The organism is Novipirellula aureliae, assembly GCF_007860185.1.
Lineage (GTDB): Bacteria > Planctomycetota > Planctomycetia > Pirellulales > Pirellulaceae > Novipirellula_A > Novipirellula_A aureliae.
Window position 1 is genome coordinate 115,344 of sequence record NZ_SJPY01000001.1, and the last position, 230,686, is coordinate 346,029.

180 protein-coding genes and 2 pseudogenes (1 of these 182 running past the window's edge) are annotated in these 230,686 nt (G+C 52.7%); 70 read left to right on the forward strand and 112 right to left on the reverse strand.

Features of this window, described 5'->3' with window-relative positions; translation table 11 throughout:
• The 11 genes from Q31b_RS00500 to Q31b_RS27745 form a co-directional block, all read right to left on the reverse strand.
• Positions 1–301, reverse strand: the 5' portion of a protein-coding gene (locus tag Q31b_RS00500; RefSeq protein ID WP_146597747.1) for a GIY-YIG nuclease family protein. Its footprint begins 902 nt before the window's first position; 301 of the gene's 1,203 nt are visible here — the first part of the coding sequence; its start codon is at positions 299–301; its stop codon lies off the left edge, out of view.
• Positions 298–2,238 (reverse strand): DEAD/DEAH box helicase, encoded by a 1,941-nt coding sequence (locus tag Q31b_RS00505; RefSeq protein WP_146597748.1) that lies wholly within the window; start codon positions 2,236–2,238, stop codon positions 298–300. Before Q31b_RS00505 ends, Q31b_RS00500 begins: the two co-directional genes overlap by 4 nt.
• The gene (locus Q31b_RS00510) at positions 2,231–4,897 is read right to left on the reverse strand and encodes a DNA methyltransferase (RefSeq protein WP_146597749.1); all 2,667 of its coding nucleotides are present in this window, start codon (positions 4,895–4,897) and stop codon (positions 2,231–2,233) included. The genes Q31b_RS00505 and Q31b_RS00510 overlap by 8 nt, the downstream gene beginning before the upstream one ends.
• A gap of 16 nt (positions 4,898–4,913) precedes the next feature.
• Positions 4,914–5,600, reverse strand: coding sequence for a DUF4276 family protein (locus Q31b_RS00515; protein ID WP_146597750.1), 687 nt, complete (start codon positions 5,598–5,600; stop codon positions 4,914–4,916).
• Positions 5,593–6,678, reverse strand: coding sequence for an AAA family ATPase (locus tag Q31b_RS00520; protein ID WP_146597751.1), 1,086 nt, complete (start codon positions 6,676–6,678; stop codon positions 5,593–5,595). Before Q31b_RS00520 ends, Q31b_RS00515 begins: the two co-directional genes overlap by 8 nt.
• Positions 6,679–6,750: 72 nt before the next feature.
• Positions 6,751–6,981: a helix-turn-helix domain-containing protein gene (locus Q31b_RS00525; protein ID WP_146597752.1), complete on the reverse strand. Its 231-nt coding sequence runs from the start codon at positions 6,979–6,981 to the stop codon at positions 6,751–6,753.
• Positions 6,982–7,093: 112 nt separating this feature from the next.
• Positions 7,094–7,759, reverse strand: a complete 666-nt coding sequence (locus Q31b_RS00530; protein ID WP_231617192.1) for a hypothetical protein — start codon at positions 7,757–7,759, stop codon at positions 7,094–7,096.
• 184 nt (positions 7,760–7,943) lie between these two features.
• Positions 7,944–8,246 (reverse strand): hypothetical protein, encoded by a 303-nt coding sequence (locus Q31b_RS00535; protein ID WP_231617193.1) that lies wholly within the window; start codon positions 8,244–8,246, stop codon positions 7,944–7,946.
• Positions 8,247–9,347: 1,101 nt separating this feature from the next.
• Complete coding sequence (locus tag Q31b_RS00540) at positions 9,348–10,202, reverse strand: hypothetical protein (RefSeq protein ID WP_146597755.1); 855 nt, start codon at positions 10,200–10,202, stop codon at positions 9,348–9,350.
• A 530-nt stretch (positions 10,203–10,732) separates the two neighbouring features.
• Entirely contained in the window at positions 10,733–12,019 is a 1,287-nt protein-coding gene (locus Q31b_RS00545; RefSeq protein WP_146597756.1) for a hypothetical protein, read from the reverse strand.
• A 50-nt stretch (positions 12,020–12,069) separates the two neighbouring features.
• Entirely contained in the window at positions 12,070–12,234 is a 165-nt protein-coding gene (locus Q31b_RS27745) for a hypothetical protein (RefSeq protein WP_197170702.1), read from the reverse strand.
• Positions 12,235–12,620: 386 nt separating this feature from the next.
• Between Q31b_RS27745 and Q31b_RS00550 the strand changes: the two genes are divergently transcribed.
• Entirely contained in the window at positions 12,621–13,430 is an 810-nt protein-coding gene (locus tag Q31b_RS00550) for a ParA family protein (RefSeq protein ID WP_197170704.1), read from the forward strand.
• A gap of 13 nt (positions 13,431–13,443) precedes the next feature.
• A complete protein-coding gene (locus Q31b_RS00555; RefSeq protein WP_146597758.1) occupies positions 13,444–14,355 on the forward strand; it encodes a ParB/RepB/Spo0J family partition protein in 912 nt (303 codons plus the stop codon).
• Positions 14,356–15,615: 1,260 nt separating this feature from the next.
• Here the strand turns inward: Q31b_RS00555 and Q31b_RS00560 are convergent.
• Complete coding sequence (locus Q31b_RS00560) at positions 15,616–16,230, reverse strand: DUF2238 domain-containing protein (protein ID WP_146597759.1); 615 nt, start codon at positions 16,228–16,230, stop codon at positions 15,616–15,618.
• 119 nt (positions 16,231–16,349) lie between these two features.
• The gene (locus Q31b_RS00565) at positions 16,350–16,505 is read right to left on the reverse strand and encodes a hypothetical protein (protein WP_231617194.1); all 156 of its coding nucleotides are present in this window, start codon (positions 16,503–16,505) and stop codon (positions 16,350–16,352) included.
• 262 nt (positions 16,506–16,767) lie between these two features.
• On the opposite strand from Q31b_RS00565, the gene Q31b_RS27750 reads away from it, so the two are divergent.
• A complete protein-coding gene (locus Q31b_RS27750; protein WP_197170707.1) occupies positions 16,768–17,142 on the forward strand; it encodes a ribbon-helix-helix domain-containing protein in 375 nt (124 codons plus the stop codon).
• Between the two features lie 89 nt (positions 17,143–17,231).
• Positions 17,232–17,423 carry a type II toxin-antitoxin system RelE/ParE family toxin gene (locus Q31b_RS29520; RefSeq protein ID WP_390622302.1) on the forward strand — a complete coding sequence of 64 codons (192 nt, stop codon included), beginning with the start codon at positions 17,232–17,234 and terminating at the stop codon, positions 17,421–17,423.
• 355 nt (positions 17,424–17,778) lie between these two features.
• Here Q31b_RS29520 and Q31b_RS00580 read toward each other — a convergent pair whose 3' ends face one another.
• Positions 17,779–18,447: a four helix bundle protein gene (locus Q31b_RS00580; protein WP_231617195.1), complete on the reverse strand. Its 669-nt coding sequence runs from the start codon at positions 18,445–18,447 to the stop codon at positions 17,779–17,781.
• A gap of 66 nt (positions 18,448–18,513) precedes the next feature.
• The gene (locus tag Q31b_RS00585; RefSeq protein ID WP_231617196.1) at positions 18,514–18,807 is read right to left on the reverse strand and encodes a hypothetical protein; all 294 of its coding nucleotides are present in this window, start codon (positions 18,805–18,807) and stop codon (positions 18,514–18,516) included.
• 380 nt (positions 18,808–19,187) lie between these two features.
• Between Q31b_RS00585 and Q31b_RS00590 the strand changes: the two genes are divergently transcribed.
• The 3 genes from Q31b_RS00590 (at position 19,188) to Q31b_RS00600 (ending at position 27,040) form a co-directional block, all read left to right on the forward strand.
• Entirely contained in the window at positions 19,188–19,577 is a 390-nt protein-coding gene (locus tag Q31b_RS00590; RefSeq protein WP_146597762.1) for a BlaI/MecI/CopY family transcriptional regulator, read from the forward strand.
• Positions 19,574–26,638, forward strand: coding sequence for a M56 family metallopeptidase (locus Q31b_RS00595; protein ID WP_146597763.1), 7,065 nt, complete (start codon positions 19,574–19,576; stop codon positions 26,636–26,638). The genes Q31b_RS00590 and Q31b_RS00595 overlap by 4 nt, the downstream gene beginning before the upstream one ends.
• A 75-nt stretch (positions 26,639–26,713) precedes the next feature.
• The gene (locus tag Q31b_RS00600) at positions 26,714–27,040 is read left to right on the forward strand and encodes a carboxypeptidase-like regulatory domain-containing protein (protein ID WP_146597764.1); all 327 of its coding nucleotides are present in this window, start codon (positions 26,714–26,716) and stop codon (positions 27,038–27,040) included.
• Here the strand turns inward: Q31b_RS00600 and Q31b_RS00605 are convergent.
• The 5 genes from Q31b_RS00605 to panB form a co-directional block, all read right to left on the reverse strand.
• Complete coding sequence (locus Q31b_RS00605; protein WP_146597765.1) at positions 27,037–27,750, reverse strand: hypothetical protein; 714 nt, start codon at positions 27,748–27,750, stop codon at positions 27,037–27,039. The two genes, Q31b_RS00600 and Q31b_RS00605, sit on opposite strands and share 4 nt — an antisense overlap.
• Positions 27,750–28,484 carry an N-formylglutamate amidohydrolase gene (locus tag Q31b_RS00610; protein WP_197170709.1) on the reverse strand — a complete coding sequence of 245 codons (735 nt, stop codon included), beginning with the start codon at positions 28,482–28,484 and terminating at the stop codon, positions 27,750–27,752. The genes Q31b_RS00605 and Q31b_RS00610 overlap by 1 nt, the downstream gene beginning before the upstream one ends.
• Before the next feature lie 124 nt (positions 28,485–28,608).
• Entirely contained in the window at positions 28,609–29,250 is a 642-nt protein-coding gene (locus Q31b_RS00615) for an RNA polymerase sigma factor (protein WP_146597767.1), read from the reverse strand.
• Entirely contained in the window at positions 29,247–29,954 is a 708-nt protein-coding gene (pgl, locus tag Q31b_RS00620) for a 6-phosphogluconolactonase (RefSeq protein WP_146597768.1), read from the reverse strand. The genes Q31b_RS00615 and pgl overlap by 4 nt, the downstream gene beginning before the upstream one ends.
• A gap of 61 nt (positions 29,955–30,015) precedes the next feature.
• Entirely contained in the window at positions 30,016–30,828 is an 813-nt protein-coding gene (gene panB, locus Q31b_RS00625) for a 3-methyl-2-oxobutanoate hydroxymethyltransferase (RefSeq protein WP_146597769.1), read from the reverse strand.
• 300 nt (positions 30,829–31,128) lie between these two features.
• Here panB and Q31b_RS00630 point away from each other — a divergent pair, with 300 nt between their 5' ends.
• The 4 genes from Q31b_RS00630 (at position 31,129) to Q31b_RS00645 (ending at position 35,843) form a co-directional block, all read left to right on the forward strand.
• Positions 31,129–32,778 carry a formylmethanofuran dehydrogenase subunit A gene (locus Q31b_RS00630; RefSeq protein WP_146597770.1) on the forward strand — a complete coding sequence of 550 codons (1,650 nt, stop codon included), beginning with the start codon at positions 31,129–31,131 and terminating at the stop codon, positions 32,776–32,778.
• Complete coding sequence (gene fhcD, locus Q31b_RS00635; RefSeq protein ID WP_146597771.1) at positions 32,775–33,713, forward strand: formylmethanofuran--tetrahydromethanopterin N-formyltransferase; 939 nt, start codon at positions 32,775–32,777, stop codon at positions 33,711–33,713. Before Q31b_RS00630 ends, fhcD begins: the two co-directional genes overlap by 4 nt.
• Positions 33,714–34,568 carry a formylmethanofuran dehydrogenase subunit C gene (locus tag Q31b_RS00640; protein ID WP_146597772.1) on the forward strand — a complete coding sequence of 285 codons (855 nt, stop codon included), beginning with the start codon at positions 33,714–33,716 and terminating at the stop codon, positions 34,566–34,568.
• Between the two features lie 147 nt (positions 34,569–34,715).
• Complete coding sequence (locus tag Q31b_RS00645; protein WP_146597773.1) at positions 34,716–35,843, forward strand: TlpA family protein disulfide reductase; 1,128 nt, start codon at positions 34,716–34,718, stop codon at positions 35,841–35,843.
• A 434-nt stretch (positions 35,844–36,277) separates the two neighbouring features.
• Here the strand turns inward: Q31b_RS00645 and Q31b_RS00650 are convergent, their stop codons facing one another.
• The 3 genes from Q31b_RS00650 to Q31b_RS00660 form a co-directional block, all read right to left on the reverse strand.
• Positions 36,278–37,414, reverse strand: a complete 1,137-nt coding sequence (locus Q31b_RS00650) for a hypothetical protein (RefSeq protein ID WP_146597774.1) — start codon at positions 37,412–37,414, stop codon at positions 36,278–36,280.
• A 158-nt stretch (positions 37,415–37,572) separates the two neighbouring features.
• Positions 37,573–40,455 (reverse strand): YCF48-related protein, encoded by a 2,883-nt coding sequence (locus Q31b_RS00655; protein ID WP_146597775.1) that lies wholly within the window; start codon positions 40,453–40,455, stop codon positions 37,573–37,575.
• Positions 40,452–40,841, reverse strand: coding sequence for a fluoride efflux transporter FluC (locus Q31b_RS00660; RefSeq protein WP_146597776.1), 390 nt, complete (start codon positions 40,839–40,841; stop codon positions 40,452–40,454). The genes Q31b_RS00655 and Q31b_RS00660 overlap by 4 nt, the downstream gene beginning before the upstream one ends.
• 540 nt (positions 40,842–41,381) lie before the next feature.
• On the opposite strand from Q31b_RS00660, the gene ilvB reads away from it, so the two are divergent.
• The gene (gene ilvB / locus Q31b_RS00665; protein WP_231617197.1) at positions 41,382–43,157 is read left to right on the forward strand and encodes a biosynthetic-type acetolactate synthase large subunit; all 1,776 of its coding nucleotides are present in this window, start codon (positions 41,382–41,384) and stop codon (positions 43,155–43,157) included.
• Between the two features lie 117 nt (positions 43,158–43,274).
• Here the strand turns inward: ilvB and nadA are convergent, their stop codons facing one another.
• A complete protein-coding gene (gene nadA, locus Q31b_RS00670; RefSeq protein WP_315860370.1) occupies positions 43,275–44,423 on the reverse strand; it encodes a quinolinate synthase NadA in 1,149 nt (382 codons plus the stop codon).
• Positions 44,424–45,133: 710 nt separating this feature from the next.
• Here nadA and glgX point away from each other — a divergent pair.
• The 3 genes from glgX to Q31b_RS00685 all read left to right on the forward strand — a co-directional run bounded on the left by glgX (position 45,134) and on the right by Q31b_RS00685 (position 49,944).
• Positions 45,134–47,224: a glycogen debranching protein GlgX gene (glgX, locus tag Q31b_RS00675; protein WP_146597778.1), complete on the forward strand. Its 2,091-nt coding sequence runs from the start codon at positions 45,134–45,136 to the stop codon at positions 47,222–47,224.
• Between the two features lie 695 nt (positions 47,225–47,919).
• On the forward strand, positions 47,920–48,546 hold the full coding sequence (locus Q31b_RS00680) for a hypothetical protein (RefSeq protein WP_146597779.1): 627 nt from the start codon (positions 47,920–47,922) through the stop codon (positions 48,544–48,546).
• 168 nt (positions 48,547–48,714) lie between these two features.
• Positions 48,715–49,944 carry a DUF1559 domain-containing protein gene (locus Q31b_RS00685; RefSeq protein WP_146597780.1) on the forward strand — a complete coding sequence of 410 codons (1,230 nt, stop codon included), beginning with the start codon at positions 48,715–48,717 and terminating at the stop codon, positions 49,942–49,944.
• 289 nt (positions 49,945–50,233) lie between these two features.
• Here Q31b_RS00685 and Q31b_RS00690 read toward each other — a convergent pair whose 3' ends face one another.
• A complete protein-coding gene (locus Q31b_RS00690; RefSeq protein ID WP_146597781.1) occupies positions 50,234–51,199 on the reverse strand; it encodes a hypothetical protein in 966 nt (321 codons plus the stop codon).
• 230 nt (positions 51,200–51,429) lie between these two features.
• Here Q31b_RS00690 and Q31b_RS00695 point away from each other — a divergent pair, with 230 nt between their 5' ends.
• Entirely contained in the window at positions 51,430–52,443 is a 1,014-nt protein-coding gene (locus Q31b_RS00695) for a TlpA family protein disulfide reductase (RefSeq protein ID WP_146597782.1), read from the forward strand.
• A 131-nt stretch (positions 52,444–52,574) separates the two neighbouring features.
• On the opposite strand, the gene Q31b_RS00700 is transcribed toward Q31b_RS00695, so the two are convergent.
• From Q31b_RS00700 to Q31b_RS00725, 6 genes are all read right to left on the reverse strand, one after another.
• Positions 52,575–53,309 carry a cysteine hydrolase family protein gene (locus Q31b_RS00700; protein WP_146597783.1) on the reverse strand — a complete coding sequence of 245 codons (735 nt, stop codon included), beginning with the start codon at positions 53,307–53,309 and terminating at the stop codon, positions 52,575–52,577.
• A gap of 46 nt (positions 53,310–53,355) precedes the next feature.
• Complete coding sequence (locus Q31b_RS00705; RefSeq protein ID WP_231617198.1) at positions 53,356–54,597, reverse strand: Zn-dependent hydrolase; 1,242 nt, start codon at positions 54,595–54,597, stop codon at positions 53,356–53,358.
• Positions 54,598–54,603: 6 nt separating this feature from the next.
• Entirely contained in the window at positions 54,604–56,523 is a 1,920-nt protein-coding gene (gene asnB, locus Q31b_RS00710) for an asparagine synthase (glutamine-hydrolyzing) (protein WP_146597784.1), read from the reverse strand.
• 16 nt (positions 56,524–56,539) lie between these two features.
• On the reverse strand, positions 56,540–57,571 hold the full coding sequence (locus Q31b_RS00715) for an aspartate/ornithine carbamoyltransferase family protein (RefSeq protein WP_146598668.1): 1,032 nt from the start codon (positions 57,569–57,571) through the stop codon (positions 56,540–56,542).
• Positions 57,572–57,827: 256 nt separating this feature from the next.
• The gene (locus tag Q31b_RS00720) at positions 57,828–59,333 is read right to left on the reverse strand and encodes a sodium:solute symporter family protein (protein ID WP_146597785.1); all 1,506 of its coding nucleotides are present in this window, start codon (positions 59,331–59,333) and stop codon (positions 57,828–57,830) included.
• Entirely contained in the window at positions 59,330–60,043 is a 714-nt protein-coding gene (locus Q31b_RS00725) for a hypothetical protein (RefSeq protein ID WP_146597786.1), read from the reverse strand. Before Q31b_RS00725 ends, Q31b_RS00720 begins: the two co-directional genes overlap by 4 nt.
• A gap of 364 nt (positions 60,044–60,407) precedes the next feature.
• On the opposite strand from Q31b_RS00725, the gene csrA reads away from it, so the two are divergent.
• Complete coding sequence (gene csrA, locus Q31b_RS00730) at positions 60,408–60,632, forward strand: carbon storage regulator CsrA (protein ID WP_146597787.1); 225 nt, start codon at positions 60,408–60,410, stop codon at positions 60,630–60,632.
• Between the two features lie 171 nt (positions 60,633–60,803).
• Here the strand turns inward: csrA and Q31b_RS00735 are convergent, their stop codons facing one another.
• Positions 60,804–61,250, reverse strand: coding sequence for a hypothetical protein (locus Q31b_RS00735; RefSeq protein ID WP_146597788.1), 447 nt, complete (start codon positions 61,248–61,250; stop codon positions 60,804–60,806).
• A 581-nt stretch (positions 61,251–61,831) separates the two neighbouring features.
• Here Q31b_RS00735 and Q31b_RS00740 point away from each other — a divergent pair.
• Positions 61,832–62,023, forward strand: coding sequence for a hypothetical protein (locus Q31b_RS00740; RefSeq protein ID WP_146597789.1), 192 nt, complete (start codon positions 61,832–61,834; stop codon positions 62,021–62,023).
• Between the two features lie 172 nt (positions 62,024–62,195).
• On the opposite strand, the gene dnaE is transcribed toward Q31b_RS00740, so the two are convergent.
• The 3 genes from dnaE to mog all read right to left on the reverse strand — a co-directional run bounded on the left by dnaE (position 62,196) and on the right by mog (position 67,898).
• Positions 62,196–65,765 carry a DNA polymerase III subunit alpha gene (gene dnaE / locus Q31b_RS00745; RefSeq protein WP_146597790.1) on the reverse strand — a complete coding sequence of 1,190 codons (3,570 nt, stop codon included), beginning with the start codon at positions 65,763–65,765 and terminating at the stop codon, positions 62,196–62,198.
• 697 nt (positions 65,766–66,462) lie between these two features.
• Entirely contained in the window at positions 66,463–67,365 is a 903-nt protein-coding gene (gene truB / locus Q31b_RS00755; RefSeq protein ID WP_146597791.1) for a tRNA pseudouridine(55) synthase TruB, read from the reverse strand.
• The gene (mog, locus tag Q31b_RS00760; protein ID WP_231617200.1) at positions 67,365–67,898 is read right to left on the reverse strand and encodes a molybdopterin adenylyltransferase; all 534 of its coding nucleotides are present in this window, start codon (positions 67,896–67,898) and stop codon (positions 67,365–67,367) included. The genes truB and mog overlap by 1 nt, the downstream gene beginning before the upstream one ends.
• Positions 67,899–68,277: 379 nt before the next feature.
• Here mog and Q31b_RS00765 point away from each other — a divergent pair, with 379 nt between their 5' ends.
• Both Q31b_RS00765 and Q31b_RS00770 read left to right on the forward strand, forming a co-directional pair.
• Complete coding sequence (locus Q31b_RS00765; protein ID WP_146597793.1) at positions 68,278–68,961, forward strand: YqgE/AlgH family protein; 684 nt, start codon at positions 68,278–68,280, stop codon at positions 68,959–68,961.
• Positions 68,962–68,999: 38 nt separating this feature from the next.
• Entirely contained in the window at positions 69,000–69,386 is a 387-nt protein-coding gene (locus tag Q31b_RS00770; RefSeq protein ID WP_146597794.1) for a cold-shock protein, read from the forward strand.
• 43 nt (positions 69,387–69,429) lie between these two features.
• On the opposite strand, the gene Q31b_RS00775 is transcribed toward Q31b_RS00770, so the two are convergent.
• Entirely contained in the window at positions 69,430–69,636 is a 207-nt protein-coding gene (locus tag Q31b_RS00775; protein WP_146597795.1) for a hypothetical protein, read from the reverse strand.
• Positions 69,637–69,662: 26 nt separating this feature from the next.
• Positions 69,663–70,361: a DUF480 domain-containing protein gene (locus Q31b_RS00780; RefSeq protein WP_146597796.1), complete on the reverse strand. Its 699-nt coding sequence runs from the start codon at positions 70,359–70,361 to the stop codon at positions 69,663–69,665.
• A 254-nt stretch (positions 70,362–70,615) separates the two neighbouring features.
• Between Q31b_RS00780 and Q31b_RS00785 the strand changes: the two genes are divergently transcribed.
• Complete coding sequence (locus Q31b_RS00785) at positions 70,616–71,536, forward strand: RluA family pseudouridine synthase (RefSeq protein ID WP_146597797.1); 921 nt, start codon at positions 70,616–70,618, stop codon at positions 71,534–71,536.
• Between the two features lie 235 nt (positions 71,537–71,771).
• Here Q31b_RS00785 and Q31b_RS00790 read toward each other — a convergent pair whose 3' ends face one another.
• From Q31b_RS00790 to Q31b_RS00815, 6 genes are all read right to left on the reverse strand, one after another.
• Positions 71,772–73,493, reverse strand: coding sequence for a B12-binding domain-containing radical SAM protein (locus Q31b_RS00790; RefSeq protein WP_146597798.1), 1,722 nt, complete (start codon positions 73,491–73,493; stop codon positions 71,772–71,774).
• Positions 73,494–73,684: 191 nt separating this feature from the next.
• Entirely contained in the window at positions 73,685–74,401 is a 717-nt protein-coding gene (locus Q31b_RS00795) for a response regulator transcription factor (protein ID WP_231617201.1), read from the reverse strand.
• Positions 74,402–74,428: 27 nt separating this feature from the next.
• Entirely contained in the window at positions 74,429–74,701 is a 273-nt protein-coding gene (locus Q31b_RS00800) for a hypothetical protein (RefSeq protein WP_146597799.1), read from the reverse strand.
• A 32-nt stretch (positions 74,702–74,733) separates the two neighbouring features.
• Complete coding sequence (locus Q31b_RS00805) at positions 74,734–75,717, reverse strand: type II secretion system F family protein (protein WP_146597800.1); 984 nt, start codon at positions 75,715–75,717, stop codon at positions 74,734–74,736.
• A gap of 60 nt (positions 75,718–75,777) precedes the next feature.
• Entirely contained in the window at positions 75,778–76,749 is a 972-nt protein-coding gene (locus Q31b_RS00810; protein ID WP_146597801.1) for a type II secretion system F family protein, read from the reverse strand.
• Between the two features lie 139 nt (positions 76,750–76,888).
• Positions 76,889–78,208 carry a CpaF family protein gene (locus Q31b_RS00815; RefSeq protein WP_146597802.1) on the reverse strand — a complete coding sequence of 440 codons (1,320 nt, stop codon included), beginning with the start codon at positions 78,206–78,208 and terminating at the stop codon, positions 76,889–76,891.
• Positions 78,209–78,748: 540 nt separating this feature from the next.
• Between Q31b_RS00815 and Q31b_RS00820 the strand changes: the two genes are divergently transcribed.
• Entirely contained in the window at positions 78,749–78,982 is a 234-nt protein-coding gene (locus Q31b_RS00820; RefSeq protein WP_146597803.1) for a BON domain-containing protein, read from the forward strand.
• 179 nt (positions 78,983–79,161) lie between these two features.
• On the opposite strand, the gene tsf is transcribed toward Q31b_RS00820, so the two are convergent.
• From tsf to Q31b_RS00855, 7 genes are all read right to left on the reverse strand, one after another.
• On the reverse strand, positions 79,162–80,148 hold the full coding sequence (gene tsf / locus Q31b_RS00825) for a translation elongation factor Ts (protein ID WP_146597804.1): 987 nt from the start codon (positions 80,146–80,148) through the stop codon (positions 79,162–79,164).
• 215 nt (positions 80,149–80,363) lie between these two features.
• Positions 80,364–81,170, reverse strand: coding sequence for a 30S ribosomal protein S2 (gene rpsB, locus Q31b_RS00830; protein WP_231617202.1), 807 nt, complete (start codon positions 81,168–81,170; stop codon positions 80,364–80,366).
• Positions 81,171–81,461: 291 nt separating this feature from the next.
• Positions 81,462–82,175 carry an ankyrin repeat domain-containing protein gene (locus Q31b_RS00835; RefSeq protein WP_146597805.1) on the reverse strand — a complete coding sequence of 238 codons (714 nt, stop codon included), beginning with the start codon at positions 82,173–82,175 and terminating at the stop codon, positions 81,462–81,464.
• 13 nt (positions 82,176–82,188) lie between these two features.
• Complete coding sequence (locus tag Q31b_RS00840) at positions 82,189–83,511, reverse strand: hypothetical protein (RefSeq protein WP_146597806.1); 1,323 nt, start codon at positions 83,509–83,511, stop codon at positions 82,189–82,191.
• Positions 83,512–83,550: 39 nt separating this feature from the next.
• The gene (locus tag Q31b_RS00845; protein ID WP_146597807.1) at positions 83,551–84,570 is read right to left on the reverse strand and encodes an FHA domain-containing protein; all 1,020 of its coding nucleotides are present in this window, start codon (positions 84,568–84,570) and stop codon (positions 83,551–83,553) included.
• A gap of 15 nt (positions 84,571–84,585) precedes the next feature.
• Positions 84,586–85,539 carry a hypothetical protein gene (locus tag Q31b_RS00850; RefSeq protein WP_146597808.1) on the reverse strand — a complete coding sequence of 318 codons (954 nt, stop codon included), beginning with the start codon at positions 85,537–85,539 and terminating at the stop codon, positions 84,586–84,588.
• 51 nt (positions 85,540–85,590) lie between these two features.
• Positions 85,591–87,732 (reverse strand): type VI secretion system Vgr family protein, encoded by a 2,142-nt coding sequence (locus tag Q31b_RS00855; RefSeq protein WP_146597809.1) that lies wholly within the window; start codon positions 87,730–87,732, stop codon positions 85,591–85,593.
• 655 nt (positions 87,733–88,387) lie between these two features.
• Here Q31b_RS00855 and Q31b_RS00860 point away from each other — a divergent pair.
• Positions 88,388–89,971, forward strand: coding sequence for an aspartate:alanine exchanger family transporter (locus Q31b_RS00860; protein ID WP_146597810.1), 1,584 nt, complete (start codon positions 88,388–88,390; stop codon positions 89,969–89,971).
• A 61-nt stretch (positions 89,972–90,032) separates the two neighbouring features.
• Here Q31b_RS00860 and Q31b_RS00865 read toward each other — a convergent pair whose 3' ends face one another.
• From Q31b_RS00865 to Q31b_RS00880, 4 genes are all read right to left on the reverse strand, one after another.
• Positions 90,033–90,449 carry a GreA/GreB family elongation factor gene (locus Q31b_RS00865; RefSeq protein ID WP_146597811.1) on the reverse strand — a complete coding sequence of 139 codons (417 nt, stop codon included), beginning with the start codon at positions 90,447–90,449 and terminating at the stop codon, positions 90,033–90,035.
• 258 nt (positions 90,450–90,707) lie between these two features.
• Entirely contained in the window at positions 90,708–92,099 is a 1,392-nt protein-coding gene (locus Q31b_RS00870) for a sigma-54-dependent transcriptional regulator (protein ID WP_146597812.1), read from the reverse strand.
• A 44-nt stretch (positions 92,100–92,143) separates the two neighbouring features.
• Positions 92,144–93,316 carry a two-component system sensor histidine kinase NtrB gene (locus Q31b_RS00875; RefSeq protein ID WP_146597813.1) on the reverse strand — a complete coding sequence of 391 codons (1,173 nt, stop codon included), beginning with the start codon at positions 93,314–93,316 and terminating at the stop codon, positions 92,144–92,146.
• 81 nt (positions 93,317–93,397) lie between these two features.
• Entirely contained in the window at positions 93,398–93,592 is a 195-nt protein-coding gene (locus tag Q31b_RS00880) for a hypothetical protein (protein ID WP_146597814.1), read from the reverse strand.
• A 543-nt stretch (positions 93,593–94,135) separates the two neighbouring features.
• Between Q31b_RS00880 and Q31b_RS00885 the strand changes: the two genes are divergently transcribed.
• From Q31b_RS00885 to mnhG, 7 genes are read left to right on the forward strand one after another with little or no spacing between them, the layout of a single operon-like run.
• Complete coding sequence (locus Q31b_RS00885) at positions 94,136–96,493, forward strand: putative monovalent cation/H+ antiporter subunit A (protein ID WP_146597815.1); 2,358 nt, start codon at positions 94,136–94,138, stop codon at positions 96,491–96,493.
• Entirely contained in the window at positions 96,490–96,909 is a 420-nt protein-coding gene (locus Q31b_RS00890) for a Na+/H+ antiporter subunit B (RefSeq protein WP_197170712.1), read from the forward strand. The genes Q31b_RS00885 and Q31b_RS00890 overlap by 4 nt, the downstream gene beginning before the upstream one ends.
• A 51-nt stretch (positions 96,910–96,960) precedes the next feature.
• Positions 96,961–97,308: a Na+/H+ antiporter subunit C gene (locus Q31b_RS00895; protein ID WP_146597816.1), complete on the forward strand. Its 348-nt coding sequence runs from the start codon at positions 96,961–96,963 to the stop codon at positions 97,306–97,308.
• Entirely contained in the window at positions 97,305–98,819 is a 1,515-nt protein-coding gene (locus tag Q31b_RS00900) for a Na+/H+ antiporter subunit D (protein WP_197170713.1), read from the forward strand. Before Q31b_RS00895 ends, Q31b_RS00900 begins: the two co-directional genes overlap by 4 nt.
• Positions 98,816–99,289 (forward strand): Na+/H+ antiporter subunit E, encoded by a 474-nt coding sequence (locus Q31b_RS00905; protein WP_146597817.1) that lies wholly within the window; start codon positions 98,816–98,818, stop codon positions 99,287–99,289. Before Q31b_RS00900 ends, Q31b_RS00905 begins: the two co-directional genes overlap by 4 nt.
• The gene (locus Q31b_RS00910) at positions 99,286–99,558 is read left to right on the forward strand and encodes a monovalent cation/H+ antiporter complex subunit F (RefSeq protein WP_197170714.1); all 273 of its coding nucleotides are present in this window, start codon (positions 99,286–99,288) and stop codon (positions 99,556–99,558) included. Before Q31b_RS00905 ends, Q31b_RS00910 begins: the two co-directional genes overlap by 4 nt.
• Positions 99,555–99,920: a monovalent cation/H(+) antiporter subunit G gene (gene mnhG, locus Q31b_RS00915; RefSeq protein WP_146597818.1), complete on the forward strand. Its 366-nt coding sequence runs from the start codon at positions 99,555–99,557 to the stop codon at positions 99,918–99,920. Before Q31b_RS00910 ends, mnhG begins: the two co-directional genes overlap by 4 nt.
• 124 nt (positions 99,921–100,044) lie before the next feature.
• On the opposite strand, the gene Q31b_RS00920 is transcribed toward mnhG, so the two are convergent.
• Both Q31b_RS00920 and gdhA read right to left on the reverse strand, forming a co-directional pair.
• Complete coding sequence (locus Q31b_RS00920) at positions 100,045–101,979, reverse strand: alkaline phosphatase (RefSeq protein WP_231617203.1); 1,935 nt, start codon at positions 101,977–101,979, stop codon at positions 100,045–100,047.
• 44 nt (positions 101,980–102,023) lie between these two features.
• On the reverse strand, positions 102,024–103,361 hold the full coding sequence (gene gdhA, locus Q31b_RS00925; protein ID WP_146597819.1) for an NADP-specific glutamate dehydrogenase: 1,338 nt from the start codon (positions 103,359–103,361) through the stop codon (positions 102,024–102,026).
• A gap of 376 nt (positions 103,362–103,737) precedes the next feature.
• Here gdhA and Q31b_RS00930 point away from each other — a divergent pair, with 376 nt between their 5' ends.
• Positions 103,738–103,929: a hypothetical protein gene (locus Q31b_RS00930; protein ID WP_146597820.1), complete on the forward strand. Its 192-nt coding sequence runs from the start codon at positions 103,738–103,740 to the stop codon at positions 103,927–103,929.
• A gap of 389 nt (positions 103,930–104,318) precedes the next feature.
• Here Q31b_RS00930 and Q31b_RS00935 read toward each other — a convergent pair whose 3' ends face one another.
• Together Q31b_RS00935 and Q31b_RS00940 are read right to left on the reverse strand one after the other, a co-directional pair.
• The gene (locus Q31b_RS00935) at positions 104,319–105,920 is read right to left on the reverse strand and encodes a pyridoxal phosphate-dependent decarboxylase family protein (RefSeq protein ID WP_146597821.1); all 1,602 of its coding nucleotides are present in this window, start codon (positions 105,918–105,920) and stop codon (positions 104,319–104,321) included.
• A 120-nt stretch (positions 105,921–106,040) separates the two neighbouring features.
• Positions 106,041–107,648, reverse strand: a complete 1,608-nt coding sequence (locus Q31b_RS00940) for an MATE family efflux transporter (RefSeq protein ID WP_231617204.1) — start codon at positions 107,646–107,648, stop codon at positions 106,041–106,043.
• 195 nt (positions 107,649–107,843) lie between these two features.
• On the opposite strand from Q31b_RS00940, the pseudogene Q31b_RS00945 reads away from it, so the two are divergent.
• Positions 107,844–108,317: pseudogene (locus Q31b_RS00945) on the forward strand (transposase); the annotation flags it as partial.
• A 238-nt stretch (positions 108,318–108,555) separates the two neighbouring features.
• On the opposite strand, the gene Q31b_RS00950 reads toward Q31b_RS00945, so the two are convergent.
• From Q31b_RS00950 to Q31b_RS27755, 4 genes are all read right to left on the reverse strand, one after another.
• A complete protein-coding gene (locus Q31b_RS00950) occupies positions 108,556–110,370 on the reverse strand; it encodes an SLC13 family permease (protein ID WP_146597823.1) in 1,815 nt (604 codons plus the stop codon).
• Positions 110,371–110,373: 3 nt separating this feature from the next.
• The gene (locus tag Q31b_RS00955) at positions 110,374–112,116 is read right to left on the reverse strand and encodes a sodium:solute symporter family protein (RefSeq protein WP_390622295.1); all 1,743 of its coding nucleotides are present in this window, start codon (positions 112,114–112,116) and stop codon (positions 110,374–110,376) included.
• Positions 112,113–112,349, reverse strand: coding sequence for a DUF3311 domain-containing protein (locus tag Q31b_RS00960; protein ID WP_146597824.1), 237 nt, complete (start codon positions 112,347–112,349; stop codon positions 112,113–112,115). Before Q31b_RS00960 ends, Q31b_RS00955 begins: the two co-directional genes overlap by 4 nt.
• A gap of 430 nt (positions 112,350–112,779) precedes the next feature.
• On the reverse strand, positions 112,780–113,589 hold the full coding sequence (locus tag Q31b_RS27755) for a hypothetical protein (protein WP_197170716.1): 810 nt from the start codon (positions 113,587–113,589) through the stop codon (positions 112,780–112,782).
• A gap of 397 nt (positions 113,590–113,986) precedes the next feature.
• Between Q31b_RS27755 and Q31b_RS00970 the strand changes: the two genes are divergently transcribed.
• Together Q31b_RS00970 and Q31b_RS00975 are read left to right on the forward strand one after the other, a co-directional pair.
• Positions 113,987–114,931 (forward strand): GGDEF domain-containing protein, encoded by a 945-nt coding sequence (locus Q31b_RS00970; RefSeq protein ID WP_146597825.1) that lies wholly within the window; start codon positions 113,987–113,989, stop codon positions 114,929–114,931.
• A gap of 155 nt (positions 114,932–115,086) precedes the next feature.
• Positions 115,087–116,058 carry an esterase/lipase family protein gene (locus Q31b_RS00975; RefSeq protein WP_146597826.1) on the forward strand — a complete coding sequence of 324 codons (972 nt, stop codon included), beginning with the start codon at positions 115,087–115,089 and terminating at the stop codon, positions 116,056–116,058.
• A 1-nt stretch (position 116,059) separates the two neighbouring features.
• Here the strand turns inward: Q31b_RS00975 and Q31b_RS00980 are convergent, their stop codons facing one another.
• Positions 116,060–118,324 carry a ribonuclease R family protein gene (locus Q31b_RS00980; protein ID WP_146597827.1) on the reverse strand — a complete coding sequence of 755 codons (2,265 nt, stop codon included), beginning with the start codon at positions 118,322–118,324 and terminating at the stop codon, positions 116,060–116,062.
• A 105-nt stretch (positions 118,325–118,429) separates the two neighbouring features.
• Complete coding sequence (locus Q31b_RS00985; protein ID WP_146597828.1) at positions 118,430–120,565, reverse strand: membrane or secreted protein; 2,136 nt, start codon at positions 120,563–120,565, stop codon at positions 118,430–118,432.
• A gap of 162 nt (positions 120,566–120,727) precedes the next feature.
• On the opposite strand from Q31b_RS00985, the gene purB reads away from it, so the two are divergent.
• Positions 120,728–122,164 (forward strand): adenylosuccinate lyase, encoded by a 1,437-nt coding sequence (gene purB / locus Q31b_RS00990; protein ID WP_146597829.1) that lies wholly within the window; start codon positions 120,728–120,730, stop codon positions 122,162–122,164.
• 27 nt (positions 122,165–122,191) lie between these two features.
• Here purB and ppk1 read toward each other — a convergent pair whose 3' ends face one another.
• From ppk1 to Q31b_RS01005, 3 genes are all read right to left on the reverse strand, one after another.
• Entirely contained in the window at positions 122,192–124,384 is a 2,193-nt protein-coding gene (gene ppk1 / locus Q31b_RS00995; RefSeq protein ID WP_231617205.1) for a polyphosphate kinase 1, read from the reverse strand.
• Between the two features lie 64 nt (positions 124,385–124,448).
• A complete protein-coding gene (locus Q31b_RS01000; RefSeq protein WP_231617206.1) occupies positions 124,449–125,447 on the reverse strand; it encodes a c-type cytochrome domain-containing protein in 999 nt (332 codons plus the stop codon).
• A 211-nt stretch (positions 125,448–125,658) separates the two neighbouring features.
• Positions 125,659–126,354, reverse strand: a complete 696-nt coding sequence (locus tag Q31b_RS01005) for a hypothetical protein (protein ID WP_146597831.1) — start codon at positions 126,352–126,354, stop codon at positions 125,659–125,661.
• A 205-nt stretch (positions 126,355–126,559) separates the two neighbouring features.
• Here Q31b_RS01005 and Q31b_RS01010 point away from each other — a divergent pair, with 205 nt between their 5' ends.
• The 3 genes from Q31b_RS01010 to Q31b_RS01020 all read left to right on the forward strand — a co-directional run bounded on the left by Q31b_RS01010 (position 126,560) and on the right by Q31b_RS01020 (position 129,629).
• A complete protein-coding gene (locus Q31b_RS01010; protein WP_231617207.1) occupies positions 126,560–127,540 on the forward strand; it encodes a 3'-5' exoribonuclease YhaM family protein in 981 nt (326 codons plus the stop codon).
• Positions 127,541–127,545: 5 nt separating this feature from the next.
• Positions 127,546–128,238 (forward strand): 7-cyano-7-deazaguanine synthase QueC, encoded by a 693-nt coding sequence (queC, locus tag Q31b_RS01015; protein WP_146597833.1) that lies wholly within the window; start codon positions 127,546–127,548, stop codon positions 128,236–128,238.
• A gap of 413 nt (positions 128,239–128,651) precedes the next feature.
• Positions 128,652–129,629, forward strand: a complete 978-nt coding sequence (locus Q31b_RS01020; protein WP_146597834.1) for a M90 family metallopeptidase — start codon at positions 128,652–128,654, stop codon at positions 129,627–129,629.
• A 420-nt stretch (positions 129,630–130,049) separates the two neighbouring features.
• On the opposite strand, the gene Q31b_RS01025 is transcribed toward Q31b_RS01020, so the two are convergent.
• The 3 genes from Q31b_RS01025 to nadB form a co-directional block, all read right to left on the reverse strand.
• Complete coding sequence (locus tag Q31b_RS01025) at positions 130,050–131,081, reverse strand: AAA family ATPase (RefSeq protein ID WP_146597835.1); 1,032 nt, start codon at positions 131,079–131,081, stop codon at positions 130,050–130,052.
• 294 nt (positions 131,082–131,375) lie between these two features.
• Positions 131,376–132,323 (reverse strand): lipase family protein, encoded by a 948-nt coding sequence (locus Q31b_RS01030; protein WP_146597836.1) that lies wholly within the window; start codon positions 132,321–132,323, stop codon positions 131,376–131,378.
• The gene (gene nadB / locus Q31b_RS01035; protein ID WP_146597837.1) at positions 132,320–134,017 is read right to left on the reverse strand and encodes an L-aspartate oxidase; all 1,698 of its coding nucleotides are present in this window, start codon (positions 134,015–134,017) and stop codon (positions 132,320–132,322) included. The genes Q31b_RS01030 and nadB overlap by 4 nt, the downstream gene beginning before the upstream one ends.
• A 274-nt stretch (positions 134,018–134,291) precedes the next feature.
• Between nadB and Q31b_RS01040 the strand changes: the two genes are divergently transcribed.
• Positions 134,292–135,287, forward strand: coding sequence for a phosphatidylserine decarboxylase (locus Q31b_RS01040; RefSeq protein WP_197170718.1), 996 nt, complete (start codon positions 134,292–134,294; stop codon positions 135,285–135,287).
• A gap of 56 nt (positions 135,288–135,343) precedes the next feature.
• On the forward strand, positions 135,344–136,315 hold the full coding sequence (pssA, locus tag Q31b_RS01045; protein ID WP_231617208.1) for a CDP-diacylglycerol--serine O-phosphatidyltransferase: 972 nt from the start codon (positions 135,344–135,346) through the stop codon (positions 136,313–136,315).
• Positions 136,316–136,575: 260 nt separating this feature from the next.
• Here pssA and Q31b_RS01050 read toward each other — a convergent pair whose 3' ends face one another.
• From Q31b_RS01050 to Q31b_RS01080, 7 genes are all read right to left on the reverse strand, one after another.
• Positions 136,576–137,196, reverse strand: a complete 621-nt coding sequence (locus tag Q31b_RS01050; protein WP_146597839.1) for a glycine zipper domain-containing protein — start codon at positions 137,194–137,196, stop codon at positions 136,576–136,578.
• 60 nt (positions 137,197–137,256) lie between these two features.
• The gene (locus Q31b_RS01055) at positions 137,257–137,517 is read right to left on the reverse strand and encodes a hypothetical protein (RefSeq protein ID WP_146597840.1); all 261 of its coding nucleotides are present in this window, start codon (positions 137,515–137,517) and stop codon (positions 137,257–137,259) included.
• Positions 137,518–137,909: 392 nt separating this feature from the next.
• Entirely contained in the window at positions 137,910–138,479 is a 570-nt protein-coding gene (locus tag Q31b_RS01060; protein WP_146597841.1) for a hypothetical protein, read from the reverse strand.
• A gap of 428 nt (positions 138,480–138,907) precedes the next feature.
• Entirely contained in the window at positions 138,908–139,552 is a 645-nt protein-coding gene (locus Q31b_RS01065; RefSeq protein ID WP_197170722.1) for a type I restriction endonuclease, read from the reverse strand.
• 240 nt (positions 139,553–139,792) lie between these two features.
• A complete protein-coding gene (locus Q31b_RS01070) occupies positions 139,793–140,098 on the reverse strand; it encodes a hypothetical protein (protein WP_231617209.1) in 306 nt (101 codons plus the stop codon).
• Positions 140,099–140,245: 147 nt separating this feature from the next.
• The gene (gene rlmN, locus Q31b_RS01075) at positions 140,246–141,334 is read right to left on the reverse strand and encodes a 23S rRNA (adenine(2503)-C(2))-methyltransferase RlmN (protein ID WP_197170725.1); all 1,089 of its coding nucleotides are present in this window, start codon (positions 141,332–141,334) and stop codon (positions 140,246–140,248) included.
• Positions 141,335–141,550: 216 nt separating this feature from the next.
• Positions 141,551–143,416 carry a TolC family protein gene (locus Q31b_RS01080; RefSeq protein ID WP_146598679.1) on the reverse strand — a complete coding sequence of 622 codons (1,866 nt, stop codon included), beginning with the start codon at positions 143,414–143,416 and terminating at the stop codon, positions 141,551–141,553.
• Between the two features lie 569 nt (positions 143,417–143,985).
• Between Q31b_RS01080 and Q31b_RS01085 the strand changes: the two genes are divergently transcribed.
• From Q31b_RS01085 to Q31b_RS01115, 7 genes are all read left to right on the forward strand, one after another.
• On the forward strand, positions 143,986–144,483 hold the full coding sequence (locus tag Q31b_RS01085) for a HEAT repeat domain-containing protein (RefSeq protein ID WP_146597844.1): 498 nt from the start codon (positions 143,986–143,988) through the stop codon (positions 144,481–144,483).
• Positions 144,484–144,525: 42 nt separating this feature from the next.
• On the forward strand, positions 144,526–145,680 hold the full coding sequence (locus Q31b_RS01090; protein ID WP_146597845.1) for an endonuclease/exonuclease/phosphatase family protein: 1,155 nt from the start codon (positions 144,526–144,528) through the stop codon (positions 145,678–145,680).
• Positions 145,681–146,069: 389 nt separating this feature from the next.
• Entirely contained in the window at positions 146,070–146,801 is a 732-nt protein-coding gene (locus Q31b_RS27760) for a ribonuclease HI (RefSeq protein ID WP_197170727.1), read from the forward strand.
• 99 nt (positions 146,802–146,900) lie between these two features.
• Positions 146,901–149,147 carry a 1,4-alpha-glucan branching protein GlgB gene (gene glgB / locus Q31b_RS01100; protein ID WP_146597846.1) on the forward strand — a complete coding sequence of 749 codons (2,247 nt, stop codon included), beginning with the start codon at positions 146,901–146,903 and terminating at the stop codon, positions 149,145–149,147.
• Positions 149,148–149,627: 480 nt separating this feature from the next.
• Positions 149,628–150,599 carry a LysR family transcriptional regulator gene (locus tag Q31b_RS01105; protein WP_146597847.1) on the forward strand — a complete coding sequence of 324 codons (972 nt, stop codon included), beginning with the start codon at positions 149,628–149,630 and terminating at the stop codon, positions 150,597–150,599.
• 44 nt (positions 150,600–150,643) lie between these two features.
• The gene (gene gltB / locus Q31b_RS01110) at positions 150,644–155,212 is read left to right on the forward strand and encodes a glutamate synthase large subunit (protein ID WP_146597848.1); all 4,569 of its coding nucleotides are present in this window, start codon (positions 150,644–150,646) and stop codon (positions 155,210–155,212) included.
• A gap of 192 nt (positions 155,213–155,404) precedes the next feature.
• Entirely contained in the window at positions 155,405–156,907 is a 1,503-nt protein-coding gene (locus Q31b_RS01115) for a glutamate synthase subunit beta (protein WP_146597849.1), read from the forward strand.
• A gap of 105 nt (positions 156,908–157,012) precedes the next feature.
• On the opposite strand, the gene Q31b_RS01120 is transcribed toward Q31b_RS01115, so the two are convergent.
• The 6 genes from Q31b_RS01120 to Q31b_RS01145 form a co-directional block, all read right to left on the reverse strand.
• Positions 157,013–159,178, reverse strand: coding sequence for an alpha-amylase/4-alpha-glucanotransferase domain-containing protein (locus tag Q31b_RS01120; protein WP_146597850.1), 2,166 nt, complete (start codon positions 159,176–159,178; stop codon positions 157,013–157,015).
• Between the two features lie 332 nt (positions 159,179–159,510).
• Positions 159,511–160,194: a phosphate signaling complex protein PhoU gene (gene phoU / locus Q31b_RS01125; RefSeq protein WP_197170730.1), complete on the reverse strand. Its 684-nt coding sequence runs from the start codon at positions 160,192–160,194 to the stop codon at positions 159,511–159,513.
• Positions 160,195–160,320: 126 nt separating this feature from the next.
• Positions 160,321–161,076, reverse strand: a complete 756-nt coding sequence (gene pstB / locus Q31b_RS01130) for a phosphate ABC transporter ATP-binding protein PstB (protein ID WP_146598681.1) — start codon at positions 161,074–161,076, stop codon at positions 160,321–160,323.
• 178 nt (positions 161,077–161,254) lie between these two features.
• On the reverse strand, positions 161,255–162,520 hold the full coding sequence (locus Q31b_RS01135) for a PstA family ABC transporter permease (protein ID WP_146597851.1): 1,266 nt from the start codon (positions 162,518–162,520) through the stop codon (positions 161,255–161,257).
• The gene (pstC, locus tag Q31b_RS01140; protein WP_231617210.1) at positions 162,517–163,485 is read right to left on the reverse strand and encodes a phosphate ABC transporter permease subunit PstC; all 969 of its coding nucleotides are present in this window, start codon (positions 163,483–163,485) and stop codon (positions 162,517–162,519) included. The genes Q31b_RS01135 and pstC overlap by 4 nt, the downstream gene beginning before the upstream one ends.
• Before the next feature lie 84 nt (positions 163,486–163,569).
• Positions 163,570–164,586, reverse strand: coding sequence for a PstS family phosphate ABC transporter substrate-binding protein (locus Q31b_RS01145; RefSeq protein ID WP_146597852.1), 1,017 nt, complete (start codon positions 164,584–164,586; stop codon positions 163,570–163,572).
• A gap of 413 nt (positions 164,587–164,999) precedes the next feature.
• Here Q31b_RS01145 and Q31b_RS01150 point away from each other — a divergent pair, with 413 nt between their 5' ends.
• On the forward strand, positions 165,000–165,356 hold the full coding sequence (locus Q31b_RS01150) for a DUF721 domain-containing protein (protein WP_197170732.1): 357 nt from the start codon (positions 165,000–165,002) through the stop codon (positions 165,354–165,356).
• 109 nt (positions 165,357–165,465) lie between these two features.
• On the opposite strand, the gene Q31b_RS01155 is transcribed toward Q31b_RS01150, so the two are convergent.
• The 4 genes from Q31b_RS01155 to Q31b_RS01170 all read right to left on the reverse strand — a co-directional run bounded on the left by Q31b_RS01155 (position 165,466) and on the right by Q31b_RS01170 (position 170,545).
• Positions 165,466–167,319, reverse strand: coding sequence for an AI-2E family transporter (locus Q31b_RS01155; protein ID WP_146597854.1), 1,854 nt, complete (start codon positions 167,317–167,319; stop codon positions 165,466–165,468).
• 61 nt (positions 167,320–167,380) lie between these two features.
• Positions 167,381–167,947, reverse strand: a complete 567-nt coding sequence (locus tag Q31b_RS01160; protein ID WP_146597855.1) for a hypothetical protein — start codon at positions 167,945–167,947, stop codon at positions 167,381–167,383.
• 329 nt (positions 167,948–168,276) lie between these two features.
• A complete protein-coding gene (ppk2, locus tag Q31b_RS01165) occupies positions 168,277–169,182 on the reverse strand; it encodes a polyphosphate kinase 2 (RefSeq protein ID WP_146598683.1) in 906 nt (301 codons plus the stop codon).
• A gap of 28 nt (positions 169,183–169,210) precedes the next feature.
• Positions 169,211–170,545: a hypothetical protein gene (locus Q31b_RS01170; protein WP_197170734.1), complete on the reverse strand. Its 1,335-nt coding sequence runs from the start codon at positions 170,543–170,545 to the stop codon at positions 169,211–169,213.
• Between the two features lie 240 nt (positions 170,546–170,785).
• Between Q31b_RS01170 and Q31b_RS01175 the strand changes: the two genes are divergently transcribed.
• Genes Q31b_RS01175 through arsJ form a run of 3 tightly spaced genes read left to right on the forward strand, consistent with a single transcriptional unit; the run spans position 170,786 to position 173,517 of the window.
• Entirely contained in the window at positions 170,786–171,157 is a 372-nt protein-coding gene (locus Q31b_RS01175; RefSeq protein ID WP_146597856.1) for an ArsR/SmtB family transcription factor, read from the forward strand.
• A 5-nt stretch (positions 171,158–171,162) separates the two neighbouring features.
• Positions 171,163–172,179, forward strand: coding sequence for an ArsJ-associated glyceraldehyde-3-phosphate dehydrogenase (locus Q31b_RS01180; protein WP_146597857.1), 1,017 nt, complete (start codon positions 171,163–171,165; stop codon positions 172,177–172,179).
• A 54-nt stretch (positions 172,180–172,233) separates the two neighbouring features.
• Positions 172,234–173,517 (forward strand): organoarsenical effux MFS transporter ArsJ, encoded by a 1,284-nt coding sequence (gene arsJ / locus Q31b_RS01185; RefSeq protein WP_146597858.1) that lies wholly within the window; start codon positions 172,234–172,236, stop codon positions 173,515–173,517.
• A gap of 18 nt (positions 173,518–173,535) precedes the next feature.
• Here the strand turns inward: arsJ and rarD are convergent, their stop codons facing one another.
• From rarD to Q31b_RS01200, 3 genes are all read right to left on the reverse strand, one after another.
• The gene (gene rarD / locus Q31b_RS01190) at positions 173,536–174,708 is read right to left on the reverse strand and encodes an EamA family transporter RarD (protein WP_231617211.1); all 1,173 of its coding nucleotides are present in this window, start codon (positions 174,706–174,708) and stop codon (positions 173,536–173,538) included.
• A 680-nt stretch (positions 174,709–175,388) separates the two neighbouring features.
• A complete protein-coding gene (locus Q31b_RS01195; protein ID WP_146597859.1) occupies positions 175,389–176,048 on the reverse strand; it encodes a DUF6544 family protein in 660 nt (219 codons plus the stop codon).
• A gap of 417 nt (positions 176,049–176,465) precedes the next feature.
• Positions 176,466–178,409, reverse strand: a complete 1,944-nt coding sequence (locus Q31b_RS01200; RefSeq protein WP_146597860.1) for a PQQ-dependent sugar dehydrogenase — start codon at positions 178,407–178,409, stop codon at positions 176,466–176,468.
• Positions 178,410–178,576: 167 nt separating this feature from the next.
• On the opposite strand from Q31b_RS01200, the gene Q31b_RS01205 reads away from it, so the two are divergent.
• The 3 genes from Q31b_RS01205 to Q31b_RS01215 all read left to right on the forward strand — a co-directional run bounded on the left by Q31b_RS01205 (position 178,577) and on the right by Q31b_RS01215 (position 183,446).
• Complete coding sequence (locus tag Q31b_RS01205; RefSeq protein ID WP_146597861.1) at positions 178,577–180,742, forward strand: serine/threonine-protein kinase; 2,166 nt, start codon at positions 178,577–178,579, stop codon at positions 180,740–180,742.
• Positions 180,743–180,827: 85 nt separating this feature from the next.
• Positions 180,828–182,093: a TCR/Tet family MFS transporter gene (locus Q31b_RS01210; RefSeq protein ID WP_231617212.1), complete on the forward strand. Its 1,266-nt coding sequence runs from the start codon at positions 180,828–180,830 to the stop codon at positions 182,091–182,093.
• Between the two features lie 18 nt (positions 182,094–182,111).
• On the forward strand, positions 182,112–183,446 hold the full coding sequence (locus Q31b_RS01215) for a hypothetical protein (protein ID WP_146597862.1): 1,335 nt from the start codon (positions 182,112–182,114) through the stop codon (positions 183,444–183,446).
• An 884-nt stretch (positions 183,447–184,330) separates the two neighbouring features.
• Here the strand turns inward: Q31b_RS01215 and Q31b_RS01220 are convergent.
• Entirely contained in the window at positions 184,331–185,422 is a 1,092-nt protein-coding gene (locus Q31b_RS01220) for a M28 family peptidase (RefSeq protein ID WP_146598686.1), read from the reverse strand.
• A 289-nt stretch (positions 185,423–185,711) separates the two neighbouring features.
• On the opposite strand from Q31b_RS01220, the gene Q31b_RS01225 reads away from it, so the two are divergent.
• The 3 genes from Q31b_RS01225 to ilvE all read left to right on the forward strand — a co-directional run bounded on the left by Q31b_RS01225 (position 185,712) and on the right by ilvE (position 189,195).
• Positions 185,712–187,214, forward strand: a complete 1,503-nt coding sequence (locus Q31b_RS01225; RefSeq protein ID WP_146597863.1) for a DUF4332 domain-containing protein — start codon at positions 185,712–185,714, stop codon at positions 187,212–187,214.
• 235 nt (positions 187,215–187,449) lie between these two features.
• The gene (locus Q31b_RS01230; protein WP_261343808.1) at positions 187,450–188,289 is read left to right on the forward strand and encodes an enoyl-ACP reductase FabI; all 840 of its coding nucleotides are present in this window, start codon (positions 187,450–187,452) and stop codon (positions 188,287–188,289) included.
• A gap of 45 nt (positions 188,290–188,334) precedes the next feature.
• A complete protein-coding gene (ilvE, locus tag Q31b_RS01235; protein WP_146597864.1) occupies positions 188,335–189,195 on the forward strand; it encodes a branched-chain-amino-acid transaminase in 861 nt (286 codons plus the stop codon).
• Between the two features lie 518 nt (positions 189,196–189,713).
• Here ilvE and Q31b_RS01240 read toward each other — a convergent pair.
• On the reverse strand, positions 189,714–191,951 hold the full coding sequence (locus tag Q31b_RS01240) for an NADP-dependent isocitrate dehydrogenase (protein WP_146597865.1): 2,238 nt from the start codon (positions 191,949–191,951) through the stop codon (positions 189,714–189,716).
• A gap of 263 nt (positions 191,952–192,214) precedes the next feature.
• Between Q31b_RS01240 and Q31b_RS01245 the strand changes: the two genes are divergently transcribed.
• The 7 genes from Q31b_RS01245 to Q31b_RS01275 all read left to right on the forward strand — a co-directional run bounded on the left by Q31b_RS01245 (position 192,215) and on the right by Q31b_RS01275 (position 199,718).
• Positions 192,215–193,534: a V-type ATP synthase subunit B gene (locus Q31b_RS01245; RefSeq protein WP_231617213.1), complete on the forward strand. Its 1,320-nt coding sequence runs from the start codon at positions 192,215–192,217 to the stop codon at positions 193,532–193,534.
• Positions 193,531–194,121 (forward strand): V-type ATP synthase subunit D, encoded by a 591-nt coding sequence (locus Q31b_RS01250; protein ID WP_146597866.1) that lies wholly within the window; start codon positions 193,531–193,533, stop codon positions 194,119–194,121. Before Q31b_RS01245 ends, Q31b_RS01250 begins: the two co-directional genes overlap by 4 nt.
• 93 nt (positions 194,122–194,214) lie before the next feature.
• Positions 194,215–196,095 (forward strand): V-type ATP synthase subunit I, encoded by a 1,881-nt coding sequence (locus tag Q31b_RS01255; protein ID WP_146597867.1) that lies wholly within the window; start codon positions 194,215–194,217, stop codon positions 196,093–196,095.
• Positions 196,095–196,559, forward strand: a complete 465-nt coding sequence (locus Q31b_RS01260) for an ATP synthase subunit C (RefSeq protein ID WP_146597868.1) — start codon at positions 196,095–196,097, stop codon at positions 196,557–196,559. Before Q31b_RS01255 ends, Q31b_RS01260 begins: the two co-directional genes overlap by 1 nt.
• A gap of 3 nt (positions 196,560–196,562) precedes the next feature.
• Positions 196,563–197,258: a hypothetical protein gene (locus tag Q31b_RS01265; RefSeq protein ID WP_146597869.1), complete on the forward strand. Its 696-nt coding sequence runs from the start codon at positions 196,563–196,565 to the stop codon at positions 197,256–197,258.
• A 6-nt stretch (positions 197,259–197,264) separates the two neighbouring features.
• On the forward strand, positions 197,265–197,921 hold the full coding sequence (locus Q31b_RS01270; RefSeq protein ID WP_146597870.1) for a DUF2764 family protein: 657 nt from the start codon (positions 197,265–197,267) through the stop codon (positions 197,919–197,921).
• A 9-nt stretch (positions 197,922–197,930) separates the two neighbouring features.
• Positions 197,931–199,718 carry a V-type ATP synthase subunit A gene (locus Q31b_RS01275; protein ID WP_146597871.1) on the forward strand — a complete coding sequence of 596 codons (1,788 nt, stop codon included), beginning with the start codon at positions 197,931–197,933 and terminating at the stop codon, positions 199,716–199,718.
• Between the two features lie 486 nt (positions 199,719–200,204).
• Here Q31b_RS01275 and Q31b_RS01280 read toward each other — a convergent pair whose 3' ends face one another.
• Both Q31b_RS01280 and Q31b_RS01285 read right to left on the reverse strand, forming a co-directional pair.
• Entirely contained in the window at positions 200,205–201,407 is a 1,203-nt protein-coding gene (locus Q31b_RS01280) for a hypothetical protein (RefSeq protein WP_146597872.1), read from the reverse strand.
• Between the two features lie 378 nt (positions 201,408–201,785).
• Positions 201,786–202,301 carry an RNA polymerase sigma factor gene (locus Q31b_RS01285; protein ID WP_146597873.1) on the reverse strand — a complete coding sequence of 172 codons (516 nt, stop codon included), beginning with the start codon at positions 202,299–202,301 and terminating at the stop codon, positions 201,786–201,788.
• A 91-nt stretch (positions 202,302–202,392) separates the two neighbouring features.
• Here Q31b_RS01285 and Q31b_RS01290 point away from each other — a divergent pair, with 91 nt between their 5' ends.
• Positions 202,393–202,815: a hypothetical protein gene (locus Q31b_RS01290; protein ID WP_146597874.1), complete on the forward strand. Its 423-nt coding sequence runs from the start codon at positions 202,393–202,395 to the stop codon at positions 202,813–202,815.
• Between the two features lie 201 nt (positions 202,816–203,016).
• Here the strand turns inward: Q31b_RS01290 and Q31b_RS27765 are convergent, their stop codons facing one another.
• The 12 genes from Q31b_RS27765 to Q31b_RS01345 form a co-directional block, all read right to left on the reverse strand.
• Entirely contained in the window at positions 203,017–203,544 is a 528-nt protein-coding gene (locus Q31b_RS27765) for a hypothetical protein (protein ID WP_197170736.1), read from the reverse strand.
• Positions 203,545–203,646: 102 nt separating this feature from the next.
• On the reverse strand, positions 203,647–204,003 hold the full coding sequence (locus Q31b_RS27770) for an EF-hand domain-containing protein (protein WP_197170739.1): 357 nt from the start codon (positions 204,001–204,003) through the stop codon (positions 203,647–203,649).
• A 60-nt stretch (positions 204,004–204,063) separates the two neighbouring features.
• Positions 204,064–206,481 (reverse strand): SMP-30/gluconolactonase/LRE family protein, encoded by a 2,418-nt coding sequence (locus tag Q31b_RS01300; protein ID WP_146597875.1) that lies wholly within the window; start codon positions 206,479–206,481, stop codon positions 204,064–204,066.
• 501 nt (positions 206,482–206,982) lie between these two features.
• Complete coding sequence (locus Q31b_RS01305) at positions 206,983–208,983, reverse strand: SUMF1/EgtB/PvdO family nonheme iron enzyme (RefSeq protein WP_146597876.1); 2,001 nt, start codon at positions 208,981–208,983, stop codon at positions 206,983–206,985.
• Positions 208,980–210,005 carry a hypothetical protein gene (locus Q31b_RS01310; RefSeq protein ID WP_146597877.1) on the reverse strand — a complete coding sequence of 342 codons (1,026 nt, stop codon included), beginning with the start codon at positions 210,003–210,005 and terminating at the stop codon, positions 208,980–208,982. Before Q31b_RS01310 ends, Q31b_RS01305 begins: the two co-directional genes overlap by 4 nt.
• A complete protein-coding gene (locus Q31b_RS01315; RefSeq protein ID WP_261343809.1) occupies positions 210,002–210,511 on the reverse strand; it encodes an RNA polymerase sigma factor in 510 nt (169 codons plus the stop codon). Before Q31b_RS01315 ends, Q31b_RS01310 begins: the two co-directional genes overlap by 4 nt.
• Positions 210,512–210,731: 220 nt before the next feature.
• Positions 210,732–211,232, reverse strand: a complete 501-nt coding sequence (locus Q31b_RS01320) for a DinB family protein (protein WP_146597879.1) — start codon at positions 211,230–211,232, stop codon at positions 210,732–210,734.
• Between the two features lie 159 nt (positions 211,233–211,391).
• The gene (locus Q31b_RS01325; protein WP_146597880.1) at positions 211,392–211,862 is read right to left on the reverse strand and encodes a hypothetical protein; all 471 of its coding nucleotides are present in this window, start codon (positions 211,860–211,862) and stop codon (positions 211,392–211,394) included.
• Positions 211,859–212,902: a DUF1559 domain-containing protein gene (locus Q31b_RS01330; RefSeq protein WP_146597881.1), complete on the reverse strand. Its 1,044-nt coding sequence runs from the start codon at positions 212,900–212,902 to the stop codon at positions 211,859–211,861. The genes Q31b_RS01325 and Q31b_RS01330 overlap by 4 nt, the downstream gene beginning before the upstream one ends.
• Positions 212,902–213,717, reverse strand: a complete 816-nt coding sequence (locus Q31b_RS01335; protein WP_146597882.1) for a PEP-CTERM sorting domain-containing protein — start codon at positions 213,715–213,717, stop codon at positions 212,902–212,904. Before Q31b_RS01335 ends, Q31b_RS01330 begins: the two co-directional genes overlap by 1 nt.
• Positions 213,718–213,772: 55 nt before the next feature.
• Positions 213,773–214,618, reverse strand: a complete 846-nt coding sequence (locus Q31b_RS01340) for a DJ-1/PfpI family protein (protein WP_197170741.1) — start codon at positions 214,616–214,618, stop codon at positions 213,773–213,775.
• Positions 214,619–214,914: 296 nt separating this feature from the next.
• On the reverse strand, positions 214,915–215,295 hold the full coding sequence (locus Q31b_RS01345; RefSeq protein WP_231617215.1) for a hypothetical protein: 381 nt from the start codon (positions 215,293–215,295) through the stop codon (positions 214,915–214,917).
• Positions 215,296–215,801: 506 nt separating this feature from the next.
• On the opposite strand from Q31b_RS01345, the gene Q31b_RS01350 reads away from it, so the two are divergent.
• The 4 genes and pseudogenes from Q31b_RS01350 to Q31b_RS29790 all read left to right on the forward strand — a co-directional run.
• Entirely contained in the window at positions 215,802–216,119 is a 318-nt protein-coding gene (locus Q31b_RS01350) for a hypothetical protein (protein WP_146597884.1), read from the forward strand.
• 3,069 nt (positions 216,120–219,188) lie between these two features.
• Complete coding sequence (locus Q31b_RS01365) at positions 219,189–219,395, forward strand: GxxExxY protein (RefSeq protein WP_231617216.1); 207 nt, start codon at positions 219,189–219,191, stop codon at positions 219,393–219,395.
• Positions 219,396–219,629: 234 nt separating this feature from the next.
• Positions 219,630–219,836, forward strand: coding sequence for a GxxExxY protein (locus tag Q31b_RS01370; protein WP_231617216.1), 207 nt, complete (start codon positions 219,630–219,632; stop codon positions 219,834–219,836).
• 125 nt (positions 219,837–219,961) lie between these two features.
• A pseudogene (locus Q31b_RS29790) lies at positions 219,962–220,363 on the forward strand (transposase); the annotation flags it as partial.
• A 430-nt stretch (positions 220,364–220,793) separates the two neighbouring features.
• Here Q31b_RS29790 and Q31b_RS01380 read toward each other — a convergent pair.
• The 6 genes from Q31b_RS01380 to Q31b_RS01405 all read right to left on the reverse strand — a co-directional run bounded on the left by Q31b_RS01380 (position 220,794) and on the right by Q31b_RS01405 (position 229,203).
• Positions 220,794–221,891, reverse strand: coding sequence for a Gfo/Idh/MocA family oxidoreductase (locus Q31b_RS01380; RefSeq protein WP_146597887.1), 1,098 nt, complete (start codon positions 221,889–221,891; stop codon positions 220,794–220,796).
• Complete coding sequence (gene lpxA / locus Q31b_RS01385) at positions 221,888–222,697, reverse strand: acyl-ACP--UDP-N-acetylglucosamine O-acyltransferase (RefSeq protein WP_146597888.1); 810 nt, start codon at positions 222,695–222,697, stop codon at positions 221,888–221,890. Before lpxA ends, Q31b_RS01380 begins: the two co-directional genes overlap by 4 nt.
• Before the next feature lie 108 nt (positions 222,698–222,805).
• Complete coding sequence (gene lpxC / locus Q31b_RS01390; protein ID WP_231617217.1) at positions 222,806–223,873, reverse strand: UDP-3-O-acyl-N-acetylglucosamine deacetylase; 1,068 nt, start codon at positions 223,871–223,873, stop codon at positions 222,806–222,808.
• A 25-nt stretch (positions 223,874–223,898) separates the two neighbouring features.
• Positions 223,899–224,531: an OmpH family outer membrane protein gene (locus Q31b_RS01395; RefSeq protein ID WP_231617218.1), complete on the reverse strand. Its 633-nt coding sequence runs from the start codon at positions 224,529–224,531 to the stop codon at positions 223,899–223,901.
• 187 nt (positions 224,532–224,718) lie between these two features.
• Positions 224,719–226,815, reverse strand: a complete 2,097-nt coding sequence (locus Q31b_RS01400; protein ID WP_197170744.1) for a M28 family peptidase — start codon at positions 226,813–226,815, stop codon at positions 224,719–224,721.
• 84 nt (positions 226,816–226,899) lie between these two features.
• On the reverse strand, positions 226,900–229,203 hold the full coding sequence (locus Q31b_RS01405) for an efflux RND transporter permease subunit (RefSeq protein ID WP_146597890.1): 2,304 nt from the start codon (positions 229,201–229,203) through the stop codon (positions 226,900–226,902).
• A gap of 88 nt (positions 229,204–229,291) precedes the next feature.
• Here Q31b_RS01405 and Q31b_RS01410 point away from each other — a divergent pair, with 88 nt between their 5' ends.
• Positions 229,292–230,674, forward strand: a complete 1,383-nt coding sequence (locus Q31b_RS01410; RefSeq protein ID WP_197170745.1) for a hypothetical protein — start codon at positions 229,292–229,294, stop codon at positions 230,672–230,674.
• Positions 230,675–230,686: the final 12 nt, after the last annotated feature.

A 230,686-nucleotide genomic window follows, 5' to 3' on the forward strand; every position in this document is an offset into this window, starting at 1 on the left:
TAGCTGGATCAACGTTCTTGACGTCCCCAAGCAGATCAAATACATCGTAATCTTTCAACGCAGCAGCCCGTGCAGGACTGTCTCGGAGGCCCTTCAGTCGGCTAAAGAGACGACGCTCGCCTATGTCACGACTTTCACCGGGCTCCCGGTTATATTCTCGATAGAAAGCGTTGATCTCTTCAAACGAAGCGACCAGACGCTGATCTGCCGTAATTGCATTCGATGGCTTGGGTTTCACGTCAAGCAAACCTAGTGGATCGTCGGCGAGGATTCGCTCAAGTTCTTCTTCAAAGTGTTTCATGCCTGTTCACTACGCCCCATCTGTCGCCTTTTGTTGCGTAGATAAACCAGTGCCTCGGCCATACGGCGTTCCAACGGCTCACCCGAAGTTATGTTAGGTTCTTTGCCTCCGTGCATCTTCAGGAAAGCCGGAATCTTGTCGCGGTAAAGCAGTACCGCCTCTTCGTCTGTCATCTGAATACGACCCGCGTTAATCGTGTCCTGTATCACCTTCAGCAGCTTCGCAGTAACCGACTTAGACAACACCTCGAATGCCTTCTGGAACGGATTCACACGGTCGATTAAGTCAATATGCAAATCCTCGATGTTCACAAACTTACCCGCCATCAGCACGAACTTCTTATCGCCGACTTCCTTGATCTCGCCGTTTTTGATCACCGAATCGGCAACCACATGCTGCCTCAGTTCCTCAATCTCTTCGTCATTCAGTTCCGGGTACTTCATCTGAATCACTTTGGGAATCATCACTTTATTGATGATCTCTGGGTCGATGAACTGACCGGGCAAGGCTTGCAGCATTCTATTGTCTTGCAGGATCGCTGCCTTAAGGTCATTCAAATCCGACTCGACGATGTCTTTAACACGTTGCGAACTGGGCTCCTTGAAACCACGAATTTTGATTGTCCCCGCTTCGTGCACCTCATCGTCAAAGCGTTTGGTTTTGAATTTGAAATTTGGAGCCAATACCTGCTCCATTAGTAACGAAGCTGTGATCGCCTTGAGCATGTTGTTGACCGACAATTTGACTTGCTCATTCTCGGCGTCAGGCTGTGCAATCAAGTTCGTAAACTGCGAATGTGTCTTGTTGTCGCTATCTCGCGTGGCGCGTCCGATGATTTGAATAATCTCGGTAAGCGAACCGCGATAACCAACCGTCAAGGCGTGTTGGCAATACGGCCAGTCGAAACCTTCCTTGGCCATGCCCAATGCGATGATCAAGTCAATGTCATCTACCGAGTTCATCGTGCGCAAGAACGCCACAATCTTGTCTCGGACTTGTGGATTATCGTTTACCAGGTCAGCAACCTTGATGGTCTTGCCATCTGCCCGTTTTACCGAAATGACTCCCGTTACAGAGTCCTGACCTACGACGTGCCCGATGACATCGAGTACCTTATCGACCTCGTTGTACTTGTCCTTGGTCGATTCGCCCGCATTGACATTCGGAATATGCAGAATTGTCTTCTCGTCTGTATCCAGAATCTCGTCGATTGCCGACAGGTAGCTGCCTTGGTAGAAGTGATAGCCAATCCCGAGCGTTTTTAGGTGGGTGTAACCGTTGAGCTGTTCGTAATAGTTGTACGTCACCTTCTGAAACTTCGCTTCATCTTCGGGCGAGAGCACCGGGATACTATCTCCACGGAAATACGACCCCGTCATCGCGATGACGTGAGCTGTCGTCTTCGACATGATGGCTCGCAACACTTCGCCCAGCCGATTATCGACATCCGCCGAAACATGATGGAATTCATCGATCGCCAACAGCACATCGTTGAATGCCGATTCTTCGACCGCGTCGAATGCGAATCGAATTGTGGCATGGGTGCAAATCAAAATCGTTGCACTTGAATCAGCCAGAAACTCCTTGACCGCAGATACCTTGCTTGCATCGCCGCCGGGCGTACAGAGGTTGTACTTGTCATCGAAACTCCAGTCAGCGTAGAAACCGTGAGATTTTAGATCGGTCGGATCGAACGAGCTGCCGATCGAGCGTTCAGGCACCGCGACGATGACTTTTTTGAGTCCTTGGTTGAATAGTTTATCGAGCCCCAGAAACATCAGCGCACGCGACTTGCCGGACGCCGGTGGAGCCTTGAGAAGCAAGTATTGTGCGTCCCTCGCTGCGAAGGCTCTCGCCTGCATTTCCCTCATGCCGAGGTTGTCGGTGGAAAGGCTCTTGCCAGTTTGTGCGTAGGTGACATCGACAAGATTAGGCATCGGCGTTCTTTTCGTCCTCGACCATTTTCTCATATAGTTTGAACAGATATTCAAGCCGTTCTTCGTCGCTCGTGAACGGCTTCTTGCGATAGCAATGTTCGATAGCCACGTCCATTTCGTGGTGAGCTTTCAGAAGTCCTGGTGGCATCCGGTCGGGATCGTACAATTCGCCCAGGGTCAATTCAGGAAACGCTTCGCGTTGATCGAGCACGTTGAAGACGTGCTGTTCGAGCTCCGTTTTTGTATCTTCGCTGATGTCTGGAAACGGAAATGTGTTGTAGCAAAGTGCCGAAGAATACCTGAAATCTGTTTTCATTTTACCGCCGACCGCCCTCACCCAACAAATATGCATGCTCGAAGATATCACTGCAAAAATATACGGTTCTGGGTCATAAATTGCTTGGTTTGGAGCCACTATTACAATCGTCGGATCCAAGAATCCAAGCGGAATGTACTTCCGGCGCGACGATGTCACTGTAGGAACAATAATTGAATTTTGTTTCGCTTCTTTTTGCTCTCGGAAACGAAACGGAGTAGCTGCCATTTTATTCGCAGACGAATCTGAACTTGCAGCACGAAACGCTTTGACTTTTTCGATTCGCTTGAGAATTGGTGGAATGCGTCTAGCCATTTCTTCTTGATGAGGCTTAATCCAAAGGCACCAACGCCATACGGATCTCATTGCTTCACTCGCGCCAACCAACTTCCGAATTAGCACTTCGCTTTCAGGGAACGAGTTTGTGAGTGACTCTTTCTCTATTTCTGTAAGAATAAAGTTTCCATCGTCTTTTGGCATGTTTCCCAGTGTCATTCCCGGGAAATTAGAAAGTGGAGTGCTACGTTTGGCAACGCCTGTCACTCGCGAACCTGTTAAGTAGGGACTTATGTTCTCAACAGCAATTCTATCGCTTCCGCTATATATGTACTTCTGCCCATTAGAATGCTTTCCCACTCCAACAACACAACAAACCACTCCAGCATTCTGTCTTGCATGATTCTTCCAAGGGAAGGATACGTGCGCAAATGTGATTTCCATTCCATCTTTGAGAATATGGGGCCACAGAAGTCCCACATGCTCTCCTTGGCACAAAGAATTAGTAGAAACGAATCCAAAGCAAGCGTCGGTTGTTCGGCAAAAGTCAGCGGCCTTCACCATCCAACATGACGTGTAGTCCAATTTCTTAAAACCTTTCTTTCCAGCAAATACATGTGCAATGTCGTCCTTTTGTGCTGCATTTTGCATTTTGAAACCAAGGTAAGGGGGGTTACCAAGGACGAAAACTTCAGCACCAGATGATTGCGAGCAAACTTCCTCCCAGTCCAGTCGTGTCGCATTCCCGCAAAAAATATGGCCACCGTCGTGCAGCGGTAATGTGGGACGCGTCGCTCCGAAAACCTGTTTGAATTCCAAGTTCATTTGATGCTCCGCCAGCCACATCGACAGCTTTGCTGTTTCGTGCGCGAAGTCATCCAGTTCGATCCCGTAAAACTGAGTCAACTGAAGGTTACTACGGAACAACTCCATCTGCACTGCGTTGTCACTTCGCCCAAGTCGTTGGAAGATTTCAATTTCCAGCCGACAAAGCTCTTTGTAAGCGATGATCAAGAAATTGCCGCTGCCGCACGCTGGGTCGAAAATCCGCAAGTTGTAAAGGCGATCCAGCAACGCCTTCAGTTTCTTCTTATTAGTACCTGCCTGTTCAAGTTGCTCCCGCAGTTCGTTCAGGAACAGTGGCTCGATGACTTTCATAATGTTCACTACCGACGTGTAGTGCATTCCCATCCGACCACGTTCGTCGGAATGCACCACTGCCTGAATCATCGAGCCAAAAATGTCCGGATTGATGGCCTTCCAGTTCAGCGAACCGCATTCGATGATCAACGCTCGCGACTTCGTGTTGAACACTGGCACCGGATACTCGTCGCAAAACAGCCCTCCGTTAACGTATGGGAATTTGCGTAAGAATTCAGGAAACGACGTTCGATCTTCGGTACTCAATACGGCAAACAGCTTTTTCAAGTAGCCCTGCAAGTCACTACCATCTGTCCCGGTGTGGGAAGCGATCCCGTTCGTAAACTGATTCGACGCAAAAATGTCTGTATCTTCTGCGAAATAGCAGAACAGCAACCGCGAAAGAAAGATATTCAATGCGTGCCGAGCTTCATCGGTATCCGCTGGATTCTCAACCAGAATCAACTCATAAAGCCGTGCCATTTTCTCGGCCGCTTTAACGTCCGCCGGGTTCTCGCCCTGCACCTGCGATTTCTCCATCCCCGCCCACGGCAGAAAGAAATCGAAGTAGTCTCCCAAGTCCCCAATCGGGATATCCAGTGAATCGTCCGTCTTGGTATCGACGGCCAACAGTGTTTGGAAATCCGTAACGATCATAAAACGCGGTTGGTGCGTGGTCACAGCCGCGTCGTTTTGCATCTGGTCGATCACACCATGCAGATCAGATGTTGAATCATGCTTAAACGCCAATTTCTTTTTCCAAACGATTTCGCCATCGTTCGTCGATCGGTTGTAGTCGCCTTTCTTCAGCCGCGAAATCGCAGCTTTCGGTTGACCATAAGCGAGCAGGAGGTCGAAGACAAACGATTCTGGATTCGCCACTGTCGCGATCTTTCGGACGCTCTGTTCGATTTTTTCAATGTTCATTCGACGAGTGCTCTGATTATGATGCTGTGCCGATACTTTCCAGTTTTTCTAGCCATCCAGCGAAGTGTTTACACTTTTCACGAATAGCACTTAATCCAATTCGCCGCGTCACAATTGGGCCGTGGACCCGTTTCCTGTAGCCGGCAACCAGTTTTGATATCCGCCGCGAAGGACAGGTGTCATAACTATCATTGATCGCTTCGGGCGTGCCGGCTTCATCGAGAATCTCGGTAAAGCTTTTGACAAGCTTTTCTGAACTGATCGTCCCGAGGGGCGCAGTCACAGAAGCAAGGGACTCAATATTGGAAAACGCCAGAGCTTCGAACTCATGCAACTGAAGATAGGGAACGAAGCGATCCGGATTGAAGCGATTGCCCATCGCCACGCCGATATCTTCCGCAATTTTGGTTTCAACGAATTCCGCACGACTACTCCAAGGCAACGAACCAGTATCCGATCGTCCCGGCCAGTCCTCAGGAACGCCATAAAAATCGAACATTGTCGTTACGAAGTTGCCACTGTTGAGCGAACGGATGATATCCGCTCGGGCACCAGCCCACTTGCGGACACCCTGTAGCCGGCCACCACGCCCAGGCAAGATCGGCCAAGCTGTAACACCAAACAACGCCAAATGCCCTGATAACTGATCGCGGACAAATGTTTGCTCTGTTTCCCCTTCCACCATCACCACAAGCTTATTCACTTGTCGGACCTCCCTGGACTACGTTTTTCTGCCAGAGTTCACCAACGGAATAATCTTCTAGCCACGTCGATAACAAGTTACTATCGAGTCGCTCAAAGTTGGAGCGACCTTTTACGCGACTGACGACGACAATGTCGCTTGGCTCAAAATAGTCCAGCAGTGTTGCCGATTGGGTTGAGACAATAACTTGTGTTCGCGCTGAGGCAGACTTGATTAGGTCGGCAAGCATCGAAATGGCATAAGGATGAAGCCCTAGTTCAGGTTCATCGATCAAAATGGTTGCTGGTGGATTTGGTTGCGTCAGTGCCGTTGCAAGGCAAATGAAACGAATCGTTCCATCCGACAGCTGCGTCGGCTGGAATGGGAAATCACTTCCTTTTTGCTGCCACTCAAGTCGTACAAACTGATCGTTTCCTTTCGTTTGAGGGCGGAGTAGGAAGTCGTCGAAAAATGGAGCTATTAGTCGAATGGTATCGCGAATGAGTTCATAGCTTCCGGTCTCGTCCGTTTTTAGCTGAAGGAGAAACGCCGCAATGTTGGATGCATCGGGACGCAAACGCTCCCAGTCACGCGCTGATTGATCTCGTCGCATCGGTGCCAATGCACTCGTATCGTGGAAGTGATACACAGTCCAATTCGACACCGACTCGTAGACCGTTTTGTGCCAGTGGCCCTTAAAGTCCTTGCTCTTGCTCAGTGCCGATTCGCGAGTGCCAGCAGAAAGAATTGCACTAACAGACCCGTGTCCGACCTGTTCACCCGTCAGTTGCAGCGATCCATCAGCGGTCGGCTTGAGAGAAAATCGATACCAGTTTCCTCCGAAATCCAACCTCGCCGAAATCTCCCCCGTTTTCTTCGGCCCCAGAAAGAGAAAACCATCACCCCCACCATGCTCATTGACAAACTGCTGGAATGCCCCTTCAGCAATCGCCCTCAGCATCCGGAAGAAATCAACGAAATTGCTTTTCCCCGCCCCGTTGGCCCCGATGAGAATATTTAAATTTGAAAGCGGAAAATCATCGAGGGTCTCAATTGACTTGAACCCCCTGATTGAAATCTTGTCTATGGCTCGACTCACGTTACACCTCCCCGGTGCCCAACAGTATTTGTTTTCGCTGTTTCTGCATAGTTGTTCTTGCCCATACGTGTGTCACTTGGCTTTCCGTTGCTTTGCCGGTGCTGACTTGTTCGGCTGAGGATTCGCTAGTCGCTCTTTCAGTTCCAGTACGTCGTCTTTGCGGAACAGCCGGTAGTTGTTCACCGGATGACGATACTCAACGATCTTCTCCGCCGCGCCCCAACTGCGAAGCGTGTTGTGAGAGACCCCCAACAGTTCGCAAGCTGCTTTGATCGTCAGATACTCAGTTTCGGATTCTGTCATGGAAATCCCCAAAAACGGCGGCCCCCGGTTCCTGCCAAATCAGCAACCCTACCAATGCCTGCGAAGCATACCAGATACTGTGAGCAAATGACACTGGCTTTGTGCAAGAAGTTCAGCGGACACCAGAGGCAAACGGCCGAACCACACGCCGGCGAAGTGGCAGAATGTCGCAGGGTAGTTGTCGCTTCCCCGCTGTCTTTCGGATTCGGTTGACCTCACGAAGCATGGTCAGCATTTGCCGGCGAACTGGAGCGTATGGCGAGAGCGGTAGTTGGTAAAACGCGAGCGCCAGTTTCTCTTGAGATTCCCGCAGGGCACGGTCAGCAAACCAGGCCCGCAGGTCCAAGTACTGCTCGCGATCAATCGCAACATGAGCATGCCATTTGTCATCCCGCGAACCATCCTTCTTTCGACCACCTGGTTTGTAACTAATCGAGTAGCCGGCATAACGCAGTGGGACTCGGCGAATGTCGCGGATCAGATTCGCCTCTTCGTGGAAAAAGCGATGCTCGCCCTTGGTCGCTAGAATCACGAACATGGATTCGTGACGAATGTACTGCAAGTTTGCCCGCCCGGCTTTCTTGCGGCGAGCCCGAGTCGATTCGGATACATCAATACCGTATTTCCCTATCAGTTTTTCATCGATTGCCTCAGGGCTCTTTCCGCTGGGCACTCGGCCTTTGACGTAGAACCAGTAACCATGTCGCAGGTAGCAGCAAGCGATCTGCTGAACGAATCCCTCGACCGAAGTGGTGATTGCTCGATACACCCGGAGCACCCCGCAGCTTTTTACAGCAAAAAGGAAGGAGCCTGTTTTTTGGCACAGGCTCCCTTAAAGCCAAATCCCTTCCTTGTAACGCAGCAAGATGATGAAAGCCGACCTTCGCCGCACCAGCACCGAGGCTGCCTTTGCGAACGAAGAACCGCTTGTCTTGGAGTCGAATTCCCCAGCCGAACTACATTCATTGATAGTTCCACGCTAATTCATACAACCCCTCACCTAAAGAACCTTCGAGCGGTAGCCTCTGAGTGCAGATGCACCCCGAGATACCACCATCGATTCGCTGCCACAGAAGGCCCGTGCTCCCGCACAGGTCTTGTGTGACCGCCCTGCGCCCTTCCAAGGACCGGCGACTGTAACAACCACAGTCGCCGGATAGACTCTTCAGCAGGTACATATTACCCGTCAGCTCTTTCGTCGTGGTATTGCCGTCAGCACCACCTGTTACGACACCAACGAGTCCCCACTGCCTTGCAGGGAACATCGCCCAAACCGACACCAAGCTCCCGCTCGATATCGATTCAACTCTCTACTCAAGCCACACTCCCAGTCTACGGCGTTTGAATCACCTGACGGACCAATGTCAGGCACCGGTAACCACACCGGCTGCCGCAGACCTTCCTACGTTAGTCATCTTCTTCATCTTGTGGATCACGTCGCTATCCCGTTTTCCGGGAGGAACGTTAGCCGTATGTCTCGTTCGCCAGAACGAGCATAGTTTCCATCGGAATTCTGTTTCCAGCGTCCCGATGATTTCAGAGTGCCGAACGTAGAAGCGCACTCTTACCCATCGACTAAGGTTTTTCGCATTTCGGCTCCGTCTTCCACAAGACTCACCGGCAAGCCCTCGCGGGCCTCTCATAGTTGAGCTATTCACAGTCGTTGGATTTGCCAACGATCCCCGCAGTAAGTCGCCTGCGGTTCGGCCTGTCGCCAGGCTCGAAGCTCCCCACGCCGGACAAGTTGAACGAGGTCGATGACCTCGAACCCCTGTGTGCAGGATTACACATCTCATTGCTAAGAATCCTCACCTGCTTTGAAAGATGACGGCCTTGATGACTGCTACGAGCAAGTCACACAAGGTTTGTCCGTATCGCCCCCGCCCTGCTGGAAAGAGAACCTCTCGCCCCAGCAGCCTCTCCTCTATCGGATCGAATCGTCGTATTACTCGCTTCGGGCACATCTGGCATACGAGGCCAGCTACCCAAAATCGGATTACTCGACGAAGCCTCCGTCGAACCGGACAAGCACCTCTCGATGCATCCGGCTCTACGGGTCAATCACGCGACAGGTGGTTAATCCTGTCCCCTTAGCCTGGATGGTGAATCCAGGTTTACCAGGTGTGATCGCCTACTGAAGTCCAACTTGCATGTCACCACTTGCGAGCTGAGTTTGCAGCCCGCTCACAGCAACGCGTTTTGCGTAAACGACAGCCAAGGTCGAGCATCCGACACCCAACCTCCAAGATATTTTTCCTGTACGAATCGGCTTAAGCAAATTTTTGCCGCGAACAAGGCAAATAATTTACATTCGATTTCCCGACGCTTCTAGTCGCAAACCGCGACGTTCAAAATTCACCTTGAATCTATTTGTGTTTTTTGTTCACGCGAACATAGACAGGCTCTGCCGTCCTATCCCCCTCGTGAGCAGTAACTTCTGCTCGCACCTGAGCCCCTTCAGTGGGTATCTTCGGTTGATTCTGCCGAGACGCTAAACAACCACAAGCAATCGGCCAGCGACGCACCGAGGCGGGGTTGTAGTTCGTTCCTTCGAAGTACTTGGCAGAGGCGAGATAAACAGACTGACCAGCAATACACGGCAAAGTTCGGTAGTATTCGTTCTCAGGGTTGAATTCCATCTCCAGAGCTTCGTTGACGAACAGATTCTTCAGCACATCGTTAAAATCGGGATGAAGAAAACCATGGTTGTGAACTACCTCGTGAAGAACAAGTGCAGCGACTTCCCAGGCAAAGCGATCTCGGCCAATTCGGTCGTTTGAGAACACCAATGGATAATCGGCTTTGAGTACGGTTAGCCAGTCCGACCTAATTCCAATGATTGCGTAGCCGGGGTAACCAATCCCGATTGCCCATTCCCGAACGTCAATTTCGATCTCTTGAATATCAAGAACTGGGCAAACGGAACCTTCTTGATGAAAGTATCGGCTTTCTCGGGAATACATGAAGTCGCCATTTTTCAGTAGCTCTTCTAGTTCCTGGGAAAGATAGCTGAAACTGCTGTGTGTTGGGCTAACTGGTGGAAATTGAGACCAAAGCTCTCGGGCATGGCGATAGACTAACCCGCTTTGAAGAGCATCATGCAAAAAGGACATTCCACGGGTAAAAATCTCCAGCATTGAATAGTCGCCGAGATGAAGTCGACTCAGGTTTCGCTGGAAAGCTGGTTGTAATTGCCAGGTGCTGGGGTCTAGATGCGGCATGGTGGGACTCAAAGAGGCGGGGAGGGGAGGCATGTTGCCTGCACTATTCTACTCGAATCCTCCGAGCTTTTAGTCATTGTTCACAGAATAAACGGCAGCGAGTTACGCTGCGTTCGTGGCCAAACACTCGCTCGGGACTCCTCAGAATGGGGCCGCCCCATCCGTATCGCCGTCGCTTCGACCCCAAGACATGGTGCGGGCCGAAGCGACGGCGATACGGAAAGGGGCTTAGCCAGCCCATTGTGAAAGATTGGGTGATCGCGTTGCAGTTGCCAGCCTGTGGATAAGTTTTTCGGGAAGGTGTCGGTTGCGTTACACTCGATTGCTGAAAATGCGTGTCGGTTGCGTTACGCTTTTGAGCCTAATGCGTGTCGGTTGCGTTACACTTTTTCGAACTACTCAAGCGAACGATCGCGTTCAAGATACTGAAATGCTTGCAGCTTTTTCGCTTACCAATGCTTCCCGGCGGCCGGCTCCAAATGTACTTGTACAAAGTAAGTACTTGAAACAAATGTTTTGCCTTGAATGAATCACTTAGAATTCCCCAGGATGCTGCCAATTGCGGTCAGTGTTCCCTTCTCTGTTTTTCGCGCAGCGGTTGTTGCTTTTGTATTGAGGCTACCGAATAGCTCGTTTTGAAGCTTCGCAAAAACGGCCCGACCTTCTGCTGTTAAATCGTGCTTCGCCCGCTCAAGTCGCTTTATCTCCTCCCACCAATCTGGTGCCGTGCGGTTGCCCTTTGATGCCTTATCGACTGAATCAATCAGAAATGCCATCGGACTCTTCTTGAAGAAGCTCTTTCCGAATCGCTCCATTGCGGCTTGGGTGATATCGCACCACTCGGCCAGTAGGCGAGGGCGATGGCGAAAGCGAGTAATCAGCCGAACAGCCGGCTCTCGCTCAAAGCCGATCGCCAATAGCGATTCCATCATGGGAGACTCTCCCGGCGAGAGCTCTCTTGCTCGCTGCTCCTGGCGGGAGAAGTATCGGCCTCGCGTCATCGATACAAAGTATTTCCCTGTGGTCGTCCGATACACGTTCGCCTCGCTTAGCACCTGAAGATCGATCAGCTTTTTAAGAGCCCGGTTCACTTTATCCTTTCTCACTCGCCTTGGCACGCTGGCACTAAACCCGAGGGTATCGATCGAGAGTTGATCGAAATCCACAGCATGAAGCTGAGCACGCCGAGAGAGAACTTTGCTGGCGAACAGGAACAGACGCCGGCTTGCCGTGTCCAGGGCTCGATATTGCTCCAGGTCGAAGCGAAAGTTGCCGCCTATGGCTTGGACCATCTCAAAGAAGATTGGGTCCCAGGCGATTTTCCAGGCCCGTGATGACCGAGGTTCCGCGGGGAGGCTATAGCTGAAGAACCCAAAGCAGACCTGCCGGTGCTCGCTCCGCATAGGGTCATAGAACGCATCGTTCATATAGTTCACGACCGACAATCGCCGAATCGCTTCGCGAAACTGCTGATACTGCCGGCCACCGCGCCGCGTTGACTGGTTAATTAACCCTAATTGACTCAGGAACCAATGTGGCGTTGCTACCAGTTCTGATTCTGGTTCAGCGCCGCGGAGGCTTAGCGAGAGCAGCCCCCAGAGAAACAGTTCGTCTGATGCAGATAGGCCCAAGGGTGCAAAAACCCGAGTGTTCGCCTGTGAGCGTTTTCCTTCCTGGTTCGGGTACGAGTAGCACGCTGAATAGACTGCGTTCTCAACCAGCGACAACCGAGGATCGAGCGGGCAGAGGGCATGCTCAACGAGCGAGAGCTGTCCTGCGCCGGTGATACGTCTTTCTGTGTTGCTCTTTGGGGGCATCTTCAAAACTTCTTTTGCTTTAACTGACTTGAACTAGCTAGCACGTACAGTCAGCACTGAAAAGCAAAACTGAAATGGGCATAAGGGGCTACCAACGCATCCGCCGGTGACGTCTTTTGCAAATCGCCGTGAGCCATGCAGAGGGCTTGCCTGACCTTCACACTTAAGAATCGGTCATTACTAAGTGTCCCTAACGACTTACGCGGAATTGCCATTGGCAATTGCCTCGCGCTAGAGCAATTGCCAAGCAGGGCAATCATAGACCGAACCTTGCAATTGCCAGCGGACCTTCCAAGCTAAGGGTGCCTGTTTCCTCAGTTATTTCAGTGGGTTGCCAGGAATTGCCATTGGCAATTTGCATTTGGCAACGCTTGTCTTTGACGTGGCAACACCGGCACAGCAGGGCAATCGAGTGACGCTTACTTGAATCCCCGCGAGTTGAAGAACCCACAGGCGGGCTTTTCAGCGATGCGGCTTATACGCACAAAGGAATTCCTTGACGACCTTCGTTCTCTTGTGTCACGGTATCCGAAGTGATTTCACTGGCTTACACAGAATTGCCATTGGCAATTGTCATGGCAAGAACAAACAACGGAGGAAGGTGGAACGGTTCACGATCTGCTTAATCAATCAGAAAGGGGGATGCGGTAAAAGCTCAACCTGTTTTCATCTCGCTGGCTCGTTTGCCGCAGCCGGCTTGTCGGTGTTGCTCGTCGATGCTGATCCGCAAGGCTCACTCAGCCAAGGTTTTTTCGGGCCTGAAGTTGTGGAACAGTTGCCGCTCAGCGAAACGCTCGCGGCGTTGTTTGATGAAAGTCAATTCTTCAGCGATCCGAATTCACTAATTCGCGAAACTGGATTTGATTCCATTTCCATCGTGCCAACTAATCATCATCTCGGTGCTTTCAATATGCCGAGTCCTGAAAACGGCGGAATGCTGCAATTTGCAATTCGCGATTTCCTCGACGAGGTCGATGGCTTTGACGTTGTCTTGATTGATTGTCCGCCGAATCTTTACCAGTGTAGTTGGAACACGATGATTGCTTCGGACTACGTCATCATTCCCGTTCCTCCAGAGGATTTTGGCACTCAGGGCTTACGGGCTGTTCACCAGTGCATTGATCATGCACGCCAGCTAAACCCCGAGCTTCGGCGTCTCGGTCACCTAGTGACTCGCCATGACAAGCGATTGTTGATTCATCGCTCTTACGAGCAGCGTCTGCGCGAAGTCTACGACCAGCTTGTCTTCGAGACGATCATTCCCGAAGCCTCGGCGTTTAAGGTCTCGATCGCTTGTCGTCAGCCCGTTGAGCTTTACGACCGCCGCTCATCGGCGGCAGAGTCCATGCGAACTCTCACTACGGAGGTTCTGGACAAAATCAGAATGAAATTACAGCGGCACGTCGCTTGACTAGGAGGTAACGATGGCAAGCACCCGAGATACATTGAAACTCATCAACAATAGGCTCGATGAGTCCATTGGCGTTCGTGAGCAGGCTTCCGTTCCCAGGCTCAGCCCAGTTGCGAATGCTAAAGACGTGGGCCGGCGTGCGCTTCGTGACTTCGGAACGCTCGCACTGGAAAACGTAATACCGGATCCAGACCAGCCTCGAACCGAGTTCGATGACGAGGAGATCGAGCAGCTTGCAAACAGCATCCGCGAGAAGGGCCAACTGCACCCGATTCGCGTCCGTTGGTCTGATGACCATAGTAAATGGATCATCATCTCCGGCGAGCGGCGTTATCGGGCTACGCTTAAAGCCGGCCTGCCCTCCATTCAATGTCACTTTCAAAACGGTGAGCTTTCAAAGACCGAGATCCTCGAACAGCAACTTATTGAAAACCTTTTGCGGCAAGACTTACGACCCATTGAAGAAGCCACGGCCTTTAGCCAATTGCTTGAGCTAAACAACTGGAGCGGAAAGCAACTGGCGGAGGCTATTCGAGTCAATCCATCAAAAATCACCCGTTCGCTCGCGCTGCTGAGATTGCCGGACGAAGTCCAGCATCAAGTTGAGTCAGGCGAATTGTCCGCGAGAGCAGCCTATGAGCTAACGAAGCTCCCGACACACGAGCAAGTTCGATCAGTGATTGACAGCGAGCCAGACCAAACACCACGCCTTACCATTTCGAAGGTGCAGAGCCAGGTTCGCCAGCGAAAAGGCAAACCCAGCTTACAGCCTCGCGGAGTGAGACAGACATTTGTCACGGAAGAAGGCTGGAAAGTGCTGGTGACCTCACCACGTCGTGGAAACTATGATGAGATGGAGCAGGCACTACTGCAAGCGTTAGACGAAGTCAGGCTGAGGATTGCAAACAAGGTCCACCTTTTATGATGAGCTTGTTGCTTGATTAGGGCCATTCAGTCGTGGTAAAAGAAAAAGGCCCATGTCAAATTGACATGGGCCTGGGAACTTAGGTCGTGGCTAGAGCGAATGCAATGATCATCATAACCCCGTAAATTACGAGGAAGAGGATCGCATTTGCGAACATCTGCCGGGTAGCATAATGTCCATAGCCTCGATCAAGTTTCCCTTTTTGTTTCCGCATCTTCTGCATAATTTCCTCCGTTGTTTTTAGTTGCACTCAATACACAGACCCAACGAGGGGCCGGTGTAAGAAACACAGCGTCAAACGTGGTGGAAATCAGCTTAGGACCTGAAACGTGTCTCCCTTATGTTTGAGAAGCCGGGAGCAGGGCTTGAAATACGTTGAAGACGTCAACCGGATGCTGGCGTCGAGATTTGCGTTACCCAAATTATACCCACCACAATTGCCAGCTTGTAGCTTTCAAGCCGATTTTTCGTGGGGACATTTTGGGGACAGAATGCAACAGAATGGACTCGTTGAGGCATTAGCGAAGTTGTGGAGACGAGCATATTGCAGAATGAAATACGTGTTCAACGCAAATCCAACGCTACCGCAATTAGTCAGTGAGCCTAGTTGTCTGTTGCGTGAAATTTATCCCACTATCCGTTTGTCCCAAAAAATCGAAAAAACTTTTTCTTGAGACACTTCTTGCTGAAAAGCAGGGTGGATCGAGTGTCAAAAGAATGGGGACAGGATGGGGACAAAGTTTGGGATTTGTCCCAAATGCAACTCAAACCTATAATGAGTGGGAATTGATCACTTTTCCCGTCTAGGAAAGGGTTTTCAGTCCAAAACCAACCCGAAAACAGTGCAAAGAAAACGCGATTGACGAGCTTGAGGGCCTAGTGGGAGTTAATCCCGTGGAGGTTCGAGTCCTCTCGGCCGCATTACTAAAATGCCGTAAATTACGGTGTCATATGCGATAAACAAGGGCCTGGGGCGTGACCGCTCCAAGCCCTTTTTTTGTGGTCAAAAGCGACCAGGGGCAAATTAGTGGCTGACGCTAAATTTTGCATTGCAGTTGTATCGCGGGAATTGGCACGCTGCTTGGTCCAAAGCCACTCCTATCTCCTTCGGAGTGCGAATCATCGCCTGGCTACAAACAGACCCGTCCGGGAATTTCTATCTCAGCTTCCGTTTCGGCAGCAAGACGTTCAAACAATCTCTTAAAACCAGAGTTTCGAATCAAACCGACGCTCTCCGTTGCAACCGATGGTTCGTCATATTCAGCGTGCCATGGCCGGCGACCAACGAAACACCAATCCAGCGGACAGCAGCGATCCGATGCCCGCCAGCGCCAAGTCTTTTTGTGGGTCCCATCTGTCACCCTGCTGTCCATTGTACGCTTCTGCCTGCGCGGGCGAGAACGTCATCGCAATCTGCCATTCAAGAATCTCGTAAGTTGCACCAATTGCCATGACACACGAGATACCCATGATTGCGGCGCCAAGTGGTCGCATGTGGGCGAACCTCTGCAAACACTCGGACGCGAGTGGAACGCCGAGTATTCCAGAGGCAAAATGCACCAAGCGATCATAGTGATTTCGCTCCCAGCCGAAGTAGTCAGAGATCGATATCCCTACAATTTGCTCAACGAGGGCGTCGTAGGGCACGAATGAGTAGATCCATCGTGCACCAATCAGATGCAGCCAGACGAAGGCAAGAACACAAAAAAAGGATAGACCGGTTGGGCGAACGAAGATCACCGCGAACGCCAGCAATACGAGACCAATCGATGTTGGAATATGCTGCAGAATCAGCTCCTGCGGATATGGCGCGTCAATGAACGAAAGCGGAATCGCCGAGAGCGTGAGTCCGATGAGGAGAAGCTGGAGTCTCAAAATCGATGTCCAATATCGGCGGACATCACCGAGCCGGGAAAGAGAATGTCCGATTCGAAAAAACTCGCAAACCCGGCTTCGATGCGCATCATGGTTCTGGCTTGTCTTACGGTACGTGATTAGCCGTCCTTCGGTGCACGGCCTGGTTCTGGGTTCCTGACTTCATCGTACTCGTACTCGTACTCGTACTCAGCCTCGCGGTACTCGTACTTGTACTCGACCCCAGCATTGTACTCAGTCGCAGAATCGGCGACGACATCCGATCGTGCAATCATCCGGATTGATGGATGGTGCCACCCACTAACCTTTGTCCTAGCCGGGCCAGACGTATCGCGACCGAGGCGGTGAAACAGCTAGCTGAGCCTTAAGTCCACGCCATTCGAGCCGACCTCCGTTTCACCGAGCCACTTCATCCTATACAAAGTCACATCGAACACCACTCACCATACCTTGAAAAATCTCGGGGGCTTGGGGGCTGGCACCCAATCACGCTGGGCTCTTCACGAAGGAATTCGGAAATCTTTTTCCGAATCCGTATTGACCAAAAGTAAGACCGTCGCTGTCCCTACGCTCTGGTTCCTGGAGATCCGCGATTTACCCGCTAAAACGGGCATTCAGCAATTAGTATACAACGACCGATACAATGGGTACAATCGAGTCAAAGAGGAGAATAGCATGTCCATTGATGTCCCAGCCGAATTTGAGTCATTTATCGAATCCCTCGTCGCACGGCGACGATTCTTGTCCACGAGCGAGGTCGTCGCAGAAAGTCTTAGGCTTTTGCAGTCCAGGGAGGCGTTAGCCGAGGAGGTCCAGAAGGGATTCGACCAGATTGATGAAGGACGAAGCGTAGACGGCCCAGCGGCGTTTGCGAAATTGCGGAGCCGGCTACAAGAACACCTTGCGTCTTAACGATGCCAACATTTGTTCTATCCGACGCAGCGGAAACCGATATGGCAGGAATAGGGGAGTACATCGCTGGTTAAAACGTTGCAGCCGCAATCAAGATGCTAGATCGCATTGAGGAAACGTGTCAGATGCTCGCGGAGAATCCCGGATTAGGAGAAATTCGCAAGGGCTTTGGTGTTCCCGTCTGCCGGTCATTCACCGTCAGTCGTTATGTGATTTTCTTTCGGCCAAACGGTAACGGTGTCGACATAGCGAGGATTCTTGATGGAAGCCGCGATCTCTAGATCGTGATGCGAGCGCGCCCCGTCGGGTAACGGCACGCGTCAGCGGGCGGCCGCGAGATGCCTTGACTTCAAAACTGGACTGATCGCCGATTGCGTTGCACGCGATTGTTACGCCGAATTTTTAGCGAGGCGCGCGACCCGATCCATCAGATTTCGATATTGTCCGCGAATGCGTACATCCGAATCGCGTCAGGGAGCGAATGAAGGAAACAGCGCACGCGCTCGATTGTTCGATTCCCAAACAAACCACATTCTATCAGGGCCAAGGCGCAGTTGGCGAGTTCGAGTGTTTCATGTCCGTTTGACGTCATAATAATGCGTAACAGGCACTGGTCGCGAAACTTGTTTCGAAGTGTCAGCGACAATCGCGGTATCGGCAATTCTCTCGCCAATTGGTGAGTGCCAACCCAGATAGACCCCATTCGGCCAATCGTCCTGCGGATTTTGCCCTGTGATCCGGGGACCGCGTCCATACAAAGTATGCTCGACGTAGTCGCGATATCGATCTCTTGGATGTTTCATGATTCGTTAAAGGGTAACGGTAGCCGTCCTTCGGTGGACGGCTTGGTTCTGGCTTCCTGACTTCATCGTACTCGTACTCAGCCTCGCGGTACTCGTACTTGTACTCGACCCCAGCATTGTACTCGGTCGCAGACTCGGCGACGACATCTGATCGTGCAATCAACCGTGTCAACATCGACACGATCCGATGCAATATTTGCTTCCGTTGGCGATGGCATTCATCGTTCATGCTATCGGTTGCCGCAAGCACGTCTTGGATCGCAACACATTCCAACGCCGAACCGCGAGCGATATCCAGAAAATGACTGCGATCTTTGAGACTACGCTTCCCGTTGCCTTCCGCGATGTTCAGCGGAATCGATTGAGTAGCGTGGAGCCATTGATCGCGAGCATGCCGGTGGCAACCATTGAGATCCTTTGCAATCGCGAATGACGACGCAACGTATTCGATGGAGAGACGATAAACGTCGAGTCGATCGTGGTCGAAGATCGGTTGGGTCATGAGTGCCCCGATTCGAGTAGGAGTACGAGTACCGGCCGACGCCTAAGTACGAGTACGAGTAGGATATCACTTCGTGTCAAACTGGTAGCCGTCCTTCGGTGGACGGCTTGGTTCTGGCTTCCTGACTTCATCGTACTCGTACTCAGCATCGCGGTACTCGTACTTGTACTCGACCCCAGCATTGTACTCGGTCGCAGACTCGGCGACGAGATCCGATCGTGCAATCATCCGCGTCAACATCGACACGATCCGATGCAATATTTGCTTCAGTTGGCGATGGCATTCATCGTTCATGCTATCGGTTGCCGCAAGCACGTCTTGGATCGCAACACATTCCAACGCCGAACCTAGGTCAAACATATTTATGCAGAATGATCCGCTGAACCTATCGATTTGATCTGTCGTTGGGGGACGCGAACAATTATCGCGACGATGCGGTGACTTCCCTCGAAATTCGCAAGGGTGTCTATCAAGCTGTTTGCTTTGGCGGATAAAAATAGTTGCGATTGTAGAATAGTCACGCAATGCGGGGCCGAACTTGCTCTGGAACACTTTGTAGAAAATCGACACCGATTGGAACGGGGAACGCTCACGCTTTCAGGGAAGTGCGTCTCAATTTAAAAACACCTATTTAGCGAATTAATTCGCTAAATGAGGTTGCACTAGCGAATTAATTCGCTAACATAACAGAACTAGCGAAATCTTTCGCCAAACCGTTCGTCAAAACCAGGAGCCGTGAAATGTCGCGTCCATCATCGTCGCAGCCAACGGAAGTTGAGCTGCAGATACTTCGCGTATTATGGGAGCAGGGGCCGTCGACGGCTCGCCAGATTCACAATCGACTGTCGGCCGAGCGTGACACGAATTACTCGACAACCGTTAAAATGCTTTCGGTCATGCTGGATAAAAAATTGGTCAAGCGAGATGATCGCGTGCGGCCCCAGGTGTTTCGCGTGGCAGCGTCGCGGCAGCAAACTCAGAAAAGTATGCTGAAAGATCTCATTCAAAACGCCTATGACGGGTCGATCGGGAGTCTTGTGCTTCAAGCTCTGTCGTCAGAAAAAGCGTCACGAGAGGATTTGGCCGAAATTCGTCGTCTGCTTCAGAAATTGGAAGGAGGTGAGAAATGAATCACTACTTCGATCAATTTGCACAGAGTCACTGGGTGCAAAGTATAGGCTGGGCATTGCTTCATTCGTTTTGGCAAATTGCCCTGATCGCGGTCTTATATGCCATTGCGGCGATCGTGTTCCGCAAACGCACGCCAGCGCTACGGTATCTGCTCGGGTGCATCGCGATGGCTGCGATGCTGCTTGCCCCGATCGTTACACTTTACGTTCTACAAAATTCGATCCGTCCTGTCGCAAGCGAATTCACGGAACTGCCCAGCACTGATTCACTCGGGCAGAGTGAGCCACCTGTTGCCGCTGATCAATCGACGTGGGAAGTAGCTAGCGTACCGACGGCAATCCCCGCGTTCACGCCAGATTTCCAAGCGGACTCTCGCGACCTCGCTGCTGAGGCTGACCGTCCTTGGTTTATGGAACAAGCAACGAGCGTCGTTCAGCCTTGGTTGCCGGTTGCGACGGTCATTTGGCTGTTAGGAGTGATGCTGTTATCGCTGCGGCCACTCGTAGGGTGCCTTCGCGTGCTAACTCTCAGACGTAGTGGGCTGTATCCTCTTTCGGAAATTCACTGCCAACTCTCGGAGCGACTGATCGAGCGACTTGGTGTACCGCATGTCGTCGAGTTTGCTCAGTCGACTTTGGTTGAGGTTCCAACCGTGGTTGGCTACTTGCGGCCAATGGTACTCCTGCCGGTTTCAACGCTGACGGGGTTGACCATCTCGGAGCTAGAGCTCGTTTTGGCTCACGAATTGGCGCACATCCGTCGGCACGATTACCTCTTTAATCTTTGCCAAACGCTGATCGAGGCGTTACTGTTTTACCATCCAGGGATGTGGTGGGTCTCGAGCCAGATTCGCCAAGAGCGAGAAAACTGCTGTGATGACGTGGCCGTGGCAATGAGTGGTGATCGCGCTACCTATATTCGAGCTCTGGCCCAACTTGAAAAACACCGTGTCGCTCCGCCTGCACTCGCTGCGACTAATGGATCGCTTCTTACGCGAGTACGACGACTGCTTGGCGAGCCCCAGTTGGAATTTGGTCACCGAAAATCAAGCATCTTGCTGACAATCGTGATGACTGCAGGAATCACCGTGACGGTTGCTTCCCTGGTGGCGTCTCCCAGCGGGAACTCGGAAGCGGCAGAAAATTCACACGAGACCATCGAGGCGGAAGCAAACGACGATATCCCCAGCCAGGAAATCCCCAGCCAGGAAGACACGCTCATGAACTTCGATAAGCTGGTGGGACAGAAGGTGGCGGGCGTTGTCCGTGAGGCGAAGCTGCCGTTTGTTGACGAGCCGCGTCTAGCCGACATCGAAGCCGACTTCGCTGGGTTCATTTCGGGAATACCACATGGCACGCGCACCGTTGGCGCCTCCGTTCCCGCAAAACAACGACAAGCCATTCTGACGGCGATCGAAGAACATGGTGCCAAGCATCTGCGAATCGACCAATTTCAGCCTGGCGATCTGCGTTCGATCAACCAGGCCTATCTGGGGCTACCGGATCGCCTGCTCACGATGAAGTGGAAACTCTATCAAGCGATTACTCATGCTCGAACGCTGGATGCTGACAAGCAAGCCAAATTAAAAGCACAACAAGCGTGGATGAGGCAACACATTCAATCTCTTCCCAACTACAAGTCATTCACCAAGGAAATGGCGTTGTCGGGCCTGGAGGAACGCCTTGCCGATCCGCTGTGCGTTACGCTCGCCTACCCGATGACAGACCAGCAGTTTGTTTTGTTTCAGGACCAACTTCAAAAGTACAATTCCCAGGAGCGTGAACTGGCTCATGTGGTTTCGCACATCGTGCAACAGAGCCTGAATGCCCAGTACCGCGACTTCGGTGATTTTGAGTTGCCGTTCGACGATCGCGTGGTCAGCTACGGCGCTGGCCGTATCGTCCACCTAGGTTTCCAGAGCAATCGTCCGTTTGTTAGCTCATCGAAGAGTATCCATGAGATCGAAAGCTCCGGTACGGTTATCGATGCGACCACCGGGAATTTGGTCACCGCGCCGAATGATTCGCGTGAACCCGGAGCCTTTGCGCGGTGGCTCAACGAGCAAGGAAAAGGCGATTTTGGTTTCGACGATGCTCGTGATGGCGGCCTGTTCGCGGTCCGCGGGGCGAAGCTGGTGAAGCTTGAAGTAAACACGTGGGTCGAGGCCGATGCGATTAGCAATGACGAATTGCGAGCGTTGCTGGAGGGGCCAACCGCCGGACGCACCGTATCGCTCAAGAAACATTACCAGGACTACCAACGCGACAATTCCCCCTCACCTTGCTACGTGGGCGTCGTGACCCAAGAAGGCAGGTTGGCCGTTGTTGCGGTCGAGGACTTTAGTGGCCGCAACAGCATCATTTTGCGAACACGCGCTCGATCGGCACTTCCCAAGATGGTAACGACGGAACTTTCCGATAACGAAGTGACACTTTCCTTTGATCGGCCTGCTCATTGGGTTGAGCGAGAGATTAAGATATCAGGAAACGCTCTCTTTCGTATTTGCGGTTATCGTCAGCCAACGTCGGAAGCTGACGGTACGATCCCAACGATCAAAGTTGAGTTCCAGGACTATGGTCATCCTCACAGTATTGATGTCACGGCCAAACAGAATCCCGCCGCGACCATCAACAAGGTACTGACTGTTGCGGGCGAACCGGCTCGTTTGATCTCTTTCAAAATCGCGGGCGTCGGAGGCCAGAGCCAGCCACAGCGAGAACTAATGCGTCTGCTGTTCGGCAAAGGTACTCGGGCGTATGACCTGACCTTCGTCTACCCGGCAAGTCAGCGGCAACAGTACGTCGAACTGGCTTTGGCCGTTGGTAAATCGATCCGTATTGCTCCAAACGATAATGCATCAGAGGAAGTCGACGAGCCACCCACAGGTTTGGAGTTCCTAGCCGGCATCCCTGAATTCGCTGACTTGCGAATTGGCATGTCGGAAGAAAGGTTCAAGGAAGTCATTGCAACGCACAAGCTAACCATCGATAAGGACGACGCGTCAAGCAATCGCCGCACCTATACGCTCACGACACCTGCTGGCGACGGGGTAATAGTAATGTTTGAAGGTGGCGAGTGCCGTGGCATTCAGCGGATGCGGCGGTCTGTTACTCCGAAGCATGAGTCCCAAGACTGGGGCGACGCAACCCACGGCGTGCAATTGCGAATTCACAGCCCCGAGGTCCGTGAGGATCAGGGGCAATGGAAAGTATTATGCAAGACCGATATCCGTGCAGCCGAAGAACGCATTCTGCCGCACTATGGTGCACCAATTGACGAATACGCGATTGAGTGGGACGGCAAATGGTACCGCGAGGTGGATCGGGGGGCGAATGTCGCAGCAAGTGTTGGACCCTCGCTAGCGCTAGAGAGAGACTCGATGCAAACGGTGATCTCGCCTGATCACTGGGTTGAGGAGTCGACTGGGCAGTCGCTTGGCGAACTATCGTCTGGTAGACACACCTTGCGTATCGCATTGCCGCTTGTCCACTCGAATGAAATCGATTCCAAGCGACCCCTGCGAGCTGTTAGCAATGAGATCGAAGTGGACGTGCCCGAAAATGACCTAGGCACCACTCCTTGGGGCACACCCAATCATGGCGTACGAGTTCGGAGTCAGCTTTCCAACATAAACGACAAGCAAGTTGTTACCGTTGAACTTCTAAATACCAGTGACGCGTCCTGGTTAGTAGAACCGCCCTCATCGATTGGTCGTTTTGTCCTGTCCGATTGGAATGAAACCATTCTGGAGGCTGGAGTCCAGGCTCCCTTGAAAACCGAATGGTTTCGCCACGAGCAGACCGAAGTGACGACCATTCCTTCCGCCGATGCCAAGATTTTGAAACCGGAAGAAACGATTGTTCTGCGTTCCTTTCCGATCAATGGCAACTGGGTGTCGCAGGATGATGCGTCACGCAAGCTGGTTGATGAGCTGGATTGGAGCAATCGATCCCTGCAGTTCACACTCCCCATCTTTCCTGTCGATGAGGAAGGAAAACTCCCCGAGTTTGAGGATTGGGACGACATCGCCGTTTTGGTCGCAGGGCAGCCATGGGGAGTGAGACCGAGACTGCCTTTGGCTGCGGGGCAGCCGATGGTGCTTCCCGCAGGCAAACGTGATCACTCATTGCGCATCCAAGGTGACCACCGTCAGAGCGGGACGGTCACCGGAAGAGTCGAAGGAGATTTTGGGCCCTATCTCGTGCTGCTGGAACACGAAAACTGGAAGGACAAATTGGGCGAGCTGCCAAACCTATTGGTCAAGTCAGGCGAGACTTTCCAGTTCACCAACGTGCCCGTTGGCCAATGCACGGTAACCGCCAAACCGACCCTCGCCATCAACAAGGGCAAGCATCTCGAGAAAACTCTTTCAACAACCGTCGAAGTCAAAGACGGCAGTACAGCAACCGCCGATCTTTTGTCTGAATCAGAGCCCCGCGAACAGTCTGCTCCACGAACGTCCACACTTCCCGACGTCGACCGCCGCGACATCGACACCGTACTTGATCTCGGCAGTGGTGAGTTCATCGAGAACTTTTATAGGTCAGGAGACTTCGGCAAGTTCAGCGAAATCGGCAAAGGTGATTTGTGGCAGGATGGCCCGAATGCGATCGGTACCGTGCGTGGCGGGAAAATCGTATTCCCGGACGGCCGTAAACCGATTCGAGCCGAGCAGCAAACTCGTGCATACGAATTACCCGAGCTGCCGTGTCAATTCGTTGTGATCACGGCGGAAGGCCGTTCGTTTGACGTCGAAGTCACAGCGAAAAATGCAGACGGACTAACGATCCAATACATTGAGAAAGCAATCCCTCGCGTTCGCATCGATCCCTGGGAAGACATGGAAGAGTGGCTGGCGACACGCGCCGTCAAACTACTTGCGTTGCAAGGGATAGAACGTAGTGCAAGAGGATCGGGAGACCCCGATTTACGAATTGCCAAACTCTACGATGCCGAATGGAACGGGGGCATTCACTTGCCCGACGGCCAATCCGTTGCCGAAGCATTTTATCTGAGATATCTCCCGAGAGCGAAGACCTCGATGGAACGGTGCGAGATCTACACGCAGCTTTCAGTATTATTCTCAACCACCTTGAGCCGAGAACTCGGTGAGGAAAAAGATCTTCCCAAAGCACGCGAGTACGCTCGCAAGGCGATCGCAGAAGAGCCCGAACGGATTAGTCGAGCAATCATTCGCGCTCGGCTGCGTACCTTTGGGTCCGACATGCCCCGAGACGAGATTTTCCAGAAACGGCTGAATGTCTATCAATGGTTAACGTCCTGGGATGAAACGTCCATCCGTGACACCTGGACGCCCACACGCTTTCATCCTTATCAAAAGGATTACTATTTCAACGTTTTCGTGAATCATTGGAAGAATGTAACGGAGACCGAAGCCGCGAATCTGGTGAGTTCAGCTCACGACGACCCCGTAAAGCTCAAACAGATCATCGACACCGTGCCGGGGACAGAAGCAGCCGAACGGGCAGCAGAGAAATCAGTTGCTCTGAATGCCGTAGAAAGAGCGGTTACCGAAACGGCTGGTAATGAATCTGGACGAGCCGGTGAACGATTCGCTGGCCTTTACCAAGGCAGATTGGGCGAAAAAGTCCTTACCTGGCGAATCCTCCAACACAACGGTTCCTATTATTTCAAAGAAAATCCAGACTCAACAACCACGCCTGACCATCAGAAATTCACCTTGATCGATGGTTCGCTCGTGGGGGAAGATCCGGCCGAACGATTCCGCTTCACGCCTGATGAAGCTTCGGGTGGACTGATCTTTGAAAAGTGGAACAAGAAAAGCGGTGAATCCCAAGGACGCATTGCTCTAAAACGTATGGAGGAATCGACAGCTGAGACGAACGTGGAAGAATCGAATGAAAACACACAGACACATCCAGTCCCATCCATCCGCCCGGAGAGCAATAATATCGTCAGAGGCCTCTCATCACGTTTAGAGCGAATTGCGCCCAAGGGGCATGCACGCGTCGGCGATGTCTTGCACTACGACCTCATTGTTAAAAACGAGACCGACGAACCGATCGAGTTCGACTGGTCCACTGGGAGCATGTGGCAACCCGTCGTCGATGAACAAACTCGAACGATCATGCTGATGGGTTCATTCGCGGGCAGCGGTCGTGTCGAGCAGCAGCATGTGGTCGTACCTCCGCAACGAGAGAAGGTGATTCACCATGCTCGTTACCGGATCACCCAGGGGACTACTGATGATACATCGTTACCGTTGCCGTTAAACGTTACGCCGGGAGATTACCAGATTCTTGCGGCCGGCGTCTGGGGATCGACACCACGAATGGATATCCTCATCCGGCCAGCAGCTCGTTTTGAAGTTCGCTTGACGCTGCCCGAAGGCGTCAAACAGCAACCGAACGCCGACTCGGTCGTTTGGCGTGGTGAGGATCGTCAGCAGCAGACACTCTACCTCGATAGGCAGATCTATCTGGATGAAGACGATGTCATCGCCGCAAAACTCCTGGCCGGAGATAGCAACCAGCTCGCTAAGGTAGAGTTGCTATTCTCTAAGGAAGCGGAAAGTCGACTTCGTGCGATCACGCAAACCGCTGCCCTCGAGTTCCAACGCACAGGTGTCGAGCGTCGACTGGCGATTTTGTTGAATGGCAAAGTAATCTCAGCATCGTTGATCGAGGCAACGGCGTCCAATAGGATCGTGGTCTCAGGTTTATCCAAGGCGCAGGCCAGAGATCTTTTGGCGTTTCCCATCGCTCGATCAACGGAAACGGATCCGGTAATTGCTATCCCCGGCGAGACCGACCCGGAACCAAGTGTGGTCGAACTTGTCATCAGCAAAGAACGTGGCGGCCAGATCTCGCCGGGGGGCATTGGATATGTGCTGGACAACGAGCTGATCACGCTGGACAAACTTCAAGAACGTTTGCAGCAGAAACTCAAGGCCACACCGAATCTGAAATTGCTTATTCGAGTTGATCCAGAAGTCCAACACCAAGCCGTGGCGGTTGTGTTGCGGCTTGCCGAGGCAGCCAGCGTAAAGAATATTGAGTTTGCGATCGCGGACGGTTGAAAGAACGAATCAAATCCAGAGGGCGATTCTGCTGAGGGTAAAAGTCAGACCACAGCAGCAACCGATCTGTCTGCGATGGAAACGCCCGGCTCGACGAAATCACGCAAGGCCACCGTCACGGGCCCTGATGGACAAGGTCTGGCGGGGGTAACGGGCAAGGCCTTTGTGTTCCAACAGAATGAACCTGTCTTGGACACCCAGACGGATGCCAAGGGCTATTTCCTGTTGCCAAACGGTCCGCCAGGTGAGGAGTTGTTGGGAGATCTTCCGTCCATACGGCGGGGATACCGCTTGCAGATTTCCAAGCCGGGATACCTTCCCTGGCAAGAACATCTATTCGTCACACTCGACCATGCCGGCAACTACGGGCGACAGGCCTTTCTGATGCGAAAGTCATCCTAGGCGGTACGTCTTGTTGTGCCGACAAATTCAGCGGTGGTTGTTTGCGTATCAACGCGGTAGACAATACCGCTGCGTTGACGGCGATTGGTGGTGATCGCTCCGGTATGCCGCAGCACGTAGGCGATCTTCTGGGCAACCCAACGCGGGCGATCGATCCATTTTGCTAAGTCGGACGTGTTGAACTCGGTGGTGCCCGCTGGCACATTCACGATTGCAAGTAGATCAGCGGCAGTGGAGAAGTGATAAGACTCGCCCATCGACTCAAGTTCGACATCGTCGACACGATAGTCCTTTTGCCAACGACGTCTTCTCGACTTTCCTCGCGGAATGCGTGTTTCAATAACATGCATTAGAGGAACTTCAATGACTAAATTTCGATGCGGAAAGACTTTGGTAAAGTAGATAAGATCTTCGAAGACATCGACGACGCTACCTCGCTTGGGGCTCATCCGACTCGACTGAACCTTGCCACCTCGCTTCTTGGCTTTGGCGATTCGAGTTCGTTCAATGACCGGCTTGACCACACGAAGTTTGTGACGTTTTAGCAAATCGCGGCATTTGTCTCGAATCGCCGAAAGGCCTGCGCATTGGATTTCAATCAACTCGTCGCCACGGACAGCATCGATTCGGTAAGGCCCTAAAACAACTTCGGTATCGCCCGATTCGGCGGCATAGCGATGCTTCAGTTGCTGGTGAAGAGACGTTTCCATTAGGCAACATTGTAGGCTATCGCGTCGGTTTCCGTTTCATCGTCAAGCAAAACGCATAACGAACGAGCGATTCCATCAATCGCTTCGTCGCGGCGATAAACCTCTCGTGCCGCCCAGGCGCGGTTGAGAAGAACTTCAATTCCCAAGTAAGCATGATCGGCAAAAACCGTCCTCATTGCGGTATGAATACTCTCTACCGTTCCTCGGCGCGGATAGTTACGCCGTACGCGGACCATTGGTACATCGGCGTACATCTCATCGATCCAATCAAGGCAAAAATCGACTTCGTCTTCGCGAGCGGGATCGTAAAGTAATCCAACGTCGGTACGCTGTAACTTTCCATTTTTGCGAAGTGAAAAGGAGCGAACGGACAAATGAATTGAATAACCTTGCTCGTCAATCTGGTCTGCTATCGCTTGCTTCAAACGTTCACGATAGGGAACATGTACCTCCTCGATCAACCGTTTCCGCTCGTGTTCTTGAATTTTTTTAGCCGAGACAGGAAAAACGCTGCGATGCCGTATCGATCGTGTGACGTCAACCAACCCAGCGGAGTACTCGTTTAAGAGAATCCGTTCATTCAATTTGGCGGCCATTCGGGTTGCAGCGTACCGTGCCGGACCATCCGTTTTGTGAAGCGGTAAGATGCCAGCGTCTCGCTCCACGCCGGGCGACAACGACAACCAATCGGGAATTCGATCGCCTCCCGTTTCGCAGCTAATAATAACCGACATCTGCCCAATGGCCCAAATTTGTTTGGTAATGCAGGGGGACTCAAGCACCCTCCCAACGAAGCCCCAACTCCGTTCACCATAGCGATAGCTTGACGACCAAAGCAAGCTCAGTTTCATCAGGAAGCTAATTTGCTAATTCGGGGAATACCGCTTCGTCTAAACCCATTCGGCTAATGATTGCTTTTAAGCGGATTTGAAAATCGCTCTTGTAATTGGCAACTCGCTGCTCACTCAAACCAATCTTCTCAGCGACCGCCTTGTTCGACAAACCGACAACGAACAACAATTCAATCACTTTTAGCTTTTCGTAATTTCCGGTTTCTTTCCAACGACCAATCTGTTCGCCAATCGCATCACAAATGGCGGTATGTTCGATTTCCTTTCGCTCAACGCTACGCGCAATCGAGCTGGCCATACGAGCCGAGCCGACAAAAGCGACATCGTCCGCGGAACCGCTGTCGCGTTGATGCAATTGCAATGCTGGCCGCCGACCTTCACGTCGTAGATGATCCGTCAGTTTGTAGGCACAAATGGAAAACAGATAGCTTTCGAGTCGTCTTGAATAATCGTAGTTGGGTAAACTGATCAGAAAACCGACAAAGGCATCCTGAACAATATCCTCACTGGACGAACGATCACGAACTCGGCTCTGCGTGAACGCTAACAAGCGTCCCTCATAGCGATCGATTAACGATTGCCAAGCGTCATTATCTCCGCCGCGAATACGTGAAATTAGATCGGCATCGATGCGAGAAGGGTCATTCATCGTGGCATCGCATCCTCAGTGACAAACCACTCGGTTGCGTCAATCAATTGAGCTGGGTAATCGCTTACGGATAGAGGATCGGACCAAACGTTGGCGAGAGCTTGTCGTTTGCTTTCTCCCGAGACCAAGAACCATCGTTCGATGGCGGAATTGATTGCAGGGGCCGTTAACGTGTATCGGTAGGCATCAAACTTTTCGACCCAATTTTCGACAAACCATCGCGACGTTTCCTCAATCGCGGCAGTGTTTGGAAACAACGATGCTGTATGCGAATCATCGCCCATCCCCAACAATACCAAATCCCAAACCGGCATTTTCTGGCCCTGAAAATGTTGTTCCAGCAGACATTGATACTCATTCGCTGCGGTCGCTGGATCGTCCAGATTGACCATGACAGGGTGAACATTTGACTCGGGTGCATCGATTTTGCTGAGCAGCGCTTCGTGAACCATTCGAAAATTACTGTCGGGTGATTCGGGAGGCACGTTCCGTTCATCGCCAAAGAACCAATGGATGCGATTCCATTGCAGCGACTCGCAGGCGATCATCTCATACAGTCGTTTGGGTGTCGATCCACCTGAGAGGGAGACGCGGAAGACGCCATACTCGGAAATGCACTCGTTTGCCAGGTTGCAAAATGCTTTGGAGGCTGCCTTGTACAGATCCGCAAGCGTCGGATAGGGTTGAACCGAAGGGATCGACATCGTGGTTTCGATTGCTTTTGTTTGAGTTATCGCTGTCGTAAAAAAAATCGTTGCAAAAACGTCAAAACGATTCGGCATCACCTGGAAACGTGTTGTCAGCAATTGCATCACGGTATTGGATAGCAGCTTCGTAGATCGTCGTTGACACGTCCGCCATTTTACGCACGAACTTTGGCGAATAGCCACTCGTCAATCCGATCAAATCGTTGGTTACCAAAACTTGGCCCGTCGTCGCGCCCCCCGCACCGATACCAATGGTCGGAACGTTGACGGCGTCGTTGATCGCTTGTCCGACTTCGGTCGAAACGCACTCGACGAGAACGGCAAACGCTCCTGCATTCTCAGCCGCGACCGCATCATTGACAAGTGTCTTGATTTCCCGCTTTACCCGGTAGCCGCCTTCGACATGAACATTCTGAGGCCTCAATCCGACATGAGCCATCACGGGAATACCAGCGGTTACCATCGTTTCGATTCGCCCTGCTTGCTCGGCACCACCTTCTAATTTTACTGCATGGCATTTCGTTTCTTTGAGCACTCTGGCCCCACAAGCAACCGTTCGCATGATTTCCAATTGGCCTTCGGGAAACGGCAAATCGACGACGACCATCGCACGCTTCGCCGCTCGTCCGACCATTTCCGCATGGTAGATCAACTGGTCCATCGTCACGGGTAACGTGGTATCGTGCCCTTGCACGACCATCGCTAACGAATCACCGACCAATAGAATATCGATTCCCGCACGATCAAGGATTTCCGCCGTGGGGTAATCGTAGGCGGTCAGCATTGAAATGGATTGACCATCACGACGCATTTTCGCTAAGCTGCGAGTGGTCACGCGCGGTGGCGGTTTCAAGGATTCAGGTTTCGTCATGTCCATGTTTCATGTGGTAAGGTGAATGCTCCGCTGCAGCCATCTTCACACCCCGAAGCGTCCGTTTTGAAGTTGCGATATTCTGAGTGCCGGCCGTTCGGTTAGCGGTTCGCCGATGGCATCTGCCATGGACGAAACCTGCCGTGGCTAAAAAGCCAACTTCCGAACGAACGCTTCGAATTGTGAAAAAAATTGCTTTTGTATGTTAAGCTAACGGTAAAACGACGATTGTCTAGCGGGCTCGCTGCCGATACCGAAGCGTTGACCGACACATTTTATCGATGATTTCCATATCTTTCTATGCTAACACGAATACAAAACGGTCATCGAATCGATCCCGCCTTGGGAGTCGATCGTGTCGGCGATGTTTGGATAAAAGATGGAAAGATTGTCCCATCATGTGAAGTTCAAACCGGTTCTGCAAACAACCCCCGAACCCTTGATGCATCGGATTGCATCGTGATGGCGGGCGGAATTGATTTGCACACTCATATCGGTGGCGGCAAATTGACGCTGGCCCGCTTGCTACTCGAAGAACCCGCAAAACCAAGTCGCGACCTTTTGCCGACCGCGCCGGTCGTTGCCCAGCGTTATTTGGATATGGGCTACACGACCTGCTTTGAACCTGCGGTGATTCCCTGTAACGCCCGATCCGCACATGCCGAAATGGCGGAGATTCGCGGAATTGATACTGGCGGATTTTGCTTGCTCGGCAACGATGACTTGCTGATGCAATTGCTCGCTGACAACGCACCTCAATCGGTCATCAATGATTACGTTGCCTGGATGGTGATGGCGACCCAGTGTATTGCGGTGAAAGTTGTCAATCCGGGCGGCATCAGTGCCTTCAAATTCAACCAACGCCGACTCGATGTCGATACCCCACACCCACGTTACGGCGTAACCCCATCGACGATTGTCCGCCGCTTGTGCCGAGCGGTTTCGGAAATCGGTCTGGCTCACCCGCTACACGTCCACTGCAGCAACCTTGGAGTGCCGGGCAACATTGAATCGACCCTCAAAACGATCGATGCGGCGGACGGGTTCCCCATTCATCTAGCTCACGCACAGTTTCACTGCTATGGAAACAATGGGCCTTACGCGATGACCTCCGCCGCAGCCAAGTTGGTCGACGCGATCGACCGAAACCCTCATGTCACCATCGATGTTGGACAAGTCATGTTTGGTCAAACGGTAACGATCAGTGCGGATTCGATGCACCAATTTCACAACATCCGTTACGCAAATCCTCGCAAGTCCATTTTAGTCGATGTCGAATGCGAAGCGGGTTGCGGCGTTGTGCCGTTTCGCTATCGCCGACGTCAATTCGTTCACAGCTTACAATGGGCAATCGGGCTCGAACTGTTCTTAATGATCGACGATCCAGCGCGAGTCTTCTTGACGACCGATCATCCTAACGGTGCTCCGTTCACAACGTACCCTCATTTGATACGCCTGCTGTGCGACCGGGCATTCCGCGAAACGGCATTGGCCGAGATCGATCCCGAGGCTGCCGCCGCAAGTAGCCTTGCAGGCATCGACCGCGAATACACACTAGGCGAAATTGCAATCATGACAAGATCGGCTCCGGCAGCGATTCTCGGTTTGTCAGGGATCGGAGATTTGGCGATTGGCTCTTCCGCCGACGTGGTCGTCTATGAAAAGAACAGAAACTTCGAAACGATGTTTGCCCAACCAAAGTTTGTACTCAAAAACGGCGTGCTGGTGCGAGGCAAAGGAAGCGTGAGCACAGAGCCCTCCGGATCGATCACTCATACAGCCAACGTCGAATTCAATCCCAAAACGATAGCGACGCTTGCCAATCGCTATGAATCGTTTTCCGCGATGGCGATGAGCCGATTGCAGATCAGCGACGACGAAATGCAAGCCAGTTTGGGAACGGTCCCAGTCAAACACGCCTCCCAAACCAAACACAGAGCGTTCCATTGAATCCGCCCAAATATCTTGGTGGCGTTGAAATCGATTCGGCGTTTGCCGAAGCGTTCGACATGAAAGCAACGCGATTAGTCATCACGGCGATCGACCACTCTTGGGCAATGGCAGCGGCGAATTCGATCGCAGGGTTTGCAACCAGTGTCATTGCTTGTGGGATCGAGATTGCCATCGAAAGGAAACGAATGCCCGACGAAACGCCTGACGGGCGTCCGGGAGTCTCCGTCTTGGCCTTTGCGGTTTCGAAAACGGAGCTGGAAAACCAAATCGTTCGTAGGGCCGGGCAATGCGTCCTAACATGTCCAACAACCGCCCTTTACGGCGGGATTGAAGAGACGAAGCCGAAGTCAACGAAGCGAATTGCAATCGGAAAATCACTTCGTTATTTTGGGGACGGCCATCAAATTAGTAAATTGATTGAGGGACGGCGATATTGGCGGATTCCAGTCATGGATGGCGAGTTCGTTTGCGATCACGACGTACCACGTGTCGATGGAATCGGTGGCGGAAACTTCATTCTTATCGGAAATGATATCGATGCTGTCCTCGGTGCCTGCCGCGCTGCGATTGACGCAATGCAACAGATCGAAAACGTCATCATGCCGTTTCCCAGAGGAGTGACGCGAAGTGGTTCCAAAATGGGTTCCAAGTACGCGAAGTTGATCGCCAGTACCAACGATGCGTATTGCCCCAGTTTAAGAGCATCCGGCTTGCTTGAATCAACGCGTCAATCAGAACTGCGAGCGAGTGAATCGGTGGCGATGGAAATCGTGATTGATGGATTGACTCCAGTCGATGTCCGATCGGCGATGCGAGTGGGCATCGATGCCGCTTGCCATTTCGATCATCGTGGAGGCCTGATGCGAATCACGGCAGGGAACTACGGTGGCAAACTTGGCCGACATCATTTTCATCTGCATGAGGTGGTTTGAATGAACAGCTGGACCTTGGAAATTCGTCGTGACATTGCTGCGACGCAATTGCCTGCTTGCATTGATGCACGCCGTATCAAGTTGTCCGAGTTTTCATTTATGAGCGAGCCTCAGATTTGCAAGGTCGAGTTGTCGGCGGGCAGCGAATTGATTTGCATTGGTGATCTATTTACCGTGTCAAAAGCAGCCGATAACTTGACGTTGCGTTTGATCGGTGACTTAAGCTCTTTTCATTTCATTGGCTACCAACACGATGGTGGACAATTGATCGTCGAAGGCAACGTTGGTGATTATGCGGGCTCGCGAATGAGTCGAGGCGAGTTTTGGGTAGCGGGATCAACGGGCGACTTCTTGGCTGCGGCCACGGGCACGCAACGCGTCGGGATGAGTGGCGGGCGAATTGTCGTGACCGGCTCCGTCGGTCATCACGCAGGCCACCGAATGCGGCGTGGTGCGATCATGGTCAACGGATCGGCGACCGATTTCCTGGGCTCGCACATGATTGCGGGCACCATTTTGGTCGCTGAAAGAGCAGGGCAGAATGTTGGATATGCAATGCAGCGAGGCACACTTCTGCTAGGACACCTGCCAATCCTAAGCAAAAATCGATTTAGCGCCCCCACTGGTTTCCATACGGCATTCTTTTTGCTCCTTTCCAAACAATGGAATTTAGAAGATTGGCAGAAACGGCTCCCAAAACTATCATCAAGCCTAATCGAATTGGACAAAATCAAGTCTCTGCTGGCAATTTTTGCCAAGGGCCCGTTTTGTTCATGCCGCGGTGACTTTGCAGTCGCTGGCCAGGGCGAGATCATCTGGCCAAACAACCAGACAAGCCCAATCCCCCTAGAATGAACCCTCCGCGTCATTTGGCGGGATGGTTGTCGCAACAACCATTTTGTTATCGGCTCGTCCTGCGGACATCGAGGCTTCAACCTTGGCACTCGATGACAACAGAATGAGTCACCTTTCCCCAACACCGAGCACTTTTAGAAGAAAAACATGAAGAAATTGAACGCATTACGTACTTTTGCGGCAGCAACCGCTGTCGTCGGGCTGATCGCCTTCGCCTCGCAACCCACGAACGCCCTGGACGCGGCCGGCAGTTTTGGGGTCGGTTCCGACGCACCGGCATTGGATGTCGAGCATTGGATTCAGGACGGAAACGGTTTTTTTAAGCCTGTCACCGACTTTCAAGACGGGAAGGTCTATGTGGTTGAGTTTTGGGCAACCTGGTGTGGTCCGTGCATTATGAGTATGCCGCACTTGGCGGAACTGCAAAACCAATATCGGGGCCAAAACGTGCAGATCGTCAGCATTTCCGACGAGTCCCCTGAAGAGGTCAATGAGTTTTTGAAGCAAGAAAGCGATGAAGAGGAAAAAACGTTTGGAGAGATTACCTCGGCCTATTCACTAACGACCGATCCCGACCGCTCGGCTCATGCCGATTACATGGAAGCGTCCAACGCAGCTGGCATTCCGACCGCATACATTGTTGGCAAAACAGGTAAAATTGAGTGGATTGGTCACCCGATGGGCATGGACGAAACGCTCGAGGCCGTCGTCAATGACAAATGGGATCGCGAAGCGTACAAAAAGCAGTACGAACAAGAGCAACGATTGCAGCAGGCCATTGAAGAGATTTCGATGCTAGCCGGTGCTGGGAAATTCGATGACGCGATCAAGCGAATTGAAGAGGAAATCAGCAAAACCGACAACGAAGATCTGAAAACTAACTTGAAAGATTTCCGGTACAGCTTGATGCTGTCGGCAGGACAAATCAACGAAGAGGTCGTCGGCTACTACAAGAAACAAGTCGAGGAGATGAAGGACAACCCGATGGCTCTTGGGCAGTTCGGCTACTCGCTAGTGGGTGTCTCTCAGCAAGGCGGAAAAATCGGACCTCTCGCCGATCTGGCGATCAAAAATCTTGCACCGGTTGTTGACAAGGCCGAAGCGGAAGTGCAGCCGCTACTGCTCAACATCATGGCTCAACTTTCTCAAATCGATAAGAAGTTAGACCAAGCGATCGAGTATCAAGAGAAAGCGGTCGAGGCAAGTGGTGAACGCCAGAAGCAGCGAATGGAATTGTATCTAGACGAACTGAAATCCGAAAAGGAAAGCGGCTAGAGCATTTTGATTTTTGACGTGGCTGGGGCTTCCAGCCCCAGTTGAGAAGAACGCTGCGGCTGGAAGCCACAGCCACTAAATAAGCAGCCGACGGCTTTTTGCAAAATGCTCTAAATCGGGCTGCGTCGCAAGGCGGAATTTGCTTCCGCCGGGCTTGTCCTGAATGGCGTGGACTTAAGAATAACCGAGTGAGTTTCACCGTGGGTGTTTTTCCCGCTTCCGTACGGCTTGTCCGGACGGAGTAACAAGTAGCAGCTACCCTGAACGCAAAATTCCACGATCGCCCCACCCCCACGAATCGCCGGAGGCGATTCGTGGGGGTGGGGCGAATTTCTTTTCGGCCGTGCGGTTTGTAGCTGCCACTTGTTTCCTCCGCCGAGACAAGCTCGACCGAAGGATGTCTCACACTGTTAAATCGGCTAGCGCTAGGCGATTCACCCCTCGCTTGCCCGATCTGACTTCGGCAATTTCGGCAACCGTTTTCGGCTTGGACGCTTCGGCTCCCACAAATCTTCGACTTGCTGGCCGCCCGCTTCCTCTCGAATCAAGAGATAAACTCCACCAATCAAGGCCCAGGAAAAGGCGAAACAGGTTGCCATCGGAATAATCGCTAAGATACGCCCAATCAGGTCTGCCAAAGCGTGCGGAGCGGCAGCCCATCCGAGAATCGAAAACGTCACCATGCCTGCCGCAGAGACGACCCCCGTCGCCAAAAAGGTGACTACCAGCAAAAGAACAAATGCAACCAGGGCGTGAATCAGTAGATGAAACGGCCGGCGATACAGGTACTCATAACCTCGACTGAGCGAATCGAGTGCGTCGGGATCCTTTTCATTCGCAAGTGCCGACCATGCCAACGGGACGGCAATCGTAGCTCCGAAAGCCAAGATCCCGCATGGTAAACCAATCAAAACGATCAACAATGCCGACGGCATCAATAGCCATGTCGACGTCGGTGCCTGCTTCGTGATCCAACCAATGAGCAGGATGATTAGGCCCATCGACAAGACACACACCAACGGAACGATGGCGGTCAACCAAGATGCCGGTGCCCTTAGGATCGCCAATTGATTGACATCGCGAAGATTCATCATCGATCGACCGGCGGTCAACTGCGCACCTTGACGCAAAAAAATGAGTGCGGAAGGAGACCAAATAAAGATCGTCCAAAGAATGGAACCGAATTGGCGAAAGACACGAGCATCTTGGATCGAGGGATTCAGGACGGTTGTCGCATTCATCAAGCGGACAAATTGCATTGTCGTCATCATCGAATCCTGCGATGCGCTAACGACCGAAGCAGCTTTGCCATCGATTGCCACCAGCGTTAGTTTTTCGCCCAAAATCCAGTGCTGACCCACCCACCATACCAAGAGCGTGGTAATACCGATAAGGATCATCGGCGGTGACCCCGCTAATCGAAGCGTGCGAATCAGCCGCAGCCAGGCAAACACATCGATCCATTCACGTACTCGATTCAGGATACCGGTTTCCAACTCATGGCCCGCATGAACCTTGTCGCCGGAAGAAGCCATTGTTTCGCTTTTGTTTTCGGAGGATGCGTTGGTCACGTTGTTCATTCCGTTCCCACGGCTGATGCCATGGGCTAATTGCTGACGCCACTACCGTGGCTAAAACCACTCGATTGCCGATCCGTGATTACTGGTAGGCCTGTTGGCGATTCGCCCACGGCGTTAGTGGATCTATCTCGAGCACGCTGGCCATCATCCTAGCGAAACGAGACGGGTTTCCATAGTCGAGGATTGGGGATTGGAGCTGGCGTTGACACGACTCCTGCGGGAACGACTTGAGCCGAAACAAACCATTTTTCCCCTGATTGGACTGGAAGTTCTACGAGATCGCGACGGAGCACGGCTATTTCGAAGTCGATATTCTCGCCTTGCTTTTTTGAAGAGACATACCAAGTAGGTTGCCACGCCGATTGGCCATCAACGGAATCGTGCGTCTTGCCGAGCGGAGTTGTCTCCAGTTCGAATGCGGTCATCAAATCTCGGTCGACATCGATTGCTAACCTCAATCTGTCAGCGGCCCTCAAGTTGTAATCTCGATGGCTCGACGACTCTTCCACGGAAGGCTCTGCAGCAAATCGATGGCTTGGGCAACGAACAAAAAAGTAGACAAACTGATCGTCATAGCCCATCTTTATAGACGGACTTGGCATTCCGGTTCCCAGGGAAGAATGGGGCGTCATCCAAAACGGATCGTCCGCAACCCCGTCCAATTTGGGTGGCCGAGTAGCGACCGATGCAACAAGAGGGTGGGGAGGATATTTGACAACGAGATCGGCCCAGGGATTGGATGAAGTGGAATCAGCCAGGCGGCGAAAATTGCCCGTTTTCTGGGATAGGACTTCCGCGTTTTCACCTTGGCTTCGTAGCCGTGCCGATTCGTTGGCGATCAACACCAGAGGATGAAATTCCCAACGCAAATCCACTTGATGCTTGTGGTTCCGGTTCCGGCCACCGACGTCCACGTTGCCTTGTATCCTCGTCGGCGTGGTACTGGCCACGCGAATGGGCGAACTGCCTGATGCCTGGACGACTCCACTTGCTTCGATCTGAAAAGGGGACACCGCAACCTGTTGGACCGCTTGATCACTACGCGTTCGAGACTGCTGAAGCGATAACGCTTGTACAGAGAGAGACCGTAGATGTTGCCACTCCCTACTTCCGCCAACCGCTTCACGACGGAGTTTCGCCCATTTGCCAAACGACCATCCAGCAAACCGATCGGACGCTTCCGACAGCAGCCGGTCCTGAAACGCGATTTTATGCGGGGTCGATTCCAAATCGGTCGATTGCAATGCCTTGTAAATGGTCCAAGCCAATCGCAATTGATCGTCGGTGGCAGTTTGGTCAAGCATCGACGTCAGCGATTGCGAAAAGACGTTCTCATCCAAACTGGTTTCGATCATGCGGTCGATTCGCCGATCTTCATTGAGCCGGGCTTGGATCACTTGCAATTGTCGGCGAGTCGCACGAGGCAATCGGCCGGACCGCCTTTGAGAGGGTGAGAGCGAAAGACCGGATGTGATCGATTCGCCGCTGGACGTTTGGCCTGACGCATCATAGATCGATCGGAGCGAGATCATTTGTGACACGGCAGCTTCGGGTGCGACGACTTGCAATGCATCCTCCGACAAATCACCGGCCATCGCACCGATCGACGCCAGCATGGCGCTACGGTGTATGACCTTGTCCCCATCGGCAGAGCGACTACAGCGGATGACGCGTTTGACACCCGCGGAAATGGCAATTTGCGAAAACGCGTCGCTTAGACTCTTGTCGAGCAAATGATCCAGCACGATAACCGCAGGCCTGTGAATCGCGATCCAATTCTTTGCTTCCGCATAGATTGCTTGATCGGTTGTTGTTCTCGTATTGATGACGTCGACAGACGCCGCACCCAGGTTGGCGGCTGCTTGCCGTGCAGACGACAAACCGCTCGCGGCCTGTTCGGCATTCAAGCCGGCTGCCAACGCCAGCCGTAGAGCACTGACACCCGGGCGAACAGATTGCAGGACGATTGATACGCGTTGCCGCATCTCCAGACCTTCACAGCCGATTAGAGACCATGGAATCGTCGACGGGTCTCTTGCAACGACCAAAATACTCGATCGCCGATGTTCACCTAAAACGGTCGACCATTCCCCACGCGATGGATCGCCTTTTAAAATCATGCCGTGGTCACATGCGGCAAACCAGGTCGTGGCGGGACTCGCTTGGCTCCGCATGTTATTTGGCTCGGTTGTTCTCGTTCGGACCTCCGCAACATCGCGTACAACCGTTAAAGCCCCCGTCGCTTGCACCCAAGCCAAACAGGTTGCTGAGGGCGTTTCGATCGATGAAGGAGGAGGACCAGCAAGTTCGCCGGTGCTGTTCCAGGTCCGGCCTCGATCATGGCTTTCAAATTCATGGCTTTCGGCAACCGATGACCAATCACCCGCCACAACGATTGCACCACCTTCACTTCGCCGCTTGATGGAACGGAGCAGCGGGAGCTCGTCGTCACCGCTCCGATGCCACCGGTTGCCACCGTCGTCGGACACCAAAACCACCCCACGGCTAATCTGCGTGATTCGATCATATTGCCCTCCTACAGCGATCGCGGTTTGGTCACCAAGCCAAATGACATCATTCAACACACACTGGACCGGACTCGGCTTTTGCTTCCAGGTATCCCCCGCGTCTTCGGAATGTAGAATCACGCCATGGTCGCCGACGGCCAACCCATTTCGGCCATCGGGGCTAAACTCGATTGCTTGCAAGGATGCGTCTTCGCGAAGTGCGTCCACCGGTGTGTAGGAAGGGGGCGGTTCGAGTTGCGAAGCCGATTGACCGGCCGAATAAGCAATCGATTGACCGGCCGAATAAGCAATCGATTGAGCCGAGGCATTGTATCCGAAGCAGCAGGTGCATAACCCCAACCCCAATACGACCAACCCCAGCCAGTGCTGACGGACACGAGCTGCCCCAAAGCCAACTAGCCCAAAGCCAACTAGCCCGAAGCCAACTGGCCCGAAGCTATCTGGCCCGAAGCCAACTAGCCCAAAGTTATCTGGCCAGGGCGTCTGCATATAGATTCTGTTCATCCCATCCATCCTTTGACCATAATTGCAGCAAATAACAACGAGCCCCAGCCGAGAATTAGATTGGTGGCAACATAGAAAAACGCTGCGAACCAGCGTTGATCACCAGCAAGTAACAGCGACTCAGCCGTAAACGTCGAAAAGGTCGTCAATGCACCGAGAAAGCCGACCCGAATCCCGAGCAGCGATTGATCGGAAAGCAGGTCCGAAGCGGCGCTAAATTCCGCTAAAGCCCCGATAGCGGCGCACCCGAGCACATTGGCGATCGTGGTACCGACCATCGCACTGCCACCTGGAGCCATAATGGCCGTCAGTGTGATCAGATAGCGAGCGACGGCACCGATGGCACCGCCTGCTGCGACTGCGAAAATGTTTGACCAAGTCGTCATCGGCTCACTTACTTACATCCGTTTATCGCTGCGTTTGACGCTATTTTGCGTTAGTTTGCGTTAGTTTTGGTAGGGGAGCTTATGAAAGATCCCTGCAGTGTGGGATCTTGCACAAGATCCATTACGAATAGCGGCGAAGCCGCGTTAAGTAGCACGGAATTTATTCGGTACTACAAACTTGCCACAAGACACATTCGAACGCGTAGATTCGGGATTTCAGCGGTCGGCGTAAACGCCAATTTCGCATTGTTTTGTCCAATCTCTGTATTTATTGCCAAAATTCGTTACCATTTGGCAAAAATCAAAGCTTACGAAATTCGGCCGATTTCGTTAAAGTCATGCCACGGCGGTCCTTTTCTGGCAACCTAACGGAATGAATGGTGTCGTATCATGAGTGCCGAGTTAGAATCGCCGAGTTTAGAATCGCCGAGTTTAGAATCTTAGCGTCTTGATTTGACATTCGATCACCAGCTGTATCTATCGTTGGCTCGATGATTGCCGACGTTTTACCTATTCCCCCTTTCTGTGCAAACTAAACCGATGAGTACCGCAAACGCTGCTGCCAATGAAAACCGCGTCATGACCGGAGCTGATATTCTGGTCAAATCGTTAGTGGATCATGGCGTCGACGTGCTGTTCGCCTATCCAGGTGGATGCAGCATGCCGATGCACCAGGCGTTGACTCGATTTGGCGAATCGATCCGAACGATTTTGCCTAGGCACGAGCAGGGCGGTGGTTTTGCTGCTCAAGGCTACGCCCGATCGACCGGACGCGTAGGCGTGGTAATGGCCACCAGTGGTCCGGGTGCGACCAATTTGGTCACCGCGATCGCCGATGCCAAGCTTGACAGCATTCCGCTGGTTTGCATTACCGGCCAAGTTCCCACCGCCGTCATTGGCTCGGACGCGTTTCAAGAAACGCCAATGGTCGAAATTTGCCGTGGCATTACCAAGCACCATTACTTGGTGACCGATATCGCCGATTTGCCTCGTGTGATGAAAGAAGCGTTCCATATCGCGACCACTGGTCGACCAGGACCGGTTCTAATCGACATGCCGAAGGACGTGCAACTTAGCACGCTCGAAATCGACATGAACCCTGCGATGAACTTGCCAGGCTACAGCCCTGACCCGCCTGCGGTTGCTACCGAGACCGTGAAACAAATGGCCGCTGAAATCAAACGATCGCGCCGACCGATGATCTATGCAGGTGGTGGCATCATCCTCGGCGGGGCCAGCGAAGAGCTGCGTGAATTTGTTCGCAAAACAGGCATCCCGGTAACGACGACACTGATGGGGATCGGTGCGATTCCTCCCGAAGACAAACACTCCATGTCATGGCTCGGAATGCACGGCGCCGCATTTGCAAACTATGCCGTCCGTGATTGTGATTTGCTGATCGCACTCGGTGTCCGTTTCGACGACCGCGTAACGGGCAAGGTCGAAGCGTTTGCGAAAGACGCAAAAATCATTCATGTCGATATCGACGCGGCCGAATTGAACAAAAACAAACAAGCTCATATCCCCGTTCGTGGCGATGTGAAGCAGGTGTTGACAGCTCTCAATCAAGTGGTTGAAAAACCAGAGATCGACGAGTGGCAAACTCACTGCGAAAAGCTCAAGGCACAGTACCCGTTCCGCTATGACGAGTCGTTCGACGGCATTTTGCAACAGCATGCGATCAAGACGCTTAGCGACATGACGCGCGATATGGACGCCTACGTCAGCGTCGGTGTGGGGCAACACCAGATGTGGGCGGCTCAGTTTTTCCAATTCCGTCGCCCACGAACGTGGCACAGCAGCAGCGGATTGGGGACGATGGGCTTCGGGTTGCCGGCCGCGATGGGCATCCAGGCCGCACATCCCAATGCCTTGGTCATCGATATCGATGGTGACGGAAGTTTCCAAATGAACATCCAAGAATTGGCAACGTGTTTCTGTGAAGAACTGCCCGTGAAGGTGCTGTTGCTCAATAACCAACATCTCGGGATGGTGGTCCAATGGGAAGACCGCTTTATGGAACGCAATCGCGCTCATACCTACCTCGGACCCATCCGTCACGAAGAAGCCGCAGGACAGAGCAAGGCAGAGCGGTTCCAGTATGCCGAGGATCGCTATCCCGACTTTGTCCAAATTGCAAAGGGATACGGATGCGGTGCCGCAACGGTACGCCGCAAAGCCGATCTGGAAGCAGCTTATCGCGAGATGATCGACCACAAGGGGCCCTTCCTGCTCGATGTCCAAGTCCCCTACCAAGAACATGTCCTACCAATGATCCCCGGCAATATGACCGTGGACGATATGATTCTGGAGTAGGCCTGTAGAAGAGGGGGCATGTAACAAAGCACAAGGCTCTCCTCCGTGAAAGCTTCCGGGAAAGCTTCCGCGAAAACTTCCGCAGCGAGCCAATCGATCGGTTGGCGAAAGGTCGTTCTACTTGACCGCCAACATCCGCTCGAGTGCTACCAAACTCCATTTTTTCGTATCCCCTTCGACTTTTATCGGGTTCACGACGACCCCATCACGAAGATTTTCGAGGGTCCAACAAAGGTGTGGTAAATCGATTCGGTACATCGTTGCGCACATGCAAACGACCGGGCTCAAAAAATGGATTTCTTGCTCGGGGAACTCGGCTTTCAATCGATGGACCAAATGCAACTCGGTGCCGATCGCCCACTTCGTACCTGCCGGACTGCTTCGCACCGTCTCGATGATCTTTCCTGTACTTCCCGATACGTCGGCGATGTCATTCACTTCGCGAGGACATTCCGGGTGCACTAGGATTTTGATCCCGGGATGCTGCTTGCGGAATTGATCGACATGTTCGGCGCGAAACATTTGATGCACACTGCAATGCCCTTTCCACAAAATCACACGACTATCGCGAATCGCTTGTTCGGTATTGCCGCCAAGATCCAATTGATACGGATCCCAAACAGGCATTTGTGATTCGTCGATCCCCATCGTGAGGGCTGTATTTCGGCCCAGATGTTGATCGGGAAAAAAGAAGACTCGGTCACCGCGTTCGAACGCCCACTCTAGAACCGCACGCGCGTTGCTGCTGGTACACACGATACCACCATGCTGACCGCAGAACGCCTTTAAACTAGCTGCACTATTGATATAGGTAACCGGGATCACTCGGTCTGTATCGATCACTTCGGCCATATCGTCCCAAGCGTCTTCGACCTGTTTGATCGCCGCCATATCGGCCATCGAGCAACCGGCTGACATATCGGGTAGCGTCACGTTGACATACCGTCCATCTCGTTCGGCCAGTTTCTCAGGCCGATTGGCTAAGATGTCTGCGGTTTCGGCCATGAAGTGAACACCACAAAAGACAATCGTTTCACAGGCACGGCTGTCTGCCGCCATCTCGCTCAATTGATAACTATCACCCCGCAAATCGGTATGCTCAATCACCTCGTCCTGCTGATAATGGTGGCCTAGGATCAACAAACGCTCACCAAAATGGGCTCGTACCGCCTCGATCCGCGTTTGCAATTCATCGGCTTCGAGAGTTTTGTAGGGGCGTAGCGGATGCACCGCTCCATCGTCGAGCTGGGGGATGATCGCGTTCAACAATTTTTTCCTTGAGGGGGGAGGGTGGGGATGGAAAGCCCATCAGGTCATTATGGATTATACCCATTAGGCCAGAAAAGGATCGATAGGGGGGGCGGAGGAAGTTTGACGGTCGCTAGCAACTCGCTCGCGAGACTTCCGTCTCCTGCAACGGTGATCGAGAGGCGGAATTCACCCATCATCACTTTCCCAGGCGGGAGCCTGGGAAAACGCTTTTGGTGCATCATTTGCGCTCAGGGTGCGAATTATGGTGAATTGGCGGCCCAGTGCGTCCTGGCACGCCATGATCGGTACGTTTCGCTTGGTCGGTTCGCTATGCTAGAGGGCACAGACTACTCAGTCCGAACTGATTTCCCAAACCGAAAGAGAGGTTTCTCTGATACCGAATCGCTAGACGTTGCGTCGTACACGAGTTGCTGAAGAAATCATGCAGCACCCTTGGCTTTCTACAGCAGCACCCTAGACAAGTGGTAGGTTTCTGTTGTCGGAAGTGATAAAGAGCACCGCAATTTAACCATTGCAGCCCTTTCACCGGCGACATTTTACACATCATAAAACGATCTAACCTGGAACGATTGCGTTAGCCGATACTTGTTTTCGAAGAAGCGACGCCGAACCTTGGCTTGCTTTTGTGGACAAGTGATGCTTAACGGCTGACGCGGTCACTTGCCATCAAGACGTCTGGCACTCACGAAGAGGAACCTTGCGACATGCTCATGAAACAGCCGTGCCCTGAAATGCACTTTACCTACCAGATGCCCTACGGAGCTGCTCTCCAGGACACAGGTACTCAGTTTTCGGTTTTCAGCCGTTCTGCCACCAGTATGCGTCTGCTGCTCTACAATAAGATCAATGACCTTGAGCCCGCAGAGATCATCGAATTCGATGCCGAAAGAGATCGCCGCGGTGACGTCTGGAGCATGTATGTCCCTGGGCTCGAGCATGGACAACTCTATCACTATCAAGCGAGTGGCCCCTGGGACCCCGAGCATGGCCATCGCTTTGACGCCGCGGCCCGTTTGATCGACCCTTATGCTCAAGCACTCGCAGGCACGTACCAAAAGTGCGATGACGGCGTCGTTCGTCCGCCCAAGTGCGTGGTGATCGACGATACGTTTGACTGGGAAGGTGACACCCATCTACGGCATGACATCAGCGAAACGATTATCTATGAAATGCACGTTCGCGGCTTGACGAAAAGTCGGACGGCAAAGGTCAAAACATCGGGCAGCTATTTGGGAGTAATCGAGAAGATCCCATATCTTCAATCGCTCGGCATCACCGCGGTTGAGTTGATGCCCGTCAACGAGTTTCCCATTCGCAATCCGCTCGGTGAGAAACTCGATAAGCCTAACTATTGGGGCTACGACCCGATGGCGTTTTTCTCGCCGCACCGAGGTTATGCCCACGGCAAAAAGCCGGGATCGCAAGTCACTGAATTCAAACAGATGGTCAAGGCTCTTCACAAAGCCGGAATCGAAGTGATCTTGGATGTCGTCTTCAACCATACCTGCGAAGGTAACGAACTTGGCCCAACGATCTCGTTCAAGGGCTTGGAAAATCAAATCTATTACATCCTCAGCGAAGGTCAACATTACTGCAACTACTCTGGCTGCGGCAATACACTCAACGGCAATCACCCGGTCGTCCGTGAAATGATTTTTCATTGTCTCCGCCATTGGGTTTACAACTACCATGTCGACGGGTTCCGATTCGATCTGGCTAGTATCCTTAGCCGCGATCGGCACGGCAACTTGATCCCCAACCCGCCGATGGTCGAATTGATCGCGGAAGATCCGTTGCTTGCCAATACAAAGATCATTGCGGAAGCATGGGACGCCGCCGGTGCCTATCAAGTAGGCTCGTTTGGAAACCATCGCTGGGCCGAATGGAACGGTCGTTATCGTGATGACGTGCGAGGTTTTTGGCGAGGCGATGGAGGAACGCTGGGGGCGTTGGCAACCCGACTCGCCGGCAGCAGCGACTTGTACGAACACGCTGGACGACCGCCGCACTGTAGTATCAACTTCATCACAAGCCATGACGGCTTTACGATGAACGATTTGGTCACTTACAAGGACAAGCACAACCTGGCCAACGGCGAGGACAATCGTGACGGGGACAATCACAACATTAGCGATAACTATGGCGTCGAAGGCCCAACTCGAAAGAAGGGAGTTCGCACGATTCGAAGTCGCCAAATTCGCAACATGATGGCAACCTTGCTGCTAAGCCAGGGCGTTCCGATGGTTGTCTCAGGCGACGAGATTCGCAAGACACAGCGTGGCAACAACAATGCCTACTGCCAAGATAGCGACATCAGCTGGTTCGATTGGCGATTGGTGGAAAAAAATGCCGACATGCTGCGGTTCTTCCAAGGACTGACCAAGTTCCGCCGTGAGCAACCGTCGGTACGTCGCCAACATTTTTTGACCGGCAAACCGGTCGATGGTCGAAAGATCCCCGACGTATCCTGGTACTCGCCCGATGGCCATCCACTCGATTGGGGGCAACATGACCTGGCCATGCTCGCCTATATCGCTGCCCCGAGCCGAGTGGACGACCCAGAAGGTCTCGGACGCGACCTGGTGATGATGTTCAACAGCACCGGTCAAGATCGTAGCTTCAAGTTGCCTGCAATGGGACGAGGCATCAAGTGGAACCTGTTTGTCAATACCGCTGGCGTATCGCCGAAAGACATCTACCCCGATCTCGACGGCCCGATGCCCCCAAGTAGCCGAGTCGTCGACGTGGCGTGTCACGCGTTGAAGATTTACGTCAGCCAACCGGAACCGTTTTAGTTCGCAAACGGCTCGTCGATTTAGCAAGCGTCGCCTTTCGCGGTTAGGAAGTGAATACGTCAGCAAATCGCCAAGAATCCGTTACCTCCGCTAGGGAAAAGGCCCGTTAGCCAGGACCATCCTTGTCCCCTGCGGATTCTTGTCCCCTGCGGTTTCTTTTGTAGCGAAACTCACGCAGAGTTTCGGCAACGGTCAAAAGATGTCCAAAAGCCGAAAATCTTGGCGACTTTGGCGACGGTTGAGGCCGCAATTCAGCCCGATTTCTAACAGGTCACTACGATTCCAGCTGATTCGGGAGTCTGGGGCTCGGAGTCTGGGGCTCGGAGTGGGAACCCGGAGAGGTGCAACAAACGCAAAGGCTTGCGAAAAAAGAGCACCTAAATGCCGAACAACCTGCTCGAATTGGGGGGAGAAAAACAGAGGAGGCGTGTCGTTCTCGGCATCGCTGGGGATGGGTTGTCGTCAGGCCCTCCGAATCGTTAAAAACAGACAAACTTTGCATTTTTTGCTAAAAACAGGTATTCTTTTTTGGACAACGAGTATTTCTCTAAGCTACACTGGGACTTTGTGAAGCGTTCATTTGATGAAATGAAGAGTTTTTTCGCCCTTTCCCCTGATCCAAAAGGATCGGGGTTTTGCGGTATGACAATCACATTGCCCCCCACCTAGCGTGATACCCCTCGGAGACTACGAAAATGAGATTTCGTTTACTAGCGATTCCTTTCCTGGCATTGGCATTGGCGCAGGCCCCCGCCTCGGCTGATGTGACTTTTCTGTTTGATATGGATACCGGCTTGGCGGAAATACAGGAAACGAGAACCACTGAGTGGAAAGATACTTTCGATATCGACATCTGGCTCGAAGCTGACGCTGCTATTACCGAATTTTCAACGATCTTCATCTTTGATCCGCAATATGTGACCGTCGTAGAAAATAGCGTTCTAACCCCCGACTATGGCGACGCCGGCTTTGAAATGACTGGCCGCCCAGGTGGGTTTGAGCAGACGTCTTCGCTTACACTGAACAACGAAGGGGGTACATTAGGCTTGTTTGGTGGAGGAGACGGTGCAACCGCAAGATCAGGAAGTTTTATCGTGGGGCGTCTGACACTGAGCGTGCTCAATCCAACGATGGAGGACACGACGGAATCGTTACTGGGCTTTGATGCCTCCGCTGCGGATTTCTTTGGTGCTCCTACTACGGTAACCCCCGTTTTCGGTGCATCGACCTTGACGATCTCTGCGGTCCCGGAGCCTTCGGCATTTGCGTTCTGCTTTGCTGGAACTGCCCTGCTCACGTATCGTCGCCGTCGATCACGATAGAAGTAAACCGATTAACTAGCGATTTTACGCTAACAGCTATCCAAAATAATTTTCCACGATCCTATTTGTGTCGTAGAATAGCGTCGTGCGGAAGCGCTTCGCGTTTTGTTTCAGCTTTCCGTTGCTCCGTTAACGGATTTTTTTCACTATCAGAACTGGTATCATCGAATGCATCGTACAAAAAAATCGGGTTTTACCCTAGTCGAATTACTGGTGGTGATCGCCATCATCGGTGTTTTGGTTGGCCTGCTTTTGCCTGCCGTCCAAGCCGCGCGGGAAGCTGCCCGGCGAATGAGCTGCAGCAACAACTTCAAACAGATTGGCTTGGCCCTACACAATTATCACTCCGCCTACAACATGCTGCCGATGCATGCAGGTGGTACGGACTGGGATCCGGCAACGTCGAACATTTTAGAGCCATCTTTGAATACCAATCAACTTCACCTCAGCTACATGGTGGGATTGCTGCCGTTCATCGAGCAGCAACCGCTCTGGGAGCAAATCAGTAATCCGATGGTCAACACGTCTGGAACCGGTCCGAATCCATGGGCGGCGATGGGACCAAGACCCTACGCGGGATCGTTCGGATACGCTCCTTGGACCGTCGATGTTCCTGGTTTCCGTTGCCCTAGCGATCCAGGCGAGGGACTTCCAGCTTTGGGACGGACCAACTATGCCGCTTGTCTCGGCGATGATACCTTTCGCTCGTTTCTAGGAGCGACTTCAATGACCGGCAGCTCCGGAACGATTACAGCTTCTAACAGTGCTTTAGTGACTCAGCACGGGCGTGGAATTTTTGTCCCACGTCGAAAAGCAGGGTTTAGAGACATCATTGACGGCTTGTCGAACACGATCATTTGCGGTGAGATTGCGACGGATCTTGGCGATAACGATGTGCGAACCAAGGGATCGTTTGAAAACGGAAATACAGTGTACACCAACGACCCTGGCCTTCGGTTCTGTCGCGATTCGGGCCAGATGGATCCACAGCGTCCCGCCTTTTGGGCCGCGACCGTTTTTCCGGCACACGATCCCGGCGACATCTCGGGAACCGCGTTCACTGGCTCTGTCTTGTCTGGAACCGCTCGTGGTTGCAGCTGGGCGTCCAGCGAGAACATTTTCACGGGGTTCAGCACCTCGCTCGGGCCAAACTCGGAACTTTGCTTGGGAACACGCACACCTTCGGCAGAAGGAAATTGGTCCGCGAGTAGCCGACACCAAGGTGGTGCTCATGTGTTGATGGGTGACGGCGGGGTCAAGTTTGTGACCGATTCGATTGATGCTGGAAACGGCAATTATCCACTCCTTGATATCGAGCCGGGAATGGCGAGTCCGTTCGGCGTTTGGGGAGCCCTCGGAACGCGTGCATCCCGCGAAGTCGTCGAAAATCCATTCTAAATCGCAAGTGGTTTAAATTCCACGCTCACGAAATGGCGTGAGCGTTTGGCCAGCGTCTTGTCACCACGAAGAATGAGCGTAAGAATCTTTCGTGGCTGTGGCTTCCAGCCGCAGCTTATTGGACAAGATGCCTCAACCACTATCCTGCCAAGCCTAAGAAGCTGCCAAGCCTAAGAAGCAGTGATGCTTCGCCCGCCAAACGAGTCGCTCCGTTTCGGTCTTGGAAGATCCGGCTCCATTCCTTCTCCTCGCGATTTGCCTTCCATTGGCTCGCATCGGACTTGCACCGTTATTTGCTACTTTGATCGGTGCTACCTCGATCAGTCCATTCCGCCATGCTTTCGACTGCCCGATCCTTTAGCTCCGTGAACTTTGTGCTGGCGGCGGTAAGTCGTTCGTCCCACACCGGGTCCGGTGTCATATCCTTCGTCTCTTCGTGGTAGGTCGCGATCATTGCGGCCAGTCCCAGGGGTTCATAGAGGGCCAGATTGATCACATAGGCCGAAACAACCACAAATATTGCAGCCGGAAGCTTTAGCGATTCAAAAAAGTAGCCAACTGCCAAACCGGGAACGAGAAATAGGACCAACAGAACAAAGAAACTCAGCACTCCAATTAGCCAGATGCCAACGGCTACCTTGAGGAGTTCTTTCCAGCTTTGAGCGTATAGAATCACGCCGTCTTTTGCTGATGCCCAAAGCGTTTGCTGATCGCGCCGAGTCAACCAATAACTGAAGATTGCCTCGTCCACATACGTCAAGCTACGATCAACAATCGCCATTGCAGCCTTGGCCAATTTCTCAATACCTGGAAGAGGCAGGAAGTCGACGATGTTGGCCACCTTTCGGGTGAAGGCCTTCAACGTGCCATCCACGAGGGCATCGACAGCGAAGAGGATGGAGATGTCTTTAACATTATTGGTGATGATCTCCTTTCCATACTGATACTGATTGACCCCTTTTGGCAGTTCCTTATGGACAATCAGCTCGGTCATCACGGCCACATGCGCGGCTTGGACCATATAGAGAAGGTATCGGCGAACCCATACCCAGATTCCCCCTAGGCCGATAATGGCGAACAACATTACAACCCATCCGAATCGACCAAACAACCATGCGAGCCCCGAGAAGATCAGCAGGTAGATAGCGATTCCTATAGCGAACGCAGCATAGATGCCAAGACGCACCATCAAAATCGGCAAGGTCTGCATCAGCAGGCCCCATCCCGTACTCAAGCGACCTAGTACAGCACCCATCGTTTCGTTCCCCTTGGTAGTTTTAGATTATTGGTCGCGGTAGAAAGCGGAGTGCTCCCAAGATACAGTCCGTTGCGTGAGCGAGCAACTGAGTGAATGAATACCCTGCTCATACGGGCAAAGTAAAAGTAACCGCAGACCCGACAAAACTTGCCAAGGTCGGTCGCGAATGTCACCATAAGAGTTCTCGCTGAAACTGTCTCGAACACAAACTCGTTGGAATTCTATCGATGATGACAAAACTGTTTCTTGTATTGATTTCGTTTTTGTCGTTCGGTGTCGATGCCTATGCGGAAAGCGAGGTAGAGGAAGGCTCATCGCAAAAACCTAGTGCCGATGTTATCACATGTTCAGTGCGGGGAACGGTTCACATGCCTGACGAGTTGTCCGAGGAGATCAATACCGAAGGACTCTCACTCCGCAGCGCGATTGTCACACTCGAAGGCAAATACAGCCACCCGCGCATGCCTTACCCTCCGGAGTGGAGCACAATGACGCCCGAGGAACGTTCAGATTGGCACAACGCCTTCATGAACAGTGACGGTTATGACGCCTATCTCCGCGAAGTCGAAGTGGCCCGTGCGAAACGGAAAGTTTACAAGACGGAGCTTGCGGAGGACGGCACCTTCGTTTTCGAAGACGTCATACCAGCTTGGTACCAGCTGACTACGGTAATCATGCATCCTGATGCTGGAAAGGAGCGTTCGCTGGAACTTGCGCGTGCTTATGCCATGCGGCAGTTTTTCGTCAAAGAGGCCGAGGCGTCTTCGCCTATGAATCTGACTTTGAAAGTCAAGAATGTGCTAACCCCAGGAGATCTTGCTCCGGATTGGACGGCGACCGCTTATGACGGCAGCGAATTCAAATTAGCGGACTTCCGTGGCAAATTCGTACTGTTCGATTTTTGGGCGACATGGTGCGGGCCATGCCGCGCCGAATTCCCGAATCTGGAAGCGGTTTACGAAGACTTTGGAGGCGAGCGTCTTGAGATGATTGGCCTAAGCGTTGATAAAGCCATCAGCGAACCCCAGTCGTTGTTCGATGAAAGTCCCTCGGCTTATCGCCAGGGCTGGGTAGGCGACACGGAACGGCATGAAAGAATCTTCGAAGCCTATGGAATCCAAGAAATCCCTTCGATCTGGCTCATCGGACCTGATGGGAAGATCGTCGCCCGCGATCTCCGGGGAAAGTCTTTGCACGAAAGCGTGAAAGCCGCTCTTGCAGCGGAGTCCGTAAAAGATTGATGCAACGGTCGCCCTGTTCCCCGAGCGGAAAGCGTCGAAGGCTCCAGGGACCGACTGGTGGCCCCGAGCCAACCGTTAGACGCAGTCCGCTCGGGAACCGGAGAGCTGAGTGACATCATGGCGAAGCCGCCTTAAGGGGCAACGGGTAAGGATTTGTCGATCGTGGCGATTGCTTCGTTGACTGTCATGATCTTTGCATAGCGATCTCGCAACGTCGCCAAGGACGCCTCGTGCAATTCAGGCGTCACCGTTGCGCAGCAATCTTCGACCATCGTTACCAAGTAGCCTAAGTCACAGGCGTCACGGATTGTCGTTTCGACGCATTCATTGGTATAGACGCCAACGATGAACAACGACTCAATTCCAAGGTTCTTTAGCACAAAATGCAAATTCGTTGACGAAAACACGCCACTAGCGGTTTTATTGATAACGATCTCATCTCGTTCCTCCAAGGGTGCGACCTGTTCTACAAAATCGGCTTCACGCGACCCTGGCGGAGCGAGTAGATTCAAACGCTTGTGACCCTTGCTGCGGTCGCGACCGTCGCGAGTCAGCGATTGAATCCGGGTGTGAATCACTTCCAATTCGTGTTGCCGAAAGGTGTCTTGTAGGCGTCTCGTGTTCGGCAAAGCCGTTTTCCGAAGCCGATCGAAATAATATTCTTGAGCTTCGGGCGATATCCCACTTTGATTCTGCTCAGCAAAAACTCCGTGACCGGGCGCAGCATCGAGGTATTGCATGTCAATGCACAACAGCGCCGTCGCTTGACGGATGAGGAAATCTTGATGAGCAGGATTGTCGATAAAGGACTCGACATAGACTTCTTTGAGCGGATCGATGTGCTCGAGCGAATCGTCGTATTGCATAAAAAGACCGTTTGCTTGAGAAAGAAAAAAGCGATTGGAGAGAGAACTACAAATCGTTTGCGAGTCGGACAAGCGTATGGAGCATGACGTTTGCACCGGCTTCAATATCGGTCCAAGCGGTCCATTCCGACGGCGAGTGACTCATCCCGTTCTTACTCGGTACGAACAGCATACCGACTGGAACGATACTGCCCATGATTTGAGCGTCGTGCGCCGCACCACTTGGCATCGAATGATACTCGAATCCAAGCTTGGTTGCTTGCTCGGACAATTCGCGGACGACCACTTCGCTGCACTTCACCGGTTCGATATAACTCGATTGCTCGAACTCGAACATCAAATTCCTGCGTCGCGCGATGGCCGATAGCGCTTTGCGAAACGCTGTCTGCAACTCTTCCAAAACGATCTCGGACGTATCGCGAACATCGAGCGAAAACTCGACGAGACCAGGAACCGTATTGGCGGCTCCTGGCAAAATCTGAGCTTTCCCGACCGTTGCACGCGTTCTTTCACTACCATTTTCCTCGAGGATTCGGGGGATCTCATGAGCGAAATCGGCAAGTCCCATAAAGGCGTCATTCCGCATGTCCATCGGCGTCGTCCCGGCATGGTTCGCCTCGCCACGCAGCCAAACCGACCATCGAAACAGACCGGTGATTTCATCAACGACGCCAATCGGTTTGTGCAGACGATCAAGTACGGGCCCCTGCTCAATATGCAGCTCCAAATAACTGGCGATTGAGTCGGGGTCACGAGCTGCATCAAGCGCCCCAAGCGGATCGTATCCATGCCGCCGCAGTTCATCTTGAAGAAGGACGCCATCAAGGTCTTTCATCGTCGCTAAGCGTTCGGGGTTGAGGTGACCACAAAGTGATTGAGACCCAAGCATGCCGCCGAAGCGTCCCTCCTCATCGCTAAAAGCGACCAGTTCGAGGGTCCTCCGCATCGCTTGCCCTGATTCACGAATGATTCGCAAACACTCCAATCCAACGACGACGCCGAGAGTTCCATCGAGTGCTCCGGCACAGGGCACCGTGTCAATGTGCGATCCGACCAAGACACGAGGCTCATCCGATTTACCTTCAAGAACTCCTGACAGGTTGACGGCCCCATCCACGCGGCAATCCAAGTCGGCTGCATGGATGCGGTCGGTTAACCAGCGTTTGCCTTCGATATCCGCGTCGGTGAAGGCCATGCGATAAATCCCTCGATCGTCCGCATTGCGTCCGATCTCGGCCAACGTCAAAATGTCGGATTTGATCCGGTCTAGGTTAACCTTTAACATCATTTTGACCTAGTCTACGGCGGGTAGTGGCAAGTCTTCCACATATTGGCCATGCAGCATATGTAGTTGAAGCGTATGGTTGATCACGATGTCGTTTCGACGCGCAACCGTACCGTCGGTTTCCTCCCAGGCGTCATCAATAAACTTGGTCAACACCTCACGGTCGAAGAAACCAACCTCTTGCACTCGAGTCTCTGTCAGCCAATGATCAACCATCTCCTGCACGGCATTTCGCTTGACCGGATCCGTGTGAGCCGGCGGCGCCATGAAGGCGAATTTTTCTCGTTCGTACAACTCGCGAGGCAACACATTCACCATCGCTTCGCGCAGTACCCATTTCTCGACACCGTCGCGGATCCGAACCTCGGGAGGGATCGTTACGGCATACTCGGCGAGGTGATGGTCGAGGAACGCCGGGCGTGCCTCCATGCTGTTCGCCATATCCATGCGGTCTCCTCCCCACGTCAAAATCTGGCCCTCCAACATCGTCTTGCTCCAAGTGTACTGAGAGATATCCAAGCGATGACGACCGCGGACTTGATCGGGATCGATCGCAGCGGCGACTTCGGCTACCGGATCGTAATCGCGAAGGAGATCTTGCATTTCGGCACTTAGCAGCGGTCGCACCCGCTCAAGGGTCATCATCCATGGCTGAATCCAAGAAGGAGTGAATCCACACAGATCTTGCCAAGCGGGATGCTGCAAGTCCTCTTCGGACAATATCGCTCCAGCAAACAAGCCGCCTTCGCCTTCGCGTCCGAGCCAATCTCGTTTGAAGAACGGGTACCCTCCGAACAACTCATCCGAACCTTCGCCAGTGATCACCGCTTTATAATTGCACGCCCGAACACGGCGACTCATGTGCCATTTCGCAACCGCAAGTGTGTTGTAAAACGTCCGCTCAGCGTGCCAAGTCGCCCGTTCGAAGGCAGGACCGTAGAGTTCTTTTTCGGTTAACAGCAACAACTCCTGTTCCGCACCGGTTCGCTCGGCCATCAGTTTCGCGATATGCGATTCATCGTACTCGGCATTGTCAAACGCGATCGTAAACGCCTTAACGGGCGATTGCTGCAACGTCGTGGCGAGTCCCAAAATCGAACAGCTATCGATTCCGCCTGACAGGTAGCACCCGACGGGGACATCGGCTTCTAAACGGGTTGCAACGGCATCGATCAATCGATCTTGGACGCCTTGCACGTATTCGGCTGGATCAGGATTCGGATCATGCGAGGTCGGGAAAGTAAAGTCCCACCAACGCTGGGTTTCCGTTTCAATCCGCCCATTGCGAAGCGAGGCGATCAGCATGTGACCGGGTTTGAGCGCGTACACACCTTCGAATGCGGTTGAGCCAGGCACCATGACTTGCATCATTTGATGCAGCGCTGCTTTCGGACAAAGTTTCGGTTCGATATCGGGATGCTGCAGGATTGACTTGACCTCTGACCCGTACACGATCCCATTGTCGTTTGCGCTGTAATAAAGGGGTTTGATACCAAATCGATCGCGGATCAGTATCAGTTGTTTTTTGCGATCATCATAAAGCACGATCGCAAATTCACCGCGCAATCGATGCACGAACGACAATCCATCACGGAGGTACAACGGCAGCGCAATCGCACTATCACTTTTCCCACTCGTATCAAGTTGCTGGCAAGCCAATTGTGTCCGGATACGTTTGTATCCGTAGAGTTCGCCGTTCACCGTGACCGCGTAATCACCCTCTTTGGATTCGATCGGTTGGTGGCCGTGATCGAGGCCGACAATGGATAGTCGAGTGTGACCGAGAGCAACGCCGGTGTCGACATAAAAGCGACTGCCCCGATCATCCGGACCGCGATGGTCCAATACGTCGAGCATCGAATCGAGTGTAAAACGAAGTTCCCGTTCGTTTGTTCGCGACGGATTCCAAAATCCAGTAATGCCGCACATAGTGATTCCTTTGTGGTTAGATGCCGGTGATGCGATCGAGACGATCGAGAACGGAAGCGAGCAGTGCTTGTCTAACAAAAACCGCGCCAGCCGCTTGTGCAAAATAGAGATTGTGGTCGGTTTCGTCCAAATCGTCCGACAATTCGTTGTTGCGAGCGAGTGGATGCATGATGACGGCACCCGGCTTTAGATTGCTGTTTGAATCGAGCTTATAGCGGCTATCCAAGTTTCGGTAACTGTCGCCCAGGAACGCAATCGAATTGACGTATACCACGTCTAACTCAGGCAGTACTTCTTGAACGTCGTTAACGATATTGATTTTGATCGGCGACTCTTCAATCGGTTCGGTCAAATCCAATCCGACAGGATCCGCCATTTCGGAAATCAGCGTAATGTTGCTGACCGATTGTTCGAACATCAGCGACAACCGCAAAAAACTCTTCACCGCTCGCATCGATCCTGGCGTTCCAATGATCCCCAGATGCACTTTGCGGTCTTGGGGGCAATCGGCAAGCGACAACTCCGGTCGCCATTTCAGCAGTGCGTACCAATCAATCAACGCTTGAGTCGGATGATGCCCGGAACCATTCCCCGCATTGATGAGTGGACGCTGTAGATTACGACGAATTTCATCGACGCTGTCCGTATCGGGGTGCCGCATTATGACGACATCACCATACGTATTAAACATTTCGCCGATATCGGCTAACGATTCTCCTTTGGCGATACCGGTGACTTGGCCATCAGGAACCGACAACACTTTTCCATCCAATCGCTGGACCGCACTTTCAAACGATAAACGCGTCCGCGTGCTCGGTTCAAAAAATGCGGTGATCGCTATTTTCCCATCGAGCGGTTTATCGAGTTCGACGTTTCGAGTTTCCAGTAAAGCTGCCAACTGAGCGATCGCGACAATCGTCCGGCGATCGAATTGACGAGGGTTCACGATCGATTGACCGGCTAACGCCTGCAACGCTTCGCGGTCGACTCGTCCGTCGGTCAAGTCCAACAAATCCTCGGCGCGCAGACGTAGACCTTTGGAATTCATTGGCACCACAGCGGAACGAAGTGGGTTTTGTTTGCGGACAATCTCGTCGGCACCGGCCACTCCTTCGCTCCCTTTTTTCTCACTCGACTCGACTCTATCGGACATTGCATTCTCCTTTGCACCTGTACTCAAGTACTTCACCAGATTTTCTTGTTCTTCAAATCGGAAATTAAAAACGCGACTAGAACCGCCACTCCCACACTACAATGCACCAGAGCACCAATCACGAGAATACGCAACAACCATAAAGGAAACATCATGACGCTTCCCCCGCCACCTGTGAATCGTTTGCAGACACTCGACGAATTTTCGATTCGTCGCTGAGCGACTTGAAATCAAAATCCGCAGGTGACACCAACATCCCCAGACCGAACACAACACCGGAAACAGCAGCTCCAACCAGGGATGAAACAAACCAACCTATCGTGAAGTAGGCGATCAGCCCACAAACACTTCCGGAAACCATTGCCAAACAAGCCGCCATTGGGCTCGCTCGCCGAGAATACAATCCGCCAACAATCGGCCAAATACAACTGCCGACCATGGGGCCAGCAAAAAACAAAACGGTTGCGAGCGTACCTACATTTGGCAATGCAACGGTCCAGGAAAAGAATCCCAACAAGATAATACAGAGGCTCGAAAGATTTCGTTTCGTGCGATCGGACGCCTTTTGCTTCATCAGCGGCTTGATCATATCGTTGACCATTAGATCGGCCGTGGCGGCAAGTAATGAATCGATGCTAGAGGCCAATGAGCAAAACACCACGACGAACACCAATAACGCGCCACCCCAACCAAGCAGCGTTGCTGCAACCATTGGCCCAACCGTATCGGGTTCACTCACACCAATTCCAAGGGCGGGCGCCGCCAAGCCTAAGAAGCCCGCAACAATAGGGATCGGCAACCAAAGAAGACCGCCGAGTGCATAGGCTTTTGGTCCCACACCCTTACGCATCGCAAACGCACGACTCCACCAAACGTTGCTATGAAAAATCTCACCAAAGCCGAATAACATATTGTTAAACAGCGACATCAATGCCGCAGGAAAGAGCACCGACAACAACATTGGACGATTGGCCGATAATTTTTCGTGGACGTCAACAATGTCAATCTTTACCAGGACGGCACAAGCAACAACAACCAAACCGACCAGAATGATCAGACTTTGGATGAAGTCCGTTCCGATCACAGCATACATCCCACCGAATAACGTGTAGAGCACACAGACAGCAATCACGACGGACATGCCAACGGGATAAGGAATCCCGGATAGCACGTTGAGCAACTTCCCACCGGCCATCGTCATCGAGACCAACCATGTAAGCGCATAGAAGATCGAGATAATGAGAAAGGGCACCATGCCAAGTAGACCATATCGGCGTCTGATGAACTCGACCGCGGTGTAACCCTTCGGCATCAAGCGGCGGATACGCCCACTCATCGGAGCGAATGCAAACAAGCCAAAACTGGCTGTCGAATAGGCGAGCGCCCCCCAAATCCCCAATTGCAATGCAAACTGGGGTGCCAACATCGTCGTGTTCGATGTGATCCAAGTCGCTACAGCCGTTGCCGTACCAAGCGCCATACCAACATTGCGGCCAGCAACTGCAAACCCGTCATACGATTTCGCCCGTCGTCCCCACCAAACTCCAAGCGAAATCCAGAGAAGACTAAACAGAGCGAGCATGACATACCCCGCCTGTGCACTCAACACTGGAGCGTAAGCGACGAGGGCGCTCGTGCTAGCGGAAACACCCGTCATCCAGGCCGCTCGGATTCACCGGCAGGAATTGCAGCTGACTTTTTATCAGCCGTCAACGCTCCGTGAGCGATGATGCTAATCAAGGCCACAAAGATAACTAGCCCAATCGTGAAGACGATCATCGCCTGGGAAAGTGGCCAATGATCAACCGTTACAATCGCGGGCTTAGCCGAAGTCGCCAGTAAGTTACCGGCGCTGTCATAGGCCTCAACGATGAACGCATGTTTGCCGTTAGACAACCCTGAAATGAAAGCTTGTTCAAACGAACCGCGATAAGGTTGGCTACCGTTATCCTCAATCACCACATATTCGGTCGCCGATTCGACTGGATTCCAATGGAGCTCGACGTAGCCTTCACGAAGGTCATCGAACCGAGTGGCTGCAAAAGCCAAATGGGTAGGCAATTCGCTAATTTTGTCCGTCTCGGTTCTTACCGGTCCCAACGCGGTGGGACCCAACCCTGTCGAGTCCGAACCTTCAACGTCCTGGAGCTTCGATTCCGATTCTGACTCGACCGATTCTGACTCGACCGATGTAGAATTCGCTACATCCCCTTCGATCGGCGCACTTCTTGCCGAAACAGGCGAAACCTGAAAGAGGACGACCAACAGCAAACCAGCAAAAGCAGTTCTAGCAAGGCGGCGGTGGTTCGTTATGCCAAAGCGGCAAGCGATAGCGTTAGCTCCGAAATCGAAAAAGTGATTTGTCATGATTGCAGGGCCGATTGTAACAGCTTTTGCGATTCCCAAAAAGCTGGGGAGACCGATTGTTTCGATCGCTCCTATTTTAGAACGGCATGCTTGCCACGCAAACGGTAAATCACCAAGAAAATGCGCCATTAAATAGGCAAGACGCAACTACCGGGTATTTTGCGAGCAATCCGAAAGATCGGTATGGCCCAACTTCGTTCAGCGCGTATCAATAATTGCTACCGATTCGACGATGTGTTTATTATCCCAAGGACGAACGACGTGAGACGTTGGTCGTTTCCTTTGAAATGATTGTGAAGGAAGGATCTTTCACCCCTAAAATGATTTCACCCCGCTCCCCCCAGTTCATTCCTTTGAGGGCAACATGCTCGTCCTATCCAGACACCGTGACGAAAGCATCATGATTGGTGACGATGTCGTCGTTACCATCGTCGATATCCGAGGTGATAAAGTTCGCTTGGGTATCGAAGCACCCCAGTCGATTCCGGTTCATCGTCAAGAGGTTTACGACGCGATACAGCGAGAAAACCGCAAAGCCTCGCAAACCGGAACCGATGCGACGAAAGACGTTCGCCCGGGTAAAGCGTGACCCATCTCCGCTCTGCTCTCCGAGCGGAAAGCGTTCTCGGCCCAAAATGCGAAAGCTGTCGTCAAGCCAATCGGAGGACGCCGCCAACTCGGAGAGCTAAGCGTCATTGCCGCAACATTGCCTGAGACGATCCACGTATCGATCTCTTTGGCCGGCTCAACACCAGTCGAACTATCGCTCGATTTTTGGCAGAGCAAGAAAATCGGTTGCGGTCGCAATTTGTTCCGCTTCTTCTTGAGGAGCGAACAGCGATCCGAAGAAACCAGGTGTCTTCGTTTCAGTCGTCGCCGGTTCCTTGGCGACGAACAAATTTGCAGGCGACAAACGACTGGGGTCGAAAATCTCTTTCGTCTTTTGCCAACTCTTCGACGCGGTATCCTTTACGTCACTGACCAAACCATCTTTCTTTTTGATGATCCTTGTCTTGTCTTCCTGACCGGGAAGCATGGACTTGAAGGACGGCATTTTCCAGTTCATCGGATTGAGATTGCTCATGAATTGGCCTATCGACGCTGGGGCTGAAGTCTCAGCTGGCGTTTGAGCTTCAACCGAAGAGCAACACAACGCGATCGAAAATGCAACGCCTAACGCTGCCGTGATGTTTTTCATTCTGTTCATGCAAAGAAATCCTTGTGCTAGCAGGCCAGGAAAGACCCAGAATACTCCAGCTTCCTCGCTGGATGCAAAACGTTTGAACGTGAACTGTTAACGAGCAAATCGTCCTATCGCATTTTCACCCGATCGATTGCAAGAGCAATACCCAATCGATTTTCCTTGACTCCTCTCAATAGCCAACGCCTTTGGCCGCGTGCCCAGCAGACCGCGAGTTTTAAATATTGCGTACCCGTGCCCCTATTGGACACACGGCCTAACGGAACGGCTAAAACCATCGATTTTTGGAAAAGTTTCTGTACTCGAGGGGTCGAATGAATATAGATGCCAGCCAAACAATAAAGACGCCCTGCCTGTCGATAACGCCAGTCAAGGGCGACTTCAAATCCATTGCGGCACGTTTCTAGCATTGCGTCTAATTCGCTTTCATGAGACAACCGCTATGAACGTCAATACTGGTATGCCACGGTGACCAATGTTGCAAATCACAATCCTTTGTTCACAAGCAATATCCGTCATTGGCGAATACTTAAACACAAACCGCGTGCACCCAACAAGCTGCTATCCCTCCAGCAGGAAACCAAAAGATGATGAACCTCCTTACCTACACCGTCCAGTCGGTCCATGGATTGCAAGAAACATTTCAGGTCAGTCCGAATGGGACCATTGATACCCATCAATTGTGCCTGATGGTCGACCGAGAAGAGGCCAATATCAAAGCGAAAGCACCGAAACCAAGCAAGCCTTCTATTCGCCAAGCGAAGAGAGCATCACGCTGAAAGGGTGCTCGAAAGCTTCGTTTTTGAGCAGCTTGAGATTATCTCCTTTTCGCTGCTGCATTCGTCAAATGCGGCAACGGCGTTAGACAACGTACCCCCCCAGGGTTAAGGCATTGCGAGCAAAACACAGCAAACCGCAACCCTGGGTTTGGGACGCCCCCCACTGAGCACCCTAACGGCCTGACGGTTTGCTCATCATCAATTTGTAATGGCCCGAACCCAACAGGTCATCAACTCGCGACCTCAATTCCGCCGTAATATCGACCTTGTACTTATCGCTCTTTAGATGGACGACTTCACCTTCGTTCAAACTCAGACTGATCATCATGTCCTTGGGGCCGGGATAGCCGCGCAAAATTTCTCGCAGCCGACTGAGCAGTTCGGGGCTATGAGTGACCTCGTCGATCGTGATCCGCATTCCATGTGTATAACGTTGGTCAAGACTTTCAATCGGAATTAGTTCATCGACAATTAGGTTCGCTTCGTCACCGCCGCCACGTCGATCAACCTTGCCTTTCGCCAGGACGACCGAATCAGGTTTGATGCTGTCTCCAACGTCGACGAAACCTTTGGGCCAAACGATACAGCGGATTGCGCCTTGCATGTCCTCTAAATCGAAGTTTGCATATTTTGAGGGAGCACCCGGCTTTGGATTCTTTGTATGTGCAATTTTGATCGAGCTAATCATACCGCCGAGCGTCACTTCGCCGCGGTCTTTGATATCGGCCAAACCGTCGGTTGTGTGCGTGCGAAAGGTAGCTAGTTTTGGCTCAAACTCAGCGAGCGGATGGCTGTCGAGGTAATAGCCCAGGACTTCTTTTTCGGCCAGCAATTTCTCACGTTCAATCCACTCGTCCATTTCCGGCATTGGAGCGGAGGAGGGTTTTCCAGTGTCCGCTTCCTCTTCCTCATCGAATGCCCCAAACAAACTGGTTTGACCACTCTTCTTGTCGGCTTGGACCGCAGCCCCTGCTTGAAGTGCTCTTTCAATAACGGCGGTCAATTGACTCCGCTTGGCACCGAAACTATCCATCGCACCCGCTTTGATCAGCGTTTCGATCGCTGACTTGTTACACGCCGACGGATCGACTCGTTCACAAAAGTCGTAGATATCTTTAAATGGCCCATTCTTCTTTCGTTCCTCTTCAATCGAAATGGCTGTTGAACCGCCACAAGCTTTGATCGCCGACAAAGCAAAGAAGATTTTCCCATCGGCTACTGAGAAGTCTGCGTCGCTGGTGTTAACGTCAGGATGCACGATTTCGATCCCCATGCGATCACAGTCCTCCATATGTTCGACAAGGGCATCTTTGCGTTTGAAGTTACGTCCCGAAATATCGCTCGACAACAATGCCGCCATAAACTCGACCGGGTAATGGGCCTTCAGGTAAGCGGTCTGAAAAGCGACCAAAGCGTAGGCGGTCGAATGCGATTTATTGAAGCCGTAACCGGCAAACTTGACGATCAGGTTCCAGATCTCTTCGGCATCTTTTTTACCGAGACCGTTTCGACCGCAACCTTCGATAAAGACGTCATGATTCTGGTTGATCAACGCTTCTTTTTTCTTACTGATCGCCTTGATACAGGTGTAGGCTTTGGCCAGTGGCACGTCACCGAGGCGGTTCAAAATCCGCATCACCTGTTCTTGATAGACCATGATCGAATTGGTCTCTTCAAGAATTTCCTTCAGTACCGGATGCTTGTACTCGGGTTGTTGGCGACCGTGTTTGATGTTGACGTAATCGTCAACCATCCCTCCCTCGAGCGGTCCCGGGCGATAGAGTGCAGCGGTCGCGATGATGTCGCTAAATTGGTCGGGCTTCATCCTCGTCAGCAGGTCACGAATACCGCCCGATTCGAGTTGGAAGACACCTTTGGTTTCACCGCGTTGAAGCAGAGCATAGCTGGCCTTGTCATCCAGCGGGAATTTCAGAGGGTCAACCGCTTTGCCAGTCGTCTGTTCGATCAACTTAACCGCCCGGCTCATGATCGTCAGGTTTCGCAGCCCGAGAAAGTCCATCTTCAGCAAACCCGATGCTTCGACATCGTTCATCGACCACTGAGTGATCACGTCTTGTTTGCCGGGAACTCGTGTCAGCGGAACGTATTCCGGTAGCGGCTTGTCGGCGATCACGACGGCAGCGGCATGAGTGCCAATGTTGCGGGCGAGACCCTCAATCTTCATCGCCAGATCCAGCAATTCCCGGACTTCGGGGTCACCATCATAAGTCATTTTCAAGTCGGCACTTTTTTCGAGCGCTTTCTTGATCGTGATCTTCAGCTCATCCGGGACCATTTCGGTGATCTGATTGACTCGAGTGAGCGGGACGCCGAGAGCTCGCCCGGTATCCTTGATTGCAGCTCGAGCCGCCAACGTCCCGAAGGTTCCAATTTGGCAAACCATTTCGCTGCCGTACCGACGTTTCACATAATCGATGACCTCGACTCGACGTTCCTTTTCAAAGTCGATATCGATATCGGGCGGCTCCGTGCGGCTTTCGTCCAAAAATCGTTCGAACAACAAATCGTATCGCAGTGGGCACACATGCGACATGTAAAGCGCGTAACAAACGATTGCCCCGACACCGCTACCACGAGCAGTCGCTGAGATCCCTTGATCTCGAGCGTAATTGACAAAGTCCCAGACGATCAAGAAATAGGTCGGGAACCCCAACTTTTTGATCACCCCAAGTTCGCGGTCCAAGCGCGCAATCACTTCCTCGGATAATTCACCATTTACAATCCGCTGCGGGTCGCCCTCGTAGCGGTCAAGTAACCCCTGAACACAAAGCTCTCGCAAATAATCGATCGGCTCTTTGTTATCAGGACATTCGAAGTTGGGGAAATAATGTTTGCCAAGTTCAATATCGATATCGACGGAATCGGCAATTTCTTGGCTGCGAGCACAGGCGTGTTCTAGGCCAGGAAACTTTTCATACATCTGCTCGGGGCTGCGCAAAAAGAATTGATCATTCTCCATCTTCATCCGCGACGTGTCGGTGCGGAATCGTCCGGTATTGATGCAAAGCATGATGTCCTGGGCTTCGGCATCGGATTGATCAACGTAATGACAATCGCTTGTTGCGACGAGCGGAATGCCAACCTTTTGGGCAATATCCACCGCCCCAAGGAGTTGCTGCCGCTGGATCTCGACGCCGTTGTTCATGATCTCGATGAAGTAGCGGTCGCCGAAAACATTCTGAAACCAACCCGCAATGTCACGAGCTTCTTTTTCGTGTTCCTCGGTATCGATCCCTTTTAGTATCGCGCGGCTAAATTCGCTGCTCACACAACCTGACAAGCAAACGATACCTTCATTGTACTTTTCGAGAATTTCCTTATCGATTCGTGGCTTGAAGTAGAAGCCCTCAAGCGACGCAGCGGAAGCAAGCTTGACGAGGTTTTTGAATCCAGTGCGGTTCTTGGCGAGCAGCGTTAAGTGATAGCTAGCTTGCTTACTACTCGTCGCCCCTCCTTTGTCAAAACGACTGCCCGGTGCGATATAGGCTTCGTAGCCGATGATCGGATTGATGCCCGCATCTTTTGCTTTGCGGTAAAACTCCAACGCTCCGTGCAAGTTACCGTGGTCGGTAAGCGCCATTGCGTTCATTCCGTGGCTGACGCAGCGATTAACCAGTTTTCCAATATCCCCCGCACCATCGAGCAGGCTGTAGTGGCTATGGCAATGCAGATGAACGAACGGCTTGACGTCCGTCTTGAGTTCGGTTGTAGGAGTTTCCATTGAAACGGCGCTATTCCTATTTGATTGGAGCAACCTTTAGTCGGCTTGGATCTTCATGTTCTTTATACACAACCCGTGGCGACGGGCACAACGTCTTCGATCGGGAACAACGTCTTCGAACGGGAACAACGTCTTCGAACGGGCACGCGTTGCCTAGCCCGGATGATTCATTAGCCGTTTTGGCGATAGCGGCCTGTCGATTTAATCGGTTTGACTCGACTTATTGTTTAACGCCAAGCCATAGGCGACCACTTATGGAAAAGCTGACGCCTTCGGCTAAGCGTTAAACGATTAAATCGACAGCCCGCTAACGCCAAAACGGCTAATACGCAGACTGTTTTTCGAGCAATGAACGTAAACGCTTGAAGGCGTAGACGTTAGCAAAACAATTTCCAAGCCCATGAATAATCCGGGCTAGCAAATTCACTCGTTACGAAGCTCCCGCCTTCTGGGCGGGAAGGTGGGGGGCTGAGACCTGAGACCTGAGACCTGAGACCTGAGACCTGAGACCTGAGACCTGAGACCTGAGACCTGAGACCTGAGACCTGAGACCTGGGTCCTGAGACTTGAGACTTGAGACCTGAGACCTGAACCTGAGACCTGAGACCTGAAACCTGAAACCTGAGACCTGAAACCTGAAGCCTGAGACCTGAGACCTGGGAACGAGGATCGCGGAGTTCGTGGCGACGATTCCGGCTTATCTTGGCTGGTTGACCGAAAAACCTTTTTCGGGATACCAGGCCGTATTTCCAGCCTTGGTTTTCCCGCGAACGATCGCTCGTAACGATCCATCGGCGGCAATGGCAGCAGCGATCTTTCCCGACGCGGGATCGAGTGGGGGCGTCGTCTCCATTTGAACGGACAAACCATTACCAATTCGCCAAGCTTGTTCACGGTCAAGCCGCATGACAGGCAAATGCTCGACACCTTTGGTCGCGGGTTCGACAAATCGGTCTAATGGCGGCACTTTCAAGCGTTCCGCAGCCACCGCGTCTTCGATTCGAAATGGACCGATTCGGGTACGGCGCAAATGTGTCATCACAGCGTTAGCCGAAACGGACTTAGCTAAATCGATTCCTAACGATCGAACGTAAGTTCCCGACCCACAAACAATATCGAGTTCGATCAGCGGATACTCATAGCGAAGAATTCTTAACGAATGAATCATCACACGACGCTTCGGAATTTCGACTTTTTCACCACGACGAACTCGCTCATACGCGCGCTTTCCATCAACCCAAATGGCTGAAAATGCAGAGGGAACTTGCTCAATCTCGCCGGTCAACGCAGCCGCCGATTTTTCGAGTGCGCTGATGCAAGGTTGCGGATCGGAGGGATGCTCGACAAGCGGTTGCTCCAAGTCGCCCGATGCACTCGACACGCCAAAACGGAATGTCGCCCGATATTGTTTTTCACACTCCTGAACGTACTCGACCAATCGAGACGCGCGTCCAACCCCGATCACCAAGACCCCCTCGGCTAACGGATCGAGCGTACCCGCGTGTCCCGCTTTATGCGGACGGATACGATTGGCCACAATGTTGACCACATCACGGCTAGTCATACCAGCCGGTTTGTTGCAATTGATAAAACCGAACATCACGAACTCTTGGGCCGAAACGCCACCAACCTTGCTTCGCGAGTCCTCAGCGATGGCCCTCCGATCAAATCGATACAGTAGGGAATCGCCGGAAAAACGGCTTCCAAACAATCCGAAATTGCTGCCGGTTTTCCAGGTAAATTCAAAATCAAGCTCGAACCTCGAATGCCCGCCGTTTGTCGAGATAGTATTGCGGTAGGCACGATCTCCAGCGACGCTTTACGCATCTGTTCACCGAAACCGGGCATCATTTTGTCGCACACCACCTCGGTGGCTTCCGGGGTGATGTCGCGTCGGGTCGGCCCCGTCCCCCCCGTGGTCACGACAAAACAGCATTTTTCCTGGTCGCAAAGCTCGATCAATACTTGTTCGATTCGCGATTGTTCGTCTGCGATCAAGCGAGAAAGCGGTTCAAAGGGACTCATCAACACATCGTGGAGATAATCAAGAATCGCCGGACCACCCCGATCGACATACTCCCCCCGACTGGCCCGGTCTGAGACGGTGACAATTCCGATTTTTATTTGATTCACACCTAACAACCTTATAAAACCGCGTCCCCATTGGCCCGCCCGTTGAGGGGCGACCCGTTGAGAGGGCACCCGTTGAGCACGGCAAAATGCGAAAAAGCCACACAACCCAAACAGATGATGCATTGCAAAACCATAACTTAAGTGCACCGTCTTCACTATGGCAACCTGGTTGCATTTGACTCGGCCCCCCGGATCGCGGGTGGGAACGCAGTGGGAATCGGGAAAGAAGTCGGAAGTTTTGCAAAACCAAGCGTCTAGCATTCCATAGAATTCGTTCCGCAATTGCAGATTCTGGCGCGCCGCTTGCCCTACCTACCGTACAATAGATTTAGACTCTGCCATAATGGCACCGTCTTTGCTCCTTCTACCTGGCGTATAGATGATGGACACTTTGACTGGAAACCTGTTAGTTGCTTCTTCTTTGGTGACAGATCCGTTGTTGTCGCGTGGTGTTTGCTTACTCGTTCATGATGACGAGGACGCCGTGATTGGCGTCATGTTGAACCGCCCGATGCAACCCAATCCTGCTGCCTTGATGGCGATGCTCGATTCCGTTTCTGAAATGTCGGAATCTGGCGGTCCTGATTCACCACCCGATTCAAAACCGCCGCAAAAGTCGACCAATCGATTCGTGCCGACCCCGACTCCGACCAGCAAGCATCACAAAATGACGCCTGCGCGGGATCAGGTATCACCGTCCGATTTTGTCCATTTTGGAGGCCCGCTGAGCGGTCCCGTGGTAGCGATCCATCAACTGAGTGAGTTTGCGGAAGCGGAAACAGGCAAAGGGATTTATGTTGCGGCTCAAAAGCAACACCTTGAGGGTCTCGTAAAAAATCGGCCTGGACCTTACCGATTGATCATTGGCCATCTAGGATGGGAGCCGAGTAAGTTGGCGGATGAGTTGGAGGCAGGTCTTTGGCATGTCGTTCCCGCAACCGCACAAATCGTCTTTGAAGATTCCGAGCAGATGTGGCCACAATTGATCCGGCATGCGACCTCGCGGTCTTTGGCCAATTGGATCGGAATCAAAGACTATCCTGCAAATCCTGAATTAAACTAGCCAATCCCTACATTTTTTCTTTGGAGTTCCGTAAGCGAATGGGCCGACACGACGATGATGACGAAAAGAAGATTCCTTATCGGATCCAAAAAAGACGACTTGGAACGATTCGTTACGTCAATCCAGACGGTGAGTTTGGCTTTATCGAAGCAGAGGATTTTCGCGAAGACGTCTTCTTTCACCGCACCGTGTGGGAAGGCTGGGGCACGCAGAGAGACGTCCCTGTCATGCCGCCCCAAGAGTACATGTGGGTCGAGTTCGAATTGGATGATGACAAGTTCGAGCAAGACAAGAAGCTACGAGCGAAATCAGTGCGTCTGAGTCGCCGCCCCGAAGGCAAGAAATTGTCGGGCCGCGACGCACCCCACTTGGTGATTAAGCATCACCCAAACGCTCGCAAAAAACGACCGACTTGGCGCGGCTAAGAATTCGACTCGCCAATCCGCGACAACCACTCATCCGTTGCAATCACCTTGCTGATAAACATTTCCTGAGCGAATAAGTACTGAGCGAACAAGTACTAGCGAACAAGATTGCACGCTGAAGTTCGGCGGCTTTGACCGGACCCGCCGAGTTTTCGTCATCCCGTGTTCCCGTCGCAGCCTTGAGAAATTTGACCTTGTAACCTTGATGCATCGTTCGGCGTGCGGTCGTGTCGCAGTGGATTTGGGTCATGTCGCCAGCATCTCAGAGCGGCGTCACTACCGCGACGACTCCAATTCCTTGATCCGCTCCTCCAATGCGTCGATTCGTTCACTAACCGTGTCGAGTCGAGCGATCAAGGCATCCACGGCACTGTCACTCGATTTGGACGCTCTCGTTGAAGTTGGAGCCTGGGGCTGAGCTGCGGCTTGCTTTTCCAGTTTCGCCTCCAAGTACATTCGTTCTTCGGGCGTGTACAACTTATGCGCAAAGGTTTGGCCGCGACCGGGTGGCGACAATGGCTCCACAAGATCTTTTTCGATCAAAAGGTCGACGACCTCTTGGGTCACTTTCAAGTCGTCCAGAGCATACATACGTGATGCCCGAGTGCGAATTTCGCCTAGTGTTTGTGGTCCGCGCAGAAGCAACTCGGTCATCACGGCCGCTCCTGGGCTATCGACGTCCAACCACTCGTAAGCGGCATGACGGTACTTGGTTACTCGTCCGCTTCCTTGAATTTCCCTTGCCGCTCCGACTTTTTTGAGTTCGTCGAGCGCCGTCAAAACATCGTCTTCGTCCAGTTGCATTTGAGGCGATCGATTTGACTTTTGGTTCGAACCGCTAATGATTCCTGACACACTCAGGGGATAATTGTCAGGTGTGGTTTTCGCTTTTTCGACCAAAACGCCCAACACTCGTCGAGCATCTCGCGAAAGGGGAACAGGTGTTGGCTTATCCGAAGCGGTTTCATCGTTCATGGGGACGAATTCCTGTAGTGGGAAAGGAAGGGCGACAGGATGGGTCGAAAATTTGTGTTTACAGCGATCGCTATCGTATCCCGTCTGGATCAATGTACCAGAGTACCGATGGCGGCTCAAATGGCATCAGGTAGCTCCCTATTACTTTGTCAGCATTGAATCTTCAGCTCGTGGATTTTCGAAATTTTCTCGCCATGCTATAGTTTCGATTGATTTTCAATAAGCCGTTTGCACTTTAAACCCGATCGACCATCATGGCTATTCGCACTCTTTCCACCACAATCAAGGCAGACGATGTGGGGCGTGTTGATTTGGCGGTTCGCGATCTGACTAAATTGTCTCGCAGCCAAGTGCGCGGATTGGTCGATCATGGGTGTGTCTCGATCAACTCCACTCCGTGCAAAAACATTGGTGCAACGGTCAAAGAGGGCGATACGATCGTCGTCCGCTATGAACCCGCCCAAAGGTACAAAGAAAAGAAAAAGACGTGGGAAGACCGGACGTTTAGTGTGCTTTATGAAGACAGCGATTTAATCGTTGTCGATAAATCCGCGGGTACGTTAACCGTACCAACCGATCGGTTGGAAACGAATTCCTTGGTTGATCGTGTCTCGATCTACTTGAGTCACTCGCGAAGCCAGCGGCAAGCTTGGGTTGTCCATCGCTTGGACCGTGAAGTCAGCGGTTTGCTGGTGTTTGGAAAACACAAAGAGATTGCCGATGCGTTGATTGAACAATTCAAACAACGCAAACCAGATCGCGTCTACGTGGCTATTGTCAAAGGCTTGATGGACCGCGACGAAGGTACCTTTCGTGCTCATTTGGCAACCGGCAACAATCTTGATCGTTACATTACCCGTCCGGGAAAAGAGACGGAAGAAGCGATTACGACCTTTCAAGTTCTCGAGCGATTGAAAGACACGACGCTTGTGCAACTTCGACTTGAAACGGGCAAACGAAATCAGATCCGAGTCCAGTTGGCGGATGTTGGCCACCCTGTCCTCGGTGACCCGCGATACCAAGCAAAGAAAGCTCAACATATCGGCTGGGTGCGCAAACGGATTGCTCTGCATGCCAAATCATTGTCCTTCGTCCATCCATCGAGCAACGAAAAGGCCGTCTTCGATTCACCCATTCCCAACGCCATGCAACGATTCATCGCAGGAAATCGATAGGGCATTAGCGGAAATTTTTGCTTCCCCCCTACCGGCGAAGCCAGGAAGGGTGGAAAACCGAGTCTGCAGCCAGATTTCCGAGGGAAACTCGTCCTCGCTACTCGAACCGGGTGTGGACGCCGTGTGTAAGCCTCTCTCCGCGCCAACACTCGCTGGTTGAACCTCCCCAAACCACGTTCGCAGAGGGTATCCATCGACGGAATCCCTTAACGTGTTGCGCGCGGGGACAACACGACTAGCAACAAGCACCTTCGACGTAGACCGCTGGCCCGGCCGAGTTTTTCACATTGGTTTCGTAGAAGGTTGGTGGTTCATAGGTCCACCCATTTCTCAGCCGCTCTTGTTCTGCTTCTAGCTTTTTGAAAAGGTATCGGCCTGCAATCGGGGCCGCTCGCCGTGATTCATCTCCGAAGACCACATGCAATTCATCGAGCAACCTCGTACACTCCTCCGCCAACCGCTTATCATTTGCATACGCCTTACGAGTCGCCCACAGTGCGCCGGCATAATGGATTGGCAACGATTTGGCCTCAATCGCAAAGCGGCGTCGAACGCGCTCATCCGTATGGTTCTTGTATCGCTTCCAGGCACGGAGGTTTGTGCGAATAATCCGCACCACGCTCGGCCCGTTGACTTCAAAGTCACGGTGAAAGGCCCTCAGCAACATCTCCGTTTCTTGCCCGCCCACGATGTGTGGATGGTGGAAGTTGAATCGTAATTGTCCGTGAATGTCAGGAATGGATATCTCGCTACGATCGAGCAGCGTTCCATTGCGTTCATGTTCGGCAAAAAGCGGCGTGCCGGGGATTGGGGTGTACAACATAAATTGATGAAACTCACTGTTGTGAGCGACCGCGTGATCGATCGCCGCATCGATGTTCTCGGGTGTGTGCTCTTCAAGCCCAATGATGCTCGACCCCAATACACGAATGCCGTGTGATTGAAGCTCCTTGACCAACGATAGCGTGTCGGTACCCGCCAACTTCGTGTACTGAGACGATTTCCCCTCGAGTCCCATCCATACCCAACACACGCCAAGTGCAATGAGTTGTTCCATCGTGTACATCTTTATCACGTTGGCGCTGCTAAACAGATAGAGCGACCACGGCTTGTCGTGCTTTTGCATCAGCTCAAGTAGACCAAGGGCTCGCTTCTTGTCGACTAGGAAATTCTCGTCCATGACAAAGAATGCTTGAGTGCCGAGACTCGATTCGAGCTCACACATGATGTCGAAAAGCTGCTGTCCCGTTTCAAAAAACTTGACATATTTTCCCTTACCACCAAACATTGCCGATGTTGAACAGAAGTTGCACCCTAGCGGACAACCTGCAGAGGGGATCAATGTCGCGGCGATATCGCCCGGATGATTGATTAAGTTGACCCCCATGATTCGCGATCCGATATTGGCAATCACTTTGGGATGTTTTAGCGGCATCGACACATCTTGGCCAAGATAGGATCGCATCCAACAGACCCCATCCCCACGAACCACATGATCGAAATCACAAAACTCACTGAGCTGCGGAAAGTTGGCAATGTGACCACCAATAATGATCGTCGCATGTGGCAAATGCTTGCGGATCATACGACACATTTTGCGGACCTTGATCAGGTTCGTTTGAATCGAGCTGATACCGATCACGTCGTATTCGTGGTTTTTGATCTCTTCAAGAAACCGTTTCTCGGATGGGAAATCAAGTAGTGTCGTGGGAGCTTCAAGATTGACTTGAATCAACATCAATCCCCAAGACCGTTGGAACGTTCTCAGCGAATAGGCCTGTTGGACTCGCGTCACTTGGTTGTGGTACAACTCCATCGGATTGATCAGCCGACTTCCCGAACCATCATCAACCGCATAGGGACCGAACACACTGGTCAACAAGACCTTCGCATTGGCGCCGAGCGGATGTTTTGGAGAGAGGCCCGATGGCGACGCTACTTCGTCGATAGAAGACATGACGGATTTCTTTTTTAGGAAGAGGCAAAATCGAGATCCTTGATTGTCGTTAGGATGCCGTCGAACATGCAACCGCAAAAAGGCTTATTTGGACGGCGGGCAAATTGTCGCACACGTCGGGGGAGGCTAGCCTTGAGGCAATTCCATCCGACGCGTGAATCGGCTAACGCCACCACCCCCGCACCTACCAACTATGCGTTCGCAAGCACCCATTCCGTTGCGAATCGAGCCAGCTCCGCGGTATGCCTTAGACATAACTTGTCCTTGATACGCGATCGGTAGGTCTCGATTGTATTGGGGCTTAGAGACATCGCAGACGCAATTTGGCTCGTCTTGGTCCCTCTACCGATGAGCGTGAAGACTTCGAGTTCACGGTTTGAAAGGACTTTTGCTGGTTCGCGATCATCGATCGAATCACCGCTCGTCTTTTCCTGCATTCGTTTTGAGAGAAATTCAGGACTTAGGTAGACTTCACCCGCCAATACCGTGCGCAGCGCGTCGATCATCGTTTCGCGAGCATACCGCTTGTTGATGTATCCGCTCGCTCCCGCCTTCAGAGCCCGCTCGGCATACAACGATTCATCGTACATTGACCATACCAGCGTACGGACCGTCGGAAATCGACTACGAATTTCTTTGACCAGTTCGATTCCATTGCTGGTTTTTAGACAAATGTCCACAATTGCGGCATCGGGCTGCGTCTTTTCAATCGAATCGAGGGCATCATCGACGCCTTCGGCTTCGGCACAAACCTGCAGGTCCGATTCCATCTCGATCCGCATCGCCAAACCGTCACGAGAAATCGGATGGTCGTCTACGATCACGATCTTCGCCATGTCGAGCCCTTCGCCTGAATAGGTACCGCCACTCTTTTGACCGCCTAAAACACAAGAGACGATCGTCCCCATCGCTCACTTCTGATTAAGTGTTTTAGTCTACCGCCGATAATGCTGGCTCGATAGCCCATCGCACGCATGGAGAGACCCGGCACGCCAGTCCCGTGAATCAGCCAATTCCGCTGGCATCGGAGACAGAGACCCATTCTGCATCTGCAATTTGATTGGATGAATTTGCAACGCTTCGATCGACGCTTCGATCAATGCTTCGATCAATGCTTCGATCTGGTTTCGTTCATCGGTGACGCGTTTCGGCCGGATTGCTGGAGCCGTTGCTTTGCTCGGTAGCACCGTGTTGGCGGACCGGGACAAACAGGGACGGGTTCATTGACCATCCTCTTGGACTAGCCCAGCAAATTGCGATACATATTGATACCGGCAGGTCCAACGAGTACGACAAAAATGCCTGGAAAAATGAACAACACCAACGGAAAGATCATTTTCACCGCCGTCTTGGCTGCTTTTTCTTCGGCAATTTGTTTGCGTTTGGTTCGCATGGAATCACTCTGCACGCGGAGGGCGTTTGCGACGCTCGAACCAAACTTGTCCGCTTGAATCAAGATCGAAGCCAATTGCTTCAAATCGTCTACCCCGCTGCGATACCCAAGTGCTTGCAAGACGTCCGACCTCAGCCGTCCGAATTGCAATTGCTGATTGGCAACGTTGAATTCTTCGCCGATCGCTTTGTGGCTCTTAGCCATTTCCTCAGCAACCTTGCGCAGCGCTTGGTCCATTCCCAAACCGGCTTCAACACAAACGACCATCAAATCGAGCGCATCCGGTAGCCCCAGAAAGATCGCTTCCATACGCTTCTTGGCCTTGTACTCAAGCAATAGTTTGGGAACCATAAAACCAGCAATCAAACCGAGCAACAGCTTAATGACCATCCCTTGACTAAGTCCGTTCGCGACGAGCCCGAAGACACCGCCGAAGAATAAGCCAACACAGGCGATAATGAGCTGCAACCCTTTAAAAACAATCGGAGCCGATTCACCGCGAAAACCAGCATTCATCAGACGTTCGCGCAGAACGCTCATCTCCTTTTCGCTGCCTCGTACGGTATCCGCCAGAGGTGACGTCGCTTTCTCAAGTGCCGCTGCCAATGCTTGATTCTTCTTCTTTTTTAAATCGTCGCTCGAAAGCGACTCGTCGTCGCCACCTCCGCGGCGACTGCGCATCGCATCGAGCCTCGCCTCGGCGCGCGGCTTGTCATCCCCGCTCACGCGACCAAGTAGAAACCACGTTAGTGCGGTCACCCCAAAAAAGATCGCAATCGAGGTGATCATGACTGGACTGAACGAAGACTGGTTGACGGCTTGTGCGAACATGTTTATCGGTTTCCCGCTTTACGGTTGAATGTCAATGCGTAGGCTGTGTAGACTTTGAAACTAAACTTTGATCGTGATAATTTTTTTGATGACGATCGCACCAATGATTTGAGTCACCATCGCGCCGGCTAAGAGGTATCGTCCGATCGGATCGGTGAACAACATCGTGACGTATTCATAATTCAGCTTGAGCATGACAAGGAACAACACCGGTGGCAGCGCCAACAGCACCGCCCCACTCATTCGTCCTTCCCCTGTCAACGCTTGAATTTGACCGTGAATCTGCAATCGCTCGCGAATAATGTAGCCAATTTTATCGAGAATCTCCGCGAGGTCGCCCCCGGTTTGGCGTTGCAGGACAACTGCCGTTGCAAAGAACCGAAGGTCCATATTGGGAACGCGTGCTGCCATCCCTTCGATGGCTTCGTCGAGCGGAATACCAAAGTTTTGTTCTTCAAATGCACGGCGAAATTCCATCGCCAAAGGATCTTCCATCTCTTTGGAAACCAAATCAAAACCAGCGTTGAGCGAATGCCCCGCACGAAGCGATCGGCCGAGTAGTTCAAGAGCCTCTGGCATTTGGGAACCGAACTTGGCCAAGCGGCGTTTTCGTTTCATAATCAACCACAAAACGGGAACGACACCAAACATCAGCCCGACGATCGGAGACAACACGTTGGGAACCGGCGAAAGAATCGTCAACACGACGCCTGCAGCAAACGCACCTAAGCAGATCGCCGAGAACTGCACCGCAGGCATCTTTACATCCGCCTGCTCCAAATAGTCGGCCAACCCAGGAAGGTTCTCGAGAAACTTCGAAATTGGATTCTGTAAATCACCTTCACCGCCGCCTCGCATCAGCGATTTCACATCCGCGTCATCCGGTGCACCACCACGCCGCGCCGAAGCCATCGCAGCCAAACGATCTTCGGTCATCGTCGTTTCGCCGTTCGGCATCAATACGTTAATGGCGAACGCAACGATCGATGCGACAAACACACCAACGGCGACGACAATAATGGTTGAACTCATGACAATAGCACTTTTCGGTCGATCGGGGTAAACGGAGGAGGGTAAACGTCTAGGATGTCGAAATGACGTGACGGGGGCTTCCCGCCCCCTGTGTTCCATCTTGCCAACGATGGCTGGAACCCTGTCAAAAATCGTTTTTTTAGGCAGGCATGATCACACGTTCGCGGAACGCGCTACTAGGCAATCGAACGCCTGCAGCTTCTAACTTGCTCATAAACGAAGGCCGGACCCCGGTACATTCGAAGTGCCCATACGCCTTACCTTCTTCATCAATGCCTTTTTGCGAATAACGGTAAATGTCCTGCAGGACGATCGTGTCCTGTTCCATTCCAACCACTTCCGTAATCGCGGTGACACGACGGGGACCGCCTTGCAAACGGTTGGCTTGAATCAAGACATCGACGGCACCCGATACTTGTTGACGAATCGCTTTGACCGGCAAATCGAAACCAGCCATCATCACGAGTGTCTCCAAACGAGCGATTGCGTCGCGTGGTGTGTTGGCGTGAATGGTCGTCAACGAACCATCGTGCCCCGTGTTCATCGCTTGCAACATGTCAAGCGTTTCTCCACCGCGGCATTCTCCGATAATGATTCGCTCAGGACGCATACGCAGCGCGTTCTTGACGAGATCGGTTGCCGAAACCGCACCCGTGCCTTCAATGTTGGGCGGCCGCGTCTCCAAGCGGACAACGTGGTCTTGTTGCAACTGCAATTCCGCCGCATCTTCGATCGTCACGATACGGTCGTCATGGCTAATAAATGAAGACAATGTGTTGAGCAGCGTCGTTTTTCCCGAACCGGTACCACCAGCGATAATCATATTGAGCCGAGCCTTGATGCAGCCCTCTAGCAGCATCACCATCTCAGGCGTAAAGGCTCGATAGTTGAGCAGGTCCTCGAGCTTCAACGGGTTGGCACCGAACCGCCGAATACTCACCGCCGCCCCATCGAGAGCTAGTGGTGGAATAATCGCATTGACCCGTGATCCATCCTCTAGGCGTGCGTCGACCATCGGACACGTTTCGTCAACTCGGCGACCAACCTTACTAACGATCCGGTCAATGATTTGGAGCAAGTGTTTTCCATCGCGAAATTCAACATCCGTCTTCTGCATCCGTCCGCCTTTTTCGACGTAGATGTTCTTTGGACCGTTGATCAAAATGTCGCTTACCTTGGGATCCTTTAGAATCAACTCCAACGGACCAAGGCCAAGAACTTCGTCAAGCACTTCGTCAACGATCCGATCTCGCTCCTGACGATTGAGAAGTGTTTCTTCGGCATCGCAAAGATGCTCGACCACGAGACGGATTTCTCGCGTTAGCGTTTCGCCCTTCAAATCGCCAACACGCGACAGGTCGAGCTTATCGACAAGTTTGCTGTGAATCCGACGTTTAACGTCCTCAAATTTTTGCTGACGATTGGCTTCTGGTTTTGCTGCTGGTGTCGATGTTCGCATCTGTGAGGATTCCCCGGATAAAACCGTTGTCTATGTTTCTATCGACGGTATCCATTCTTTCGCTTTGCGTTCGAACCAATCGTCGCAAACGAGATCCCGTCTTCGTGCTTGGCCAAGAATGGCCCATGCAAACATAGATCACAAATAGAGACATGGCAGCCTAATCCTTCCATTTTGCCTATTCACCAAGACTTAGCCAGTCCTCATGGCGCAAAGGCGACGATGTTATCGGGATCGCCCCCCCTCCCAAAGCGAGATCCATACAACCGCGACTCATACAACCGCGATTCATACAACCGCGACTCATACAACCGCGGCTATCGCCAGAATGGCAAACCAAGAATCCGTCTTGAAAACAAACGCAAGCACCGGAGGATTGCTAGCATTGGAATGGGAGCGAGCTAAAACAAGAAGAAATCGGAAAAACTCGAATATTCGCGTAGGCAAACTAGAAAAAATGTGTGATATTTAACCATCGCTTCACAACCGACCCCACCTTCAGTTGCTACGTTTACACGGAATTTCATCGGAGGAGAGATTATGAAGAAACGAGCCTACCCGCAGCGAATCGACCAAAAGATTGCCACAGCCGCATCGGAAATCTTATCAAGAAGCTCTGTATCAGAACTGCGTAACCTGCGGGTTGACGAGAGCACCAGTGAATTAACGCTTAGCGGAAGCGTCGGAAGTTTCTATCACAAACAACTCGCTCAAGAAAGCGTTCGAATGATCGCTGGCGGACTTCGCGTCCGCAACAGCGTTAGTGTGCTGTAGTCTTCGATCGCAAATGGTCATCTCCAGAGAGAACGGAACATGGCCAACGAACCATCGCATCGTTTTCTTACAATCCATTGTTTGCCGGACGACGTCGTGGATCTTCTTAAAGATCCTCGCACAAGAGGATCTTTAAAAAGATCCACGACGGCACAGGCTAACGCGGACTCGTTATCATCTTAGCCGACCGAGATTCGCTTAAATTCGACGATCTCGACATCGGGACTAAAGTCGTTGATTGCTGCTTCCACCGTCTTGGTGTCGTCCAAGGCGTAGACTTGGCTTAGCAAGCAACGTTCTTGATCGAGGAGGGTATTGTCCGACACGAACCGTTCAAGCTTTCCAGGCAGGATCTTATCCCAAATTTTCTCAGGTTTGCCTTCGGCTTTCAATTCGGCCTTGATTGCTTCCTCGGCTTGCTTCATCACTTCGGGCGTCAGTTGTCGTCTACTGGCGTACTGAGGAACATTCTTTTGGGGTTTACCCAGATTTTCACGTTCATTGGTCTCATTTTCCGCAATGATTTGAGCCCGCAAAGCTTCCGCTTCCTTGGTTACAAATTCATCGTCGAATTCTTCGGGGCGAAGAATGGACGGGTTCATTGCTGCGATGTGCATCGACACCAAACGGAAGAACGAAGCTGCTTCGTCGCCCTTGCCGCCATCTTTGTAGGACAGCAACACACCGATCTTACTTCCTGCGTGGATGTAGGACGCCAAGTTTTCGCCCTTCGTTCGCTTGAAGTCGATGACTTGAATTTTCTCGCCGATCACGCCCGTTTGAGAAACCAGTTTTTCACCAACGGTTTCGCCATCGAAATCGAGTGCTAAAACGTCCTCGATGCTGTCTGCATCGCTCTCGAACGCGACGTCCGCGATCCGATTGACGAAGGCAATGAAGTCATCATTCTTAGCGACAAAATCGGTCTCGCAGCCAATTCCAATCAGAATACCTTCGCTTCCACTATCGTTGACCTTGGCGACAACGATGCCTTCGGAGGTTTCTCGGTCGGCGCGTTTTGCAGCAACCTTTTGGCCCTTTTTCCGCAGGTAGTCCATTGCTCCATCAAGGTCGCCGCCTGATTCGGTCAATGCGGCTTTGCAATCCATGATGCCAGCGCCGGTCGCTTTTCGTAAATTACTGATGTCTTTTGCTGAGATAGACATTCTCTTCCTCGTCTAAACAGTGAGTTATGTATAAGGTGTAGTTGATGTAGCCGTCGTTGATGTCGCCTAGGCCTCTAGCCTGTGCAGATCGCCAAGGCTGGTGAGCCTAGGCGACGTTGTGGTATTACGCATTCCGCGTTCAAAGCGGGCGGAATGGATTTAGATGCAGAAGACTTTAAAATGTTCGCCTGCCAATGCAGCAGGCCCTATTCACTTTAACCTTCACTTGGTGCCGCTTCGGCACTGGCGGCTGCGACCGCTTCGGCAGGAGCTGCTGCAGCAGCCGCTTCGGGCTGTGGCTCCGCTTCTTTGCCGGACGCGATTGCGGCTTGCCCCTTGCCTGCGATGACCGCATCGGCAAGTTGCTTCAAGATCAACTCGATACTTCGGATCCCGTCATCGTTACCTGGAATCGGCAAATCGATCAATGATGGATCGCTATCGGTATCGATCAAAGCAACCGTTGTAATACCGAGCCGTTTGGCTTCCCGAACCGCATTGCGTTCCTTACCAGGATCGACGATGAACAAGCACTCCGGCAACCGATTCATGCTGCGAAGACCATTCAGGTTTCGGTACATTTTGCGGTACTCGCGATTCAAAGCGGACTGCATCTTTTTGCTGTAGTTGTCCCATTCACCGCTGGTTTTCATGCCCTCGAGTTCTTCGAGACGAGTCAAGCGACTGCGAATGGTACGGAAGTTTGTCAATGTCCCGCCTAGCCAACGTTCACTGACGAAAGGCATTCCACAGCGAAGCGATTGTTCTTCCATCGCTTCACCCGCTTGGCGTTTGGTGCCAACGAACAAGATCAAGCTGCCGCCCGATGCGACTTGGCTAAGGTATTTCTTCGCTCGCAGGAGTCCGCGGAGCGTTTCGCGGATATCCATAATATGAATCTGGCTTTTGCGGCCAAAGATGTACGGAGCCATCTTTGGATTCCACAAACTGGTGCGGTGCCCGAAATGGACGCCCGCTTCGATCATTTCTTGAACAATTGGACTCGAGGGATTGGTTGCCATGGAATTCTGTTTCAAACCTTTTCTAGGGTTAATCAATGCCGTTCGCTGCGGGCTACGAGCTGTACCAGTATCATTGGCAAAGCCAGAGCATTCGAATGTTTCACAGTCATATTCACCGTCAAAACCGTGAAAAAACCACGATTAAGTAGGTGTGAAACCACTCGCCATGCGCCCTTCGTCCCAAAATGCAGCGGCAAAAATGGGTAAAAGGAAACGGTCCACATCACGGACCGATCCCGAGGAAGTCGCAAAGAATAGTCGTTTTGCACGTTTTGAGCAAGAGGAGCCGTTCTACTCAACGACTCGTTTTCCGGCCAGCTTTCGCTTTTCGCGGACCACTTCGATCGGGTCGGCCGGGAAGAGGAAGCCACGACTTTCAAGCAAACGTTTGATTTTAAGAAGATCCTTCGCCAATGGCGTGTCGGGTTTGGCTCTACCAAGCTGCCGTTCGATCGCATTGCCCATTGTCACACCATTGACGGTCGAGAAGTGGACGTCGGCTCCTGATTTGATGAGATACTCAACATGTTCGAATTTCCGTCTCTTCAACGCAGCATACATCGCCGTCGCATCGAGAGCATCGCGAGCATCGAGATTGGCCCCCGCTTGATGCAGCCGACTGAGCGTTTTGATGTTCGGTGCCTCGACCGATCCAAACACAAGCGGTTCCTCCGATGCGTCTTTCGTATTTGCGTTGACCCCCGCTTCGAGTAGCACGCGAAGCCAGCGGTCATCGTCACTACGTATAGCGGTTCCGAGCGGTGAGCCGAGTCCTGAGACAGCGATGGCCGGATCGGCCCCTAGTCGAATCAATTCTTTGACAGCCGGTTCTTGCTCGTGAACCATCGCGAAGAACAGAAACGTCATGTCGTGCCGACGCGGTTGACTCAATTCAAGCCCCGCAGCAGATTGCCGGATTCGCTCAACATCGCCTGCTTCGATCGCTTCGCCTAGTTCGCGATCGCGCCCATCAAAAAAAGTCTTCGCGGCTGGTTTTTTTGTCATTTCGTTTTCCAAGTTAGCAATTACAAACGTCGCCGGTCGCCTGCTCAACGATCTCTTGAGCGTCCTTCAATTCGGACTCCATCCCTGGAAGGACATCCCCCATGAGGTGACGACTAACCGGGTCGATCGATGAAGCGGGAATCGTTCGCTTCGTTCCTTTCGCATCGGGGGCGACCGCGCTGATGCCGACCTTTCCCAAACCACCCATGACCGCTCCGGGGAAACCGCCTACGGCCCAACCGGCAGCCATCGCGGCACTGGTTCCTTTCCAACCCTGTTCTTGAACACCCGTCAACACTTCCCCGTCAACTTGATAGGCGTTGATATCGGTTGGCTGCTCTTGGCCACCATATCGGTCGACGGTTTTCGAATGAAGTCCCGCGGCATTGAAGGTCGTCCCATCGGAACCGCTGGCCGACGACGCCGCCGACGCAAGTCCCCCACCGAGAGAATGACCTGTCATTTGAACGCTGCCCTCGTTGCCACTATCACCGATCGCGGTCCCGATATTAACAGCGCTTTCGTAATAATCCGAGTACGAGTTGGTCCCCTGGGCAAAGTTATTCTTCCAATCTTCGCCCGAGGTCATCGTCGTTCCTTTGAACGCAATCGATGGTTTCATCGAATCACCAAAAACAGCGGGGTCGGGTTCATACATTTGAGATTGAAATCCCGATTTTTCCGGGTTCGACAAATCCTGGGGTTTCAATCCATACTTGCTTAGCGCAGCAGGGTCATTCGAGATATTTTTCCACCCTGGCGGTGGTGGCGCATCAGGATCATAAACGTGGGCGGAAAGCTTTGCATATTCCGCATCCTTTTGCAGCCGATCCAAGTCCTTGGCGGCTTGCTGAACCACCGGGTCGTCCGACTGCTCGCCTTGCTTGACCAGTTCTTGACGGCACTTGAAACACGCTTCCGAGCTAAGCGACCCAGCGGCTCCAGCCCCTGCGGTCGGCGGGACGCCTCCCATTCCGAGATCGCCGATCAGCACGGTTCGGGTCGCAGCCAATTTCGGATCACCCAGAAAAACGCCGCATGCACCGACGTCCATCGACGGGGCCCAGCGCGCCGCGGGCATGTTGTGGATCATGACGGTGGCCGAGCCTTTGACGATCGGCGGCTGTGGCCCTGGGATCGGTGGATGGATCGGACCGCCGCTGGTCGCTCCGCTGCACATGCAGCAGCATCCGACATGCGCCGCCGGCATCATTTCGATCAAGACGGGCATTGCCGCGCAGAACGGACAGGGAGCAGGTGCTTGAGGGCCGATCACGCCCGATGGAACGAGCATATCATGAGTGATCGGGTCACCGATTCGTGCAGCAGGAAACATCGTCTCGCCTCCCCTTTAAAATATAGATCATAAGTCTTCTCATCCGTTTCGTTGCTTCCATCCCAATGATGCCAAACTTTCCTGTAAGTCGTTTTGTGTAACGATTGCCCACCCCTTTCCCTCATCGGTTTCGACGAACACGCCTACCAATTCCTTCAATAGGGAAGCAGCCATATCGGCGGTCGTTTCGGTCAATTGAGGCAAACACGCTTTGGGACGAAGGTAGACGCCTGTCGATTCTCGAATCGATTCAATGGCCTTTTCATCCGCTGGCTTTGCCAAAACCAAAACGATTTCGTTCTTCCCAAATGCTTCATCGACCAGCGACATCCGATCAACCACCTCGTCCCCAGTCAAGCAAATCGGAGCCGTCATGCGGCGTGGAGGTTCTTCCATGTAGTCGAACAGGAATTGCTCGAGCGGCACCGTATCACGTTTTTCTTGTTCGATCGCTTTAGGTTCGACGATCAAGATACTGCGATAAAGATGGCACAAACCTGCTGCGATCAAACTTGGTTTTGAGGTGACCGCTCCACGATAAATCCAAGTTTCGGCCTCGGTCTTGGTTACGGTATAGGTCACGCCCGGATGGACGCCGGCCACCGTCCGGGTGGGGGAGAACGCGTTTGACACCGCTGGCGATTCCGGTGGCATTGGCGTTATCGGAACAGCCAAACGCTTCCCTGAAGCCGCGGGTACCATAGGGGACGCCTGCTCGACCTTCTGGGTTAGGGGCGGAACTGCCACCGACGAAGCACCCTCTACTTCACAAAGCAATCTTGTTGAGCCCGCTTGGATCACATCGCCATCGGACAACACGGCTTCCTCAACAATCACCCCGCCAACGTTCAGCCCATTAGCGCTTTGCATATCACGGATCAGACAGCGATAAGTGTCCATGACAATTTCAAAGTGATTGCTCGACATCCTTTGATCATGCTCGAACGGCCAATCACAAAGGAGCGAGCGACCGACCAGCAAACGATCACCAGGCCGAATCGCTCGACGCTGGCCATCCTGCAAGCCTCCGTCGACTCGAATGGTAACTCTTAATGCCATAAAATCGCTTCTACCTTACTTGAGTAGGATATTGGAACGAATGACAGACTGAAAATACTCGTGAGCCATATCCCAATCATTCATCAAAGCTTCAGCCTTTCGGGCCTTCGGTTTGGTGGGACTATCCCTACCTGTTTCGCGTACCAATGTGGAGACCACTTTTGTCTGGATTGCACCAGCCATTGGTGCTAAAAAGCCCCCGTTTTGAGCGTGCTTCCTGAGCGTTTCTTCAAGTTCTTTCAGTAAAAACACAGCGTTCCAGTAACTTGCCACCAAGACGGTGCCTTCGGCGATAGCTTCCTCGTAGATATCATCGGCGAATGTCGCTTTCACACCGAAAGTAAAATTGTAGATCGATTCATTGCGAACTCGACCATCTTGCCATTGTTTTCGCAAGCTCAACCCGAATCCAAGGAGTCCATACATATCGTCAACGTAACGATTCCACTGCTCTCTTTCTTTGGCATACTTGACCAAGAAGGCATCAAGTTTTGCTCCCGTCTCCGCGATGCTGCTGATTGTATTGTCGACCGTCGCTTGTAACTTTTCGGCCTTCGCAGTGCTGGCGAGGAAGATCTTTATCAGCTCGACATGGGGTTTATGCAGGACCAAATAGGGATGGTTTGAAATAAGCTTTGCATGAATACCACTGACACCGAGCAAATGGATGACGCTATTGGGGATCGCACCGTAAGCCTCATCGACCGCGGCAACGGTGCGAGTGGTTGGGTGAAGCAGATTGCCAATTCGGGTCCCGATCGACTTCGCCTTTTTGAAGCGATTCTTGATTTGATTGAGTTCAGCGATCTCCGGCAATTCTTTCGATAGATAGTCGAGCATCGCTTCGGCTGTCTTGATGCTTGCTTTCTTCAAAAGTGTGTTTTCTTTGGGCTTGCCTGTCGGTTGCCTTGGCTTCGATGTGGTCGTCGTTCCCACGCTCGTCATGCCTCGGATGCCAGTATCGGTCATGAAAATTCTCCAACAAGACTGTAAATGAAGATCGATCGAAGAAAGAAAGTACTAATGATCGGGAACCCAAGCTTGTGCTGGTTCACTCGGATCCGCCTCATTCGCTTCTTCAGGATCTTCGGGACTGCATCCACTGCCACTCCCAGCAGCACCGCCGGAGTTGATTTTGACCATCATGCCTTGGATCGTCACACCGGCTGGCCCGATGTCGACAAAGCCGCCTGGCCCGACGAGAGACAACTGTGCGCCAGCTTCGATGATGACCTTCATCCCAGCTTTCAAGTGGATCTCTTGCCCAGCTTCAATGGCTTGTTTCATTCCGACTTTGGTTTGCCGATCTTTGCCGATATTTTCGGACAAGCTTCCACCGATCTTGATTCGCTCGTCCTTTGCAACGGTACGGTCATTCCCCTCACCAATCGATTCGGTGCGTTGTTTTTCGATCACAACATGATGGTTACCACCCTCGTCAGCATCCCCATTGCCGACGCATATCTCGTAATTGCCTTCGATCTTCTCGATTTGATCTTTTTTCACATTGAGATGTTTATCTTGATAAACCATCTCTTTCTGGCTGCCACCTTTTTCACCGTCTTTTTCCCAGCCGATAATTTGGTGACGATTGCCGTAGATCCTTTCTTTCGAATCATTTTTGACTCGCGTGTCCATATTCTTTTCAGCCTGCATGTAAAGCCGCTCTTCATTCTTCAAATCCTCGAAGGTCAGCTCATTAAACCCTTCTCCTCCTTTCGATGAATTCGTGCGAATTGTCATCCGCGTTTTGTGGTCCGGCAACGGATAATGAGGTTTATTGTTTGCATGGTAGACGCGACCCGTTATCAAAGGACGGTCGGGGTCCCCTTCCAAGAAGCTAACGACTACCTCTTCGTCGATCCGTGGCAGATAGTTGACTCCGAACCCGGCCCCCGCATGCCCTTGTGAAACGCGAATCCAACAACTGCTCTTGTCATCGTATTGTCCGTAGCGATCCCAGTGAAATTGGCATTTGACCCTCCCAAACTCATCAGGATAAATCTCTTCGCCTTCGGGCCCTGTGACAATCGCCGTTTGGATTCCGCTAATCGTCGGCTTGGGAGTCGTTCGTGCCGGCCGAAATTCTTTATCGGCCGGAATACACGAAAAACTGTTCTGGTAATCGAATGGTGGTGCGCCACCTGAACTTGTTTCGTAGGCCATCGCTTCGTGTGCGATATGATGGATCGATGTGATCACAACTTCGGCTCCCTCTTCGGCCGAATCGCGATGGACGCCAACCTTGAACTTTCCGCCCGTCCCAAACGATCGACATGTGCTTGATGATGAGATCAATTCGTGGCGTGTCTCTTCCGATTCTTGCCGGATTCGCGTTTCCACATCGCCATCTCCCTTCTCAGGGTACTCACCGGGATAGTCGTAGACCTCGTAGTCGCTAATGTTGGGCAAATTGATCGCCGTTTGTTGTTCCGTTTCGAGGTGATTCGATGGCGTTTTGAAGTTGTAGTCTCGCTGCGAGTATTTACCTGGCACGTATTCGAAACGCCGTTCCCAACTATCGAGATGATCATCGACGGCGATTTGCGAGATATTGGGTGGATAATCAACCTTCGATTCGGGCAGATCGTAAACACCGTGCTTATGATCGGTGATGACCATTTGGTGCGAGTTTTGGCTGTGCTTGAAATAGTAGTAGATCCCTTCTTGCTCCATCAATCGCGAAAGAAAGTTGAAGTCTGTCTCGCGGTATTGGACGCAGTATTCCCATTCCTTGTGCTGCAGTTGGAAATCAGGCTTGTAATCCGCAAAGCCAAAATCTCCTAGCACCTCATCGATAATTTTCGGGATTTCCATTTCTTGGAAAATTTTGCAGTCGCTCGTTTGGGTCAAGAACCACAACCAGGGAACGACTTCGATTCGGTAGTTCCGTAGGCCCTTGACGTCCACGTCGCCGCGTGCCAGCTGGTTGACGTAACCATGCCAATACCGTTTGCTACCATCGCCAGTTAGAACGTTCCAGCAGACGGCTTTGCCAACCATTTCCTCCGCTTTGATCTTCGTGTTTTCACTGATCAAATCCAATTGATAGTGAAACAATCGACTCATCTCCTCGCTTCCCGAAAACCCTGTCAAAAACACCTGGTCTTCGCCGAGCGGCGTACTGATTTGCAATTGGCGATTTTTTTGTAGCTTGGCCATTGAGTGCTCGACTGTTGGAAAAGGATTAAAATGGACAGGACAACGGCCTTAGATAGTGGCTTCCAAACCGCTCACCAGGGCCGTTTTGATTATGGCGGGTCAGCAGCCGAAATGCAACGGCGCCGGGACTTCCGGACAGCGGTTGCCTACTGGCAAAACCCGATACGATCGGCTACCGTGCGCCTCACCGAAGGACTGCATTGGACTTGCCCAACCGCTGCCAAAATCGGGTACTTCCCGACAATGGTACTGGGCGTCCCATGAGTCCAAAACCTGGACGGACTATCGTGCGAATTCTTTAAGCATCAGTGGACTTACGCCCCTCCTTGCTACTCGCGTTGACAACATCTCAAAGGCGATTACTTAGAGGTTATCGCGACTTGGGGGAACGGGTTGCGTAGGAAATGGATATTTCAAGCGGAATGCTTCGGTGGCAGGATCGTGAGTGGTTTTGCGAGACGGAGGGCAGCAGAATAAATTCTGAGTTGCCGGCTTTGGCGAGATCGATGGAAGCGACTAAGATATCTACTCGAAATTTGACCATCCGCCCAATGGACGATCCACCAAGGCTTTCCGGTAAAAGCAACGGTTGCTTCCTACCCGCCTGGGACTTTGTGAAACCTCCTCAGTGAAACCTCCTCATAGGAACTCTCGCTTGACTCCCTTGCTCGCTCTCCTTCTGATCATCACTCTCGGGCTCGCCCTCGGCAAAGTCTCGTTCCGTGGAATTTCGGTCGGCACATCCTCGATCCTATTCGTCGCCTTGCTTGCTGGACATCTGGGGATCGTGATCCCCGAAGGCCTTGGGACGTTGGGTTTAGCCTTGTTCGTCTACTGCATCGGCATCGCAGCGGGACCGACTTTTTTTCGTGGACTCGCATCGAATGCGCGGATCATGGCGACGCTCGGTGCGGTCATGGTTTTGACGGGCATTGTCGTCACATGGCTGTGCGCGAAGCTGTTCGATTTGCCCGCTGATATCGCTGCAGGACTGATGGCAGGAGCGATGACCAGTACACCAGCTCTCGGTGCGGCGAGTGAATCGGTTGTCAAGCCGGACAATGTCGCCGTTGCTTTTGGCGTTGCCTATCCATTCGGAATCGCAACGATCGTGTTGTTTGTTCAATTGATGATGAAACGAGTTGCCGTGTCTACGATCGGTTCGGAAACCGAATCTCCCCCTGAACCGCGGCTCGACGATGACCGAAAAATCCAGCGGCATGTTGTCGAAATTGCGAATCCAGGGGTCGCTGGCAAACGCCCCAGTGAAGTGGCCGTATCCTCGGATCTGTCCTGCCAAATTTCGCGAGTGTTCTTAGATCAGCGTTGGCGACCCACTCCGTCTGACTACGTCTTCTCACTCGGCGACCGCGTGATGCTGGTCGGACAGCAGGAAGAAGGTAGACGCGGGGCGGAAACGCTTGGAGTCCTTTGCGATATCCAAGACGTTGTGCTCGATACCGATCGCGAACGCAAGGAAGTCGTCGTCACTTCGCAGGAGATCTTTGGCCATACGCTAAAAGAACTTCGCTTGCGTTCGCGGTTTGGAGTCACCGTGACTCGCATCCGCAGAATTGACCAAGAGTTCGTCCCATCCGCTCACACGCGAATTGAGTTTGGTGACACCCTCTCCTTGGTCGGCGAACCTGGGGATCTACTCAGGCTCCAAAAAGTCGCAGGACATCGACCACGGACACTCAACGAGACCGACCTGCTTTCGCTTGCGTTTGGCCTGACCGTCGGCATCCTTGTCGGGCAAATGGCAATTCTGTGGGGAGGTGTTTCGGTATCGCTCGGCACTGCAGGAGGTCCTTTGTGCGTCGGTCTCGTGCTGGGCCATTTTCGCCGAATTGGATTCGTTGCGGGCTCCTTTCCACCTGCGGCTCAGATCTTGATGACCGAGGGTGGACTTGCACTGTTCTTGGCCGACGCGGGCATCCATGCCGGAGCCGACGTCTGGTCAATCTTGCAACAACAGGGGCCTGTACTTTGTGTCGCGGCAACCGCAATCGCTGTCCTGCCATTGGCAGTTGGCTACCTGATGGCGAGCTATTGCTTTGGATTGACGCGGCTAGAGTCGCTCGGTGCAACGTGTGGCGGGATGACTTCAACACCTGGACTAGCTGCATTGACCAGTTCTACCGATTCGAGTGAACCGGTTACCAGCTATATCGCCGCCTATCCCGTCGCACTTGTCCTGATCACGATCGCCGCTCCGTTGTTGATCAAGTTGCTATAGCCGCATTTGGATCGTTGTGTTTACATTGGAATTTACATTGGAACTCGTGCAATCGAGACCTCTACATGTTCATTGCACCCATTCGTTCGGGCTGAAACGAAACCGCTTCGATGCGGCGACGATCTTCGCGATCGAGGACTCGGCAAACAATTTCCTCATCAGAACAATGCCCTAAGATTTCGCTACCGAGTGGAGTCAAAACCGACAACTTCCCTTCTGCGATACACGCTTCCTCGGGGTAAACCAGTGTGTAGGTATGCACGTCGTCCGTCCGCAGCTCGCGAAGTCGAAAGGTGGAGTTCATCGTGACGACGTTAGGTAGAACTTCGGTTGAGCAAACGACCTTGGCGTCACATAGCTTTTGTTCTAGTCGCGTTAAATATTCTTTGCGGCCGATTGCTTGAGCAAACTCACTGGCGAGCAGAACCTTCAGGCGTCGGAGATCTTCAGTGGTGATAACGGTTTTACTGCGTGACATGGCGTACCTGCATCGTAAGAAAAGTAGGTTGGACGATGTGGCTGGAATTGCTGTACCACACGTCTCATTTTCTAATGCAAGAATGGGGCCAATGCCCAAACCGAGGATAGAAGCAGGAAAAGAATGCGAATTCGCATTGAAAACAGTCATGGAGCGTCAAGTCACCATGACACACGTGAACATCGCTTGACACGTGAGCTAGAGAGACGAGCTCGCTGCAGTGCCCGGAATTGATGGCAGACTCGACGCCAACGCCGCCTACCGATAATCGTCTGCATCAAGGCGATGCTTCTTCAGCAGGCTGTGCATAGCCTGCCGTGATAAGCCAGCTTGTTGCGCCGACTGGGACACATTGCCATCGTGCTTTTTCAACAATAGTTTCAAGTAGGCCTGCTCGGCCTGATCCAAAGCTTCTTCTCGCGACGCATCTGCCAAATCGTGCGTAGCAGCCGCATCCTTCGAATTCGGTTTCTGCACGCTGGGCGGCAGATCGGTCGCCTCGATCACCGACGATTCGGCCAACACCACCGACCGCTCAATCGCATTGCGAAGCTCCCGAATGTTTCCCGGCCACGAATAACGCTTGAGGCAATCCAATGCTTCGGCTGAAAACCTGTCTTTCGGTTTCTCTGCCGATTGGACCTGACGGAGAAGATGATTCGCCAGCAACACAACGTCATCTCCACGGCCCCTCAACGGCGGCATTGGAATGTGGATCACCCCCAAACGGTAAAACAAGTCTGCACGGAAACGCCCGGCCGCCACCTCGGCTTCCAAATCACGGTTGGTCGCACAAATGAATCGTGTATCGACATGCACTGGCGTGCTCTTTCCAACCGGCGTAAACGTCTGCTCTTGAATCGCACGAAGCAGCTTCGCCTGAGATCCAGCGGGCAATTCACCAAGTTCGTCAAAAAATGCAGTCCCATGATCACATTGAACTAACAGCCCATCTTGGTCTTTCACGGCGCCCGTGAATGAGCCTTTCGCATGCCCGAACAACACCGACTCGAACAACGACTCAGGAATCGCGGTACAATCGATGACCTGGAAGTTGTTAGCCGCACGACGACTGTGCGTATGAATCGCCCGAGCAACAACCTCCTTCCCCGTTCCACTTTCGCCAGTGATCAAAACACTGGTGTCCGATTGAGCCACACGATCGACTATCTTCAACAGTTCCTGCATCGGCTCGGACTGCCCGATCAGTTCAGGATAGCGATCCGATAGCTCAGACGCAGAGACATGATCGAGATCGGTCTGGCAAGCCGAACGCAGCGGCGAGGACAGCGCGCGTCGAACACTGGAGATTAAGTCTTCATATTTGACGGGTTTTAGCAAATAGTCGGTAATTCCCAGCCGAACACTTTCGATTGCAGACGGAATCGACGGAACGCCGGTGATCACAATCAGCGGCACGTGAGACCAATTTCGCCTTCCTTCGTGAAGCAGTTCGAGCTTCAAGTTGCCGGGCATATTCAGGTCAGAGAGGATCAAATCAAACGGCTTTGATTGGAGTGCGTTGATCGCCTTGTCCGCGTCTTCAACACACTCGCATTCATACCCCGCTTCGCACAGCAATTGCCCTGTTGTCCGTCGGTAAAGCGGCTCGTCGTCGGCGATCAAGATTCGTGCGGGGCGTTGGTTCATAGGTATCAATATCGTCGTGTTGGAGTGGGGGCTTTAACCGCTCGTCAACAACCGCTGGCCAGCGGGAACACGGCTGTAAAACGACTACCTTCCCCTAGCTGACTCTCCACTTCAATCCGTCCATCCAACGCTTCGATCAGGCTTTTTGAGACGGACAACCCAAGTCCCATTCCCTGCCCCGGCTGATGTCCTTTGGTGCTAAAAAACGGCTCGAACAACAATGATAACGATTCCGCCGAAATCCCGCATCCATCGTCCGAAACGATCACACTCAATTCATGCTGATTCGTTTGCACGCTGACCACAACTCCGGCTCCCGGCTCCGACGCCTGAACCGCGTTGCGGATTAAGTTGAACAGAATCTGTTTGACTTCGCCCTCCGGCAGCGTCACCTTGACGTTCCTCGCAGCGGGCTTGACTTGAACCGTCACTTGCGTTTTTCGGGCTTCCGTCTCGACGAGTCGAATCACATCATTGATCGCCCTATTGATGGGAAACTCAGACGCAACCTGTTGGCTGGGCCGGTAAAGTTGATACATCTGGTGCGTAATCGAGCTAATCCGATCGATTTCCCGATCGATCAACTCCAGCAGCTCGTAGTTCGGGGTCGTTGGCGGAAGGTTATTTTTGAAGATCACAAACGAGTTTCGAATACCAGCCAGCGGATTGTTCACCTCATGGGCGACCGAGGCGGCGAGTTGCCCGAGCGCCGCAAGTTTTTCCATCGCCAATCGGTGCTTTTCCAGATGCGAGATGCGTGCCGTTCGTTCCTGGACCAATTGCTCTAAATGTTCCGCGTAGTGACTCAGTTTTTCTTGCAATTGATGCCGCTCGGTCACGTCCCGCACACTTGCTCGAAACCCGTGGCCTTCACCCACCTCATCAAGCATCGGTTGCCACGAAACCGCCATCGATCGCTGAACCCCCTCTTTCGTGACCACAGAAAACTCGACATCATTCCCGCTGCTACCACCAATCGCGCCGCGAATCACATCGGCAATTCGCTGACGATCCTTCACCGCGACCATCGGCATCGGGTAATCTTGCATCGACAAACATTCCGCTGGTGAATAGCCTGTCATCCGCTCGACCGCTGCATTGACCCATAACAGACGTCCGTCCGAGCGATGCCAAGCTTCCCAGTCATACGTGGCGTTCGCGATTTCACGAAACCAGCGATCACTAATCGTTTCGACTGTGTTTGCGTCCGTTTTCATACAGCCAATTGTAACAAGTAAGGGTGACTCTGTTATCCGTTGTCGACCATTCAAAATCCGACAGCAGGACGCAGGCCCATTCTACCCCACGCTCAACGAGCGAAGCAGGATCGCGACGAAAAAAGCAGCAATCAGGACGAGCAATCCCAGTAATCTCGGTTGCTCAACTTGACGCTCCGTTGCACGCTCCGCTTTGCCAACACGGGCAGCCTCAAGAACCTCGCCTTCCTCCACCGGAGAGGAAACATCCAGATCGAGCATCATTAACAATAACATATCGAGTCTCCCATTGGCATAAGCGACCACGCCCGCGATAGAGCCTAGCCTTTAGGCGAACGCGGGCTTCGACAAGCTCCTGCAAATCGGCTAAAACCTACGACTCCAGCAGAACCGTAATTGAAGAATTCTCCCAGCATGCAATCGCCATGCCGAGGGTGTTTTGCACCGCAAATCGGAGCCATTGGCTTGTATCCACGCTCCCCAACTGTCAACCGTGCATGACGCTACCGGAAAGCCAGCTTGACGACCAAGCTGCAACAATAGCGATCCACATACGCCAGACGCGATTTCGCCAACGAGATGATTTGCAGGACGACGAGCCTGCATTTCGATTCACGGTGTCGATCAATCGGGTGTTGATCAATCGACCGGGTTGATCGGTGGTGGGAACATAGGCGATACTGTTGGTATGACGATTGCGACGTACTCTTCAAATCGATCAAATTATTCTTGAGGTAAAAATCCTGTGAAACGGCCCACAAGCATCCCCCCAGCGACTCTCGATGAACCCGCTACGATGGTGGCAAGCGTGGATTGCCAGTGATCTGGTTCGAAGAAAACTTGATGCACTATTGGTTGCTGATCATCTTTCTGGCTGCCATTGCCGCGCCCTGGATATTTCGGCTGGCGGGTTCCCGCAGTGGCTGGATAATGGCAGTCGTGCCGGCAACGGTCTTCTTGACGCTTCTAAACCAGATACCTGCTGTCGCCGACGGCCGTTCTCTAACGACCTCGTGGATCTGGATCTCTCAGCTTGATCTGGCATTCTCGCTCCGGCTCGATGGTCTCGGACTTCTGTTTGGACTTCTGGTCACGGGCATTGGTACGGTGGTGCTGACTTACGCCGGGGCTTACCTCGCAGACGACAGGCGGCTTGGTCTGTTACTACTGGAATTGCTGTTGTTCATGGGCAGCATGTTGGGGTTGGTCATCGCTGACAACCTGCTGACGTTGTTTGTCTTTTGGGAATTGACCAGCATCACGTCCTATCTATTGATCGGGTTTAACAGTGAAAGTCCGGTGTCTCGGGCCTCGGCACTGAAGGCACTTCTGGTAACTGGCGGCGGCGGTTTGGCACTTCTACCAGGCCTGATTCTTCTCGGAATCGCTGGCGGGACGTTCGAAATTTCCTCGCTGGCGATCCACGCTGATACAATCAAGCAGCATTCGTTCTATCTGCCTGCGTTACTGCTGATTCTGGTGGGCGCGTTTACCAAGTCGGCCCAGTTCCCGTTTCATTTTTGGTTACCTGGGGCGATGGCTGCACCCACGCCGATTAGCGCCTATTTGCATTCCGCGACCATGGTCAAAGCGGGCGTCTATTTATTGCTCCGGCTGCACGGCGTCCTTGGCGGAACGCCGGCGTGGTTTTGGTGGATTGTGTCCGTTGGGGCAATCACGACAATGGTTGGTGCAGCGATGTCGCTACGGTCCGTCGACTTGAAACAGATTTTGGCTTACGCGACCGTCAGCGTGCTGGGAACGTTGACGATGTTGGTAGGGATAGGAAGTGAAGCGGCAATCCAAGCCGCACTTGCACTACTGGTTGCACACGCCCTCTACAAAGGGGGGCTGTTCTTGGTTGCCGGTGCGATCGATCACGCGGTCCACGATCGGGATATCCGAAAGCTTGGGGGCCTACGCGGACCAATGCCAAAAACTTTTGCCGCCGCCACATTGACTGGCCTTTCCATGATCGGATTGGTTCCGATGTTTGGGTTTGTTGCCAAAGAGCTTTACTATGAATCATTACTTGCTTCTGGCGGTTGGGTTAGCAGTTTGTTGACCGTGGCGATTTCATCAAACGTCATGCTGTTTGTGGCCGCAGGCTTGGTTTGTATCAAACCGTTTTTTGGTGCACCGACATCCGTAACCGAGAAAGCTCAGGATGGTAGCGTGGCGATATGGGGAGGCCCGCTCATTCTGGGACTAGTGAGTTTGTTGATCGGAGCGTTCCCAGGGTCGATGGACAAACTGATTTCAGCCGCCAGTCTTTCGGCGATGAAACCTTCCGTATTTGGAGATGTGGTTTCAGTGAATCTTGCGTTGTGGCATGGCATGAACACGACTCTATTGTTGTCATTGTTGACGTTGGCGCTGGGAGCCGCCTTCCTTGCGCATTGGATTGGCCGCTTGGACCGGGATGTACGTGACTGGAAGCCGCTGCCACTGTCTGCTGCGGACGGATATGAATGGCTGCTCAAATCGGTCAACCAATTCGCGCGCTGGCAAACCTCGGTTCTACAAAATGGATATTTGGGTGTTTACCTGCTGACGATGATCGCAGCGACGGTTGCAAGTGTTTGGATGTCGCTGTACAGCGAACCGTTATCGAAACTCTGGGGATTTGGGTGGGATGTCGAATTCCATGAAGCGATGGTGATCGCATTGATCTTGGCTGCCGCATTGTCTGCCGTAACAGCCAGAACTTGGCTACTGGCGGTCGGTTCGTTAGGTGTGGTCGGTTATGGCGTCGCGATTCTATTCGTCTTGTTCGGCGCACCCGATGTGGCGATGACCCAGTTCGTGACGGAGACACTAACGGTGATCTTGTTTGTGATAGCGTTTTCAAAATTGCCTGACTTCCGAAGTTTTTCAAAACCGCTGACGCGTTATCGCGATGCGGTCGTCGCCTTGATTACAGGCGGAACGATCACGGTGTTACTGTTGTTCGCGATGTCGGTTCGATCGGATCACCCGATATCGGCCTACTATGCTGAGAACAGTGTGACCGAGGCACATGGTCGAAATTTGGTCAACGTGATTTTGGTTGACTTTCGGGCCCTCGACACGCTGGGTGAAATCACCGTGTTGGCCATTGCCGCCATCGGCGTGTATGCGTTGCTAACGCTACGAAAAGATCGATGTGACGGCGTTCGACATGAAGGAACGGAATGATGGACACCTTGATTTTAAAAACAGCCACGCGAATACTCCTACCACTGCTATTGTTATTTTCCATTTTCCTGTTTCTTCGTGGCCATAACGAACCTGGAGGCGGTTTCGTCGGCGGACTGGTCGCAAGTGGAGCGGTTGCCGTATACGCGATGGGAAGTGGAGTTTTGCCAGCGAGAAAGCTATTGAGGGTACCGCCACGATGGCTGATTGGTGGTGGGCTGTTGCTGGGATTGCTGAGCAGCTTATTGCCACTGTTGTTTGGACATAGTTTTTTAGCGGGCCTGTGGCTCGAAACGACTTTACCTGGATGGGGCGAAATCCATTTGGGGACACCTCTGCTGTTCGATCTCGGCGTGTTCTGTGTCGTGAACGGCGTAGCAACTGAGTTTGTCTTTGCATTTTTAGAAGAAGCTTAACGTGCCCCCAGGCCTCCAGCCTGGGCCACAAATAACCCTGGAGAACCTTTTTTGGATATTGTTTTAGCAATCACGGTTGGTGGTCTTTATGCCGCTGGGATTTACATGATGCTCCGGCGCAGTGTTGTGAAACTTCTCGTCGGGCTGGGGTTACTTAGCCATGCCGCCAACCTGCTGTTGTTCACAGCGGGTGGTGTTGTGCGTGGACGACCACCCTTGGTGCCTGAAGGCGAAACGGTGCCGTTCGGATTGGTTGCCGATCCACTGCCGCAAGCACTGATTTTGACAGCGATTGTGATTAGTTTTGCAGTCCTGGCGTTTGCTTTGGTGCTGATCTACCGTGCTGTGCAAACGGTTGAAACGGACGATTTGCATCAACTGAAGGCAACCGATCAATGAACCTGTTGTTGATCTTTCCAATTGTGATCCCGCTGGCGACGATGGCGATACTGCTATTGGCTTGGAAATCGTTGCGTATTCAAAGAGTATTGGGCGTTGCCGGTTCGCTGTTGTCGCTCGTTGCGGCTACCACACTGCTGATTGCCGTTCGCGAGCATGGTATCTTGGTGCTCAATGTGGGAGATTGGCCTGCACCGTTTGGGATCACGCTGGTCGCCGATCTACTGAGCAGCATAATGGTCATGCTCGCCAGCGTGATGGGGGTGGCGGTGTCCATCTATGCGTTCCGAATGATCGACGATGCACGAGCGGATTTCGGTTTCTATCCCGTGTTCCATCTGCTGTTGATGGGCGTGTGCGGTGCATTTCTAACGGGGGATCTGTTCAATTTGTATGTCTGGTTCGAAGTCATGCTAATCTCCTCGTTCGTATTGATGGCACTCGGGGGCGAACGGGCGCAACTCGAAGGGGCGATCAAGTACGTCACGCTCAACCTGATTTCCTCGGCAGTCTTCTTGGCAGCGATTGGCGTTTTGTATGCTGCGATGGGGACATTGAACATGGCCGATGTCGCGTTGAAGCTACGGAGCTTTCACGATGCCGATATTGCCAGTGCCTTGTCAATGTTGTTTCTCATTGCGTTTGGTACAAAAGCAGCAGTGTTTCCCCTATTCTTTTGGCTGCCTGCTTCCTACCATACGCCGCCTGCGGCCGTGTCGGCGATCTTTGCGGGACTGTTAACCAAAGTGGGCGTCTACGCGTTGATTCGTGCCTTCACGCTATTGTTTGTAGAAGATACTGAATTCACACACACGTTGCTGTTGGTCGTTGCCGCTTTGACAATGGTCACAGGCGTTCTCGGTGCGATGGCTCAGAATGAAATTCGGCGGATTTTGTCGTTTCATATCGTCAGCCAGATTGGTTACATGCTAATGGGACTGGCGATCAATACGACGCTTGCACTAGCAGGTTCCATCTTCTACATCATTCATCACATCGTCGTAAAAACGAATTTGTTTTTGATCGGTGGCATCATTGAACACCGACTTGGCAGCGGTCGGTTGGATCGAGTTGGCGGATTGTTTCGAACCGCGCCGTTGCTTTCGGTATTGTTTTTCATCTCCGCGATGTCGCTGGCTGGTATCCCGCCGCTTTCGGGCTTCTTTGCAAAACTAACACTGATTCGTTCCGGTTTGGATGCGGAGTCGTATGCGATCGTGATCACTGCACTAGGGGTCAGTCTATTGACGCTGTTCTCCATGACAAAAATTTGGTCCGAATCTTTTTGGAAAAGGTCGCCCGTTTCCGATCCCCTTGAGCAGTGGTCCAAGAATGCATTGACACGGCAAGAACGTATCAGCCTGTATTCACCCACGGTGATGCTAGCTGCGATTACGATTGGGATCGGCGTCATGGCAGCGCCAGTCATGAACCTCTCGATCGAAGCCGCCGAACAACTTTTGAACCCTGATTTTTATATCAATTCGGTGTTGGGAGAGGACGCACGATGAGTCGTTTTTTGTTGAACATTTTCTTTGCCTTCGTCTGGGCTTTGGCGAGTGGCGAATTGTCGTTGCCCAATTTAATACTGGGATTTGCACTTAGCTATTTCGTGTTATGGTTGACTCAGTCGATCATGCCACCGACACGCTACTTCGGTCGCCTTTCGTCCGCGATTCGGTTCGTGGGTTACTTTTTGTGGCAATTGGTGCTATCGAATTTACGGGTCGCTTACGACGTGGTGACTCCACACCTTTACATGCGTCCAGGAATCGTCACGATCCCACTGGACGCCAAAACCGACGAAGAGATTACGTTATTGGCAAATTTCATCACCTTGACGCCTGGGACGCTTAGCTTGGACGTTTCCGAAGACAAACGCTACCTGTACGTCCATGCGATGTTTGTGGATGATGTGGATGAGTTTCGCGACAGCATCAAAAACGGATTCGAGCGTCGCTTGTTGGAGCTAATGCGATGACGATGGTTTCTTACACATGCTCGATAGCGATGATCGCCTTGGTGCTCGGCGTCGGCCTAGCATTCCTACGGCTCATCAAAGGGCCGACGCTACATGATCGAGTGGTAGCGTTGGATTTAATTGCGACGCTGCTGGTTGGGCTGACGACCATCAGTTCGATTCAGACGGGCAATGAAGTGTTTCTTTACGTCGCGATGGTCGTCGCGTTGTTTAGCTTTATTGGGACGATGGGATTTTGTTGGTATCTGCAACAGGAGCAACAACCATGATAGAGGGAATCGTCGTTGTCTTGCTCGTGATCGGAACCTCGTTTGCCCTTTTGGCATCGATTGCAATTTTGCGAATGCCTGACTTGTACACTCGAATGCATGGGTCGACAAAGTGTGCGACATTAGGCGTCGGGTGTACGATTTTGGCTGCAGCGATCGAGTTCGAAAATATGGGTACAACCACGGCTGCGATTCTGATTGTTGGCTTTCTATTCTTGACCGCTCCCGTTGCGGCACACATGATCGGCCGAGCCGCGTATCGCGACAAGGTCGCGATGTGGCCAGGGACCATTGTCGAAGAAGTGCCGCCAAGCGAAGATCGCCACGCCATTCGGATCAAGTCTGGCAAAAACCAGACATGAGCTGCTTAGCGGAAAAACAGGCGAAGGCAACCGACACTTGATTGAATTTGCTCTCAAACTCGACAACAATCCCGATCGGCATGCTGTCACCTCGCACAGCCGAGCAATTGCGACGCGATTCCGTTTAAGGATTGGCTATGAGTGCCTCAGGACGAACGAGATGAAAGTAATGCCCGTGATCGGCAGTCACGATTAGCGCGGTCTCTTCCCAACCGCCGTGCTGCTCGATCCACGACACCATACCTTCAAAGGCATCGTCGCCGCTAAGGACCGCACCAATCGAGTTATCGATGTTATTAGCGTGGTTTGCTTTATCAACATCGCCTGCCTCAACCATCAGCCACCAACGGTCCGAGCGTGAATCGAGTACGTTGATCGCTGCAAGTGACATCTCTCGCAATGTCACGTTTTCAGACACGTCTGCCTCGCTGTAGACTTCCGCCTTAGCGGGCTTCGGATTGCCGACGCTGATCACGGGATCGTAATTGCCATCCGCCGTTCGGTAAGGAAGATGCCCACCCTGCACACCAAAGCAACCGAATAGTCGATGGTTACCCGCTCTGGCCTGCTCGACGGCTGCATCGAGAAGCTTGCTACCGTCGACACCCGCGGTCCGCTCAGCAACGACATACTTCCCACCGTTGGCAACATTGATCGCGGCAAGATCATCCGCAGCGATGTACTTATTTCCCGCGACGAAGTTTTCGCCTTGAGCCGCATCTTTCTTGCTTTGAACCCCCCAACCAGCACCCATCAGGACATCCACACCTGGCAAACCGTCAGGATGGAAAATGGACGGACGTCCGACGAGGTCACGAGCTAGGTCTTGGTAATCATTTCGAGTCACATTATTCGCATACGCGCAAGATGGCGTTGCGTGACTGAAGGGAACATCGGTGACAACACCAACCGCAAAACCTTGCTCCTGAAGGGTTCTAGCGATTGGCACTGCTTCGGCTCCATTCGGATCGACGTTGAGCGCACCGTTGTAGGTTTTAATGCCTGACATCAACGACGTGCCTGAAGCCGAGGAGTCCGTAAAAGCATGCTTTGTTATCTTACTCTTACCGGTGGGATAATCAGGATCAGTGACCGGTCCCCAAGGCGTATCACCACAAAGTTCGCTATCGTAGCCGCCACGTGTTTTGCCACCCGGCGTCGTGACCTTCTGCTTGTCGACGTTGAACGCAGTACCACTGTTATGAGGACTGGTAACAAAGTAACCAAAGTCAGTCGTTGTACCGCGATAATCGAGAAAAGACAGACCCTGGCCGCGACCTTCGTGATAAGTGACCGCTTGCGACTTTGCAACGGCAGCGGCCTGAGTCGTCTGCCAATCCATACCGTCAAAGATAAACAGGATCACCCGTTTCTTACCCGCTTCGACTGCCGATTTCTGTAACGCATACACATCGGTCTCGTCAAAGTAATCTGCATTTGGATTCGTTGTCTTCTCTGGAAGATAGCCATACAGTTTCTCAATCGAGTCGGCGTTGCGATACACACTGTTCTCACCGCTAACCGTCTTGACGTCGATGCCGTAGGTATAAATCGGGATCAGACGATTGCTATGGGTCTTCCAGCTTGAGTAAGTCTCCGCATTGGGCCCCCAATGCCCCCAATCGGCCTGACGTGAACTGGCTGCATCCGCTTGCAATTGCGCGATCACATCGGGAGCCTCGCCAGATGCGACGACGTTGGCAATCGCTAAGCCAACAAACGTGGTTAAGAAAAAGAAATTCCGGCCAATCGATTTAGTTTGCATTTGATTGATCATGTGGGTGGTAGATGGAAGGTGGGACGACTTCTTAACATTGTAACTAAATTTTAAGCGACGTGTTTTTGATCCAGCGCTTTTATCTTGATTCTCGGCATGCCGGTTGGGAACCGCTTTTCTAGCATTCGACTGAGCCAATGCCGCAAGCGGAGCCAATGCCGCAAGCGGAGCCAATGCCGCAAGCGGAGCCAATGCCGCAAGCGGAGCCAATGCCGCAAGCGGAGCCAACGACGCAAGCGGAGCCAATGCCGCAAGCGGAGCCAATGCCGCAAGCGGAGCCAATGCCGCAAGCCGAAAACAAAAGACGTCCTGGCGTGGAGCCTATCTTAGATCAGCCCCAACGATTCCATTGCCTTTGCAACACTGACGAAACCTGCGATGTTGGCTCCGCGAGCGTAGTTCCCCGGAACGCCAAACTCGTCCGCCGTCTCAAGGCAGCGGTCATGAATGTCCTTCATGATTTGAGCGAGCTTGTGTTCGGTGAACTCGAAGGTCCATGCATCCCGCGATGCATTCTGCTGCATCTCAAGTGCGCTCGTCGCCACCCCCCCTGCATTGGCGGCCTTGCCAGGTGCGTAGGAAATTTTCGACTCGCCAAACACTTCGATCCCTTCCGGCGTCGTCGGCATGTTCGCACCTTCGGCAACGACGATACAACCATTATTCACAAGCGTTGCCGCATCTTTTCCTGTCAACTCGTTTTGAGTCGCACAGGGCAAAGCCACATCGCATTTGATTTGCCAAATGTTGCCATTCTCTCGGTAACGAGCGTGTTTTTGCAACTCGCAATACCGATGGATCCGACTCCTGTCGACTTCCTTCACCTGCTTCAGCGTGTCGAGATCGATCCCTCGATCGTCGTAGATCACTCCATCGGAATCGCTGCAGGCAACCACTCGCCCACCCAATTGGGTCACTTTTTCGATGGCGTAGATCGCCACATTCCCGGCCCCCGAAACCACGCACGTTTTGCCTTCAAGCGTATCGCGGCGTGCCGCCAACATCTCTCGCACGAAGTAGACAAGTCCGTAACCGGTTGCTTCGGTGCGCACCAACGCTCCGCCGTAGCTAAGCCCCTTCCCGGTCAGCACACCTGATTCATAGCGATTACGAATCCGCTTGTATTGACCGAACAGGTAACCGATTTCTCGCTTGCCGACACCGATGTCCCCCGCAGGTACGTCGGTATATTCGCCGATGTGGCGATTGAGTTCCATCATGAAGCTTTGACAAAACCGCATGACCTCATTGTCACTGTGACCCTTGGGATCAAAGTCGCTACCGCCTTTCGCCCCTCCGATCGGCATCCCCGTTAGCGCATTCTTGAAGATTTGTTCGAAACCCAAAAACTTGATGATGGAAAGGTTCACCGATGGGTGGAATCGCAGCCCTCCCTTGTAGGGTCCGAGCACACTATTGAATTGGACGCGAAAGCCACGGTTGATTTGGACTTCACCTCGATCATCTTGCCACGGCACGCGGAAAATGATTTGTCGTTCTGGTTCACAAATGCGTTCGATGATCTTCTGTTCGGTAAACTCAGGGTACTTTGAAAGCACGGGCCCCATGCAATGCAGCACCTCTTTTACCGCCTGGATGAACTCCGTTTCACCGATGTTGCGTTGCTGAATATTATGAAGTGCTGGTTCTAGCTTCTCATCCATTGTGTTTCTGGCTGTCTCGTCATGCGGTGCAAATTCTATCAATAGCTGCGAAGCGGGAAAGCAATCGGCATACCATTTGTCGTGGAGACTTCCTGCTTACTTTGAGGGGTCGATTTTCGGCGACCATCCGCCCACGTTCAACCTAAAAGATTGGCTTCAGCCTCGACTTCAACGAGACACGTCCTAAGAAGACGTCAAGCCAGCGTGACGCGAGTGTCAACCCAGCTTGTCGGTTTTCATTACAGGCTCGAGACGCTGCCGCTGGTCCCTTGCAACCAAGATCCGTTTCCTTGTGGAACGAGGTTTGCAATTGCTGTTGGCTTTCAATCGTTATTGACAGCGCGTAACACCCCGTAGAAACCGCAAGAGCACGATCGTGTCAAACGAAATAAAAACCTGTTTTGTGACCGTCCAAACGAATCATGGTCTGGTATTTACCGTTGAAGTACCGCAAACGCCAACGTGTGAATCCAACAACCGACAACCCATTGCCATGAACAACAGCAATGAATCGAACGCCAGTCTTGTCGCGGATTTGAGTAACATCCTGTTGGATTCCAGCCGCTAGAGTATTTTGCAGAATGCCGTAGGCTGCGTGTTTCGTGGCTGTGGCTTCTAGCCACAGCGTTCTTCTCAACTGGGACTGGAAGCCCCAGCCACGTCAAAAATCAAAATGCACTAGGCGTTTGCCACCGCCAATGCCCGACCCGCATGGGTCCGACTCGATACAATGGCCGACTCGATGCGATTGACTCGACTTACTGTTTAACGCCAAGCCATAGGCGACCGCTTATGGAAAAGCTGACGCCTTCGGCTAAGCGTTAAACGATTAAATCGACAGCCTGCAAGCCTCACCCTCATGTTCTCATGTTTAATCTGGACAAAGCACGAGGCCTCAAGCCAGAGGACCGCTACGCCCCTGACTCGAAGACCAGGCTACGTTGAACTCGCACGCTATCAAGCCACCCGCTCGATGCTTTCGACCACTTGCGCAATGACGGCTTCGTCTGACTTCGGATTGAAAAACGCAGCTTTCCAAGCCGGGATCGCAATTCCATGCGGTTTGTAGCCGGTCGACTGAGTGTAACTAAGCTTTGCATCGACCGCTGGTTGAAGCGTTGCCTCGCGTTTCTCATACATCCGATGCACCTCAAACAATGTTCTTTCGACCTCATTGGGCGAAAGTTCCCCCCTCTCCAATCGCTCGTAAATCGCGTTGGCATCACGGCCCCGCGGCAAAACCCAAAATAGAACCGACGGACCGATCGTGTCCATGTTGAGAACCTTGCAGTACTCCAGTTCCGAAATTGCCTTTTTTAATTTGATCGCCATTTGCATCGCATTGGCAACCAACGTCTGATAGCCCTGAAGTCCAATCCCGTTAAGCGATGCCATGACGGCGTAGGGACCTAGCCCAGGGCGTGAGCATTCGAGCGTAAAGAGGGCGGGATCATGCCTGCAATCCGCCTCACAGAAGTATGGCATTTGGTCGACACTTCGTAGCAACCGCCCCAAGTCCTCGCGGCGATTCACAATAAAGGCGCTCGACGGATAATGCCCCCAACCCATTTTGTGAAAATCGATCGTGACAGAGTCAGCAAACGCAAAACCTTCGGTGGCCCTCTTCAAACGACCGATCGCTTGCAAAGTATCGTGTTCGACCTGTAGCCGATTGGTTTCGATATCGTATTCCGCCAAAAACGAACTGACCCATCCGACAGCTGCATCAACATGAAGATGTGGCTCGGCAACCCCTCGCTCAGCTGCTTTTCGCCTAATCAGTTCGCGGATGCCGCGGATGTCATCGATACCGTATGCGTCGGTACTTCCGAACGTTGCGATCACGAATGCAATTTTGCGACCATTGTCGTATAGCCAGTCAATTTTCTCCGCTAACAAGTCCAATCGCATCGAAAATTGATTATCGGTTGCGACAGTGTGCAGATTCTCGGTCCCCATCCCAAGCCATCCAGCAAGGGTAGCGTTGGAATAGTGGCCGGTTTCCGACACGATTCCCGAAATCGGTTCTCCTGCCAGTCCTTTCTGCATCGTTGCGGGTGCTACCTTTTCGATTCCCAATTTGCCTCCATACAAATTCGAGATGGTGCCACCCATTGTGAACACGCCCCAAGGCGAGTCGGTGTGGTAGAAAATCAAATTGGCCAAAGCCGTGATCGCTTTGACTTCCAATTCATTGCTGCGCAAACAATAGGTGTCGACGCACAGGTTTGGATTTTTGAGCAGACACGCTAGCGCCCCGATCAGCGAGGCGTTATTGGCAGGGCCCTTTACGTTTTCGAGATGTAGGCGAGATTGCCAGCCATCGGTGCCCCAAAAATACGGAAAGATTGCATCGCGAGCATCTTTCAAATTACCCGGCAACGTGTGAATTTCGGGGTTGGCTTGAGCCGTTTCATAGTTTCGGCTCATCAGGCTACCGGGCGGCAAATGCGATTCGGCTTCCATTGCCGATAAAAATTCGTCAAAGATCTGCAGAATCGACTCGCGATCGAACGTAAAAAACGTATCGGTCAGTTTCTTCAGTGCGGCTTGGTCCATCGAGCAGGAAGCTTTTGTGAGAAGTGGTAAAGTAAAAAGTGGAGGGTGAAAAGCGTGGGAGGGGCAAAAGTGAGTTTGATGATATTTCGCCGCACCAAGACGCCTCCCCCGGCGATAACATCACACCATTCGCATCTCTTTCCATTTGCCTCGCACAAACCGTGCAGCCATGAACGTTGCCAACATCCACACCCACAGTGTAATCATCCACCACCACCAATTCAAACGATTATCGACCGGCTCGAAGCCCACGCCAATCGTAAACGCGACAACCGATGTCACCAAACCCGTCCCTAGCACGAACCATGTATCCCCCGCTCCACGAAGTGCTCCGGCAATGATTAACTGCGTCGCATCCACGACGACATAGATCGCGACAAACTTCAATAAGCCACGAGCAATCGTGATCGCCTCGGCCGACTCGGCACTGGGGGTATCAAGCTTGTAAAGATCCATCATCAAATCGGGTAAAAAGAGATACCCGACACACCAAACCACCGAATAGATCCACCCGATCCCGAGTGCTGCATAGACACTCTTGATCGCTCGCTTTGGCCCGGTTTCCACAAGGTGTCGCCCGACCAATACCGACGCAGCAATCGAGACACCGACCAATGGAATGAAAGCGACCATATTGAAATTGATCGCCATCGTCGTCGCCCTCAGGGGAATGTCGCCGAGGCGACCGATGCGAAGCACGATTGCGGTAAAGCCAGCCGATTCGGTGAGAAACATCAATCCGCTGGGGAACCCATAAAACAATAGCTTCTTAACGAGCAACTGACTGAAACCAAAACTACTTTTGACTTGATAGCGGCCACCTGAATCATACTTCAAAATCAACACCGCAAAGCAAATTGCCTTGAACCAAAACGCCACGGAACTGGCGATCCCCGCACCTGCAATCCCCAGATCGGGAATCGGACCAAGGCCGAAGATGAGAACGACGTCCAACAAAATGTTGATCAGCCCCGATATCAAGCTAACCCACATAATGATTCGGGTCCGTTCGGTGCCGCTAAAAAATCCACTCAGTGCATTTTCTAACACCGCCCCCACGGCACCGACCAGCAACCAACGCAAATAGGTCGCTTCCGCTGCGATTAAACTCTCCGGTTGCTCGCAGAGCCGAAACAGTGTCGGTGCCAGATAGGCGATCAGCCCAAATAGAGGTACAGAGAGCAAAGCCAACCAAACCGATTGCCACAAAAACCGTCCAATTCTGTGGTCCTCTCCCGCTCCTACATACTGGCTAATGATCGCACCCGTCATCGACGCAATGCCAACGGGCAAACAGATTGCCACCCAAAAGAAGTTACCACCTGCCATCGCCGCGCCCATCGAGGCACCGTCATACCAGAGCAGCAGTGTCCGATCGGCGAATAAGACCAACGAAAACGTACCCGCACTGACCATCAACGGAATCGCAACCGTCAATAGTTCGCCGACAATCCGACCTAACGAGTCACCGGAATGATCGCGTGGGTGGTCGGGTCGTTGAGTTGGCTCAGAAGAATCGGATGTCATCGCAGAAGCGTAGCGAATTGTTCGCATTTGCTCAAAGGGATGGACACGCCATTTCCCTTTCCTCAGGCACAAACTCTGGTGACTTCTCGTGTGCTCCGGTTGAAAACCGAAGATCATGGTGCCTGTGCAGAAACTTGAAACCGCTAATCGACGCTGATGAACGCTAATCAAGAATGGGCGTCCCGGTTCGAATGATCTCATTAGCGTCGATTAACGTGCATTGGCGGTTTGCCGGTGCGGCCAGCGTTTGAGAGCGGTAGGAAGATCGGAGTCGACAATTCCAAAGCGAAACTCGATGTGTATCGCCCCGATACCAAAGCATTCATCCACCGGACCAACACCGAGGAGGATACCCAAGAGTTCAGCAAGTCGCTCAAACGCAAACGACAACGAACGCGTCGTCGTAATCAGTTGCTCGGGTTGATCAACCAAGAGAACAACCGCCTGAAGCAAACCTGGGGCGAGGACGCCAAAGAGAGCATCCGTGTCGTGCTGGAATGCTTGAAAAAGCAGCTAAAACAGATTGATTCCCAACTGGCGAAGATGCTCAAGGTCGATCAAGAAAACAATCGCATCATCGAGATCCTCGGTTCGATCAAGTGTGTCGGTCCCGTCCTTATTTCGACGCGGATCACATCGCTACCGGAACTCGGCAAGCCCAACCGCAAGCAGATCGCCAAGCGAGTCCGTGTCGCCCCGATCCATCGAGATTCAGGCAGCAAATCAGGCAAACGTTTCATCGGCCGAGGTCGCGGCAAGGTTCGTCGCGTGCTTTACATCGCGGCGGTGGTAGGCATCCGCCCGGGCGCGGTTCGGAAAGCGTACGACACGCACCTCAACAGCAAAGGCAAAGAGTCGAAAGTTGCCATGCCTTGAAAAATCTCGGGGGGTTCAGGGCTGGCACCCAATCACGCTGGGCTCTTCACAAACGAATTCGGAATTTTTTTCCGAATCCGTATTGACCAAACGTAAGCCCGTCGCTGTCCCTATGCATTCCTGCCCCCTATGCATTCCTGCAATTCGCTTACTTCATTCTGTGAGGTGGCTATCGTGCGTCTCTGCAATCGGACCTGTCGATGCTGTTTCCAAATTTGACATAACGAGGTCATCAAAACGGATAGAAGATTGGAATCAATAGCATGGAAATCGCGAACACGATCAAACTTAACGGCAAGCCGAAGCGAATGTAGTCCGAAAACCGATACCCACCGATGCTGTAGACCATCGTGTTGGTTTGATAACCGAACGGAGTCAAGAAGCTGGCCGATGCGGCAATCATGACGGCGATGATGAACGGCATGGGGTCGACATCCAAACGACCGGCGGTTTGCCAAGCGATCGAAAACATCAGTAGCGCGGCAGCGTTGTTGGTAATCAATTCGGTACAAATCATGGTCGCCAAAAAGATGGCAGCTAATGACGCGAGCGGTTTACCGCCAGCGAGACTTAGGATTTCGCCCGCAATTCCAGCGGCCGCACCGCTTTGGTCGAGTGCTTTGCCGATCCCGATCGCGGCGCCGATGACGATCAACACGGACCAGTCGACACTACGTCTTGCCTCGCTCGTCGTGCAGCAGCGAAATCCGATCATTGCCAACGCTGCGATCAGTGCCGACGTCGATATTGAAATTCGCGTCAACGTTGCCGCAATGACCATGGCCAATAGAACGGCCAGTGAAATCCAAGCCAACTCGGGACGTCGCACCGCCCCCCGTTCCACGGTACTGACCAAAAAGAAGTCGCGTGATTGGCGGCGGCGATGCAAAAATGATGGCGACGCCTCAAGCAAAAGCACGTCCCCCACTTCCAAACTCACGTCACCAATCTTTCCCGACAACCGTCGACCACCACGAGCAACGGCGACGACCGCGGCATTGTAGTGAGAACGAAAACTACCTTCCCGAATCGTTTTGCCCAACAAGGCGCATCGCGAACTGACGACGGCTTCGACAAGCGTTCGCTGCCAGGTGGGGACTTGTAACTTTCGAGCTTGGTCATCGGGGATCGTCAATCCACGAATCTTCCGCATATCGACGACGCTATCAAGTTCACCGACCAAGATCAATGCATCATCGGCGCGAAGGATTTCGTTCGGTTTCGCAGCGGCAATCACCCCTTCGCTACGCTGAATCTCAGCCACATACAAGCCCGGCAGGTGCCTCAACCCCGCATCTTCGATCGTGCGGCCCACCAGCGGACCGTGGGGGTCAACTTGCATTTCCACCGTGTATTGACGAGGGTCTTCCGAAGCGCTGACCGCTGGCCTGCGTTCGGGGATTAACCATCCCGAGCAACCGATGATGTAGACAATTCCCGCGATCGTTGCCGGAATACCAATCGCAGCGGGAGCAAAGAAGCTCATCGGCACGCCACTGATTTGCTCGTACTGATTCTTGACCACCAAGTTGGTGCTCGTCCCCATCACCGTACACATGCCACCAAGGATCGCAGCATACGATAGAGGCAATAACAACCGGCTGCTGCTAACGCTAATTCGTTTGCTTAAATCACCCACAACGGGCAACAATGCAGCGACAACGGGTGTGTTATTCAAAAAACCGCTAACGGCTGCGACAGGAACCAACAATCGCACCTGGGCATCCAACAAACGTTTCGCTCGATTCAGTAACCAACTTGTCGCTAATTCTGTCCCCCCCGTGAACTCTAATCCAGCGACAACGGCAAACAATAGAGCGACCGTGATCAAGCCGCGATCACCAAAACCCGAAAACGCCTGTTCAGGATTGGGTAGTTTCAGCGAACCACTCATATTCTGAGCGAACATCAAGACGCCCAGGCAGCTCAATGCCAATACATCGGTAGCTGCCAACCGCATGGCCAAGCTTCCCAGAAGCCCTACCGCCACAGCGATCGTCAACCACGCTTCCCAGTTCAGCACAAAAGCGTCCCAAGCAACTCCCATCGGCTATCCCTTCACCGGAAAGAATTTTGCCAAGGTTGTCGGATTGGGTTTCGGCGTGATCAGCGATACGACGACCGTGGAAACGATCGTTGCCAAAAAGATCGTGGCGACTGGCATGGTTTGAATCGTTCGCTCGCCAATCGTTAGATCGACCGACCAATTGTCGATCGCTCCGAATTCAGAGGCGTAAAAGAGGGCAAACCAAACGGACGCAGCTGTAATCAGCCCTGCGTACGCTCCCCATTTCGACAACCCGCGCCAATAGACCGCCAAGAAGGCCAACGGAAACAGACTACTGAAGCCGCTAAAGCACCAAATCCCAAGTTGAAAAACTCTGGTTTGAGCAATATCGGTCAAACTTAAAAAGTAGGTCACCGTGACAACCGCGACAATGAAACATCGAGAGATCAAAACGATCTGGCGATCCGAAAACCGGTTTTTGCCACCGTAATGGACCACGATATCACTGGTGAACATCGTCCCAATGCACAAAAACTGGCTATCAAGACTCGACATGATTGCCGCTAAAATCCCTGCTAACAAAAATCCGCCGAGCACATCACCCGATAGCGACTTGACCATAAATCCAAGCACCTTGTTCGGGTCACCGGCGACGGGCGGTGGAATGTTGATTAGTCCTGTCGTTGCCCAAACACCAATCAAGACACAGGGCACCCAAACGATCAAGATGAAGACGGGATGAACCACGATCGACAACTTAAATGCTTTCGCGCTTTTTGCGGTTAACCAATGCTGGAACAGATGGGGAAACATACCAACCGAAAAAGGGATCAGCATGTAGGTAAAAAACATCCAGGGGTCAAGTCGCTCGCGAGTGCGAAATTGAGGTGGTGCCTCCACCGATTCAATTTGATTTTCGAGCCCCACTTCGGCTCGCACACGTCGCGCCTTGGGAATCTCTTGGCTGACAATGTGTAAGGAGTCCCAAAGGCCTGTCGGCGGATCGGTACGAACGATCCTTTCCCCGTCAACGATTTGGTGGGCACGACCATCCGCGACCGCTTTTTCCGCCAAACTGGTGGCGATCAAGTAAAACGCGACGATCCCCAAAATCATGAAGACCAAGGTTTGAAAGGTGTTAGCCCAAGCCGTTCCACGCATCCCGCCGAAAAAGACGTAGACCAAGACGACGACGCAAATGACGAGTCCGGTCAGCCAAGGAGGAATCCCGCCCGTTTCGCTGTAGCCACTTTCGATCAACCAAAGAAAATCACCTCGCGTTGCTCCCTCAATCGCCTTGCCGGCCGAAATCACGCCGACCAATAGGTACGGCACGACCAAGGCAACAAGAACGGGCACGAGAAGCAGGCCAAACTTGTCACTGTCAAGCCGATCACGAAAGAATCCAGCTTGGGTCGTGTAGCCATACTTCTTCCCCCACGACCAAAGCTTGACACCTAAGACGAAAAAACAGAGCGAGTGAATGATCCCCGAAGAGGATGCCAACATCCCATAGACACCGACCCCTTCAGCAAACGATTCCCCCGTCGATCCCACGAGCGCAAAGCCTGTCATCGTCGTTCCAAACAATGACATCAGAAGCAAAAAAGGACCGATCGAATGACTGGCTAGTAAGTAGTCTTCGGATGTCCCTCGGAATAATCGTGACGAGAAAACGCCAAGACAAAGTAATAACCCAAGGTAAACGCTGATGATCACGACCTTGATCATCCCAGGGCTAAGTAGTGCTGAGTCCGTTGCATCAGCGGCTAATTGCGCAATCAAGCGTCACCTCCGGCCCGATTGGGCTGCTGGGAAGTTTCATCGCCTTCCAAATTGGTTGGCCACGCCTTGGTCGCCGCCAATAACCAAACCACGCTCGCAGCAATCGAGATGCAGGCATGGTAAGCAAGCGTAAAAGGGATAAATCCCAGTACCAAACGATCATTATCCCAGTTCCAAACGTCTTGATGCAAGACGACCAGTACGAGAACGAGGCCGACAACCAAATACTTCATAAAGAAATCCAGCAGGATTGGGGGTAAGATGATGCCAACGGTGCGTGGCGCAGCGATCAAAGATCATTGCGTCTAAATGTTCTACCATACGAACCCCGTCAGGTGTAGCAACCCAAAAAACGCCAGCAGGGGGGGCAGGGTGGTAGGCTGGGTCAAGAAGCGGTCGCGACGCCGACCCAGCAAGAAACTGCGATGATGTTTGCAGGTTGGTAAGCGATGAATGCCGGGTCTCCCGCTGGTCGACCCAGCCGGGGGTGCTCAAACGACACGGTCACAAGAACACGAACTTGCCTCGTTTTTTGTTCCCTACGCCAACGGCGTCGAGCAGGATACCCGGAACAAAAATGCGTAAATTAACTTTTACGTAAACAGCAAGTTTTGAGCACGGCAGCCCCAGCTTACGAGTACGAATCGAAGCGTTTGGCTCAGCTTAGAAGGGGTCGCCGCCGAATGGGTCAGCACCGCCTCCGCCGAATGGATCGGCCGCACCACCTCCACCAAATGGATCCGCAGCACCGCCTCCGCCAAACGGATCCGCGCCGCCGTCAGCCGCACCGGAATCGGTAGGAGCATTGTCGGCAATGGGATTTGTCGCAGCAGGATCGCCCTTTGCAGCATCAGCAAAAGCATCATCTGATTCTAACTTTGGCTCGCCCGACACGACGTCAAGATCGTCATTCAAAAACGGATTGTCATCCTCTGCTGGCATTTGCGGCGGTTGGATTGCATTGTCAGGGCGAGTCGTCGAACCGGGTGCTCTGCCAGCCGATTCGATCTCACCGTATCGTTGTTGCGACCTTGCATGGGCAACAGCCAAAGCTTGTAGACGAGCTTTTTGGCGAATTTCCTCTAGTTTCATTCGCTCGGGACCTTGAAAACGGGACAAAGCTCGACCGATTGCTAAAGCGTTACCCGTTGCCGCTTCGATCTGTGCACCCTGCACCCAATCGGCCTCGGCTGAAGACGAATTCCCGTTGGCAACCGCGACGATTCCCCGAAAGTAAAAGGCTCGCGGATCTTTTAGCCCGTTGTTGATCGCCATCGAAAGGAATTCGTCGGCGTCTTGATAGCGACCGGCGTAGTAGGCATGAACACCCTGCCCGTACATTTCCGCCAACACCTCTGATTGAGGACTGGCCGATTGCATCACGACTGATTGTGCAGGAGAGGAAGCAGCACCGCCAGCAAGCCAAACGGAACAGGTGGCGATGGACGCCATCACCAAAAACAACTTTTTCATCGTGTCTGAAACCCTATGCGGAGAATGTATTGTGAGTGGTGAAGTAGAAAACTCGTCGTTAATTCTATCTATTTATCCCTTCAAACTGTAACTATACGCTCCCCAATGAGCAAACATTTTCTGGCAAAACCGAGCAAGGATCTTGAGGATTGGGCCAAAAACACCGATCCTAAGCCCTGTGCAGCAAGAGTGAGACTCCAATTCACGCGCCGAATGGATCCTCGATCGGCGACGCTCAGACCATCACAGCGATGGAGACTGCTTCAATACACAACATTTCAATCAAGGGGCGCGGAAATTTCTGGCAATTTTCGCTACGATTGGTTTCTTCAAGCAGTTTTATGGACAACCCGGAAATATGAACGCCGCTTCCCCAAACACAACGGAATGAGATCACATGCTGGGAAATACCCTAATGATGGCGGGCGGGTCGGGACTCGCGTTGATTCTGTTTCTCATTGGCATCAAGGTCGGAATGCTAATCGCCGCCTCACGTGGCTATCGTGGAAAAAACGGCAAATCAGGATCGGCCCTTAGCCAAAAAGAACGGCAACGTGTGCTGCAAATGTTGCAGGAACTAGGGGAATGGACTAGCGAATATTCCGGTAACGTGTCGGACTACCAAACCCGTTTGGGAAAACTGAACGAAGAAGCGACTACCAACTTGGCCTCCGATCAGTCCGCTCCCAAAGTGATCGCTCTTTTGCAACAGATTATGGAGAGCAACGAAATGCTCCAATCGCGGCTCGATGCAGCCGAAGACCAACTCGACAAACAAACCAAGCAAATCGAAAGTTATCTCACCGAAGCTCGCACCGATGGACTGACCGGTCTCTACAATCGCCGCGCTTTCGACAATCGAATTGAGGACTTGTTCGCGGCCTTTCGCGGTGGCGGGCGATCGTTCGTGTTGGCACTCATCGATATCGATCACTTTAAATCATTCAACGATACGCATGGACACCAGGTCGGTGATCACGTCCTCCAAGAAGTCGCCAAGACGTTGCGCTATGAATTGCGAGAATCGATCATGGTCGCACGTTTCGGGGGCGAAGAGTTTGCCGTACTGATGGATGGCCCGCTTCGCATCGCTGCCGAAAAAATGAACGAAGTCCGAAAAAAGATGGCAGCCCTCGAATTACGCTCCGGCAGCAAAACACTGTCGGTGACCATCAGTATCGGAGTATCCGAACCACGTGACGAACTCGTTATCGGACCGCTCATCCGCCGCTCCGATGAGGCACTCTACGCAGCTAAAAACATCGGGCGAAACCGAGTCTATTTTCACGATGGAAAAAGCACGATGTTAGTCGGTGCACCCGAGGTGGCGCGGAGACAGTAGCTCCGTCTCTCCGAGACGGAGATCGACAATTTCAAATTTACGAGTCTCGGAGAGACTCGCCTACTGAAGAAAGTGTAATCATTTTTCGCATGCGGGCTCCTGTTGATGGAGGGTACAATATCATCTCCATATCTTCCACTTGGTTAACATCTACCATGCGTCTCTTCCCTTACGCGATCCTATTAAATCTGATTTTGCTGCAGCACACGGTGCTGTCACAGCAAACCGACTCGGAGGCGAGCTTCTTGGACATGCCGATCAACATCTTGAACCAAACCGCAGGGGGAACCCAGCACTGGACCGACCATGCATGGAAACAAGGATTTCGAACTCAGCAAAACTCGCTCACGAAGCATTGGCGAGTGCTCGACCCGTCCGACCGACGAGTCACTTGGGGGTCTCGCCAAACATGTGACGCGTACATGGCCGAGCAAATCGCCGACCCACCATCGGATACCGTTTTGCCCAAGCATGTAACCGTGCTGCTTCATGGTTTGATGCGAACCCATCATTCGATGAAGCCGATCGAAAAGGACTTGGCCGACCGTGAGGACATGCAGGTCATTCGTTTTTCGTACGCCAGTTCCCGTGCCTCGATCGCCGAGCATGCTGCTGCGTTACGTGAACTACTTGAGGGGCTACCGAATGACGTTCACTTCAATTTTGTCGGACATAGCATGGGAAACATCGTTGTCCGCTATATGATTGGTGATCTGAATCGTGACGGAGACCCAAAGCAGATCTTACCACGTTGTGAAGCGATGGTCATGCTTGGTCCTCCCAATCAAGGAGCGATGATCGCCCGCCGTTTGGCAACCAACGGTGTCTACGGTTGGGTCACTGGACAGGGCGGTTTGGAACTTGGACGTGATTGGGAAGTTTTTCAAGAGAAGCTTGCCACTCCCGCGTTTCCGTTTGCCATCGTCGCCGGTGATATCTCCGATGCTTCCCTGCAGAACCCGCTGGTCGACGGAGCAGGCGATTTCGTCGTCAGTATCGAGGAAGCCAAACTCGATGGAGCCGAAGTGTTCCATACCGTCCCCGTGCTGCATAGCTTTCTGATGAGGGACGAAGCGGCTCGGAAGTTGACGATCGACTTCCTGGATTCGCATCAAAAAGCGGACTGAGCTACTTTTTCTTCTTCTTTTTGCTTTCTCTTCGCTCTTTCTTTCGTTTCGCTTTGTACTTCGAGGTTGACTTTTTGCTCTTCTTCGAGGCGGTCGGTTTGAATTCGCCACTAGCGGTGTGGTTCTTAACAAAGTCGACAAACAATTGGCGTTCCTGCAAATCAATCTTAGCAATTTTGACGGTCAACAAATCACCGAGACGAAATCGATTGCCTTCTCGATAACCAATCAATTGCTGGCCCTGACGTTCAAAGCGATAACGGTCTTTTGGTAGCGAAGTGACGGGCAAGAATCCATCAACAGGCAACTTGATACAACGCGCGTCGATACCATCGGCAAACACTCGGCTCACGACCGCTTCCAGTGACTCGCCAACCTTCTTTTTCAGAAAATGCAACAGTTTAAGCTGGATCAATTCTCGCTCCGCTTGTTGAGCGTTCCGCTCCATGTCGCTGCAATGATGCCCAAGCTTCAACAATACCGGGAATGGATCGTCCGGCGTCTTCTTTTTATCAAGCAACTTTTGGATTAAGCGATGAACGGTCAAGTCGGGGTACCGACGAATGGGACTGGTGAAGTGACAATAGTGCTGCATATCAAGTGCGTAGTGCCCTTCACGCTGCGGACCATAGACCGCTTTGTTCATCGACTTGAGAACAGAGAAGTTTACCGCTTGCTCGAGCGGCGTTCCTGCGACCAAATCGAGCACCTTTTGAATTTCAAACCGACTTTCTAACGTGCCCACGTCGAGTCCAATGTCGCGAACAAAAAGCTGCAGACTCCGCAACTTTCGTCGCTGCGGTGGTTCGTGAATTCGGTGCAAAAAGTTCAAGTCCAAATCGTCTAGCCAAGTTGCTACCGCTTGATTGCCCGCCAACATGAACTCTTCGATAATCTGATGGCTCTCGGTGTTCTCCGTTAGGTTTGCACCTTTGACTTTGCCCATCGAATCAAACACCAATTTAATGTCGGGCATGTCCATCGATAGCGAGCCCGCTTTGAATCGGGCCTTACGCATTTGCATCGCCAAGGTGTGCATGTTCGACACGAGCGAACAAATCGGTTCGCCCCAGGAATCGCGATGCTTGTCGGGATCGGCCAAAAACCCATCGATCTGTTCGTAGTTGAAACGTTTGTCACTGCGAATGACGGCGTTATGCACCTCGGTATGCGTGATCGTCAAATCGTCAAGAATCTCAATCTCAACGGTTTTGACCATGCGAAGTTGTTCAGGTTGCAAACTCGCCAAGTGGTTGCTGATGATTTCCGGAATCATCGGTATTACTCGATCGGGCAAATAGACACTCGTCGCCCGATTGCGAGCTTCGGTATCAAGCTCGCTACCCTCGGGAATAAATGAACTGACGTCGGCGATATGGACCCACAACCGCCACCGTCCCTGTTCTCGCTCGAGCGAGATCGCATCATCAAAATCGCGAGCGTCAAACGGATCGATCGTGATCGTCAACAGCTCGGTCAAATCCTTGCGTTCCTCGGGGACCGAGCAGTCGTTGAAAGCATCCGCTTGTGCCCGAGCTTCATTGAGCACCTTTTCAGGAAACGCATCGGGCAAACCGTATTGCCGCATGACTAGCAGCGTATCGATTTCTGGGTTCGTGCTACTGCCGAGACGTTCCAAGATAACCGCTTCGCCACCACGCCCATCGTCGTCAGGGAACTCGACCATTTCGACGAATACTTTATCATTCTCGGTCAACGGTAAACCACGGACGTCGCCAACCGAGACCGGTTGCTTGTACGGAGTTCCGTCAAGCATGACCGAGGCGTTCCCATTGATCATTCGAAAGGTGCCAGTGAATTGACGGCGAGCGCGTGCGAGAATCTCGACGACAACCGCTTCATCACCACTACCTTTGCGGCTCGGACGGACCCGAACCTCGACTTGGTCACCTTCAAGTGCCCCCATGGTTGAGCCAGGCGGCACAAATAAGTGCTCGGCAACTTCGTTTTCGTTTTCATGATCGCCGGGACGAACGAAGCCAAAACCACCGCCCATCGCTCGGCGAAACGTGCCGCGAACGAGGTCGGGTTGCCCTTCAAAAGCCCCGGCCGGAATGACCAAATGGTTCGACCCGTAGACCACACGCCCCTCTAAAACCAATTGCTTCACGACTCGGCGCAGCTCTTTGGTTTCGTCGGCATCGAGTTTTAATTCCGTCGCAATCTGCTTCGGTTTACTCGGTCGATAATTGGGCATGCTTAGGTGACGGAGCAGCCGATCCGTTATTTCAGGTGATACATTCATAAAGAGAAGATACACGAAAGCATGACCATTTGTCGCCCCAATAAAGAGAATATAGTCATCACAGACCGTTTATTCCCTCCCAACGCCTGGTATCACGAGCTCCGACTACTTCAGCATGAAGCCGTTAATCGACCAGCCATCAGCCTCGGAACGTGTGAAGTTCCCACCATTAGGCAGATACTTTTCGATCTGGCTGATCGGCGGAAGTTTTGCAGAATCGAGATCTTCCGGAGACACCCCTTCTTCTTCCTTGAACAGACGCCGAATCACGGTTGCCAAAATAGAGTCACTTTCGCGAAGTTTGCCTTGGCGGAACAACTCGTACTTTGCTCGGATGCCCAATTTTGATCGACCGATACGGTCCATCGCAACTTGATCGGCTTCTAAAGACTGCATCGCTGACAATACGTCCTGCACCTCGGGCAACTGCGCAAAGCCCCCGGGGACGCCATTTTGAACGCGTTTCGCCGTCTCGACCAGCAATTCAGGATGACTCGAAAACATTAGATACGCATGCGACGACCCTTTCGCTTGAGGAATCATGCCGATTGCCCAATGGTCAAGCAGCGGATCGATTTCTTCCACCTCTTCTTCCTCAAAGCCAAGATCACCAAAAATCTCGGCTTCAAAATCATCGTTGCCTTCGCCTCGTTCGACTTGCCAAAGTTCGATTCCAGGCACCACCTCCATCTTGCTAGCATCCGGTTCGACTTCCATCGCTTTGCGGATCGCTTCTTGGATCGCATCGGGGTTCGTCACTTGAATTGCGATGAGCAACCGTTCCGATTGCACGTCAGCGGGCAGCGTGTTATCGGCAACCACAAGCACCTCTTCGCCAAGAGCAGGCAGAACATTGTTCAAAATATCAATTTGCGGGCCGTCGGCATCTTCTCGAATTCCGTCTAGGGTTGGTTTAAAGATGGTATCGCCGAGTGCGTCATCGACCAACGTTTCGGCTGCCAAGAAGGCCTCTTCGATCTTCAATCGAATGCGGCCAACACTGGCGGTATCCTCGCTGATCCAAACGGGCAAATCGCCAAGATCGCCGTTGGGAAACTGCAGCATTTTCGCTGCTTTTTCATACTTGCTCGGCAACTCGGTTGTTGGTGGTGCTAGCACATAGCCTCGGTGTAGCACGTCATACTTCTTACCCGCAATCGTGGCGATCCCTCCCGCAGCACGGATGGCGTCGAAGCCTTGTCGTTCCAGCAAACTCAAAATATCAATCTGCGTTCCCCGGTCGACCTCGAAGGCTTCGCGAAGGATCCGCCCCATTTGGAATGGATGAGCAAACCACTCGACCGCTACCGTGCTGCCGCCCTCGGTAAACGGTTGTAGCATGGCCCGGCTGGAACGCGTCAAAACGTCCCGAAAATCAGCCAAATCGCCGATCGGTTGACCAGACATTTCCCCATTGGCCGCGTCGATCAAATCGAAAACGACCGTATCACGGTCCGCTGCAATGATTCGTGCATCATCAAGTGTGATAGCAACCTGTTCGATTTTGATTTGGCCAGGCTTTGGTTTGACCGTATAGACACGAACGTTCTGTCCAGCGTGCTCCACATCGCTACGGGTTGCTCCGCCTGCTTTCAAATCGGCATCAAGCGTTGCCATCGCGTCATCGGCCTCTTTGCGTTTCCCACGAATATCGGCGATCACGACCAATGAAAAGGGACGACGCTTGTCCTTTTCGAACGGCAACCATGCCGCGACCGCTTCACCCGACGCAATGTAATACAAATCATCGGGTTTGAGGCCAACGCGGTTATCCATCGAATCGAGATAACTCGTTACGCGGTCGCGTTGTGCTTCGATAAATGGCTGCATGGCAGGGTCCTGCATCAGCTCGCCAAAATGCGTTTTTCGCCAAGCTTTGCAAAAATCGGGGACGCTCGGCATGCGGATCAATCCAGCAACCGTGTCGGGCAGGATGCGAATCGCAGGCAAATAGGCGACATCCTCCGCTGCGTCCTCCGCGACATCCTCCGCTGCGTCCTCCGCGACGTCCTCCGCTGCGTCCGCTTCCGGTTCGGTTTCCTGAGCAACTTCTTGGGCTGCTTCCTGCGTTTCCAGCGTTTCCTGCTGGACAACCGCAATTTCCTCCTGCGCAGCCACGGGCGTCCTAGCAGCCATACCGGCCGCTAAAACGATCGCAACGGCAAATATCAGCTTGGCCGACGCGACGCAATGGAAGGGAAGGGAAGGTTCGTTCGATCTGTAGCTGAGGGAGCGGTTCATGCAGAGTCCGATAGTGAAGTGTTCGCGGGCCCAATAGGAATTGGCCGATCCGATTTTAGAGGTCGATTAACGAATTGGCCATGACATGATAGGCTACCAACTCGATTAGCGGTATGTTATCGAACCCGGTTCACCCGTGAAACGCCAAGAAACCAATTTAGAATGCCTGAAACGACTTTCCGACCTTATCAAAACCCCTTAATTGAGCGGTACGCATCCTCCGAAATGGCCCATTTATGGGGTCCTGAGCGACGAATCGCCACATGGCGACAACTCTGGATCGCTTTAGCCGAGAGTGAACAAATGCTAGGGCTGCCCGTTTCGGATCTCCAAATTGAGCAGCTACGTCGATTCCAGTCCGATTTAAATCTCGACGTCGCGGCAGAATTCGAGCGGATTCGTCGTCATGACGTGATGGCGCATGTCGAAGCCTACGGCGAACAATGCCCCGATGCCAAACCGATCATCCATTTGGGTGCGACCAGTTGCTTCGTGACGGACAATGCCGATCTGATTCTCATTCGTGACGGCCTTCGCTTGGTCGCCCGCCGCTTGGCATCGACCATTCTGTGCATGAGCGATTTTGCAAAAGAGCAACGAGCCCTCCCTTGCCTGGGCTTCACCCACCTGCAACCCGCACAACCGACGACGGTCGGAAAACGATGCTGTCTATGGATCTACGATCTCGTTTTGGATCTTCATGAAATTGAACACCGGATCGACACGCTATGTGCTCGAAGCGCCAAAGGAACGACAGGCACGCAGGCCAGTTTTCTACAATTGTTCGGCGGCGACCACGACAAGGTAAGAAAACTCGAAACGCTGATCTCTGAAAAAATTGGCTTCGGCAAAACGTATGCGGTTACTGGACAAACCTATCCGCGAAAAGTCGACAGCCAATTGCTTGACGCATTGTCGGGGATCGCACAAAGTTTACACAAAACGGCAACCGACTTGAGGCTATTGGCGAACCGCAAAGAGCTCGAGGAACCATTCGAAGAAAAACAGATCGGCAGTTCGGCGATGGCTTACAAACGCAACCCGATGCGAAGCGAGCGTATTTGTGCGTTAACTCGTTTCGTGATGAGTTTGCAGAGCAGCCCCGCGATGACAGCGGCGACCCAGTGGATGGAACGGACCCTCGACGACAGTGCGAATCGGCGATTGGTGATCCCACAAGCTTTCTTAGCGATCGACGCATCGCTGGTGCTGATGCAAAACGTTTCCGATGGATTGGTGGTTTACCCCAAAACGATTGCCAAGAACTTGGCGGCGGAACTTCCGTTCATGGCGACAGAAAACATTATGATGAAGGCAGTCGCCGCGGGTGGTGATCGGCAAGAGCTGCACGAGCGAATTCGCGTCCATAGCGTCGAGGCGGCTCGCCGAGTCAAGGCAGAGGGTGAAGCGAACGATTTGATGGATCGCTTGCGTGCGGACGACGCCTTTGCGAAAGTCGATCTTGAGGCGGCCACCAATCCACTCGACTTTGTCGGTCGTGCCCCCGAACAGGTCGACGAATTTATCGCCGAACACATCGATCCAATCCGAAACCGCTACCAAGACCAAGACGATTTGAGTGTTGAGGTCACGGTTTAGGGGTTGGAGTCCAGGCATGACAACTCGTCATTCGCCCTCGCGTTTGGGTTCGTGCGTTTCAAAGGTGGTGCGGCGACTTTGCTTGGCTTTCGTAACCGATGCGACCGCGCGTTCATGCAACACGCGTTGCGATTGGAAAGGTACTGCCTTCTTCGTGGCAGGAACAATCCGCTCGTACATTCCCGTCGGCAACATCCGCCAACAATTCGTGTTGTCTTTGAAATAAGTTTTTAGCGTTGAAAGAAGTTTGTCACGGCATGCTTGCTCGATCACCGGAACCATTAACTCGACGCGTCGATCCAGGTTTCTCGGCATCCAATCGGCACTACTGATAAACAATTCATCGTCACCACCATGCCGAAAATAGATAATTCGAGCATGTTCCAAAAAGCGATCCACGATGGAAATCACTTCGATCGAATCACTCAAACCCTTCACGCCTGGTCTTAGACAGCAGATCCCTCGGACGTTCAATCGAATGCGAACCCCTACCTGGCTAGCCCGATACAACGCATCGATGACTTCGGTATCGACAAGCGAATTGATTTTGGCAGTGATCTCGGCCTTCTGGCCTTCTTGACATCGCCGGGTTTCCGCTTCAATTAAGTTCAGCAAACGTTTGCGTAGCGTCATCGGTGCAGCAGCAAGCAGTTGCAACTGCTGCGGTTGACTTGCACCTGTTACCGCATTGAAAAAAGTGGTCGCATCGGCGCCGAGGGTATCGTTGCAGGTCAAAAGCGATACATCGCTATAAATCTTTGCGGTCGATTCGTTGTAGTTCCCCGTGCCAAAGTGCATGTAGCGGACGATTCCCTGCGGTTCACGGCGGACGATGATGCACACCTTTGCGTGCGTTTTCAGTCCGCGAATCCCGTAAATGACCTGTACCCCTGCCTGTTCCATCTCACGAGCCCATTCGATATTCCGGGCTTCATCAAAGCGAGCTTTTAGCTCGACAATCACCGACACGTATTTTCCTCGCTCGGCAGCTCGCATCAGCGCCGAGACGATAGGACTCTTGCCGCTCGTCCGATACAAAACCTGTTTGATCGCCAATACATCCGGGTCAACGGCGGCCTCTTCGATCAAACGCACGATCGGATCGAAACGTTCGTAGGGATGAATGAGCAGCAAGTCGCCTTTCGCAATCGTAGAAAACATTGGTTCGGCTGGGTCGATGTCAATGTTCGCTTGAGGCAACCAAGGTGTTTCGCGGAGCGAATCAAAACCTTCAAGCCCGTGCAGCGTGAATAGATAACCAAGGTCCAAGGGACCATCAACCTTGTACAAATCTTGATTGGTAAGCTGCATCATTTCGGATAGGAACGCCACCGAATGATCACTGGCGTTGGCACCGTATTCGAGCCTGACCACTCGCGACAGGCGGCGGCTCTCGAGCACGTCTTCCATGCCGTCGACCAAGTCCATCGCACCATCTTCTTGCAACTCGATGTCCGCATTTCGAGTGATCCGAAACGCAACGCACTCCATCACTTCACGACCTGGAAAAAAATCCTCGACGTAGTGGCAAACCAAATCTTCAAGCAAAACGTACCCGTGCCCTTTTTCAGTTGGCACCGGGATCATGCGTGGGACCGTACGTCCAAGCGGGATGACAGCGTACTGCCAAGCATCGCCATCTTCCAATTCTTCGGTTTTGCCGGGTTGTGATACCGCTCGAAGCCGAACGCAAAGGTTTATCGCTAACCCTTGTAACAGTGGGAAGGGTCGATCGTGCGTGATCGCTTGCGGTGACAAGACGGCTGACACATCGCTCTCGAACCGTCGCTGGGCCACTTCGCGCGCCCGATCGTGACAATCATCCAAGTCGACTCGGCAAACCCCAGCCTCAGCGAGCCGTGGCTCGAGGTCCTCTCGCAAGAGCGTGTATTGGCGGTCGACAAACTCTTTGCAACGACTTGATACCGCATTGACTTGCTGCGACACCGTCAATCCTGCGGCATCCCGGACCATCGCATTTCGTGCAAATTGCAATTGCAATCCACCCATCCGGACCATGACGAATTCGTCTAAATTGGATCCCGTAATGGCCAAAAACTTTGCCCGCTCCAAAAGCGGGAGCGAATCATCAGCGGCCTGGTCTAAGACACGTTCATTGAACGCCAACCAAGCCAATTCTCGGTTAAGAAACCGATCATCCGGTAGGGGGAGATCAAACGGCAGGGCTTTCTTTTTGGCAGCGGAGCTTTTTTTGGGCACAGGAATGCTTGGGGGTTCGTTTTTGGTGGAAGCGAATTGCCTTGCTGTCGAGGCGTCGTGAGCGTTAATTGTCGATTGGCTCTTCGATTACCGCAACGGGTGAAACGGCTTCGGAGTCTTGCCCGAGCAAAATTCCGATCGCTTTGGGATAAAAGTCCTTGCCGTAATTCAATTCTCCACCTTGATGCCCGACGAAGCCAACCATTGCCGCTAAAACAACGAGCCCGAGCTTCCAAGCCCCCATCAGCTTCCCGCTGTCTTTCCAAAATCCAATGGCCGCGACGATCATCAAAATAGCAGAGCCCGATGCGACGGCGACGCCGCTCCAGCGATGCCAAAACAGTTCGGAATCAAAGTCGATTTTTGACCAACCTCCATAACCCTGTTCACTTGCAAAGGACCATCCCATCAAGGTCGCAACGATCGCCGAAGCGCCGCCGAGAATTAAGCACATTGTGGGGATCTGAGTCCCGACCGCAGGCCATTTGATCCCCAACACCACGAACAACGCTCCGACAAGCAATAACGCGATCGGAAAATGAACGGTGGCCGGATGCAGGTATCCTTGGAAAGACCAGACGCGACCAAGAAAGCTTTTCGGTGCTGCTGCTGCGACCACCTCTGGAACGATCGCCACTTCGGTCGCCCCCACAACGGCGCCGGATGGCCAATTCGCCCCCTCATCGATCCACGTTCGAATCAGCGACAATTCACTGGTCGACAGCGGGCCACCATGCGATGGTGGCGGCATCATCATGTCTTCATCGTCGCTCGTCATGTAGTCGACAAACAAAGAACTCCCTAACGCGTCTTCAGGCTCTAAGTAATCTAGCAAGATGTCGGCTTCGTCGACGCGAAAATCATTCTTTGCGTCGTCTGGCCCGTGGCATTCCAAACAATGTCCCGCGAAGATTGGCGCAATATCACGCTCAAAATCAATCAAACGGCCTGATTCATCAAGAATCGTCGGCGATTCGACCGTGTCAGCAGCAACCAGCGATGGCGATACAAGAAAGAAGAGAACGACGAATAATGGCAGGACAAGTTTTGGTAGGTGATGCACAGAAAAACCTCGTGTCGTTTAAGGTGGGGATTGGAAGGGTACAGACAGGTAGTTTGTCGTAGCGAATGCTTCAGGTAATTTGTAGTGGATCTTGTTAAAGATCCTCGTCGCACAGGATCTTTAACAAGATCCACTACAAATCATGAAATCAAGACGGTGTTTGCCATTTGTTTGGTTGCCGATGCCGGGTCTCCCGTTGATCGAATCCAGTCTACCTTACTGCGACTCCGTCGAATGCTCGGGTCAGTCCAAGTATTTTCAACTCACTTTTGACGGTTTCTTTGGTCGGTGTTTCAATCGTTTCGGCAACCTCGTCGGCTAACAACTGGGCGAACACAGCTCGAGCTTCCAGCAAACGCTCATCGATCGTCTTCAGCTCCATTTCGATCCCCCGTTCTTCTCGCAGTCGCTCTTTCAGCGATTGGTTTTCTTTCTTGGATGCCGTCGTCGCACAGTGCAAGACCGAGTAGAGTGGTTTCTTAGGATATTGATGCTCTTTTCTTTCAAGCGACCGCCATGCTCTCTCAAGCAACCCCGTCCGCCATAGAGACAACCATTGCTCGTTGTCATTCTTGATGGCATCGATTTTGGCTGTCAGCTTTTCGGTCGGTTCCGATTCATCCAACTTTGCTTTGGCCGTCGAACGGATTGCTCGAATCAAAAAATCTCGTAGCCGCCCCTTTTTGTTTTCGCCGAAACCCGCGGAAACGAGGTGAGCAATCAACAATCTCAAACAATCGTCGGCAACATCCGACGACCCGAGTATCGTCACCAACATCTTGCGAACCGTAAGTGAATAGCGCAGCACAAAGCCCGCCGCACTACTGGCGTTCGTCCACGGATTTGAAGATCGAACCAGATGCACCGAGGTGGTTCGGTCTGCTGTTTGTGTCGTATCGTCTGACATAAAAACTAGTTTAACCACAACTTTCACGCAAAGTGACTAGAGGCAAGCGAAGAAATCCCGTTATCGCGACAAAAAACGAACAGAACGCTAAAATCACGCTCCGCCATCTTGCCAAGTCACAACGATATCCGCATCCTTGATGCCTTGGCGCATGCCACCTCCGACCGTTCCTATTCGAATTTCCTATCCATACGAGCTGATCCCAGTGAATCTCATCCCAACGAATCGCAAGCCTATTTCGGAATTGACCGATGGACAGCAAGTCGAGCAGTCCTTCCGCGCGGCCGACAAACAACTTCGCGTCAACCGGCAAGGCGGCAAGTATATCATCCTGAAACTGACCGATCGATCGGGCACAATGTCAGGGATGCTCTGGAACGCCGATGAACGGATTTACGATTCGTTTGATCGCGGCGATTACGTCCACTGTATCGGACGCACCCAAATCCATAATGGAGCACTGCAAATGATCGTCACGGAGGTCCAGCGAATGGATTCCTCCGAAGTCGATCTAGCCGACTTCGAACGCTTCGATGCCGGCCAAGCTCAGCAACAAAAATCGCGTTTAACGGAATTGCTTACAGAAATCTCCAACCCGCATCTCAAACAACTCGGTGACGCGTTCCTCCAAGATACCACCTTGATGGCGCGGCTCGAACTTGGGGCCGCTGCCGTGACCAACCATCATGCGTATCCCGGTGGTCTACTTCGACACACCGTTGATTTGATGGAGTTGGTCCATTTGTTCGCACCACGCTACCCCCGTATCGATGCCGACCTTTTGCTGTTCGGTGCATTCCTTCACGACCTCGGCAAACTCGAAGAGCTCTCGTCCGATGGCGAAGCGACCTATACCGATCGCGGCCAACTGGTCGGCCATATCGTCATCGGAGTGCAATTGCTGGATGAAAAAATTCGCGAGCTCGAAAAGGGAGGACAACCATTCCCGCCCGAGCTACGGTTGCAACTGGAGCACCTCATCGTCAGCCATCATGGACATTACGAATTCGGTAGCCCAAAGTTGCCCGTCACGCTGGAAGCCTTAGCTCTGCATCATCTCGACAACCTAGACGCCAAGCTTGACTCGTTCACCAGTATCATGGATTCCGATGTCGCAGCCGATGGCAATTGGACCAATTACAATCCATCGATTGGTCGCAAACTTTGGAAATCACGCGAGGCCTAAAAGCAATGACGATACCTGATCCACGACCTGCCGTCGTTCTTTTGTCGGGCGGCCTCGATAGTGCCACTTGTTTAGCGATTGCCGCTAGCGAAGGTTTTACGCCTCATGCGATTAGCTTTCGATACGGACAACGACATACTTTTGAACTCGATCGTGCCATGATGCTGGCAAGATCGATGGGCGCTGCATCGCATCGAATTGTCGACATCAATTTGTCCCAATTCGGCGGCTCGGCCTTAACCGACTCCGCGATCGCTGTTCCAAAACATGACTCGGTTGACGACTTGGGCGAGGTGATTCCCGTTACCTACGTGCCTGCTCGTAATACGGTCTTTCTGTCGCTTGCCTTGGCGTTGGCCGAAACCCTAAACGCCACCGACATCTTTATCGGCGTCAATGCACTCGACTACAGCGGCTACCCTGATTGCCGACCCGAATTTATCGCAGCCTTTGAAAAGATGGCGAATTTGGCGACACGCGCAGGAGTCGAAGGCCATCGCTTATCCATTCATACGCCCCTGATCGATCTAAGCAAATCGCAAATCATCGCACGAGGCCTTGCCCTCGGAGTCGATTACTCCCAGACGCTGTCATGCTACGACCCCGACAACAACGCTCGGCCGTGCGGCCACTGCGATGCTTGCTTGCTTCGCCAAAAAGGATTTCAAGAAAACGGGATGAGTGATCCAGGGGCGTAGGATCGAAGACAAAGCCAAAACCTAAAGCGAGTCAAGCGAGCGAGTCAAGCGGGCGAGTCAAGCGGGCGAGTCAAGCGGGCGAGTCAAGCGAGCGAGTCATTGAACAAAAAAGCTGTAGGCCTGATCACGATGCCTTCCTAAAAGCGTATCGTAGGCAAGAATCGGCTTCCGAGACGACAGCCCGGTAAGTAACATCAAGAAAGATGCAACATGATATTCACGAAACGCAAATAGCTTCCCTTGAAACGCCCACGAGTACGCTGATCCCTCCTAATGCTTTGTCACAACGAAGAATTAAGAGAAGAATCTTTCGTGGCTGTGGCTTCCAGTCGCAGCTTACTGGGGCAAGATGCCCCAGCCACGCTTTTGCCAAGCCTAAATTCAAGCGGTGACAAAAACCCTAGGTCAATCCATTGCTAGTCAACACCAACGAGAACCGACGCAACCTGCGGACGTGCTGGACCCTTGCGATCGTTGGCGTTTTGATCGTCGCCCTGTTCGCTTGGCTGTCACCGTGGATTTTGATTTTGGTTCCTGTACCGCCCTTGGTAGCATACTGGCTCCGATATCGCACCGCACGGCGGTATCGCGTGCTCCAAAATCCTTTCCCGAAGGATCGTGAGGCGATTCTGAATTCACATGTCAGCTATTACCGGGCACTTGACTTAGCCGGCAAAAAGCGGTTCCGTGACCTGATGACGGTCTTCTTGGACGAAGTTCGTATTACGGGGATTCGCACCGATGTCGATGAGACAACGCGGACATTGGTGGCCGCCAGCGCTGTGATTCCCATCTTTGCTTTCGAAGACTGGGAATACTCAACCCTCGGCGAGGTGCTGATCTATCCTGGATCGTTCGATGGTGAGTACCAAACGGACGAAGCAACGGGTGCGAACATCCTGGGGATGGTCGGTACAAATCACCTCAGCGGAGTGATGATCTTGTCCAAGCCATCTCTATTAGCTGGCTTTGCGAACGACAGCGACAAACGCAATGTGGGGATTCACGAGTTCGCACATCTGGTCGACAAGCAAGATGGTGACATCGACGGAACACCACCAGGGGTTTCTGCGGACATCTACGCCCCGTGGGTCAAATGGGTCGGCGAAGAACTGAAGCGGAAAGCTGGCAATGACGAGCACATCGATGACTACGCCTACACCAACGAAGCAGAGTACTTTGCCGTATTGTCCGAGTACTTCTTCGAGTCGCCAGCGATTCTCGAAAAGAAAGATCCACGTTTGTACGACTTGATGAGAAAGATGTATCGCCAAAACACCAAACGCTTATTCGCCGGTCGCCCCAAGCGACGCAAACGGGTGGGCCGCAACGATCCGTGTCCATGCGGCAGTGGTGAAAAATTCAAACGCTGCTGCCGCCGCAATCGCTAAGGCATTCCTCTGCTCCCTCGAACGTCTGCCAGTATATCGTGTGCCGATCGGACCGCGCCCACGTGCCTTGAAACGCGCGGCCCGAATGCATGCCGCTGCATCAAGCATATTAGCGAGTATCGGTACTTGAAAGATCTGGCTTCAAAGTGGGATCGCCAGGTACGCTTTTGTGAGGGGATTGAGGGCATCTCCTATTCGTTTCCGCATTCGTCAAATACGCCAACGGCGTTAGACAACCTAGTCCGCACGTTCGTGCACTGCGAGCGAAGCGTAGCAAACCGCAACCTTGGGTAGGGGGCTGCACGAAGCAATTTTCAGGTAAACAGCAAGTCTTGAGCACACCAGACTCAGCCTACCTCTGGCATCGCGGAAGTGAGAAGTGAATTGCGAAGCAAGTTTGCAAATTGGCTCGGATGGGCTTTAAAACAAGATATCCTCATCATCGTCGTCATCTTCTCGGTCGGGATGCATCGGATCATCCGAATCGAAGAACAGATCGGCTAATCCAAGCGGTACGGAATCACCGCCAAGCGTACGACGGTGCCGTTCGGCCAACGACTCCAGATCGATCGCTTCTTTCCCCAAGCATTTTTCGAGTGCTTCTTGCCAGGCGGTATCGGACGCGACGGGATGGTTCTTGTCTTGCATCATTCGCTTGATCGCAAAACGCAATAGATTGATACCATCCCTCGGCGAAAAATCGAGTTTCAGTTCATGCGAATGCTGCAAAAACTCGACCGTCATTGCCAACATTTCAGCCTTCGCAAACGGCAGGTGGTATTGTAGGATCGCCATCTCGTCTTGCTTATTCGGAAACCCAACCGCCAAGGTTGGTTGCAACCGACTCATGATATAATCGGGGATTTCGAATGTCGATTCATCTTGGTTCATCGTGACCGCCGAGCGAAATTCCTTGGCAGCATGGATTGTAATCCCGGCAACGATCGACTCGACGTAACGACGACCGTCCAACAGCGGTGCAAGCGACGCCCATGACTTTTCATTCATCCGGTTACCCTCATCGAGCACGCAAACGCCGCCAAGCAACATCGCCGTAACCAGTGGCGACGCGTGATAAGCGATTGTACCGTTTTGACTTAGCACGGGCGTAACGAGCAAATCTTCGGGCCGCGTATCGGCCGTGCATTGATAGATGAATAACGGACGTTTCTGAGCTTGAGCAGCCGCAATCGCCAACTGGGTTTTGCCGACGCCGGGAGGACCGGTTAGACGAGGGGTCAACGGCAAATCGGAATCATCAATGGTGATCCAACATGCCAACAACTGCATCAATATCTCTCGTTGACCAATCCATTGCCCCGGAGCTTCATAGGGGTGCGATAGTTTCAGTCGAACACCATCGACGTCAACATATCCGTCGCCGAGATCTCCATGGGAATCGTGACTGATACCGGCTGGGTTTTCGTTCTCGTTCAATTTACTCACTTGCATTTGAGTGCCAAAGGCACGGTAGGTGATAGCCTCGGACTTCCGTCCGGGGTTAGGGTTCCACTTGAAACCAAAAGTCCTTTTGGGACTCTCCGATCATCGCTTGACGCAAAGCCCGGACTCACGTTCGGGGCGATTGCCTATCATCGCTTCGCGACTATCAAAAAGCACTGCTTCAAAAAGGCACTGCTTCAAAAAGGCACTGCTATCAAAACCTTCGTTTTCGTCGATGAAAAGCAGAGATGGATTCGTTGGACGCCAGTTGTTTTTTAATCAATTTTGTTTTGCGGACAATGCCTAGCCACTCTTTTCGACCAAGTCTGATTCTATCGTCCATTCACGTTTGGTACAGGCATAATAGTCGGCCGGCTTGGCTTCGCCGCCTTCCGCGACCGTTTTCTTTTCACCTTCGACCGCCTTGAAAATCGCATCGATATAGCGATGAATGGAATGATCAGCAAAATGATCGATTTTCCAGCGGCGAAGTCCGCCTAAAAAACCACGTAGCCGATCGCGGCGTTTCATAATCATGCCGAGTTTTCGCACGCGTCCGTTGCGGTCCATATAGATTTCGCTGCCACAATGTCGATACCCCAAAAAGAACGGTGGCACTCGAGTGACGATGTCGTTGTTATTGACGAAACGGAAATGCTCCAACTTGACGTAGTTGACGTAACGGTTGTTGCCCACGCGAGGGCTACCGTAGGTGTAAAGCTGCTCGGGATTCGAATCGATATGTGACAAGAAACAGCGTCCGCTGCAGATCGTTGCCATCGCCGCTCCGAGCGAATGCCCACAAAACCAAAGTGGTTGTTCATTGCTCATCAATGCTGTTTCGAGCATCGGCCATAGATCGTCGACTTCTTGTTTGAAGCCTCGATGAACTTTACCGATCGTTTCGGCAATCACACTGGTCGCATTGGCATCCGCTTGAATATCGTTCCACTCGTTCGGCTCGGTGCCTCGACAGGCGATGATGCAATCGAATTGGTTTCGAAATCGAAAAGCTTGCGAGCCATCGTGGTTATAAAATGTGACGTCATCGAATCCGGCTAACGTGGCAGCCCGCCTCGCTTCGTCTTCATCGTTGTAAGAAATCATCGATAGCTCCGCAAACAGAAGTGCGCGTTCAAGGAATGTCAAATCCTTGATTGGCCCTTTGACGTTTGAATGGACGACAAAGGGCACTTCCGCCGGATCGGCAACGATTCGGCTCGCCAGTTCATTTACAGCACCTTCACTCATCGCTTTGCATCTCCACTCATCGAGATAGACTCACTTGTCGAATTTGAAACTCCATCGGTAACGGGCAAACGTTCACCAATTTTGGGGTGTCCTCCGTCGACATCAATTTGTAACGTCAAGTGGCGGCGCCAATTTTCGTCGTCACACTTGGGATAATCGCTGCGGAAATGGACGCCCCTTGATTCCGTTCTTGCCAATGCGGCACGGACAATGCAAGATGCGACAACCAACAAATTCTGTAATTCCCAGCCTTCGACTTGGTTGAATTGTCGTGGCATCACGTAGGCCGCAAACGAACGAATCGAATCGGCTGCTTCGCGTAGTTCAGGCGCGTTCCGTTCAACGCCCGCTAAACGCCCCATCAAACTTTTGAGCGACACGCGGACGTCGGCGATATCGAACGATTCCCCCGAAGGATGCACGGATTGTTGAATCGGCAACGCCTCCATTTTCGAAGCTCCCTCTGCAGCCGCTCGTGTCGCAGCTTCGCCCGCATGCGCCCCATAGACGAGGCCTTCGAGCAAACTGTTGCTGGCCAACCGGTTCGCTCCGTGCAGTCCGCTGCTAGTCGCTTCACCGGCAGCCCAAAGTCCCGGTAGACTGGTCCGCCCTTGGCGATCCACGGTCACCCCACCGACCATGTAATGAGCACCGGGGCGAACGGGAATTCGGTCGCTGGTGATGTCCAAACCGAACTTGTCGCAGACGTCCGCGATCCCGGGAAACCGCCGCATCACAATCGCTGGGTCAATGTGCGAAAGATCTAAGTAAACGCACGGGTGTTTGGTTACCGCCATCTGGCGGATGATCGATTGGCTGACGATATCACGGGGGGCCAATTCGGCTCGCGAATCGTATTCGGGCATAAACCGGTTCCCAGTCGCATCGATCAAATAGGCGCCTTCGCCACGGAGTGCTTCGGTGATCAGCGACCGAGACGAACCGGCGATGTAGAGTACGGTCGGATGGAATTGGAAAAATTCCATGTCGCGAAGCTCGACCCCTGCGCGGTAGGCTATCGCCAAACCGTCGCCGGTGGCCACGGGAGGATTGGTCGATTCGCGGTAAACCTGCCCCGCTCCTCCTGTGCAAAGGATTGTCTCTTTGGCCCATACCAATTGCGGACGGTTATTGGCGTCGACAATTACGGCTCCCCGACAACGGCCTTCGTAGGTCAGTAGATCGACGGTGAAGGCATTGTCCCAAATTTCGACATTCGGTAATTCTCTCGTCCGTTTGATGACCGCCCGCATGATCTCTTGCCCCGTTGCGTCGCCACGGGCATGTAAAATTCGTTCACGGCTATGGCCGCCTTCGCGTCCGAGCGCCAAGCTGCCGTTGAACTGGTCAAACTCCGTGCCCCACTCGATCAACTCCTCGATCCGCCGTGGGCCTTCGCGGATGACCATATCGACCGTGTCGGGATCACAAAGATTCCCGCCCGCGACCAGAGTATCTCGCACGTGATCTTCGAACCGATCTTCGGGGGCGATCACGCCCGCGATACCACCTTGGGCGTAATTACTATTCGATTCACGCAGTCTATCCTTGGTCACAACGAGAACGGATTGATTCGATTCAACCGCATTGGCCGCTCGAAGTCCTGCCAATCCACCACCTATCACCAAAACATCGGTAAATCGGTGAGAAGCTCGGCGTGAATCGAAGGGCAAAAGGTAGCGAGGAGTCATAATGACGAAAAACTCAAAAAAAAATGTTAACGGGGACGAGCTGGAGGGCGTGTTGAACGGGGGATAGGGAATACTTTGCTAGGGATAAGAATGAGGGTTGCCGGTAGTGGATTTTGTCAAAGATCCCCATGCGGAAGGATCTTGAACAAGATCCACTACCCTAGGATTTGAATCGGACAAGGCTCCCGCGTATCGACATACCCTTGTTATAGCGGATACCCTACCGGTAGATGACCACACCGACTTCCTGCTTTCTCCTAAATTTGCTTAAAACTTGATGTCCGATCCACCATCCTGTGTTGCGAAAACGTCTGAGCACGAGACATCGAATGCGGCTGCAGCAATGGATCTGGCATTGACGACGATCCAACCTGGCGGGGGGATCGTGATGTCGATTGAATTGGCATGGGGCGGCATAAGACGCTGGTATTTGCGAAAATTTCGTCCTGGTTATGTCCAACGCATGCTGCAAACTCGACAAGGACACAAAGGATCATTGCCGTTCGACCCCGTCGATCCTCGAGACATCAAGTACTACCGCAACCAAGACACCTATTGGTGGGCCGATGCAGATGACCCGTTCCAGTGGCGTGAATCGTTGCCGTTTGTTCGTGTTGGTTTAGCGGAACTCCTTCTGTTGACAAGTTTTTTCGTATTGCTGGCGTTTCTATCGGTATTTATTTGGTGGCCGTTGAGCTTGCCGGCTCTGATGGTCGCCGCTTTGGTGGTTTATTTTTTTCGTGACCCCAAACGTCAAATCCCCGCCCTCCCAGGAACGATCGTCTCCCCCGCCGACGGCCGTCTCGTGCAAATGGAGGCGATTGAGGACCCCGAATTGGGGAAATGTATCCAAGTTGGGATTTTTCTTTCCATTTTCAACGTTCATGCCAACCGTGTTTCCCTTCCAGGACGCGTGATTTCGATCCGTTATCACCCCGGAAAATTCCTCAATGCTCTGCGACCTGAATCAGCCCGAGAAAATGAGAATTTAGACGTCACGCTCGAAGCCACCGAATCGGCCGCCGATCCCGCTGGCGAACCGTCACCTGTAACCCGCAAGTACCGGATTCGACAAATAACCGGACAATTTGCACGACGAATTGTGTGCTGGGTTCGACCAGGAGACGTTTTATTGCGCGGTGAAATGTATGGAATGATTAAACTAGGGTCTCGAACCGAGTTGGTTCTGCCTGACGATGGAAATTTAGATATCACCGCCAAGATCGGCGACAAGCTCAAAGCCGGCAGCAGCGTGATTGGTCAATACAAGTAAATCAGCCGCGATAAAACATGAGCGAATTGAAAAAAACGCTATTTGGAAACCAGCCAATGTCCCATCACGACGACCAAGACCATTTGGAGAATGGAGACTTTGTGGAGGAGGATACGATCGAAGATTCCGATGGCTTCGATCAAGCTGAACTTGAGCCCAATGAAATAGAAGAATCGCGTGTTCGTCGAAAGTTGGGGTCGCGACTTCGTAGGCGGCGAAAAGGCAAACGTTCCAAGCGGCGAATCAACCTTGCGTTTTTGCCCACCATCTTGACACTCGGAAATGCCGTTTGCGGGTTAGCAGCAATCTCCGTCGCCGTTAGCGTGAATTTGCCCTGGGCCGACGAGACGAAATTGTTTGTTGCGGGCGTATTGATCTTTGCGGGCATGGTCTTTGACGCGCTCGATGGTTCCGCAGCCCGGATGACAGGCCAAGAAAGCCGCTTCGGTGCCGAACTAGACAGTCTCTGCGATGTGATCACGTTCGGGGTGGCTCCCGCGGTTATCGTTTGGCGACTCAGTGATGTCTTTCCTCAAAAGCTAAGCTGGGCAATCGGCGTTCTGTTTACGCTGTGCGTCCTCATCCGACTAGCTCGGTTCAATGTCGAAACCGATGACGACGATGCACACGATGGCTTCGACGGACTTCCAAGCCCAGCTGCTGCGGGTACGATTGCCGCATTTGCAATCGCCTTGCCCGATGTCGCTGCCATTGCAACAGACCCTTACTACCCTGAATTCCTCCGTTCGATTGCCCGCTTTGCTCTCGATTCGTCACATTACGTCGTTCCCGCGTTAGCAGTTTGCCTAGCCTACTTGATGACTTCAAGATTCCAGTACGTTCATATCTTCCAACAGGTTATCCGAGGTCGATGGACAACCCACCAATTCGGAAAAGCATTGTTTACGATCGTGATCGGATTCCTGCTGCACTGGGTCGCGCTACCCATCGGATTCTGCTACTACGCTTTCGCTCCGCCAATCAGACAACTGTTTCGACGAAACGAACCAGTGACAAATGACAAATGAACTCGAAGCACATTTGATGACGGACCCAGTTTGATGACGGACCCAGTTTGATGGCGGACCAAGTTTGATGGCGTTCTGGTTGGTAAGTTAAGCGTGCGAATGAGCTTCCATCCGACTACCGTCGGATAATAGCTTGCGCGTCCGCTCGGACCAGGCTGGAGCTATCGGATGCTTCGAGCTGTTTTCCTGACTCGCTAGAGTATTTTTTATTTTCGGCTGTTCAGCAGAATCTGTGGGTGAAAAGGAAGTTGATTGGGCTGCTAGTGGAAACCTTGGATCGGACCGGGGGGAACCAGTTCGATTTCCGATTCCCAAACAGGATTTTGAATCGGAGGTGGTGCCTGCATGACTTGAATCACGACTTCCGAAACGCCATTTTCATGCAACGCGATGATGTCGCGAACACTCAACGGAGACGTTGTGCCGTATCGCTGGATTTGTGCAATGATTGCCGAGTCAGGGACCCCTTGGCGGACCATCGTGGCGACGTCCAACGGAGACAGGGGGCCAGCGACAAAGTTGCCGTGAGGCGGAGGTATGACGACCGGCTGCCCGCGGAAAGGTGGCTGCGGTTGCGAATGGTACGGGTACTGCGGTTGAGGTACCACGTGGTAGGACGGATGACCATGATGATAATAATTTTGGTGCTCAATCCTGCGATCTTTTTCGTTGCCGATCGCACCGCCTGCAATTGCTCCGACAGCACCACCAATCAACGCGCCAGCGGTTTCGTTGTTCCCCGAATCGCCAATCGCCGCACCGATTGCGGCGCCCGCTAACCCGCCAAGCAATGCACCGCGTCGCCGATGTGTACGGTTCTGCGCTTGCGTTTCACAGGCGACAAACAGGAACAAAAATGTCAGAACAATTGTCTTTTTCATAATAGAATCTTTCTAGGCGAACGGCTGCTGATTTCTCACCTGCCTTTGGAAGTGGATCTTCTATTCGCTGCTCGCCTTATCGTCACGAACGAGAATGCTCTTACCGAAAATCCGTGTCATCTCTTCTTCACTCATGAAGGGACGCTGGCTCGGTTGATAACCGGCATTCGCATGGAACGTCGATCGCGCGTTTGCAGCGGCTTGCGTTTGGTAAGCTGACCGTGCCGAGCGACTCGAGCGAAAGCCACCGAAAGGTCCTGCAGCGAAGCTGGAGCTGCCAAGAACCAAAACGATGAATAAAGAAATGGCAAAGCGTTTCATGAAATCAGTCTGTCGTGAAAGGTAGGAGAGTCTTCGGATCTTCCTTAGTTTTGCCCATAAGATGGCCAAACACGAATAGAATCGCCTTACCGGTTGCAGCGAATGAAACTTTCACTAGGGACGATAACGGATAGAGCGATTGCAGCGATCAGCTAGTCAACAGAAATCGAACGGGAGTAACCTTGGGAACATGAGCCTTCACCAATCGACACCAACAGCGGACGGCAGGTCGCCGAGAAAATGGACGGACCGACAGGCACGGTTGGTCGCTGGCTCACCCCTGCCAAGACGTTGGGCCTTGTCGTTCGCACCGAAACTCATCGCGGATGGATTCCGCTATCTCCCTAGCCATCCCAAAAACGCTTACTCGCGTTCGCCCATGCAATTTTTGGTTATCCGCCGTTTTTGGATTTGGGGTTGCTATAGCGACTCAGATCGGGCGTAGTCGATTTGGAAAGCAGGTCATCATAAGCACCGCGTGCGAACACGCAAAGAGCGTGTTGCGATGAATCGTCATCGTGAAACCCGGTTGTCGCAATGCCGATTTCCAGATAGACGAGAAAGCCGAAGCATTCACGCGGGCTCGCGTCGAATCGCAGTAGGGTTGGGTTTGGATCGACGCATGAATCTCGAGTCCAGATTTCCGTGCCGTTGAGCGAAACGGAAATGCCATTCGGAATCAATCCGACGTGATTGAGGGCATCGTCGTTCGAGAAACCAATGTTCAAGTCTGGGTTAGTCCACGAATGTGAAAACCCGCTTTTGTTCCATAGCGTTGAGATTTGTTGCGGTGCACCAAGCAGCGCATGCACCGCCTCGGCGGACATGCCAAATTGAAGCGGCAGCGCGCCGATGTATGGAGTAATTTCAAAATTGTGGTTACGCAACGCGGTCATAGGGCAGGCGGATTCGAGTCGGATAACGAAGTCATTACCGCCGGTTGTTCCGACAACAAGTGGCAAAATCGGGTGTTCTCGTCGGTTGATGAGATCCAGCCGAGTCGCGATTATCGCCGGCTCAAAACTCTGCGCCAACAGTTTGTGTGGCTAATTCCACGCGGTGGCGACAACACGATCGGCGAATGGTCCCCGTATTTCACACAAAGCACTGGTTCGCTCATGGATGAGACAACGCCAACACGAATCTACAACGACGGGCCTTGCCACCCTCGAACAAAGCTAGCGGTTGAAGCGGAGAAAGCGTATCGTGATTGGTTCGCTAAGACCGCGATGGGTGTTCCGGCTTGGACGCAGCCGAATGAGATGCTGTTTGACCAATTCATGTTGGCCAGGGCGGTCATAAAAAACAAAGCCGTTGTTGGTGCGGACCATGGCGTTTGTGTGTTTCGGCCAGACCATCCGATCGAAGCGTCGAAGACTCGCGGGCAAGCTCAGGCAGCGTGGATCGCTATCGAAGACGGGCGGCATTTCCGTCGCGAAGGTATTGATACGCAAACGATTCGTTCAGTTGCCGAAGCCAAGTCGCGGCGACTACTGCGTCTGAGGATCAGCAGTTCCAACTCCGCTTTCTTGTAGAAGCCCTGAACTCGGCGCGGCGCGTAGACGCAATCGTCCCAGATCCAATATTCGTAGCCGTTGGTGTAAAAAATGATCGGTCGCTGTCCATACATCGCTTCCAGGCAATCGGCATACAGCTTTGCCTGCTGTTCCCCGACTCGTGGGTCGCGTCGCGTCCGTTTGGCCTCGACCACCGCCAGCGGTTTACCATCGTCGCCCCACAGCACGTAGTCGACAAAGCCAATGTCGCCTTTCGCTCCGCGAAAGGCGCGTTCATCGGCGGTGCTACTTTCGCGGAGAGAAAGGCGACTATTCATCCCCGTCACGGGGAACTCGCGATCACGCTTTTGATCAAGCGGCCAGCCGGATTCTTTCAACCATTCGTCGATCCAGCGATCTCGGGTTTCAGCTTCGTTGTAATCGTGATCGTCCTGAATCTTCTCGGCAGCCTTTTTCGCCTTGGCTACTTCCGTGCGAAGCAACTTGATCTCGACATCCAGCTTGTCCTTGTCGGCCAACAGCAGAAGTGGAACAGTTCTTCGACCGTTGAAACGGCGTCCGCTTCGAAAGCGGCGGAAGGGGAATCTTTAGAGCTCGCAACACTTCGCGAGTAATAACGCCCTGCGCCATACCCTGCGACTTAGCTCACATGAACGCGACGTTGGTTGCAAGAAAATGATAAAGGTAGTCCGCGTCAAGCGAGTCACTTGGCCGAACGGCGGCGACTGATTGCCCGATAGCACAGTCGATACTTTGGTTTACTTTTCCAACTCACTCAATATCACTTGCGGGGGGCGATGGTCGACTTCTTCGTGGACGACTTCCTTGTAGCGGTTGATCGACAAGTCGTAACCCTGCTCGACAATGTCCGACTTCGGCACGCAAAAGCTCTGCGCCGTCCGCTCGTTGAAACCCTTGGGACACCCGCGGCTAGCGGGCTTGAGCAACCGCAGGAACAGCGTCAGAAACAGCAGCTCGGTCTTCTTGGTCTTGACGATTTGCAACAAGTCCTTGGCACAGCTCTCGTAATCCAGCGAGCCAGCGAACGGAGGATTGGCCAGCACCAGCGAGCCCCAAAGAGAATATGCTGACTGGCAAAGAACCGCTTCACCGTGTTTTCATTCAAGTTGTGGCGGATCAAACACAACCACATTCATGTTTCCGCTATCTGAACGAATGGGATTGACCGACCTATTGGTTTCCCAAGAAATTTAGGCTTGGCGATTTCGCCGTAATTGCCCACACGCAGCATCGATCTCGCTGCCTTTGCGTTGACGAAACATCACGTTAATCCCTCGAGTGACCAAAATCTCTTTGAATCGCGAGATCGATTTTGGACTCGGCGTCTTGTATGGCAAGCCCGAAACCAAGTTGTAAGGGATCACATTTAGCATCGCCGTGCGATGACGAAGAAGTGACGCCAAAGACTCAGCACAATCGTCGCTATCGTTGACACCACCGAGCAGCACATACTCAAACGTCAACCGACGACCACTGACGTCAAAGTAGCGGTCCGCTGCATCCAAAATCGCCTTGATGCCGATCTTCTTGTTGACGGGAACCAATTGAGTTCGAAGCTCGTCATGGGGCGCGTGTAAACTGACAGCCAAATTGTAGGCTACACCATGCTTCGACAATCGATCGATTGCAGGCGGCAAGCCAACTGTACTAATCGTGATCCGCCGAGGACTAATCCCCAAGCCTTCGGGGCTACGAGCGACATCGAGGGTCGCCAGAACATGATCCAAGTTCGCCAGCGGTTCGCCCATACCCATCATCACGATATGGCTGAGTCGTTCTTCCGCCTGCAAACGCGATTGCAGCCTCAGCATTTGTTCGAGAATCTCACCACGCGAGAGATTGCGGTCGACACCATCGAGCCCGCTCGCACAAAAGACGCATCCCATCGCACATCCGACTTGGCTGCTGACACAGATACTTCGTCTCGTTCCATCACGCAGTAAAACACACTCGACCTCGCCACCATCAAAAAGCCGAATCAATAGCTTGTCGGTGCCATCGGGCGAACTTGTAATCGCCGACTGTGACGCTTTGAAAATGACAAACGCACGATCGAGTTCGTCGCGAAGCGTCTTCGGCAAATTGGTCATCTCCTCGAACGATGTCGCACGTTTCTGATAAACCCAATTCCAAATCTGCTTCGCTCGAAACGCTGGCTGCCCCTTTTCTTTGAGCCAATCCGACAACGACGACTGGTCCCAGTCGAGCAAATGTTGACGTTGGTCGTCCGAATGAATGGACGGCGTTTCGGTAGGCAGGGTGACTACAGGAAGGGTCAAGGGATCGGTCCGCAGAACAGGGGTGATGAGTTCGGTTCAGCGCGTGCCTAGCGGGCCGCGCGAACCACATTGCTAACGCGAGGTCGGTTGGGTACGCGGTTTAGGGGGCGAGGTATGCCGCGTGTCTCGCTGATTCGCCAAGCGATGCCCACGGGGCAAAACCCGAAATACAATCCCGAAATATAATCCCCGCTACGAGAAATAGACAGCCGACGATTAGGACCGAGGCATTGCCGCGGCATAGTCGACGAACGCCGACGCTTCGTCGACCAAAAACAGCCGAGTCGATTCGAGCAGCGTGCCTTTTTCGTATTGTACGTTCTTCGCTGCAATCGTGTACTCGGTTAAGGCGAGGAAATAGCGGCTTTGTGCTTCGCTCACACGCCTTTGAGCATCGAGTAGTTGCTCAAGGTTGATTGGCATCCCCGCTTCACGACTGGTTTCGAGCGCCTCGAACGCTTCGGTTGCAGCCAGATAGCGATTCAAATTGGTGTCCATTTGCATAAACGCTCGATCGCTCTCGCCCACCACATCTGCCAAATCGTGCAGTATTTGACGCTCTTGCTCTTCTAAAATCGCACGGTCGCGAACCAATTGTGTCTTGGCATGGCGGACGGCTAAGTATCCTTGTCGCAGACCGATCGGTAATTTGAATTCCAAACTCGCTTCGTATTCTTGATAGTCGAATGTCCCGAGTTCCTCGAAGGCAGAATGGTCGCCCGCCAACTGCTGATCCAAACCCCGAACTCGATAAATGGTCACCAGATCAAGCGACGGCAGCAGATAGTTTTTTGCCGCTAACGCTTCCAATTCACGGCGTTTGACGAGCAACCGCTGTTGCTGCAATTCGCTACGAAGACGAATAGCCTCGGCGGAGATGGAATCCCAATCGAATACCATCGGTGCCGATAACGGCTCATCACTTGGACGCAGCAAAGCGAACTCGGTTACCGGCAAACCAATCAGCAACCGAAGCCGTCTTTCCGCCGTTAAGACGCCTCCAAGGCCTGCCACAGTACCGCCCGATGTCGAATTGTTGACCTGAGTGCCCTGTATCAACTTGCCCGCAATCGCATCTTGCAATTCACTTTGAAAGCGAAAGAACTGCTCTCGGGCGAGGGCCTCGGCAGCTCCCGATTTCCGATTGCTCGATTTTTGTGCATCATAGCTCAGCCACGTTTCGCGAGCCCGCTCGAGTGCCGATCGCTTGGCGTCCACGTCGCGGTATGCATAGTACAAATCCCAGTAGGCGTTGATAACGTTACTGACGTAATCACGAGCCCCTTGCCGGAATTGGGCCGACGTAATGTCGGTATTCACCTTGGCAACCAAGACGCCCGAGTAGATCCCCGGTTGACTGGCAGGACCTGCGATCCGGTTGAACTCAACGCCACCGCCTTGCATCAAGGGCTGCCGCATTTCGGCTTGCAATTGGGTTTGCCAAGCACTGTCGGTTAAGTTTCCGGTCGCGTTATTCGCATCGTAATCCGTTACCGTTCGAAGTGCGATCTCCGCCCCCGTCGCCGTTCGCTTTGATAACTGGGCAACGTAATCATGCGTGTCCTGCTTGAAGGCTGTTGAACCACCGCCGAAAAAGCGATTGTTGAAGCGGCGATCATTGTTTTGGAACTTGCCCATCGCATAGAGCTGGGCATCGAAGGCTGACAATGCCCCCTCGATACTGGTTTGTGGATCAAATTCTTGCAGCGGAACCGTTTGGGCGGTCATGACAACCCGCGGAGTACGAAGCACCGTTGCCCCCAAGTCTCGCAGCACTTCCGAATTTTCGAGTGACAATTGAATGATCTCGTTGAGCGAGATGTCTTGATAGCTAAGGGTATCAAAGTCTTCAATCGTACGTACCGTCATCGGTGGCGGCAAGGATTCGGAATACCCTACCGCCGGAGCTCCCAAGTCGACTTGGCTCATGATCGCGTCCACGCAAACGGTATCGTTGCACACGGTTGTCTTGAAGTCGCGATTGCCACGGCATCCGATCAAGACAGCAAAAATTGCGATCAGACAAAAAGCTATCGGCGCAGCGATCACCGAGAGAGCAGACGCTCGCTTTCGGCAATCCATTCGAGATCGCCTCGTCGCTTCGATAATTTGATAGCGTTTTTTCACCGATTCTCACACTCGAAGGGTATCTTTCCCTTTTATTCGTACCAAACCGCTGCTACCAATCAATCATTTAAGAAGGATTCATCCATTCAGCCGTTAGCAATGCCAATACAATCCAAAGAATCTTCACCAATCGCCTGGAGAAATGCTAGCAAGTAGCAGCGTCTCTCCGAGACGCTGTTTTTTTTGCGAGTCTCGGAGAGACTCGCCTACGAGAGGCTGGGCGTGCGAGTCTCGGAGAGACTCGCCTACGAGAGGCTGGGGAGGTGCGAGTCTCGGAGAGACTTGCCTACGAGAGGCTGGGCGTGCGAGTCTCGGAGAGACTTGCTTATGAGACGCTGGGAGGTGCGAGTCTCGGAGAGACTCGCCTACGAGAGGCTGGGCGTGCGAGGTTCGGAGAGACTCGCCTACGAGACGCTGGGGGGTGTGCGAGTCTCGGAGAGACTCGCCTACTGTTGCTCTGCGAGCTTGGTCTTGCAGCACCGGCACAAAAGTTCATATGAGCTAGCCTGGAGCAAAACATCACGATGAATACTCAAGAAAAATTGAAATCCGATCTGGCAAGCGGTGCCGTGGCAACACGAATTTCGACTGCCGAACAACTCGCAACGATGGGGGAAGAGGCTCAGTTCGCTGCGGTGGAATTGGTCGTTTCCTGTGCCGATGCGGATGAATCGGTTCGCAATTGGTCTGTCGCCGCACTCGAGGGCCTGGGCACTCCTTCGATCGAATCCATTGGTTCCCTCTGCGAACTAGCCAAGGACTCGAATCCAATGGTCGCCTATTGGGCGATTACACTACTCGGACGAATTGGAGCCAAGGCGTCAAATTGCCAAGACGTTTTGGCAAGAGTACTAACGCAAACAGCGGAGGTATCGGTGCAACAACGAGCCGTTTGGGCAATCGGAAAAATGGGGTCGCTACAACCGACAACGATCAAGTCGCTCGCATGGGCGTCTGAATCAAACGACCCGAAGGTATCAGGAACGGCACAGCGAATCCTTCAGCAAACCCTATCAATTTAAGCCAGAACAAAGCAAACGCTTGAGCATGGAGGCTCAAATCGCGTGACACGAAAACGATCCCGATCCCGATCAAAGCTGCGGTTCCCCAAACTGCTGCTGTTCGTTTTTACGTTGTTTTCAGGCAGCGGACTGGGGGGCTACTTCAACCCCGAATGGCCGGTTGTCGGACCGTTGGTGAGTCGGCTAACCGATTGGAAAGAACAGCATCCTGATGCGAATCTCACAGAGGCTGGGCTAAGAAGCACGGTGGCGGATGGAGTTGAGCGTGCGAAACAGTACGCCAAGGATCAAGTTAGCCAAGTTGCCAATCGGAACCAATATGGCAACAACGTGGTTCCAGCTCAATATGCTGCTCAAGACCGTTATGCAGCGGAAAGCCGCCAAGGATCGTCAGCGAATCGCGCTACTGACAAGCTTCTTATCGCGACATACAACATTCAAGTCTTCGGCAAAAGCAAAATGAGTAAACCTGCCGTCGTTGAGACTCTGGTCAAAATTGTGCGTTTGTTCGACTTGGTTGCGATTCAAGAAATCCGGGCACAAGACGATGATATTTTGCCCACTTTTATCAATTCGCTCAATGCGGACGGCAGCCAGTATGACTTCATTATCAGCCCAAGGTTGGGTCGAACCGTCAGTACCGAACAGTATGCTTTCATCTTTGATCGAACGCGAGTCGAGTACGATCCGAATGCGGTTGGCACGATGAGCGATCCATCTGATATGCTTCACCGTGAACCGTTTGTCGCTCGCTTTCGTGCCCGTACGGCATCACCCCAACACGCGTTTACGTTTTGGATGGTCAACACGCATACCGACCCGGATGAAGTCCCCGACGAGGTGGCTGCCTTGGCGGAGGTGTTCGAGGTGATGCAGCAAGCACGCCAAGATGAGGATGACGTCATCCTGCTGGGCGATTTGAACGCCAACGAAAACCAGATGGGACGATTAGGAGGATTGCCGAACATGGGCTGGGTCGTTCGCGGAATCACGACCAATACGCGCCGCACCAAAGCGTATGACAACATTCTCTTCAATACCCGAGCGACAACGGAGTATACCGGTCGTTGGGGTGTCTTTGATATCGAACGAGCCTTTGGGTTGACGCCCGAGCAAGCGTTGGACGTGTCAGACCACTTTCCCGTCTGGGCGGAGTACTCGGTGTGGGAATCAGGCCCGAGGCCCGGGCCGTACTGATGGGGTTGCCCCGAATGAAATTAAAATATTGCAACTGCAAGTTGCAATATGCAAGTTGCATTGCTCAAGTTGCAATTGGCAATGACTTTATCCCGGAGTCGTTTCGGTGCTCCCCTTCTCGGCATCAACAAGCCGAATTCCTACCGGTATTTCCGGTTGTATCTGTTGCAACGGCCCTTGTTAAGCGAGGCTGACTTTTTGGGGTGACTAGGCTTTGGCGAGTGGGTTGAGATTGCCGAGTGGTCATGTATCCAGCGTTTTCTTGTCGCAATAGGTTTGCGATTCGAAGACGGCAGGATGACGGATCGCTCCCTTCCCCTTGGTGGTTCGCGATGATCATGGCGAGATCGCTGCGAACCCGACGACCCAATTTGTTGGATAACTCATTCGTGATACAACAACCATCCCCCACGATGCTTGCGAGTGCTGCCGTTTCGCAGTATTTGCTCGTATGTGAAGCACGTTGCACGTCACTCGAAGACGGCTTTTGGAGTTTTTCGCTCGAGACGGCTGAGGGCGAACCGGTGTTTGCCGCCAGCGACAATGAAGCTGGCGACCTAAACCGCTTGACACTCTTAGCGGCCGTTCGCGGTCTGGAGTCGATTGAGGGCCCGTCTTCGGTGACCTTGCTTAGCAATAATCGCTATTTGACCCGCTCGCTTTCGGATTCGCTTCCGCGATGGAGGGAGAACCATTTTGTATGGGAGCATTTTGGGCGGCGCATTGATGTTCAACATGCCGATTTATGGCGGCGAGTGGACCGCGCATTGAAAATTCATTGCGTCGCGGCCTGTCTGGTTTCGTCTCGCATTGTCAGCCCCATGGTTTCCGAGACCCCGGATTCGATGTCGAGCAGCCAAGCGGAGAAACCCTCGGCAAACTTCCGCATCGATGCGCCACACCCCGCGATCGCAGGCCCCAAACGACGACGGCGCAGGATTGATGCCGAAGACCTGCAGTCGGTATCCGAACGAGATCGAGGGCGGAGCGAACGGCGACCACCCGCCGAAGTTCGGCCCAACGATCGACTTCGCCAATGGCTGCTGTGTGGCGGTTCGTCGAGCACGGCACCGTCGCATCGCCGCCCGATGACGACGTCGGAGTTGCTTGAGATGTCTTAACGACTCCGCCTGAGGGCCGACCATTGCTCGGCTGCCTCGAACCTCTCTTTTTACTAACCCGTTCGATTCACTCTCTTTTTCTTGCTTTCGGTATCACAAATGCACACTCAAGTCTCGTTATCGTCGATCACCCGTTTGATTGACGGAACGCACGAAAATCCTTCTAGTTTGCTCGGCCCCCACCCCGTCGACTATCGTGGTAGTCAAGCGGTTGCGGTCCGCAGCTACTTACCTGAAGCGAAAGCGGCTTGGGTGGTTGAACGATCGAGTGGCGAACGGCGTCCGATGCGACGCATTCACCCAAGTGGCTTTTTTGAGGCGATTTGTGAGTCGATCGACAGACCGGCACAAAGCCGTAAAATGAATGAAGATATCTCTGCGAAATCGAAGTACCACATCCAGATGACGAACGACACCGGAAAGATGATTGACATGCAAGACCCCTACGCAGCTCCTTCGATTTTGAGCGATTTTGACCGCTACCTTATCGGCGAGGGTAAACACCACCAAATCTATGAGCGGCTCGGCGCGCAATTGAGAACCGTCGACGGACAATCCGGCGTCAACTTCGCCGTCTGGGCACCCAACGCCAGAAGCGTCCAAGTTGTCGGCGACTTCAATGGCTGGGACGGCCGCAAATCGGTGGCCCGTTCTCACGGCGATCTGGGGATTTGGGAATTGTTCGTGCCAACCGCCAAAGCAGGCGATCGCTACAAATTTCGCATTCACGGCATGGATGGATCCTGGATCGACAAGAGTGACCCATTCGGTTTCGCTGCGGAATTGCCACCGTTGACCGCATCGATCGTGACAGATTTGAACAATTACCAGTGGGAGGATGCCGATTGGATCGAGCGTCGGGCCGAGTGGAATCCGTTGCACGAACCGATGAACGTTTACGAAGTTCATTTGGGCAGCTGGCAAAAAGGGCCTGGACGGACTCATGGTTGGCTCGACTACAAAGACTTGGCACGGCGTTTGTCCGAGTATTGTCACCGTATGAATTTTACCCACGTTGAGTTAATGCCCGTTAGCGAGCATCCCTACTCGGGTTCATGGGGCTATCAAACCGTCGGCTACTTTGCCCCCACGAGTCGTCATGGAGATCCGAACGACTTCAAATTCTTCGTCGACTATTTACATAAGCAAGGTATCGGTGTCATCGTCGATTGGGTCCCCGCCCACTTCCCCAAAGATGCTCATGGTTTGCGGCGCTTTGATGGGTCGGCATTGTACGAGCACGAGGACCCCCGAAAAGGCGAACACCCCGATTGGGGAACCATGATCTTCAATTACGGACGCAACGAAGTCCGCAACTTCTTGATCGCCAACGCACTCTTCTGGCTAGACAAATATCACATCGATGGATTGCGCGTCGATGCAGTCGCGTCAATGCTGTATTTGGACTATAGCCGCGAAGAGGGCGGCTGGGAGCCTAACCAATACGGCGGGCGAGAAAACTTGGAAGCACTCCACATGCTCCGCGAATTCAACGTCGCGGTTCACGAAAACTATCCTGGCGTGGTCACCGCAGCCGAGGAATCGACCGCTTGGCCTGGAGTCTCCAAGCCAGTCGATGACGGCGGACTCGGATTTACCTACAAATGGAACATGGGATGGATGAACGATACCCTGTCCTACATGAGAAACGAACCGATTCATCGCAAATTTCATCAAAACGAATTAACGTTTAGCCTGATCTATGCGTTTACCGAAAACTTCGTTTTGCCGCTTTCGCACGATGAAGTCGTCCACGGAAAAGGATCGCTGATTAGCCAAATGCCAGGCGATATGTGGCAAAAGTTTGCTAACCTACGCTTACTCTATTCCTACATGTGGACCCACCCAGGAAAGAAATTGCTGTTCATGGGCGGTGAGTTCGCTCAATGGAACGAGTGGAACGATGACGAAGGCCCCGATTGGATCTTGCTCGACTTCGCGACGCACCGAGGCGTCCAGCAATTGGTTGCTGACTTGAACAAATTGGTAATCGAAAATCCCGCCTTGCATCAATTCGATTTCACAAACGAAGGGTTCGAATGGATCGACTGCATGAACGCGGACGACAGTATTCTGGTCTACCTTCGCAAAGGCATGGACGGTGCACCACCGATCTTGGTATGCAGCAATTTCACTCCCGTCGTTCGAACAGCCTACCGCGTCGGCGTTCCACACAGTGGCTTTTGGAAAGAGATTTTCAACAGCGATGGTGAAGCTTATGGCGGTAGCAATGTCGGCAACTACCCAGGCCGAAAAACGTTTGGCGAGGAACACCATAGCCGCCCCGACAGTATCTCGGTCGATCTACCGCCACTGGCCACCGTCATCTTCCGGTTGGAACACTAGAGCATTTTGCAAAAAGTCGTAGGCTGCGTGATTAGTGGCTGTGGCTTCCAGCCGCAGCGTTCTTCTCAACTGGGGCTGGAAGCCCCAGCCACGTCAAAAATCAGAATGCACTAGGAGACGTAAGGCTCGCATTGACGCATCGGCTTGCTTTTCAGGTAGCAAAACTCCCCAAGAGCTTCGGCGAGGTCGCCTCGCGCGAGGGCGGTGAGTTCAAACCGAATGCCTGAATTCCAGCGAGCGTAGGCTTTTCTTCTGTCGAGCTGGCCCCCGATTCGGATCAGCCAACCGATCGACTCCAACCGGCGTTGACAACAACCGCGGCCTTGGAAGCTCATGAAACTTCGCGCCCCCTTTAGCGCGATCTAGTACTTTTTGTGCCCATCTCTATTGACGATCTAGCTCTGTGGGGCTACCTTCTCATAAGTGAGACTTCGGAAGACCCTCCGCAACATAAGAACCGCTAATACTAAAGAGACCCGATTGCATCTGCGAAACCTCGAATTGTTCTGCTCAGTGGCTGACCAGCGTAGCTTTTCCAAAGCGGCGGCGGCACACGATTTGACCCAGAGCGCAGTGAGTCAGGCGATGCAGCAATTAGAGGATTCCTTGGGGACGCTTCTAATCGATCGCTCCAAGCGTCCGCTTGTTTTGACACCGGCGGGTCAAACCTACGTTCGCGGCTTGCGAAATGTTCTTCGCCAACTGCATCGCCTCGACCAAGAGGTTGCGACGCTTGGTGAAAGTTTGAGCGGTCAATTGAAGATCGGTGCGATCTATTCGGTTGGACTTAGCTATCTTCCCGAAGCGACCGAAGCGTTTAGCAGCCAACACCCTGAGGTCGACGTCAAACTCGATTTTGGGACCAGTGAACGGGTGATCGAGATGACATCGGAGGGGCAGGTCGACTTTGGGCTGATCAGCTTTCCGAAAAACACGAAGTCGCTTCAGTCGGTCTTGTGGCAACAGGAGCCGATGCGATTGGTCTGCTCGTCCGACCATCGCTTTGCCAACCGAACCAATTTGGATATCTCAGAACTCAAGGGGATTCCGATGATTGGTTTTGAGCGAGGTTTGGCACTTCGAAAAGAGATCGACCAGTATTTGTTGAAAGCAGGCGTCACGGTCGACGTCCGGATGGAGTTTGACAACGCGGATTCCATGATTCGGATGATTCAAGCGAGCCGAGGCATTGGCATTGTCCCCGAGGCCGCCGTTCGCCGCGAAACAGCTAACGGCTCGTTGAGGGTGGTAGCCTGTCGCGGATTCAAGATGACACGCCCACTCGGAATCATTTTTCGGCGATCGGGGCAACTCAGTAAAGCAGCAAGCGAATTCGGTTCACTGCTGCTCGGCCGCAGAATTGAAGCGGCCAAACATAAACCTGGTAGCGGGAAAGCCGCTGAGGAAATCCAAACGACCGAACACGGAAAAAAATCTTCGGTCGTTGCCTAAGTCCATTGGGCATCTCCCTTACTCAAACGTAAAACGGATCAACCATGATGAACCAAACATCGTTTCACTTGCCGCCAGCCCAGGGACTCTATGATCCTCAGCACGAGAAAGACTCGTGTGGCGTTGGCTTCATTGCTCATATCAAGGGCAAGCCGAGTCATCAAAACGTTCTGGATGCGGACCAAATCCTGCAAGCGATGGACCATCGCGGTGCCTGCGGCTGCGAACCGAACACCGGAGATGGATCGGGCATCATGGTTGGTTTGCCACACAAGTTTTTGCGAAAGGTCGCTCAGCGTGATCTAGGCGCCGAACTGCCTGAAGCGGGCAAGTTCGCTGCGGGTCTCGTTTTTCTACCAACCGATGAATCGGAACGAGCGTTTTGCAAGGAAACGATCGAGTCGTTGATTGCCGAATCAGGCCAGAAACTGATCGGTTGGCGAAAGGTCCCTCAGTGCCCTGACGTCGCCGACGTCGGGCCGACTGCGCGGCGAAGCGAACCACACGTCGAGCAATTGTTCGTCGCTGCTGCCGAGGGGCTAAGTGGTGACGAACTGGATCAAAAATTGTACTTGATTCATAAGCAAGCCAGTCACCGACTGCGTGGTGGCAATGAGATCAAACAAGCGTTGATGTTCTACATCTGCTCGCTCAGCACCAAAGTGATCATCTACAAGGGGATGCTCACCCCGGCTCAGGTCCTGCCATACTACCCCGATCTTCAAGACGAGGATTTTGAGACGCATTTGGCGATGGTGCATAGCCGTTTTTCGACCAATACCTTCCCAAGTTGGGATCGTGCCCAGCCCCTGCGTTTCATGAGTCACAATGGCGAAATCAATACGCTTCGCGGTAACTCAAATTGGATGAGGGCTCGCGAAGGAGCCGCCGAAAGCAACATTTTCGGCGACGATTTGAAGAAGCTATTCCCGGTTTGCGAGGCCCATTGTAGCGACTCCGGTACGTTTGATAACGTGTTGGAGTTTCTGCTAATGAACGGGCGGACGCTACAGGAAGCGATCATGATGATGGTCCCCGAAGCGTGGCAGATGCACGAAACAATGCCCGAGGACAAACGAGCGTTCTACGAATACTTCTCGTGCTTGATGGAACCTTGGGATGGACCGGCATCGATCGTTTTCACCGACGGTCATTACATCGGCGCGACACTAGACCGCAACGGTTTGCGACCAAGTCGCTATTACATCACTCACGATGACCGTGTCATCATGGCGAGCGAAGTGGGGGTTTTGCCCGTCGACCCAGCTATCGTCAAACACAAAGGACGCTTGCAACCAGGAAAAATGTTCTTGGTCGATTTCGAGCAAGGACGTTTGATCCCCGACGAAGAACTCAAGAGTTCCTTCGCCAAAAAGATGCCTTATGGTCAATGGCTAAAAGACCAACGCATCACACTCGAGGACCTGCACCCGGAAGCCGAAGGTCACGGCTTTGATTCGGAATCCCTCCTGCCTCGGATGCAAGCGTTTGGTTACACCAGTGAAACGATGACATTCATGCTGCGACCACTCGTCGAGCAACTCCGTGACCCCGTCGGCTCCATGGGGAACGATAGCGCGCTTGCTTGTTTGAGTGACAAACCACGAATGATCTATGATTATTTCAAACAGCTGTTTGCCCAGGTGACCAATCCTTCGATCGATTCGATTCGCGAAGAGGTCATCATGTCGCTGGAGTGCTACATCGGCCCCGAACAGAACCTGTTAACCGCGACGCCCGAACATTGCCACCGTTTGTTGGTAAGTCATCCGATCCTGACGAATGAAGAGATCGCGGCGCTCAAACATGTCAACTTCGAAGGCTGGCAAAGCCGAGTGATCGACATCACGTTTGACCGTAGCGAGGGCAAGGCAGGATTACGGAAAACACTCGAGCGAATTTCACGAGAAGCGGAAGAAGCGGTCGACGCAGGAATCGAACTGGTCGTCTTGAGCGATCGTGCCATTAGCCATGACCGAGTCCCCATCAGCGCGTTGTTGGCTGTCGGTGCCGTGCATCATCATTTGGTGAAACAGGCCAAACGAACTCGGATCGGCTTAGCGATCGAAACGGGAGAAGCGAGAGAGGTCCATCATCATTGTTTGTTGATCGGCTATGGTGCCGATGCCATCAACCCATACCTTGCATTCGAAGCCCTCTGGCAAGCTCGCCGCGATGGCTTGATGCCTCCCGTACTCGATGATGACAAGATCGTCGCTGCCTACCGCAAGGGTGTTGCCAAGGGCATGTTGAAAGTCATGGCCAAGATGGGAATCAGTACGCTGCAAAGCTACAAGGGCGCACAAATCTTTGAAGCCCTTGGACTGAAAGACGAGATCATTGAGACTTGTTTTGTCGGAACCGCGAGCCGAATTCAAGGGGTTTCGTTTGACGTGGTAGCCGAGGAAACACTTCGCCGCCATCGCCTTGGGTATCCCAATCGGAAGAGCGACACCAGCCATCAATTGCCAAGCTTGGGCGAGTTCCATTGGCGTGCAGAAGGCGAAAAACACGCCTGGAGCCCGCAATCCATTTCGTCTCTGCAAGTTGCCGCACGGACCAACAACGAAGACGCCTACTGGAAGTTTGCTCACGCGATCAATGAAGACAACCGCAACCGCTGCACGCTCCGTGGACTGCTCGGGTTCAAGGAAGGTGCCGCCGGCCAACCGGTTCCGCTCGACGAAGTCGAACCTGCTAGCGAAATCGTAAAACTGTTTTGTACCGGAGCGATGAGTTTCGGCAGCATCAGCGCCGAGTCGCACGAAACGTTGGCGGTCGCCATGAACCGCCTCGGTGGCAAGAGCAATACGGGCGAAGGTGGCGAAGATCCGCTTCGATTCTTGCCCCTCGCCAACGGCGATTCAAAACGGTCGGCGATCAAACAGGTCGCTTCGGGGCGTTTCGGTGTGACGATCGAATACCTGACGAATGCCGACGAGATTCAAATAAAAATCTCCCAAGGCGCCAAGCCAGGCGAAGGTGGCGAATTGCCAGGGAAAAAGGTCGACGAGACGATCGCTCGGATCCGTTACAGCACCCCTGGCGTTGGCCTGATTAGCCCGCCACCGCACCACGATATCTATTCGATCGAAGACCTAGCGCAATTGATTCACGACCTTAAAAACGCCAACCGGGCCGCTCGGATTAGCGTGAAATTAGTCAGTGAAGTTGGCGTCGGCGTGATCGCTTCAGGCGTCGCCAAGGCACATGCCGATCACATCTTGATCTCGGGCGATACCGGTGGAACCGGGGCTTCGCCGCTAACAAGTATCAAGCACGCCGGCTTGCCTTGGGAATTGGGCATTGCCGAAACCCATCAAGTCCTGGTACTCAACGATCTGCGTAGCCGTGTCGTCTTGCAAACCGATGGTGGTTTGAGGACCGGCCGCGACGTGGTGATTGCAGCGTTGCTCGGCGCCGAAGAATTCGGTTTCTCCACAGCGCCGCTGATCACGCTCGGGTGCATCATGATGCGGAAGTGCCATTTGAACACTTGTCCGGTCGGCATTGCCACGCAAGACCCCGAATTACGGGCCAAGTTCACTGGCAAACCCGAACATGTTGTCAACTATTTGTTCATGGTGGCTGAGGAAGCACGCCGGATCATGGCGAAGCTCGGTTTCCGTAAAATCTCCGAAATGACCGGTCGTAGCGATTGCTTGAAAACGGACGAGGCGATCAAACATTGGAAAGCCGATGGACTCGATCTGACACCAATCCTACAACCTGCGAACAAGCCGCATTCAAAGGTCGACGTTCGCTGCACACAAAGCCAAGATCATGGTTTGGACAAATCACTCGATTTGACCGTTCTGCTCGACGCAGCAAAACCAGCTATTGAGTCGGGTGAACCGGTGCGAATTGAATCACCGATCGTGAACATCAACCGAACGGTTGGTACGATCCTCAGTAATGAAGTTGCCAAAAAGTACGGCCAACCGGGGTTACCAGATGACACAATTGTATTGTCATTAAATGGTTCTGCTGGCCAAAGTCTCGGCGCCTTTTTGGCTCACGGCATCACCATTGAACTCGAGGGCGATGCAAACGATTACGTCGGCAAAGGCTTGTCGGGAGGGAAAGTGATCGTCTACCCACCGCGTGAAAGCAGCTTCGCAGCCGAAGAGAACATTCTCGTCGGGAACGTTTGCCTGTACGGTGCGACGGGCGGTGAAGCCTACTTAAGTGGGCGAGCTGCTGAACGTTTCTGTGTTCGCAACAGTGGTGCACGAGCGGTCATCGAAGGTGTCGGTGACCATGGATGCGAATACATGACTGGCGGACGGGTCATCGTTCTCGGGTCAACCGGACGCAACTTCGCAGCAGGTATGTCAGGAGGGATCGCTTATATTTGGGACACCAAAGGCGAATTCGCTTTGGACTGCAACTTAGCGACCGTGGAACTCGAGGCGATCGAAACCGCTGAAGAGGAAGCGGAAGTCAAGGATATGATTCAGCGACATCATGAATACACCGATAGCAAGGCGGCTCGGCGAGCACTCGACAATTGGGACCAATTCATGAGCCAATGCGTCAAGGTCATGCCAACCGATTACAAGCGAGTCTTGAAGGAGATGAAAGCGAAACAAGAGGAAGCCGCTCCAGCGTAACTCTGCGGCGGATCCACGTCCCGAACCGCAATGGCTGGAGTGTAGTCATTCAACGACTCAAGAGGCGTGACGAGCAAAAAAAGCTTCGACTCCAACGCCTCAGCACACGCCCTTCGGCACAAGGTCGAAGGAGGCGGATCGCAAGCAACACCCAAATCCAAAAACAACCGTTAGAACAAGAGAGCTGAAACGATGGGAAAGCCAACCGGATTCAAAGAGTTTGATCGTAAAAAGGTCGCATGGCGTTTGCCAGTCGTTCGGATCAACGATTACGACGAAGTCTATACCGAACCGAATGCCAAGCAATTGCAAGAGCAAGGCGCTCGATGTATGGATTGCGGCGTTCCGTTTTGCCAATCGAACAGCGGATGCCCAATCGATAACTTGATCCCCGAATGGAACGACCTCGTTTATAACGATCGCTGGCAAGAGGCGATTGAGCGACTGCATAAAACCAACAACTTTCCCGAATTCACCGGTCGAACCTGCCCCGCACCGTGCGAGGGAGCTTGTGTTCTGGGAATCACCAACCCCCCAGTAACGATCAAGAACATCGAAAATGCAATCGTCGATCGCGCATGGGAAGAAGGCTGGATCAAGCCTGAACCACCAACGATGCGGACGGGTAAAAAAGTTGCAATCGTCGGCAGTGGACCGGCGGGCTTGTCGGCTGCAGATCAACTGAACAAGGCCGGCCACGAAGTGACCGTCTATGAGCGAGCCAACCGAATCGGTGGACTGCTTCAATACGGCATTCCAAATATGAAACTATCGAAAAAAGTGGTTCAACGACGCGTCGACAAGATGACCACCGAAGGAATCAAGTTTGTGACCGGTGTGAATGTCGGCAAAGACATCGACCCCAAGGAACTTGTCAACGATTCCGACGCGGTGTTATTGGCTTGCGGTGCGACGAAGCCGCGCGACCTGCCGATTCCAAATCGCGATGCCAAAGGCGTTCACTTTGCAATGGAGTTTTTAGCGGCCAATACAATGCAAAGTGTTCACGCCGACCAAATTGGTGACCGTTTCATTAGCGCCGAAGGAAAAGACGTGATCGTGATCGGCGGCGGTGACACGGGAACCGATTGTATTGGCACAGCCCTTCGTCATGGCTGCCGAAGCTTGGTCAACTTTGAATTGTTGCCGAAACCGCCGGCCGAACGCGGAGCGGACAACCCGTGGCCTGAATGGCCGCGAATCTACCGAGTCGATTATGGTCATGAAGAAGCGGAAGCGAAGTTCGGTCGCGACCCTCGCGAGTATCAAATCCTTAGCAAAGAGTTTCTCGTCGACGACGAGGGCAACCTTACTGGCATCAAGACCGTCGAAGTCCAGTGGACCAAGGGCGATGATGGCGGATGGAAAATGGCCGAAGTTGAAGGCAGTGAAAAGGATTGGCCCGCTCAATTGATTCTATTAGCGATGGGCTTCCTGGGACCGGAGCAGTACGTTGCCGATTCGCTAAACATCGAAGTCGATCCGCGTAGCAATTTCCAAGCCGAACACGGTCGGTTTGCGACGAATGTCGATGGAGTGTTTGCGGCCGGCGACTGCCGACGTGGCCAGAGTCTGGTGGTCTGGGCGATCAATGAAGGCCGCGGAGCGGCTCGCGCGATCGACATCTACCTGCAAGGTTCAAGCAATCTACCAGCGCCCGGGATCACGCTGGGCACCTCGCTAGAAATCGGCTAAGGGGGGGGAGAACGGACGCCCCCTTTCCGTCGTGGATCTTGTTAAAGATCCTTTTGCGTCCGGATCTTTAACAAGATCCACGACTTGCGGCAAACGGGCGACCCCTTACAAACGGATCGCCTGCGATTGGTGGACCACTGCTGTTTTTGGCTCGCATACCGCAGCCATCTCAATCTGGACGGCCCAGCGGCCTTCGGCATCGGCGTTGACGATCCAGTGCGGTTGGACACAGACGCTTTGGTGCACCAATTCGAAACCCGACTCACTTTGACTGACGGTCGAGATCGGGAAGGCCCAAAGACCGCTCTTACGATCGATCTTTAGAGAAACGTCAATGCCCAACCAACGGTCGGAGAGACGGAGCCCATCGGCGTCACGCAAATCCAACTCTTCACCGAGTTGGCCGAGGTGGTTACCTTGCAGATCAGAAAAGTATCGATCGTCTGCACCGGATGGTAAGCCGGCAAAATTCATTTCCACCGCGAAATGCAAAGGCTTGTCTTGCGGCACATCTTCTAGCAGGTAGGTGACCATCATTCGGTCGCTACCAGCTTCGAGCGTGACCGCTTTGGTCAATGTGATTGGGATCCCCCATGCGTTCCCGTCTCGTCGCATTTGCACTTGTACGCGATCGGCACCACGACGAAGCTTTGTTTCAAACGGCAATTCGACAAAGTCACCCCGTTCTTCCGCTTCGCCCCGTGCAACCGATTCCAATGTCGCATCGGTATCGTAGAAATGATCCATCAAGCTCTTGCGTGCGTAGCGGTCGTACTGCAACCGTTGATCAAGGTCAGCCTGCTTAAAGACAACTCGATCGTGGATACTCGCGACCTCGGCACCGCTTGCACTTGCACCTGCTAAAACCTTGCGGTGATAGTCCTCGGGGCGGCGTTGCAGTGTTGCCAACAGATTGTGGCGAATATCACGAACGTCCAATTCGTACATCCGGCCACCTCGCCCCGGCGCAATCCAGGCACACAACCGATTGTTGCTAATCCGGACCTCCTGCAAACCATCGAAGTTGTAGTCCTCTGCGGCGGCCGTGACGGTTTGGTCGTTCATCCCTTCCAAATCCGACAACAAATTGTCGGCCGCGATCAGGTGTTCGTAGATCGCATTGCGAAGATGCGGCAAATAGACGCCGCCGAATGCACCATGCCAATAGGGGCAATTGCATTGACCTCGATAAAGGTGGTCACGGATTTCAGCGATTGCCGCGTTGTCGGCGACCTTTGTTTCGGCCTCCTTCAATCGGCGGCTAACGCTCATCATCCGAGCGTACATCTCGTTGGTTTCGTCATACTTTGACTTGAAATTCCGCCAATAGCCACCACGAATGAACGGCTTCAAGTCGCTCCACTGAGGATGATCAGCGATGGCGTGCGTGACATTATCAAACGTTGCTTGCGCTTCGGTGGGTAGCGCCCACTCGGTCATTTCGCGGTAGCTGCAATCGGGCAGATAGACCTTGCCAGCCGGAGGCGTCTTGGTAACGGCTTCGGCGAGGGATACGGTCTTTAACCACGAAGCGTTTTCGCAAAGTGCGGTGAAGAAAGATCGCAGCCAGCCCTGTTCATAAACATGCACCTTGGTATCGGGCCAAGTCCCAAATTTCTCACCATCATCCCCGAACGTCAAAACCGCGCCAGGTGACCGCTCGGCGAATTGCCGACAATGTTCAATGGTTTGGTCCGCCGATTGGAAGGGAATCGTATACCGAAGTCGCTCCGAGCCTGGAAATATCTTTAGCACACGACCGTCGTCCTCGGTCAAGAAGTAGCCGTTGAGTTCTTCATCGGACAACCCCGCAGCCCGGAAATGGTAGTCATCCAAAACGGTATACTCCATTTCGGCGTCAACGACATCGGATGTGAGCGACGATTCCCAAACCCGTTCCGGCATCCACATCCCGCGTGGCCGAACACCTAGATTCCGATGCAGCCAATTGCTATAAGCATGAATTTGGCCGATACGGTCGCGTGATGGCAGCATCGTCATGATCGGTTCGTACTGTGGACCGCCAATGATTTCCACCCGTCCCGCGTCGACCAACATTCGCAAGCGATCGATATACTCAGGATGCCGCTCTGCCAACCAAATCATCAACGGGCCGGAGGTATGAAGCGAAATCTGAAGGGCTTCAAATGGCTCGAAGACCTCCAAAAACGGCAGATAGCTGTCTTGATAAGCTTGTTCGAAGACGCCGTCAAAATTGCCAATGGGTTGATGGTTGTGCAGTACGAGGCACAAATATGCGTGTGGCGTCATATTCTTCAAATTCAAAGTGAAAAAGGTGGATGCTGAAGTGGGGCGATCGGGAAGCTTTCCACTCGCTTTTGGCTGAGCAGACAACTTATTTGATACTATCGGTCCATTCGCTCTAATCGGTTCAGCTAAATTATAGGCTTCTTCGCTTCAATCCGTCAGCCGACGGTTGGCAATCGAGACCGTAGCCGAATACAAATGATAGCCAGCCCCCCTAATCAGCTCCCAAAGCGAGAAAAAGGTTGTTTGTCCCAATTTTCGCTCGCCGCGATGGATAGCCCCAGAAGTCCGTCCGAGGAAAAGACGGATATGGGCCTTCGATTGGAAGATTGGATCTATTTATTCTGCGGCAAATCAAAGAAAACACCGTGCTTATGACGGATGATCTCGCCTTCTACCAAATAGATTACATCTTCCGAAATGCTCTCGGCCAAATCACCAATGCGTTCCACATGCCGAGACGCGCTAAAGCAATGCACCGCTGGCTCGATTAGCTCGGGATCACGATTCATCATCTCGTGCAGCAGGTCGATCACAACTCGATTGAGCGTATCGACGATAGAATCGGTGCGAATCACGTCCGCCGCTTTCGCGGAGTCTTCTTCGACAAAAGAATCGAGCGCATTTCGAACCATCTCGGTCGCGGTCTGCACCATTTCGGACAATTCCGCTGGCGGTTGAAAGAGTGGAAAGCGATCCAGGGCGAGAGCTCGTTCGGCGATGTTACAGGCCAAATCCGCCATCCTTTCCAGGTCGCTATTTACCTTAATCACCGTCACGACCCGCCGTAAATCGCTGGCGACCGGTTGATAAAGAGCAAGCAATTTGAGGCACTCTTCTTCGATGTGGATCTCCGCATCGTCTACCTCCTTGTCGCTTGCGATGACTCGGTCCGCAAGGTCAGCTCGCCCCTGAACCAGCGATCGCACCGCTAATTGAATCATCTGTTCGACACTCGCAAACTGGGTTACAAGGGATTGACGCAGAGCATCGAGTCCACGTTGCAGATGTTTTGACATAAAACGCAATCCAATTAGTGGGATTCGGCAAAAGGATTTTATCGTAGTGGATCTTGTTAAAGATCCCCATGCAAAAGGATCTTTAATAAGATCCACTACGGAGAATAAGTATGGATGAGTCGTCGCCTAACCGAACTTGCCGCTGACGTAATCTTCGGTTTGTCGGTGTTTAGGCTGCGTGAACATTTGCTTGGTATCGCTGAACTCGACAAGTCGACCAGCATAAAAAAATGCAGTTTGGTCACTCGACCGTGATGCCTGCTGCATATTGTGCGTCACAATGACAATCGAGTACTGTTCCTTAAGCTCATAAATCAGATTCTCAATCGCCAACGTACTAGCGGGATCGAGAGCGCTGCATGGCTCATCCATCAATAAAACCTCAGGGCCAACGGCGATCGCCCGAGCAATACAAAGTCGTTGTTGTTGACCGCCTGATAAGCCTAAAGCCGAACCGTGAAGGCGATCCTTGACCTCCTCCCAAACCGCAGCCTTTCGAAGCGACCACTCGACGAGTTCGTCGAGTTCCGATTTATTGAGTCGCATGTGAAGTCGAGGGCCAAACGCGACATTGTCATAGATACTCTTCGGAAACGGATTGGCCTTTTGAAAAACAATTCCCACGCGCCGTCGAAGATCGACGGTATCCGTTTGAGAACTCAAAATATCCAAATCTCCAAGCAGCACCTCTCCTTCGGCACGAGCCGATAGCACCGTGTCGTTCATACGATTGAACCAACGCAGTAGGGTGCTTTTCCCACAACCACTCGGCCCAATGAACGCCGTTACACTATTCTTTGGAATGTCGATTGAGATCGAATCGAGCGCTTGAAAATAGCCGTACCAGGCACTTAGGTCACGGATACGAATCGCAACCGGCATGGTTGGATCGCCGTTGCTGTGAGTGGCCGAATCGGATTGGGCCGCCGCATGAGGTTCCGCATGAGGTTCCGCATTGGATCCCGCAGAGACTTCGCTTCGTTTTGTGTTCGTCACGGGCGTTGGCTTTCTTGCAGTTTCAGGCAACAACATGTTCGTCTTTCTCCAGTCGGTAATGTACTTAACTTAGCGGTTTTTGCATCCGCTGGCGAATGACCACGGCAACGGCGTTAAAGGAAAGCAAAATCCCTAGTAAAACAATAATTCCACCCGCCGCCAGCTGGTGAAAATCTTCCTGCGGTCGGCTCGTCCAGTTATAAATTTGCAGCGGCATCACCGTGTAACTGTCCATCAAATGCTGAGGGGCAGTACGAATGTAGATAATCCCAGCAATGATCAGAATTGGTGCCGTTTCCCCGATCGCACGGCTCATTGCCAAAATCGATCCTGTCATGATTCCTGGAATCGCCGAAGGTAGCGTCACGTTCCAAACGACTTGCCAAGGTGTCGCTCCGATCCCAAGAGCCCCATCGCGTAGTGACGAAGGGACCCCCCGCAGTGCTTCTTGCGTGCTGATGATGATGACCGGAAGGATCACCAGCATTAGAGTCAAAGCCCCGGCCAGCACTCCGCGGCCGAGCGGCAGCTGAAAATAATACCAGGCCTTTTCGCTAATCCGTCCCGGCACCGCCGCCGAGTCGATGCCAGCGGAAAGCACTTCCGGATCCGTTGGCATTTCCTCCATCGTATCAACCACGTGGACCACGACCGGCACCAGCCGATTGCCATCGTTTTCAAACGCATTCATGCCTTGGGTTGGAACCGTTGGCGGATCGGCACGATCGTCAACTGGCACGAGGAAGTAACGCTCATCGACCTCCTCGCCCATCGTCAAAAAGGGGTCGCTGCCTAAATTGGTAAATTGATCGTAATAGGTTGCACCGATTTCCCAGGCTGCCTGTCCAGGCTTGGAAGCGTTGCCGAAAAACGAAAACATCGATACAAACGCTGTTAAGCCTAAGATTCCATAAACAACGCTTGGCACCCCTGCCAAATTGCTAATGTTCAATTGGATCACGCTGTAGCACCATGCCGCAATTTTCGTGCGCGGCTTGAATTCCTCAAGCAGGACGGCCGTTGCGACTCCGATCGGCAACGTGATCATGGCGCAAAGAGCGCAAATCCATACCGTTCCCATCACCGCGGGGAACATTCCTGCATCCGCAGGGTCAGGCTCAGGCGTTCCACCGAGCAGCGTCCACGAGAGTACCGGAATGCCTTGATAGAGAATCGAGACCAGCAGTAAAACCAATACCATGACGGAAATGGTGGCGATGCCGACACACAATCGACGAAACCGAGCATCCGTTCGCATGCGGCGGCGGCTATCCGTCGGAGGTTTGCCGTCGGTTGGTCCCATCGGCGGATCGAGGGAAGAGTCACTCATTCGTACGTCTCCCGGAACCGTTTTCGGATCACGTTACCAAACATCGTCAAGGATAACGTGATCAAGAACAACGTGAAGGCAACGGCATACATCGAATAATATTCGGTTCCAAAATTGGAAACATCACCGCCCGCCATCTGAACCATAAAACCTGTCATTGTTTGTATTTCATCTCGAGGATCGATCGTTAATTGCGGTCGACTGCCTGCGGCCAAAGCGACAATCATTGTTTCGCCGATTGCCCGAGCAATGGCTAACAGAAACGCACTAATAATGCCGCTGAGCGCCGCGGGGACGATAACCTTCACCGAAGCATCAAAGCGAGTCCCACCGAGTCCATATGCCGCATCGCGAAGCGATTTGGGGACCGCTTGCAGAGCATCTTCCGCAAGCGAGCAAACGGTAGGAAAACATAGAATGCCGACCGCAATCCCTGCGCTCATGGCGTTGTAGACGCTGAATCCGTCATGCAACCACTGCAAGATCGGCGTGATGGTTGTCAATGCAAAGAACCCGTAAACCACCGTGGGAATTCCCGCCAAAATCTCCAGTATCGGCTTGAGTGCATTGCGTACTTTTCGAGGTGCGTACTCACTCAAATAGATCGCGGTGATCAGACCCAGCGGCAATGCAAAACACATCGCAATCGCCGTGATCAAGAGCGTGCCGCTGATCAATCCCCAAATTCCGAAACTCTTCGTCGCCCCAAGCAGCGGAGTCCACTGGGCCGATCCCAAAAAATTACCTAGCGTTACCTCCTCAAAACTGAAAAAGGTAATCGTTTCCCCCAGCAATACTCCGATGATGGCAAGAGTAATGAGAACGGAGAAAACGCCACAACAAATTAGCGAAAGAAAGATACCCTTCTCTCTTAGGCGCACAGCACTCAAACTCCGCCGCTGGCGAGCAAAGTAGCTGTCTATTCGCTGCTGTGCGAGAGGATCGTTAGTGAGTGCTGTAGACACAGTAATTCATATAGTTAGTGGCTTGTTTAAACGCGTGGCGAGAGGAGGCAAACGCTTTGCCTGATATCACTCAAACGCGAACCCTCAGTTTACCGTGCTGGTGGTCTTGTAGAGTTCCGTTACCGCACCACTGCGTTTTTTCAAATCTTCTGTCAAGTAATGGGTACCAGTATTACCACCACGGCAATGCTTCATCGCTTCGGCGTAGACCGTTTTTGGCAAGGCAACGTATCCGGTTTGCGCGGCCAACTTAGGAGCCATTTGCAAATAGTAAGCAACGAACCGCCGAACTTCCGGACGCTTGAAAGAACGAGCATTGACGTAGATGAACAAGGGACGACTGAATGGAGCATACGTCCCGTTTTCAATGGTCGTCGCGTCAGGTGAGACCGGCTCGTTGGTTTCAGGATTAATGATTGGCACCGATTTCAACTTGTCCTGATTTTCTTCGTAGTAGGCGACCCCAAAGAATCCAATCGCATTCGGTGAACCCGAAACGCCCGTGACTAGTACATTGTCATCCTCACTCGTACTCATATCCGAGCGAAGAGACCCTTCCTTATCGGCAACGACCTCCTTGAAATAGTCGAACGTTCCCGAGTCCGTGCCAGGAGCAAAGATCTTGATTGGCTTCTGCGGCCAACCATCACGGACTTCGGACCATGTCTTCGCGGACCCTTCGGCAGTAAAAATCTTACGGATCTCATCCACCGACAAATGATCGACAAAGTCATTGTCTTTGTGAACAACCAAGGTCAATCCATCGTAGGCCACCGGAATCTCAAAGAATTCAATGCCTGATTCTCGAGCCGCCTCGAACTCGGTCGATTTGATCGGTCGCGATGCATCGGATATATCGGTTTGTCCGATTGTAAATCGCTTGAACCCGCCACCCGTGCCCGAGACTCCGACATTCACTTTCACGTTAGGAAAATCTTTGGTGAAACCGCTGGCCGCTGCCTCACTAATGGGGTATACCGTGCTACTGCCGTCAATGTCCACTTTTCCTAGTAGACTCGCATTTTGGGCCTGGCTAGATGCAGGGACTAAGAAACCGAATACAACTGCAGTCACAAAATTACGAAAAACTCGACGTCTCATTGAAGTGCCTTTTTAGCGAAATTGCTTTTTGAAGTTCATTTGTTTCAAGACGGAAAGGATATCAGATCCAATTTCTCAAAAGAGGCGAGTTGTGCTAACGGACGATGAAGATTGCGTTAAGATTCCTGAGCCGTTTTCTACCGACCCATCGTGCTGACGCTCCCCCCCTTTGATACCGAGCAAGTTCGCAAGAAATACCCACTTGCTCCTCCTCCTCATTCGCATCGAGGACAAGCTCCCGAGCAATCGGCGACGTGGCCTGGGGTGCGACCTGGGGCGCAATGAAACTGGCCCGACTCTTCGAGAAACGCCAGACATCTGCGATTGTAAAGTGAACTCGTTGTGCGTTACCATGGTGGCACGCGATTTCAATCGCTGCTGTCCCTTCAAGTGTACCCAAAGTGACTCAAGCCGTGACGTTCAAAAAAACGAAGCTTCGAAAACCGAGTTACCAAGGTGCCGAGTCGGAGCGTCCGCGTGAACGCAAAATCGGATCGCTTGTCAATCAATTGATCTCTCGCCGCGGTTATGCCCAAGTGACGGTCGTCAATGAAATGGAAGCTGCCATTTTAGAGGGGATCGACGAGAGCATCCGCTCAAGTATTCGCGTGGGTAATTTGAAGCGAGGTGTGCTCGACATCTACGCGTCCGATTCGGTAACGCTGCAAGAGCTGAACTTTCAAAAGCGTTCGATTCTGAAGAAAATCCTAGCAAATCATCCACAAGCAAAAGTCAGTGACTTGAAGTTCCGAATACAAAGCGGTGTCTAACCCAATGAGACATCGGAGTTATGAGACATCGGAGTTCGCGATTGACGCGAATGGAACGTTGCGGCCCATGGTTGCGGCCCATGAATGTTTTTGGGTGGCATTCGATTCCCTATTCATGTTGTTTGGCCATAGCCTCCGCAACGATTGGTTCGTAGATACCAGGGATGGCCGTATTGAGAATGACAACACGAATCAGATAGATCGCTACAGGGACGCCAAGAATTAGCCCCCACATTCCAAAGAAATGCTCCGCAACAAACAGAATCACGATCACCAAGATGGGGTGCAAATGCCCGAGTTTCCCAATGATCTGTGGCGACAGTACCAGTCCCTCAAGCAAATGGATCAGGGCGACCGCCATCACGACCTGCAGTACCATGAGGAATGACCCATCCGGCTGCAAGATGGCAACCGCGCAAATGGGAATGCCCGACAGAATCACGCCAAGGACTGGGATAAAACTAAACACAAAGACGATCAAGGCCAATAGGAACCGGTATTCGACCCCGATGAAATACAGCGTGACTAGAGTAAAAACAGCATTGAACATTGCGATGATGACTTGCCCCTGAAAGGACTTGCCGATCAGCTTGCCAAACGCAACAACGTTGGGAGCGATTTCATCATAGATTCGCTGCAATCGTGTTTCGCGAATGCTTGCCACCGCCAGCTTGATTCCATGCCAATCGATCAAGATCAGTATAGCCAGTATCAGCGACGTGATGACCTGGATAGGAATTCGGACCAGATGGCTAAGACCTTGATCAACCCGGCCAACCACCGCTTCCATCACGATGTCGCCGTCATTCTTCGCATGAGTTCGGACCCAGTCGGCAACGTGGCTGGTACCCCACCACTGCCGGCCCAATTCCAACTTGGTCGCCGTCTCAAAATCGTGCTGTCGGGATGCAAGCGATTCTAGATCCGTTTTGTCATGCTCTCGGACCGCTGCAAGAAATGCATCTCTTCCTTTTGTGTAGGCTGTCGCAAGGGTTTGAAAATAGGCAAATTCGATCGGCACGGCGACTGGATTCTCTGCTCGCGATTTTTCGTAGAACGCTTTGAAGCGGTCTTGGTATTCGCGTGATTGTCGAAAGTCGGTCGACATTCGCACCGCCTGGGCTTTAGCCCATTCATTCTGGAACTGGGTCATCAAAACGGGGTCTAACTTAATGTCAGTCAGGACTTGTTCACAAATCTGCTGATCGCGATAGGATTCGAAATCGGGACGCTTCTTGAGACTTGCCAATTCGTTCGACTTCTCAGCTAACGAAAACCCTGCGAGCCAGCGTGATCGGTAGTAATCACTTCGCTGGTCGAGCAGCTGTGGTGCTTTGACCGTCAGGAACCAGTGATCGAACTGCGCGCTGCGTGCCGGTCCAAGCTGACCGTCGGATTTCAGATGAAGCGTCTGAGCCTGCTCATAATTGGACTCGAACTCCGACCTCAGCCTGGAATCAAGTTGAGGAAACGTTTGGTACAAGCCTTCGCCATTGCGTCCAGATTCCTCGAACCGCTTGTGCCCTTCCTGATACCGCTGGTCTTGCGGCGAACCAAATTGCTGACGAAATCGCCATGTCCCAACGGTATTGGACAGCACACTGTTTTGTATGTCCGCCGCGCTCATACCTTGCATGCGGGCGAGCAAACTTTCGCCTTGACGAATCACCTGAGGCACAAAGTACCGGCCGATTCCATACATCCCTAAACAAATCACAGCAAAAACCGACAACGTCACTGCCAACTCCAAGCCTCGGCTCGAACCATCGGACGCAATTCGCTGCATCAGCATCCTGACCAAGCCACGCGCGACGAAGCAGAGCAGGAATGTCAAGAATCCAATCAGAAAGAATTCACGGAGCAAGAACAACAGCGTAAGAAACGCAGCCCAAATCAGTGGCTTGTACCACCATGGACTCGGACTGGAGGACTCCGAAAAATGGCTGGATAGATCGCTGCCCATGACAAGACTCGCCGAAAACTTCTAAAAACCAAGACCCCGCGCCCAAAGCTATTGAGTTGGACTAGTCCAACCCATCCGCTGCACGTCCCCGACTCGACTTCAAGTAAAAGAAACCCGCTGCCGCGGCCGCGACCACAATCATGACAATCCACAACACGATCGTGTACTGCTCCAACGTCGCCATCGCTACCAACATGACCGTCAAAACGACCCCCATGATCAAAAGTAGCCAGTCGAAATGGATTCCCGCCAAGCAACAGCTAAATGCCAATAACAGCAATGCGAAATCCGAGGAGGACTCGCGACTGATGATCTCCTTTCGCTCCAGCACCGCCAGCACTCCGAGAAAAACCAGCAGCACAGACCAATGCGCCAGTTCCCGACTGATCAGATTTCTCAGCCCATCCCCAGCTCGCTTCGCTTTGCGGATGCTTCGCCACAATCCGAGTACCGCATAAGTGATCACGACAAACAACCAGTACCACCAGGCACGTTGCTCCAATGCCTGACTCAACCCCATGCCAATCAACGCCAACACAAGCATGCCACAGAGCACTCCAAACTGCAGCTTCCAACCTGTGCGGGAGTTTGTCTCTTCTACCAAGCTCGTTTCCGTCGTCTCATCCATCACTGTTCCCCCGAGGATCAATTTTCAGCACCTGTACTCCGGATCGCGTGAGGCAAAGTCGCATCAACGCATCTCATGTGGTCAAAAAAGGAAACAGCCATTCAAACGACGAATCGAGAGATCGAATCGTTTGATGAGTCCAAGTTTTCGATCGAGATCGATACCGTAGCGGGCAATTCTACTACAGAAAGCCGACGAAACCAAGCAAGCAAAAGCGCAAACTTGGACTTTGCGGAACCAAGCCAACAGGTTACTCGCGTCCATCCCCTTGGTAGACGCGTTTCCCGAGTGTCGGAAAGACGACATCCAACCCGATAGCGTTTGGGCTTCTAGAAGACGCTTTCAACAAAAATCTCTTTGGGCAATGGGTTTCTTTCGTACTCGTCGCTACGCTCTCGCGGCGGCAACTTGACCGACTCGTTTGGAATTTCCTGATACGGAATTTGAGTCAGCAGATGACGAATGCAATTGAGTCTTGCCCGCTTCTTGACATTTCCCTCGACGACCCACCACCTCGAGTACGGCAGGTTTGTTCGCTCCAACATGATCTCTTTGGTCTCGGTGTACTGCTCCCAGCGGCGGCGAGATTCCAAATCCATCGGGCTGAGTTTCCACTGCTTGAGCGGATCGTTGATTCGGCACTGAAAACGAAACTGTTGCTCTTCGTCGGTAATGGAAAACCAGTATTTAATGAGATGGACTCCTGAGTCGGCAATCATCCGTTCAAAGCTTGGCACATCGCGAAAGAAAGCTTCGTATTCTTCATCGGTACAGAACCCCATGACACGTTCGACTCCCGCCCGGTTGTACCAACTGCGATCGAACAACACGATCTCGCCAGCGGCGGGCAGGTGTGGAGTGTAACGTTGAAAATACCACTGTGATTGTTCACGTTTTGAGGGCGCGGACAGAGCGACGACCCGACACACACGCGGGTTCAAACGCTGGGTGATTCGCTTGATTGCACCTCCTTTTCCAGCCGCATCGCGGCCCTCGAAAAGGATTGCCACCTTGGCGCCCGTTTCGACGACCCAACTCTGCAACTTGATCAACTCTTGCTGTAGCCGCAATAGATGTCGAAAGTATTCGCGGCGACTCATCTCGCCTTCGGTGCTTGATTTTGAATCGGAGCGATAATCTTGATTCATCATCGCGTCTTCAAGCTCCGCCTCGAATTCCTCGTCAATCGAGTCCAGTATCTCTTCGCGGATTCTTAGTATTTCTTGCTCGGTCATGGTCGCGTCGTCTTGGGAAAACAGGGTTTCATAGCGATTGCAAACCGGGGAGCTGGCCATCATCTATTTTGAATGCTTGCTGCGGTAGCATTGACGGGTCGAGCGGCATAAGGCCGACGCCAAAAACGGTCGCCTCCCCTTGACTCGAAATCACGTCTCTTGCGAACGCCATCACTGCTGGGCTTGCGGAGCCTGAGCCCTGCGATTCGAGTTGCCAGACGTCGGTCGGCGAGTCACCGCCGAACCCATTGATCGGAACCTCAGCCGCTGGCCGAAGCGTGTCGGAACCGGCTAGCTGCAAATCGCCCGCAAGGACCTCAGAGGGTTCAAAAGAGGAAAGTTTATCAAGGTCGGAGATCGCCGGAGCCGACACCGTGGATTCCTCCGAAGAGGAAACCTCCGCCGTCCCATTGATGGTGGCAGCGAGAATCGGCAGCCCAATCGCCAAGACCGCACTGACCACTAAACCGACGGTCGCTTTGCTCGCGTCTCGAAAAATAATGCCGGACGTCTGCTTCAGCGGCGGAGCTTTAAGCAACAACGAGATCGCCGTCTCGCGACCAGCGAGTAGCCCTAAAAACACCCAAGTCGTACTCATCGGCATGTTGCTGTACTCCTTGAAAATCACCAAGATGAAGCCATAGATGAAGTCGATGAGCGTTGCCGATCGAATATCACTGGTGTTCGTCTTGCTGGTCACAATCTGCTGGATCTCACCGCCACGCCTGGAGAATATCAGGGCATGCAAACCGAGCATCACGATCGTGGCAAAGAAAAAGTAGGGTACATTGAGCTTCCGTGGCAAGTATACGAAAATGTTGGCAAGGTCATGCATCAGCCACTGACTCCACAGAAAAGCCGTCGAAATCCACTGAAGCGCATACCAATACCTCGCCGCAGGCTTGCTTGCAGAATCAGCAATCCTCTTTTCAAATGACTTGGAGATCAAGAAATAGACACCAATCGCAACGAAAAATGAAACCAAGTATCCCAACATCGACTTGGATAGCATCGACGTCATATTGCCTGGTGCAAAAACAGCCAAAACCAAGAACGTTGTACTAACGGGAATGCCAAATCGTGTCAGAAACAAGATAATGATCGGCGGTACAATATGCAGCCAAGTGATTCCGCCAGCCGGCTGAGGGAACTTTGACAATCGACCAAACGACACGTCGCCATCGTTTGCGATCCACCCATACACAAAAACAACCATCAGCACCGTACAAGCGAATGCCCACAGTAGCCACCAAGGACGCTTGGCATTTGAACTCAAAAACGTCCCAAGGGTCTGAATCGCATCGTTCGCGACAATGGAATAGGCGGCCAGCAAAAAGCCAACGAAAGCAAAAGTTTCGGTCATCTCGATTAGCCGTGGCAGAAGAGTTGGGTGGAACGGACAAGACTCTGGTGCGGCAGTATATTGGGCGAAAACTACCTGGCAACTCGAATTCAACAGCTGAGCGAAATCTTCTTGAAAACTTCATGCGGAGCCCCTGCAACGAATTTCCCCAACCATTCATTCCGCATGCTCATCGATCACTCCATCCTTTGCGTCCGAAACGGGTAGACAGCACCCCAACACTTGGATACTTTTAGAACTATGGAAATAAACGAAGCGGTTGTCGCCCTGTCGGCACTAGCTCAGGAATCCCGATTGACTGTCTTTCGGATGCTCGTCACAGTGGGCGCCGAAGGGTATGCCGCCGGAGAAATCGCCGAGAGGTTAGGTATCCCGCCTGCCACGTTGTCCTTTCACCTCAAGGAACTCGCCAGCGCGGGCTTGGTGAAATCACGTAAAGAGGGACGCTCGATTACCTACTCGTTGAACCCGAAGGGCATCAATTGCTTGATGGGATTCCTGATCGAAGACTGCTGTCAGGGGCGTCCTGAATTATGCATCACAGCCGGGTGCTGTGATAAACCGAAGAAGGGCAAGCAGCTCAAGAAGACATCAAAAGCAAAACGAAAGTAGATAGGATGACGATACGGGTTGGAATCAACGGCTTTGGCCGCATGGGAAGACTGGGCATGCGAGCCGCGTGGGGCTGGCCTGATTTTGAGGTCGTGCATATCAATGAACGGTATGGCGATGCCGCGACGTGCGCTCACCTACTGGAGTTTGATACCGTACACGGGCGTTGGTGTCACGAAGTCGATGCGCAACAAAATGCAATCATCCTCGATGGAAAAACGGTCACCGTCAGCAGTTCAGCGACTCCCCAACAGGTGCCATGGAAGGAACGGGGTGTTGATATCGTGATCGAGTCGTCGGGTAAATTTCGCACCTCCGAAACGCTCAATCCCTATTTCGATCACGGTGTCCGCAAGGTCGTCGTGGCCGCGCCTGTGAACGACGCCGCGTTGAACATCGTCATGGGATGCAACGACCACCTTTATGATCCGCACACAAATCATCTTGTCACTGCGGCATCGTGCACGACGAATTGTCTCGCGCCGGTTGTGAAGGTGATCCATGAGACCATTGGCATCAAGCATGGCGTGATCACAACGCTGCACGACGTGACCAACACGCAAGTCGTGGTAGACGCCCCACACAAGGACTTGCGTCGTGCGAGGTCTTGCTTGAATTCGCTAATTCCGACGACCACCGGATCTGCGAAAGCGATCACGATGATCTACCCCGAATTGAAAGGCAAACTCAACGGTCTTGCCGTACGAATTCCACTGCTCAATGCGTCACTAACCGATTGCGTCTTTGAAGTCAAAAAGAAGACCACAGTAGAAGAGGTTAACGAACGACTCAAAGATGCTGCAGAAAATTCGCTCAAGGGTATCCTTGGTTTCGAAGAAAAGCCTCTCGTTTCAGCCGACTACGTGAACGACATCCGATCGGGTATCGTCGATGGCCCGTCGACCATGGTGGTCAACGAAACTCAGGTCAAGTTACTGGTGTGGTACGACAACGAGATCGGCTACGCGAACCGAATGATGGAACTGGTAAAGAAAGTCGCAAACACCCTGCCGCCACTCTAATGTATCGCGGAACGTAGCCTAGGCTACGAACGACCCACGTGAAGAAGGAGCCCCATGGACGTCCGAAACTATACTCTCGTAACCGCCGCCTACTGGGGATTTACTCTCAGCGACGGGGCCTTGAGGATGCTCGTCCTGCTGTATTTCCATCAACTCGGCTACACGCCCGTCAGCCTCGCGTTCTTGTTTCTGCTGTACGAGTTTTTTGGAATCCTTACGAATCTGCTTGGCGGCTGGATCGGTTCACGGATAGGGCTTCGCATCACTCTTTTCGCGGGCTTGGCGATTCAGGTGATTGCACTCGTCATGCTTTCGCTTGTTCAACCTACATGGGCGGCCAGTCTTTCCGTTGCGTATGTAATGGCTAGCCAGGCCCTCTCCGGAATTGCCAAAGACCTGACAAAGATGAGCTCCAAGAGTGCCGTCAAGTTGTTGGTCAAAGCTGACAACACGGTGGAATCCGAAGCGGGTACGAAAGCCGAAAGCGATTCCGCTCTGTTCAAGTGGGTCGCGATTCTGACGGGATCAAAAAATGCACTCAAGGGGCTGGGGTTTCTGCTAGGCGGCGTCCTGCTCAGTTGGCTTGGCTTCGCCGAATCCCTGTGGGCGATGGCCGCAGTGCTGACGATTATCTTGTTATGCACAGCGATCATGCTCGACGCCGACATGGGGCGATCGAAATCGAAGACGAAGTTCACTCAATTGTTTGCAAAAAGTCGAGAGATCAACGTATTGTCGATCGCTCGATTTTTCCTATTCAGTTCGCGTGATGTCTGGTTCGTCGTAGGACTGCCGATTTTCCTCGCCTCACAACTCCAATGGGGATTCGCGGGTGTTGGCGCTTTTCTCGCCGCGTGGGTGATTGGCTATGGATTTGTCCAAGCGTTCGCTCCGCGCCTGGTTCGCAAGGGCGGTGGCGTCACAACAAAAGCACGGGCGGCACAGGCATGGGGATTCACACTCGTGCTGGTTTCTGCGGCGCTGGCACTTGCAATCCAAACGAACTTCTACGCTACGGCCAGTATCCTGATCGGTCTCGCCATATTCGGTGTCGTTTTTGCCGTCAACTCATCGGTCCATTCCTACCTGATCCTTGCCTACACCGATTCCGACCAAGTCGCGATCAACGTCGGGTTCTATTACATGGCCAATGCATGCGGACGGCTAGCCGGAACCTTGCTTTCGGGCGTCATGTATCTGTACGCTGGTTTGCCCGGCTGTCTTTGGGCATCAACCGCACTGGTAATTGGTGCAGCCGTTTCCACCTTGTGGCTTCCGACGCGCCCTGACGCAGACGAATCGAGTGTGAACGAAGCGTTCGAAATCGTTACGCAATGACGGTTTGTTTCGCGGCCGTCATCGCTGATCAAGTCGCCGCGAAGTACCAATCATATCCGTTGCATCAAACGAGTAGTCAAAGGGTTCACTCCCACCAGCGGCCTGGTTTCGCTTGACGATTGGCCGCTCTGTTCGCGCGCGAACCCAAGGTTTGGCAATCCAAGCGAAGAATGCCGCAGCAATCAAGGCGAGAATCATCAACGTTCGCCACCGAAACAGCAGACGCTTCCAAGGTAACGCCCCGATCGTCTCGAAAGGCGAGGATTGTGGGCGATGTGTCGCGGCAAGGAACACGATCAATGCGATCCAAACGAAGACGAACCCGGCGACTTTGCTACCGCCGAGTGGCTCGCGATACAGCACCGCACCGACTAGAAACTGCAACGTCGGACCGATGTACTGTAAAATACCGATCACGGACAGGTCGACCCGCCGGACCGCCGCGCCAAACAACGCCAAAGGTGTGATGGTGACGACACCCGCCATCAATAACATTCCCTGCACGAGTGGCGAACCGGTTTGCATCGCACTCACACCATCGGCGAATTGCATACTTAAGTAGATTGCCGCAGGGATCACCAGCACCGTCACCTCAATCGCCAGACCGACGAGTACCGGCAGATGTGCTTTTTTCTTGAGCAATCCGTAAACGGCGAACGTTGTCGCCATCGCCAAGGAGACCCATGGTAATCCCCCGCCGCCAATCGCCATGATGCCGACGCCAAACGCGGCGATCGCCACGGCGATCCATTGGTATCGTCCCAAACGTTCGCCGAGTACGAACACACCGAGCAAAACATTGAACAGAGGATTGATGTAATACCCGAGCGAGGCTTCTAAGACGCGGTCGTTGTTGACCGCCCAGATGAACGCCAACCAGTTGACGGCGATCATTACCGCCGCCGCACTGTGGATCAACCAGACGCGTCGGTTACACACGCTTTCGACCATGATTCGCCAACCGCCCCACCATCCCATCCGCAGCAGAATCGGTATTAAAATCGCGAGCGAGAAGAACGACCACACGATCCGGTGACAAACCAATTCGGCCGAGTCGGCACTGCCAATCAGTCGCCAGTAAATCGGAAACAGCCCCCAAAGGGTGTGCGCCAAAATGGCACAAACCAATCCGAAACGATCAATCGAAGAGGGACGGGAAGCCAGCGGAGGATTCGAATTATTCAGGACCACGTTTTTTTTTCAAACAAGAGCGTCAATCCACAAAAAAGGTGGCTGAGTTCAAACGTTTTAATCTACGATTTCACTGTTTACAACCTCGCATTGCGATCCATTCGTTGGACGCGTAGCGGATGAGCGTTTCGCGGCAGAGCGGGCAAAAGACTCCATTCACGTTCGCCAAAAAGTCATCCCACCAGGAGCGTGAATCAAAGAAGGATTCTTGGGGGGACATCTGATTGACGGCGTTTTATTTCATGAAAAATTGGCGTGATCCGTGGCCGGTTTGGTTTGCATCCCTTGCGTTTATTGTCCTCCTCTTGCCTAGCTCGGATTATTCATTAGCCGTTTTGGCGATAGCGGGCTGTCGATTTAATCGGTTTGACTCGACTTATTGTTTAACGCCAAGCCATAGGCGACCGCTTACGGAAAAGCTGACGCCTTCGGCTAAGCGTTAAACGATTAAATCGACGGCCCGCTAACGCCAAAACGGCTAATACGCAGACTGTTTTTCGAACAATGAACGTAAACGCTTGAAGGCGTAGACGTTAGAAAAACAATTTGCAAGCCCATGAATCATCCGAGCTAGAGCGATCCGTGGGGGACAGACTCGAGCTTCGGGTTTCAACCGATCGAGGGGGATAGAACGGGAAGCCATCCAATTTACGATTGCTATTCAATCACCGGACACACCCTTATGAGAGCAAGATTGCATCATCGATGTTCGCACGCCAATATACGAATCTACCTTCGGGCGCGTCCCACGCGACTTCTGCTTTAGAAGGTAAACGCAATGGACCGAAGTCGCGATAGTTCTCAAAGCGACCTTCCCACGGTTGTATTTCATCGTCACGAAAACGAGTGAGCGTCTTGGCAGCAACGATCTCGCCGTTGTCGTCAAACAGCAAGTCGACATGCGTTTCGTCGTCAATCACGCTGACGCGAACTTGGGCTTTGGACAATTCTTCAAAACGAAGCGATTGGTTTTGAAGTAACGCCATCGGGCACCACGCCAGCTCGGCGAGATAGCGTTGAGCCTCACCACGATCCACCTTTGGCCCTCGAGCATGAGCCACCCGGATGAGGCCACAAAGCCAAGCATCCAACGCACCGCGTCCATTTTCGAAACAGTCAACGACACTACCCGGAATGAAGCCGGCCATACGAAACCTCGCCTGCCAACGAAATTCGACCGACGACGCCGACATCGTTTGCTCCGCACGGAACGGCATCCAAGGTTTCGTCGAACCGAGCCGGATCTCGCCCCGCTGATGAATCCTCACTCCCAATGCTCCCACCGCTTTCTCGCCGAGACAACGACGAGCAAACTTGATAATTGAATCAGGCCGAGTCACGATCAATCTCCAAGGGTTTAGCCAACGCAAGCAGAATTCCTATCGCCAGACGGCCTCTCCATTTTTTGGCTCTTCGGAAGGACTCGTGGGTGGAAAAAGTGCCGAGTAAGGTTTTCAAAGCAATGTCATATCCAGACTGAAAATCTGGTAGTGTGCGTGGGCATCGAGCGACACTACCGAAAAAGTCGTCTTTTCGACACTCGTTATCCACGGATTCTATCCGCGGATTCTATCCGCGGATTTTACTGACCAGGCCATTATTACAATGGTGACATGATTCGTTCTCCTAAGATATTTACGATGCGATCTTGCGCCGAGGGCGTCGATTTCATCTCGGAGGTAACGGAAAAGTGTCAAGAGTGTCACCCTCGCAGCAGAAACGAGAGTCTTGGCGACTTCCGCTACGGCTCGATGCGACTACTTGAAACGGTAGATACACGCTCCGGTGACACTATTTGTCAGAAAGTAAACTTCACCGTTGGGGTCCTCTCCGAACCCTAATACCGGAATGTGCTCGGAAACGACTCGCTCGTTTCTTGTTGCCCGCTCGGTTTTCGGATCGTAGCTCAACGCCCAAATACTGCCGGAAACATAGTCAGCATACAGGTACTTTCCGTTCAATGCAGCGATGCGGTCGCTGCGGTAGACTCGGCCACCGGTGACCGACAATCCGACCCCGTGGTCGTATTCCCATATTGGCATGATTGGCTCGCTAACCGATGACGCTTCACTTCGGCTTCCGAACGGATGCGTTGCTTCCCATACACTCCATCCGTAGTTACCGCCTTTGCAAATGATGTTGACCTCTTCCCACAAATCTTGTCCAACATCGCCGCACCATAATCGGCCGGTTTGTTTGTCAAATGCGATTCGCCACGGATTACGCAGTCCGAAAGCGTATATCTCAGGACAAGCACCTTCCACATCGACAAACGGATTGTCCGCAGGAATGCCGTACGGTTTCTCCGCGGATGGATTGTCGACGTCGATCCTAAGAATCGTGCCAAGGATTTTCGACAAGTCTTGGCCCGCAAGGAACGGGTCATTACGATAGCCGCCGTCGCCTAAGCCGAGGTAGAGATAACCATCGGGACCGAATTCGATACTGCCACCGTTGTGATTTTGAAAGGGCTCTTCGAACTCCATCAAAACCACTTCGCTGTCGGGATCCGCTCGGTTGGGATCCTCTTTGGAAACCTGAAAGCTCGACAATAGCGATTTCCTCTCGCTCGGATGCGAGTAGTAGACATAAAACTTACCATTCGATTTGTATTCGGGATGCATCGCCAAGCCGAGTAGACCCTGCTCATTCGCCCCTCGCGATTGCCAATCCTTCACCTTGCCTCTGAGATCGAGAAACAGATGCGACTTCGTTACATCCGGTTTGTTTTCGAAAACCCAAATTTGTCCTTCTTGTGAAACGGTAAACAATCGGTTGCTGTCGTCGTTTGCATACGTCAATTCCACGAGTCGTAGAGGGCGAATTTTGCCTGCGTCATCAATCGCTTCCCACTGATCCCATTCGAGTTTAGGGAAAGCCAACTCCGTGGTGAGCCCAAGTTTGCCATGCACGGGATCAGGCACGGATTGTTCGGAATCGAGTCGGCGAATCTTGATGTTCCGAAATTCGACTGGGTGTCCGTGATCTTGCAGGCACAAGTGGCCTCGTTCGGCTTTTCCAAACATTGGAAACTTGGCAAACTTGCTGTTGGCGACACGGTTGTTCCATGTACTGTCACCGATCTTGAAATTGAAATAGACGTTTCCGTTAAGACAAACTCGCGATTGATCGGGCGACACTTTCAAGTAGATCTCGTTCCATTGGCCAACGGGTCGCTCCGCGTCGATCGGTCCGTCGTCCGCTTTTCGCGACAATTGGGGCTGATACAGACCGTACAACCAGCCTGATTTCTGAGCGTTTTTTTGATCTCGGCTATCAAATATTTGAACTTCCGGCCCGCTGTACCACGACGGCCCGTCCGCTTCGACGACCCCGAACATCACACCACTGTTGCCGCCCTTCGAGTTTTTATACTGCAGCGACAGTTCAAAGGAGCCGAATTTTTCTTTGCTCACCAGGTCACCCGCACCACCCGTCTGGAGGGAGATAACCCCATCGGTCGCGATCCACCCGTCCGAAATGTCCTCTCGATTGTAGGTTCGCCAAGCATCCATTGATTGCCCGTCAAACAGCAGTTCCCACCCGCTCAGCTTTTCAGCCTCCGTCAATTGATTGGGAATCACGTCAATCGGAAGTATTTCCGCAGGTGATTCGGCGCGCGTTACCGATGGGAAGAGGCCGAATGGGGCCATTGCCGTCACCGCGAGAAGCAGAGCGAGAAATTTTGGATAGCGTTTCATTTTTACTCGGGTTCTAAGAGGTTGGGGGACACTCTTTGGGCAATCGATGCAATTGGAGAGTCCGATATCATTTTGCTACGATTGCATGTTAAACTAAGGGAAAATTCTTTCTAGTTGTGTTAGACTAAAGGGACGGTTCACCGACTTATCGATCAGTTTACTTATCTATGAGCACCACTCAACAAGACTACGACTTCTTAGCGCCACCATCGCAAGACGACGATCTTGGCATGCTCGGGTCGTATCGCATCATTAGCGAACTGGGCAAGGGAGGCATGGGATTTGTCTTTCGCGCCGAAGATACGCGGCTGAAACGCACCGTCGCCCTGAAGGTGATGAACAAGAAAATCGCGGCGACACCCAATAGCCGCAAGCGGTTTCTTGAGGAAGCTCGGGCGATGGCGGCGGTCCATCATGACAATGTCGTCGTGATCTTTGAAGTCGGTGAAAAATCGGGCACTCCATTTATGGCGATGGAATTGCTCAATGGTTGTACTCTCGAAGCACTCAACGCAAAAAAACAATCACTCTCTTACGAACAAATCTTGAACTTTGCGATTCAGATCTGTCGCGGCTTGGCGGCAGCCCATGAAAAAGGGATCGTGCATCGGGATATCAAACCAGCCAACATTTGGATTGTCGAAGAGACCGATCGTATCAAGATACTCGACTTCGGCTTAGCTCTTGCACAAACGCCGGTGGATCGATTGGCGGGCAGCGGTTCAGTGATCGGAACACCTGGCTACCTGTCACCCGAACAAGCTCGCACGGACCCGCTTGATGACCGAAGCGACTTGTACTCGCTCGGCGTCGTCCTATACGAGATGTGTACCGGACGGCTTCCGCTTCAAGCGCCAACGGTTGCCGGGCAATTGGTAGCCATACTGGCTCACAAGCCGACGCCGATTCGGGAAATCAACCCAGATATCCCCGCACCTCTGGCAAATTTAGTCCATCGCTTGTTAGCAAAGGAGTCGCGGGACCGCCCGTCGTCGGCCGTCATCCTGGAAGGACTTCTTCGCGAAGCGGCGGTGGAATGTGAAGCGAAAAGCGAAGTTGCCTTGGCGATCAACAAGCTACAACAAGGCCTTTCGGAAGTCGTCAGTAAAAAAGAAAGCACCCCTTTCGAAGCGGTGCCCAGTGTGATGCCGGCAGCGGTAGAAAACCCACTTGATTTCACGTCATTGCCCTCGGCTCACGCTACCGCTCCGCTGGCAAGCCCAGCAACGGTAATACGTCCGGCACCTAAAAGACATCAAACAGCGAATAAAGCGAGCAAGCATTCCCATTCGCTGGCCCAGTATTGGCCTTACCTGGCCATCGCTGCCGCGGTTATCGTCCTCATCCCAATTGGGTTTGTCCTGTATAAGGTCATCGGCGATTCGCAAGCTTCTAACCAGACAACAACATCCATCACACCGCCCACGCCCATCACACCGCCCACACCCCCTCAACCAAGCAAGTCGCCACCAAGCAAGTCGCCTGCGAAAAAGAACGACCCAGCATCACAGCGCAACTCCGCATCCGTTCAATCAGCAGCAAAGGTGCCAGTCGAATCGCCAACCGACTTGCCTTCCCCGCAGCCCGCGACCGAACCGATGGTTGACACTCCGCAGCCGAACGAAACATCGGCATCGCCTCGGCAATCAGCGTCAGTCGCTCCACCGGCATCGTCATCCCTCGAAAAACCAGAAAGGGTCGAGGCGCCCGAATTGGAACTGGAGGAAACGCAACCGGCGACAGAACCAGCGGCGGACGCATCTTTAAGAGAAATTCGCTTGACCACCACGGATGGCATTGGCGCGGACTCAACGGTCAGCCGATCCTCGCCTACCGAATCACATGGCAAGGCTCCTGATATTGCCGTACGAATGAGGAAAGGAATTGAACTCGCCCATTCCTATTTGCGTTTTGATCTATCTTCGCTTAGTGTCCCACGTGAAAAAATCCGCAAAGCTGAACTCGTTCTGACGTTACCTGCCGACGAACGCCCTGTCCGATCGTTGCTTCGACTTTATGGAACAAACGCTAAGGGAAGCGAACGATGGAAGGAAGCCGGACCGGGGGCAATTGTATGGCACAACAGCTTTTCGAAGGTTGGACTCGATCAAATTGAAAAGTTTGCAGAGGTTCGTTTTTCGGGTGATTCGATCGGAGCAGAACGGCAGGTTCGAATAGGTGGCGAAAACCTTGCAGAATTCCTTCGAGGTGCCAAAACCGACTCGATCAACTTGGTACTTTCAGGCGGACAAGCCAACAATCAAATGCTGCGTTTCCTCAGCCACGAAGGTGATTCAACCCAACCACCAACCTTAATTCTGTTTGTAGAATGAATTTTGACTGGGCCATTGGTCCTTTCTTGTGTACACTTCCCCGTTTTGACATTCGACGCTACTGGCGATTCAAAACGAGAGCTTCTTGATCGATCCCCAACCCGCTACCGAACCGAAGCCTCTCCTGGAACGTCCCGAGCGGCAAGCTGCTATCGCGTTTATCCTGCTGACGCTGTTTATCGACATTCTTGGTATCGGGATCATCGTTCCTGTTTTACCTGAATTGGTGCAAGAATTAATCGGTGGCAACGAATCGGAAGCAAGCTTTTATGTCGGCGTCATTGCGGCATCTTACGCATTGATGCAATTTTTGTTTGCTCCGATTCTCGGCGCATTGTCCGATCACTTTGGACGTCGTCCCGTCCTCCTTGGCTCGCTATTTGGACTAGGCATCGATTTTCTGATCCAAGGATTCGCCGTCAATATCGGGTGGTTGTTCGCAGGTCGCTTGTTGGCTGGCGTTATGGGGGCGAGCGTGACCACGGCGAACGCTTACATTGCCGACGTCTCAACCGAACAGACACGGGCTCGCAATTACGGTTTTGTCGGCATGATGTTCGGGCTCGGGTTTACCATCGGACCGGCACTGGGCGGATGGCTAGGCAGTATCGATTTACGATTGCCCTTTTTTGTTGCTGCCGCTTTGGCACTCATCAATTGGTTGTACGGATTTTTTGTCTTGCCCGAATCATTGCCGGTTGAAAGCCGAAGTGAATTCAGCTTATCGAGTGGCAATCCCTTTCGCACGCTTCGTCAATTAAAAGTCTATCCGTTTGTGACAGCGTTGGCGGTCGTGTTTGTGACAAAATCGCTTGCTCAGCGCGGGCTTGAAAATGTTTGGGTGCTGTTTACCGGATACCGATTCGGCTGGGACGCGGCGGCCAACGGAAAAGCGCTGGCACTCGTCGGCGTGATGGCCATTTTGGTGCAAGGTGGATTGGTGCGACCATTCATTCGCCGCTTTGGCGAACGAACCGTGGCGTTATTTGGAACGCTTATCTCCGCAATCGCTTTCATGGGCTACGGCTTGGCTAGCGAGTCGTGGATGATCCCCTACATTATTGTCTTCGGTTCACTCGGTGGTTTGGCTGGACCTGCAATTCAAAGCTTGATCGCTGAAACGGTTGACGAATCCGATCAAGGAAAAGTCCAAGGAGCTCTGACCTCGCTCGTCAGCTTAACCAACGTGCTCGCTCCGCTACTCTTTACAGCAGGCTTGTTCAATTATTTTACCAGTGAAAACGCTGTCGTGATTTTGCCAGGAGCTCCCCTCATGGCTGGGTCCGTATTGGTGTTCATTTCGCTGGCCATCGCGGTTCAGGTTTTCCGAAAATTTCCCAGGACTCGCTAAATAAGGTTTGCCCCGCGCATGAGCAAATGGTGGCTACCTCGAATTTGGGCCGCAGGACTACTCTTGCTGATCACCTTTTCGCATCCACTTTGGTTTGGTGGTCCAGCGAACATCGACTCGGTGTTGACAGCCCCCTTATTTTCCTATCCCGCTAACTCGGCCAAATGGTCTACGTGGCTAACCACGATCACAATCCTGGTTGCCTGTGCCAGCGTTCTATTCGGTTCACGTTATTCCAGAACGATGTGGTGGGTGATCACAGCCTCGCTAGTTTTCTCGTTCCTGCTCAACCAACATCGTCTGCAACCGTGGGCCTACCAAAGTGCAATTTACGCTGCGGTTTTCGCATCGATGTCGGTCGCACAAGCAAAGCGATGGCTGGTCATGATCGCAGCAAGCATCTACCTTTACAGTGGTATTGGCAAGATCGACTTCCAATTTGTCCACACCGTCGGCCAAGATTTCTTGAACGCTGTCTGGTTTCCTGGCATTGGACGATTCGCAGATCAATTCGACGCCCCGACAATGGTTCGACTCGCCTATGCCTTACCTATTAGTGAAGCACTTGTTGCGATCGCCCTGCTCATTCCATGGTCTCGCCGTACCGCCGGGCTTTGTGCGATCGGGATGCACCTATCGTTATTGGCTATCCTCGGCCCCTGGAACTTGGATCATAGTGCGGGCGTTCTATGTTGGAACGTCCTTCTCGTCGCGCAAGCTTGGTTCTTGTTTGTATGCCCATCTTTAGAGCTTGAAGCGGACTCCGAAAAAATGGCTCCTGAGGGTGAAACGCAAAGACCTCACCCGGTCGCATCGCGATTTTCGATGGCAATCGTGATCGTTGCTGTCGTTATGCCATTGGGCGAACGATTTGGCTATTGGGACCATTGGACCTCCTGGGCACTCTATTCGCCGCACACCAGCCGAGTGGAAATCGAGATCCATGAATCGGCAATCGATCGACTACCTGTCGAGATCGTTCCGTTTTTGAGTGACGTTGATGGCGACCATTGGAACAAACTCGATTTGAGCCGATGGTCAATCTCGCATTTGAATGTTCCGATTTATCCTCAATCACGCTATCAGTTGACGATCGCTAATCGATTGGCGAATCAGTTTGAGCTAAGAGATGCGATTCGAGTGTTTGTCAAAGGTGTTTCGGATCGAAGAACGGGCCGTCGAGAAGTACAATCGTTGTTGGGGCAACGAGCAATCAATGAACGGTTTCGGCAAAACGCGTCGCGTCGACTCTCCGAGACGATGGCTTGTCACCCTCGTGTTCTCTTTCGCCAGAAACCACTCAACGTTATTGGTGTCCTGGCGAATCCCACCACCAATTTCAAAACTCGTTGATCGGTTGGCCGAGAGATGCAGCACGTTTCGAGGCTCGGAGAGACTCGACTACTGAGCAGCGCGTTTCGAGGCTCGGAGAGACTCGACTACTGGGCAGCACGTTTCGAGGCTCGGAGAGACTCGTCTACTGAGCAGCACGTTTCGAGGCTCGGAGAGACTCGTCTACTGGGCAGCACGTTTCGAGGCTCGGAGAGACTCGACTACTGGGCAGCACGTTTCGAGGCTCGGAGAGACTCGACTACTGAGCAGCGCGTTTCGAGGCTCGGAGAGACTCGTCTACTGGGCAGCGCGTTTCGAGGCTCGGAGAGACTCGACTACTGGGCAGCACGTTTCGAGGCTCGGAGAGACTCGACTACTGGGCAGCGCGTTTCGAGGCTCGGAGAGACTCGACTACTGGGCAGCACGTTTCGAGGCTCGGAGAGACTCGTCTACTGGGCAGCGCGTTTCGAGGCTCGGAGAGACTCGTCTACTGGGCAGCGTGTTTCGAGGCTCGGAGAGACTCGACTACTGAGCAGCACGTTTCGAGGCTCGGAGAGACTCGTCTACTGAGCAGCGCGTTTCGAGGCTCGGAGAGACTCGACTACTGGGCAGCACGTTTCGAGGCTCGGAGAGACTCGACTACTGGGCAGCGCGTTTCGAGGCTCGGAGAGACTCGTCTACTGGGCAGCGTGTTTCGAGGCTCGGAGAGACTCGACTACTGGGCAGCGTGTTTCGAGTCTCGGAGAGACTCGACTACTGAGCAGCGCGTTTCGAGGCTCGGAGAGACTCGACTACTGAGCAGCGCGTTTCGAGGCTCGGAGAGACTCGACTACTGGGCAGCACGTTTCGAGGCTCGGAGAGACTCGTCTACTGAGCAGCGTGTTTCGAGGCTCGGAGAGACTCGACTACTGGGCACCCTCTTGGAGCAGCCATTGATGGACAACCCAAACGACGGCGGTCATCGACTTTCCGCTGCAGTTCGCCGGCACGTCTTGCTCGGTATGCCAATAGCGTGGGGCGCCGAAACCGGGACGCGGGTAATCGAAATCGATAATGTCGATCGTGGGAATCTTGGCAATTTGGTTGAGCGGCAAGTGGTCATCGAGTATTTCGTGTCGTGATCGAGGAGTGAACGCGGTTACGCCTAGCCGAGCTGCCACACTCCACACGCCTCGCGCGACTTCGCGAGCATATCGCAAACTGTTCTTTTCGTAGTAAAGCTTTAGTTCTTTATCGCCGACCATGTCGAGAAGAATCCCCGCCCGATAGGGAACCACATCCTCGGTCGCGGCATACTTTTTAGCAAAGAACGTCGACCCCAGGAAAAAGTCGTCTCGAGAGGAATCAAACACAAATTCTTCGCCATCGAACAAGACGATATCGACCCCAATGTTTGCGGGAAGATCTTTGAACTGGTTCGCCAGTTCCATCAGTGCCGCGGTCCCGCTCGCTCCGTCATTCGCTCCGACAAAATAGCCTCGCGGATTGACGGGATCCTGCTCGGGAAATGGCAACGTATCATAGTGGGCGCAAAACAAAAATCGCTTTTCAGATTCTGGATTCCAACGAGCAATTAGATTCGCCATCTCGACGTTTGAGCCATCTTCGGGATGGCGAATTTGAAACGTTTGCATTGAAACGACGGCGTCCCGTTCTTCAAAGAACTTGGTTAATAGCGTTTGTTGCTCTTGCATTCCTTCGGAGCCCGATGGACGGCGACCGATAGCACACAATTGTTCTAGATATCCAAACGCCCGATCTGCGTCATAACGGCTGGGGATTGGCCCGACCGTCGGACTTTCCACAGGGACACCACTTGCGTTGGAAGACGACCGATTGAACGAGCGAGTCACGAGCGCGGCCACAAACAGCACTATCACCACGCCAAACAGCAGGTTGAGCCGGAATAACCACTTCCGTATACCTGCGTCCGCTGAGGTTTTCGTCGTCTGCGTATCCCTTCGCTCCGAACCCTTTTGTTTACGTTGTTTGATCATCTTGGATGGCCGATTTGCGGAATAATTCGTGGCGGTTTCGAACATGGAAATTCATCGATCGTGGCAAGAAATACGGAAGATGCCCAGGCATATTCTTGCCGATTCCCCCAGCCAAACCTAGGGGCTGACGATCACTCTTGCCAGCATCACGGAAAAATTGGCATAGTCTGGGGCAATTGCCGTTGGGAATCTCGCGCCGAAAATCTGGAGTATCGCCTCTGGACGATTCCGAAAGTCGCGTGAATCAGCGAATGCCTCGACTCCAACACTACCACCTGTGACCAAAGTTATGAACAAGCCTTTGCTTAGCATTCTGAAAGCAGCCCATTGTCGCAGCACGCATCATTTCTTTGCGATTGACGCCTTGCCGATGGTACAAACCGAGCCCGGAAAACGTCTGACCACGCTTTTGCTATGTCATCATGATCGCTATTTGGCTGGTGCGAAAGATCCGGATACCCGCTTTCGTGACTTCCAAAACCACGTTGTCCACGTCGAAAACAATTATTGGGGGGGGGCTCCTCGAGTCGCACACGCGTGGTATGGGCGCTTAATGAAATACCTCCGTGCCGACCGGTTTGCCGACGCTGCCCACGCCGCAGGCGTCCTAAGCCACTACTTTACCGACCCACTGCAACCGCTGCACACGGCTCAATCCGACCGTGAAAAAGTACTACACCGACCCATCGAATGGAGCATCACGAAGTCGTACCATTCGATTTTCCAACATTGGGTGAATGATGACCTACGAGTTGTCTTTCAGCTCTCCGATGGCGAACAATGGCTGGGCGAAGCCATTCTGCACGGTGCTCGGTTTGCCAATCGCAAGTACCAATTCTTGCTCGATCGCTACCGATTGGAGGAGGGCGTGAAAGACCCACCGTCAGGCTTGGATGAGGAAACTCGAGATATGCTAGCAGAGCTTTTTGGGCTGGCGATCACCGGATGGGCGAGAGTGCTTGAGCGGGCGGCAATGGAAGCGGAATCGATTCGGATGACGCCAATCCCGAAACATTCCTTGACGCTAGCGACATTGATGTCGACCATCAAAATGCCCACTCGGCTGTGGATGCGAAGGATCGAATCGAAAGTCCAAAAACTAAAAATCCAAAAACTTTTTGAAGAGTATCGGCAAACAGGCGACGTGATCGTCAACTTGCCAAGCGATATCGATATCGTGCATCGTGTCGTTAAAATTCATCAAAGTGAAATGGCGTGGAACGAAAAGCGTCGCAAAGCGAGTGAAAAGAAAGTCGAACCGATTGAGCCACAATCTCAAGAACCGACGAAATCGAAAACGGCGGTAGAATCAACACCGGCCATTCTGCCATTCGTCAAACCGGGACTTGGGAATTTGGCTGACCATGACCCGATCGTCGACGCACCTTCCATCGGTCCGAAAACGGCAGCCCGGTTTGAAGCGATCGGTATCCATACGGTTGGCGAATTCCGAAAAGCGATACCTACCGAAGTCGCTCAGTTACTAGCAACGTATTGGATCACGCGCGAAACAATCGAAGAATGGCAATCTCAAACCACGTTGATGTGCGAAGTCCCCCGGCTTCGCGTCCGTGATGCTCAAATGCTTTGCGGTGCTGGTTGTAAAAATGCCGTTGATGTTGCCAATAGCGATGTGAGTGAATTGCATCAAGAAATTTTGCGCTACTCGGCGACTTCATCAGGTCGTCGCTACTTGAGAGATGCCAAACCACCAAGCCGAGCCGAAGTGGGAAAATGGATACTAAGCCTGCGAAGTGATACTGCCGTATCGCCCGTCTTGAGATCCGCGTAACGGTGTCAAAACCGCAAGCCTTTCCATCCCGTTCCGGAAGCTATTGCGGGATGGTTCTGAGCAACGTTTTTTGGATTTCCTGGAAATGTTCATCCGCGATGACTCTTCCCAAAATTTGAGCTGACACAGACGACGAGCGACCACCGCAACTTGTGAAAAAACGACAGCTTGCTAAAGTTTGCTCCTATTTCATTGTTGAATCAATCGATAAAGAGTAAATAACACAAGGCTTGATGTGAACGAGAACGATTCCGCCGAACCCCTCTTTGACTTTTTGGGCTTGCAGAATAAGACGATCTTGGTAATGGGCGTTGCCAATAAAAAGAGTGTTGCTTTTGCCATTTCCAAGACGATCCGCCAAGCGGGCGCCAAAGTGATTTACACGGTGCGTAGCGAATCACGCAAGGAAAGCTTAGCAAGACTGCTTGGCGATTCCGAAATGATTGTTTGCGATGTCGAGGACCAATCGCAAATCGATTCGCTAAAGGACGTGCTGACCGACCGCGGCGTGGTCCTCGATGGATTGGTTCATTCGATCGCATTCGCCGACTACCCCGAAGGTATCCGCCCGTTTCATGAAACGACTCGCCAGCAATTTCTGCAGGCGGTAGATATCTCGGCCTATTCACTCATCAGTGTCTGCAATGCTCTGAAGGATCGGTTTTCAAAGAATGCGTCGGTCGTGACGATCGGAATCAGTACGACTCGGATGGCCAGCGAAAGCTATGGATTTATGGCACCAATCAAAGCAGCATTGCAATCGTCGTTGGCCTTCTTGACGAAATCGTTCAGTCGATTTAGCGAAGTGCGGTTCAACAGCGTATCGGCAGGCCTCTTGAAAACGAGTGCGTCAGCGGGGATTCCCGGATATGTCGATTCCTACTTATACGCCGAAAAGGTGATCCCTCGTGGCCGCGCCGTTTCGACGGAGGAAGTCGCGTCGACGGCCGCGTTTCTGCTAAGTCCTCGCAGCAGCGGCATCGCGGCCCAATCGATTGTCGTTGACGCGGCGATGGAGACAAATTATTTCGATGCCAAGCTGATCGAAGCGGTCACGGCCCAGGATATCGATTAAACTCTAGAACGTCGAAAAACATCTCTTCAACGAAACAACCTAAACATGAATCAACATATCTATATTAATGGCGAGTACTTTGACCGCGAAAACGCCAAGGTTAGCGTTTTTGACCACGGACTCCTTTATGGCGACGGCGTCTTCGAGGGGATGCGGATCTATCATGGCAAGGTGTTCCGGCTTCGTGAGCACCTCCAACGATTGTGGGATTCCGCCCAGGCGATTGCGCTGACCATCCCAATGTCGATCGATCAAATGACAATCGACGTCAATAAGACGGTCGCAAAAAACGATCTGGAAAACGGCTACATCCGGCTCATCGTCACTCGCGGTGCAGGCCCTCTCGGGCTCGACCCGTTCCGATGCAGCAATCCGCAAGTGATCATCATCGCCGACACGATCAAGCTGTATCCCGAAGAATACTACGAAGATGGACTCGAACTCGTGACCGCGTCAACCATCCGTAACCACCCTGCAGCACTCAGCCCTCGGATCAAATCGCTCAATTATTTGAACAACATCATGGCCAAAATCGAAGGCTTGAAAGCAGGGTGCATTGAGGCCTTGATGCTAAACCATAAAGGCGAAGTTGCCGAATGTACCGGCGACAACATCTTCTTGGTGCGTGATGGCGTATTGATCACGCCACCAATCGACGCAGGCATTCTTGAAGGCATCACTCGCGACGTTGTCTTAGAATTGGCAGCCGATTTAGGGATAGCGGTTCGTGAGGTTCCGATTTCACGCTACGATGTCTACGTCGCCGACGAATGCTTCTTGACCGGAAGCGCCGCCGAAGTGATCCCGGCGGTCCGGATCGATGACCGCATCATCGGCGACGGCAAACCGGGTCCAGTGACCAAGCAGTTGACCGAGGCCTTTCGAAAACTAATCCGGCAAGCTTAACGATCCCTCAAGCAGGAACCAAAGGTAGTGGATCTTGTTAAAGATCCTTGAGCATATGGATCTTGTTAAAGATCCTCGAGCATATGGATCTTGTTAAAGATCCTCGAGCATATGGATCTTGTTAAAGATCCTTGAGCATATGGATCTTGTTAAAGATCCTCGAGCATATGGATCTTGTTAAAGATCCTTGAGCATATGGATCTTGTTAAAGATCCTTGAGCATATGGATCTTGTTAAAGATCCTCGAGCATATGGATCTTGTTAAAGATCCTCGAGCATATGGATCTTGTTAAAGATCCTCGAGCATATGGATCTTGTTAAAGATCCTCGAGCATATGGATCTTGTTAAAGATCCTTGAGCATATGGATCTTGTTAAAGATCCTCGAGCATATGGATCTTGTTAAAGATCCTTGAGCATATGGATCTTGTTAAAGATCCTTGAGCATATGGATCTTGTTAAAGATCCTCGAGCATATGGATCTTTAACAAGATCCACTACCGCCGTGGCGGGATTGTCCTAAACCAACTTGGCCAGGATCTGGTTGAAGGTTTCGCTCGGACGCATCGCACGACCTGTTTTTTCTTTGTCTAACAGGTAGTAACCGCCGAGATCGACCGCGTGCCCTTGTGCGTCATTCAGCTCGGCAACAATCTTGTTTTCGTCTTGTTCGATTGCATCGGCGATCGGCTTAAACGTGCTAGCGATTTCCGCATCCTTGGTCTGATCAGCCAACGCCCGTGCCCAGTACATCGCCAGATAAAAATGGCTTCCGCGAGTGTCAAGCTCACCCACTTTTCGCGATGGCGATCGGTTGTGGGTGAGAAACATTTCATTTGCTTTATCGAGGGATTCAGCAAGCACTTGAATTTTCGCATCCGACTTTTTCCGCCCAAGATCGTCGAGCGAAACGGCTAATGCCAAGAATTCGCCAAGTGAATCCCAACGCAAATGGCCTTCTTTGACAAATTGTTGCACATGCTTGGGTGCCGATCCGCCGGCCCCCGTTTCGTACAAACCGCCCCCCGCAAGCAGCGGGACGATCGACAACATCTTGGCACTCGTCCCCAATTCTAAAATCGGGAACAAGTCGGTCAAGTAATCACGCAGGACATTGCCGGTGACCGAGATTGTATCGAGTCCCTGCTTGGCTCGTTCACAAGTCGCCTGCGTCGCCGCAACGGGATCGAGAATACGAATTTCGCATGATGATGTGTCGTGATCTTTCAAGTAGGCTTCGACTTTAGCAATCAGGTTCGCATCGTGGGCACGATTGTTATCGAGCCAGAAAATCGCCAGGTCGCCGGTCAGTCGCGCTCGCTCCACCGCCAATTTCACCCAATCGCGAATCGCGACATCTTTGGCTTGGCACATTCGCCAAACGTCGCCCTTTTCCACTGACTGTTCAAATAGGAGATTGTTCTTGGAGTCGGTCACACGCACGGTTCCCGACTGCGGCAACTCAAAGGTCTTGTCGTGCGATCCGTACTCTTCCGCCTTCTTCGCCATCAACCCGACATTGCTCACCGAGCCCATCTTCGTAACATCGAAGGCACCGTTCTTTTTGCAAAAGTCGATCACTTGTTGATAAACACCTGCGTAGCATCGATCCGGAATCATGGCGATCATCGGATGAAGTTTCCCATCTGGTCCCCACATCATGCCTGAGGTGCGTATCGCCGCTGGCATCGATGCATCAATGATGACGTCACTGGGAACATGTAAATTGGTGATCCCACGATCCGAATCGACCATCGCCAATTCAGGACCTTGCTGATAGACAGCATCGATGTCAGCTCGGATTTCAGCCTGTTTTTCTTCAGGCAACGTTTTCAGTTTTGCTTCAACACCTCCCATCCCATTCTTGAGATCAACGTCGAGTTCCGCAAAGGTATCGGCATGTTTGGAAAACACATCGGCGTAATAGACGGCAACGGCATGGCCAAACAAAACAGGATCGGACACCTTCATCATCGTCGCCTTGAGATGTAGCGACAGCAGGACGCCTTGATCGCGGGCAGCCTTGACTTCGGCAGCATAGAACTGGCGTAGCTTCGCCACGCTCATGCATGATGCATCGACCACTTCGCCCGCGTCAACTTGGACCGATTCACGCAACACCGTTTCGTTGCCTGTCGAATCGACAAATGTGATCTGCAGTGAGTCCGCACCGGGGATGACCGCTGATTTTTCGCTGCCGTAAAAATCGCCGTCCGTCATGTGGGCGACGCGAGTCGGTGAATCGCTGCTCCACTCACCCATCGAATGGGGATGGGCTTGAGCGTACTTCTTGACAGGAGCCGCGACTCGGCGATCCGAATTGCCTTCGCGAAGAACGGGATTGACGGCGCTACCGAGTACACCAGCGTACTTGGCTCGAACCTCTTTTTCGGAATCGGACTTAGGATCAGCAGGATAGTCGGGGACCGAGAAGCCAGCTGCCTGCAATTCGGCGATGGCTTCGGTCAACTGCGGGATGGAAGCACTGATGTTCGGCAGCTTGACGATATTTGCTTCGGGATGTTTGACCAATTTGCCAAGTTCCGCCAAAGCGTTATGGCTGAGAGAGCGGTCCTTTTCGGATACCGCCTCAGGGAACGTTGCCAATATCCGGCCAGCCAACGAGATGTCCTTGGTAGCAATTTTGACGCCAGCCGTTTTGGTGAAAGCTTCGACGATTGGCAACAGGGAAAACGTCGCCAAACAGGGTGCTTCGTCAGTGTAGGTATAGATGAGATCCGCAGTCGTTTCGGACATGGTCAGCCTGTGGGGGGGTAAAAGTTGTGAACTCAAGCATCAAAGGGTCGCCATTTTGTCAGGAAATGTCAATAACGGGGGCCGCGCATAGGTTGTACGGCGTGCCCAGCGGGCCCTGCGGCAAAACGGAGCAAGAATGTGCCGAAAAAAGCCTGGATATGCTGGACAGATCCCCCTAAGCTGTGATAACACATGATTCTGTGACGCTAAAAAACGATCGATCGGTCTGGTATTTCCGCACTCCTTCTAAACGATAGCTTGCTGTGACTTTCCCTGAACTTTTGTCGCACACTCAAGTGGTCTCCATCGTCGGCGACATTTTGAAAATCAAGGCCGACGCAGTAGGCCTCGGCGAGCTGGCGATGGTCGAAAATGGCGATTCCATTCCCTCGTTGGCGCAAGTCACGGAGATCGATCGCGACGATGTATCGCTGCAGGTTTTCGCTGGCGGTAAAGGACTCCGTTCCGACGCTCGCGTGAGATTCCTCGGTCATTCGGCCCAGGTGACCTTTTCGGATGAAATCCTCGGCCGTGTGTTTAACGGTGTTGGTGAGCCAGTCGACGGTGGCCCGAATTTGAATGGGCATCGAAAGATCAACATTGGCGGTCCCTCGGTGAATCCCGTCATGCGTGTCGTTCCGACCAAGATGATCGAAACCAAAGTGCCGATGATCGACGTCTTCAATTGTTTGGTCGAAAGCCAAAAAATCCCGATTTTCTCAATCGCGGGTGAACCCTACAACGAGTTGTTGGCCCGAATCGCAATCCAAGCAGATGCTGATGTGGTCGTTTTTTGTGGTCTGGGACTAATCTTTGATGAGTTCTATTTCTTTCGAGATACGTTTGAAAACGAAGGCGTCTTTCCGCGAACGGTTATGTTCGCAAACCGTGCATCGGATCCGATCGTCGAACGGCTACTAGCACCCGACATGGCGTTGAAGACAGCCGAGCGGTTCGCGGTTGAACAGAACAAACGGGTGCTGGTGTTGATGACGGACATGACCGCTTACGCCGACGCATTAAAGGAAATCGGCGTGGCGATGGAACGCATCCCTTCGAACCGCGGTTACATGGGTGATTTGTACAGCCAATTGGCGTCACGCTACGAACGAGCCTGCGACTACAAGGGCGCGGGCTCCGTTACCCTGTTAGCTGTCACGACAATGCCCGGTAACGACGTCACTCACCCCGTCCCCGATAACACGGGATACATAACCGAGGGGCAATTCTATCTGCACGACGGAATGATCGACCCGTTTGGTTCGCTGTCACGATTGAAGCAGCAAGTGATTGGTAAGGTGACTCGCGAAGATCATTCGACGGTGATGAACACGATGATTCGGCTCTATTCGGGTGCCCGCCAAGCCGAACAAAAACAACAAATGGCATTCGAACTATCAGCCATGGACGAAAAGCTGCTAAAATTTGGTGACCTGTTCAAAGAACGGTTTATGCGGATCGATGTTGCGGTCGCTCTCAACGATGCACTCGATTTAGGATGGCAAACCATGGCCGAGTGTTTTGAGCCAGAAGAATTGTTGGTCCGCGAAAACTTGTTGAAAAGATACTTTCCAAAACAATGACACTGGCACTCAACAAAACGACACTCAAACGACAAAACGATCATGTCAAATTGTATCGTCGTTTCCTGCCATCCTTGGAACTGAAACGCCAGCAATTACAAACCGCTTGGAGTGAATCGAAAGAAGAACTCGCGGTGATCGAGGCTGAAGTCGAGGCGGTTAGCGCAGAACTGCAACCGCTTTATCCTCTCGTCGGTGCTTCGACGATCGATGTTGGCGAGATGGCGCACTGGGTTCGTGTCGTCGCGGTCAAGGTGGAAACCGAGAATGTCGTCGGCACGTCCGTTCCCAAACTGGGAGACCTCCAAATGGAAGTGACCAATTATTCGCGGCTGATCATGCCATTTTGGATCGACTCCATGATTGAAGCGCTCCAGAAAATGGTTCGCTTAAAAGTACAGGTCCGAATCGCAAGGCAGCGAACCGAGGTGCTCGGGTTAGCGCTGCGGCGGATCACCCAGCGAGTGAACTTATTTGACAAGGTATTGATTCCCCGCGCTGAAGAGAACATCCGTCGAATCAATATCTTTTTGTCCGACCAAGAGCGTGCAGCGGTTGTGCGCAGCAAGATTGCAAAGAGTAGATAGTCGTAGCACAGGCTTCTAGCCTCTGCTCATTAGAATACACAGGCTAGAAGCCGGTGCTACGTTAGCCCCCATGACCAACGAGAAGGTCCATCTGTGGCCATTGTTCCCCTCCAAAGCGTGACCCTGATCGGCGAGTTAAAACGCCGCGACGCAATCGTTCTCGAACTGCAACGCTTGGGCTGTGTCCATCTGGTCGACTTAGCAGCCCCGAACGGCTCAAAGAATACGACATCCGATCGGCATGGTGATCTGAAAGCAGCGATCGCGTACCTCGAGCAAACGCCTGAAAAACGGCCGGCTCCATCCAATACAGCCACGAACCGTGAATTGAAGCGAATCGCTGCGGAGGCATTGGAGATCCAATCTGAATCGCGGACGTTGGCCGAAGAACAAGAAGAGGTAGCCGAAAAAGTTGACCAAACCCTACCTTGGGGAAACTTTCATCAACCGACAGCCGACGAACTTGCTGGACGACACCTTTACTTCTATCGCCTGACACACCAACAGGTTGCAAGAATCAAACGCCGCGACGGGGATCGTATTTTTGCGCAGGGCAATCGCATCCACTCGGATCGACGCAACGAATACTGGTTATTTATCGCTGAAGCCCCAATCGCCGACATGCCGGTGGAACCGGAGGAACTGGATCCCCGTCCGCTCGAAGAATTGCAAGCTCGTTTGCTGGAAATCAGCGAACAACGTGAACAGCTACAACTCCGACGCATCGCCTTAACCCGTTGGCTCGATCAACTGAGGTCCAAGTACGTGGCGATTCAAGATGAAAACGAGCGAATTGTCGCAAGGGGTCGATCGCTTGTCGAAGGTCCCATTTTCGCCCTGCAGGGCTGGGCGCCAAAACGTCGGATCGGCGAACTCGAAACCTTTGCACGGAGAAATACGTTGGCCTTCGAGTCGCACGCGCCGTGTAGCAGCGATGATCCGCCGACATTGTTATCTAACCCCGCACCGATTGCCGGTGCGGAAGGTGCCGTCACGTTCTTTATGACTCCTGGCTACCGAACTTGGGATCCGACGTGGGTCATGTTCTTTTCGTTTTCCGCCTTCTTTGCCATGATCTTGGCGGATGCCGGTTATGGATTGGTGCTCGGAGCGATATTGGCAGTGGCTGCGAAGAAGCTTGGACGTAGCGAATCGGGACGCCGATTTCGCCAACTGGCGACGTTCATGGTCTTCGTTTCGATGGGCTATGGCATTTTGATTGGCAGCTACTTCGGATTCTCGCCACCATCGGGAACCTTGCTCGATCGAGTCGTGATAAAAAGCGGCGGTGTTTCGATCATGCAAGATCGTGAAGCGATGATGTTTATCGCTGCGACCATCGGTGTCTTTCACTTGATCCTGGCCAACGTGATCGTCACCTGGCGTTGGTTTGGGAGCAGCCATGCACTTTCATCCGCAGGTTGGGTTGTGGCACTACTCGGCGGTTGGGTCATCGCCGTCGCCATGTTACCCAAACCCGACATGATGTCCCCAATCGCCAATTGGTTCGGTGGCGAAGCGGTTGCCTGGAAAACCGGTTTGACGAATGGGGGGGCATGGATGTTGGGGATTGGACTCGGCATGGTGTTCTTGTTCTCTAGCACTCGGCCGCTGCTATCGAAGAGTCCCCGTGATTGGTTGATGCGAATCGCGGACGGTTTCATGGGATTGACGAATGTCACGAAAGCATTTGGCGATGCGCTAAGTTACCTGCGACTGTTTGCACTCGGGCTGGCCAGTGCTCAGCTGGCCATCGTTTTTAATGGACTCGCCGAAGATGCTTCGCAGATGCAAGGCGTCGGTGTTCTGCTGGGATTGCTGATTTTCTTGATCGGGCATACCTTGAATTTGGTGCTGGCGGTCGTCGGTGGTGTCGTTCACGGACTACGTTTGAATTGTATTGAGTTTTTTGGTTGGTCGCTTACTGACGAGGGACAACCGTTTGAAGCCTTTGAAATGAAAGCAGATAAGTAATGGACGAACCCTTTTGGAACATGATGGGCATGATCGGGATCTACGCACCGTTAGCACTCGGAGCGATCGGAAGCATCCTGGGCTGTAGCGCGGGCGGACAAGCGGCTTGTGGTGCAATGCTAGATGTTGAGAGCGGCTACGGTCGGTTGGTGGGTTTATCGGCTCTGCCATCTTCACAAACCATCTATGGCATCGTTGTCATGTTGTCGCTCAACCGCACTGTCGATCTCCAATCCGCTCCGGGGCTGTTCGCGATCGGTGTCTCATGCGGTATCGCGTTGCTGTTTAGCGGCGTCTATCAGGGCCGATGCTGTGCTTCAGCCATCCACGCCTCAAAAAGCAAACCAGAGGTATTTGGATTGTCCGCCGCGCCGGCTGCCATTGTCGAAGGTTTTGCTGTCTTTGCATTTATCTTCGCATTGATTTTGGCTGGTAGTTTACCCGTAGCCACAGGAGGCGTATAAGCCATGGCGTCTACCCTAACATCCGATGCAGCCAATCAATCGAAATCGGGCAATCCCGTTGGCGTACAAGAGCTGATTGATCGGCTGAAATCCGAAGGCGTCGCTGAAGGCAAACAGCAAGCAGAAGCCTTGCTGGCCGACGCCAAAAAACAAGCCGAGGCGGTGATCGAAAAAGCGGATGCCGAGGCTCAGAAAATCCTTCGAGAGGCTCAGCATGAAGCGGACCAAATCAAGAACAATGGCAAATTGGCTCTCGCACTCGCTAGTCGTGATGCCAACTTGCATTTCAAGGAACAACTCGAACATGAATTCCGTGGTTGGATCGCTAACCTCGTTCACAAACAACTCGATAAGCCCGATTTCCTGGCTGATTTGATCCGCGAGATAGCCAATCGGACAATCGCCTCGGTAAACGGGGAAGAAAGCGAAACAGACAAAAAGTTACTCGTTTTGGTGAGTGACGAACCGTCGGCTGCACTCGATACGTTTGTCCAAAACCAAGCCGAGCAATTGCTGCGTGAAGGGGTCGAGTTGCGGGCGAGTCGTGCAGTGAGTGACGGTTTCCGAGTTCGGCTCGCCGAGAAGAATATTGAGATCGACTTTACCGATGAAGCCGTGACCGCTGCCCTCATGCGATTTTTGGCTCCAAAGTTTCGAAAGATTGTCGAGCTGTCTTCCAAAGAATCAACCAATGGGTAGCCCGGCATGAAGTCTTACTACATGTTCGTGGCCTCCTTGCCACCGCTGCCGAGCGAATTTGATGCCGGGCCGATTCCTATCACGGCATCGACGCTGGGGGATCGCTTGTCGCTTTTGGATGACCAAGATCGACATGTGCTTGACCAACTTGCTGACTTTTTCCGTTGGGACCGGCAACCAGTCGACCGCAGTGATGCCGAGGTGATCGAAAAACATCAACAGTTGCGGAAGGAGGTTCACAATCCCCTCGTCCGAAAGTTGATCCACCATCGATTTCAAATGCGAACCTTGGTCGCAGCCGTCCGTTGCCAAAGAGATGGATTGCCAATGCCAATGCTACCCGACATGTCCGTTTCCAAATCGATCCGACGTTATTGGAACCAACCCTATTTCCAATTGATTACGCGAGTGCCTTGGTTAGAAAAGTTTTGCCGTGCTCTCGATGACGCTCAGCCGCAACTGGCTCAGCGGCACCTATTTGATGAACTATGGCGGCTTTGGAGTCGCTTGAACCAGAGATATCATTTTTCATTTGAATCGATCGTTCTTTATCTCGCACGCTGGGAAATCCTCCATCGCTGGTCGAGTCAAAACGCCGATCGGGGCCGCGAACGGTTCGATCATCTTGTCGATGAGATCTTACAAGAAACAAACAACAACTAAGAAGACGCGATGACTATCACAAAGACGACGTCCGCCACTGCAAAAGTCTTGGGCGTTAACGGCAACATCGTTCGCTTGCAAATGAGCGATGGGCAAATCATGAAGAATGAAGTTGCTTTTGTCTGTGTCGGTGACGAACGCTTGAAGGCGGAAGTGTTGCGGATCAATGGTAACGAAGCCGATTTGCAGGTCTTCGAAGATACCGATGGGATTCGTTTTGGTGATTTCGTCGAGCTTTCCGGCGAGTTACTTTCCGTTTCGCTCGGCCCAGGGCTGCTAGGCACCATCTATGATGGACTGCAAAACCCACTGAGTGAATTGGCTGAACTCGATGGCTTCTTTCTGAAACGAGGCCGCGATGTGGCAGCGCTCGACCCTGACCGCTTGTGGGACTTCACCCCCATTTGCAAAGTGGGGGATGTGGTTGTTGCCGGCCAAGTTCTTGGCACGGTGCCGGAAAATCATATTCGTCACAAAATCATGGTTCCCTTTGATGCAACTTCGGAAATGACGGTAAAGTCGATCGCCGAAGGCAGATTAAAAACCAATTCCACCATTGCAACCCTTGTCGAACCAAGCGGACGATCTCGCGATGTGCCCCTCGTGCAGCCATGGCCGGTACGGACACCGATCCCGGCATCCATGCAACAACAACGCATCGTTGATCGTGAATTCCCGACTCAGCCCCTAATCACGACGACGAGAATTGTCGACACCTTTTTCCCGATTGCCCGTGGTGGAACCGCTTGTATTCCTGGACCCTTTGGTGCTGGCAAAACGGTGCTGCAAGGCTTGATTGCACGCTACTGCACCGTGGACGTGGTCGTCGTTGTCGCTTGTGGCGAACGGGCAGGCGAAGTGGTCGAAACGATTCATGAGTTTGCGGAGATGGACGACCCGCGAACAGGTGGCAAGCTGATGGATCGAACGATCATCATTTGTAACACTTCATCCATGCCCGTTGCCGCACGCGAAGCGTCGATCTATACCGGGATCACACTCGGTGAATACTATCGGCAAATGGGCTTGAATGTTTTACTACTAGCCGACTCCACTTCACGCTGGGCCCAAGCGATGCGAGAAACCAGTGGACGGCTTGAGGAAATCCCAGGGGAAGAAGCCTTTCCCGCCTACTTGGATAGTGCGATCAAGACGTTGTATGAACGAGCAGGCGTGCTGCGGTTGGCCGACGGCGAAACGGGTTCGCTCACGTTGATCGGCTCGGTCTCGCCTGCAGGAGGCAATTTTGAAGAACCCGTTACTCAATCGACTTTGGGTACCGTCAAATGCTTTTTGGGATTGTCGTATGACCGAGCCTATAAACGGTTTTATCCCGCGATTGACCCGCTAATCTCATGGTCACGCTATCGTGAGCAGCTTGAAACGTTTTTTGAAACCGAAGTCGATCCTCAGTGGAACGAAGGCGTATCGGCAATGCATCAATTGTTGCGTGACGGTGAGAGCATTGACCAAATGATGCAGGTGACGGGCGAAGAAGGAATCTCAATCGAAGACTATGTTATCTATCAAAAGTCATTGTTCTTGGACATGGTCTACCTGCAACAAGACGCTTATGACCCCGTCGATGTTTCGGTCCCGCTCGAGCGACAAAAAGAAACATTCCTTCTCTGCCAAAATCTGATCCATCGAAGTTATACGTTTGAAGAGAAAGAGCAGGCTCGAACCTTCTTCACCAAATTGACCGGATTGTTCAAGAACTTGAATACCGCGCCAACCGACTCAGCCGACTACAAGCGATTCCGCAAAGAGATTATCGACCTAGCGACAACGTCGTAGCAAGGTAGGCTGGGTACAAGTCGCGGTAGCGATGCAGACCCAGCCTACGCCCACTTCAACGCTGGAGAGTCTAAACTGGCTCGGCTTCAACGGGATTTGTAGTACAATGCGTTGGACGTTTACTTTTATGAGGCAGTTCTGGTATGAGCACAACAACGTTCACGGATCAAATCGAGTGCCCTGAATCGGATGGGCGACCTACGGGTGAAACGGATACGCATCGACGCTAGATGATTCGGATTTTTGATCTGTTAGAATATCGCTATCGCAAACAGAGCAGCAACAAGCCGAACAAGAACGGGCAGCACGACCGGCAGCCGAGGCACGTGCAGCGCAGTTGCAAGAAGAACTCGATCGCCCGCGTCGTGGCAAAATAAACGAGTGTTTCAGCGACATTACAACGTGGGGTAGGCATCCTGCTTGCGAATTCGTACTTGTCGCAAATCGCAGGCTGGAAGCCTACGCCACGAATAGCACGAACCCTCACTAAGGCGAGACGCCAACATCCTGTTCTTCGTCGAATTGGCCTCCATCGTCGACTAGGTTTTTGCCGACCGAATAAACGGCAATCGTGTCACCGATGACTTTCAACTTCATCGTGGAACCGTCGAACGGATCGGTAGTCACGGTTTCTGACAATTCAAGGTCCTCGATCGACGTATCCACGCCGAGCCGGCTGTCTTGCCATGCGGCCAAAATCTGAATCGCTCGTGCTTTTGCTTGACTACGCCGGAGCGTCTTCAATCCAATTGCAATTCCGGACGCGACCAGAGTCGAAAAAACGCCGTCTGCTTGCGGATTTTCCGGAGCAACGCCTACGGGAGCCTTTGCATAGGACTCGACCGCGGACATGGTATCGAGGTAGGCTGAAAGCTCTCCGAGCATGATCTGGAACGGAGCCAAGGCAAAGGACTCAAACGACGACAGTCCGAAAGCTCGTTCGGTATCGATCGCGTGAGTGAATTGCTCCGCTAAGTCGACTTCGCCGAAGGCGTCGAGCAATTGAGTGCGCAGCGGTGGTGATGCATCGTTTGCGTACAAACATTTCGCCGCTAGGTCGGCGGCCTGGAAGTACAGCGCAGCACTCATCAAATAATTCACCAGCAACGGTTGATCTGCGACGCGTTCGCTCCAATGGAGAACTGCAATGGCATCGACGACCGCCTCATCAGTCTCTCCATCCGCCAACGACATCAAGCCATGGGCGTAAAGAATACGAGCTACCATTTTGATTTGCCCAGCTTGTTCGGAAACATTTTCCATTAGCGGCGTCGGGCCGCTGGCGTAGTCGTAGTCTGGATGGAATGCTGGCAGCTGTAGTGCTTCTCGCAGTTTTCCGACTAGCTCAGGCCGTTCGCTGGCATTCATCCTGGCGACTTGGACGGCACCGATATTGAACTGCTCGTCGGTCGTCGCATCTCGCGTCGCCTTGGCAAGCTGACGCTCGTAGTCTGTTATCTCATCGGACAACGACTCGATCATTATTGCCGCGTTCTGTGAATCATCGACCGGCGGGGGCTTGAGATCCGCAATTCCTACGGGTTTGCCCGCTTCACGCAGTGGAGCGAGTCGGGCCTCGACTTGGCGAGATGCTCGCCAGTTCAAAACCGCAACCACCAGAATCACGATGGAGACGACTGAGAGGAGGACGATCGCCGTCCACTTGAGGAGCTTTCTTAAGCGTTTCATGAAATAATTCTGTGTGTAAGGTTTGTAGATTGGCGAGATGCTGAATAAACATAGCTTGAGATGATCTAGCAGACGGTGTTGCTACAAAACGACTCGACACAACCGCTGCCGACCGATCCGAGCTGCGAAATAAGGATTCCGCTGAACGGTTAACGAACGCATAGACAAGCAAACTGAAAAGTAGCATGCACGGAGCAGCAAAAGTTGCCAAGCGGTCAACTCGCGAAAGCCATTGGCGATAGTTAGAGTTTGCAACCGTCAAGCTAGCTGCTGTGGTTCGTTCGGCATCAATCGCATCAAGTACCGCGACTCGCAGCATGGGCGGTGGTTGTAGATGCTTTAATCGATGGAGGGATTGTTCGACTTGGTCGTGTTCGCTCATCCGATCTGCTCCTGAATACTCGATCGTAATTTTGAGATTGTTCGCCGGTATCGGCTAGCACACGTCCCTATCGGCAATTCCAGTACGTCGGCAATCTGCGAGAAGGTCAACTCGGAATAGATTTTCAAGTGAATGATTTCGCGGTCTTCGGCTGATAATTTTTGTAAAGTAAGCTGCAACAACTCGGTATCCTCCGCGTACGAATCGGTAGCCTGTCGATCCAAATGCTCACCAAGTTCCATTGATTTCGGACGGCGTGATTTCTGACTCAGCCATCGATTGGTCTCATTGCGAGTTACCGCAAATACAAACGCATTCAAATCATCGACGTTTCGCAAACGATCGCGATGCCGAAACAACCGCACGAAAACTTCTTGCAGAATCTCGGCGGACGCGTCACGGTCGCCCGCTAAGACTGTGACGTAGTGAAACAACGAATTGGCAGTCGCATCGTACAATTCAGCCCAAGCCGATTGCTCATCATCGGCCAAACGCATCGCCAAACTGCTCATCGTTGCTCCAAAAGTTAATCCTATTTACGTTCAAGACCCTCCCACCAGGCTGATTTATTCAGCAAACCGGGCGGATTATCGGAAAAACTTCTTGAGCATCGTTGTTGTCAAAGCCTCTTTTGTTACTTTCCTCGTTTCCTGTTCAGCCCGTTGCAAGATTCGAGAACACGCCCTTAGCAAGAGTGACTTCGCTCCCCGCCCTGCTTATGAAATCGCGGACACACCGGACGAAGAATACCCCGACGCGATGATTTGCCAGAAGACAATCGAAGATTTACGCCAATTAAGCACCGGTGATTCTCCATTCTTTTTGGCCTGCGGTTTCCATCGTCCTCATTTACCCTTTCATGCACCCAAGAAATACTGGGACTTGTATCCAGAAACGGAAGTCAAGCTGCCCAACAACATGTACTTTCCCCAAGGCCTTTCGTCGGCGTGTCAATACAGTTGGGGCGAGATGCGAGCCTATCGCGGTATCCCAGACAAAGACCCCGTCTCCGACGAAACCGCTTGAAACTTGATTCGCGGATACCATGCGTGCGTCAGCTTTATCGATGTACAAATTGGTCGACTCCTCGAGGTTTCAGTGAAATTAGGTGGAAGAGAAGCGGACTGGCGTTTTCTCAATTGGAAGCCATAGTAGCCGTACTCTTCAGCGTTTCGGATCCCTGATTTAGGATGACCCGGCTGTGGAACGAGTTGATAGACAATCCCATCAAGATCTTGCCTGATGAACATGTGATCGTTTCAACCATTGATACGGATGCTCACCAAGCGTCCAGTGCCAGTTGTCGCTGCTTCGACCGCGTGAGCGTATGGTCGTATGGCGAAAGGGATCGAGCACAATGAACTGAGCATCGCCCCACTCGAATTGATAGTAGTTCTCTGGCAGACCAATTCCCCGTTCCGATTGATCGTTGCCAGTGAAGAGGTCATCCGGAAAGGGATTCGGTAGATACCGCTTGCGAGTCAACGTCGCCCAAACATTTGATCCACGATTGCCCGCTTCACCATCATGATTTCCAAAGGCAAAGTACAGGGGTGCAGAATGACAAAGCTGGCCGAGACAATAGCGCTGAGCAAGATACTGAGGTTCTGCTCGTTCGGGTTTGATATACTTGCCCGTCATGAACGTATCGCCCAACGCAAAATGAAAGTCTGGCTGATCGACGCGGACGTTTCCAAGCGTTCGCAAATAGACATCGCCACTGGTGTTTTCGTCTAAATACGAATCCGCTTGCACCGTAAAAGCAAACGATGAGCCAGGATCACGTTGCGTATGAAACGAATACTCTTCACTCTTCCGCGTCTCACGGTCACTCGCCTCGTAGATGAGTCGATAATACTAACGAGCGTTCTTATCAAGCGTATCATCTACGAAATCACGAGGTTGCCCCGCTTTGAAAACTTGGACTGGCGTTTTTGCTGAGTGAGCTCCGTGCCGCAATCCATAACTCAAGTGTGCCTGTGCATCTTCATAAAACAGGACTTGCATCGTGATGCATTGATCGCCATTTGCGTCGATCTCGTCAACATGCTGACGAACGAATCCGCCCATGGTATGGGAGGCTTCACCTCGACGCCCGGCGTATTCATCAAGTGTCAATTGGGCATCGCCGTTCTGATTGTAAAGTTTGAAAACTTCACGACACGCTTGTTGCAGTTCGCTTTGCTCCAAAAAACCATCCTTATTCGCATCCATTTCCGATGCGTGTACAACGAGCCAAGGTTTGCGTTCGCGGTCATTCGCAGCGACGTTTCCTCAGTTGCGTTTTTCGGCAAGGGGGATCGATAGAATCATGCTACGCGCCGTCACAAACAGCTCGGACTCGTCCTTCGTCAGACAAACATTGGTCGGTTGCTCGGGAGTCGGGAAGCTGCCAGTTTGTTTTCCCAGCGAGTTAAAGACCACGATCTGCTGGCTTGCCAAATAGACATTCCCACGCGAGTCGATTGCCATGCCGTCAGCTCCGATTTCGGCGAAAACACTCTTGTCGGCAAGCAATCCGTCGGTTTGAATGGCATAGCGGTAGGTCCGGTCGGCTCCGTGATCGGTGATAAACAGCGTCTTGCCATCTGCGGAGCCTACCAATCCGTTTGGCCGCACCAAGTCGTCGGCGACACGAATCACCGAATCACCAGCGGGTGTGATGTAATAGACGTGTTGTCCATCTTGCGTTGGTGTCCCCCTGCCGTAGAGCGGATCAGAGAAATAAACACCCCCGTTCGGAGCGATCCAAAGATCGTTCGGTTTGTTGAACGGCTTGCCTGCGTATTTGTCGGCAAGCGTCGTTAGCTTCCCGTCTTTGCTAAGTCGTGCAACGCGGCTTCGTTCGCCTTGGCAGATAACGAGATCCCCTTCCGCATCGATTGCAAGGCCATTGGCGCCGCCGGAGTCTTCGAGAAAGACTTCCAGTTGGCCAGTCGGGTCGCGGCGATAGATACGGTTTGCTCGAACATCGGTGAAATAAATGTTTCCATCGGCATCCCCGACTGGCCCTTCAGTGAATTGAAACTCGGTTTCCGGATTGAGTTGGGTTGCCTCGGTAGGACGTTTTGATTCAGAGTTTGTCGATGGGCCTCGTTGTCCTTCGTTCTGGTTCGTTCGTGTACCGGGTTGTCTTTGTTGTCGATTTTGCTTCTGTCCAGGCTGGTTTGCCCGAGGGTTTGTTTGGGGCATTTGCCGAGGCGATGACTGGATCTGGCCTTGCGAAGCCAACTCGGTCAACGTCCCCTTTGGCTGCAGCTCACGATCTCGCAGTGCCGGATGGTCTGGTCCATAGCGGTAGGCTCGAAACACTGCGTTGGACATTGGAAAGGAATCCTCCAAGACTTTCACAACACCTTCCTTGGTCACGGGATTGATGTACTCCCAAACAATCTCGGCATCCGGAGTGACTTCAAAGAAGTGCCCTTCGGTCATGGCACAAACAAGCGTGTTGCCATTGGGCAATCGCTGCGCACCAGAACCAATGTGACTAAAGAATCCCTGGTTGCTGCGTGAGTAGTACATCCAAACGATTTGGTTGGAGACCCATCGTGGCGTCTTTTGTGAATCGCGGTTGGGGTGCTGCCAACGAAAGTAGCCGGCATCAGGTGGATTGACGTAGACTTCCGCACGCTCGCCCAGCTCGTTGACCATCCCGTTGATCTCGAGGACGTAAGACTGCGGCGTTCGTTCAAACAAGTATTGGGCGTTGTTGAAGATCAGAAAATTGCCTGCGCCGGGCAAACCCTTATCGATCCAGTGAACGTCGTGCGCACCACCGATCTGTTTGTGCCCCGTTGTCGATTGGGTCCAGTCGGCCAGGATCGAGGGCGGGTCGCCTTGCCCATAGCGTGCGGGATCACCAAAGCGATACAAAAAGTCGCCCGCAGGACCGGCTGCACGACGAATACTCTCTTCGGGGTCTCCGGCAACAAACGTCCCATCGTGATCGATGACATAGAACTCACCTTGAACGGAGTTCGTGACCACGTGGCCGAGTTGTGGGTTGTAGTCAAGTGAATTGCAATGCAGCCAATCACGTTTTACTGGCCGACCGGGAATGTTAACATTAATCCGATGAGGGTAGTCGGCGACCGTCTTGCCCTGATCGATGTAGTTGCGTTTTGTGGGGTCGACGTCTTGAATCGTGTGATCGAAAAATCGCCACTCCCAAACAATATTGCCCTGCATGTCAATCTCGACAATCGTGTCCAATTGCGCACCGTCGTAGGGACCGTTGGCGGGATCGCAACCTGCGTCGATCGCCTCTTGGTGCGTGATCTCGCGATTGGCGATATACAGCGTCGTCGGCTGACCAAGTTGTTTGTTGAAAATCCGCACCCAATCGTGGTGCGGTTTGTAACCGGGGCGTTGCTCGTCATATTGCCATACGACGTTGCCGTTCCAGTCGAGTTCGCGAAAACCGCCAAATCCACTCGGGTCGTCCTTCGATGCATCGAGTAGGTTTCCATTCTCTAACAATTGAGGTGTCGTACCAATCGGCCAAGTGTTCACGACACGTCCTTCCATGTCGATCAGGTAACTGGTACCCCGTGTAGAAAAGAGCGTGTAGCCATGGAACGACTGCTGTTGATCCCAATGGATCAATTCCGTCGGTCCGCGAAGCGACTCGTGAGCACCGGCAACGGCGATCACCATCAGGATGATCACGAATGGAAGGGAGCGAATCATTGTGTGAATCCGATAGGTTGGTGATCTAGTTCTACTTCACCCTCGCGGCGAAGCGGTCGTGCAGTTTTACAGTGCTTGTTTTACAGGCGTTTATGCTTGTTGTACCTCTCCCGGCACAGCCCGGGGAGGTCCGACGGGCGCCCTTTAGGCGTTCGCGAGGGAGGGGGCCCGCAGAGCACTTGCACGAAGCGCATCGTGTAGGCCCCCTCCCGAACGACGGCTCGGCCGCCGCGTTCGACCTCCCCCAAACTGCGTTTGGTGGAGGTGGTTAAGTTGTTGCCTTAGCTGGAGTTAAAAACTGCGTGACCTGTGCGTTTGGGGAGGGTGAAGTCGTCGTACTTACTTAACTTGATGCGTATGGATACTCACTACTTGTCCCCAGTCTCCCGCCTGGCGACACACTGTTTGGGAGACTCCCGCCTCCCGTACTCAGCTCGGCAGACGGGAGCCTGCGAAGCATCCCGTGATAAGACAGGAGCCTTGTAACGGGACATTAAAAGCTTAGCGTTGACGTCCTCCGCCACGCCCTTGTCCCCCGCGTTCGCCGCCGACGCCGCCCTTTCTTTGGCTGCGGTCACCGGTAACAAGCATCGGTGCTCCGATCGGCTGCTCGATGGGCCCCCCAGGCGTCAGCACCTTGTCCTCCAGCCCTGCGTAGTTTGGAGCGTAGCGATGAATTTTAAAAACGGCGTTCCATTGGTGCCCGCGGTGGTCAGTGCCAGGCTCTCCGTCAGCCGCCAACGTGTAGCCCTTAAATGCCTGCGTATCGTTTATCAGCAGACCAAGTGTGCGACCGTCACTGCGAATTTGATCGTCACCGGGAACACCGTGGCCAAGATCGACACCCGAACTTTCCAACAGTGAAGGTCGTAGTGCCGTGTCGCTTTGACGCCTCTGCGGTCGGCCTGCCGTGGTGTCTGCCGTACTACTCGTTAAAACAGCCTGCTCAGCCTGACGGACGGGCCGGAAACCGATGTGGTAATAGCTATGATTCGGGTCATCAGGGCCACGATAATAGGATGGGTTGCGATTCGAAACGCGACCATGCCCCCATTGACCATTGAACCAACTTCCACCGCGAAGTACGCGATAAGTATTGCCGTCTTGAACCGCCGTTCCTGAACTTGGACCGGTAGGGTTGTCGACCGGTCCGTCAGCGTAATAGTCGCGGTTGTACCAATCACCCGTCCATTCCCAAACGTTACCGGACATGTCGTAGAGACCATAGCCGTTGGCACCATCTGCGGTCACATAAGTTTCTTGCCTACCGGGCCAGTTAAAAGCATCTTTGTCTCGGACCGTACCATTGTAAAAAGCAACCGGCGTCGTCCACGGATACGGCCCCGTCTCAAAGGGATCAGCCGAATTCGGCCAATTCGCCCGCTCTTGATCAGGCTCATCACCCCAGGGGAAGATTCGATATGTCTTCGTCAAGCCGCCGCGTCCTGCATACTCCCACTCCGCTTCGGTCGGAAATCGATACCCATTCTTGGTGAAGTCGCAGGCCCACGTTCGCGTGTCATAGCAAGGAGCAAGGCTCTCCTGCTCGCTAAGCCAGTTGCAATAAGCTGTTCCGCCGTGCCAGCGAACGCAAACGACCGGGTGCTTCTCTTTGTCAGAACGTACGACGAATTGCTTCTTGGCATTGAATGCAAGCTGCGAAGCCGCGTCCGAAGCCAACGTATCGCAGTAGACGATGTCCGTCCCAACCTGCACGACCTGTCCCTCGCGTAATTCGATTGCCTTCGCCATCCACGCGTCATTCAAAAAATCGCAATACTGCTGATTGGTTGTCTCGGTACGCTGCATCAAGAACGAGCTAATCGAAACGGTGTGAATCGGAACCTCATCGTTTCGATGCTCTTGTCCACCGAGATCATGATGGTCACCCATCTCGAATTGACCGGCAGGTATCAATGCGAATCCGTCCACTGGCGCTGGCTCACTACGTAGTGATAGTTCCGACGCAACAGGACGTTCCGATCGTGGTTGTTCTATCTGTGTTCGGGCCGGCTGAGGTCTTGACGACGATTCGCGTTCAGCCTCGTTTTCCGCTTCACGCGAGTTTGCCGGACGCATTTCTTCACGCGATACACGCCCGTCGCCATTTGCGTCGAGCTTCGTAAGTGACATCGCCGCACTCTTTATCTCATCCGCCGAAAACTCGCCATCATGGTTTAAATCGAGAGCTAAAACAACAGGATTTCGCGACACGCCGCCGCCACCACCTGCTCCGCCGCCCCTTCGATTCTCCGACTGACCTGGAGCTTGAGCCTGTCGTTGTCCTTGCCCTTGTCTCGCCTCGCCGGACCGCGAAGCCTCTCCGCCGCGGTTCGCCTGGCTTTGAATTCTAGCTTGCTGCCTCCGCTGCGTCCCTAAGTCTTGCCCTGCTGTCGCCCCTTGCTGATAAGGATCAGGTGACCGCTGCTGAGCATCGGTTGTCGAAACAATTGAAACAAGCAATGCGGTCGCTAAACCGATTCGCATATTGGTACGTATCATCGTTCGTTTTCTCCTCCAGCTGAATGTGCCGGTTCTGACGCGTTTCGTTGTGGATGATGAAATGGGTGAGAGAAGAAATCAGGTGCCAGATCGGATTGATCGATCAGCTCCAATTCCAAACTCTTGGGACCGCCACGTCCACGAGGCAGACCACTGAGCAACATTTTGTGAATGGTCCCGTTGTCGGCATCGAACCAAATCTCAATCTGCTTCGGGCCTCGAACCTCACTCGACTTGCGAATGCCGACCAACTGAGACAGAACCGATCCGTCGGTCGTCTTGCCCTGCTCGTGCATCAGCTCGATTTGATACCCGTTCTGTAACTGCGACAGATGCGAGTGGATATTCATGAACGGAATGTCTTGTTGCTGACCAGGCACACCACCACGAAAGCGGTTCAGGTCCTCACTCACATGCACGGGCCCCCCTTCACGGAAAGCCCAACTCACCTTGCCGTCGGATCCCGTCGTTCTCTGTATTCCTGAGCGTAGCATTGCGGTGAGAACATATTGATCGGCTCCTCGTACAAACAGCGTCGCACCGTCGAGTTGTTGTTCCGCTTCACGGTCCCATGCTTCTTGTGAGAGATTTCTTGGCTTCTTGTCACGCGGATACTCTTCGACGACATGCACGCGATACGTCCGATCAAACGGCCTCGCCGCAGCTTCGATCACTTTCTCGAGACACAACCTTCCCGCCGAAACGTTTTGTAGCGGCAAAAGCAAAACCGCAGCAAACAATAGTGAAGCTGCGATAGCAATGGTCGAGACCAGAATCGCATATCGACGAACGGGCTTTTGCCCCGACGCCGATTCGTTATCAATCGCAGACATCAAGTTGCGAATGCGTTTGGCATCGCGATTTTCGTCACGGCTACCAACATCGGATAGCAGACCATGCACCAACAACGATTCCGCCACCTGCTCGTGAAACGCTTGGAAGTACTCGCCTTGCTGTTCGCACAAGTTCTCCGCATCGCCATCAAACCAATCCGATAGAAAATCCTCGGGCCGGTCGATCATGTCACCACTCCTCCGCCGTCCAAAACCCCTTTTTTCTTCAGGCATTCGGCGAGCATCGCACGACCACGCTGCAGACGTTTCTTACAAGCTTCGATCGATATTTGACATTGACATGCAACCTGGCTCGCAGGCATCCCCTCGAAGTACCTCTCTCGAATGACGCCTCTCTGTTTTTCAGGTAAATCGTCAACACAACGATGCAAGGCGGCAACTTTTTCGTCCCAGGTGTCGCCAGCCATTTGAGTGATGTTTTCAAAGTGGCGATCAACGACTGCTAACACCGTTTCATGCAGCTGAACCGGAGCAGATTTTTGCTTTCGGTAATGAGCCTTCACAAGCCGCGAAGCGATCCCCCGCAACCACGGACCGAAGGGACGGTCAAGATCGCAATCGTCGAGTCTTCGCCAGGCGACCAGCATGGTTTCCTGGAACAAGTCATCCACCGCGGCCTCGTCACGCAACAGACTACGCAGGTACACGCTCAGCATTCGTGAATTCTCACGCACTAGAATTTCGAATACTTTTCTTGCCTTGGGGTCCAAAACGTAGTCCGCTCAATAGGGACGGCAGTGAATTGACAACAGTGAATGGCGGCCGTGTTCGGCCACGCTTTATTGTTTACTGTCGCAGCCAGAACGTTTGGGGACAACTATTTTTGGAAAATCAGCGGGAAGTGTCGAAAACCTTGACGACCTCCGCCACACGCTAATCCGATGTTCGTCCTGACTAGCCGTAGGCGGTTGCGTCAGCCACGCCGAGCATGCGGAGATAAACGGACAAGATTCCTCGGTGATGAACGGTATGATTGAAGACCCAAGTCCGCAGGCATTCGCCTTTCGTGATGGTCATCAACGTTTGCTCACCCGCTTTCATCGTCCACATTTCCCCCATCGTTTCATCGGATGTCCGCTCCAGAGCAGCCCGCGCGAGGGAAACATTCTGATCGAAAGCTTCGATGATTTTGGCAGGATCGCTAAGCGATGGAGTCTCGTACGCCGGCCCATCAACGGGTGCTAAATTGAAAACGTCCTCGTCAATGATGAATTGGGTCCAGCCGACAATTTCTGCAACATGATTGGCATTCCAACCAAGAGTATGGAGCGATTCGTTCGCTTTCCATTCCAATTTATCAGCGGGAACTTTTTCCAGGATTTTCCGGGTGCAAGCCATCTCCCGATCAAATTCTGGAAGCATGATCGAAGCGATAGACGTAGACGAGACAGACATATTTCGGTTCCTGTAAAAAGGGAAACGTTTCAAATAGCAGAACGAGATTCTATCAGGTTTTCCCAATCGCCCTGAATCGATAGATCAAAATATTCCTTCAACCAGGATCGGCGGAGCAAAAGTGACTCGAGCCGTTAAACGATTCTCCAAAAAGTTCGATCATGTTGATTTTAACTCGATCACTCCACAGTCGTTGTCACCTTCGGTAACGGTAATCATCGCGACGGGTTTGGATTCGTCGAGGTACTTTCCGCCGAATCGATCGGTGGGAAACCCACCGCCTTCTGGCGTCTGCAACATGAAGACAACGACCTTGTACGTTCCCAGCGGTGCGCCATCACCAATGCCGTCAAAACTCGCCTGAAATCGTCCGTTGGCATCCACCGTCGCCGCTGGCGCTCGGCGATACTTTGGCTTGGAGGAATCGGCAGTTCCCGTATCCGAATCGACAGGAATGAACTTGAGCGTAGCTCCCACGGCGGGCTGACCGTCGAGCAGCACCGTCCCAACGACAGGGTAAAGATCAACGTCGATGGGTTTGGATTCAGAACAGCCCGGAAATATCAAGGCAGCGAAGGCTACAGCGTTTATCAACGAAACATGAAATTGCAAATGGTTTGTGTGTTTCAAAACTCTTCTCCTACATCATCGCCACGCGATCGAGATACCAGGGCGTATAGAATCTCGGCTTCGATCGACTCGGATAGAAAATGAACACTTCCGTCTAGGAAAACAGTGTTCGCGCCGCCGACATGGAAAGCGTACACTCCTTGCCGGTTATTGCAGTTCACGTTGCAGGGCCCTAGCCCCGTCGGCGACCATGACAGACCATCGGCTTGGTAGGACAGAATCCAAGTGCAACCGCGACCGGCCCACGGTGCCCAGGCTCTTGCCGCCGTCGGCGCGACTTCATGCAGTCGTCCATTGATCCAAGTATCTGTCTTGCCAGCTTGTTCAATGAACGTCAACGTGTGCGACGAACCATCGGTCGTGAGTGTCCGAATGGGACGTTGATAGATGGCACCCGCGCCAAAGAATCCCGTCGAGTTTTCGCTCATCGGCGAGAGAGCCCCCATCGCCCAAGGGTCGCGTAAAAATGGCGTCGCAGGAATGGCGTAGGGAAAGCCCCAACTATAGACCGCCGAGTAATCGGAGGTGGCCGCCGTTCGGTCCAGATAAACGTCAAGAGTGGAACCGACGGCGCGCTGAACACCGAACTGCTGCGAACCACCGACCGCCGACGGGCATCGGTAGAGTTCTAGCGGCGCATTGATCGCGAGTTGGTTATCTTCATGGAACCAATCTTTCTCGCGATCATAACGATCCCATACGGCCTGCTGCTCGATGAACGGCAACAACTCCGTCAGCGGACTGCCGGCAATGCCGTCCTTAAAATTCCCTGCCTTCAAGTTGCAGTAAGCGTCGCCATAAGTTGCTGCCGGCAACGCCTTGTGCGTGTCCTCGAACAACAACGTCGCCAAGCCAATCTGACGCATCCGGTCTTGGCACTGCATCCGACGAGTCGATTCTCGCACCGCCTGAACAGCAGGCAGCAACAACGCGATCAGAATCCCGATGATCCCGATCACAACCAGAAGCTCGACCAGCGTGAATCCGCGTTGTTGCGGCCGTCGTTTTCTCAAATGACTGACCTCCTTGCAGCGAAGCATCAACCGCGTCCTTGGGTTGTGCAGGATCGTCGGCGGCGTCGAAACAAGATCGAGCCGAGCGATCCAATCCCCAACAATGCCAATGATGATGGCTCTGGAACAGCCGTCGTGGTCGCATTGATCGAGAATCGCCCTGCATTGGTGTCCAAGCCATAAAAACCAGCCGGTCCGGCTGTCGTCATCATGTCGGCTTCAAACGAAAACCCAGACGATGAATTGACAAACGTTGCATCGTCGATATCCAGTTGCCAGATAATCGCGTTGGCATCTAAATTTTGAGTCAGTGTCAGACCTTCGCCAAACGTGCCTTCGCCAAACGTGGAGGTTGGGTCGTACTGAAGCGCAATCTCGCCGATGGCCAAAATGCCCAACGGAGTATTGAAACGCAGTGCCGCGTCGATGCCGACCTGCTCGCCGCCAGTCAGGTTTGGACCGAACGCACCAAAACCTGGCGTCGCGGCGGTCCAACTCGAAAGGAACGAAGAGATCGAGGAGGCGGTGTCATCAAAATCGAGATTCGTCGCTTGACGAACACGGCTGTCGGGCTGCACCACCGATCCGCCATTGATGTTTGCCGTTACTCCTCCAGGAGCGCGGTCGAAGGAAACCGATGGATAGTTGGCTGCGTCGATGAGTTGTCCTCGAGTCAACGTTGCGGCGTCGTTGCCAACAAAGAACCGATCGGCAAAAGCTCCGTTGGTTGCCGTATCAGCGAGCGAGAATGTCGCGGTGCCGCCGGTCACAACGGCGGCTTGCGACGACGATATGCCGAGTAGGATCGAAGACAACGTGAAAACAAGGTTACGTATAGTCATGAGTAAAACTCTTAAGTGTGAAAGTGAAAATCTTGGGAGGTGAAAGTTAAAATGTCTATTTCAAATCTCGAACCATTTGTCGAAACGGTTCGTGCATCTTCATCAGCAATCCGCTGATTTGGGGATCGGCCTTGGCAACGCAACCTTTGTCGATCGGTGGCGTCGGATCGTACTCGGCAAACAACTGAACCGCTTCGGCGTATTCGTCGCCGCGTAGGTCTTGAACCATCTTCAATCCAAAATCCAATCCGCTGGTCACTCCAGCACCGGTGATCCGGTTTCTGTCCACGACCACTCGCTCGTCGATCGGCGTTGCACCGAACTGGGATAGCAAATCGCGAGTGATCCAGTGCGATGTTGCTTTGTAACCGTCCAGCAAGCCGGCAGCACCGAGCAAGACCGACCCGGTGCATACGCTCGTCACGTATCCGGCATCACGACCTTGCCGGGCGACGAAATCTAGTGTCACATCGTCGCGAGCCGCGTCGATGGTTCCCGTCGATCCACCGGGAACGAATAGGATCGTCGGTTTGGTGGGACACTCCGCAAACGTCATGGTGGGACGAATCTCAATCTTGGTATCGGTAACGACGGGCTCAAGCGACTTGGCAACCAAGTGAACTTTCGCGCCCATCATCACGGCAAACATGTGATGTGGCCCAAACAAATCCAAAGCGGTAAAGCCAGGATACAACAACATCACGATCTGCTCGTCGCCGACCCAACCGGGCGGCCATTGCATCGCGTGGTCGTGAACGTTGGTTTCAGGATCGCTTGGTTTGGGTTCGTCGGCCGTAGCGACGCGCGAGACCAAAGGGAGCGCACTCGCACCCAACGCGGATGCTAATACAGCACCGATGAACTGCCGTCGCTGTGAAGGGTTGGGGATTGGATCAGGCAAAGGAAGCAACTTTCTGTTTCGGAATGAATGCTGGTTTGGAATAAATGGGTGCGCGCAGGTCCATCCTGCAATCGCGACGCATCGCGAAAGGGAGCATCAGGAACAAGTCCGAAAAAGGCAGACTTCCGATCGAATGATTGATCGACACCCGATGAGCAACCACGGCAGCCATGTCCGGAAACGCGGGGTCAAGCAATCAACCCAATAGCGCAAACGGCGAACATGACGGCGCAGCAGCGACCGCAATCGAATCAACGGTTATAGATGCCTTCAAAAAAGGCACGCCGACTCCGGCGCTAGGGAATCGGCGGATCAGGTAAAGGGTTCGACGAACAAGCCCGCTCATCGTCGACTGACAATTGAAACAGCAGCAATGGTTCCACCTCGGCGACGACTGGCGGGGAAACCTGAACAATAGCGGCCGCGAGCATGGTCCATATCGCATTGATCCCGCGACATTTCGCGGCGTCCTCCAGACAAACCCAGCGCGTCAGTCGCTCGGATTGATCGGACAACTCAGACGCAACAACCATCTCGGTCGGTATCTCGGTCGGTACCTCGGTCGGTACCTCGGTCGGCTCAACATTGGTTTGACATGAAGACTTGCTTGATGAGCAACAACAGCATGAGGGTTGTGAAGCACCAGGATTGGATGAATCGGAAGAAAACAGAGTCAAGTTGCCCTTGGCTTTCTGAAGCCGTGCAACGAGAAATCCGGGAGGCTGCACGCCATTATCGTCCGCCCACCGTAGTTTTTCTTCATCGGAGTAACAGCAGCATTTGTCCCAGCAAAACTCCGCCGTCGCACAACCGCACGGACAATCTTCACAGGGAAATCGCCCATTTTTTGGCGAGACCGGGTGAGAAACGGGAAGTCCCGTAACCCCAGCACATAACACCACAAGCAGCAGAAAGCTGATGCAACGTCGATAGCAAACAAACGCCGAGCGAGTAGAAAACGGGCGAATCAAGGGCAAAAAATGGTTTAGGACACTAACGACCTGCTCCTCACACGGGACAGAATACTTACGCTCCCCTAAGCGGGCAAGTCCTTTCCGCCGTCGATTCAGCATTGGAGTGCATGTCAGCTATTGCGAGGGCTCGAAGTTTTGCAAAAAGATCCATAGTGGCCTTCTAAGTTTGCCGGTAAAACGGCGACCACTGTCATCGGTCTGGGAACGTTTTGGAACCATCACATGGATACGAACGAAACACAACGGAAGGAAATGCTCGAGCATCGCCTAAAATAGAAGCCGCACACGTTGCGGCGGAAATCCAAGCCGCTGAGCAAGATGAGGAGGTTCCGCATTTCGATCAGATCGAGCGGCCCGCTCATGAACTTGGCAAGCGATTCAGCCGAGACATTCAGGGACAACTGGCTCGCGACGTTTGGCTCGCGACGTTGCCCTCCAGGATTTCGGACGCGTTTAATGCCCCGTCACAGACAACAAAAGCCGGGCGGGGTATTTCTGTATCACTTGAAGTGGAGCTCTGTCCCTAGCCTGTTTTATTTCTGTATCACTTGAAGTGGAGCTCCATCACACACCAAGGGACACACACACCAAGGGACAGAGCATCAAAGCATCACACCAAGGGGAGATGGCACACCAAGGGGCACACCAAGGGACAGAGCATCAAAGTGGCACACCAAGGGATGGCACACCAAGGGACAGAGGGCACACCAAGGGACAGAGCATCAAAGCATCACACCAAGGGGAGATGGCACACCAAGGGACAGAGCATCAAAGCATCACACCAAGGGGACTGGCACACCAAGGGACAGAGCATCAAAGCATCACACCAAGGGGAGACACCGATGGCACACCAAGGGACAGAGCATCAAAGCATCACACCAAGGGGAGACACCAAGGGAGTAAGCGCACGTAGATGGCACACCAAGGGACAGAGCATCAAAGCATCACACCAAGGGGAGACACCAAGGGAGTAAGCGCACGTAGAAGTGCAGACGGGCACACCAAGGGACAGAGCATCAGGCACACCAAGGGACAGAGCATCAAAGTGGGGGCACACACACACCAAGAGACACACCAAGAGACACACCAAGAGACACACCAAGAGACACACCAAGAGACACACCAAGAGACACACCAAGGGACAGACACACCAAGGGACAGAGCATGATTCTGGTGGACACACACCAAGGCACACCAAGGGACAGAGCATGATTCTAGTGGATTTGCCTTTTCCCTAACCGAGGTATACGATTCCTGGTGATTCTGCTGACGCTTTTCTCTCGGGAGGTGTGTGATGGTTCGGTTGGCACGTAGCGAGGTGTTTGATCCGCATGAGGTCGTTGTCGCCCATCTCTACAATCGGACCTGCCGACGCTGTTTCCTGATGGGAAATGACCAAGTGTCCGGCAAAAACTTCGACCACCGGAAAATCTGGATCGAAAAATATCTGCAACAGTTTGCGGAATTTTTCTCAGTAGATTTGCTAGCTTTTTCAATACTAGACAACCACATCCACTTGATCCTAAGATCGCGGCCCGATCTGGTGGCGACCTGGAGCGATAGGGAGGTGGCTCGGCGCTGGTTGATGCTCTGTCCACACCGCCGCAAATCCGACGGGTCGCCTTTGCCGCCAAGCGAGCCAGAACTCAAATCGATCGCTGGTTGTCCAATCAAATGCCAAGAAATCCGCGAGCGGCTGAGCAGTTTCAGTTGGTGGATGCGGNTGTTGTGNCAACGCGTTGCGATGCGAGCGAATCGCGAGGANCAGGAGTCGGGCCGGTTCTTCCAAGATCGCTACCGTGCAACTCGATTGACGGACGAAGCATCCCTGCTGGCCTGTGCCGCTTACGTGGATTTGAACCTGATTCGTGCCGCGATGGCGGAAACGCTGGAGCAGAGCGATCATACGTCGGTGCAAAAACGGATCGAGGCGATGAAAAGCGAGTCACCAAGCGAAGACAAGCCGGATGTTTTCTTGGCACCTCTGACGATCGATGAGCAGCTTGATCCCGTAGGTCCCTGTGCTAGCGACAGCGGCAAGCGTTGTAGTGATAAAGGCTTCTTACCAATTTCGCTCGTGGATTACTTGAAGCTACTCGATTGGACAGCTCGGCAGGTGGCGCCGGGCAAACGCGGAGTGACGCCTTCGGCTGCACCACCGATTTTGGTTCGGTTGGGACTCGAGCAAGCGACTTNCGATGCGTTGTCACCGCACGCACCGCCGCTACCATCTCCGCCGCCGCGCCCGCGAGCTACTGACGCTCCCGGACTGAGTGCCCCTTCTTCGATTTTCCTTCTTTTCGTGACGCTCTTTGAGCTGCCCCCAGGAAGAAGGTACGCACCCAATACGGCCATTCCGAGGAAAAAAGCCTATCTCACTGGCTTGCACACACGCTGTTTGACGATCAGGTGCAATAGCAAAGCAAAAATCCCGACATAGTCTGCTTGGGGTGTTACTGCGTCACCTGACATGATGCTCTGTCCCTATACTCGTTTGCCCGCCAACGAAAAAGGCCACCTTTCGGCAGCCTTCACAACGTCGTTTCACTCCGGTGCATCACCACGCAACAGACGCTGAAAACCGAAGATCAAGTCTGACCCCCGCGAAGCGTTCTGCTTTGATCTCGTTCTAGACTTATTCGCGAAGCGTTCCCTTTTTACCGGCCACCTTAGACTTATTCGGACGCTATTGTAGAACCCGCCGAGCATAGAAAAACATCCCCGCAAAAAAAACGCCAAAGAACACCGACGCAACGACATCCATCCAGTTTTCAGCCTCTGCACTATCACACACCGCCAGTATGATGACAACTGGAATCATGGCTAATAATAATAGCCTTCCGATCGTAATTACTAGGGAGCACATCGTGACTATCTCGTACGGTCTTGGTAAAGACAATCGGTAAGTTCGTCGTACGCATCAGCGGCTCTATTGCAAGCCAATGACATAGTAGCACCTAATCCTGTTATACATGATAAACAACCAGGACTAAGAGATCCTACTCTCAAGCAAATAATGCCACAAGTTGGCACGGCTAGGGCACAGGTTGATGCATAACCTGCGTAAGTTGCATATTCACCAAGGCAACAATCCCAGCATGGTGGCGGTGGCGGTGTATCGTCATCCGCACCACACAACCTCCAGGAAGACAATGAGTAGCAATCCGACCCGCCTTGTCCTGGATTAACATCGTTACAACAATTCTCGCCGCTTCCCGAATCAATGTTACCCCCAGAGCAATCCGTTGTTACCGTTACCGTGCGACTTCCAACTCTTGAGTGCCGAAAAGTACACTCGATACACACCAAACCATAAGGATCGCATCCCGACAATACGCAAGGTACCACCAAGGGACAGAGCATGATTTTGGTGGATTTGCCTTTTCCCTAACCGAGGTATACGATTCCTGGTGATTCTGCTGATGCTTTTCTCTCGGGAGGTGTGTGATGGTTCGGTTGGCACGTAGCGAGGTCATTAGCGTCGATCAGTGTGCATTAGCGGTCAAAATCAACAAGTCTGCCGAATGCACTACGCATATCCGCCTATAATTTGTGGGTAGTGTATTCCGTTTTTGAAATTCAAAAGGAGTATTTTGGTGCCTGAACAACAAAGCCCATTTGCGCAAGAAGGATACGATTTCATGGCTGCCGCCTTTGAGGTTCACAACGTTTTGGGTGCCGAACACGAAGCACAATTGATCAACTATATGCGAATCAGTCGCAGCTCCGTTGGCTATTTGGTCAACTTTGGTCCAATCAAGAAACTGGAATACAAGCGTTTTATTTTGTCTGAGTTTCTGTGAGTCGTGTGTGTGGAACGGTTAATTCATGTGCTCTGTGGATTGGGATGGGAAACCGCTAATCGACGCTAATGAACGCTAATCAAATATGGAAGACCATTTTGAAGTGGGTTTCATTAGCGTCGATCAGCGTGCATTAGCGGTCAAAATCAACAAGTCTGCCGAAAGTACTACACATATCCGCCTATAATTTGTGGGTAGTGTATTCCGTTTTTGAAATTCAAAAGGAGTATTTTGGTGCCTGAACAACAAAGCCCATTTGCGCAAGAAGGATACGATTTCATGGCTGCCGCCTTTGAGGTTCACAACGTTTTGGGTGCCGAACACGAAGCACAATTGATCAACTATATGCGAATCAGTCGCAGCTCCGTTGGCTATTTGGTCAACTTTGGTCCAATCAAGAAACTGGAATACAAGCGTTTTATTTTGTCTGAGTTTCTGTGAGTCGTGTATGTGGAACGGTGAATGAGATATTATCAAAAGTTGTGTTCTTGAAAGAATAAAAAAGGTGGCGCATCCTGTTGGAACTTCAAACCTCCAACCGCCCGAAGTGGGCAAAGGAATACGCCATGAACCAGGTTAAAACAGAACGAACCGCTTTACCAGTGGACGAGTCGCTCGATCCGGAAGTGATCTCTTTCCGAGCTCAGTTCGACGAGAAAAGTCCACTGGACGAACTAGTCCGTGAAGGTGCCCGCTAAATGCTCCAAGCCGCGATTGACGCCGAAGTGGAAGATTTCCTCGCACAACACAGCAACCGCCTTGACGAACGTGGTCGACGGCTTGTCGTGAAAAATGGCAGTCTCCCCGAACGTGAAATCCTGACGGGCGCTGGAGCGATCCCCGTCACTCAAGGTCGTGTTCGTGACAATACTGCCGATCCAGACAAGCGAGTCACTTTCACTCCGAGCGTCTTGCCAGCTTACCTTCGCAAAACGCAGGCGATCGAAGAATTGATTCCATGGCTTTACCGCCTACGAAATCGAACCGTGAATCTGTTGAAAGTGAAGGTGAAAAAGGTGATGAACGTCGCGCGTGAGTCTTCGATACCAACCGACAATGCTTCGACCGTCTCGTTGTGCCCGGAATCGTCGCCACCGACTTGGCTCTGGTGGATTCGCGGTAACATCCGAGTGAGGTAAGATCGCCCGAGCGGGCCGAGAGCCGCAAGGATGTTCTCGAACGCATTTTCTGCGGCTTCACCCATCGCCGTTCCTAGATAAAGCCTCGCACTGCTTTGGCACGGCATCAGCGCGAGCGCTTCGTCAAAAGCAAACTTGATTTGCGGAATCGCGTCACTGGCAATGTGATACGTTTTTTGCCCACGCGTTTTGGTGCGTTCTTCGATGGGGAAGCCACCGCCAGGGAAGAGGCTTCCCCCATTCTTCACCTGACAAAGCGTTAGGCAGCCTTGCGATCTTGATGCACTCGGCGGCTTGCTGATTCGATGCGTTGGCGTGCGACTGCGTGGGCACCTTGCTCGGATCGATCGCTATCCTGGTACCAATGACGATTGGCAATCGAATCGAGAATCTGGTCGGCGACAACGACGGCGCGAGCCCCTGCATCCCCGGTGACGGTCGGTGCGACACCGGTTTGAATACTGATCACGAAGTCGTGCAGTTCATCGAGGATCGCGTTTCTTGGTTGCAGCTCTAAGGTCTCACAATGGAGAGGCCCTGAGAAAATCTGATCGGCGCATCCAAGCGGGTTTTCGACATCGGACTCGATATCGAATTGGCGATCGACGACTCGGTCATTTGCGCAAACCTTCGACAAGGCAGGGGTACCGAAATCGATATCGGCAAACCCGTTTGGTCCAAATACCTGCATCGAACGAGCGGGCGTGGGACTCAATCGGGAAGCCTTCAAGTTGGCAACCAAACCACACTCGAATTCAATTCGAGTTTCGGCCATGTCCTCATGGCTGCTAATGACCGAGACGCCGCTCGCTTGTACCGATCGGACAGGTGCATTGGTTAGGGAAAGTACCAAATCAAGATCGTGGATCATCAAATCCATGACCACACCGACATCTAAACAGCGACCGGGGAACCGCGACGCCCGGACCGCTTCGACATACTTGACATCGACGGCTAGGTCATCGAGGGCCGTGAAAGCTGGATTGAATCGTTCGACATGGCCCACTTGAAGCGTCAAGTGTTTCGATCGAGCGAGCATCGCCAAACGCTGAGCATCGGCACCGTTTGCTGCTAACGGTTTTTCCGCCAAGACATGCTTGCCAGCCTTTAGTAGTTCGGTCGCGATCTCGGCATGGAGATCCGTCGGAGCCGCGACGACGGCTGCGTCGATGAGCGGGATACAGTCGCGGTAGTCCTCGTAGGTAGGAATATCAAACTGTTGTTTAATGGTTTCGCGAGCTTGCACGAAGGGATCGCTGACGGCAACCACTTCGACTCCGTCCACTTGGCCGAGTAGTTTGGTATGAATGCGACCGAGATGCCCGGCACCGATAACTGCGATTTGTAGAGGCTTCACGCTGCTTTTCTCCTTCGGTCACGTCCACGACCTTTCTGGCCGCCGACCGAATTTTCAAGGAAATCAAATAGTGTCCGCAGAACAGGTCGAATGGGACCCGTTGATAACATTTGCTCTTTCGCCTTTTCTAGCCCCACATACGAGCGGTACAATAACCGAAACGTCTTGGTCAGAGCCGCGACATCTTCACTGGAGAAACCGTGACGTTTGAGGCCGATCGAGTTGACCGCTCGCGGCTTCGTCGGTTGGCCTTCGACGATCATAAAGGGAGGAACGTCGTGCAGAACCTTGCTCATTGCGCTCACAAAGCTAAGCGATCCGATCGATGCAAAGTGTGAAACGCCAACCCCACCTGCTAGCGTGATGTCACTGCCGAGATGGGAATGTCCGCCAAGCATGACATTGTTGGCGAACACGTTGCGGTCACCGATATTACAATCGTGCGCGACATGGGCATGGGTCATCAAGTAATTGTTATTGCCGATTCGGGTATAGCCGTCTTCCTTCTCGGTCGCCCGGTTAACCGTCACGTACTCGCGAAAGGTATTGCCATCACCGATCACAACAGCGGTGGGTGCGCCTTTATAGCTTGTGTCTTGCGGGTCGGCGCCGATCACGACTCCTGGAAAGATATGATTTTCGGCACCAAGGGTGGTATGTCCCGTCAGCACGGCATGAGCTTCGATGATGCAATCGTCACCGATAGTCACATCGGGTCCAATCACACAAAAATGGCCAATGCGTACATTCGATCCCAACTTTGCTCGTGGATCGACCACCGCAGTTTGAGCAATCTTCGTACCCATAAGTTGGTTCCAACTTCTCAAAAAAATTTACCACGCGGACGCTTCTCGCTAAAACAAAGTTCGGTCACTTCTAAGGAAAGAAGGGACCTGATTCTCTATTTCATTTGGCTACGCTGCTTTGCGAAGAGTGTCTGCTGAAACGGTTAGGGGAATCTGTGCAGCCGCCAAGTCAGCAATCTGCTGAGCCATTCGGCCATTTAAACTATGTCCGCCGCGGTAAGAAACAATGTTCCCGACCACTTCGACGTTGGTAAGTGCCAAGTCGCCAATCAAGTCGAGTAGCTTGTGGCGGGCACATTCTTCGGGATAACGGTACGAGTTTTCGATCGGACCATTTTTCCCAACAATCAACAGGTCTTGGTTGGTGACGTGGGACGCGATGCCTTGACTTCGCAGTGTCATCGCTTGCTCTTCGGTCACAAACGTTCGCGCTGGAGCGACTTCACGGATGAACCGATGCGGGCTCATGCGTAGGGAGAAACTTTGAGGCGGAATCGGAGTTTGATCGTCAAAGCTGAGGCGATACTCGTAGGAGACCGCACCATCGGGAGATGGCGTGATCTCAATCCAAGAGGTGCCAGCCGAGGCGTAGAGACGTTCGCGAACGACGAGTCGACGCTTTGCCGGAGACTGGATAATCAATCCCGCATGACGCAGCGATTCGACATACGCAGCACTACTGCCGTCAAGTCCAGGGAGTTCTTCGGCATCGATTTCGACATAGCAATTATCGATTTCCAAGCCGACGAACGCAGCCATCAAATGTTCCACCATTTCGAATCTTGCTTCACCGTTTTGCAAATTTGTTCTCAGATTTGCATCATGGCGATTGGCAACGGTTGCTTGGCAACGAGGTGCCGATTCCAGATCCGTTCGAATCAAGCAGATTCCGGTTCCAGCCGGGGCTGGATTCATCATAACGCAGACGTCGCGTCCACTCCAATAGCCTTGGCCACGGACTTCGCACGATACCGCGATGGTGTGTTCGTTGCGTGAAGGGGTCACGCTCGGTCTCCCTTCCGATAAAACCACCACATCCATGTGATGATTGTGTTTGGAACGTTCGTTAAGTAGATCCGTCTCTCCGAGACGGATTTCGTAGCGGAAATCGTCAAGACTTTCGTTTTCCAGCGAGAACGAAACGCTTGACGCTTGTCCGCTACTGAGTCCTTCCATCGAGTCTCGGTGAGACTCGGCTACTCTAGCGGGTTTGGCCAGCGGTTGGACGCGCGGCTGTTTGCTCCTTGGCCATCGATTGGTCGAGGTACTGCATCACGCCCTTGGTCATGTCGAGTGCATCGTCATGGTAAACGATGTTCTTCATCACGCCACGGATAACCGATTCGCCCTTCTCCAAGTCCATCTCTTCGCTGTTGTAACGAAGGACCATGTTGATCTTGTAGTGCTGAGCCAAAAACTTCACACCAGCTGCGATGCGTTGATAGTTTTCGTAATAGATCCGAGCTTCGGCGTCGGCTAGCTCTTTACGTTTGCGAGCCATGTCGAGACGTAGCTTCGATTCCATCGAAGCAACCTTCTCTTCCTGCGAAGTGTATTCAGGTGAACCGACTTTGAATGTCTTCAGCATTTCGGCGGCTTGCTTCAACTCTTCGCGTTTGCCTTGTAGTTGACCGTCGTAAGTCTTTAGGTCGCCTTCGACCGATTGAACCTGAGCTTTAATGCCGGGGTGATTCTTGAAGATGTAAGCTACATCGACAACCGCCACGCGATGACCGGCCGAAGGTGATGCCTCCTGAGCCGAAGCTTTTCCGGGGACCACGCTCGTCATGCTCATGATGGCCACTAACATGGCCGTTTTGCAGATAAATCGCACGTCCGCTCTCCTTGCGTTGTAGGTGCGCTAATGTTCGCTTGACGCTCGAGTAAACGAATGTCAAGTGTTCCACGAATTCAACCCTGAATCCTCTTTTGGAACTGTTCGTTTCGAATTGTGTCACCAGTTCGATTAGCCGTAAAGACTAATTTGACCATTCTTGCGAACCGTCGACCATTTTTTTCAATTATTTTGCTTCCAACCGAACCGTCGCTTCGATCCGTTCGGTTTGCCGCGTCACTCGGACCTTTACATCATCGCCAGGATTGTATCGGCGCAGAGCGTCCATCAAATCCGTTTGCGTCTTCATCACTTGTTTGCCCAGTCGATCGAAGCGATCGCCAGCACGCAAACCAGCCTCTTCGGCAGGCCCATCCGGCGAAACGGCAGCGATGACCACATGATCGTCCTGTTCGATAAGCTGCACGCCCATAAACACCGTCAATTGGCGGCGAATGGTAACGCGTTTTTCTGTTTCCGCATAAGTCGGACGTTCCGATTGCATTGCCAATTGACAAGCGACATCACAAACCATATCGGTTATTCGGGTTAAGCCGCCGTAATCGATTTTCGAAAAATCATCACTTGGGCGATGGTAATCATTGTGAAGACCTGTAAAGAAGAACAAAACAGGGATTCCCGCTTCGTAAAAGGATTGATGATCGCTCGGACCATAGCCTGTCGCGACTTTGTTGAGCTGAAACCGATACCGTTCGTTCGTTTGATCCACCATCGATTCCAAATCCGAACCACTACCCGTGCCGTAAACGGTCAATTCGTTATCACGAAGTCGCCCCACCATATCCAAATTGATCATTGCAATCGTCGATTCCAGCGAAAATCTTGGATAGCGAACATAATGCTTGCTCCCCAAAAGTCCCCGCTCCTCGGCTGTAAATGCAATAAATACCACTCGTCGATGCGATTCGACCTCGCGAAGTTGCTCCGTTACCAACTTCGCCGCCGCCATCATCGCCACCGTGCCACTGGCATTGTCGTCCGCCCCGTTGTGAACCGCCACCGTCCCCGGAGCCAACGATGCATACCCCCCCATCCCAACATGGTCGTAGTGTGCCCCTAAAACAATCGTTTCGTTTGCTAGCAATCCACGACCGGGTAATTCAGCGATCACGTTTGACGTTCGCGAATTGGCCGCTTTCAATTCGACGCTAATGTCAACGTGGACGCCATCGAGCAGAGAACTCTGCGGTGGATAGTTATCGCCAATTTTGTCATCGATTTTGGCCTCGATTTCCGCTACCGTCATGTTCATCGTTTGAGTCAAGAGTCGATCGACCGTATCACGAGCGATCGAGATCACGGGGATCGACTTTGTTTGTTTGCTGTCCTGTGTTCGTTTGCTGTCCTGTGTTTGTTTGCTGTCATCATCGCGTTCGATCGCTACGGTAACCGTGCTACCTCCTGCTTCGCCAACCGCTAGAACACCGCGTTCGCTAATGCGTCGTTCATGGAGTCGTCCTTCACGAATCGCCGTGGCTTGTTCGATCCGTTTGAGCAGGTGTTCATGCAGGTTCACCGCACCCTTTGGCAAATCGGCGAGCTGTTGTTTCAGCTGCTCAACTCGAGCGGATTCTCGTTGCAGTTGATCCTCAGCAGCCAGCACATTTTTGGCGATACTATCGGGATCGTTGACCAATAAAACAGCCACTGCCCCATGACGGATTGCGTTCTTGATCTTCGTTTGAAAAAAGGCGTGATCGGTCGAGTTGACTCCATCAAAACAGCTCTCGGGGTCGTTCGCCCCCGGCTCTTTTCGCAAGACAATGACCACTTTTCCACGGACGTTCAGATTCGCGTAGTCATCGTAATTCAAATTCGGGGCGGTGATTCCATAACCGACAAAAGCCAATTCGCCACTCGCCTTTCCTTTACTGGAACCAATCGCCAACGGGTTCATGCCTGAATTGAGACTTTCGGTGATGTCCAAGTTGGTTATGTTCGGCGAGTCGATTTGCAAACGCACAAAGTTTTCCTCGACCGCGCCAGCTCGCGCACCGATCGGCACCTCGAGCGTTTGAAACGGCTGGCCGTCAAACAAGGCTGTATTGAGTCCAATTTCAGTGAACCGGTTGGCAATGAACTCCGCCGCCAAGTCGATCGATTCGTCCTGGACCCCCCGTCCGCGAAGTTCCTCACTCGCCAAATACTCCAAGTCAGCACGCTGACGGAGCTGCCAAGACAGCTCGGGCTTCGCCGACAACGGACGCTCTGCCGATGCGAACGATATTTGTAGAATCAGTAGGCAGAAAACAATCGTACGCATAGAAATTATCCCGTAAGCATTTATTGGATAAGCATTTATTGGAGTATAGTCTTTCGGCGACATCCGTGAACCGCGTGACGTCGGCTAAAGCCTAGACGACAGCGTTTCATCCGAACGCATCATCAACGCCACGCAGGCAGGCAGCAGCGTCAAATTCACCACCGTCCCGATACATAAAGTTGCAGCAATCAGTATACCGAAGGTTGCGGTAGGTACAAATTCGCTTGATGACAAGATACTAAACCCGACAACCAACGCGATGGTTGCGAGAATCACAGGGATACCAACATTCCCTGCCGCATGGCTGACCGCGAGATCGACTCGGTGCCCGCGGTGCCGCAAACGCCGGTAATTCGCCAACAAATGGACAGACCCGTCAATCGTCAGCCCAATCGAAACCGCAGCAATCATGGTTGCCCCCATGTTGATCTTACCATCGAGAAACCCCGCCGCGGCCAAGACAATAAAAGCAGGCAATAGATTGGGCAGCAGTGCTGCGATCGACAATCGAAGCGAACCGGTCGCCAACCACAACAATAGCCAAACCAACCCCCCCGCCGCTGCCAAGCATCGCCATTGGTCCCCTATCAATTGTCCTACCAATTGCGACATGATCACATAATAGCCGGTTACTTTCGGAGCATCCACTCGATCGGACTCGCCGAAGACTGCTTTCCACTCATCGGACCGAACATGCTCCGCCGCGGCCATTTGTACCTGTGCAATCAACGCCGATTTGACCTCAGCAGGTAGTTGTTCTTGACTTCGCAGCATGATTCGCATCTGTCTTGGTAGATTTGGATCGGTCGTCAACAGTGCTTCGAAGAACACGGGTATCGTCTCTTTCATCGCTGACAGGCGTTCCGCAGAGGGCGTGAACCGCAGCAGTGGTGCTAGCGATGCAACGTAGTCGGCATCCGCCAAACTGAGCACCTTGGTCAACTTCGTTCCATCGACCTCGACCGCGCGGAGTTTTTTCTCCAGCTCGATCACTTGCCGAATGTATTCATTTGACAATTTGCGTGGCGCGGGCAAAACCACATCCCAAATGCCTGCCCCGCCCAAATTCGTTTCGACTTGGTTGTACGCTTCAACGATCGGACTGTCAGCACGAAAGTTATTCAAAAAACTGGTTTCCGCCCGCGCTTGCCAAGTTCCATAGACCGACACCATCATCAACCCGATTGCGGCCAACGTTGCGGTTTTGCGGTAGGAAACAAAACCTCTCGCTAGCACCGTACACCCTCGACTTACGCGCACCGTTACTCGGTTTTGAATTCGCTGTAAGGGCTCCGCAATCCGCAGCTCGGGCAACATCATGACAAAAGCTGCGAAGAGCAATACGGCTGCAAACACGGCGATTGATGCGATCGCAATCATCGCTCCGAACTGACGCACGGGCAAAATGCGTGACCACCCCAGTGCCGCGAAACCGGCTGCGTCCGTCATGCAAGTCCAAAAGATCGGTACGATCAACGTGGACAACGAACGATTGCAGGCTTCAATTTTGGACAAACCGGTTCGCCGATGGTTTTGATACCGGACTCCTAAATGCAGAATTGCGGCGACCGCGACCACGGTCACAATGGCCGTCATGATCGTCGACACCAACGAACGATGAATGCCTACCATCACGGAGATCGCTTCGGCCACCACGACCGACCATCCAACGATTCCGACCGTCAGTAGAACGAAACGGAAATCCAACAGACTGATCAGTACCACGATGCTAAGTAACCCCAACGTGATCGTCGCCAAACGACGGCCATCCCGTTCGACCAAATCGAACGCATCATTGATCAAAACTGGCTCACCCACCAAATAGCCCTGGCCCACTTTTCCGTCAAAACGGTCACGAAGCCCGCTTGCGATCTCTCGCAATTGTTCAATCGTTTCAGGCGGGTGTTCCGGCTTGAGCAATGCGACGACTGCAGCAAAATCGTGGTCGAGCGAATGAGTGTACCCAGAGAAGACGAGATCGATACCTCGAGCAACCCTATCCCCTCGGCGAGCCAACGCTGGTTCACTCGAGCGATCGGTAAAAAAACGTACGGGACGCATCATAGCGACTAAGTCGTTCAAAACCGATGGCGATAAGACTCCATCGACACCTTCGACTTCACCAATCGCTGCCGACAGAGCCTTACTACGCGATAACCCAGCATCTGACATCAAGTCATCGTCATGGTAGACGATCATGACCACAACGTTACCGCCAAACGCATCTTGCAGCGACTGATAATCGAGCAGTGTGGGATCGTCGGACGGAAACATCGTCGCGATCGTCCGATCAAACGTCAATTGTGAAGCGATTGGCCACGCCCCAAAGAACACAAGAAGCCCCAGAACCATCAAAACGATCCGATAGTGGACGAGCTTTTCTGCCAACGTTAATCTAAGCGTCTCGATGCGACTGCGTAAGTCGGACTTGGGTAAAACGTGTTTGGAAATGGTGTGACCGTTGGGAATCGATGGGATGGATGGGAATGCTGGGAATCATCGTCGCTGGCGAGATCCAAAATGGATCGTCATCGCCGTCTTGTTCGCCACCGTGATGGTTCGCGGCCTTGTGCTTTGGGCTCAGTTCGACCATTTCGAACAAGATCCCGATGCTTATGCGAAAATCGCTGAAACGATCCAGGCTCAGCAAACGTTTGGTCTGATGGTTGCGGATGACCCCGATTCGGTCAATCCAACCGCATTTCGTCCTCCGCTCTATCCTTTTTTGCTCTCGTTATTGGTAACCGATGGAACGTTAAACCATGCCGCCGTCGCCCTCTTTCATCTGGTGTTGGCGATTGCGACGGTATGGTTCACTTTACGAACCAGTCAAAAGCTGATCGATGGAGGCAAAATCGGCTGGCCCTCTATCGTGGCATCGATTCTGGTAATCGTCGACCCCATCCTTTTGCAGCAATCGACGCTTGTAATGACCGAAACGATTGCCGCAGCGATCGCCAGCGGCGTGATTTGGTTTTGGGCTTGCCATTTTACACGCTGCCCGACCGTTGCAAAGGCTGTTGTTTTTGGCCTGCTGTTGTCTCTTGCCTACCTTTGCCGACCCACCTTCCTGGTTTGGGCGGTGCTCTTACTCCCCATGATCTTGGTCGGAATCGAAGCAAGTCGTTTGAAAAGAGGTCTGCTCTGCCTGTCCACCGCAACGGTACTGATATTAGCCGTCGGCTTATGGACGTCCCGAAACGTTCGAGTTCTCGGGCATCCGATTTGGGCGACCACACATGGCGGTTACACGTTACTGTTGGCCAACAATCCGTCCTTCTACGATTACTTGCGTCATGGATCGTTCGGGACCACTTGGGACGCTGAAGCCTTCTTCAAAGCTTACGCTCCCGCCGGAGACTTGGGCGAGGTCGAACAAGACCGGGTTGCCTACGAAGCGGCCAAACAGACGATTCAAACTCAACCAGCGATGTTCGCTTGGTCCTCTGTGGTACGAGTGGCGCGGCTATGGAGCCCGATGCCGCATCACACCGCCGACCGTTCGTGGGTTCCCATTATCTTCGTTACGATTTACTACACGGCCTTACTCGTTGCCGTACTCATCGGCGGCTATCGACTAAGAAGACAGCTACTACGATCGCCGTGGCTACCGATGGCAGCGCTAGTGTTTACGTTGTCTGGCGTCCATGCGGTGTACTGGAGCAACATGCGGATGCGTGCTCCGGCAACGACCGCGATAGCCATCGTCGCCGCCAGTCTGCTGTCACGCCGAGAAAGAGTAGGTGGGAAAAATGAGCCTTTAAGCGACGTCCCCAACGCTCCGCAGCCATACCCGCATTCGGATGGCGTACAGCAGCGCAAAGGCAACCAGTCCAAATCCCATTGCGATTGGGAGTGACGCATTTCGCCC

What these genes read in the sequence shown, in the direction of transcription:
- Q31b_RS00505 (WP_146597748.1), bottom strand. Translation starts at nt 2,238, where the DNA reads ATGCCTAATCTTGTCGATGTCACCTACGCACAAACTGGCAAGAGCCTT.
- Q31b_RS00510 (WP_146597749.1), bottom strand. Translation starts at nt 4,897, where the DNA reads ATGAACATTGAAAAAATCGAACAGAGCGTCCGAAAGATCGCGACAGTG.
- Q31b_RS00525 (WP_146597752.1), bottom strand. Translation starts at nt 6,981, where the DNA reads ATGACAGAATCCGAAACTGAGTATCTGACGATCAAAGCAGCTTGCGAA.
- Q31b_RS00535 (WP_231617193.1), bottom strand. Translation starts at nt 8,246, where the DNA reads ATGTTCCCTGCAAGGCAGTGGGGACTCGTTGGTGTCGTAACAGGTGGT.
- Q31b_RS00540 (WP_146597755.1), bottom strand. Translation starts at nt 10,202, where the DNA reads ATGCCGCATCTAGACCCCAGCACCTGGCAATTACAACCAGCTTTCCAG.
- Q31b_RS00545 (WP_146597756.1), bottom strand. Translation starts at nt 12,019, where the DNA reads ATGCCCCCAAAGAGCAACACAGAAAGACGTATCACCGGCGCAGGACAG.
- Q31b_RS27745 (WP_197170702.1), bottom strand. Translation starts at nt 12,234, where the DNA reads ATGGCAATTCCGCGTAAGTCGTTAGGGACACTTAGTAATGACCGATTC.
- Q31b_RS00555 (WP_146597758.1), top strand. Translation starts at nt 13,444, where the DNA reads ATGGCAAGCACCCGAGATACATTGAAACTCATCAACAATAGGCTCGAT.
- Q31b_RS00565 (WP_231617194.1), bottom strand. Translation starts at nt 16,505, where the DNA reads ATGATTGCACGATCGGATGTCGTCGCCGATTCTGCGACTGAGTACAAT.
- Q31b_RS00580 (WP_231617195.1), bottom strand. Translation starts at nt 18,447, where the DNA reads ATGACCCAACCGATCTTCGACCACGATCGACTCGACGTTTATCGTCTC.
- Q31b_RS00585 (WP_231617196.1), bottom strand. Translation starts at nt 18,807, where the DNA reads ATGTTTGACCTAGGTTCGGCGTTGGAATGTGTTGCGATCCAAGACGTG.
- Q31b_RS00590 (WP_146597762.1), top strand. Translation starts at nt 19,188, where the DNA reads ATGTCGCGTCCATCATCGTCGCAGCCAACGGAAGTTGAGCTGCAGATA.
- Q31b_RS00595 (WP_146597763.1), top strand. Translation starts at nt 19,574, where the DNA reads ATGAATCACTACTTCGATCAATTTGCACAGAGTCACTGGGTGCAAAGT.
- Q31b_RS00600 (WP_146597764.1), top strand. Translation starts at nt 26,714, where the DNA reads ATGGAAACGCCCGGCTCGACGAAATCACGCAAGGCCACCGTCACGGGC.
- Q31b_RS00605 (WP_146597765.1), bottom strand. Translation starts at nt 27,750, where the DNA reads ATGGAAACGTCTCTTCACCAGCAACTGAAGCATCGCTATGCCGCCGAA.
- Q31b_RS00610 (WP_197170709.1), bottom strand. Translation starts at nt 28,484, where the DNA reads ATGTCGGTTATTATTAGCTGCGAAACGGGAGGCGATCGAATTCCCGAT.
- Q31b_RS00615 (WP_146597767.1), bottom strand. Translation starts at nt 29,250, where the DNA reads ATGAATGACCCTTCTCGCATCGATGCCGATCTAATTTCACGTATTCGC.
- pgl (WP_146597768.1), bottom strand. Translation starts at nt 29,954, where the DNA reads ATGTCGATCCCTTCGGTTCAACCCTATCCGACGCTTGCGGATCTGTAC.
- panB (WP_146597769.1), bottom strand. Translation starts at nt 30,828, where the DNA reads ATGACGAAACCTGAATCCTTGAAACCGCCACCGCGCGTGACCACTCGC.
- Q31b_RS00630 (WP_146597770.1), top strand. Translation starts at nt 31,129, where the DNA reads ATGCTAACACGAATACAAAACGGTCATCGAATCGATCCCGCCTTGGGA.
- Q31b_RS00640 (WP_146597772.1), top strand. Translation starts at nt 33,714, where the DNA reads ATGAACAGCTGGACCTTGGAAATTCGTCGTGACATTGCTGCGACGCAA.
- Q31b_RS00645 (WP_146597773.1), top strand. Translation starts at nt 34,716, where the DNA reads ATGAAGAAATTGAACGCATTACGTACTTTTGCGGCAGCAACCGCTGTC.
- Q31b_RS00655 (WP_146597775.1), bottom strand. Translation starts at nt 40,455, where the DNA reads ATGAACAGAATCTATATGCAGACGCCCTGGCCAGATAACTTTGGGCTA.
- Q31b_RS00660 (WP_146597776.1), bottom strand. Translation starts at nt 40,841, where the DNA reads ATGACGACTTGGTCAAACATTTTCGCAGTCGCAGCAGGCGGTGCCATC.
- ilvB (WP_231617197.1), top strand. Translation starts at nt 41,382, where the DNA reads ATGAGTACCGCAAACGCTGCTGCCAATGAAAACCGCGTCATGACCGGA.
- glgX (WP_146597778.1), top strand. Translation starts at nt 45,134, where the DNA reads ATGCTCATGAAACAGCCGTGCCCTGAAATGCACTTTACCTACCAGATG.
- Q31b_RS00680 (WP_146597779.1), top strand. Translation starts at nt 47,920, where the DNA reads ATGAGATTTCGTTTACTAGCGATTCCTTTCCTGGCATTGGCATTGGCG.
- Q31b_RS00685 (WP_146597780.1), top strand. Translation starts at nt 48,715, where the DNA reads ATGCATCGTACAAAAAAATCGGGTTTTACCCTAGTCGAATTACTGGTG.
- Q31b_RS00690 (WP_146597781.1), bottom strand. Translation starts at nt 51,199, where the DNA reads ATGGGTGCTGTACTAGGTCGCTTGAGTACGGGATGGGGCCTGCTGATG.
- Q31b_RS00695 (WP_146597782.1), top strand. Translation starts at nt 51,430, where the DNA reads ATGATGACAAAACTGTTTCTTGTATTGATTTCGTTTTTGTCGTTCGGT.
- Q31b_RS00700 (WP_146597783.1), bottom strand. Translation starts at nt 53,309, where the DNA reads ATGCAATACGACGATTCGCTCGAGCACATCGATCCGCTCAAAGAAGTC.
- Q31b_RS00705 (WP_231617198.1), bottom strand. Translation starts at nt 54,597, where the DNA reads ATGATGTTAAAGGTTAACCTAGACCGGATCAAATCCGACATTTTGACG.
- asnB (WP_146597784.1), bottom strand. Translation starts at nt 56,523, where the DNA reads ATGTGCGGCATTACTGGATTTTGGAATCCGTCGCGAACAAACGAACGG.
- Q31b_RS00715 (WP_146598668.1), bottom strand. Translation starts at nt 57,571, where the DNA reads ATGAATTCCAAAGGTCTACGTCTGCGCGCCGAGGATTTGTTGGACTTG.
- Q31b_RS00720 (WP_146597785.1), bottom strand. Translation starts at nt 59,333, where the DNA reads ATGACGGGTGTTTCCGCTAGCACGAGCGCCCTCGTCGCTTACGCTCCA.
- Q31b_RS00725 (WP_146597786.1), bottom strand. Translation starts at nt 60,043, where the DNA reads ATGACAAATCACTTTTTCGATTTCGGAGCTAACGCTATCGCTTGCCGC.
- csrA (WP_146597787.1), top strand. Translation starts at nt 60,408, where the DNA reads ATGCTCGTCCTATCCAGACACCGTGACGAAAGCATCATGATTGGTGAC.
- Q31b_RS00735 (WP_146597788.1), bottom strand. Translation starts at nt 61,250, where the DNA reads ATGAACAGAATGAAAAACATCACGGCAGCGTTAGGCGTTGCATTTTCG.
- Q31b_RS00740 (WP_146597789.1), top strand. Translation starts at nt 61,832, where the DNA reads ATGATGAACCTCCTTACCTACACCGTCCAGTCGGTCCATGGATTGCAA.
- dnaE (WP_146597790.1), bottom strand. Translation starts at nt 65,765, where the DNA reads ATGGAAACTCCTACAACCGAACTCAAGACGGACGTCAAGCCGTTCGTT.
- truB (WP_146597791.1), bottom strand. Translation starts at nt 67,365, where the DNA reads ATGTTCGGTTTTATCAATTGCAACAAACCGGCTGGTATGACTAGCCGT.
- Q31b_RS00765 (WP_146597793.1), top strand. Translation starts at nt 68,278, where the DNA reads ATGATGGACACTTTGACTGGAAACCTGTTAGTTGCTTCTTCTTTGGTG.
- Q31b_RS00770 (WP_146597794.1), top strand. Translation starts at nt 69,000, where the DNA reads ATGGGCCGACACGACGATGATGACGAAAAGAAGATTCCTTATCGGATC.
- Q31b_RS00775 (WP_146597795.1), bottom strand. Translation starts at nt 69,636, where the DNA reads ATGACCCAAATCCACTGCGACACGACCGCACGCCGAACGATGCATCAA.
- Q31b_RS00780 (WP_146597796.1), bottom strand. Translation starts at nt 70,361, where the DNA reads ATGAACGATGAAACCGCTTCGGATAAGCCAACACCTGTTCCCCTTTCG.
- Q31b_RS00785 (WP_146597797.1), top strand. Translation starts at nt 70,616, where the DNA reads ATGGCTATTCGCACTCTTTCCACCACAATCAAGGCAGACGATGTGGGG.
- Q31b_RS00790 (WP_146597798.1), bottom strand. Translation starts at nt 73,493, where the DNA reads ATGTCTTCTATCGACGAAGTAGCGTCGCCATCGGGCCTCTCTCCAAAA.
- Q31b_RS00795 (WP_231617201.1), bottom strand. Translation starts at nt 74,401, where the DNA reads ATGGGGACGATCGTCTCTTGTGTTTTAGGCGGTCAAAAGAGTGGCGGT.
- Q31b_RS00805 (WP_146597800.1), bottom strand. Translation starts at nt 75,717, where the DNA reads ATGTTCGCACAAGCCGTCAACCAGTCTTCGTTCAGTCCAGTCATGATC.
- Q31b_RS00810 (WP_146597801.1), bottom strand. Translation starts at nt 76,749, where the DNA reads ATGAGTTCAACCATTATTGTCGTCGCCGTTGGTGTGTTTGTCGCATCG.
- Q31b_RS00815 (WP_146597802.1), bottom strand. Translation starts at nt 78,208, where the DNA reads ATGCGAACATCGACACCAGCAGCAAAACCAGAAGCCAATCGTCAGCAA.
- Q31b_RS00820 (WP_146597803.1), top strand. Translation starts at nt 78,749, where the DNA reads ATGAAGAAACGAGCCTACCCGCAGCGAATCGACCAAAAGATTGCCACA.
- tsf (WP_146597804.1), bottom strand. Translation starts at nt 80,148, where the DNA reads ATGTCTATCTCAGCAAAAGACATCAGTAATTTACGAAAAGCGACCGGC.
- rpsB (WP_231617202.1), bottom strand. Translation starts at nt 81,170, where the DNA reads ATGGCAACCAATCCCTCGAGTCCAATTGTTCAAGAAATGATCGAAGCG.
- Q31b_RS00835 (WP_146597805.1), bottom strand. Translation starts at nt 82,175, where the DNA reads ATGACAAAAAAACCAGCCGCGAAGACTTTTTTTGATGGGCGCGATCGC.
- Q31b_RS00840 (WP_146597806.1), bottom strand. Translation starts at nt 83,511, where the DNA reads ATGTTTCCTGCTGCACGAATCGGTGACCCGATCACTCATGATATGCTC.
- Q31b_RS00845 (WP_146597807.1), bottom strand. Translation starts at nt 84,570, where the DNA reads ATGGCATTAAGAGTTACCATTCGAGTCGACGGAGGCTTGCAGGATGGC.
- Q31b_RS00850 (WP_146597808.1), bottom strand. Translation starts at nt 85,539, where the DNA reads ATGACCGATACTGGCATCCGAGGCATGACGAGCGTGGGAACGACGACC.
- Q31b_RS00855 (WP_146597809.1), bottom strand. Translation starts at nt 87,732, where the DNA reads ATGGCCAAGCTACAAAAAAATCGCCAATTGCAAATCAGTACGCCGCTC.
- Q31b_RS00865 (WP_146597811.1), bottom strand. Translation starts at nt 90,449, where the DNA reads ATGTCACGCAGTAAAACCGTTATCACCACTGAAGATCTCCGACGCCTG.
- Q31b_RS00870 (WP_146597812.1), bottom strand. Translation starts at nt 92,099, where the DNA reads ATGAACCAACGCCCCGCACGAATCTTGATCGCCGACGACGAGCCGCTT.
- Q31b_RS00875 (WP_146597813.1), bottom strand. Translation starts at nt 93,316, where the DNA reads ATGAAAACGGACGCAAACACAGTCGAAACGATTAGTGATCGCTGGTTT.
- Q31b_RS00880 (WP_146597814.1), bottom strand. Translation starts at nt 93,592, where the DNA reads ATGTTATTGTTAATGATGCTCGATCTGGATGTTTCCTCTCCGGTGGAG.
- Q31b_RS00890 (WP_197170712.1), top strand. Translation starts at nt 96,490, where the DNA reads ATGATGGACACCTTGATTTTAAAAACAGCCACGCGAATACTCCTACCA.
- Q31b_RS00900 (WP_197170713.1), top strand. Translation starts at nt 97,305, where the DNA reads ATGAACCTGTTGTTGATCTTTCCAATTGTGATCCCGCTGGCGACGATG.
- Q31b_RS00905 (WP_146597817.1), top strand. Translation starts at nt 98,816, where the DNA reads ATGAGTCGTTTTTTGTTGAACATTTTCTTTGCCTTCGTCTGGGCTTTG.
- Q31b_RS00910 (WP_197170714.1), top strand. Translation starts at nt 99,286, where the DNA reads ATGACGATGGTTTCTTACACATGCTCGATAGCGATGATCGCCTTGGTG.
- mnhG (WP_146597818.1), top strand. Translation starts at nt 99,555, where the DNA reads ATGATAGAGGGAATCGTCGTTGTCTTGCTCGTGATCGGAACCTCGTTT.
- gdhA (WP_146597819.1), bottom strand. Translation starts at nt 103,361, where the DNA reads ATGGATGAGAAGCTAGAACCAGCACTTCATAATATTCAGCAACGCAAC.
- Q31b_RS00935 (WP_146597821.1), bottom strand. Translation starts at nt 105,920, where the DNA reads ATGGACCAAGCCGCACTGAAGAAACTGACCGATACGTTTTTTACGTTC.
- Q31b_RS00940 (WP_231617204.1), bottom strand. Translation starts at nt 107,648, where the DNA reads ATGAGATCATTCGAACCGGGACGCCCATTCTTGATTAGCGTTCATCAG.
- Q31b_RS00950 (WP_146597823.1), bottom strand. Translation starts at nt 110,370, where the DNA reads ATGGGAGTTGCTTGGGACGCTTTTGTGCTGAACTGGGAAGCGTGGTTG.
- Q31b_RS00960 (WP_146597824.1), bottom strand. Translation starts at nt 112,349, where the DNA reads ATGAAGTATTTGGTTGTCGGCCTCGTTCTCGTACTGGTCGTCTTGCAT.
- Q31b_RS27755 (WP_197170716.1), bottom strand. Translation starts at nt 113,589, where the DNA reads ATGAAAAAGTTGTTTTTGGTGATGGCGTCCATCGCCACCTGTTCCGTT.
- Q31b_RS00970 (WP_146597825.1), top strand. Translation starts at nt 113,987, where the DNA reads ATGCTGGGAAATACCCTAATGATGGCGGGCGGGTCGGGACTCGCGTTG.
- Q31b_RS00975 (WP_146597826.1), top strand. Translation starts at nt 115,087, where the DNA reads ATGCGTCTCTTCCCTTACGCGATCCTATTAAATCTGATTTTGCTGCAG.
- Q31b_RS00980 (WP_146597827.1), bottom strand. Translation starts at nt 118,324, where the DNA reads ATGAATGTATCACCTGAAATAACGGATCGGCTGCTCCGTCACCTAAGC.
- Q31b_RS00985 (WP_146597828.1), bottom strand. Translation starts at nt 120,565, where the DNA reads ATGAACCGCTCCCTCAGCTACAGATCGAACGAACCTTCCCTTCCCTTC.
- purB (WP_146597829.1), top strand. Translation starts at nt 120,728, where the DNA reads ATGCCTGAAACGACTTTCCGACCTTATCAAAACCCCTTAATTGAGCGG.
- Q31b_RS01005 (WP_146597831.1), bottom strand. Translation starts at nt 126,354, where the DNA reads ATGTCAGACGATACGACACAAACAGCAGACCGAACCACCTCGGTGCAT.
- queC (WP_146597833.1), top strand. Translation starts at nt 127,546, where the DNA reads ATGACGATACCTGATCCACGACCTGCCGTCGTTCTTTTGTCGGGCGGC.
- Q31b_RS01025 (WP_146597835.1), bottom strand. Translation starts at nt 131,081, where the DNA reads ATGCAAGTGAGTAAATTGAACGAGAACGAAAACCCAGCCGGTATCAGT.
- Q31b_RS01030 (WP_146597836.1), bottom strand. Translation starts at nt 132,323, where the DNA reads ATGAGTGAAGGTGCTGTAAATGAACTGGCGAGCCGAATCGTTGCCGAT.
- Q31b_RS01040 (WP_197170718.1), top strand. Translation starts at nt 134,292, where the DNA reads ATGTCCGATCCACCATCCTGTGTTGCGAAAACGTCTGAGCACGAGACA.
- pssA (WP_231617208.1), top strand. Translation starts at nt 135,344, where the DNA reads ATGTCCCATCACGACGACCAAGACCATTTGGAGAATGGAGACTTTGTG.
- Q31b_RS01050 (WP_146597839.1), bottom strand. Translation starts at nt 137,196, where the DNA reads ATGAAAAAGACAATTGTTCTGACATTTTTGTTCCTGTTTGTCGCCTGT.
- Q31b_RS01055 (WP_146597840.1), bottom strand. Translation starts at nt 137,517, where the DNA reads ATGAAACGCTTTGCCATTTCTTTATTCATCGTTTTGGTTCTTGGCAGC.
- Q31b_RS01080 (WP_146598679.1), bottom strand. Translation starts at nt 143,416, where the DNA reads ATGGATTGCCGAAAGCGAGCGTCTGCTCTCTCGGTGATCGCTGCGCCG.
- Q31b_RS01085 (WP_146597844.1), top strand. Translation starts at nt 143,986, where the DNA reads ATGAATACTCAAGAAAAATTGAAATCCGATCTGGCAAGCGGTGCCGTG.
- glgB (WP_146597846.1), top strand. Translation starts at nt 146,901, where the DNA reads ATGCACACTCAAGTCTCGTTATCGTCGATCACCCGTTTGATTGACGGA.
- gltB (WP_146597848.1), top strand. Translation starts at nt 150,644, where the DNA reads ATGATGAACCAAACATCGTTTCACTTGCCGCCAGCCCAGGGACTCTAT.
- Q31b_RS01115 (WP_146597849.1), top strand. Translation starts at nt 155,405, where the DNA reads ATGGGAAAGCCAACCGGATTCAAAGAGTTTGATCGTAAAAAGGTCGCA.
- Q31b_RS01120 (WP_146597850.1), bottom strand. Translation starts at nt 159,178, where the DNA reads ATGACGCCACACGCATATTTGTGCCTCGTACTGCACAACCATCAACCC.
- phoU (WP_197170730.1), bottom strand. Translation starts at nt 160,194, where the DNA reads ATGTCAAAACATCTGCAACGTGGACTCGATGCTCTGCGTCAATCCCTT.
- pstB (WP_146598681.1), bottom strand. Translation starts at nt 161,076, where the DNA reads ATGCCGGTTGCGATTCGTATCCGTGACCTAAGTGCCTGGTACGGCTAT.
- Q31b_RS01135 (WP_146597851.1), bottom strand. Translation starts at nt 162,520, where the DNA reads ATGAGTGACTCTTCCCTCGATCCGCCGATGGGACCAACCGACGGCAAA.
- Q31b_RS01145 (WP_146597852.1), bottom strand. Translation starts at nt 164,586, where the DNA reads ATGAGACGTCGAGTTTTTCGTAATTTTGTGACTGCAGTTGTATTCGGT.
- Q31b_RS01155 (WP_146597854.1), bottom strand. Translation starts at nt 167,319, where the DNA reads ATGGGCAGCGATCTATCCAGCCATTTTTCGGAGTCCTCCAGTCCGAGT.
- Q31b_RS01160 (WP_146597855.1), bottom strand. Translation starts at nt 167,947, where the DNA reads ATGGATGAGACGACGGAAACGAGCTTGGTAGAAGAGACAAACTCCCGC.
- ppk2 (WP_146598683.1), bottom strand. Translation starts at nt 169,182, where the DNA reads ATGACCGAGCAAGAAATACTAAGAATCCGCGAAGAGATACTGGACTCG.
- Q31b_RS01170 (WP_197170734.1), bottom strand. Translation starts at nt 170,545, where the DNA reads ATGACCGAAACTTTTGCTTTCGTTGGCTTTTTGCTGGCCGCCTATTCC.
- Q31b_RS01175 (WP_146597856.1), top strand. Translation starts at nt 170,786, where the DNA reads ATGGAAATAAACGAAGCGGTTGTCGCCCTGTCGGCACTAGCTCAGGAA.
- Q31b_RS01180 (WP_146597857.1), top strand. Translation starts at nt 171,163, where the DNA reads ATGACGATACGGGTTGGAATCAACGGCTTTGGCCGCATGGGAAGACTG.
- arsJ (WP_146597858.1), top strand. Translation starts at nt 172,234, where the DNA reads ATGGACGTCCGAAACTATACTCTCGTAACCGCCGCCTACTGGGGATTT.
- Q31b_RS01200 (WP_146597860.1), bottom strand. Translation starts at nt 178,409, where the DNA reads ATGAAACGCTATCCAAAATTTCTCGCTCTGCTTCTCGCGGTGACGGCA.
- Q31b_RS01205 (WP_146597861.1), top strand. Translation starts at nt 178,577, where the DNA reads ATGAGCACCACTCAACAAGACTACGACTTCTTAGCGCCACCATCGCAA.
- Q31b_RS01215 (WP_146597862.1), top strand. Translation starts at nt 182,112, where the DNA reads ATGAGCAAATGGTGGCTACCTCGAATTTGGGCCGCAGGACTACTCTTG.
- Q31b_RS01220 (WP_146598686.1), bottom strand. Translation starts at nt 185,422, where the DNA reads ATGATCAAACAACGTAAACAAAAGGGTTCGGAGCGAAGGGATACGCAG.
- Q31b_RS01225 (WP_146597863.1), top strand. Translation starts at nt 185,712, where the DNA reads ATGAACAAGCCTTTGCTTAGCATTCTGAAAGCAGCCCATTGTCGCAGC.
- ilvE (WP_146597864.1), top strand. Translation starts at nt 188,335, where the DNA reads ATGAATCAACATATCTATATTAATGGCGAGTACTTTGACCGCGAAAAC.
- Q31b_RS01240 (WP_146597865.1), bottom strand. Translation starts at nt 191,951, where the DNA reads ATGTCCGAAACGACTGCGGATCTCATCTATACCTACACTGACGAAGCA.
- Q31b_RS01250 (WP_146597866.1), top strand. Translation starts at nt 193,531, where the DNA reads ATGACACTGGCACTCAACAAAACGACACTCAAACGACAAAACGATCAT.
- Q31b_RS01260 (WP_146597868.1), top strand. Translation starts at nt 196,095, where the DNA reads ATGGACGAACCCTTTTGGAACATGATGGGCATGATCGGGATCTACGCA.
- Q31b_RS01265 (WP_146597869.1), top strand. Translation starts at nt 196,563, where the DNA reads ATGGCGTCTACCCTAACATCCGATGCAGCCAATCAATCGAAATCGGGC.
- Q31b_RS01270 (WP_146597870.1), top strand. Translation starts at nt 197,265, where the DNA reads ATGAAGTCTTACTACATGTTCGTGGCCTCCTTGCCACCGCTGCCGAGC.
- Q31b_RS01275 (WP_146597871.1), top strand. Translation starts at nt 197,931, where the DNA reads ATGACTATCACAAAGACGACGTCCGCCACTGCAAAAGTCTTGGGCGTT.
- Q31b_RS01280 (WP_146597872.1), bottom strand. Translation starts at nt 201,407, where the DNA reads ATGAAACGCTTAAGAAAGCTCCTCAAGTGGACGGCGATCGTCCTCCTC.
- Q31b_RS01285 (WP_146597873.1), bottom strand. Translation starts at nt 202,301, where the DNA reads ATGAGCAGTTTGGCGATGCGTTTGGCCGATGATGAGCAATCGGCTTGG.
- Q31b_RS27770 (WP_197170739.1), bottom strand. Translation starts at nt 204,003, where the DNA reads ATGGATGCGAATAAGGATGGTTTTTTGGAGCAAAGCGAACTGCAACAA.
- Q31b_RS01300 (WP_146597875.1), bottom strand. Translation starts at nt 206,481, where the DNA reads ATGATTCGCTCCCTTCCATTCGTGATCATCCTGATGGTGATCGCCGTT.
- Q31b_RS01305 (WP_146597876.1), bottom strand. Translation starts at nt 208,983, where the DNA reads ATGATACGTACCAATATGCGAATCGGTTTAGCGACCGCATTGCTTGTT.
- Q31b_RS01310 (WP_146597877.1), bottom strand. Translation starts at nt 210,005, where the DNA reads ATGATCGACCGGCCCGAGGATTTTCTATCGGATTGGTTTGATGGCGAT.
- Q31b_RS01320 (WP_146597879.1), bottom strand. Translation starts at nt 211,232, where the DNA reads ATGTCTGTCTCGTCTACGTCTATCGCTTCGATCATGCTTCCAGAATTT.
- Q31b_RS01330 (WP_146597881.1), bottom strand. Translation starts at nt 212,902, where the DNA reads ATGCTTCGCTGCAAGGAGGTCAGTCATTTGAGAAAACGACGGCCGCAA.
- Q31b_RS01335 (WP_146597882.1), bottom strand. Translation starts at nt 213,717, where the DNA reads ATGACTATACGTAACCTTGTTTTCACGTTGTCTTCGATCCTACTCGGC.
- lpxA (WP_146597888.1), bottom strand. Translation starts at nt 222,697, where the DNA reads ATGGGTACGAAGATTGCTCAAACTGCGGTGGTCGATCCACGAGCAAAG.
- lpxC (WP_231617217.1), bottom strand. Translation starts at nt 223,873, where the DNA reads ATGGAAGGACTCAGTAGCGGACAAGCGTCAAGCGTTTCGTTCTCGCTG.
- Q31b_RS01400 (WP_197170744.1), bottom strand. Translation starts at nt 226,815, where the DNA reads ATGCGTACGATTGTTTTCTGCCTACTGATTCTACAAATATCGTTCGCA.
- Q31b_RS01410 (WP_197170745.1), top strand. Translation starts at nt 229,292, where the DNA reads ATGGATGGGAATGCTGGGAATCATCGTCGCTGGCGAGATCCAAAATGG.